175 protein-coding genes and 1 tRNA gene (2 of these 176 cut by a window edge) are annotated in these 230,686 nt (G+C 60.7%); 104 read left to right on the top strand and 72 right to left on the bottom strand.

What is annotated here, in order from left to right; genetic code table 11:
* The 3 genes in view from argJ to AC1RRC_RS10775 are tightly spaced (at most 4 nt apart) and all read left to right on the top strand, a layout consistent with a single transcriptional unit that may run on beyond the window.
* Positions 1-96, top strand: partial view of a bifunctional glutamate N-acetyltransferase/amino-acid acetyltransferase ArgJ gene (gene argJ, locus AC1RRC_RS10785; protein ID WP_493055452.1) — the final stretch only. It extends 1,143 nt beyond the left edge of the window; 96 of the gene's 1,239 nt are visible here — the last part of the coding sequence; its start codon lies off the left edge, out of view; the stop codon is at positions 94-96.
* A 4-nt stretch (positions 97-100) separates the two neighbouring features.
* Positions 101-967 (top strand): ATP-binding protein, encoded by an 867-nt coding sequence (locus tag AC1RRC_RS10780; RefSeq protein ID WP_493055519.1) that lies wholly within the window; start codon positions 101-103, stop codon positions 965-967.
* Positions 964-1,371 carry an NUDIX domain-containing protein gene (locus AC1RRC_RS10775; protein ID WP_493055451.1) on the top strand — a complete coding sequence of 136 codons (408 nt, stop codon included), beginning with the start codon at positions 964-966 and terminating at the stop codon, positions 1,369-1,371. Before AC1RRC_RS10780 ends, AC1RRC_RS10775 begins: the two co-directional genes overlap by 4 nt.
* An 87-nt stretch (positions 1,372-1,458) precedes the next feature.
* Here the strand turns inward: AC1RRC_RS10775 and yacG are convergent, their stop codons facing one another.
* From yacG to AC1RRC_RS10740, 7 genes are all read right to left on the bottom strand, one after another.
* The gene (yacG, locus tag AC1RRC_RS10770) at positions 1,459-1,632 is read right to left on the bottom strand and encodes a DNA gyrase inhibitor YacG (protein ID WP_154375226.1); all 174 of its coding nucleotides are present in this window, start codon (positions 1,630-1,632) and stop codon (positions 1,459-1,461) included.
* A gap of 11 nt (positions 1,633-1,643) precedes the next feature.
* Positions 1,644-2,399 carry a cell division protein ZapD gene (gene zapD, locus AC1RRC_RS10765; protein ID WP_493055450.1) on the bottom strand — a complete coding sequence of 252 codons (756 nt, stop codon included), beginning with the start codon at positions 2,397-2,399 and terminating at the stop codon, positions 1,644-1,646.
* 63 nt (positions 2,400-2,462) lie between these two features.
* Positions 2,463-3,098 carry a dephospho-CoA kinase gene (gene coaE, locus AC1RRC_RS10760; protein ID WP_493055518.1) on the bottom strand — a complete coding sequence of 212 codons (636 nt, stop codon included), beginning with the start codon at positions 3,096-3,098 and terminating at the stop codon, positions 2,463-2,465.
* A complete protein-coding gene (locus AC1RRC_RS10755; protein WP_493055449.1) occupies positions 3,098-3,967 on the bottom strand; it encodes a prepilin peptidase in 870 nt (289 codons plus the stop codon). Before AC1RRC_RS10755 ends, coaE begins: the two co-directional genes overlap by 1 nt.
* 107 nt (positions 3,968-4,074) lie before the next feature.
* A complete protein-coding gene (locus AC1RRC_RS10750; RefSeq protein ID WP_493055448.1) occupies positions 4,075-5,298 on the bottom strand; it encodes a type II secretion system F family protein in 1,224 nt (407 codons plus the stop codon).
* Positions 5,299-5,309: 11 nt separating this feature from the next.
* Positions 5,310-7,043 (bottom strand): type IV-A pilus assembly ATPase PilB, encoded by a 1,734-nt coding sequence (pilB, locus tag AC1RRC_RS10745; RefSeq protein WP_493055447.1) that lies wholly within the window; start codon positions 7,041-7,043, stop codon positions 5,310-5,312.
* 120 nt (positions 7,044-7,163) lie between these two features.
* The gene (locus tag AC1RRC_RS10740) at positions 7,164-8,441 is read right to left on the bottom strand and encodes an HlyC/CorC family transporter (RefSeq protein ID WP_493055446.1); all 1,278 of its coding nucleotides are present in this window, start codon (positions 8,439-8,441) and stop codon (positions 7,164-7,166) included.
* A 224-nt stretch (positions 8,442-8,665) separates the two neighbouring features.
* On the opposite strand from AC1RRC_RS10740, the gene AC1RRC_RS10735 reads away from it, so the two are divergent.
* Positions 8,666-9,931, top strand: coding sequence for a right-handed parallel beta-helix repeat-containing protein (locus AC1RRC_RS10735; protein ID WP_493055445.1), 1,266 nt, complete (start codon positions 8,666-8,668; stop codon positions 9,929-9,931).
* Between the two features lie 84 nt (positions 9,932-10,015).
* Here AC1RRC_RS10735 and AC1RRC_RS10730 read toward each other — a convergent pair whose 3' ends face one another.
* Positions 10,016-10,363 (bottom strand): PsiF family protein, encoded by a 348-nt coding sequence (locus tag AC1RRC_RS10730; RefSeq protein WP_493055444.1) that lies wholly within the window; start codon positions 10,361-10,363, stop codon positions 10,016-10,018.
* A 139-nt stretch (positions 10,364-10,502) separates the two neighbouring features.
* Positions 10,503-10,856 (bottom strand): hydroxyisourate hydrolase, encoded by a 354-nt coding sequence (gene uraH, locus AC1RRC_RS10725; protein WP_493055443.1) that lies wholly within the window; start codon positions 10,854-10,856, stop codon positions 10,503-10,505.
* Between the two features lie 118 nt (positions 10,857-10,974).
* Between uraH and puuE the strand changes: the two genes are divergently transcribed.
* From puuE to AC1RRC_RS10675, 10 genes are all read left to right on the top strand, one after another.
* Positions 10,975-11,931, top strand: a complete 957-nt coding sequence (gene puuE, locus AC1RRC_RS10720; protein WP_493055442.1) for an allantoinase PuuE — start codon at positions 10,975-10,977, stop codon at positions 11,929-11,931.
* Positions 11,932-12,081: 150 nt separating this feature from the next.
* Positions 12,082-13,542 carry a xanthine dehydrogenase small subunit gene (xdhA, locus tag AC1RRC_RS10715; RefSeq protein ID WP_493055441.1) on the top strand — a complete coding sequence of 487 codons (1,461 nt, stop codon included), beginning with the start codon at positions 12,082-12,084 and terminating at the stop codon, positions 13,540-13,542.
* Positions 13,539-15,869 (top strand): xanthine dehydrogenase molybdopterin binding subunit, encoded by a 2,331-nt coding sequence (xdhB, locus tag AC1RRC_RS10710; protein WP_493055440.1) that lies wholly within the window; start codon positions 13,539-13,541, stop codon positions 15,867-15,869. The genes xdhA and xdhB overlap by 4 nt, the downstream gene beginning before the upstream one ends.
* Position 15,870: 1 nt before the next feature.
* Positions 15,871-16,917 (top strand): xanthine dehydrogenase accessory protein XdhC, encoded by a 1,047-nt coding sequence (xdhC, locus tag AC1RRC_RS10705; RefSeq protein ID WP_493055439.1) that lies wholly within the window; start codon positions 15,871-15,873, stop codon positions 16,915-16,917.
* Between the two features lie 82 nt (positions 16,918-16,999).
* Positions 17,000-18,322 (top strand): guanine deaminase, encoded by a 1,323-nt coding sequence (gene guaD / locus AC1RRC_RS10700; protein ID WP_493055438.1) that lies wholly within the window; start codon positions 17,000-17,002, stop codon positions 18,320-18,322.
* Positions 18,323-18,338: 16 nt separating this feature from the next.
* Positions 18,339-19,808 (top strand): adenosine deaminase family protein, encoded by a 1,470-nt coding sequence (locus AC1RRC_RS10695; protein WP_493055437.1) that lies wholly within the window; start codon positions 18,339-18,341, stop codon positions 19,806-19,808.
* Between the two features lie 505 nt (positions 19,809-20,313).
* Positions 20,314-23,751: a TonB-dependent receptor gene (locus tag AC1RRC_RS10690; protein WP_493055436.1), complete on the top strand. Its 3,438-nt coding sequence runs from the start codon at positions 20,314-20,316 to the stop codon at positions 23,749-23,751.
* A gap of 148 nt (positions 23,752-23,899) precedes the next feature.
* Complete coding sequence (locus tag AC1RRC_RS10685; protein ID WP_493055435.1) at positions 23,900-25,624, top strand: bifunctional metallophosphatase/5'-nucleotidase; 1,725 nt, start codon at positions 23,900-23,902, stop codon at positions 25,622-25,624.
* 24 nt (positions 25,625-25,648) lie between these two features.
* Positions 25,649-26,863 carry a phospholipase D-like domain-containing protein gene (locus tag AC1RRC_RS10680; RefSeq protein WP_493055434.1) on the top strand — a complete coding sequence of 405 codons (1,215 nt, stop codon included), beginning with the start codon at positions 25,649-25,651 and terminating at the stop codon, positions 26,861-26,863.
* Positions 26,860-27,840, top strand: coding sequence for a S1/P1 nuclease (locus tag AC1RRC_RS10675; RefSeq protein WP_493055433.1), 981 nt, complete (start codon positions 26,860-26,862; stop codon positions 27,838-27,840). Before AC1RRC_RS10680 ends, AC1RRC_RS10675 begins: the two co-directional genes overlap by 4 nt.
* A 3-nt stretch (positions 27,841-27,843) precedes the next feature.
* Here AC1RRC_RS10675 and AC1RRC_RS10670 read toward each other — a convergent pair whose 3' ends face one another.
* The 9 genes from AC1RRC_RS10670 to AC1RRC_RS10630 form a co-directional block, all read right to left on the bottom strand.
* Positions 27,844-28,737, bottom strand: coding sequence for a hypothetical protein (locus tag AC1RRC_RS10670; protein WP_493055432.1), 894 nt, complete (start codon positions 28,735-28,737; stop codon positions 27,844-27,846).
* A 120-nt stretch (positions 28,738-28,857) separates the two neighbouring features.
* A complete protein-coding gene (locus tag AC1RRC_RS10665) occupies positions 28,858-29,271 on the bottom strand; it encodes an MAPEG family protein (RefSeq protein WP_493055431.1) in 414 nt (137 codons plus the stop codon).
* 74 nt (positions 29,272-29,345) lie between these two features.
* Entirely contained in the window at positions 29,346-30,038 is a 693-nt protein-coding gene (locus AC1RRC_RS10660) for a glycine-rich domain-containing protein (RefSeq protein WP_493055430.1), read from the bottom strand.
* Positions 30,039-30,063: 25 nt separating this feature from the next.
* The gene (locus AC1RRC_RS10655; RefSeq protein ID WP_493055429.1) at positions 30,064-30,489 is read right to left on the bottom strand and encodes a cupin domain-containing protein; all 426 of its coding nucleotides are present in this window, start codon (positions 30,487-30,489) and stop codon (positions 30,064-30,066) included.
* A gap of 46 nt (positions 30,490-30,535) precedes the next feature.
* Entirely contained in the window at positions 30,536-33,541 is a 3,006-nt protein-coding gene (locus AC1RRC_RS10650) for a DUF4214 domain-containing protein (protein WP_493055428.1), read from the bottom strand.
* Positions 33,542-33,638: 97 nt separating this feature from the next.
* Positions 33,639-34,610 carry an ABC transporter permease gene (locus AC1RRC_RS10645; RefSeq protein WP_493055427.1) on the bottom strand — a complete coding sequence of 324 codons (972 nt, stop codon included), beginning with the start codon at positions 34,608-34,610 and terminating at the stop codon, positions 33,639-33,641.
* 4 nt (positions 34,611-34,614) lie between these two features.
* Positions 34,615-35,697: an ABC transporter permease gene (locus tag AC1RRC_RS10640; protein ID WP_493055426.1), complete on the bottom strand. Its 1,083-nt coding sequence runs from the start codon at positions 35,695-35,697 to the stop codon at positions 34,615-34,617.
* Complete coding sequence (locus AC1RRC_RS10635) at positions 35,694-37,241, bottom strand: ABC transporter ATP-binding protein (protein WP_493055425.1); 1,548 nt, start codon at positions 37,239-37,241, stop codon at positions 35,694-35,696. The genes AC1RRC_RS10640 and AC1RRC_RS10635 overlap by 4 nt, the downstream gene beginning before the upstream one ends.
* Positions 37,242-37,319: 78 nt before the next feature.
* Positions 37,320-38,315 carry a BMP family lipoprotein gene (locus AC1RRC_RS10630; protein ID WP_493055424.1) on the bottom strand — a complete coding sequence of 332 codons (996 nt, stop codon included), beginning with the start codon at positions 38,313-38,315 and terminating at the stop codon, positions 37,320-37,322.
* A 708-nt stretch (positions 38,316-39,023) separates the two neighbouring features.
* Here AC1RRC_RS10630 and AC1RRC_RS10625 point away from each other — a divergent pair.
* The 4 genes from AC1RRC_RS10625 (at position 39,024) to pcp (ending at position 43,807) form a co-directional block, all read left to right on the top strand.
* Complete coding sequence (locus tag AC1RRC_RS10625) at positions 39,024-41,282, top strand: TonB-dependent receptor (protein ID WP_493055423.1); 2,259 nt, start codon at positions 39,024-39,026, stop codon at positions 41,280-41,282.
* 97 nt (positions 41,283-41,379) lie between these two features.
* On the top strand, positions 41,380-42,114 hold the full coding sequence (locus tag AC1RRC_RS10620) for a DUF969 domain-containing protein (RefSeq protein ID WP_493055422.1): 735 nt from the start codon (positions 41,380-41,382) through the stop codon (positions 42,112-42,114).
* Positions 42,115-42,180: 66 nt separating this feature from the next.
* Positions 42,181-43,131 carry a DUF979 domain-containing protein gene (locus AC1RRC_RS10615; protein ID WP_493055421.1) on the top strand — a complete coding sequence of 317 codons (951 nt, stop codon included), beginning with the start codon at positions 42,181-42,183 and terminating at the stop codon, positions 43,129-43,131.
* 7 nt (positions 43,132-43,138) lie between these two features.
* On the top strand, positions 43,139-43,807 hold the full coding sequence (pcp, locus tag AC1RRC_RS10610) for a pyroglutamyl-peptidase I (protein ID WP_493055420.1): 669 nt from the start codon (positions 43,139-43,141) through the stop codon (positions 43,805-43,807).
* Positions 43,808-43,829: 22 nt separating this feature from the next.
* On the opposite strand, the gene AC1RRC_RS10605 is transcribed toward pcp, so the two are convergent.
* From AC1RRC_RS10605 to AC1RRC_RS10580, 6 genes are all read right to left on the bottom strand, one after another.
* Entirely contained in the window at positions 43,830-44,015 is a 186-nt protein-coding gene (locus tag AC1RRC_RS10605) for a hypothetical protein (RefSeq protein WP_493055419.1), read from the bottom strand.
* Positions 44,002-44,397, bottom strand: a complete 396-nt coding sequence (locus AC1RRC_RS10600; RefSeq protein WP_493055418.1) for a hypothetical protein — start codon at positions 44,395-44,397, stop codon at positions 44,002-44,004. Before AC1RRC_RS10600 ends, AC1RRC_RS10605 begins: the two co-directional genes overlap by 14 nt.
* Entirely contained in the window at positions 44,373-44,594 is a 222-nt protein-coding gene (locus AC1RRC_RS10595; RefSeq protein WP_493055417.1) for an AAA family ATPase, read from the bottom strand. The genes AC1RRC_RS10600 and AC1RRC_RS10595 overlap by 25 nt, the downstream gene beginning before the upstream one ends.
* Positions 44,595-44,675: 81 nt before the next feature.
* Complete coding sequence (locus tag AC1RRC_RS10590) at positions 44,676-45,578, bottom strand: LysR family transcriptional regulator (RefSeq protein ID WP_493055416.1); 903 nt, start codon at positions 45,576-45,578, stop codon at positions 44,676-44,678.
* 59 nt (positions 45,579-45,637) lie between these two features.
* Positions 45,638-46,558, bottom strand: a complete 921-nt coding sequence (locus AC1RRC_RS10585; RefSeq protein WP_493055415.1) for a pseudouridine-5'-phosphate glycosidase — start codon at positions 46,556-46,558, stop codon at positions 45,638-45,640.
* Between the two features lie 4 nt (positions 46,559-46,562).
* Positions 46,563-47,690, bottom strand: a complete 1,128-nt coding sequence (locus AC1RRC_RS10580; protein ID WP_493055414.1) for a carbohydrate kinase — start codon at positions 47,688-47,690, stop codon at positions 46,563-46,565.
* 246 nt (positions 47,691-47,936) lie between these two features.
* On the opposite strand from AC1RRC_RS10580, the gene xapA reads away from it, so the two are divergent.
* The 7 genes from xapA to AC1RRC_RS10545 all read left to right on the top strand — a co-directional run bounded on the left by xapA (position 47,937) and on the right by AC1RRC_RS10545 (position 56,597).
* Entirely contained in the window at positions 47,937-48,773 is an 837-nt protein-coding gene (xapA, locus tag AC1RRC_RS10575) for a xanthosine phosphorylase (protein WP_493055413.1), read from the top strand.
* A 79-nt stretch (positions 48,774-48,852) separates the two neighbouring features.
* Positions 48,853-50,046 (top strand): phosphopentomutase, encoded by a 1,194-nt coding sequence (locus AC1RRC_RS10570; protein ID WP_493055412.1) that lies wholly within the window; start codon positions 48,853-48,855, stop codon positions 50,044-50,046.
* Positions 50,043-51,002, top strand: coding sequence for a deoxyribose-phosphate aldolase (gene deoC, locus AC1RRC_RS10565; protein WP_493055411.1), 960 nt, complete (start codon positions 50,043-50,045; stop codon positions 51,000-51,002). The genes AC1RRC_RS10570 and deoC overlap by 4 nt, the downstream gene beginning before the upstream one ends.
* Before the next feature lie 10 nt (positions 51,003-51,012).
* Entirely contained in the window at positions 51,013-53,397 is a 2,385-nt protein-coding gene (locus AC1RRC_RS10560) for an aldehyde dehydrogenase family protein (RefSeq protein WP_493055410.1), read from the top strand.
* Between the two features lie 106 nt (positions 53,398-53,503).
* Complete coding sequence (deoA, locus tag AC1RRC_RS10555; protein ID WP_493055409.1) at positions 53,504-54,826, top strand: thymidine phosphorylase; 1,323 nt, start codon at positions 53,504-53,506, stop codon at positions 54,824-54,826.
* A gap of 138 nt (positions 54,827-54,964) precedes the next feature.
* A complete protein-coding gene (locus AC1RRC_RS10550) occupies positions 54,965-55,372 on the top strand; it encodes a cytidine deaminase (RefSeq protein ID WP_493055408.1) in 408 nt (135 codons plus the stop codon).
* Between the two features lie 7 nt (positions 55,373-55,379).
* Positions 55,380-56,597 (top strand): nucleoside deaminase, encoded by a 1,218-nt coding sequence (locus AC1RRC_RS10545; RefSeq protein WP_493055407.1) that lies wholly within the window; start codon positions 55,380-55,382, stop codon positions 56,595-56,597.
* Positions 56,598-56,731: 134 nt separating this feature from the next.
* On the opposite strand, the gene AC1RRC_RS10540 is transcribed toward AC1RRC_RS10545, so the two are convergent.
* The 7 genes from AC1RRC_RS10540 to cuyB form a co-directional block, all read right to left on the bottom strand.
* The gene (locus AC1RRC_RS10540; protein ID WP_493055406.1) at positions 56,732-57,160 is read right to left on the bottom strand and encodes a YybH family protein; all 429 of its coding nucleotides are present in this window, start codon (positions 57,158-57,160) and stop codon (positions 56,732-56,734) included.
* Entirely contained in the window at positions 57,154-57,576 is a 423-nt protein-coding gene (locus tag AC1RRC_RS10535; RefSeq protein ID WP_493055517.1) for a VOC family protein, read from the bottom strand. Before AC1RRC_RS10535 ends, AC1RRC_RS10540 begins: the two co-directional genes overlap by 7 nt.
* 191 nt (positions 57,577-57,767) lie before the next feature.
* On the bottom strand, positions 57,768-58,553 hold the full coding sequence (locus AC1RRC_RS10530; RefSeq protein WP_493055405.1) for a LytR/AlgR family response regulator transcription factor: 786 nt from the start codon (positions 58,551-58,553) through the stop codon (positions 57,768-57,770).
* The gene (locus AC1RRC_RS10525) at positions 58,550-59,476 is read right to left on the bottom strand and encodes a sensor histidine kinase (RefSeq protein ID WP_493055404.1); all 927 of its coding nucleotides are present in this window, start codon (positions 59,474-59,476) and stop codon (positions 58,550-58,552) included. Before AC1RRC_RS10525 ends, AC1RRC_RS10530 begins: the two co-directional genes overlap by 4 nt.
* Before the next feature lies 1 nt (position 59,477).
* Complete coding sequence (locus AC1RRC_RS10520) at positions 59,478-59,750, bottom strand: hypothetical protein (RefSeq protein WP_493055403.1); 273 nt, start codon at positions 59,748-59,750, stop codon at positions 59,478-59,480.
* A 155-nt stretch (positions 59,751-59,905) separates the two neighbouring features.
* Positions 59,906-60,487: a GNAT family N-acetyltransferase gene (locus AC1RRC_RS10515; protein WP_493055402.1), complete on the bottom strand. Its 582-nt coding sequence runs from the start codon at positions 60,485-60,487 to the stop codon at positions 59,906-59,908.
* Positions 60,488-61,966, bottom strand: a complete 1,479-nt coding sequence (gene cuyB / locus AC1RRC_RS10510) for a cysteate racemase (protein ID WP_493055401.1) — start codon at positions 61,964-61,966, stop codon at positions 60,488-60,490.
* A 172-nt stretch (positions 61,967-62,138) separates the two neighbouring features.
* Here cuyB and AC1RRC_RS10505 point away from each other — a divergent pair, with 172 nt between their 5' ends.
* The gene (locus AC1RRC_RS10505; protein WP_493055400.1) at positions 62,139-63,029 is read left to right on the top strand and encodes a LysR substrate-binding domain-containing protein; all 891 of its coding nucleotides are present in this window, start codon (positions 62,139-62,141) and stop codon (positions 63,027-63,029) included.
* Positions 63,030-63,137: 108 nt separating this feature from the next.
* Complete coding sequence (locus AC1RRC_RS10500) at positions 63,138-64,199, top strand: porin (protein ID WP_493055399.1); 1,062 nt, start codon at positions 63,138-63,140, stop codon at positions 64,197-64,199.
* A gap of 36 nt (positions 64,200-64,235) precedes the next feature.
* Here the strand turns inward: AC1RRC_RS10500 and AC1RRC_RS10495 are convergent, their stop codons facing one another.
* The 4 genes from AC1RRC_RS10495 to AC1RRC_RS10480 form a co-directional block, all read right to left on the bottom strand.
* Positions 64,236-65,114: an amino acid ABC transporter substrate-binding protein gene (locus tag AC1RRC_RS10495; protein ID WP_493055398.1), complete on the bottom strand. Its 879-nt coding sequence runs from the start codon at positions 65,112-65,114 to the stop codon at positions 64,236-64,238.
* 108 nt (positions 65,115-65,222) lie between these two features.
* A complete protein-coding gene (locus tag AC1RRC_RS10490; RefSeq protein WP_493055397.1) occupies positions 65,223-66,497 on the bottom strand; it encodes a dicarboxylate/amino acid:cation symporter in 1,275 nt (424 codons plus the stop codon).
* Between the two features lie 79 nt (positions 66,498-66,576).
* On the bottom strand, positions 66,577-67,263 hold the full coding sequence (locus tag AC1RRC_RS10485; protein WP_493055396.1) for a TetR/AcrR family transcriptional regulator: 687 nt from the start codon (positions 67,261-67,263) through the stop codon (positions 66,577-66,579).
* A gap of 10 nt (positions 67,264-67,273) precedes the next feature.
* Positions 67,274-68,758 carry an aminotransferase-like domain-containing protein gene (locus AC1RRC_RS10480; RefSeq protein ID WP_493055395.1) on the bottom strand — a complete coding sequence of 495 codons (1,485 nt, stop codon included), beginning with the start codon at positions 68,756-68,758 and terminating at the stop codon, positions 67,274-67,276.
* 174 nt (positions 68,759-68,932) lie between these two features.
* On the opposite strand from AC1RRC_RS10480, the gene aptA reads away from it, so the two are divergent.
* From aptA to AC1RRC_RS10415, 13 genes are all read left to right on the top strand, one after another.
* A complete protein-coding gene (gene aptA / locus AC1RRC_RS10475; RefSeq protein WP_493055394.1) occupies positions 68,933-70,249 on the top strand; it encodes an omega-aminotransferase AptA in 1,317 nt (438 codons plus the stop codon).
* Positions 70,250-70,323: 74 nt separating this feature from the next.
* Positions 70,324-71,457, top strand: a complete 1,134-nt coding sequence (gene ald / locus AC1RRC_RS10470; RefSeq protein WP_493055393.1) for an alanine dehydrogenase — start codon at positions 70,324-70,326, stop codon at positions 71,455-71,457.
* Entirely contained in the window at positions 71,454-72,956 is a 1,503-nt protein-coding gene (locus tag AC1RRC_RS10465) for a CoA-acylating methylmalonate-semialdehyde dehydrogenase (RefSeq protein ID WP_493055392.1), read from the top strand. Before ald ends, AC1RRC_RS10465 begins: the two co-directional genes overlap by 4 nt.
* A gap of 152 nt (positions 72,957-73,108) precedes the next feature.
* Positions 73,109-74,476: an NAD(P)-dependent oxidoreductase gene (locus AC1RRC_RS10460; RefSeq protein WP_493055391.1), complete on the top strand. Its 1,368-nt coding sequence runs from the start codon at positions 73,109-73,111 to the stop codon at positions 74,474-74,476.
* Positions 74,476-75,756, top strand: a complete 1,281-nt coding sequence (gene preA / locus AC1RRC_RS10455; RefSeq protein ID WP_493055390.1) for an NAD-dependent dihydropyrimidine dehydrogenase subunit PreA — start codon at positions 74,476-74,478, stop codon at positions 75,754-75,756. Before AC1RRC_RS10460 ends, preA begins: the two co-directional genes overlap by 1 nt.
* Before the next feature lie 83 nt (positions 75,757-75,839).
* Positions 75,840-77,324, top strand: coding sequence for an NCS1 family nucleobase:cation symporter-1 (locus tag AC1RRC_RS10450; protein ID WP_493055389.1), 1,485 nt, complete (start codon positions 75,840-75,842; stop codon positions 77,322-77,324).
* Positions 77,325-77,332: 8 nt separating this feature from the next.
* Positions 77,333-78,727, top strand: coding sequence for a dihydropyrimidinase (gene hydA / locus AC1RRC_RS10445; protein WP_493055388.1), 1,395 nt, complete (start codon positions 77,333-77,335; stop codon positions 78,725-78,727).
* A 63-nt stretch (positions 78,728-78,790) separates the two neighbouring features.
* Positions 78,791-80,026, top strand: coding sequence for a Zn-dependent hydrolase (locus AC1RRC_RS10440; RefSeq protein WP_493055387.1), 1,236 nt, complete (start codon positions 78,791-78,793; stop codon positions 80,024-80,026).
* Positions 80,027-80,109: 83 nt separating this feature from the next.
* Positions 80,110-81,816 (top strand): putative bifunctional diguanylate cyclase/phosphodiesterase, encoded by a 1,707-nt coding sequence (locus AC1RRC_RS10435; protein WP_493055386.1) that lies wholly within the window; start codon positions 80,110-80,112, stop codon positions 81,814-81,816.
* A 25-nt stretch (positions 81,817-81,841) separates the two neighbouring features.
* Positions 81,842-82,933 (top strand): tartrate dehydrogenase, encoded by a 1,092-nt coding sequence (locus tag AC1RRC_RS10430; RefSeq protein WP_493055385.1) that lies wholly within the window; start codon positions 81,842-81,844, stop codon positions 82,931-82,933.
* Between the two features lie 147 nt (positions 82,934-83,080).
* Entirely contained in the window at positions 83,081-84,403 is a 1,323-nt protein-coding gene (locus AC1RRC_RS10425; RefSeq protein ID WP_493055516.1) for a paraquat-inducible protein A, read from the top strand.
* Positions 84,396-85,994, top strand: coding sequence for a PqiB family protein (locus AC1RRC_RS10420; protein WP_493055384.1), 1,599 nt, complete (start codon positions 84,396-84,398; stop codon positions 85,992-85,994). Before AC1RRC_RS10425 ends, AC1RRC_RS10420 begins: the two co-directional genes overlap by 8 nt.
* Entirely contained in the window at positions 85,991-86,611 is a 621-nt protein-coding gene (locus AC1RRC_RS10415; RefSeq protein ID WP_493055383.1) for a PqiC family protein, read from the top strand. Before AC1RRC_RS10420 ends, AC1RRC_RS10415 begins: the two co-directional genes overlap by 4 nt.
* A 268-nt stretch (positions 86,612-86,879) precedes the next feature.
* On the opposite strand, the gene AC1RRC_RS10410 is transcribed toward AC1RRC_RS10415, so the two are convergent.
* A complete protein-coding gene (locus AC1RRC_RS10410) occupies positions 86,880-87,800 on the bottom strand; it encodes a LysR family transcriptional regulator (protein WP_493055382.1) in 921 nt (306 codons plus the stop codon).
* Positions 87,801-87,885: 85 nt separating this feature from the next.
* On the opposite strand from AC1RRC_RS10410, the gene AC1RRC_RS10405 reads away from it, so the two are divergent.
* Entirely contained in the window at positions 87,886-88,617 is a 732-nt protein-coding gene (locus AC1RRC_RS10405) for a sulfite exporter TauE/SafE family protein (protein WP_493055381.1), read from the top strand.
* Between the two features lie 112 nt (positions 88,618-88,729).
* Here the strand turns inward: AC1RRC_RS10405 and AC1RRC_RS10400 are convergent, their stop codons facing one another.
* Positions 88,730-89,641 (bottom strand): LysR family transcriptional regulator, encoded by a 912-nt coding sequence (locus AC1RRC_RS10400; RefSeq protein WP_493055380.1) that lies wholly within the window; start codon positions 89,639-89,641, stop codon positions 88,730-88,732.
* 93 nt (positions 89,642-89,734) lie between these two features.
* On the opposite strand from AC1RRC_RS10400, the gene AC1RRC_RS10395 reads away from it, so the two are divergent.
* Positions 89,735-90,445, top strand: a complete 711-nt coding sequence (locus tag AC1RRC_RS10395; protein ID WP_493055379.1) for a histidine phosphatase family protein — start codon at positions 89,735-89,737, stop codon at positions 90,443-90,445.
* A gap of 120 nt (positions 90,446-90,565) precedes the next feature.
* Here AC1RRC_RS10395 and AC1RRC_RS10390 read toward each other — a convergent pair whose 3' ends face one another.
* Together AC1RRC_RS10390 and AC1RRC_RS10385 are read right to left on the bottom strand one after the other, a co-directional pair.
* The gene (locus AC1RRC_RS10390; protein WP_493055378.1) at positions 90,566-92,320 is read right to left on the bottom strand and encodes an allantoate amidohydrolase; all 1,755 of its coding nucleotides are present in this window, start codon (positions 92,318-92,320) and stop codon (positions 90,566-90,568) included.
* A 105-nt stretch (positions 92,321-92,425) separates the two neighbouring features.
* Positions 92,426-93,361: a LysR substrate-binding domain-containing protein gene (locus AC1RRC_RS10385; protein ID WP_493055377.1), complete on the bottom strand. Its 936-nt coding sequence runs from the start codon at positions 93,359-93,361 to the stop codon at positions 92,426-92,428.
* A 113-nt stretch (positions 93,362-93,474) separates the two neighbouring features.
* Here AC1RRC_RS10385 and AC1RRC_RS10380 point away from each other — a divergent pair, with 113 nt between their 5' ends.
* Positions 93,475-94,692, top strand: a complete 1,218-nt coding sequence (locus AC1RRC_RS10380; protein WP_493055376.1) for a urate hydroxylase PuuD — start codon at positions 93,475-93,477, stop codon at positions 94,690-94,692.
* A gap of 74 nt (positions 94,693-94,766) precedes the next feature.
* On the top strand, positions 94,767-95,993 hold the full coding sequence (locus AC1RRC_RS10375; protein ID WP_493055375.1) for a M20/M25/M40 family metallo-hydrolase: 1,227 nt from the start codon (positions 94,767-94,769) through the stop codon (positions 95,991-95,993).
* A 28-nt stretch (positions 95,994-96,021) separates the two neighbouring features.
* Here the strand turns inward: AC1RRC_RS10375 and AC1RRC_RS10370 are convergent, their stop codons facing one another.
* Positions 96,022-96,342 (bottom strand): helix-turn-helix domain-containing protein, encoded by a 321-nt coding sequence (locus tag AC1RRC_RS10370; RefSeq protein WP_493055374.1) that lies wholly within the window; start codon positions 96,340-96,342, stop codon positions 96,022-96,024.
* Between the two features lie 125 nt (positions 96,343-96,467).
* On the opposite strand from AC1RRC_RS10370, the gene yidD reads away from it, so the two are divergent.
* Positions 96,468-96,929, top strand: a complete 462-nt coding sequence (yidD, locus tag AC1RRC_RS10365; RefSeq protein ID WP_493055373.1) for a membrane protein insertion efficiency factor YidD — start codon at positions 96,468-96,470, stop codon at positions 96,927-96,929.
* Here yidD and AC1RRC_RS10360 read toward each other — a convergent pair.
* Positions 96,903-97,208 (bottom strand): NIPSNAP family protein, encoded by a 306-nt coding sequence (locus AC1RRC_RS10360; protein ID WP_493055372.1) that lies wholly within the window; start codon positions 97,206-97,208, stop codon positions 96,903-96,905. The genes yidD and AC1RRC_RS10360 overlap by 27 nt on opposite strands.
* Positions 97,209-97,346: 138 nt before the next feature.
* Between AC1RRC_RS10360 and AC1RRC_RS10355 the strand changes: the two genes are divergently transcribed.
* Positions 97,347-98,996, top strand: coding sequence for a DUF4214 domain-containing protein (locus tag AC1RRC_RS10355; RefSeq protein WP_493055371.1), 1,650 nt, complete (start codon positions 97,347-97,349; stop codon positions 98,994-98,996).
* Between the two features lie 16 nt (positions 98,997-99,012).
* Here the strand turns inward: AC1RRC_RS10355 and AC1RRC_RS10350 are convergent, their stop codons facing one another.
* Positions 99,013-101,406: a S9 family peptidase gene (locus AC1RRC_RS10350; RefSeq protein ID WP_493055370.1), complete on the bottom strand. Its 2,394-nt coding sequence runs from the start codon at positions 101,404-101,406 to the stop codon at positions 99,013-99,015.
* A 267-nt stretch (positions 101,407-101,673) separates the two neighbouring features.
* Here AC1RRC_RS10350 and AC1RRC_RS10345 point away from each other — a divergent pair, with 267 nt between their 5' ends.
* Positions 101,674-104,370 (top strand): hypothetical protein, encoded by a 2,697-nt coding sequence (locus tag AC1RRC_RS10345; RefSeq protein WP_493055369.1) that lies wholly within the window; start codon positions 101,674-101,676, stop codon positions 104,368-104,370.
* A 21-nt stretch (positions 104,371-104,391) separates the two neighbouring features.
* Positions 104,392-104,997, top strand: a complete 606-nt coding sequence (locus tag AC1RRC_RS10340) for a hypothetical protein (protein WP_493055368.1) — start codon at positions 104,392-104,394, stop codon at positions 104,995-104,997.
* 65 nt (positions 104,998-105,062) lie between these two features.
* Here AC1RRC_RS10340 and AC1RRC_RS10335 read toward each other — a convergent pair whose 3' ends face one another.
* Entirely contained in the window at positions 105,063-105,602 is a 540-nt protein-coding gene (locus tag AC1RRC_RS10335) for a hypothetical protein (RefSeq protein WP_493055367.1), read from the bottom strand.
* 268 nt (positions 105,603-105,870) lie between these two features.
* On the opposite strand from AC1RRC_RS10335, the gene AC1RRC_RS10330 reads away from it, so the two are divergent.
* From AC1RRC_RS10330 to AC1RRC_RS10315, 4 genes are all read left to right on the top strand, one after another.
* Complete coding sequence (locus AC1RRC_RS10330; protein WP_493055366.1) at positions 105,871-106,884, top strand: ABC transporter substrate-binding protein; 1,014 nt, start codon at positions 105,871-105,873, stop codon at positions 106,882-106,884.
* 10 nt (positions 106,885-106,894) lie between these two features.
* The gene (locus tag AC1RRC_RS10325; protein WP_493055365.1) at positions 106,895-109,417 is read left to right on the top strand and encodes an ATP-binding protein; all 2,523 of its coding nucleotides are present in this window, start codon (positions 106,895-106,897) and stop codon (positions 109,415-109,417) included.
* On the top strand, positions 109,418-110,713 hold the full coding sequence (locus AC1RRC_RS10320) for a sensor histidine kinase (protein ID WP_493055364.1): 1,296 nt from the start codon (positions 109,418-109,420) through the stop codon (positions 110,711-110,713). It abuts the gene before it with no gap.
* Between the two features lie 104 nt (positions 110,714-110,817).
* On the top strand, positions 110,818-113,190 hold the full coding sequence (locus tag AC1RRC_RS10315) for a DNA polymerase II (RefSeq protein WP_493055363.1): 2,373 nt from the start codon (positions 110,818-110,820) through the stop codon (positions 113,188-113,190).
* A gap of 31 nt (positions 113,191-113,221) precedes the next feature.
* Here AC1RRC_RS10315 and AC1RRC_RS10310 read toward each other — a convergent pair whose 3' ends face one another.
* The gene (locus AC1RRC_RS10310) at positions 113,222-113,431 is read right to left on the bottom strand and encodes a hypothetical protein (RefSeq protein ID WP_493055362.1); all 210 of its coding nucleotides are present in this window, start codon (positions 113,429-113,431) and stop codon (positions 113,222-113,224) included.
* Between the two features lie 238 nt (positions 113,432-113,669).
* A complete protein-coding gene (locus AC1RRC_RS10305) occupies positions 113,670-114,278 on the bottom strand; it encodes a PH domain-containing protein (RefSeq protein WP_493055361.1) in 609 nt (202 codons plus the stop codon).
* 497 nt (positions 114,279-114,775) lie between these two features.
* Here AC1RRC_RS10305 and AC1RRC_RS10300 point away from each other — a divergent pair, with 497 nt between their 5' ends.
* The 3 genes from AC1RRC_RS10300 (at position 114,776) to AC1RRC_RS10290 (ending at position 117,620) form a co-directional block, all read left to right on the top strand.
* Positions 114,776-115,537, top strand: coding sequence for a helix-turn-helix transcriptional regulator (locus AC1RRC_RS10300; protein ID WP_493055360.1), 762 nt, complete (start codon positions 114,776-114,778; stop codon positions 115,535-115,537).
* A gap of 180 nt (positions 115,538-115,717) precedes the next feature.
* Positions 115,718-116,236 carry a hypothetical protein gene (locus AC1RRC_RS10295; protein ID WP_493055359.1) on the top strand — a complete coding sequence of 173 codons (519 nt, stop codon included), beginning with the start codon at positions 115,718-115,720 and terminating at the stop codon, positions 116,234-116,236.
* Between the two features lie 487 nt (positions 116,237-116,723).
* Positions 116,724-117,620 carry a replication initiation protein gene (locus AC1RRC_RS10290; RefSeq protein WP_493055358.1) on the top strand — a complete coding sequence of 299 codons (897 nt, stop codon included), beginning with the start codon at positions 116,724-116,726 and terminating at the stop codon, positions 117,618-117,620.
* Positions 117,621-117,728: 108 nt separating this feature from the next.
* Here AC1RRC_RS10290 and AC1RRC_RS10285 read toward each other — a convergent pair whose 3' ends face one another.
* On the bottom strand, positions 117,729-123,395 hold the full coding sequence (locus AC1RRC_RS10285) for a sacsin N-terminal ATP-binding-like domain-containing protein (protein ID WP_493055357.1): 5,667 nt from the start codon (positions 123,393-123,395) through the stop codon (positions 117,729-117,731).
* A gap of 1,141 nt (positions 123,396-124,536) precedes the next feature.
* On the opposite strand from AC1RRC_RS10285, the gene AC1RRC_RS10280 reads away from it, so the two are divergent.
* Positions 124,537-125,754, top strand: a complete 1,218-nt coding sequence (locus tag AC1RRC_RS10280; RefSeq protein WP_493055356.1) for a hypothetical protein — start codon at positions 124,537-124,539, stop codon at positions 125,752-125,754.
* Positions 125,755-125,873: 119 nt separating this feature from the next.
* Here AC1RRC_RS10280 and AC1RRC_RS10275 read toward each other — a convergent pair whose 3' ends face one another.
* Positions 125,874-129,080, bottom strand: coding sequence for a hypothetical protein (locus AC1RRC_RS10275; protein WP_493055355.1), 3,207 nt, complete (start codon positions 129,078-129,080; stop codon positions 125,874-125,876).
* A 1,858-nt stretch (positions 129,081-130,938) separates the two neighbouring features.
* On the opposite strand from AC1RRC_RS10275, the gene AC1RRC_RS10270 reads away from it, so the two are divergent.
* A complete protein-coding gene (locus AC1RRC_RS10270; protein WP_493055354.1) occupies positions 130,939-131,823 on the top strand; it encodes a hypothetical protein in 885 nt (294 codons plus the stop codon).
* Between the two features lie 603 nt (positions 131,824-132,426).
* Positions 132,427-132,735, top strand: a complete 309-nt coding sequence (locus AC1RRC_RS10265; RefSeq protein ID WP_493055353.1) for a hypothetical protein — start codon at positions 132,427-132,429, stop codon at positions 132,733-132,735.
* Between the two features lie 229 nt (positions 132,736-132,964).
* Here AC1RRC_RS10265 and AC1RRC_RS10260 read toward each other — a convergent pair whose 3' ends face one another.
* The 3 genes from AC1RRC_RS10260 to AC1RRC_RS10250 all read right to left on the bottom strand — a co-directional run bounded on the left by AC1RRC_RS10260 (position 132,965) and on the right by AC1RRC_RS10250 (position 135,549).
* Positions 132,965-134,116: a hypothetical protein gene (locus AC1RRC_RS10260; RefSeq protein WP_493055352.1), complete on the bottom strand. Its 1,152-nt coding sequence runs from the start codon at positions 134,114-134,116 to the stop codon at positions 132,965-132,967.
* 53 nt (positions 134,117-134,169) lie between these two features.
* The gene (locus AC1RRC_RS10255; protein ID WP_493055351.1) at positions 134,170-134,757 is read right to left on the bottom strand and encodes a hypothetical protein; all 588 of its coding nucleotides are present in this window, start codon (positions 134,755-134,757) and stop codon (positions 134,170-134,172) included.
* A gap of 87 nt (positions 134,758-134,844) precedes the next feature.
* The gene (locus AC1RRC_RS10250) at positions 134,845-135,549 is read right to left on the bottom strand and encodes a hypothetical protein (RefSeq protein WP_493055350.1); all 705 of its coding nucleotides are present in this window, start codon (positions 135,547-135,549) and stop codon (positions 134,845-134,847) included.
* Positions 135,550-135,751: 202 nt separating this feature from the next.
* On the opposite strand from AC1RRC_RS10250, the gene AC1RRC_RS10245 reads away from it, so the two are divergent.
* Positions 135,752-136,006, top strand: a complete 255-nt coding sequence (locus tag AC1RRC_RS10245) for a helix-turn-helix domain-containing protein (RefSeq protein WP_493055349.1) — start codon at positions 135,752-135,754, stop codon at positions 136,004-136,006.
* Positions 136,007-137,042: 1,036 nt separating this feature from the next.
* On the opposite strand, the gene drt3b is transcribed toward AC1RRC_RS10245, so the two are convergent.
* Entirely contained in the window at positions 137,043-139,127 is a 2,085-nt protein-coding gene (gene drt3b / locus AC1RRC_RS10240) for an antiviral reverse transcriptase Drt3b (RefSeq protein ID WP_493055348.1), read from the bottom strand.
* A complete protein-coding gene (gene drt3a / locus AC1RRC_RS10235) occupies positions 139,120-140,349 on the bottom strand; it encodes an antiviral reverse transcriptase Drt3a (protein ID WP_493055347.1) in 1,230 nt (409 codons plus the stop codon). The genes drt3b and drt3a overlap by 8 nt, the downstream gene beginning before the upstream one ends.
* A gap of 203 nt (positions 140,350-140,552) precedes the next feature.
* On the opposite strand from drt3a, the gene AC1RRC_RS10230 reads away from it, so the two are divergent.
* Positions 140,553-141,215 carry an SLATT domain-containing protein gene (locus tag AC1RRC_RS10230; protein ID WP_493055346.1) on the top strand — a complete coding sequence of 221 codons (663 nt, stop codon included), beginning with the start codon at positions 140,553-140,555 and terminating at the stop codon, positions 141,213-141,215.
* Positions 141,216-141,616: 401 nt separating this feature from the next.
* On the opposite strand, the gene AC1RRC_RS10225 is transcribed toward AC1RRC_RS10230, so the two are convergent.
* The 3 genes from AC1RRC_RS10225 to AC1RRC_RS10215 all read right to left on the bottom strand — a co-directional run bounded on the left by AC1RRC_RS10225 (position 141,617) and on the right by AC1RRC_RS10215 (position 145,055).
* Complete coding sequence (locus AC1RRC_RS10225; protein WP_493055345.1) at positions 141,617-143,092, bottom strand: tyrosine-type recombinase/integrase; 1,476 nt, start codon at positions 143,090-143,092, stop codon at positions 141,617-141,619.
* 185 nt (positions 143,093-143,277) lie between these two features.
* On the bottom strand, positions 143,278-144,828 hold the full coding sequence (locus tag AC1RRC_RS10220; RefSeq protein WP_493055344.1) for a site-specific integrase: 1,551 nt from the start codon (positions 144,826-144,828) through the stop codon (positions 143,278-143,280).
* Positions 144,829-144,981: 153 nt separating this feature from the next.
* Positions 144,982-145,055, bottom strand: a tRNA-Pro gene (locus tag AC1RRC_RS10215).
* Between the two features lie 221 nt (positions 145,056-145,276).
* Between AC1RRC_RS10215 and AC1RRC_RS10210 the strand changes: the two genes are divergently transcribed.
* From AC1RRC_RS10210 to arsC, 8 genes are all read left to right on the top strand, one after another.
* Entirely contained in the window at positions 145,277-146,416 is a 1,140-nt protein-coding gene (locus AC1RRC_RS10210; protein ID WP_493055343.1) for a methyl-accepting chemotaxis protein, read from the top strand.
* Positions 146,417-146,425: 9 nt separating this feature from the next.
* On the top strand, positions 146,426-146,794 hold the full coding sequence (locus AC1RRC_RS10205; RefSeq protein WP_493055342.1) for a response regulator: 369 nt from the start codon (positions 146,426-146,428) through the stop codon (positions 146,792-146,794).
* Positions 146,791-147,090: an STAS domain-containing protein gene (locus AC1RRC_RS10200; protein ID WP_493055341.1), complete on the top strand. Its 300-nt coding sequence runs from the start codon at positions 146,791-146,793 to the stop codon at positions 147,088-147,090. The genes AC1RRC_RS10205 and AC1RRC_RS10200 overlap by 4 nt, the downstream gene beginning before the upstream one ends.
* A 27-nt stretch (positions 147,091-147,117) precedes the next feature.
* Entirely contained in the window at positions 147,118-149,304 is a 2,187-nt protein-coding gene (locus AC1RRC_RS10195; protein ID WP_493055340.1) for a chemotaxis protein CheA, read from the top strand.
* Positions 149,305-149,318: 14 nt separating this feature from the next.
* Complete coding sequence (locus AC1RRC_RS10190; RefSeq protein WP_493055339.1) at positions 149,319-149,855, top strand: chemotaxis protein CheW; 537 nt, start codon at positions 149,319-149,321, stop codon at positions 149,853-149,855.
* An 84-nt stretch (positions 149,856-149,939) separates the two neighbouring features.
* Entirely contained in the window at positions 149,940-152,000 is a 2,061-nt protein-coding gene (locus tag AC1RRC_RS10185; RefSeq protein WP_493055338.1) for a HAMP domain-containing methyl-accepting chemotaxis protein, read from the top strand.
* 57 nt (positions 152,001-152,057) lie between these two features.
* Positions 152,058-153,875, top strand: coding sequence for a HAMP domain-containing methyl-accepting chemotaxis protein (locus AC1RRC_RS10180; protein ID WP_493055337.1), 1,818 nt, complete (start codon positions 152,058-152,060; stop codon positions 153,873-153,875).
* Positions 153,876-153,962: 87 nt separating this feature from the next.
* A complete protein-coding gene (gene arsC / locus AC1RRC_RS10175) occupies positions 153,963-154,310 on the top strand; it encodes an arsenate reductase (glutaredoxin) (protein WP_493055336.1) in 348 nt (115 codons plus the stop codon).
* Positions 154,311-154,357: 47 nt separating this feature from the next.
* Here arsC and ispB read toward each other — a convergent pair whose 3' ends face one another.
* Positions 154,358-155,347, bottom strand: a complete 990-nt coding sequence (ispB, locus tag AC1RRC_RS10170) for an octaprenyl diphosphate synthase (protein WP_493055335.1) — start codon at positions 155,345-155,347, stop codon at positions 154,358-154,360.
* Between the two features lie 267 nt (positions 155,348-155,614).
* On the opposite strand from ispB, the gene rplU reads away from it, so the two are divergent.
* From rplU to proB, 4 genes are all read left to right on the top strand, one after another.
* Positions 155,615-155,926, top strand: coding sequence for a 50S ribosomal protein L21 (gene rplU, locus AC1RRC_RS10165; RefSeq protein ID WP_493055334.1), 312 nt, complete (start codon positions 155,615-155,617; stop codon positions 155,924-155,926).
* A gap of 43 nt (positions 155,927-155,969) precedes the next feature.
* Complete coding sequence (gene rpmA / locus AC1RRC_RS10160) at positions 155,970-156,227, top strand: 50S ribosomal protein L27 (RefSeq protein WP_493055333.1); 258 nt, start codon at positions 155,970-155,972, stop codon at positions 156,225-156,227.
* A 133-nt stretch (positions 156,228-156,360) separates the two neighbouring features.
* Positions 156,361-157,470 carry a GTPase ObgE gene (gene obgE, locus AC1RRC_RS10155; protein ID WP_493055332.1) on the top strand — a complete coding sequence of 370 codons (1,110 nt, stop codon included), beginning with the start codon at positions 156,361-156,363 and terminating at the stop codon, positions 157,468-157,470.
* A gap of 192 nt (positions 157,471-157,662) precedes the next feature.
* The gene (proB, locus tag AC1RRC_RS10150; RefSeq protein ID WP_493055331.1) at positions 157,663-158,781 is read left to right on the top strand and encodes a glutamate 5-kinase; all 1,119 of its coding nucleotides are present in this window, start codon (positions 157,663-157,665) and stop codon (positions 158,779-158,781) included.
* 112 nt (positions 158,782-158,893) lie between these two features.
* On the opposite strand, the gene nth is transcribed toward proB, so the two are convergent.
* Positions 158,894-159,541: an endonuclease III gene (gene nth / locus AC1RRC_RS10145; RefSeq protein ID WP_493055330.1), complete on the bottom strand. Its 648-nt coding sequence runs from the start codon at positions 159,539-159,541 to the stop codon at positions 158,894-158,896.
* Entirely contained in the window at positions 159,534-160,232 is a 699-nt protein-coding gene (gene rsxB, locus AC1RRC_RS10140) for an electron transport complex subunit RsxB (protein ID WP_493055329.1), read from the bottom strand. The genes nth and rsxB overlap by 8 nt, the downstream gene beginning before the upstream one ends.
* Positions 160,233-160,349: 117 nt before the next feature.
* Between rsxB and AC1RRC_RS10135 the strand changes: the two genes are divergently transcribed.
* On the top strand, positions 160,350-161,207 hold the full coding sequence (locus tag AC1RRC_RS10135; protein WP_493055328.1) for a substrate-binding periplasmic protein: 858 nt from the start codon (positions 160,350-160,352) through the stop codon (positions 161,205-161,207).
* Positions 161,208-161,240: 33 nt separating this feature from the next.
* On the opposite strand, the gene AC1RRC_RS10130 is transcribed toward AC1RRC_RS10135, so the two are convergent.
* The 3 genes from AC1RRC_RS10130 to AC1RRC_RS10120 form a co-directional block, all read right to left on the bottom strand.
* A complete protein-coding gene (locus AC1RRC_RS10130; protein WP_493055327.1) occupies positions 161,241-162,476 on the bottom strand; it encodes a polyhydroxyalkanoate depolymerase in 1,236 nt (411 codons plus the stop codon).
* 427 nt (positions 162,477-162,903) lie between these two features.
* Positions 162,904-163,227, bottom strand: a complete 324-nt coding sequence (fdxA, locus tag AC1RRC_RS10125; protein ID WP_493055326.1) for a ferredoxin FdxA — start codon at positions 163,225-163,227, stop codon at positions 162,904-162,906.
* Between the two features lie 187 nt (positions 163,228-163,414).
* A complete protein-coding gene (locus tag AC1RRC_RS10120) occupies positions 163,415-164,785 on the bottom strand; it encodes a hypothetical protein (RefSeq protein ID WP_493055325.1) in 1,371 nt (456 codons plus the stop codon).
* A gap of 193 nt (positions 164,786-164,978) precedes the next feature.
* Here AC1RRC_RS10120 and AC1RRC_RS10115 point away from each other — a divergent pair, with 193 nt between their 5' ends.
* Complete coding sequence (locus tag AC1RRC_RS10115; protein ID WP_493055324.1) at positions 164,979-165,263, top strand: polyhydroxyalkanoic acid system family protein; 285 nt, start codon at positions 164,979-164,981, stop codon at positions 165,261-165,263.
* A gap of 42 nt (positions 165,264-165,305) precedes the next feature.
* Here AC1RRC_RS10115 and AC1RRC_RS10110 read toward each other — a convergent pair whose 3' ends face one another.
* Positions 165,306-165,560 carry an acyl-CoA-binding protein gene (locus AC1RRC_RS10110; protein WP_493055323.1) on the bottom strand — a complete coding sequence of 85 codons (255 nt, stop codon included), beginning with the start codon at positions 165,558-165,560 and terminating at the stop codon, positions 165,306-165,308.
* 122 nt (positions 165,561-165,682) lie between these two features.
* Between AC1RRC_RS10110 and AC1RRC_RS10105 the strand changes: the two genes are divergently transcribed.
* A complete protein-coding gene (locus AC1RRC_RS10105; protein WP_493055322.1) occupies positions 165,683-167,137 on the top strand; it encodes a wax ester/triacylglycerol synthase family O-acyltransferase in 1,455 nt (484 codons plus the stop codon).
* 78 nt (positions 167,138-167,215) lie between these two features.
* Here AC1RRC_RS10105 and AC1RRC_RS10100 read toward each other — a convergent pair whose 3' ends face one another.
* Positions 167,216-167,503, bottom strand: coding sequence for an HU family DNA-binding protein (locus AC1RRC_RS10100; protein WP_154379740.1), 288 nt, complete (start codon positions 167,501-167,503; stop codon positions 167,216-167,218).
* Between the two features lie 193 nt (positions 167,504-167,696).
* Here AC1RRC_RS10100 and AC1RRC_RS10095 point away from each other — a divergent pair, with 193 nt between their 5' ends.
* The gene (locus tag AC1RRC_RS10095) at positions 167,697-168,443 is read left to right on the top strand and encodes an RT0821/Lpp0805 family surface protein (protein WP_493055321.1); all 747 of its coding nucleotides are present in this window, start codon (positions 167,697-167,699) and stop codon (positions 168,441-168,443) included.
* 148 nt (positions 168,444-168,591) lie between these two features.
* On the opposite strand, the gene AC1RRC_RS10090 is transcribed toward AC1RRC_RS10095, so the two are convergent.
* Positions 168,592-168,948 carry an FKBP-type peptidyl-prolyl cis-trans isomerase gene (locus AC1RRC_RS10090; RefSeq protein ID WP_493055320.1) on the bottom strand — a complete coding sequence of 119 codons (357 nt, stop codon included), beginning with the start codon at positions 168,946-168,948 and terminating at the stop codon, positions 168,592-168,594.
* Between the two features lie 217 nt (positions 168,949-169,165).
* Here AC1RRC_RS10090 and AC1RRC_RS10085 point away from each other — a divergent pair, with 217 nt between their 5' ends.
* The 8 genes from AC1RRC_RS10085 (at position 169,166) to AC1RRC_RS10050 (ending at position 181,163) form a co-directional block, all read left to right on the top strand.
* Complete coding sequence (locus tag AC1RRC_RS10085; protein ID WP_493055319.1) at positions 169,166-170,134, top strand: YVTN family beta-propeller repeat protein; 969 nt, start codon at positions 169,166-169,168, stop codon at positions 170,132-170,134.
* A 53-nt stretch (positions 170,135-170,187) separates the two neighbouring features.
* On the top strand, positions 170,188-170,952 hold the full coding sequence (locus tag AC1RRC_RS10080; protein ID WP_493055515.1) for a polysaccharide deacetylase family protein: 765 nt from the start codon (positions 170,188-170,190) through the stop codon (positions 170,950-170,952).
* Positions 170,949-171,944 carry a sterol desaturase family protein gene (locus AC1RRC_RS10075; protein ID WP_493055318.1) on the top strand — a complete coding sequence of 332 codons (996 nt, stop codon included), beginning with the start codon at positions 170,949-170,951 and terminating at the stop codon, positions 171,942-171,944. Before AC1RRC_RS10080 ends, AC1RRC_RS10075 begins: the two co-directional genes overlap by 4 nt.
* Positions 171,945-171,946: 2 nt before the next feature.
* Complete coding sequence (locus AC1RRC_RS10070) at positions 171,947-172,744, top strand: EI24 domain-containing protein (protein WP_493055317.1); 798 nt, start codon at positions 171,947-171,949, stop codon at positions 172,742-172,744.
* A gap of 9 nt (positions 172,745-172,753) precedes the next feature.
* A complete protein-coding gene (locus AC1RRC_RS10065) occupies positions 172,754-173,539 on the top strand; it encodes a competence/damage-inducible protein A (RefSeq protein WP_493055316.1) in 786 nt (261 codons plus the stop codon).
* Positions 173,540-173,801: 262 nt separating this feature from the next.
* On the top strand, positions 173,802-177,056 hold the full coding sequence (locus tag AC1RRC_RS10060; protein WP_493055315.1) for a transglycosylase domain-containing protein: 3,255 nt from the start codon (positions 173,802-173,804) through the stop codon (positions 177,054-177,056).
* Between the two features lie 132 nt (positions 177,057-177,188).
* A complete protein-coding gene (locus AC1RRC_RS10055) occupies positions 177,189-178,511 on the top strand; it encodes a TAXI family TRAP transporter solute-binding subunit (protein WP_493055314.1) in 1,323 nt (440 codons plus the stop codon).
* 156 nt (positions 178,512-178,667) lie between these two features.
* The gene (locus AC1RRC_RS10050; protein WP_493055313.1) at positions 178,668-181,163 is read left to right on the top strand and encodes a TonB-dependent receptor plug domain-containing protein; all 2,496 of its coding nucleotides are present in this window, start codon (positions 178,668-178,670) and stop codon (positions 181,161-181,163) included.
* A 52-nt stretch (positions 181,164-181,215) separates the two neighbouring features.
* Here the strand turns inward: AC1RRC_RS10050 and AC1RRC_RS10045 are convergent, their stop codons facing one another.
* A complete protein-coding gene (locus AC1RRC_RS10045; protein WP_493055312.1) occupies positions 181,216-181,674 on the bottom strand; it encodes a rhodanese-like domain-containing protein in 459 nt (152 codons plus the stop codon).
* 384 nt (positions 181,675-182,058) lie between these two features.
* On the opposite strand from AC1RRC_RS10045, the gene glnA reads away from it, so the two are divergent.
* The 7 genes from glnA to AC1RRC_RS10010 all read left to right on the top strand — a co-directional run bounded on the left by glnA (position 182,059) and on the right by AC1RRC_RS10010 (position 190,958).
* Positions 182,059-183,474 (top strand): type I glutamate--ammonia ligase, encoded by a 1,416-nt coding sequence (glnA, locus tag AC1RRC_RS10040; protein WP_493055311.1) that lies wholly within the window; start codon positions 182,059-182,061, stop codon positions 183,472-183,474.
* Between the two features lie 107 nt (positions 183,475-183,581).
* Positions 183,582-184,079, top strand: a complete 498-nt coding sequence (locus tag AC1RRC_RS10035) for a DUF4124 domain-containing protein (RefSeq protein WP_493055310.1) — start codon at positions 183,582-183,584, stop codon at positions 184,077-184,079.
* Between the two features lie 40 nt (positions 184,080-184,119).
* Complete coding sequence (glnL, locus tag AC1RRC_RS10030; protein WP_493055309.1) at positions 184,120-185,214, top strand: nitrogen regulation protein NR(II); 1,095 nt, start codon at positions 184,120-184,122, stop codon at positions 185,212-185,214.
* A gap of 91 nt (positions 185,215-185,305) precedes the next feature.
* Complete coding sequence (gene ntrC / locus AC1RRC_RS10025; RefSeq protein ID WP_493055308.1) at positions 185,306-186,880, top strand: nitrogen regulation protein NR(I); 1,575 nt, start codon at positions 185,306-185,308, stop codon at positions 186,878-186,880.
* 74 nt (positions 186,881-186,954) lie between these two features.
* The gene (corA, locus tag AC1RRC_RS10020) at positions 186,955-187,920 is read left to right on the top strand and encodes a magnesium/cobalt transporter CorA (RefSeq protein ID WP_493055307.1); all 966 of its coding nucleotides are present in this window, start codon (positions 186,955-186,957) and stop codon (positions 187,918-187,920) included.
* Between the two features lie 131 nt (positions 187,921-188,051).
* Positions 188,052-189,602: an HD domain-containing phosphohydrolase gene (locus AC1RRC_RS10015; protein WP_493055306.1), complete on the top strand. Its 1,551-nt coding sequence runs from the start codon at positions 188,052-188,054 to the stop codon at positions 189,600-189,602.
* A 12-nt stretch (positions 189,603-189,614) separates the two neighbouring features.
* Positions 189,615-190,958 (top strand): ATP-binding protein, encoded by a 1,344-nt coding sequence (locus AC1RRC_RS10010; protein ID WP_493055305.1) that lies wholly within the window; start codon positions 189,615-189,617, stop codon positions 190,956-190,958.
* A gap of 101 nt (positions 190,959-191,059) precedes the next feature.
* Here AC1RRC_RS10010 and AC1RRC_RS10005 read toward each other — a convergent pair whose 3' ends face one another.
* Both AC1RRC_RS10005 and AC1RRC_RS10000 read right to left on the bottom strand, forming a co-directional pair.
* Entirely contained in the window at positions 191,060-192,691 is a 1,632-nt protein-coding gene (locus AC1RRC_RS10005) for an NAD(P)/FAD-dependent oxidoreductase (RefSeq protein WP_493055304.1), read from the bottom strand.
* A 185-nt stretch (positions 192,692-192,876) separates the two neighbouring features.
* Positions 192,877-193,602, bottom strand: coding sequence for a 16S rRNA (uracil(1498)-N(3))-methyltransferase (locus AC1RRC_RS10000; RefSeq protein WP_493055303.1), 726 nt, complete (start codon positions 193,600-193,602; stop codon positions 192,877-192,879).
* A 155-nt stretch (positions 193,603-193,757) separates the two neighbouring features.
* On the opposite strand from AC1RRC_RS10000, the gene tkt reads away from it, so the two are divergent.
* Together tkt and gap are read left to right on the top strand one after the other, a co-directional pair.
* Positions 193,758-195,755, top strand: a complete 1,998-nt coding sequence (gene tkt, locus AC1RRC_RS09995) for a transketolase (RefSeq protein ID WP_493055302.1) — start codon at positions 193,758-193,760, stop codon at positions 195,753-195,755.
* Positions 195,756-195,785: 30 nt separating this feature from the next.
* Positions 195,786-196,796 (top strand): type I glyceraldehyde-3-phosphate dehydrogenase, encoded by a 1,011-nt coding sequence (gene gap, locus AC1RRC_RS09990; RefSeq protein ID WP_493055301.1) that lies wholly within the window; start codon positions 195,786-195,788, stop codon positions 196,794-196,796.
* Positions 196,797-196,985: 189 nt separating this feature from the next.
* Here gap and AC1RRC_RS09985 read toward each other — a convergent pair whose 3' ends face one another.
* The 3 genes from AC1RRC_RS09985 to glnE all read right to left on the bottom strand — a co-directional run bounded on the left by AC1RRC_RS09985 (position 196,986) and on the right by glnE (position 203,808).
* On the bottom strand, positions 196,986-199,838 hold the full coding sequence (locus tag AC1RRC_RS09985) for a TonB-dependent receptor domain-containing protein (protein ID WP_493055300.1): 2,853 nt from the start codon (positions 199,836-199,838) through the stop codon (positions 196,986-196,988).
* Between the two features lie 702 nt (positions 199,839-200,540).
* Positions 200,541-200,996: a cache domain-containing protein gene (locus AC1RRC_RS09980; protein ID WP_493055299.1), complete on the bottom strand. Its 456-nt coding sequence runs from the start codon at positions 200,994-200,996 to the stop codon at positions 200,541-200,543.
* Between the two features lie 97 nt (positions 200,997-201,093).
* Positions 201,094-203,808, bottom strand: coding sequence for a bifunctional [glutamate--ammonia ligase]-adenylyl-L-tyrosine phosphorylase/[glutamate--ammonia-ligase] adenylyltransferase (gene glnE / locus AC1RRC_RS09975; RefSeq protein ID WP_493055298.1), 2,715 nt, complete (start codon positions 203,806-203,808; stop codon positions 201,094-201,096).
* Between the two features lie 184 nt (positions 203,809-203,992).
* Between glnE and AC1RRC_RS09970 the strand changes: the two genes are divergently transcribed.
* The 5 genes from AC1RRC_RS09970 (at position 203,993) to aroG (ending at position 214,989) form a co-directional block, all read left to right on the top strand.
* On the top strand, positions 203,993-208,153 hold the full coding sequence (locus AC1RRC_RS09970; RefSeq protein WP_493055297.1) for a YhdP family protein: 4,161 nt from the start codon (positions 203,993-203,995) through the stop codon (positions 208,151-208,153).
* Entirely contained in the window at positions 208,150-208,947 is a 798-nt protein-coding gene (locus tag AC1RRC_RS09965; protein ID WP_493055296.1) for a carbon-nitrogen hydrolase family protein, read from the top strand. Before AC1RRC_RS09970 ends, AC1RRC_RS09965 begins: the two co-directional genes overlap by 4 nt.
* Before the next feature lie 57 nt (positions 208,948-209,004).
* The gene (gene tldD / locus AC1RRC_RS09960; protein WP_493055295.1) at positions 209,005-210,465 is read left to right on the top strand and encodes a metalloprotease TldD; all 1,461 of its coding nucleotides are present in this window, start codon (positions 209,005-209,007) and stop codon (positions 210,463-210,465) included.
* A gap of 369 nt (positions 210,466-210,834) precedes the next feature.
* A complete protein-coding gene (locus tag AC1RRC_RS09955; protein WP_493055294.1) occupies positions 210,835-213,615 on the top strand; it encodes a TonB-dependent receptor domain-containing protein in 2,781 nt (926 codons plus the stop codon).
* A gap of 312 nt (positions 213,616-213,927) precedes the next feature.
* Complete coding sequence (aroG, locus tag AC1RRC_RS09950) at positions 213,928-214,989, top strand: 3-deoxy-7-phosphoheptulonate synthase AroG (RefSeq protein ID WP_493055293.1); 1,062 nt, start codon at positions 213,928-213,930, stop codon at positions 214,987-214,989.
* Between the two features lie 103 nt (positions 214,990-215,092).
* On the opposite strand, the gene AC1RRC_RS09945 is transcribed toward aroG, so the two are convergent.
* Entirely contained in the window at positions 215,093-218,002 is a 2,910-nt protein-coding gene (locus AC1RRC_RS09945) for a TonB-dependent receptor domain-containing protein (protein WP_493055292.1), read from the bottom strand.
* Between the two features lie 913 nt (positions 218,003-218,915).
* Between AC1RRC_RS09945 and AC1RRC_RS09940 the strand changes: the two genes are divergently transcribed.
* On the top strand, positions 218,916-221,708 hold the full coding sequence (locus tag AC1RRC_RS09940; protein ID WP_493055291.1) for a TonB-dependent receptor domain-containing protein: 2,793 nt from the start codon (positions 218,916-218,918) through the stop codon (positions 221,706-221,708).
* 413 nt (positions 221,709-222,121) lie between these two features.
* On the opposite strand, the gene AC1RRC_RS09935 is transcribed toward AC1RRC_RS09940, so the two are convergent.
* On the bottom strand, positions 222,122-224,863 hold the full coding sequence (locus AC1RRC_RS09935) for a TonB-dependent receptor (RefSeq protein WP_493055290.1): 2,742 nt from the start codon (positions 224,861-224,863) through the stop codon (positions 222,122-222,124).
* 383 nt (positions 224,864-225,246) lie between these two features.
* Between AC1RRC_RS09935 and AC1RRC_RS09930 the strand changes: the two genes are divergently transcribed.
* The 5 genes from AC1RRC_RS09930 to AC1RRC_RS09910 all read left to right on the top strand — a co-directional run.
* Positions 225,247-226,185 (top strand): ABC transporter permease, encoded by a 939-nt coding sequence (locus AC1RRC_RS09930; protein WP_493055289.1) that lies wholly within the window; start codon positions 225,247-225,249, stop codon positions 226,183-226,185.
* 10 nt (positions 226,186-226,195) lie between these two features.
* Positions 226,196-227,206, top strand: coding sequence for an ABC transporter permease (locus AC1RRC_RS09925; protein ID WP_493055288.1), 1,011 nt, complete (start codon positions 226,196-226,198; stop codon positions 227,204-227,206).
* Positions 227,207-227,253: 47 nt separating this feature from the next.
* Positions 227,254-229,038, top strand: a complete 1,785-nt coding sequence (locus tag AC1RRC_RS09920) for an ABC transporter ATP-binding protein (protein ID WP_493055514.1) — start codon at positions 227,254-227,256, stop codon at positions 229,036-229,038.
* A gap of 12 nt (positions 229,039-229,050) precedes the next feature.
* Positions 229,051-230,004, top strand: coding sequence for a VTT domain-containing protein (locus AC1RRC_RS09915; protein WP_493055287.1), 954 nt, complete (start codon positions 229,051-229,053; stop codon positions 230,002-230,004).
* A 320-nt stretch (positions 230,005-230,324) separates the two neighbouring features.
* Positions 230,325-230,686, top strand: partial view of a glucokinase gene (locus tag AC1RRC_RS09910; protein WP_493055286.1) — the start only. Its footprint extends 658 nt past the window's final position; the window shows 362 of its 1,020 coding nt (coding positions 1-362); it begins with the start codon at positions 230,325-230,327; its stop codon lies off the right edge, out of view.

Below are 230,686 nucleotides of genomic sequence, written 5' to 3'. Positions count from 1 at the left end.
CGCGTGAAGCTGGCGCGCGGCGCGGCCACGGCCACGGTCTACACCTGCGACCTGTCGCACGACTACGTCAGCATCAACGCGGATTACCGTTCGTAATATGGTGACGTCGCTCGAACAATTCCTGCTGCGCGCCGAAGCGGTGCTGGCGCGGGTGGAAGCGATCCTGCCGCAAGCACCGCGCGAGCCGGACTGGAACCTGTCGTTCGCCTACCGCTGGCGCCGCCGCCATGGCGCCGCCAGCCAGTTGCAGCCGGTGCGCAGCGTGGCGCCGATCGCGCTGGACGACTTGCACAACATCGCGCGCCAGAAGGAAGCGATCGAGCAGAACACGCGCCAGTTCGTGGCGGGCCGCCCGGCCAACAATGTGCTGTTGACGGGCGCGCGCGGCACCGGCAAATCGTCGCTGATCAAGGCTTGCCTGAACCGCTTTGCCAATGACGGCTTGCGCCTGATCGAAGTGGACAAGGAAGACTTGCACGAACTGGGCGACATCGTCGACCTGGTGGCGGGCCGTCCCGAGCGCTTCATCGTCTTTTGCGACGACCTGTCGTTCGAAGAAGGCGAGAGCGGCTACAAGGCGCTGAAGGTGGCGCTCGATGGTTCGGTGTCCGCGCAATCGGACAACGTGCTGATTTACGCGACATCGAACCGGCGCCATTTGATGCCGGAGCGGATGTCCGATAACGCGACCTACAAGCACGACGAGGATGGCGATTTGCATCCGGGCGAAACGGTGGAAGAAAAGATTTCACTGTCGGAGCGTTTTGGCTTGTGGCTGTCGTTTTATCCGTTCAAGCAAGATGACTACCTGGACATTGTCGGCTACTGGCTCAGGCATTTCGGCTGCACCGATGCACAGGTGGCGGAAGCGCGCGGCGAAGCGCTGCGCTGGGCGCTGCAGCGGGGTTCCCGTTCGGGGCGGGTGGCGTGGCAATTCGCGCGCGACCACGCGGGAAAGATGGCATGAGTATCGTCGATGTCGCAGTCGGGGTGCTGGTCAAGCCGAACGGCGATGTGCTGCTGGGCCAGCGCCCGGCGGGCAAGCCGTATGACGGGTATTGGGAATTCCCGGGCGGGAAAGTCGACCCGGGGGAAACCGTGCTGGAGGCGCTGAAGCGGGAATTCCTGGAAGAGCTGGGACTCGCCATCCACAGCGCGCAGGAATGGTGTGGCGTGGAACATGTTTATCCGCACGCCCACGTGCGCCTGCATTTCTACATCAGCCGCGACTGGAGCGGCGAACCGCAAAGCCTGGAAGGGCAAGCCTTTGCGTGGCAGGGCGCGGTCGGCGTCGAACCGCTGCTGCCGGCCACGATCCCGCTGCTGCAGTGGCTGGAACAAGTCCGCCACGATCCCCACGCCTTGCCATGACCACAGAAGCCTATCGTTCATATGCCGAACGATAGTGCTTTTGGGGCCAGGCCCCAAAATATCGAGTAGATCTGTGCTGCCGGGGAATTATTCTTCGTCGTTGGGATCGACGGGCGGCGCGGCGGGGATCGTGTATTTTTCTTCGGCCCAGGCGCCCAGGTCGATTTGTTTGCAGCGTTCGGAACAGAACGGGCGGTATTTGTTTTTTTCAGTCCACTCCACCTTGGCGGAGCAGGTCGGGCATTCAACTACGGCAGTCATGGTGCATCACTTCAAAAATTACAGAGCGTCAGCTCAAACGGGACATCGTCTTCCAGCGGGCGCGGCTTCAAATCGCCGCCCTGCGAGGTAAAGCGTACCCACAGCATATATTTATTCGCCGAGATTTCGGGAATGGCGCCCAGCGAATCATCCAGGGTCAGGCGCAGCATTTGATAAACCTTGCCTTGAAGCATTTGCTGATAGCTGCCGGAATTGGCAATCATTTTCACCGGACCGCCGGAATCGCGCAGCAAACGCAATACCAGGCCCAGCGCGTCGAATAAGGGCGCCAATGGCGCAAACCAGCCGGCAATATCATTAAAGCGCGCTTCGGCGGAACGCTGCTGCCACGCATAATACGACGGCAAATCAAATTCACAGGCGCCGCCGGGAATAATCGTGCGGCCGCGAATACTCATCAGCCATTCATTGTCCCGGACATTCTGGCCGGTCTTTCCCTGGGCCGCCACCAGCGCGCTGGATACCGCGTCCAATTCCGACAGCACGGCGTCGAGCATTTCAGCCTGGACATTCGGATTCGAGCGGTAACCCAGCAAGCTTTGGCGCTGGCGTTCCAGTTCTTGCAGTAAATCGGACTTTAAATCGGCGCGGCCAGCCACTTCCAGCATGTCGAAAATCGTCGCCAGGGCGACGTGATGCTGCATCGGGTGTTCCTGGTGCACAAAGAATTTGAATTTCTCATACAGGTCTTCCAGCCGCAACAACGTGCGTATGCGCTCGTTGAAAGGGTATTCGTAGACAATCAAAATGACTTCCCTCTAAAGATGGGCCTGAAAGAATTCCGTGATTCTGAACCAAGCTAGCCGAAATTACAAACGTTGCGATGGTATTGTTATCGTTCCTGCTGAAAATGCCAGGTATAAATCGTGGAAATGGGCAACTTGTTCCTCCAGCGCACCTAAATCCCCGCCATTATTGATGATATCGTCCGCCGCTGCCGCACGCTGCGCGCGCGTCGCCTGATTGGCCATGATGGCCAATACCTGGCTCTCCGGCATACCGTTGCGGGCCATGACGCGGCTGATCTGCACCGGTTCCGGGCAATCGACCACCAGCACCCGCGACACGCGCTGTTTCCAGGTGCCGGATTCCACCAGCAGCGGCACGTCATATATCACGTAGGCGCCGGTGGCGCAGGCCGCGGCGGCCAGTGCCGCATCGCGGATGCGCGGATGCAGGATGGCTTCCAGCCGGGCTTTGGCGGTCGGGTCGGAAAATACCAGCGCGCGCATTTTAGCGCGGTCCAGCGCACCCTGTGCGTCCGCATACTGTGCGCCGAACTCGGCGCGGATGGCGTCCATGGCGGGGCCATGCGGGCCGGTCATGCCGTGGGCGATCTGGTCGGTGTCGACGATGGTGGCGCCGCGCGCGGCAAACAGCCGCGCCACCACGCTTTTGCCGCTGCCGATGCCGCCGGTCAGCCCGACGGTAAATGCCGCCGGCATCATTGGCCCAGCACGGCGGTGAGGATGCCTTGCAGTGGCGCCTTGTACACCAGGGCAATCAGGCCGGCCGCCGCCAGGTAGGGCCCGAACGGGAATTTATAGCCGAGGCCGGCGCGCGCCATGATCATTTGAATGATGCCGAACACAGCGCCGGACACGGCCGACAGGATGATGATGATCGGCAGCATCATCCAGCCCATCCAGGCGCCCAGCGCCGCCAGCAGCTTGAAGTCGCCGTAGCCCATGCCTTCCTTGCCGGTCGCCAGCTTGAACAGCCAGTACACGCTCCACAGCGCCAGGTAGCCCGCCGCGGCGCCGATGACCGCCTGCTCCAGCGGAACAAACATGGCGTTGACGTTGACCAGCAAGCCGGCCCATAGCAGCGGATACGTCAGCGCATCGGGCAGCATCATCGTGTCGAGGTCGATGAAGGTCATGGCGATCAGCAGGTAGGCGAACAGCAAGGTGGCCATGCCGGTCCATCCGCTGCCGAACTGCCACACCAGTCCGGCCGATACCAGCCCGGTGAACGCTTCCACCAACGGATAGCGCACGGAGATGCCCGCCTTGCACTGGCTGCACTTCCCTTTCAACACGGCATAGCTGATGACCGGGATGTTTTCCAGGGCTGTGATCTGGTGCCCGCAATGGGGGCAGGCCGAGCGCGGCATGAGCAGGTCATAGCGGTCGGTGTGGGGCAGGGGTTCTTCACGGATTTCCGCAATCGTGTTGTCGGTTTCGCGCTGTTCCATGATCGGCAGGCGATGGATGACGACATTCAGGAAACTGCCGATCAATAAACCAAAGATGCCTGCCGCGATCGCGGCGATCAGGGTGGCGGGCGGGGCAAACAGCAAGAGTTCCTGCATCGGTCGGGTTCCGTTGGTTGGGATTGTTTTCGTATATTAAGGGAAATGCCGGTGGCTGGTGGCCGCCATTGGCTGCCACCAGCATGGGAAGGGCGGTGCGACGGGACTTAGACCACCGAACCCAGTTTGAAGATCGGCAAGTACATCGCCACCACCAGGCCGCCAATGATGACGCCAAGGATCACCATGATCAGCGGCTCCATCAGGCTCGACAGTGATGCCACCGCTTCGTCGACTTCTTCTTCATAAAAATCCGCGACCTTGCTCAGCATGGAGTCGAGCGCACCGGATTCTTCGCCGATCGCCACCATTTGCGTGACCATGACGGGGAACACCTCCGCGTTTTGCATGGCCACGGTCAGGCTGGTGCCGGTCGACACTTCATTCTGGATGCGTTTGGTCGCCTCCAGGTAGACGATATTGCCGGACGCGCCGCCGACCGAGTCGAGGGATTCCACCAACGGCACGCCGGCCGCAAACATGGTCGACAAGGTACGGGTCCAGCGCGCCACCGTGGCCTTCCGGATCACTTCGCCAAAGATCGGCAGCTTCAGCATCAGGACATCCATCGCGCGCTGGACTTTGGGCGAACGCCGCCAGGCCTGGAAGAAGAAGTAAATCGAACCGAAAATACTGCCGAAAATCAGCCACCAGTATTGGACAAAGTATTCCGACACCGCCATGACAAACAGGGTGGGGGCCGGCAAGTCCGCGCCAAAGCTTTTGAACACTTCCTTGAAGGCGGGCACCACCCAGATCATGATGACGGCCGTGACAACGAAGGCCACGCCCAGGATCGATACCGGATAGGTCAGCGCGGACTTGATCTTGGCCTTCATGGCCAGCGTTTTTTCCTTGTAGATCGCCAGCCGGGTCAGCAAGTCTTCCAGGATACCGGCCTGTTCGCCGGCGCCCACCAGGTTGCAGAACAAAGGGTCGAAATACAGCGGGAATTTGCGAAACGCCTGGTTCAGGCTGGTGCCGGTTTCAATATCGTTGCGCAAGTCCATGATCATTTTCGCGACCGACGGATTGGAATGGCCCTTGCCGACAATGTCGAACGATTGCAGCAACGGCACGCCGGCCTTCATCATCGTGGCCAGCTGGCGCGTGAACAGGGTGATGTCCTTGTCGGTGATTTTCTGGCCGGAGCGGTAGGTCTTTTTCTTGACCTTGGTGACCATGATGCCCTGGCGCCGCAAGGTCACGTTGACCACGGCTTCGCCGCCGGCGCGCAATTCGCCCCGCACGGTCTTGCCGCTCTTGTCCTTGCCTTCCCAGGCGAACACGGATTCCTTCACCGGTCCGCCAGCGTTGCTTGATGTGGCCATAGTCCTAACCTTTATTCGTTGGTGCAGCCAAGCACTTCTTCCAGGCTGGTCAAGCCATTTTTGACTTTAACGAGGCCAGACTGGCGCAGCGATTTAACCCCTTCCTTTTCCGACTGTTCGGCGATCTGCATGGCATTGCCGTGGGCCAGGATAATGGATTCAATGGCCGACGTGATCGGCATGATCTGGTAAATGCCGACCCGTCCCTTGTAGCCGCCGCCGTTGCAGCGCTCACAGCCGACCGGGCCGTAGGGTTTCCAGCTGCCGTCCAGTTCTTCGTCCTTGAAGCCGGCTTTCAACAGCAAGTCGCGTGAAATATCGACCGGCTGCTTGCAGGTGCATAAACGCCGCGCCAGGCGCTGCGCGGTAATCAATATCACGGACGAGGCGATATTGAAGGGCGCCACGCCCATGTTCATCAAACGCGTCAAGGTCGATGGCGCGTCGTTGGTGTGCAGGGTGGAAAACACCATGTGGCCGGTTTGCGCCGCCTTGATCGCGATATCGCCGGTTTCCAGGTCGCGGATTTCCCCCACCATGATGATATCCGGATCTTGCCGCAGGAATGCCTTCAGCGCGACCGGGAACGTCAGTCCCGCCTTGTCATTGACGTTGACCTGGTTTACGCCCGGCAAGTTGATTTCCGCCGGGTCTTCCGCCGTTGAAATATTGATGCCGGGCTTGTTCAGGATATTCAGGCAAGTGTACAGCGACACGGTCTTGCCGGAACCGGTCGGCCCCGTCACCAGCACCATGCCGTAGGGCCGGTGGATGGCATCCATCAGCAATTGCCTTTGGTCAGGGTCGTAGCCCAGTGAATCAATCCCCATTTGCGCCTGTGTGGCGTCCAGGATACGCATGACGGTCTTTTCGCCAAACAAGGTCGGCAGGGTGGACACCCGCAAGTCGATGGTTTTCGTGGGCGAGACAATCAGGCGCATGCGGCCATCCTGCGGCACACGCTTTTCTGAAATATCGAGCTTGGCCAGCACCTTGATGCGCGACACCAGCTTGTCCTTGATGGACACGGGCGGCTGCGCATGTTCGAGCAGCACGCCGTCCACCCGGAAGCGGATGCGGTAAAACTTTTCAAACGGCTCGAAGTGCAAGTCGGAGGCGCCCTGGTTGACGGCATCCATCAACATCTTGTTCAGGAAGCGCACGATCGGCGCGTCTTCCACCTCGGTCATGCCGGGATCGGCGGCGGCTTCCGGGGACGCCTGCTGTTCTTCCGCGAACTGGATATCTTCCTGGTCGCCGGCCAGTTCATTGAGGCTTTGTTCCGCGCTGCGGCCCAGCGATGCCAACAATTGCAGCAGGCTGTCGTGCGGCACGATCACGGGTTCCACCGACGATTCAGTCTGGAACTTGATCTGGTCGAGCGCCTGGATATTGGTGGGGTCGGAAATCGCCACCGCCATCTTGTTGCCCCGTTTCGACAGCGCGACGACGCGCTGCGCCATCATCAGCTTGGGGTCGATGATTTTCTGCGGTAACTGGTCGATGGCAAAGGCCGCCAGATCCATCATCGGGTAGGCAAAGGTTTCCGAGCAAAAGCCGGCCAGGTCGCGGGGAGAAATCGACCCGCCGGCCAGCAGCGTGTCAATGAAGGGCTGTTTGTCGGTCTGGGCTTTTTTTTGCAGCGCCTCCGCCTGCACAGGCGTCAGGCGGCCGGCCTGCATCAATGCTCGCGCCAGCCCTGGCAAGGGCGGGCTGGAGGCTGGATTGGGTTGGACTGCAGCCATAGCGCCATTAGGAAAACTACAAGATTGATAGTCTGGCCCGAAGGCATCCGCCGATGATGCCTGTAGGCATCATTTTTGTAAAGCTGCGGTCCAACCGTGCGCGCTGCCAGGCGTGGTTTTTCAGCTGCGCGGACGTATCAATTTCACGACTTTGATCGACTGGTTTTGCACTTGTACCACTTCGATCACGCATCCACCGGTTTTGACGCTGATGGGCGCTTCCGGGATGTCTTGCAAGTATTCCAACAGCATCCCATTCAAGGTTTTCGGCCCATCCAGGGAAAAGTTTAATCCCAACCGCTTGTTAATGTCACGCAGCGCAACAGATCCTTCCAGCAGGCAGTCGCCTTGGGCGCTCCAGGCAAACGATTCCGCCCGGGCCGCGCCCGGCGTGGAGGTGGTGAATTCGCCGATCATTTCTTCAATGATGTCGTCCAGCGTGACCAGGCCCTGCACTTCGCCATATTCATCGACGATGATGCCGAGGCGTTCCTTGTTTTCCTGGAAGTACTGCAATTGCGTCAGGACGCCGGTGTCCTGGGGGATGAAATAGGGTTCCGTCAACAGGGCGCGGAAGTGTTCCGCCGTGAGTTCGTCTTCCTGCGTCAGCAGCGCCATGGCTTTGCGCACATGCAAGATGCCGGCGATCCGGTTGATCTCGCCTTCATAGACGGGCAGTTTGTTGTGATAGCAGGTGGTCAGCTGGCGTTTGATTTCTTCCACCGGCGCGGCCAGGTTCAGCGCTTCGATCTGCACCCGTGGCGTCATGATGTCTTCCACCGAGATCGCTTCGAGGTCGAACAGGTTCAGCAGGATGCTGCGGTGTTTTTGCGGCATGGCGTTGCCACCATCCAACAACAGCGTGCGCAATTCATCCGGCGACAGCCGCGCGTCGTGCAGCGGTGTCCCCATCCGGATGCCGAATACCCGCAAGACCGTGCTGGTGAACAGGTTGACGAACCACAGCAGGGGACGGGCCGCCGACAGCAGCGGGCGCAGCAGCATGGCGGTGGGCAGCGCGATTTGTTCGGCATAGGTGGCGCCGATCATCTTGGGCGAGATTTCAGCAAACACCACCAGCAGGAATGTCATGGCGGCCGTGGACGCCACCACCAGCCATTCGTCATAGCCAAAGGTATGGATGACGATGGCGGTCACCAGGGCAATCGCCGTGGCATTGATCAGCGTATTGGCGATCAAGACCAGCGACAGCAGTTTATTGGTGCGTTCCAGCAGCCACAGGGTGGCCAGGGCGCGCCGGCTGCCGCGCTTGGCCTTGTGGCGCAGGCGGTGCCGGTTGGCGGCCATCAATGCGGTTTCCGCCATGGCGAAAAACGCGGAACACAGGATCAGGAAAGCAAGCGCAGTCAGTTGCGCCCATATGGGTACGGTATCCAATGGGTCACCGTGTAAAAGCAGGCATGGGATTGGTCTATCGGCGGGGGGCGGGAACCGGCCCGTGGCGGTGCCCGCAGGGCGCGGGTTGGTGGATTTTAAGGCAAGCAGTGTTACCGGGCAAGCCAAGGGGGCCCCGGCGGAAACACATGAGCGACCTCAGGCAGGCGTGCGCAGCGTTTACAAGATTCGGCGTAGATTGGATTTCCGCTCTGGTGGAGGTCGATATGAATCCCTTGCACGATACAATCGACGGCTTGCTTGGCTGTTCGTCCGGTGCGCCGATCCGTGCCGTTTTGTTGCCGGTGCTGTGTGCGCTGGCGCCCCTGGCCAGCGTCCAGGCGGCCGTGCTGGCCGCCGGTCCCGGCAAGACCTACGCGACGCCTTGCGCGGCCTTTGCCGTCGCCAAGGCCGGCGATATCGTGGAAATCGAAGGCAACAACCTCTACAGCGGCAATGTCTGCTATATCGCCACCAGCAACTTGACGATTCGCGGCGTGCGGGGCCGTCCGAAAATCGATGCGGCCGGCAAGAGCGCCCAGGGCAAGGCCGTGTGGGTGATCGGCGGCAGTAACGTGGTGGTGGACAACGTGGAAATCTATGGCGCGAAAGTACCGGACAAGAATGGCGCCGCGTTTCGCATCGAAGGCACGAACTTTACGCTGCGAAACAGCTTTATTCACGACAATGAAAACGGCATCCTGTGCGGCGCCAATGCGAATTCCAATATCGTGTTGGAAAACAATGACTTCGGCCACAACGGCGATGGCAGCGGCCAGACCCACAATGTGTACATCGGCGCCATCGCCAGCCTGGTGTTCCGCTATAACTATGCGCATGACGCCGTGATCGGCCACAACCTGAAATCGCGCGCGCGGGTCAATACCGTGATTTACAACCGCTTTTCCACGCTGGGGCCGAGCGAACAGGGCAGTACGGCGGCAGGGCGGCCCAGCTATGAAATCGATTTGCCCAATGGCGGCACGGCTTATGTGATCGGCAATGTGATCCAGCAGCCGGCCGCATACGAAAACAGCACCTTGCTGTCGTTTGGCGCGGAAGCGTCCAGCGGCGCGGCCGATGCGCTGTATATCGTCAACAACACTTTCCTCAACGACGGCGCCAACGGTATCTTTATCAACGTGCACGCGCGCATTACCAAGCCGGCGCACATCCAAAACAATCTGTTTTCAGGCAAGGGCACGCTGGCCAGCCAGGCGGCGGCCGTGTTGCAGACCAATTACAAGGCGGACCAGGTGGCGTTCGTCAACCGGGCGGCATATGACTTGCACCCGCTGACCAACCCGCAAATTACCGGCGCGGGCTCGGAACCGATCGTGCCGCCGACCGGCGTGGCGCTGCGGCCCATGATGGAATACCAGCACACGGCCAGCGCAGCGCCACGGCCCCCTGCGGCCAAACTGGATCTCGGCGCGTATCAGTCGGGGGCGGTGGCGATCACGGTGCTGTCGGCGGGAACCAGAAAGCCGTAAGCATGGCTGGCGTAATGCACCGCGCGGTGCCGGCGCCCGGCCCGCGCAGCCGGCGGCGCCAGGCCGGTTAAGACAGGCGGAAGCTTATTTCTTCGCGCTCAGGCAGGTTTTCATGAAGGCTTTGCGGTCATCGCCTTTCATGCCTTCCGCATCCTTGTTGCAGGATTTCATTTTGTCCTGCTGCGTGGCAGCGGCGGCCACAACGGGTTTGTTGCTCAGGCATTCTTTCATGAAGGCTTTGCGGTCATCGCCTTTTTTGCCTTCCGCCTCCTTGTTGCAAGTGCCCATCTTGCTTTGCTGGGCGGTTTTCGGCGCGGAGGCGGCTGCCGACGCGGCTGCCGATGCCGATGCCTGGGCAAAGGCGGACGACGAACACAGCGAGGCAAACGCTGCCAGGGCGGCAATGGCGGAGACGGCGATCAGTTTTTTCATGGCAAGAATTCCTGTTCAGTAAGAGGTGTGATCCGAATTACTATACGACAAGTTTGATCCGTGTCATGACCTCAAACGTGCGCCTGTTGCTGCCGGTTGACATGAGTCAACAAACTCAGCTGCCCCCTCAACGGCTCCCTCAGCTGCCCCGATACGTCGAGTACGCCCATGGCGACACCACCAGCGGCACGTGGTAATTCTGCCCCGCGTCGGCAATGCCGAACGCAATCGTCACCTGGTCGATAAAGCGCGGTTCCGGTACATGGGCGCCCTGCGCGGCAAAGTAATCGCCGGCATCGAACACCAGTTCGAATTTGCCGGTTTTCATCGAGTTTCCCTCAAGGAGGGGGGCATCACACCGGCCGTCCGCGTTGGTGACGTCGTTTTTGAGCAGCACGCGGCCTTGCGGCAGGATTTCATACAGGGCGACTTTGACGCCGGCGCCGGGTTTGCCCGCCGTGGTATCCAATACGTGGGTGCTGAGTTTGCCCATTGGATTACTCCTATATAGGTTGGGAAAGAGACGATATCGTGCAAATCTTATACTGATGTCGGTATCGACATATATTATTGGTGAAATGCATCATCATCGCCACTGCTAACAGAGACCTATGAGCACTTACGATAACTACCCACGCGACATGATCGGCTACGGCCGCACTCCGCCCCACCCGCAATGGCCGAACGGCGCCCGCGTGGCGTTGCAATTCGTGCTGAATTACGAGGAAGGCGCGGAAAACAACGTGCTGCATGGCGACCCGGCCTCTGAAACCTTCCTGTCGGAAATCATCGGCGCCCAGGCGTTCCCGACCCGCCATTTGTCGATGGAAACCATTTATGAATATGGTTCCCGTGCCGGCCTGTGGCGTTTGATCCGCATGTTTGAAGACCGCAAGCTGCCGCTGACCATCTTTGGCGTCTCGATGGCGCTCAAGCGCAATCCGGAAGCGGTGGCGGCCTTCATGGAGCTGGGCCACGAAATTGCCTGCCACGGCTTGCGCTGGATTTCGTACCAGAACGCCGACGAAGCCACCGAACGTGCCCACATGAAGGAAGCGGTGGAAATCATCAAGGAATTGACCGGTTCCGCGCCGCAGGGCTGGTACACCGGCCGCGATTCCCCCAATACCCACCGGCTGGTGATGGAGCATGGCGGCTTCCGCTATGACGCCGACCACTATGGCGACGATTTGCCCTTCTGGATGCAGGTCGAGCACAAGGACCCGGACAGCGGCCTGGCCGTGGTGAAACCGCAACTGATCGTGCCGTACACGCTGGACACCAATGACATGCGCTTTGCCGCCATGCAGGGTTTCAACTCCGGCACGCAATTCTTCGATTACCTGAAAGATGCGTTCGATACGCTATACGCGGAAGGCGATCCGGAAGGGCTGAATGCGCCGAAGATGCTGTCGATCGGCTTGCACTGCCGCCTGGTTGGCCGTCCCGGCCGTGCCGCCGCGCTGGCGCGTTTCCTCGATTACGTGCAAAGCCATGACAAAGTCTGGATCACGCGCCGCATCGATATCGCGGAACACTGGCATAAACAGCATCCCTTTGTAGAATGAAGTAATTACGCAGCGGCGCCCCGCGCCGCCTGCGGCGAACGACCTGTCCGGCCGTATTGATCATGGCTGATGTGTGACATCAGCCATTTCATATATGGGCCGTGCCGGGGAACTGATAGTCTTGTATGTACTCAGGGGGGCGAGGCTACAATGTCAGAACCGATTCGTTTTTACTATCGCGGCGCCGTACACACCGTGGACGGCGTCTCCCCCACGCAAACCGTGTTGCAGCATTTGCGTGAAGATTTGCACTGCACGGGCACCAAGGAAGGCTGCGCCGAAGGTGATTGCGGCGCCTGCACGGTCGTGCTGGGCGCGCTGGTGGACGGCCGGCTGGAACTCAAAACCGTCAATTCCTGTATCCAATTCACACCGACCCTTGATGGCAAGGCCCTGTTCACCGTCGAAGACGTGCAACTGGCGGATGGCGCATTGCATCCGGTGCAGCAGGCGCTGGTGGAATGCCATGGTTCCCAGTGCGGCTTTTGCACGCCGGGCTTTGTCATGTCGCTGTGGGGTTTGTACCTGAACCAGGATGCCGGGCCGTGTTCCCGCAAGCAGATCGACGATGCACTGTCCGGCAACCTGTGCCGCTGCACCGGCTACCGCCCGATTATCGACGCCGCGCAACGCATGACGGAATTACCGAAAGCGCCATTCGACCGCGCCGCGCTGGCCACGGCCCTGCAAGCCTTGCAGCGCGGCCAGGGCACGACCTACAGTCACGAAGGCCGCCATTTCCACGCGCCCCGCACTTTAGCGGAACTGGTGGCGTTGCGGTCCAGCCGCCCGCAGGCGCTGATGCTGGCTGGCTCCACCGACGTCGGCCTGTGGGTGACCAAGCAGATGCGCGAACTGAACGACATCATTTACCTTGGCAACGTGGCGGAACTGAACACCATCACGCTTGACGACGCCATGCTGGAAGTGGGCGCCGGCGTCACCCTGAACGATGCCTATGGCGCGCTTTGCCGGCACTATCCGCAACTCGGTGAAATGTGGCAGCGCTTTGCCTCGCTGCCGATCCGCAATGCGGGCACCTTGGGCGGCAATGTCGCCAACGGTTCGCCGATCGGCGACTCGATGCCGTGGCTGATCGCGCTGGGCAGCGAGGTGGTGCTGCGTTCGCAAGCCGGGCGCCGCGTGCTGGCGCTCGATGCGTTCTACCTCGATTACATGAAAAAAGACTTGCAGCCGGGCGAATTCGTGGAAGCCGTGCGCATTCCGCTGCCGCAAACTGGCGTGCAATTCCGCACCTATAAACTGGCCAAGCGCTTTGACCAGGATATTTCCGCCGTGTGCGCCGCGTTTGCCTTCGAACTTGACGGCGGCGTGGTGAAGCAGGCGCGCATTGCCTTTGGCGGCATGGCGGCCACCGCCAAACGCGCGCCGCAGGCGGAAGCCGTGCTCAATGGGCAACTGTGGGATGAGGCGCATCTGACAGACGCCATGGCGGCGCTGGCGCGCGATTACGCGCCGCTGTCCGACATGCGCGCTTCCAGCGATTACCGCATGACGGCGGCGCAAAACCTGCTGCGCCGCTTTTGGCTGGAAACGCGGGCGGATGCACCGCTGGCCGCCAGCGACCTGAATGTGTGGGAGGTGGTATGAACTATCCTGCTGCATCCGAATTGCAATCTCTGGCATGGACCGGCGTCGGCTTGGGCAAACCGCACGAATCGGCGGAGCTGCACGTTCTGGGCCAGGCCACGTACACCGACGATATCCCTGAAATGCAGGGCACCTTGCACGCGGCGCTGGGCTTATCAAGCAAGCCGCACGCGAAGTTGTCCGCGATTGACCTGGACCCGGTACGCGCGTCGCCTGGCGTCAAGGCCGTGTACCTGGCGGCAGACATCCCCGGCGTCAACGATTGCGGTCCCATCATCCACGACGATCCGATCCTGGCCGATGGCAAGGTGGAATATGTCGGCCAGCCGATTTTTATCGTGGTGGCCGATACCCATGACAATGCGCGCCGCGCCGCCCGGCATGCCGTGGTCGCGTATGACGAATTGCCCGCGATCCTGACGCCGCAGGCGGCGAAGGCCGCCGAATCCTATGTGCTGCCGCCGATGCATTTGAAGCGGGGCGATTTCCAGGCCGCGTTTGACAACGCGCCGCGCAAGCTGAAAAGCACGCTGTATGTGGGCGGCCAGGAACAGTTTTACCTGGAAGGGCAGATCGCCTACGCGATTCCGAAAGAAGCCGATGGCATGCACGTCTATTGCTCGACGCAGCACCCCAGCGAAATGCAGCACGTGATTGCCCACGCGCTGCATGTCCGCTCGCACCATGTGCTGGTCGAATGCCGCCGCATGGGCGGTGGCTTCGGCGGCAAGGAATCGCAATCGGCGCTGTGGGCGTCGTGCGCCGCGATCGCGGCAAAAAAACTCAACCGCCCCGTCAAGCTGCGCGCCGACCGCGACGACGACATGCTGGTCACGGGCAAGCGCCACTGCTTTTATTACGAGTATGAAGTCGGCTACGACGATGAAGGCCGCATCCTCGGCGCCAAAGTCGACATGGTGTCGCGCGCGGGCTTTTCCGCCGACCTGTCCGGTCCGGTCGCCACGCGCGCCGTGTGCCACTTCGATAACGCGTATTACCTGTCCGACGCCGATATCCGCGCCTGCTGCGGCAAGACCAACACGCAATCGAACACCGCCTTCCGCGGCTTTGGCGGCCCGCAGGGCGCGATTGCGATTGAAAACATCATCGACGAAATTGCCCGCGACCTGGGCAAGGATGCGTTGGACGTGCGCAAGCTCAATTTCTATGGCAGGCATGACCGCAACGTCACGCCCTATGGCCAGGTGGTGGAAGACAACGTGATCCACGAACTGGCGGCGCAACTGGAAGCGACCAGCGACTACCGCGCGCGCCGCGCCGCCGTCAACACGTACAACGCTTCCAGCACGGTACTGAAGAAAGGCCTGGCGTTCACACCCGTGAAATTCGGGATCGCCTTCAATGTCACGCACTTGAACCAGGCCGGCGCCCTGGTGCACGTGTACGTCGATGGCTCCATCCTCGTCAACCATGGCGGCACGGAGATGGGGCAGGGCATCAATACCAAGGTGGCGCAGGTGGTGGCGCATGAACTGGGCCGCGACTTGTCGTTTGTGCGCGTGACCGCCACCGATACCAGCAAGGTCTCGAACACGTCCGCCACGGCCGCCTCGACCGGCGCGGACTTGAATGGCAAGGCCGCGCAGCATGCGGCGGGCCAAATCCGCGAGCGGCTCGCCCAATTTGCCGCCAGCCTGCATGGCGGCAGTGCTGAACACGTGCAGTTCCATGGCGACAAGGTGCACGTCAACGGCCATGCGATCCCGTTCGAAGAACTGGTGCAAAAAGCCTACCTGGCCCGCGTGCAATTGTGGTCGGATGGTTTTTATTCGACGCCCGGCCTGTCGTGGGATCCGAAAACCATGACCGGCCACCCGTTCTTCTATTTCGCCTATGGCGCCGCGGTGGCTGAAGTCGCGGTCGATACCCTGACGGGCGAGTGGAAGCTGTTGCGCGCCGATATGCTGTACGACGCCGGCAATTCGCTCAATCCCGCCATCGATATCGGCCAGGTGGAAGGCGCGTTTATCCAGGGGATGGGCTGGCTGACCACGGAAGAACTGTGGTGGAACGCGGGCGGCAAACTGATGACGCACGCGCCATCGACGTACAAGATCCCGGGCGTGTCGGACTGCCCGCAGGATTTCCGCTGCGACTTGTTCGACAACCGTAACGTGGCCGACAGCATCCACCGTTCGAAAGCCGTGGGTGAACCGCCGTTGCTGCTGCCATTTTCTGTTTTCTTTGCCATCCGCGATGCAGTGTCAGCGGCGGGCAACCATCAAACCAACCCGCCGCTGAATGCACCGGCGACTTCCGAATCCATATTGAAGGCCATTGCCGCTGTAACAAGCGCAGTGAAATAACATGACTGACTGGCTCACTGACCCTGCGGCGCCTGCCGTGTTGATCACCGTTGCGAAAGTGGAGGGCTCGGGCCCGCGCGAAACCGGTGCGAAAATGCTGATTACCGCCAGCGATGAATTCGACACCATTGGCGGCGGCCACCTGGAAATGCGCGCCATCGATATCGCGCGCGACATGGTGAAGCAGCACAGCGGTCCGGCGGTGCGCTATGAACGTTTTGCGCTGGGTCCCAGCCTGGGCCAGTGCTGCGGCGGCGTAGTGTACCTGCTGTTTGAAAAAAACGATGCGCGCCTGGCGCCCGTGATGGACCAGTTGCGCAAGCGCCGGCGTGAGGATTGCTGGCGCCTGACGGCGCTCGATGGTCCCGCCGCCTCCGCGTTGTTCGATGTGCAGGGCCAGCCGCTGACGGTGTCCGAATTCGGCGCGCCCAAGTTCGACAGCAAGCAGGCTGCCCATTTGATGACCGATGACGCGGGCCGCCGCTGGCTGGTCGATCCGGTGCTGGCGCCGCGCGCGCACCTGACCCTGTTTGGCGCGGGCCATGTCGGCGCCGCCATCGTGCGTGCGCTGGCGGATTTGCCGTGCACCGTCACCTGGGTCGACGAGCGCGAAGACATGTTCCCGGACGCGGCTGACATTCCCGCCAACGTCGTGGTGGAAGCGTCCGAGGTGCCGGAAATGTGCGTGGCCGATGCGCCGGCCAATGCCAGCTACCTCGTGATGACGCATAACCACGCGCTGGACCAGCGCCTGACGGAAACCATTATGCGCCGCGACGATGTGTACTGGTTCGGTTTGATCGGCTCGAAAACCAAGCGCATGCAGTTTGAACACCGCTTGCAAGCCAAAGGCTTTGAGCAGGGCCGGATCGATGCGATGGTATGCCCGATCGGCATTGCCGGCATCACGAACAAGGCGCCTGCCGTGATCGCCGCCTCGGTGGTGGCGCAATTGCTGGGCGTGTGGGAACAGCAGGAAATGGAACGCCTGCCGCGCAAGCTGTCGCAGACCATGACCATGCTGCGGGCAGCCGGAAGTTCGCGTTGACCGTGGTGTGCATGGCGGCTTTCGCTGACGCGAAAACCGCCGTGCATGCGTCACAGCAGCACCCGCAAGGAGGAACCGCCGTATGCCCGCCACCACCCAAGCCTTCCGCGCCAGCCTGCTGCACTTCAGCGCCGACCCGGCCTTCGCGCAAGACGCCCACCGCTGGCACGAAGACGGCCTGCTGGTCATCGAACACGGCAAAGTCAAAGCCGCAGGCGATTACGCGGCATTGCACGCAACCCTGCCACCCGGCACGACGGTCACCGATTACCGGGGGAAACTGATCACCCCCGGCTTCATCGACACCCACATCCACTATCCGCAAACCGACATGATTGCCTCGCCCGCCCCGGGCTTGCTGCCATGGCTCGATAACTTCACCTTCCCCACCGAACGCCGCTTCGAAGACCCGGCCATTGCCGCGGCAACAGCGGAATTCTTCCTCGATGAATTGCTGCGCAACGGCACCACCACGGCGCTGGTGTATTGCACCGTGCATCCGCAATCGGTCGAGGCGTTTTTTGAGGCCAGCAGCAAACGTGGCTTGCGCATGGCGGCCGGCAAAGTCTTGATGGACCGCCATTGCCCCGACTTTCTAAAAGATTGCGCGGAATCCGGCGGGCGTGACAGTGAAGACCTGATCCGCCGCTGGCACGGCAAAGCGCGCCAGCTATATGCCTTGACGCCCCGTTTTGCACCCACGTCCACCGACGCCCAGTTGCAGGTGGCGGGCGAACTGGCGCGCGCTTACCCCGACGTGTATATCCAGACCCACGTCTCGGAAAACCAGGATGAATGCCGCTGGGCGATGGACCTGTTTCCCGGCGCGCGCAGCTACCTCGACGTGTATGACCGCTATGGCTTGCTGCGGCCGCGCGCCGTGTATGGCCACTGCATCTGGCTCGATGAACACGACCGGGCGCGCATGGCGGCTACCGGCGCGGCGGCCGCCGTCTGCCCAACCTCGAACCTGTTCCTCGGCAGCGGCCTGTTTGATTTCACTGCCGCAGATAGCGCCGGCATGCTGCTGTCGCTGGCAACCGACGTTGGCGCGGGCACCTCGTTCTCGTTGTTGCAAACGATGAATGAAGCCTATAAAGTAGCGCGCTTACAGGGCAGCTACCTGCCGGCCCTGCGCATGTTTTATCTCGCCACCCTGGGGGCCGCCCGCAGCCTGCAACTGCAAGGCACGATCGGCAATTTCGCCGCCGGCGTGGAAGCGGACTTTATCGTGCTCGACCCCAAGGCGACGCCGCTGCTGGCGCGCCGCACCAGCCACTGCAACAGTCTGGAAGAGTTGTTGTTCGCGCTGGCGCTGCTGGGCGACGACCGGGCCGTGGCCGCGAGTTATGCGCAGGGGCGATTGGTGCATGAACGCGTGACGGAGGCTGCCCCCGACCAATAACCAGACAGGGCACTCCATGCACAAGACTCTCCCGAAACTGTTGATCGCCGCCGCAGTAGCATCCACCTTCGCTATGCCCGCGCACGCGGCCGGCAATGAAACCATCGTCAAACGCCACTTCGCCTCGCTGGTGGCGGGCGGCCAGCCGAAACTGGCGGAACTGACGATGTTCTTCACGATGATGCCGAAAGGCGGCGACCTGCACCACCACTATTCGGGCGCCATCTATGCGGAACAATTCCTGGACTGGGTCGACCGCGAAAAATACTGCGTCAACAAGGCTACTTACCGCATTGAAACCGACGCGGCGCTCAACGCGGCGCAGCGCGGCCTGGCGGCCAAGGACCGCGGCTGCCTGACCGGCGCCGATGTCCTGCTGGACAATACGGTGCTGGCGGAAGTGCTGCAGCGCTGGGCCACCAAGGATTTCTATAACCACAGCGGCCAGCAAACCCCGCCCGACCGCACCTTCTTCGATACCTTCCCGTATTTCGGCCCGGTGTCGTCCACCAACACGGCCGATGGCTTGCGCACGCTGAAGCAGCGCGCCATCAATGAAAACGTCACCTACATTGAAACCGTGTTCGAAATCGCGCCGCTGGCGCAATACGCGGACTTCGACCAGGCCGTATTGAAGCAGGGCGCCGATCTCAATGCGCAATTCGAGTCGCTGATGGCCGCGCTCGACAAGGACGCCGGCTGGAATGGCTGGCTTGCCGCCTACGACGCCAACGTCAACACGGCCAGCGCCGGCATCGACGATGCGCGGTTCACCATGCGCTACCAGCCCTTCGTGCTGCGCTTCCTGTCGCCGTCGCAAGTGTTTTCCGGCATGGTGTCGGGCTTCAAGCTGGCGCGCCAAAACCCGAAAGTCGTGGGCGTGAATATCGTCGGACAGGAAAGCACCCATGTGGCGATGCGCGATTACACACTGCACATGCAGATGTTCGCCTTCCTGAAAAAGAAATTCCCGGAAGTGAACCTGTCGCTGCACGCGGGCGAGCTGGCGCTGGGCATGGTGCCGCCGGAAGGCTTGCAGTCGCACATCGCGGAAGCGGTGCATACGGCGGGGGCGGCGCGGATCGGCCACGGCATGGATATTGCCCACGAACGCCATGCGCCGGCCTTGCTGAAAGCCATGCGCGACAAGAACATCCCGGTCGAAGTCAACCTGACCAGCAATGAATTCATCCTTGGCATCAAGGGCGACCAGCACCCCGTCACCCTGTACCGCAAATACGGCGTGCCATTTATATTGGCCACCGATGACGCGGGTGTGTCGCGCAATAACTTGTCGAATGAATACGTGTTGTTCGCCAGCCGCTACAAGACCGACTACGCGGAAGTGAAGAAACTGTCGTACGACAGCATCCGTTATGCATTCCTGGCCAATGGCGACAAACAGCGTCTGCTGAAATCGCTGGATGCGCGCTTCGCGCAATTTGAAGCCGATGTTGCGGCGACGCTGCATTCCGCAAAAAAATAAGCTTTCATCCATGCGCCAGCGGCATGGCCGCTGGCATGATGCAATTCGTATAATTGTGTGGCTGGCATGCTACAAGAGCATATCTTTTGTGCGATTAGTATGCATTTTCCACATGAATCCTATTCAAGTCCTCTTATAATCCCGCCTCACCCTCGTTCCGGCCACGCTCGGCCGACTAAAACTAGCGGATTTATACATTTAGCGTCTCAATTCGAGAAGAAAATCGAATTTGTCATGCATTTTTGCTTCGTGCATAGTGGATTTTAACGTCGCAAAAATGCTTGTTTTGCAATTGGAATTCAGACTGCATTCAGAAGTTTCTTGTGTGTCATGGTATTGAAACATTGCAAAGTTAGACTGATTCGTAGCTCAGCAGAATAAAGTACGGCGCCACGTTCGCCGCACAACAAGTTTGCAGCAAAAGTAAAAGAGGAAGTACGGACGGCCGGCCAAGTGGACGGCTGCCAGTGCTTTCATGAATATTTGTCTTTTTTGGGGTTATACAATGATGAATCATCCACGGCTCCGGTTGACGCAGATTGCGCTCAGCCTGTCTATCGCGCTTGCGGCAGCACCGTCGTTCGCACAGAACACCACTTCGAACATCGGCGGCCGCATTGCCGGCGCGGATGGCAAGCCTGCGGCTGGCGCGACCGTGACGATCCTGCACAACGAGTCCGGTTCGGTCAGCAATGTGACGACCGACGCGGAAGGCCGCTATCTGGCCCGCGGCCTGCGCGTAGGCGGTCCGTACACGATCACCGTGACGAAAAACGGCGTGACCGAGAAGCGTGAAGAGATCTACACGAACCTGGCGGAAACCGCCAACGTGGATGCAACGCTGGGCGCACCGGCCGTGCAGACCGTGACGATCGCCGGCGTGGCCGGTGGCCGTTCGGACAAATTCTCGAAAACCTCGATGGGCGCGGGCACCAGCGTGTCGGCGACCGAACTGGCGATCCAGGGTTCGATCAACCGTAACCTGCAAGACTATGCGCGTTCCGACCCACGCGTTTCGCAGACCGACAAAGAGCGCGGCGAAATGTCCGTGGCTGGCCAGAACAGCCGCTTCAACTCGCTGACCATTGACGGCGTTTCCGTCAACGATACGTTCGGCCTGGAAGCTTCTGGCTCGCCAACGTCGAAACAGCCGATTTCGATCGAAGCCATCCAGTCGGTGCAGATCAACGTCGCCAACTACGACGTGACGCAAAAGGGTTACACGGGCGGTAACGTCAACGCCGTGACCAAGTCCGGCACCAACAAGATCAAGGGCAGCGTCTACTACGTTTTCCGTAACGACCAGGGCGCCGGCGAGCGCTTCAACACCACCAACAACACGTACTTCGATCCGGCGCCGTTCAAGGAAACCACCAAGGGCTTCACCCTGGGTGCACCGCTGATCAAGGACAAGCTGTTCATCTTCGCCAACTACGAAAAACTGCAATCGACCCGTACCGCGCCAGCGTTCGGCCCGATCGGCAGCGACAAGACCAACGTCGGCGTGACCACCGGCGCGATTGCCGCTGCCCAGCAAATCGCCAAGGACCGTTATGGCCTGGATATCGGCACCTCGGACGTGCCGGCCGGCTTGGCGCTGAACGTGACCGACAAGCTGCTGAAGCTGGACTGGAACGTCAACGACGACCACCGCGTGATGGTGCGTTTCGCCAAGACCGAACAATCCGACCCGATCTTCCCACTGCTGAGCGCCACCGGTGTGTCGCTGAACTCGTCGTGGTACAGCCAGGTCAAGGCGATTGAAACCAAAGTCGCGCAGTGGACCGCCGATTGGAGCCCGACCTTCTCGACCGAACTGAAACTGTCGCAGCGCGATTATGACTCGGTGCCGCGCGTGAATGCGCAAATGCCGGCCATGGCGCTGCAATTCTCCGGCACCCTGCCAGCCGGTGCGCCGTCCGGCCTGTCGACCGGTAACCGCTTCATCAACTTCGGTACGGAAAACAGCCGCCAGCGTAACATCCTCGGCACCAAAACCGATGACGTTTACCTGGGTGCCAACTGGAGCCTGGGCGACCATGAACTCAAGTTCGGCGGCGACTACCAGAACAACAAGGTCTACAACGCGTTCCTGCAAAACGTGTATGGCAACTACACCTTCGCCTGTATCCCGAACATTGGCTACAACACGGTGACCGGTGTGACCGCCGGCGCGAACATCACCAATTGCACGTCCCTGAGCGCTGCCCAGCATGAACAAGCCGTGCTGGAAAACTTCAGCCGTGGCCGTCCATCGTCGTACCAGACCCAGGTGGCCAATGCCGGCAAGACCATGGAAGATGCCGTGGCCAAGTTCAGCATGAAGAACACCGGCCTGTTCGTGCAGGATACCTGGTCCGTCAACTCGCGCCTGACCGTGAACGGCGGCGTACGTATCGACATGAATACGATGGATGACCGTCCAGCGGCCAATGCGGCTGTCGCGGCGCCAACCATCGCACGCACCACGGCGACCGGCCGCCAGACCGGTGGCTATGGCTACGACAACACCAACACCTTCGACGGCCAGAAACTGTGGCAGCCGCGCGTGGGCTTCAACTACCAGTTCGACGCATCGCGTCCGACCCAGTTGCGCGGCGGCGCCGGCCTGTTCCAGGGCGCTGCGGCGACCGTGTGGGTATCGAATGCGTTCTCGAATCCTGGCGTGATCACCAAGACCGTGGGTTGCGGCATCAGCGGTTATGCCGCCTGCCCGACCACTGGCGGCGTGTTCAGCGCGGACATCAACAACCAGCCAACCTTCAGCGGCACGGCACCGGCCGCCAACGTCGACATCCTGGCTCCTGGCCTGCGCCAGCCATCGGTCTGGAAAGCCAACATCGCATTTGACCATGAACTGCCATGGTACGGCGTCGTGTTTGCCGCCGAGTACCTGAAACTCGACGTCAAGGATGGTATCTACTACCAGAACTTGAACCTGGGCGCCCCGACCCGTATGGGTACCGATGGCCGCGAACTGTACTACACCGACCAGGCGTACAACACCGCGTGCTGGAACGCCACCGGCGGCTCCATCACCACCGGTACCACCTGCTCGGGCCTGCGCGCGAAATCCGGTTCGAACGCGTCGTTCAACAACGTGATCCTGGCGCAGAAAACCAGCAAGGGCGGCTCCAACCTGATGACCGTGTCGCTGTCGCGTCCGCTGACGGGGGGCTTCGGCTGGTCCGTGGCTTACACCTACACGGAAGCCAAGGAAGTGTCGCCACTGACCTCGTCGACGTCGAACTCGAACTGGTCCGGCCGTTCGGTGTTCAACCCGAACGAAGAAGTCAACGCGAACTCCAGCTACCTGGTGAAAGACCGTATCAACGCGGTGGTCAACTTCCAGAAGAAGTTCTTCGGCACGTATAACACCCGCTTCGGCCTGTTCTATGAAGGCCGCGCCGGCAAGCCATACAGCTGGACCATCAACAACGACATGAACGGTGACGGCCTGGCCGGTAACGACTTGATGTATGTTCCTTCGGCGCCAGGCGCGGGCGAAGTGATCTTCAAAGGCGATACCGCAACCAACCACGCCAACGAAGACAAGTTCTGGTCTATCGTCAACCAGAACGGCGTGCTGAAGCGTTCGGCCGGCAAAGTCGTGAGCCGCAACAGCGACTTCGCGCCATGGACCAACAGTTTCGACATGCGCGTTTCGCAGGAAATTCCAAGCTTCTTCAACGGTCACAAAGCCACCTTCACGTTCGATGTCTTCAACGTGGGCAACCTGATCAACAAGAAGTGGGGCCGTATCAACGAAGTGGGCTTCCAGTCCGCCGGTGCGCAAGCACGTAGCTTCGTCGACTTCGCCGGTATCGATGCCAGCGGCAAGTACATCTACCAATTGCGCGACAAGGTGGAAGACTTGAACGTTCGCCAGGAAAAAGGCGAATCCCAGTGGGCCATCCAGGCGACGCTGAAGTACGAGTTCTAAACGCTCGTCCTTTGAGTTAGTCCTGCAAGAACGGCCGGTGGCGACACCGGCCGTTTTTTTTGTAACGCACCGTTTCCCCGGTGCGGCAGTGCGCCGGACGGCATAGACCGGGCGCTACAATAACGGCACCTGTTCCCGATATCCTGCAATGAAGCCACAACCGATATTCCGCGCCACGCTGCTGACTCCAGTATTGACCACGCTGCTGGCTGCCCTGCTGTCCGGCTGCGCCCAGCACAAGCCGCTTGATCCCGCCATCGCCACCATCCAGCTGGCCACCTTGAACGACTTCCACGGCCACCTGGAGCCCAGCAAGGTCACGTATACCGATGCGGCCGGCAAGGAACGCACCGTCACGGCCGGCGGCATCGCCACGATCGCCGGCGCGCTCAACGCCTGGCGCCGCGAAGACCCGGATTTGCTGCTGGTGGCGGCGGGCGACCTGGTGGGCGCCAGCCCGGCGCTGTCGCTGATGTGGGCCGATGAACCGACCCTGGCGGCAATGGACCGGCTGGGCCTGCGCGCCAGTTCGGTTGGTAACCATGAATTCGATGCGGGCCGGGTGGAATTGCTGCGCCAGCAAAAGGGCGGCTGCGTGTCGCCCCGTCCGGACAAGGCGTGCCGCTTTGACGGCGCTTGGCCGGGCGCGAAATTCCAGTACCTGGCGGCCAATGTGTTTGACATGGTCACCAACAAACCCTTCCTGCCCGCGTACCGCATCGAAGAAGTGCGTGGTGTGAAGGTCGCCTTCATTGGCGCCGTGTTGAAGGATGCGACTTCCACCGTGCTGGCATCCGGCGTGGCCGGCCTGAACTTTGCCGATGAAGCGCAATCGATCAACCGCGTCTTGCCGGAGTTGCGCGCACAGGGCGTGCATGCCTATGTGGTGCTGATCCATGAAGGTGGGCGCACTCCGTCCGCGCCGCAACAGCCCGATTGCGCCGACTTGAAGGGGCCGATTGTCGAGGTCGTGAAAAGACTCGATCCCGCGATCCGCGTGATCGTCAGCGGCCATTCGCACAAGGGGTATTTGTGCCGGGTCGATGGCCGCCTCGTGACGCAGGCGGAAATGGGCGGCCACGTGATGTCGCGCATCGCCATCGATATCGACCGCGCCACCGGCCGGGTGGTGCGCGAACGCGCCAGCAACGTGGTGCTGGAGCAGGGCGTCTTTCCGCCTGACGCGGCGATGGACAATTTCCTGCAAACCGTGCGCACCCGCAGCGGCGAGGCGCTGGCGCGCCCGGTGGCGCGGCTGGCGGTGGACACGCTGGAGCGGATCAATGATGACCATGTCGATGAAACCGCGCTGGGCGACCTGATTGCCGACTCGATGCTGCACGGCGCCCGTTCCTATGGCGCGCAAATCGCCTTCATGAACCGGGGCGGCATCCGCACCTCGCTGCGCACCGGCGCCGGCAACGTGGCGAACCTGGGCCATTTGCAGGCCGTGCTGCCGTTCGGGAATATGCTGGAAGTGGTGAACATGACGGGCGCGCAAATTTACGCCGTGCTGGAAGAACAGTTCATGGCCGGCCGCCACGTCACGCGCGGCTTGCTGCAGGTATCAAATGGCTTTACCTATCAATGGAACCCCGCGCGTCCGGAAGGCATGCGTATTGTCGATAAGAGCGTGCTGCTGAACGGCGTGCAAATTGACAAGGACAGTACTTACCGCGTCGCCATCAATCACTTCCTGGCCGAAGGCGGCGATTCGTTCCCGACGTTCAAGCGTGCAACCAACAGCGCCCCGACCAATATCCGCGACATCGATGCGCTGGCCGATTACATCACCAGCCGCGACCGCGCCGGCAAGCCGGCGGGCGCGACAACGGACGCGGGCCGGATCGTGCGCGCCGGCCGCGCCAAATAACCACAATCCACCGGAGTGCTGACCATGCGCAAACTGTTACTTGTTTCCCTGCTCGCCGCAACGACCTGCGCGCGCGCTGATTTTTCCATTTCCGGCTATGAGCTGGTCTTGACGCACCCGGTGGAAACCGCGCTGCCGAACCCGGACTTGCGCGACACCGCCACGGTCTGGAGCGAACTGTTCGACAATGCGAAAAAGGAAATCGTCATCGGCCAGTTCTACGCGGTGGTGAAACCCGGTTCGCCATTCGAGCGCGTGTTCGAGCGGCTGGAAGCTGCCGGCAAGCGCGGTGTGAAAATCCGCTTCCTGCTCGACAAGAAGGGCATCAACCTGTCGGAAGCGCCGACCATCGAACGCTTGAAAGCCATCCCGAACCTGGAATTGCGCATCCTCGATTTCAGCCAGTTGATGGGCAATGGCATCATCCACGCGAAATACCTGGCGGTGGACAAACAAGTGGCCTTCCTGGGCAGCCAGAACTTCGACTGGCGCTCGTTTACGCACATTCATGAAACCGGCTTGCGCATCACGGACCCCAAAGTCGTGGCGCAGGTCCAGGCCATCTTTGAACAGGACTGGCGCGCGCAGGCGCAACTGGCGCAAGGCAAATCCGTGGCGCCGGTCGCGCAGGCGGCCAGCAGCGCGAATTACGCGCCGGATGCGTTCCTGATGGCCAGCCCATATCCGTACAACCCGCCCGGCGTGGCCGATTCCGAGCGCGGCTTGCCGGCCATGCTGGCGGAAGCGCAAAGCGAAGTGCGGATACAGGTGATGGATTACGCGCCGCTGTCGTATGGCCCGAAAGGCACGCGGCCCTATTATCCGGTGATCGACAACGCGGTGCGCGCGGCGGCGCAGCGCGGCGTGAAAATCAAATTGATGGTGTCGAACTGGAATACCGAAAAGCCCGCCATCGATTACCTGAAAAGCCTGGCCATGGTGCCGAACGTGGAAATCCGCGTGGTGACGTTGCCGCAGGCGGCGGATGGTTTTATTCCCTTTGCCCGCGTGATCCACAGCAAGACCATGAGCATCGACGGCAAGCTGGCGTGGGTTGGCACCAGCAACTGGGCCGGCGGCTATTTCGACATGTCGCGCAACCTGGAAATGGTGCTGCGCAATCCCGCCATGGCGCAGCGCGTGGCGGCCTTGCATGAACAATTGTGGAGCTCGCAGTACGCGGCGCCGCTGGACGTCAATAAACAGTATCCGAAACCTGCCAAGGGCAAGGAAGAATGATGCGGCGGTTCGCAGGTGCGGCGCTGGGCGCGCTGGGTGTCGTGGCGCTGTGCGCGTCGTCCCCGGCGCTGGCGTGGGGCTATGATGGCCACCGTACGGTGGGTGCGATTGCCGACCAACTGATCCGGGGCACCAATGCGGAAAAGCAGGTGAAGGCCTTGCTGTTGCCTGGTGAAAGCCTGGAAAAGGCCGCCGTGTGGATGGATTGCGTGAAAGGCGACGCGTGCGGCCCGCAAACGGCGGAAATGCTGGCGTACGTGCAAGCCAATCCGCAGCACGCCGAGTACCACTATACGAATTTGCCGTTCCAGGCGCTGGAATACCAACAGCGGGCGGTGGGCGCCAAAGGGCACGACATCGTGCAATCGATGCGCCAGGCGGTGTGGGTGTTGCAGGGCAAGGATGGCGCGGCCGTCAACCCGCATAAGTTCACGAAACGCCAGGCCTTGCTGTTGTTGGCGCACCTGGCGGGTGACATGCACCAGCCGCTGCATGTGGGCAATGCTTACCTGGACAAGCAAGGTGCGTATGTGGCGCCGGTGAAGCCGGAGCAGGTCGATGACGTGGCCGTGTTCAGCACGGCGGGCGGCAATGCGCTGCTGCTGGAGGGCAGCCGTTCGCTGCACAATTACTGGGATCACTTGCTGGTCGAGTATGCGATGAAGCGGGTTGAAGCGCAGACGCCGGAACAGTATGCGCGTATCGCACTGGCGGGCAAGCCGGTGGTGGCGGAATTCGGCGGCGACCCGGCGGAATGGGCGCCTTTGCTGGCGGCCGAAGCGCTGGCGGTCTCGAAACGCGCCCATGCGGGCTTGAAGGTGGGGCCGATGCAGGCGGTGCCGACCAGGGAAACCAAAGTGTCGTGGCCAGTCACGGCACCGGACGATTATGCGGTGACGTCGTCGGCGATCGCGAAGGAACAATTGGCCAAGGCCGGTATCCGCTTTGCTGGGATGCTGCAGGCGATCTGGCCGTAAGCCTTATTTGCCGCCCGGCGCATACCACAACTCCGGCCGCTGTTGCGGCGTGTCTTGCAAGCCCGGATTGGTCAGGGTCAGCAAGCGCCGTTTGTCCAGGTGCAGCGGTTCGATGACCGGTCCCTTGTGCTGCCGGAACAGCGCATCGAGCGTGCCATCGCGCACCATGGTTTCCAGGCCCGCTGTCAGGCGGCGCGCCAGCGCTTCGCCTTCCGCATCGCGCCGCAGGTACAGGTAGCGCGGCAGCGGGTAGCGCAGCAGCAGGGTCGGTTCTATTACCATGTGCGGGAAACGCGACCCGTATTCCTTGATTTCCCACTGGGCTTCATCGACGCCCCGCGCGAAATAATCAAAGCGGTTCGCCAGCAGCATCGCATACAGGTTTTCATGGGCGCTCCCCTCCACCACAGGCAAGCCCGCATGAGCCAGCACCGCGACGTCGGCCCAGCCTTTGCCCATGCCGGCGCGCAGCTTGCGCAAATCCTGCACGCCACGCACCTGGGCAAAACGGGGCAAATCTTCTTTGCGCACCAGTAGCACGCGGTAGCCCAGCAAGCCTTTATCGATCGGGATCCTGACCGTCATGAAATTGCGGTCGAATTCCGGCGATGCCGCGCGCGCCATTACGTTGATGCGGCCTTGGGGCAGCGCCAGTTCCTGCGCCACCCGCTGGGGCGACATGGCTTCGGAAAACTGCGTCATGCTGAAAGGGCCATGCGTAGCGGCGGTTTTTTCCAGCGCCGTGCGCAGCACCAGCCAATCGTAGTCATAGCGGGCGTCATAGGCGCCCAGGTGCAACGGGTAAATGATTGCGGTGGAAGGTTTGGGCGCGGCGGCGCGCGCCACGGTGCACATCGCGGCGGACAGCGCGGTGGCCAGACAGTGCCGGCGTGTCATCGGATACGCCAGTGGCGGTTGGATTGGCAGGGGCGGGGCCATTGTGGAACCAGTGTGCCACCGCCTTCCGATTGCAGCAAGCTAGTGTTGTAGACAGATCATGCGCAAGGCCGGTCTCCCTTAGCTGGCCAAATGCAATCCGACCATCAGCCAGAGTATGGCCAGCACCACGTTGCCGGCGCCGAATGCGGCCAGCCGGTGCATGACGTCGTTGTACGACAGGTGAATCAGGCTGTGGACAATGCGCAGCGCGACATACAGCCAGGCCAGCATGGTGGCAGCATGCGTGACGCTGGCCGTGACGAACAGCACGATGCAGGCGACGTAAAACAGCACCGGCGCTTCCAGCAGATTCATGTAATTGCGGTTGGGCAGGCAGACGTCGGGTGGTACCGTGGGCGATTCGCCGTATTTGAAATCATCGACGCGGATGCGGCGATGCACGCCGGCGCGCACGCGGGCGAAGGCAACGGCAACCTGGACCAGCAAAGTCCAGACGGCAAGCAGGACGACGGGATAAAAAATGGATTTCATGGGCTTGTGGTCAGCGCTCGTGGCGGAGGGCATAGTATAGGCCCGATATCGCGCCAGCTTACCCGCCTCCCGGTTCAGTCGCCGCCGCCACCGCCGCAACCGCCACCACCACACCCGCTGCCGCCGTCCGAGCCGCCGCCATCGCCGCCGGAATCGCTGGACGAACCGCCGCCACAGCCACTGCCGCCGCCGCAACTGGACAGATCGGCGCCGCAATGGACCGTGCCATCGTCGTTACGCAACGTGGCGCAATCGAGCGCATAGATAAAGCCGCCGGCGATCCCCAGCTTGGTGTCCAGGGCAAACAGCAGCGGCAGGCGAGTCGGGGACTTCGGATTGATGTTTTCTTCCAGGCACGCATAGCGCCAGCAGCGGCGGATGCCGTCGTTATTGCGCTTGGCCTTGTCCAGCACTTCGGCCGGCGTATGGTGCAGGAAGCGGCCGAAGGCCTGGTTGCAGAATTGCTCGTAGTTCTTGGTGTACAGGATGAATTCGTGCCACAGGTCATCCGCCACCTGCGACGGCATGGACACGTACATGCGGCCCGACTTCAAATGCGCCAGGAAAAATTGCCGCAAGCCGTGCGACACCAGCTGGCAATCGCGCACGGTCAGGTGCGGGTGGCGTTTGACGAGCTTGTCGAACAAGCCTTTCGGCAAGTCAAAGGTGCGGATAAAACCTTCCCGCTTCAGCCGCACATTGCGGCGCCACAGGTGGACGCTGAAACCGGCGAACAGCAGGCAGGCGAGCAGGGCGGGGATAGCCATCGATGCACCTCATGAAAAGGTCAGGTCAGGGTTGTGCTGTTTCCATCACCGTGAGTTTGCTGTCGGCCGCACCAGTGTAAACCACCACCAGCTTGACCGGTCCCTTGCCGACATTGCGGCCATTGTGCGGGGTATTGACCACTTCGGCCAGCATGTCGCCCGCCTTCAGGCGTTTGACGGAACCATCCTTCAAATGCACTTCCAGCTCGCCTTCGGTCACCATGGCAAACGATGGCACCGTGTGCAAATGCCAGCCGGTTTCGTTGCCGGGGGCGATTTCAATCAGCATGCCCGTCACTTGCGCCTGGCCCTGCGGGTACGCCAGCGGCTTGCCGTCCCAGCTGGTTTGCGTTTTCAGTACGGTGGATGCCTTGACGGCGGCGGACTGGTCGAGCGCGTACGCTTGCGGCAGCAGTAGGGCGGCCAGCAGGGCCGCGGTGATTTTTTTCATTTCGTGTTGTCTCCGTGGTGGATGCGGGAAGTGTCGATCTGCCCGGCTATTGCAAAAACGGTTGATAGGCAAACCCCAATCCGATCGCCTCGGCCACCGTGGCCTTGTTTTCAGCGCTTTCACTGAATGACGCCAGCACGCCTTCCCGCGCGTTCCCTTTATCGAGGACGTCGATCCAGTAGCTGCGGCCGGCCTGATCGGGTGCACGGTGCAGCACGTTCTGATACAGGATGTCGACGAACTGGCTATTGCTGGGGCTGGCGCCGTATTTGCCGATAAATTCCTGGCTTGCCATGAAATTGCGCGCGACTTCGTACAGGGACGACCCCTTGTCCATCATGGACAGCCAATAGCCCACGCCGGCTTCGTCGGGTTTGCGGTCGAATGCGGCTTGATACAAACGGTAGGCCTGTCCGCCAGTGCCGTTGAGGTCCAGCGCAATGGCACCGTCCGAAAATTCCAGGCGTTCGATGCCGTACAGCAGGTCGGCAGCCTGGCTGCCGCCGGCGCTGTTCACGGTGTGGAACTGATCGGTTTTGTTGAGGACCAGGGCGCTGCGCGGCCCGCCATAGCGTACCGTATCCAATCCCAAGTCCCCACGGATGGTATCGCCCCGATACGTGCCAGTAAATACATCATTGCCGCTGGCGCCAGTCAGTGTCTGCGCATCCGGGCTGATACTGCCGGCAAGAACACTGTAGCGGCCAGTCTGTTCCATGGCGCCGGAGGCGACAAGGTAAAAGGTCCCGCTGGCCGCTGGCGAATAGTCGAACGTCGCCAATGTGTCCTCGGTGACATGGGTGGCGCCAGTGACGAAGGAATAGTCATCCCGCATCATTAACAGGGTACTGCCTGTCTGCGTATCCTGCCGCGTCATGATGAAGCGGTACTTGACGCCCGCCTGCAGCGAAATTTTCATCCAGTCCTGGTCGCCCGCGAAATCTATTTTCCCCGTGAGCGCGCCGCCGCTGTGCAGCTGGCCGGCGCGGCCTTGAAGGCCGTAGTCGTCGTTGCCATGATTGACCAGACTGAGGCTGTATGTGCCGGTCTTGCGATAAAGATTACCTGCATCGATATAAGCGATACCGGTATCGGCCGCATAAAAGGTAAACCGTCTGCTGCCGGAGGCAAGTGCCGCATTAAAGTTGGCAAACCATTCTGCGCCAGGTCCGGCGGCCAGGGATGGCGTCATCGGCAGGTCGGCGCCGTCGGTGGCAGTCCCTTTTATATCAATGCTGTAGCTGTTGCCTGCAACGACCGGAATGCCAACCCAGTCGTCGTCATTGGGCGTCTCAATGTTGCCTCGCAGCGATGCGGTGGTGGTCAGTCGTGCCGATGAAGTGCTGTCAGCGGGATAGTCATCCTTGGCCGCCACGTTCGCCGTGAGTACATAGCTGCCCGGGCTTTGGTAGGAGCTGTTGACGCTGACAAAATAGGTGCCGGTTTTCGTTGGCGTGAACCATGACATCAGTTCCGGTGTGCTGGCGTCGCGATACGTGGTGCTGAGCCGCGAACCGTAGGCGTCCAGGATGGCCAGGGTCGAAGTGACCTTCTCATTGCCAGTGTCAGCCGCCTTGACGACATAGGCGGTTCCCGCTTGCAATTGGATTGCAAACCAGTCCTCGTCGTATGGCGACTCGTGTTTTCCGTAACCCGGTGTGCCAATGGCCAGTTTGCCGCTGGTCTGCGCATTTCCTTTGTAATCGTCGCTATAGGCAGTGATGGTGTAGCTGCCAGTGGCATGGGACAGTGACTGCATCCCGACATAGTAAGTGCCACTTGCCGCAGGCGTGTAAGTCAGCATGCCATCGAAGTCGCCATCAAGCGGCTTGCTGTTCGCATCGTAGAAACCATAGATTCTGTCCGTGAAAGACGTCTCGGCGGTGAGCCGGTAATTGATGCCTTTTTCAAGGTTGATCCGGTACCAATCCACGTCGCCGGCGGTTTCCAGTTTGCCGGAGATCGCAGTGCCCAAGGCAGGCATGTCAATGGTGCCGCTGCCATTGCCGTCGGTGCCGGTGCGGGACAGGTTCAGCGTATAGGTTTCACCCAATTGTCCCACTCCTCGGACCTGGATGTAGTAGGTGCCGGATGTCTTGGGATCAAAAGCCAGTTGCGGCGCGGCGGCGTAGCTTGAGCTTCGCACCAGACTGCCTCCTGCATCCATTACCTGCAGCTCCATCATTGTAGGGAACTGGCTGGTTCCGCCGCTATTGGTCAGGTTGAACGTGTAGGTATTGTTGGCGTCGAGTGTGACTTTGAACCAGTCCGCATCCTCGATTCCCGGGGACAAGGTAGCTTGTGCCGTGCTGCCGACGGCAAGAATCCCGGTAGTATTGGTGGCAGCGGTGAAATCGTCGCTCCTTTGGGTCGCAGTCAGCTCATACGTTCCCACGACGCTTTCCAGTCCTTTCACGCCCACATAATATGTTCCCGCAGCGCCGGAAATGTAGTTGAACGATGCGGAGTAGTAGCCACTTTCCTGGCTTTGAAGCAGCTTGCCGGACGCGTCCATCAACATCAGCGTGGATTTGGCGTAGTTATGGATGGCGTTGTCGTTGAGCTCCCTGAACGCGCCCTCTGTCAACTCGAACTTGTAAATGGTTCCCGCTGCCAGCGTGATTTTGTACCAGTCGCGGTCGCCGGATGTATCAATAGCGCCGCTTTTTTTCACGCCGGCGGTCATGGACCCTGCCGTTGATGCATTGCCCGCGACGTCATCCGTTGCGTAGCCTGAACTGATCTTGTATGTGACTCCGGTGCTGGCGGAATCGGCTTTGTATGTGACGTAATACGTGCCGGAGATGGCCGGCGTGTAGTCAAACTTTGTATCCCATATCGGCCTGGCCAGTGTCTTGCCTGTACCATCTTCCAGGAAAAAGTCAGGGTAGGCGCCCCCCGCCAGACTGAAGGTGTAACTGATCCCGCCGGTCAGCGTCACAGCGAAGGAATCGCTGTCGTCACGGTCTTCCAGTGTGCCTTGAACGCTGCCGCCTGTGGGGAGAACACCTTTGGTGGCGGCGCCGCTGCCATAGTCGTCTTGGGTTGCCATTGTTGGTTCTGCAAGTAAAAATTATGAATAACAAAAAGCGGACCCGAAGGTCCGCTCGCTTTGACTGGCGCCCGGCACTGAGTGCCGGATGTGTAGTTTAGCGCGACTTCACAAACGGCACGCCAATGGCTTTCGGCGCCACCGACTTGGCCATCAGGCCCGCCAGCACCACCACGGTCACGACATACGGCACCATCTGGATCAGCGCGCCCGGGATGCGGCCGATCACCGGCAAGTCCACGCCTTCGAGCTGGATTTGCACCGCGCCGAAGAAGCCGAACATCAGGCAGCCGAGGAAGGTGTACACCGGACGCCAGTTGCCGAACACCATGGCGGTCAGCGCCAGGTAGCCGGCGCCGGCCGACATGTCGCGCAGGAAGAAGCCGCTCTGCACGATGGCCAGATACGCGCCCGAGAACGAGCACAGTACGCCGGCAATGATCATCGCGCGGTAGCGGGTCCATTCCACCGAGACGCCGGCCGCATCGGCCGCGTGCGGGTTTTCACCGCAGGCGCGCAGGCGCAGGCCGAAGCTGGTGTGGTACAGCACCCAGTGCACCAGCGGCACCAGCGCAAACGCCAAGTATACCAGTACCGAATGACCGCCGATCAGCTTGGTATAGAACCAGCCGAGGAAGGGAATGTCCGCAATAGCGGCGCTGCCCGGCAGCACCACGTCAAACAGGCGCGCTTCGCCCAAGTCCGGCGTGCGGCCACCCTGCTGGAAGAAGAATTGCGCGACCACGAAGGTCAGGCCGCTCATCGCGATGTTAATCGCAATGCCGCCCACCAGCTGGTTGCCCTTTTGCGTGATGGCGACATAGCCTTGCAGGGTGGCCAGCACGACGGACACGGCGACGCCTGCCGCCACGCCATACCAGGGATTTTGCGTGGCAAACGCCACGGCGGCCGAGACGAACGCGGACGCCAGGATCTTGCCTTCGAGGCCGATGTCGATGACGCCGGAGCGTTCGGCAAACAGGCCGGCCATGGCGGCGAAAATCAGCACCGGCGCGTTGCGCACGGTGGACACGATGATGGAGCCGAGGTGGAGGTCTTCAAAAGTCATGGTGTCAGCCCTTGCGCGACTTGATCAGTTTGAGAATAGCCGGCGCATACAGGTTTTCCATCGCGCCGCAGAACAGGATGATCAAACCCTGGATGAAGATGAAGGTTTCAGTCGGGATGTTCGGTTTTTCCAGCGACAGGTCGAAGCCGCCCTGGATCAGCGCACCGAACAGGACCGACGACAGGAAAATGCCGACCGGGTGCTGGCGCCCCATCAGCGCGATCGCGATCCCGATAAAGCCGGCGCCGCCGACGAAGTTCAGCGACAGGTAGTGGGTGGAACCCATGATGGAATTGACTGCGCCCAGTCCGGCCAATGCGCCTGAGAGCGCCATGACAAGGATGATCATGGCGCTGATCTTGACGCCGGCATAATGGGCGGCGTGCTGGTTCAGGCCCAGCGCGCGCACCTTGTAGCCCCAGGCGGAGCGGCCCATGACCACGCCATACACCACCAGCGCCAGGATGGCGAGGAAGAAGCCGATATTAAGCGGTGTTTCACCCAGCACCGGGAACCACGCGTTCAGGCGCGGCATTTCCGCCGCGGCCGAGAACACGCGCGATGCGGTGTTTTGCTCGCCTGGCGGAATCAGGTATTTGACGATGATGAAATTCATCAGCGATGCCGCGATGAAGTTGAACATGATCGTGGTGACCACGATGTGCGAACCTCGTTTGGCTTGCAGGTAGCCGGGGATGTACGCCCACAGTGCGCCGAACAGCGCGGCGCCGATCATGCCGGCAGGGATCAGCAGATACCAAGGCAGTGCGGCGTCAAAGTTAATCATCACCAGCGTCAGTCCCAGGCCGCCGAAATACATCTGACCTTCCGCGCCGATGTTGAACAGGCCGGCCTGCATCGCGAGCGACACGGCCAGTCCCGTGAACACATACGTCGAGGCGTAGAACAGCGTATAGCTCAAGCCTTCCGGATTGATGATGGCGCTGTTGACCAGGATGCGCAGCGAGTCCACCGGGTCTTCGCCCAGCATGTGGATCACCAGCGCCGCCACCAGCAGCGCGGACAGCAAATTCAGTACGGGCAGGACAAAGCCCGTGGCCCAGCGTGGCATATCGTTAGTCGTCATGATTTATGCATGCCTCCCATCAGCAGACCGATGCGAGTCGTGTCGAATTCGTCGATTTTCAATTCACCCGTGATGCTGCCGCCGCACATCACGAGGATGCGGTCGGCCAGCGCGCGGACTTCTTCCAGTTCCACCGACACCAGCAGGATCGCCATGCCGGCGTCGCGCAGTGCCAGCAACTGGCGGTGGATGGCTTCGATGGTGCCGATGTCCACGCCACGGGTGGGCTGGCCCACCAGCATCAGCTTGGGATTGGCCAGCACTTCGCGCGCAATCACGACTTTTTGCTGGTTACCTCCGGACAGCAGGCCGATGCGCAAATCCGGATTGGCCGGGCGCACGTCGAACGTTTGCAGCAAGCCGGCGCAGCGCTCGGCAATGCCCTTGAAGTCGATCAGGCCCCAGCGGTTCTTGAGCGCCTTGTCATCCTGGTGGCCGAAGAAGGTGTTGTGCATGACGGAAAAGCCTTTGATCACGCCATCGCGCAAGCGGTCTTCCGGCACGTGGCCGATGCCCAGTTCACGGAAGGTGCGCGGCAGGCCATCGGCGTCGCCGCGGCCGCGATTTGAATCCGACCCGGGCAGGGCCTTGCCTTCGAACTTCAATTCGCCCGAGGTCGGCAAACGCATGCCGGACAGGATTTCCATCAGTTCGCTCTGGCCATTGCCGGACACGCCGGCAATGGCGACGATCTCGCCCGCGCGCAAGGTGAAATTCAACTTGTTCAGCAGGGTGACGCCGTTGCCGTCCTTGAGTTCCAGGTCGCGCACTTCCAGCACCGGCTGGCCCGGGTTATACGCGCCGCGCGGCAGGTTGTTCTCGATCGGGCGGCCCACCATCATGTTGGCCAGTTCTTCCTTCGAGGTTTGCGCGGTCTGCACCGCGCCCACGACTTTCCCGCCGCGCATCACGGTCACGGTATCCGTGATGTCCATGATTTCCTGCAGCTTGTGGGTGATCAGGATGATGGTTTTACCCTGTTCCTTGAACAGGCGCAGGATCTCGAACAGCGATGCGGTTTCCTGCGCCGTCAGCACGGCGGTCGGCTCATCGAGGATCAGGATGTTCGCGCTGCGGTAAATCTGCTTGAGGATTTCCACCCGCTGCTGCGCCCCGACCGACAGGTCGTGGATGGTGGCCAGCGGATCGACGTCAAGCCGGTAGCGCGTGCAGATCTCGCGCAGTTTGGCTTCCACCCCGGCGCGCTGGCCAGCCAGCTTGAAGCCGCCTTCGGCGCCCAGCATCACGTTGTCGAGCACCGTCATGTTTTCAACCAACATGAAGTGCTGGTGCACCATGCCGATGCCGAGCGCGATGGCCTGGTGGGAACTGTGGATGGACTGGACTTGTCCGTCGAGCAGGATATCGCCGCTGTCGGCGCGGTAGTATCCATACAGGATGCTCATCAGGGTCGATTTGCCGGCGCCATTCTCGCCCACGAGGCCGTGGATGGCCCCCTTGGCAATCGAAAAACTGACGTCCGTGTTCGCTTTCACCGCCCCAAATTGCTTGGAAATGCCGCGAAATTCTACTGCTGGGTGCATAGGATCACTGGAGGGTAGGGGATTAAAAAACGCGCCGAACGGGAAGACCCCGCCGGCGCGTTCTCTGGAATGACATGATCAGGCTGGGCAGGCAACGCCCGTGCGGATGTCGATGACCTTGACTTTGCCATCGATAATATCCTTGCGTGCAGCCAGGACTTTCTTTTCGATTTCAGGGGTGATCAGCTTGCGGTTGTGCTCATCGAGCGCCCAGTCCACGCCGCCTTCTTTCAAGCCCTTGGCGGAGACGCCGGCTTGCCAGGTGCCGTTCTTTTGCTGCATGAACGAGTCATATACGGCGTTACCCACGTTCTTGACCATCGAGGTCAGCACGCTGCCTGGATACAGGCTGTTCTGGTTCGAATCGACGCCGATCGACAGCTTGCCTTTTTCCTTGGCGGTTTGCAGCACGCCGTTACCGGAACCGCCGGCCACCGCGAACACCACGTCCACGCCGCGTTCGAATTGCGAGCGCGCCAGTTCGCCGCCCTTGGCAGGGTCGTTCCAGGCGGCGGCGGTGGTGCCGACCATGTTCGAGAATACTTCGGATTTCTTGTCGACCGATTTCGCGCCTTGCGCATAGCCGCAGGCGAAGGTGCGGATCAGCGGGATGTCGATGCCGCCGATGAAGCCCAGCTTCTTGGATTTCGACGCCATGGCGCCGGCCACGCCGGCCAGGTACGAACCTTCTTCTTCCTTGAAGGTGATCGAGTTGACGTTGGCGCCTTGCGCCACGCCGTCGATCAGCACAAAGCGGACTTTCGGGAATTCCTTGGCGACCTTTTGCACGGCTTGCGTCTGGGCGAAGCCGATCGAAGCGATCAAGTCCAGGTTTTTGCGGGCCAGGCCGCGCAGCACCTGCTCGGCCTGCGTATCGCTGCTGGCTTGCACTTCGATGAATTTGATGCCGGTCTCTTTCTGGAAGCGCTGCGCGCCTTCAAAAGCGGACTGGTTGAACGATTTGTCGAACTTGCCGCCCGCATCGTAGACGATGCCTAGTTTCGGGTCCGCGGCGGAAGCGCCTGCTGCGACACACATGGCGGAAACTGCGACGCACAGTTGTTTGATTTTCATGAGTTGGCTCCCTGGAAGTTCGATATTGTATATTTTTTGGGGGTGGAAAAACCCCTTTTAAGAGTTTTCGCCACGCCAAACGCCTGATTTATAGTAGTTTATTTATCTTTTTAGCACGGCCGTACCAAAAACATGGCTGCGACCCGGTCACTAATTTGTAACTGTCAGTTTGTTTGTTTCGGCGTCTGTGGTTCTGATGCAACAATCTGGAAATATTTCTCAAACAATTGACTGTGGCTTTTTTACAAATTTCGTGGTTTCGTGATAGTAAATCGACACGAAAAACGCAGTCCAGCCCACCGCCGCCATCCGCTATTTTCCCGCTGCCGCAGGCAATTCTCCTCTGAAGAATCGCCCTCCTAGCATTTTCCGGGCACTCTGCATAGCGCTTGGATAGTCCCTTACTATGCATGAGCGCATATATGTATGGCAAATACGTTTTTCGTTGGTTATTTATATGATGAAAATATAAATAGAAATGGGGTTTTCCGTAATTTTCCGTCAAAACAATTCGTGCTAGGATGCGCCCTTACGTCGTTTTTTCTTTGCTTTTTGCAAAGCTTTACGAGGTATTGAACGGAACACCCAACGCGCCGCGCGCGGCGATTCGCCACCAGGGCGGATTGCACCGGCAGCGTTATCGGACCCACGAAGTCCGCCTACAGAATTTTTATAACTGGTGTTGCACCCCCCACAAGGAGTTGGTTTATGACGAACAAGAATACGTACGCAAGTCGTACGCTGATCGCACTGGCTGTTGCCGCGGCATTCCCGCTGCATTACGCGTACGCTGATGAAGGCCAGGCTCAGGAAGCCGCCGCCCCGGTCAGCGCCGCGAAAAAGACGGACGGCCAGCTGGAAACCGTGATCGTGACGGCGCAGCGCCGCGCGGAAAACATTAAAGACGTGCCGATGGCGATTGCCACCGTCAAGGGTGAAAAGCTCGACGTGCTGACGTCCGGCGGCCAGGACATCCGTTTCCTGGCAGGCCGCTCGCCGTCGCTGAACGTGGAATCCGATTACGGCCGTACCTTCCCGCGCTTCTATATCCGCGGTCTGGGCAACACCGACTTCGACTTGAACGCATCGCAGCCGGTCGGCCTGGTGATGGACGACATCGTGATGGAAAACCCGATGCTGAAGGGTTTCCCGGTGTTCGACGTGGACCAGGTGGAAGTGCTGCGCGGCCCGCAGGGCACGCTGTTCGGCCGTAACTCCCCGGCCGGCGTGATCAAGTTCGATTCCGCCAAGCCGGTCTTCAAGACCGAAGGCTACTTCTCGGCTGGCTTCGGCAAGGACAGTGTCCGCAACCTGGAAGGTGCGTACAACCTGCCAGTCTCCGATACCGTGGCGCTGCGTTTTGCGGGCCAGAGCCAGCACCGTGGCGACCGCGTGCATAACGGCCGCGCCACCGGCACCCAGAACTTCGAGGGCTACGACGACCACTCGGCCCGTATCCAGGCGCTGATCAAGCCATCGCGTGATTTCTCGGCCCTGTTCAACGTGCACGCCCGCACCATGGACGGCACCGCGACCCTGTTCCGCGCCAACATCCTGAAAAAAGGCACCAATGACCTGGTGGACGGCTTCGACTACGCGTCGTACCCGACCGACGGCGTCAACGAGCAGTGGCTGCGCGTGCGCGGCGGCAGCGCGCGCCTGCGCTGGGACTTGCCAGGCGTGACCCTGCACTCGATCACCGGCTACGACACCCTGAAACTGTTCAGCCGTGCCGACGTGGACGGCGGCTTTGGCGCGTCGTACGCGCCGCCGATGGGCCCTGGCTTCATCCCGTTCCTGGTTGAAACCGCCGACTTGATCCCGAACCACCGCCAGTTCACGCAAGAGTTCCGCGCGGAATCCGTGGCAACCGGTCCGCTGCAGTGGATTGCCGGCGCCTACTACTTCAACGAAGACATCCAGATCGATTCGATCAGCTTTGATTCGCTGGCCAAGGGCAACCCGCAAAATCCGTTCTACGCGCGCCAGTTCCAGAGCGCGGAATCGTTCGCACTGTTCGGCACCGCCAACTACACCGTGTCGGACCGCCTGAAACTGCGTGGCGGCGTGCGCTACACGAAAGACAAGAAGGACTTCCTGGCGTCGCGCGTGGAAGCGACGACCTCGCGCCACACGCTGGCCAGCGATTCGACCAACTTCAGCTGGGACCTGTCCGGCACCTACACCGTCGACAAGGACACCAACGTGTTCGGCCGCGTGGCCACCGGCTACCGCGCACCGTCGATGCAGGGCCGCCTGTTCGGCCTGACCGACTTGCCGACCATGGCGCAAGCTGAAAAAGTGCTGTCGTTTGAAGCCGGCGTCAAGCAAGACTTGTTCGACCGCCGTGCGCGCATGTCCGCCACGGTGTTCCACTACAAGGTCAAGGACAAGCAGCTGACCGCGGGTTCGGGCACCGTCAACATGAACCGCCTGATCAACGCGGATGAAGCCATCGGCCAGGGCGTGGAAGTGGACTTCCAGGCCAACCTGGGTAATGGCTTCACCACCAGCTTCGGTTCGTCATACAACGACACCGAGATCAAGGATCCGTCGCTGTTCGTATCGCAGTGCGGCGCGCCTTGCACCGTGACCGATCCGGCCGGCCCGTTCGCAGGCACCGCCAGCATCAACGGCAACGCCATGCCGCGCGCACCGAAGTGGCAGCATAACTTCACCCTGAAGTACAGCACCGACCTGGGCAATGGCGAGCTGTACGCTTACACCGACTGGACTTACCGCAGCAAGTACAACTTCTTCCTGTACGAAGCCAAGGAATACACCGGCAAGCCGATGACCGAAGGCGGCCTGCGCGTGGGCTACAAATGGGACAAGTATGAAATCGCCGCGTACGGCCGCAACATCACCAACCGTATCCAGTCGGTTGGCGCGATCGACTTCAACAACCTGACCGGTATCCTGAACGAACCACGCACCTACGGCGTGCAGTTCAAGGCCACGTTCTGATTGTTGTAAGCATGTGAAAGCCCGCACATCGCAAGATGTGCGGGCTTTTTTTTCGTTCTTTGCGTTACGATATGCGCTCCTCAAATAAGGAGACGTCATGCAGTCCGCTGTAAATTTATGGCCCTTGCTGGGTGTGGCCGTGATTGTCGCGGGATTCGTCCTGCGCGCGCATCCGGTGCTGGTGGTGGTGGCCGCCTGCTTCACCACTGGCCTGGCCGCCGCCATGCCCATGGAAGCCCTGCTGGCGTCGCTGGGCACGGCCTTCATCAAGACCCGCAACCTGCCCCTGATTTACCTGTTGCCGCTGGCCGCGATCGGCTTGCTGGAGCGCTTTGGCTTGCGCGAGCATGCGCAGGCCGTGATTGCCAGGGTGCGGGGCGCCACGGCCGGCCGCATCCTGATCGTGTACCTGACGGTGCGCGAAGCCGCCGCCGCGCTGGGGCTGACCAGCCTGGGCGGACACCCGAACATGGTGCGCCCGCTGGTGGCGCCGATGGCCGAAGGCGCGGCGGAAAACCGTCATCCCGGCATCAGCGACCGCTTGCGCCACAAGGTGCGCGCGATGGCGGCCGCTACCGATAACGTGGGCCTGTTCTTTGGCGAGGATATCTTCGTCGCCTTTGGCGCCATCGTGCTGATGCAAACCATCCTGCGCGGCGAGGGCATCGAAGTCGACCCGCTGCACATCGCCCTGTGGGGTATCCCGACCGCGATCTGCGCCTGGGTGATCCATGCCTGGAATTTGCGGCGGCTGGACCGCGAACTGCAGCGTGAAATGGTGGCGGCCGCCGAAGCGGCGGTGGCGGGCCGGCAGCATGGGAGTGCGTTGTGATGCGCGCGGCCGAGACGATGTATCCGGTTGCCGCCTGTCCGGCCGGCACCCGGGAGGGAGCATGGCGTGATTTTTAAGCTTGATTATTTTTACCTGCTGCTGGGCGGCATGCTGGCGCTGCTGTCGGTGCTGACAGTGCTCGACAAATCCAATCCGCGCCGCTGGACCACGGCGCTGTTCTGGGCGCTGTACGCCACCGCGTACCTGGGCGGCGAGGCGTTGCCGCCCGCGTGGGCCGGCGCGCTGATGGTGGCGATGGCGCTGCTGGCCGGCTTTGGCGGTGTGCGCATGGGCAAGCCCGCGGTGTTGCCGGAATCCGAGCGGCGCGCCCATGCGCAGCGCCTGGGCCATCAACTGTTTATACCGGCGCTGGTGATTCCCGCCGTCACGATGGCGTGTTCGACCCTGCTGAAAGACGTCAAGGTCGGCGGCTTGTTCCTGTTCGACCAGAAGCACCTGACCCTGGCGGCGCTGGGCGTGGCGTCCGTGCTGGCGCTGGTCATTGCCTGCCGCACCTTGCGCACCACGCCGCTACAGGGCGCGCGCGAATTCCGCCGCATGGTCGATGCGATGGGCTGGGCGATTGTGTTGCCGCACATGCTGGCGGTACTGGGCCTGCTGTTTTCCGAAGCCGGTGTCGGCAAGGCGGTGGCCCATGTCAGCACGTCGACCATCAACATGGACTGGAAACTGGTGGCGGTGTCCGTCTATTGCGGCGGCATGGCGCTGTTTACCATCGTGATGGGCAATGGCTTTGCCGCGTTCCCCGTTATGGCGGGCGGCGTCGGCATTCCCGTGCTGGTGGGCGTCTATCACGCGAATCCCGCCGTGATGGCGGCAATCGGCATGTTTTCCGGTTACTGTGGCACCCTGATGACGCCGATGGCGGCCAACTTCAATGTGGTGCCGGTCGCCTTGCTGGACTTGCCGGACCGGCATGCCGTCATCAAGGCGCAAATTCCGACCGCATTGCCGCTGCTGGCGGCGAATATCCTGTTGCTGTATTTCCTGATGTGAGGGCGCCATGAGCAAGAAGACCGTACTGTTGACGGGCTTTGAACCGTTCAACAAGGAACCAATCAATCCCGCGTGGGAAGCCGTGCGGGCGCTCGCCGGCTGGGGCGGGGATGGCTTTACGGTGGAAGCGAAGCAGCTGGCCTGCGTGTTCGGCCAGTCGATTGCGGAAATGGCGGCGGCCGTCAACGAATACAACCCGTCGATTGTCATCGCGGTGGGGCAGGCTGGCGGGCGCTGCGACCTGTCGGTCGAGCGGATCGCCATCAATGTCGACGATGCGCCGATTCCCGACAACCTGCAGCGCCAGCTGGTCGACCAGCCGGTAATGCCCGACGGCCCGGCCGCGTATTTTTCCACGTTGCCGATCAAGGCCATCGTGCACGAGTTGCGCGCGGCCGGCTTGCCGTCGTCGGTGTCGCAGACGGCTGGCACATTTGTCTGCAACCACGTGTTTTATGGTTTGATGCATATTGCCGCCGCGCGGCAAAAAGCCGGTGGCTTCGCGCCGCTGCGGGCGGGGTTCATCCACATTCCGTACTTGCCGCAGCAGGCCGCGCGCCATCCGGGGGCGCCCAGCATGGCGTTGACTGATGTGGTGGAAGGTTTGAAAATTGCCATCCAGACCGCGCTGGCGGTCGATCTTGATGTGCGGGAGTTTGGCGGGGCCACGCATTGAACGCAGCTCCGGTGTGACTTGTTCAGGCAGGTGTCGCAGGAGGTGTGGCAATCGTTTCAACGACACCGGTATCGCTGACCAGTCTGCCATTGAGGGAATACCAGTTGGGAATCCCTAACTGGCGGTTCTTGGCCTGTGCTTCGCGTACAGCTTGATTGCCAATGCGAGCGAACTGTGCAGACCAGCGTTCGCCTTTATTCACTGTCATGACTTGAATCCTTCGTTAAATCCGTAAATTTTTCCCACATATTAGCATCATAGACTTCCCAGTTACTGTTCTCTGATTCAGCAACGATGAGGAAGGACTCGCCGCCATTAAACACGACCAGACTTCGGTCTGACAGCGGCAAATAGTGGTGCCAGAAGACGGGGAAGACTCGGCCAAATCTGCGGCGTACATCGACTTCGGGTACGTCATGTCCACCTTGGGCAACTCGCTCACTGATTCGCCGCAGGCACAATTCTTCACTGTCCAAAAAGACAAGGATGCAAGTAGTTTCGTATCCAGCCGTTCGAGCCTTGGCTATGCTTCGAGCAAGGCTTGCCCCGGCCAAGGTCGATTCAATTACCAGAGACTTCCCGTGTTCCAATGCGTTGGAGAGGCGGCGGCTGAATTCACGTCCTGCCGCGACCGTACCGCAAATGGGTCATCTGGCGAAAGCTCGAATGCAATGTCATCAGCACCCAAATAGGGAATGCCAGCGGTTTGCGCGTAGCTACGGGCGAAAGTTGATTTGCCAGAACCGTTAGGTCCGCCGACTACGACCAGTTGAGGACGTATGTCCATGTTGGGGGGGCGCTAAGTCGCTAAAACCACATCATAGCAGGCGGGTGCAATAGCTTGCGCCCGGAGAAGAAAACTGGTCGATCAAGCCGTCGGCGGATTCAGGATATTCAAAAACGCCCGCACCACTGGCGCATCATCCAGGGTGGTGTACGTGATGTACAGATTAGCCGACGGTGGATTGGTGCGGATCGGCACGAACACCACGCCGGGCCAGCCGATGCGGCTGGTGGTTTCCGGCAGCAGCGCCACGCCGAGGCCGGCGCCGACCATGGCCAGCAAGGTTTGCGGCTCGTTGGCTTCCTGGAAGATTTGCGGCTGGAAGCCGGCCTTGACGCAGCACTGGATCAGGTAGCGGGGGAAGGCCGATTTATCCAGCGCCAGGGTCAGCATCGGTTCGTCGGCGATATCCATCAATTCGATGGCGTCCATTTTCGCCAGCGGGTGGTGCTCATTGATGGCGACGCAGATGTTTTCGCGGAAGCACAGTTCCTGGCGCAGGTTATCGTTTTTCAGGTCGTCTTCATCGAGCTTCGGTTCGCGCCAGAAGCCGACGTCAATTTGCTTGGCGCGCAGCGCGTCGTATTGCACGGTGGGGCCGTATTCGTGGATGGTCCACGTGACGCGCGGGTATTTGCTCTGGAATTCTTCCAGCATGGTGGGAATCGGGCCCCACATCGCGGAGCCGACGATGCCCACGCGCAGGCGGCCCACTTCGCCCCGGTCGATCTGGCGGATGGTGTCGATCGTCATGCGCATTTTCGACAGCAAATCCGCCGCTTCATTCATCAGCGCCTTGCCCGCCACCGTCAATTCAAAGGTGCGGGTGGTGCGCGCGAACAGTTTGACGCCCAGCTCGCTTTCCAGCTTCATGATCTGTTGCGACAAGGGCGGCTGCGAAATATGCAGCCGTTCAGCGGCGCGGCTGAAACTCTTTTCTTCTGCAACGGCGAGGAAGTAGCGTAACTGTTTCAGGTCGATGGACATGATGGACTCGGCTTGCGTGCTGATGTTGCTTGCTGATGTTACCTGGTGGCGTTGCGTGCTTACGCGACGGGATGCTCCAGCAGGGCGCGGGCCAGTTCAGCGCCCACCCGCGCATTGTTTTTCACCAGCGCGATATTGGTGACCAGGCTGCGGCCCGACGTCAGCTGCTTGATGCGGGCCAGCAGGAACGGCGTAACTTTCTTGCCCGTCACGCCCTGGTCGCGCGCTTCATTCAAGGCTTGGGCAATGATGGCGTCGATCTCATCTTTCGGCATGGCTTCATGGGCCGGCACCGGTGCGCTGACCACGATGCCGCCTTTCAGGCCCAGTTGCCACTTGGTGTGGATGAACGCGGCTTGTTCGGCCGGCGTATCGAGCTGGAAGTCGCCGTTAAAGCCGCTGTCGCGGGTGAAGAAGGCCGGGAAGCCGGGCTGGCCCACCGTCACCACGGGGACGCCGTGGGTTTCCAGGTATTCCAGGGTCAGGCCGATGTCGAGGATGGATTTCACGCCCGCGCACACCACCGCCACCGAGGTCTGCGCCAGTTCCTGCAAGTCGGCGGAAATGTCGAACGACGTTTCCGCGCCCCGGTGCACGCCGCCGATGCCGCCCGTGACAAACACGGCGATGCCCGCCAGTTGCGCGCAAATCATGGTGGCCGCCACGGTGGTGGCGCCCAGCTTGCCGGTGGACAGCACGTACGGTAAATCGCGGCGCGACACTTTCATGGCGTCCGGCGAATTGCCCAGGGTTTCCAGTTGGTCGTCCGACAGGCCGATGCAAATCTTGCCGCCAATGATGGCGATCGTGGCCGGGACGGCGCCAGCGTCGCGGATCAGTTGCTCCACTTCGCGCGCCGTCTGCACGTTTTGCGGATAAGGCATGCCGTGCGAAATGATGGTCGATTCCAGCGCGACGATGGGTTTGCCGGCGGCGCGGGCATTGGCCACTTCAGGCGAGAACAAGAGGAATTGGTGCATGGCGTCAGTCCTGCAAGGTGGAAGCGAATTCGGCAGTGAATTCGTTGATTTCATCAAGGATATCGGCCGCCAGCAAGGGCGACACGCTATCGGGGCTTTCCAGGGTCATGGCCGCCACTTTTAAACCACGGCGGCACGCCAGCGACAAATCGCCATTGCCCTGGTACAGCGACCAGCAGACGCCGGCCGAGAAGGCGTCGCCCGCGCCCGTCACATCGATGACGTCCACTTGCGGCGCCGGCAGCCAGTCCACGCCGTCCGGGTGCGTGTAATACACGCCTTCGCTGCCGCAGGTGACGATGACATCCTGGGCGCCTTGCGCCTGCACGTCGCGGCAGGCCTGGCCGACAGCCAGTTCATCGGCCAGCTTGCGGCCGACGCGGGTTTCCAGTTCGGCGCGGTTCAGGATCAGCAGGCGGCAGCCGTGCAAGTCCCGTGGCAGGCGCGCCATTTTCGGCTGCGACACGGCCACGATAATCAGCGGGGCGGCGCCGACACGGGCGTCGTCCAGCAAGGTGGCAACGCTATCCTCCGGCAAGTTCAAGTCGGCCACCACCATGGCGGCGGCGGTGCGCTGTGGCGCGCGGCTGGCCAGGAAGTCCGGCGTCAGCTGGTCATAGAGCGCCATGTCGGCCAGCGCCAGCAGCATTTCGCCGCGTTCGTCCAGCACGGCGGTGTAGGTGCCGCTGTAGGTATTGGCGAGTTTCAAGGTGCCGCGCGCATCGATGCCGGTATCTTCCGCGTGTTGCAGCAGCGACATGCCGGCGGCATCGTCGCCCACGGCAGTGAGCAGGGCGGCAGGCAAGCCCAGGCGGGCAAGGTTTTCAGCGATATTGCGCGCCACGCCGCCATACACTTCTTCGGCGGTGGCGGGGTTGGAAGTTCCCATTTGCATGGGGGCAATCGAGCGGAGTTTGCGGTCCAGGTTGGCGGCGCCAATGCACATCACCGGGCGCTTGCCCGGCAAGACATACGCGCGGCCTAGCAGGCGGCGTTCACGGATAAGGCTGGCAATGTGGCCTGCCACGGCGGACCGTGACAGGCGCAGTTCGACCGCCAGGTCTTGCTGCGATACAAAGGGGTTGGCCCGTATCAGCTCGTATAACTGTTCCTTTTTGGATAGGTCGTTCACGGCAGTCTTCATGTTGGGTAAACATTTGTCGATCATTGTGGACATTTGTTTGGCTGCTGTCAATCTGTGCACACTGGAGTGTTTATACTAGCTATTTATACTCTGTTCGTATAAATAGTAAAGAAAAATGGTATTTGCCATACATATAGCCAATACTGCATAGTATCGCTTCACTCGAAAGTCACATTGGCGCAAGCGGTTTCACGCTACAGCGCCTATACCTATAAATCCATAACGAGGAACCTCATGAACAACGCTCCATACCAGGCCGCCGCCCTTGTCCGTTCCCGCATGCCGGCGAACTTCCAGCCCCGTCTCGCGCTGGTACTCGGTTCCGGCCTCGGCGTGCTGGCTGAGCAAATGCAGGATGCGGTGACGATTCCGTTCGATGAATTGCCAGGTTTCCCGATCAGCACCGTGCACGGCCACGCCGGCGCGATGGTGCTGGGCACCTTGTCCGGCGTGCAGGTGGTGTGCCTGAAAGGCCGCGGCCACTTCTACGAAGGCTATGGCCTGGGCGTGATGACCTCCGCCGTGCGCACCCTGAAATTGCTGGGCGTGGACTTCCTGTTTGTGACCAATGCCGCCGGTTCGCTGCGTCCGGAAGTCGATGCCGGTTCGCTGGTGGCGCTGACCGACCATATCAACCTGTTGCCGGGCACGCCGATGATCGGCCCGAACGACGAGCGTTTCGGCCCGCGCTTCTTCTCGATGTCGAATTGCTACGACGCCGACCTGCGCAACCAGCTGAAAGCCACGGCGGCGGAAACCGGCATCACCCTGCACGATGGCGTGTACATCGCGTACTCCGGCCCGAACTTTGAAACCGCTGCGGAAATCCGCGCCTTTAAAGTGCTGGGCGCCGACGTGGTGGGCATGTCCGTGGTACCGGAAGTCATCCCGGCCCGCCACTGCGGCTTGAAAGTCATGGGCGTATCGGTGGTGACCAACCTGGCCGAAGGCATGTCGCCATTCCAGCTGTCGCACGAACAGACCCTGAAATACGCGGCCATCGGCGCGGAAAGCCTGGTGAAACTGATCCTGGCGTTCCTGGCGAACGTGGCGAAAACGCCGCGCGCGTAATCAAAAAGAAGGGCGGCTCGGCCGCCCTTCTGCATTGCAGCCTACACTGAATACTCCAACTTAACCGACGAGCACCATCATGTCACGCGCCTTTATCCTCCTGCTGGATTCCTTTGGCCTCGGCGCCACGCCGGACGCCGGCAAGTATGGCGACGCCGCCACCAACACCTTCGGCCATATCGCGGCATGGGCCGCGAAGGAAGGCAAGCCGATGGACTTGCCCAACCTGGAAAAACTGGGCCTGGCCGCCGCCGCCCATGCCGCTTGCGGCGAATGGGCCGCCGGCTTCAACCAGCGCGACGGATTCACGGCCGCCTATGGCGCCGCGCGCGAGCAATCGACCGGCAAGGATACCCAGTCCGGCCACTGGGAAATCGCCGGCGTGCCGGTGCTGTTCGACTGGGGCTATTTCCCGAAAACCGTGCCATCGTTCCCGCAAGAGCTGACCGACAAGTTGCAGGCGCTGACCGGCGTACCGGGCTTCCTTGGCAATTGCCACGCGTCCGGCACCACCATCATCAATGACCTCGGCGATGAACACGTGGCGACCGGCAAGCCGATCCTGTATACGTCGGCCGACTCGGTGCTGCAGATCGCGTGTCACGAAGAGCACTTTGGCCTGGAGCGCCTGTACGACATGTGCGAGCAGGCCTATGAACTGGTCAAGCCATACAACATCGGCCGCATCATCGCGCGTCCGTTCACCGGCGAAAACGGCAACTACAAACGCACCGCCAACCGCCACGATTACGCGATCCCGCCGCATGCGCCAACCTTGCTGGACCACGTGAAAAACGAAGGCGGCGAAGTCATCGCGCTGGGCAAGATCAGCGATATCTATGCGGGGCAGGGCGTGTCGCGCGTGGTCAAGGGGCCGGACAACATGGCGCTGTTTGACGCGCTGTTGAAAGTGCAGGACGAAGCCGGCGACAAGTCGCTGACGTTCGTCAATTTCGTCGACTTCGACCAGGCCTTTGGCCACCGCCGCGATGTGGCGGGCTATTCGAACGCGCTGCATGAAATGGATGCGCGCCTGCCGGAATTCTTCGCCAAGATGCAAGACGGCGACCTGTGCGTCATCACGGCCGATCACGGCTGCGATCCGACCTCGCCGGGTTCCGACCATACGCGTGAACACATCCCGGTGATTTTCTTCGGCCCCGGCGTGAGCCCCCGCGCGCTCGGCATTTCCGACACGTTCTCGGATATCGGCCAGACCATTGCCCACCACCTCGGCGTGCAACCTCTTTCCAACGGAACCAACGTCCTATGATCATTGATAACTTCAAGCGCAATGAGGCGATGCCGCTCGACCTGGGCTGGCTGAACCATATCCACGTGAACAAAGCCGCGGCCGACCGTCGTGCCGCGTCGCTGGCCAACCGCCGCACCGTCAAGAAGGAATACCAGGCCGCCTGGCTGGTCAAGGCGATCGAACTGATCGACCTGACCACCCTGGCCGGCGACGATACGCCGGGCAGGGTCGAGCGCCTGTGCATGAAGGCCATGCGCCCGCTGCGCTCCGACCTGGTGGAGGCGTTGGGCCTGCAAGAGCGTAACCTGATGACGGGCGCCGTGTGCGTGTACCACGAAATGATCCAGCATGCGGACAAGGTGCTGAAAGGCCGCTTGCCGATCGCCGCCGTGTCGACCGGCTTCCCGGCGGGTTTGACCAGCATGGAAACCAAGGTCCGTGAAATCGAATTGTCGGTGGCCGCCGGCGCCAAGGAAATCGATATCGTCATCACGCGCCAGCACGTCCTGACGGGCAACTGGCAAGCGCTGTACGATGAAATGGCGGCGTACCGCAAGGCGTGCGGCGAAGCGCACGTGAAAGCCATCCTGGCCACCGGTGACCTGGTGACCCTGGAAAACGTGGCGAAAGCATCGTGGGTGTGCATGATGGCGGGCGCGGACTTCATCAAGACCTCGACCGGCAAGGAAGGCGTCAACGCCACCATTCCCGTGTCGCTGGTGATGGTGCGCGCGATCCGCGAATACCATGAGCGCACCGGCTTCCAGATCGGCTACAAGCCGGCTGGTGGCGTGGGCACGGCCAAGGCCGCACTGCAATACATGACCGTGATGAAAGAAGAACTGGGCAATGAATGGCTGGAACCGCATCTGTTCCGCATCGGCGCATCGAGCCTGCTGACTGACATCGAGCGCCAGCTCGAACACCATGTCACCGGCAACTACTCGGCCGTACACCGCCACGCCCAACCTTAAGGATCCACTCATGCCAACTATTAACGACATTCTGAAGACCATGGACTACGGCCCCGCACCAGAAAGCCAGAAGGAAGCGCAAGCATGGCTGGACCAGCAAGGCCGCAAGTTCGGCCTGTTCATCGACAACGCCTGGTCCGAGCCAAGTGACTTGTTCGCATCGAACAACCCGGCCGACGGTAAGCAACTGGCGGAACTGACGCAAGCATCGCTGGACGACGTGAACCGCGCCGTCGAGGCGGCACGGCGCGCGCAGCCAGCCTGGCAAGGCCTGGGCGGCCATGGCCGCGCCAAGATCCTGTACGCGATTGCACGCCTGATGCAAAAGCATGCGCGCCTGTTCGCCGTGCTGGAAACGCTGGATAACGGCAAGACCATCCGCGAAACCCGCGACGCCGACTTGCCGCTGGTGGCCCGTCACTTCTACTACCATGCTGGCTGGGCCCAGTTGCAGGATGAAGAATTCGCCGGCCACCGTCCGGTGGGCGTGGTGGGCCAGATCGTGCCGTGGAATTTCCCGCTGCTGATGCTGGCTTGGAAAGTCGCACCGGCGCTGGCCGCCGGTAACACCGTTGTGTTCAAGCCGGCGGAATTCACGTCGCTGACCGCGATGCTGTTCGCGCACATTTGCGTACAGGCCGGCGTGCCGGCAGGTGTCGTCAACATCGTGACCGGTGACGGCCGCGTGGGCGAAGCCATCGTCAAGCACGAAGGCATCGACAAGCTGGCGTTCACGGGCTCCACCGAAGTGGGCCGCATCATCCGCGAAGCCACCGCCGGTTCGGGCAAGAAGCTGTCGCTGGAACTGGGCGGCAAGTCGCCGTTCATCGTGTTCGAAGACGCGGACCTCGATGCGGCCGTGGAAGGCCTGGTCGATTCGATCTGGTTCAACCAGGGGCAAGTGTGCTGCGCCGGTTCGCGCCTGCTGGTGCAGGAATCGGTGGAAGAGCGCTTCCTCACCAAACTGCGCGCCCGCATGGACAACCTGCGACTGGGTTCGCCGCTGGATAAATCGATGGATATCGGCGCGCTGGTCGATCCGGTCCAGCAACAGCGTATCGCCGGCCTGGTGGAAAGCGCGCGCTGCGAAGGTTGTGATGTGTACCAGCCAGCCGGCTGCGTGATCCCGACCGATGGTTCGTGGTTCCCGCCGACCCTGATCACGGGCGCGTCGACCTCGGCCGCCGTGGCCCAGGCTGAAATCTTTGGCCCGGTGCTGGTGGCGATGAGCTTCCGCACTCCGGCCGAAGCGGTGCAACTGGCCAACAACACCGTGTACGGCCTGGCGTCGTGCGTGTGGACGGAAAACATTTCGCTGGCGCTGGACGTGGCCCCAGCCATCAAGGCCGGCGTGGTGTGGATCAACACCGCCAACCAGTTCGACGCCGCTTGCGGCTTCGGCGGCTACCGCGAATCCGGCTACGGCCGTGAAGGCGGCCGCGAAGGCATGTATGAATACCTGGTGCCGCTGTCGGAAGACCAGCGCCCCGCGGCGCCACTGGCCGCTGAAAAAGGCAAGGCCAAAGCCGCCGCCGCGTCCAGCGATCCCTTCGCGATCGACCGTACCGCCAAGCTGTACATCGGCGGCAAGCAAGCCCGCCCTGACGGCGCCTACAGCCGCGCCATCCACGGCGCGGACGGCAAGCTGCTGGGCGAAGTGGGCGAGGGTAACCGCAAGGACATCCGCAACGCGGTGGAAGCGGCCCACAAGGCGACCGGCTGGACCAAGGCCACCGCGCACAACCGCGCGCAAGTGCTGTTCTATATCGCGGAAAACCTGGCGGCGCGCGGCGCGGAATTCGCCGAGCGCATCGCGGCCCAGACCGGCGCGAAAAACGCAGAGAAGGAAGTGCAGGCCGCAGTGGAACGCCTGTTCTACTGGGCCGCATGGGCCGACAAATACGACGGCCTGGCGCACCAGCCGCCGATGCATGGCATCACCGTGGCGCTGAACGAAGCGATTGGCGTGATCGGCATCGTGGCGCCGAATGAAAACCCGCTGCTGGGCTTCATTTCGCTGGTGGCGCCGGCCATCGCCGTGGGCAACCGCGTGGTGGTGGTGCCGTCGGAAGCGCATCCGCTGACGGCGACGGACCTGTACCAGGTGTTCGACACGTCCGACCTGCCGGGCGGCGTGGTCAACATCGTCACCGGTTCGGCCGACGAACTGGCGCGCACCCTGGCCACCCACTCGGACGTGGACGCGCTGTGGCGCCATGACGGTTCCGCCGCCGGCTGCGCCGAAGTCGAGCGCCTGTCGGCCGGTTCGCTGAAGCGCACCTGGACCGGCGGCGCCAAGGGCCGCGACTGGTTCAGCACGGCGCAGGCCGGCGGCCGCACGGTGCTGGCGCATGCGTCGCAAGTGAAAAACATCTGGATTCCATACGGCGTATAACGTCGTGGCAGGATGATCCATCGAAGGGCCGCAGACCGGGAAAACCGGCCTGCGGCCCGAATGCCTTACAAGACAACACACAAGACAACAGACCAAGAGGCCGACTATGTTCCTGACCCAGGAAATCATTCGCAAAAAACGCGACAAGGGAGCACTGACTCCGGAAGAAATCCAGTTCTTCGTACGCGGCATCACGGACGGCAGCGTCAGCGAAGGGCAGATTGCCGCGCTGGCCATGGCCGTGTATTTCAACGACATGAACATGGACGAGCGCGTGGCGTTCACCCTGGCCATGCGCGATTCCGGCGCGGTGCTGGACTGGTCGAAGCTGGACTTGCCGGGCCCGGTGGTCGACAAGCACTCGACCGGCGGCGTGGGCGACGTGGTGTCGCTGCTGCTGGGCCCGATGGTGGCGGCCTGCGGCGGCTACGTGCCGATGATTTCCGGCCGTGGCCTGGGCCACACCGGCGGCACCCTGGACAAGTTTGACTCCATCCCCGGCTACAACACGGTGCCGGACAATGAACTGTTCCGCAAAGTCGTGAAGGAAGTCGGCGTGGCCATCATTGGCCAGACCTCGAACCTGGCGCCATCCGACAAACGTTTCTACAGCATCCGCGACGTGACGGCGACGGTGGAATCGGTGGCCATGATCACCGGTTCCATCCTGTCGAAGAAATTGTCGGCCGGCCTGCAAGCGCTGGTGATGGACGTGAAAGCGGGCAGCGGCGCCTTCATGCCGACCTATGACAAATCCGTGGAACTGGCCGAATCCATCGTCAAGGTCGGCAATGGCGCGGGCATGATGACGTCGGCGATCCTGACCGACATGAATGAATCGCTGGCGCCATATGCCGGCAACGCGGTGGAAGTGCGCGGCGCGATTGATTACCTGACCGGCAAATCGCGTCCGGCGCGCCTGCACGAAGTCACCATGGCGCTGTGCGCGGAAATGCTGGTGCTGGGCAAGCTGGCGGCCGACGAAGTGGAAGCGCGCCAGAAACTGCAGGCGGCGCTCGATACCGGCGCGGCCACCGAACGCTTTGCGCGCATGGTGGTGGCGCTGGGCGGCCCGGCCGACCTGGTGGAAAACCCAGACAAGCACCTGGCGAAAGCGCCGATCCTGGTGGCGGCGCCGGCCCTGCGTTCCGGCTATGCTGCGGCGACCAATTGCCGTGGCATTGGTTTGTCCGTGGTCAGCCTGGGCGGCGGCCGCCGCCGTCCGTCCGATGCGATCGACTTCGCGGTCGGCCTGACGGACCTGGTGGGCCTCGGCGACCGCATCGAAGTGGGCCAACCGCTGGCCATGGTGCACGCGCGCACCGAAGCCGCGGCCGAACAGGCGATCGCGGAAATCCAGGCGGCGTACACGATTGTCGAAGACAAACCGGCGGCCAACCCGGTCATCTACCGTACGATCCGCCCATAAAACTAACAGATCACCCCGCGATGTCCCCCTCTGGGGTCAGACCCCTAATGTGACAAAAGCGGACATATTTTCGCGAGAAATGTCCGTTTTTGTCATAAATGGGGTCTGACCCCAGGTGTGACATGTTTGGAGAGAACAATGGATAACCAACAACTGATCGCAGAAGCGGCCGCAGCGCGCCTGAAGGCATACACGCCGTACTCGAACTTCAAGGTCGGCGCGGCCCTGCTGTGCAACGATGGCCGCGTGTTCCACGGCTGTAACGTGGAAAACGCATCCTATGGCCTGTGCAACTGCGCCGAGCGCACCGCCTTCTTCAGCGCGGTCGCGCATGGCTACAAGCCGGGCGACTTCGACAAGCTGGCCGTGATTGGCGAAACCGATGGCCCGATCGCCCCGTGCGGCGCGTGCCGCCAGGTGGTGCTGGAACTGGGCGGCAATGAATTGCCGGTGGTGCTGGCCAACCTGAACGGCGACGTCTTTGAAACCACGGCCGCGCAGCAATTGCCGAACGCATTCGGCGGCGCGGACTTGAAAAAGAAATAAGCGAGCAGTGAAGAAAGTCATCGATGTCCAGGCGGCGGTGGCGGTCGCCGCCAATGAAGCCATTGCAGCCAAGGCGCAGGGCACCTTCGGTGTCGGCGGCATCATGATCGATGCGGCCGGCAACGTGCTGAAAGCACTGCACAACAACGTGATCCGCGATGGCCTGGTGTTCGACCCCACGGCGCACGGGGAACGGCAGTTGATCGAATGGTATTTCGAAGAGCGCGCGCAGGGAACGGTATTGCCCGAGCCGCACGAGATCACCATCGTCACCTCGCTCGACCCATGCTGCATGTGCACCGGCGCCATCCTGGCCGCCGGCTTCAATGTGCTGGTGGCCGCCACCGATCCCAATGCCGGCATCAATTACGACGGCAGCGCAACCTTCGACGCGTTGCCGGAAGGCTTGCGTGCGCAGGCGAAGGCAACGTTTTCCTATCCGGCCGTGCTGGGCCAGTCGGCCTATGCGCGGGAAGCGAAGGGCGCCGCCGTCAAGCCCTTCTTCATCGGTAAAAATATTTCAGAACCGACCGAGGCCTTGTGCTCGCTGGTGTTCGAAGCCACGGCGAAGGATGCGGTAGCGCTGTTCGATATGGACCCGCCGCGCGAGCAGCTGAAAGACCCGGCTACGTTATCGTCACGCCATGCGATCGCGGTGGGCTTGCGCAAGGCCTTTCCGGAAGCGCTGACGGCGCGTTGCGATCCGCAGCGTCCCGACGCCAGCCTGGCGCCCGCGCTGCTGCAGGCGATGGCGCGCGACAAGGTGATGGGCGGCGACGGCGATGCCGTGGCCTTGCTCGACGCGTTCGGCAACCTGTTGCTGTGCATGCCGGGCCGCCGCAACAAATCCGGCATCCGCACCGCGTTCATGGAGTGCACGCGCGCCTATGCGCAATTGCGCTACAAGCTGATGGAAGGCGCGACACCAGAGCAGCGCGACGAAATCCGGCAATACCTGGGCCATCCGAAAGATGGCACGTTCGTGTTTGCGCGCGGGCCGGCCGATGGCGCACTGAGTTTCATGGAACTCGGTGCGTACGGCTCGACCATGGAGGGACCGCTGCCGGCATCGAATCCGCGCCAGTTCCAGTATGTGCTGCCGTCGCAGGCGCAGGAAAAACTGGACGCGATGTGCGAAGCGATGCCGCCGCTGTACCGTCATACGATCCGCATCCGTCCCACGCAGGTGGACGATCAAGAGCTGATCGCGGCGCTGAGTCAGTAGGGCGGTTTTCGCCAAGGGCGAAAGCCGCCATGCTTGCGCAGCCACCAGCGCTGGCGTTATCGGCGAAGCACGTATGGCGGCTTGATACCCCCAAGCCGCCCTACGGATTCGGCGTCAACGATGCAGCGGAGATATTACCCGTCCGACATCGCGTCGGTGACCGGCGCCAGCAAATTCGCATCGCGCGCCAGTTGCCACTGTCCTGCGCCATTGCGGCGGAACACCGACAGCGTATACCCCGCGCGGCGCACCGCCACGCCGCCGCCCACCGGCTCGATGCGAATTTCCAGCCGCGTACGGCTGTAGGCCATGTCGCCGCATACCACCACTTCGTCCACTACGCTGTCGGGCAGCACGCGGTGCGTGTGGGCCATGCTGCGCATGCCTTCGGCAAAGCTGTCGCGGCCAATCATGGGCGGCTGGCCCGGCACCATGAAGATCACGTCATCCGTCATCAGCGGCAAGATCGCCGCGACATCGCCCTGGCGCGTGGCGGCCAGCCAGTCGGCAATCAAGGTGCGGATGGCCTGTTCATCGTTCACATCATCGTTGTTGTTCACCATGGGCTATACGTTCCAATGCTCCAGAGGTTGCCTTCCGGGTCGCGGCATGTGAAGCCGCGCCCGCCGTAGTCTTCATCTTGCAAGGGCATTTCAATCACCGCGCCGGCTTCAGCCGCACGCGCATGCACGGCGTCGGCGTCATTGACGACCAGGTAGCTGCACTGCGTGACCCGCATGCCGGTTTCCGAGGGATGCGCCATCAGGCGCCCGAACGCCGTATCAAAAATCGAACTCAGCATGATCATGCCATTGCCGAAGCCGAGTTGCGCATGCGCGATGGTGCCATCGTCATTCGGCACCACCAGTATTTTGGAAAAGCCTAATGTGTCGCACAGCCACTCGATGGCGGCGGGCGCGTCGCGGTAGCGCAGGCAGGGGATGACGGTGGTGCGGGTATCCTTCGGTATGCTCGGCATCATGCCTCCCCCTTGGCTTGGCAATGGGTGCAGGGCCTTCAGGCCGGGCATCCACAACTTGGCTATGGGTGCCGGACCTTCAGGCCGGGCATCCACAACTTGGCTATGGGTGCAGGGCCTTTAGGCCGGGCATCCACATCTTAGTGCAGACAATATAGTTCAGCACATTTGCAGGGGCAAGCTGAGCATCGTTACATTTGCTGGAACAGGTGGGTATTGCCACGGCTGACTTCGAGTTCTTCATCGAAGTTGCGCACCCGCACCATTTGCCGGCCGCGCAAGTCGCGCCGCACTTCGGCAATCGCATCGACCCGCACCAGGGTCGAGCGGTGGATGCGCCAGAACTCATCGGGGTCGAGTTCGTCTTCGAGTTCTTTTAAGGTCTTGCGGATCAGGACTTCGCCTTGCAGCGTTTGTACGCGCGTGTATTTTTCATCGGCGCGGAAGAACAGCACTTCCTTGGTTGAAATCATGCGCAAGCTGTTGCCGACCATGGCCTGGATCCAGCGCAGGTATTCCTGCGGCTTGGCGCTGGCCGGACTGCGGCTGGCGCCGCTGACGCCCTGCAGCAATTGCGCCAGTTGGCGTTCGATATTGGCCGGCGATTTGCCGAGCCGTTCCTGCAGCCGGGCGCAAGTCATTTTCAACCGTTCGCCGCCGGCCGGTTTCAGCAAATAGTCCAGCGCGCCCTGTTCAAATGCTTCAATCGCATACTGATCGTAAGCGGTGACGAACACGATATGGCAGCGATTGAACAGCATGCGCGCCGCTTCGATGCCGGACAGGCCCGGCATGCGGATATCGAGGAACACGATGTCCGGCTGGTGCAGCCCGGTCAGCGCAATCGCTTCGATGCCATTGGCGGCTTCGGCAACGATGTCGAGCTGCGGCCACACTTCATGCAGGCGGCTTCGCAGCAACTGGCGCATCGGTTCTTCATCGTCCGCGATCAGCGCGGTGGGGCGGTCGGCACTCACAGTTTGCTCCCTGCGAAGATATCGGGGGTGAATGGCAGCCGGATAATCACGCGGGCGCCGCCATCATGCGGTGTTTCAATGATCAGTTGCGCGCGGTTGCCGTGGAGCAGGCGCAAGCGTTCGCGGATGTTGGCCAGTCCCACGCCTTCGCCGGCATGGACATCGAAACCGATACCGTCGTCGTGCACTTCCACGTCCAGCATGTCGCCGCCCGGTCCGTTTGAAGTGGTGGCGCGGATATCGATGCGGCCGCCTTCGATTTTCGGTTCCAGTCCATGCTTGATCGCGTTTTCAATCAAGGTTTGCAGCATCATGGGCGGGAACGACGCGCTCAGCAACTCGGGCGGCACGTCGATGTACACGGCCAGCCGCTCTTTCATGCGGGCCTGCATGATGGCCAGGTAAGCGCGCGACATTTCCACCTGGCGGCCCAAAGTGTTGTTGCTGCGCGAACGCATTTGCGGCATGGTGGCGCGCAGATAATCGATCAGGTGCGCGTGCACCTTGGCGGCCTGCTGCTGGTCGGTTTCAATCAGTTGCCCGATCAGCGCCAAGGTGTTGAACAAGAAGTGCGGTTCGACCTGGGCTTGCAGCGCCGCCAGTTGCGCCTCCGCCAGGCGGCGCTCGAGGCTCTCCGTGCCCGCGTGTTCGGTGGCTTCCTTGGCTTCCACTTCCGCGCGGCGCTTGCCGCCGGCCAGGATTTTCAGGCAAAACGACAGGAACACAAACCAGCCGCCCGCTTCGCCTGCGCGGAACATGCCCAGCACCACCAGTACCAGGATGTCGATGACCACCAGCTTGCGCCACTCGACCATCGCCAGCCAGTCGAAGAATTCCCACCACAAGGTGCGGGCGGTTTCACCGATTTCGCGGACAAAGGCCAGGGCGCTGCGGGTTCCCTGTTTGGTGCGGGCAAAAGCCATGTCAGACGTCCTTGTGCGGGGTGTAGTCGCCGCGGCGCTTGTTGTCCTGGTAACCGGCCACCAGGGCAATGGCGATCTTGGCCAGCAGGAAAATGGCAAACAGGGTCAGCGCCAGCGGCAGGATGGTCAGCATCACCGCCAGCATGAAGCAGCTGGCCAGCAGCGCCGGCCACGACATGCGCGACAAGGTGCGCATGAAGTAGCGGCCGATATGGGTGGCGGCGGCGCCGACTTCGCGGAATACATCGCCGATTGTGTGATTAACGTTTTTCATCTGGACCTCCGAGTGTGTCGATGGCGTTAATGTACCAACGGCGTTCCCGGTGGGGGAGTGCTATCCGACGAATGGCCGTTTATTGGGGGCAAGCTGCATTTGAGCGGCGTCAATGGTGTGGGCAGGTTGTGTATGACGCGCCACAATATTTTTCGTTATGCAACTTTTTTCCTGCCGGCTTCCCAGTCTTGCCGCAGCAGGCCATAGAAATCCGTATCGCACACTTCGCCCGCCACGATCCAGCGCTGGCGCAGGTGCCCCTCATGCACGAAATGCAGGCGCTCCAGCAGCATCGTGGAGGCGCGGTTGCGCGGGTCGACGTCGGCTTCGATGCGCAGCATATCCAGTGCGTCGAACGCGTGGGCGACCAGCGCCGCCAGCGCCTCCCTGGCATAACCGTTGCCCCAGTGGGCGCGGTCCAGGATATAGCCGATTTCGCAACGGCGGTTTTGCGGGCTGAATTTCGACAGGCGGCACTTGCCGATCATCTCGCCGCTGCCGGCCAGCGTGATGGCGAAGGTCAGCACGCTGCCGTCGGCATAGGCGGCCAGCGTGTCGCGCACGTTTTCCTCGGCTTGTTCGCGGCCGGACCACGGCGCGAAACTCCAGTACTGCAGTGCTTCAGGGTCCGTGAACAGGCGGAAAATCGCATCCGTATCGCTGTCGCGCACGAAGCGCAGCGACAGGCGCGGCGTATCAAGGGTAATCGGCGTATAAACAGGAGTAGTGGTTTGCATTCAATCAATATTACATGACTTTTTGCCGCCCCGTGCGAGAGCGACGCAGCGCTGCGCCAGCAGGTCGGTCGGGTCCAGCAGCGCCACCGTCGTGCCGGCGATGGCGAAGGCGGGATCCCGGGGCAACAACAGCGGCAGTTCGGTGCAGCCAAGGATGATGACGCTGGCGCCGCGCCGGGCCAGGTGCGCGCAGGCGCGCAGCAGCGCTTCCTTGCACGGACCCTCCGTATAGCCTGCCTTGACGCCCTGGCTGCCGTAGATCGCCTCCATCACGTATTGCTGGTGCTGCGCATCCGGGACGATCAGGTCGAAGCCGGCGCCGCGCGCGGCCGCGCGGTAGACGCCGCTGGCCACGGTGCCGCTGGTGGCCAGCAAGCCCACCGTGCCATGTCCCGGGTAGTGCGCGCCGATATGGCGCACGGTTTCGTCCAGCATGTTGACGATCGTGGCCGCCAGCCGTGGCTGGAGCCGGCCGACGTAGGCGTGCGCGGTGTTGCAGGGCATGGCGATCAGCGACGCGCCCTGTTCCTCCAGCCGGCGGCAGGCGGAATACAGCGCCAGCGTCGGGTCGTCGCCATCGCCGACCAGGTTGGCGGTGCGGTCCGGGATTTGCGGATTATGGTCCACCACCAGGCGCACGTGGTCCTGGTCGCGCGACGCATCGGTATGGCGGATGATCTTATGCAGGAAGTCCACCGTGGCGGCAGGCCCGATGCCACCCACCACGCCCAGCTTGAAGGTGGCGGGACGGCCCTGGTCCATTTGCGCCAGCGCGTATTCCGCATACACCTGGTGGCAGTCCAGCACCGCGTGGCCGCTGTCGCGCAGTTGCGTGGCCAGCGCGGCGAATTCGCCGGCGCCGGGAATGATCAGGTCGGCCCCCTGGCGCGCCAGGTCGCCGCACGCGCGGCGCAGGCGCGCCAGCGTGACCAGGCCGGGCGCCTGCGGCAGCGTGCCGCAGGCGCCATGCAGGGCCGGCATCACGCATTCGTCCTGGATCTTGGCGCCGGGATAGACGATCCGCGCGGCGGGGAAGGCGCGTTCGAACAGGCGCTGGTCGCGCACGTGGCTGGAACACAGCACGCCGATGCACAGCGGCGCCGGGCCGACATGGCGTACCAGCGCCGCCATCATGTCGAATACCCGCACGCCCAGTTCGGCCTGCAGCTCGGCCAGGAACGTATGGCTGATAAAGCAGGGCACCAGCACACCGTCGGCGCGGGCTACTTCCAGGTGGCGCATGCGGTCATACAGGTACAGTTTGCGGCGCGCGAGCGCGTCGGCGGTGCCGCCGCCGCCGGGAAAAGGCGGCGCCGGATGGCGGTCCAGCGTCAGGCGGCATGGGGTGGCGGCGGGCGCGGCTTGGGCCTTGGCGGCGATGGCGGCGGCCAGCTTGCCGTACAAGTCTTCGCTGGCCAGTGTGCCCAGTCCACCGATGATGCCGAGATGGCGTGGCTGGTGTGGTATCAATGCATGCATGTGGTTGGTCCGAAGTGACTGCGATGTGACTGGGAAGTGACAGGAATGGCGCCACGATAGCCCTGCGGTATGGCGGATTTATGCGGATTCGGACTGGCTCCATGCGATTACGGTATAGGCGCTGTTGCTGGAACTATTTAGAATGAAGTAATACTTCTTTCGCGGGGGAAAAATGGACATCAAATGGCTGGACGATTTCCTGAGCCTGGCGCAGACACGCAACTTTTCCCGCTCGGCGGAAGACCGGTGCGTGACGCAGTCGGCGCTGAGCCGGCGCATCCAGTCGCTGGAAGCATGGGTCGGCGCCGACCTGGTCGACCGCAGCACCTATCCGCTGGTGTTGACGCCGGCCGGCAAGATGTTCAGCGCCGCCGCCAGCGAAGCCATGCGCCTGTTGAACGATGCGCGCGCCGTGCTGCGCGTGCAGGAAACCAGCGACCAGGTGTTGCGGGTCTCGGCCGGCCACGCGCTGTCGCTGAATTTTTTCCCGGCATGGCTGACCGGCGTGCAGGCACGGGTGGGGCCGCTGCGGGCCCGCATCCTGCCCACCAACGTGCATGATTCCGTACTGTCGCTGATCGAAGGCAATTGCGATTTGCTGCTGTGCTACCACCATGCGGACTTGCCGATCGAACTCGATGCGGGCCGCTTCGAATACCGCCATCTCGGCGACGAGGTTGTGCTGCCGGTGTGCGTGCCGAACCGGGCGGGCTCGCCGGCATACAGCCTGCCGGGCAGCAAGGCGCAACCATTGCCGCACCTGGCGTATACCGCCACCTCCTACTTCGGCAGGGTGGTGCAGCGCATCGTGGCGCGCGTCGATCACGGCGCTTGCCTGCAAAATTGCTATGAAAGCGATATGGCGGAATTGCTGAAGACCATGGCGCTGGCGGGCCAGGGAATGGCGTGGCTGCCGGAAAGCTCGATCGCGCGCGAACTGGCCGAGGGCAAGCTGGTGCGCGCCGGCGGCGAGCAGTGGAGCATGAAGCTGGAAATCCGCCTGTTCCGCGCCATCGGCCACCGCAAACCCATGCTGGACGCCTTGTGGAACGCGCTGCCGTAAGGCGGCATACCGGGCGCGCATCAATCTATACTGCATCGGAATAGTTTGGCCCGGGTCCATTTCTAGAATGAATTCGTCGATTGTCGACGTTCATTCACAGGACCCCACATGTCACACTCCAGTCATCGCACCGGGCACGTAGTGCCCTCGCTGCGCGCGGTACGCGCCAGCCACTCCATCATCACGGCCGCGCTGCTGGCCGCGCCCCTGGCCGGCTTCACCCCGCTGGCCCATGCCCAATCCTCCATCACCCTGTATGGCGTGGCCGACGCCGGCCTGGTCCTGGAACGCGGCGGCAACGCCGGTCGCGTCACCGCTGTCAGCAGCGGTGTCGCTTCCGGCAACCGCATCGGCGTCCGGGGCAAGGAAGACCTGGGCGGCGGCCTCAGCGCGCTGTTCAACCTGGAAAACGGCTATGGCATCGATACCGGCGCGGCCGGCCAAGGCGGCTTGCTGTTTGGCCGCCAGGCGTATGTCGGCCTGACGGGCGCCGGCGGCACGCTGACCCTGGGCCGCCAGTATTCGCCCTGGTACAAGGTCATGCGCGACGTGGCCGACCCGTTCGGCATCGGCCTGGCCGGCAACGCGCTCAATGTCATGGCCGGTAACACGCGGGTCGACAACATGGTGGAATACCAGAGCCCGCGCGTGGCCGGCTGGGCAGCCGATGTCGCCTATGGCGCGGGTGAAACCGCGGGCGGCGCGGCGCGCAACCGCACGCTGGGCGGTGGCGTGTCGTACGTACGGGGTGCGCTGCAAGCCCACCTGGTGCATCACCGGCGTGACAACGCCACCGCCAGCGACCATGCGGCCTACACGATGGCCGTGGTGAAGTATGATTTCGGCGCGCTGTGCGCCAGCCTGGCGCACGCGCGCAACCAGGGGCTGGCGGGCGCCGACAGCCACGACACGCTGCTGGGCATGGCCGCGCCGCTGGGACCGGGCAAGGTGCTGGCGTCGCTGATCGTGCACCGCGACCGCGCGATGGCCGGCCGCCACGCGCGGCAATGGGCGGTGGCGTACTCTTACACGCTGTCGAAGCGCTCCGACCTGTATGCGGCCTACGGCCACATCGATAATGACAACGGCGCGTCGTTCAAGGTGGGGAACGGCACCGACGCCGGCAGCGGTCCCACTGCGGTGAACCTCGGCTTGCGCCACGTGTTCTGACCTTTTACGCCGGGGGCGGACGCCCCCGGCGGCGCATCAGTACTGAGGCGTGTTGTTCGGCGCCTTCAACAGCTTTTTCAGCGGTTCGCCCATCGGGAATTTCAGGCGCGGCGACATGAACCATTTGGCATAGATCCGTTCGAATTCGCCGCTGGCGGCCAGCCCGGCCAGCGTGCGGTTGGCGAGCGCCAGCAAAGCCGTGTCCTCCCTGCGCAGCATGATGCCCAGCGGATCGATGGAAATCGGTTCGCCCACCACCGCATAGCCGCGCGCATTGCCGGGCCGGGCAAGGAATTCAGCGAACTGGATGTCGTCGCTGACGAACGCCGCCGCGCGCCCGCCTTCCAGTGCCTGGAACCCTTCCGCAAAATCCTTGACGCGCACATACTGGATGCCCAGCCCGCGTTCGCTGTCGATTTTGCTCAGCAGCGGCGCCACGCTGGCGCCCTGGGCAATGGCGACGCGCTGCCCTTTCAGGCTGGCGATGTCGCGGATCGGCGTGTCGGTGCGTGCCAGGATGCGGCTGGCGGTGACGAATATCGTGTTGGCGAACGCCACCTGCGCGGCGCGTTCGCGGGTAATCGTGGTGGAACCGCATTCAATATCGATCTCGCCGTCGCGCAGCTTCTGGATGCGGTCGCTGGATTTCACTTCCACATACACGGTTTTGAGTGCCGGCAGCGCCAATTCCCTGCGCATGTTGTCGATGATGCGGGCGCACAGCTCCTGCGTATAGCCGGTGGGCGGCGCCGTGCCTTCGCGCATGGAGAACGGCACCGAGGCGGCGCGGTAGCCGACCTTGATTTCGCCGCGGGTGGCCAGTTGGCGCAGCGTGTCGCCATTGTCCTGTGCGTGCGCCGCATGGGTGGTCAGCAATGCGGCGATCAGGGCCGCGGTCATGGTTGTCATGGTCATGGAGCATCCTTTCGATGAGGGTTAAAAAAAACGCCGGCATGGGCCGGCGCAAAAGGGAGGAGATGCAGGAGGGGAAACCGGGGAATGCGTCGGCGGGGCGGCGGCCGGTCAGGCGCGCAGCGCGCTGACCGGGGCGGCGTCATGGATGCCCGGCTTGGCGCCGCCGCCTTCCCATTTCGCCACCACCGCGGTGGCGATGCCGTTGCCCATCACGTTGGTGCCGGTGCGCGCCATGTCGAACAACTGGTCGATGCCCATAATCAGCAGCAAGCCCGCTTCCGGCAAGCCGAACATCGGTAACACCGCCGCTACCACCACCAGCGAGCCGCGCGGCACGCCGGCCATGCCTTTGCTGCTGACCATCAGCACCAGCAGCATCGTCAATTGCTGCGTCAGGGACATGTCGATGTGATAAGCCTGGGCAATGAACAGCGCGGCGAAAGCCTGGTACAGCATGGAACCATCGAGGTTGAAGGAATAACCGAGCGGCAGCACGAAACCGGCGATCTTGTTGTTGACGCCGAACTTCTCCAGCTGTTCCAGCAATTTCGGATACGCCGATTCGCTGCTGGCGGTGGAAAAGCCCAGCATGATCGGTTCACGCAGCAGCTTCAGCAGGGAAAACACACGGCTGCCCAGGAACAGCGCGCCGGCGCCGATCAATACCGCCCACAAGGTGGCCAGTGCCAGCGCGAAGCTGCCCAGCAGCTTGCCGTAGGTGTCCAGCACGCCGAAACCCTGCACCGTGATGGCGGCGGCCAGCGCCGCGAACACGCCGACCGGTGCGAAGCGCATCACGTAGCCCGTCACGGTGAGCATGATGTGCACCAGTTCATCGCACAGCTTGATGATGGTGAGGGAGCTGGAGCGCCCCGCCGATGCGGCGGCCATGCCGAAGAACAGGGAAAACATGAGGATTTGCAGGATCGCGTTGTTGGCCATGGCTTCCGCAAAGCTTTTCGGCACCAACTGCGTGATGAAGTCTTTCAGGCTGAAGTTGCCCGTGGCCAGCTTGGTGGCGGCGCCCGCGTCGGGCAGCGTCAATCCCAGCATCTGGCCGGGCTGGAACAGGTTGGAAAACAGCAGGCCGAGGAACAGGGAGATAAACGACGCGGTGACAAACCAGCCGAAGGCCTTGAAGCCGACCCGCCCCAGCGTGGCGCCATCGCTCATGCTGGCAATGCCCGACACCAGCGTGGCGAACACCAGCGGCGCAATGATCATCTTGATCAGCCGAAGGAAGATATCGGTCAGCAGCGAAAAATAGCCGGCGATGTCCTTGGCGGCGGCGGGACTGGGGGCCTGTGCATGGCACAGCGCGCCTACGGCAACCCCCAGGACCATGCCGATCATGATCCAGGTGGTGAGTTTAAACTTTCGCATGTCGACTCCTTCAGTTTGATGGGAACTGAGCGGAGTCTAGGCGCCGGTGGCGCCGGGTTTATGAAGCTTTGGACTATAACTATTCCATTTGCGCATGACCCTGCGACCGGGCCGGCAGGGCGATGGCGGCCATCACCATGCGCACGATGGTGTCCTCGCCTTCCTCGTAATCCTTGCGCGTCAACTGCTTGCGGCCCAGCACCAGTGCCATTTGCGCGGAAAAGTCCGCATACGATTGCGTCATGGCCCAGATCATGAAGATCAAATGCGTGGCGTTGACGGCGCCGATGCGCCCGGCCGCGATCCATTTTTCAAAGACATCGATATCCTTGCGCAGCAGCGGCACCACCCGGTCGTGGATTTGCTGGCCATACAGCGGGGCGCCGGAAATCACTTCCATCGCATACACGCGCGACGCCCACGGCTGTTCGCGTGAAAAGCGCACCTTGGCTTGAATGTAGGCGCGCAGCATGTCGTGCGGGTCTTGTTCTTCGTGGGCCAGGCTGTCCATGCGCGCCAGCCAGTCGTCGAGCACATTGTCCAGCACGCGCTCATACAGCGCCTGCTTGGTCGGGTAGTAATACATCAGGTTTTGCTTGGACAGCCCGGCCGCCTCGGCAATCGCGGCAATCGACGTGCCTTCGTAGCCGCATTCGGCAAAGATGCGCACCGCCACGTCCGCGATCTCGGCTTCGAGCTTGTCGCGGTTGATGACGCGCCGTTTGATGCGTTCGGGGGCGGCGGCCAGTCCGATCTTGGGTGGCATGGTAAATCCTTCAGCGTGGTCGTACGGATTGCAGGAATGCGCGCAGTTGCGGGGTATCGCTGTAGGCGCAATTGAAGCGGAACCAGACAGTGTCGCTGGGCCGCAGCATGAAGAATTCATTGGGCGACAGCAGGATGCCAGCCTTGAGTGCCTGTTCGGCAAGGGTTTTGCCGTTGAATTCCGGGGTCGGGGTGATGTCCCATCCGGCCGACACGAACATGCCGCCGCGCGGCGTGGCCAGCGCTTGCATGCCGGCCGCCGCCAGGTTGTCCATGGTGCGGACGCGGCCGGTTTCCAGTTGCGCCGCCAGCCGTTCCACCATGCGTTTATAGGGGCGCGCGGTAATCGCGTGGAACACCGCGCGTTCATTGATTTCCGAGGTGGTCAGCCCGGCCAGCATTTTCACGCGCAACAGTTCCGGCAACAGCGAATTCGAAGCGGAAATCGAGCCCACGCGCAGCACCGGCGACAGGGTCTTGGAAAAGCTGCCAACGCGGATCACGCGCCTTAGCCCATCCATCGCGGCCAGCGATGGGAAACTGGCCCCGTGCGGCGCCAGTTCGCGGTAAATATCATCTTCCACCAGCCAGAAATCGAATTGTTCCGCCAGCGCCAGCAAGCGGTGCGCCTGGGCGTGCGACAGCGAGGTGCCCAGCGGGTTTTGCAGCACCGTGTTGACGAACATGAGCTTGGGCTGCATGGCTTTGGCCTGTTCCGCCAGCGCGGTCATATCGAGCCCGTTTTCACCGCGCGGGATGCCAACCGGGATGCAGCCGTGGTGGCGGATCAGCGACAGCAAATTGCTGTAGCCAGGGTCTTCCACCAGTACCGCGTCGCCGGGCTTGGTCAGGGTGCGCAGCACCAGGTCGAAGGCGTGGGTGGCGCCGTGGGTCAGCAGGATCTGGTCCGGTTCCACCGGATACAGGTCCGCCGTCAGCATGGTGGCCATGTGCTGGCGCAAGGTCGGGAATCCCATCGGATGGCCATAGCCGCGCAAGCGGTTGGCGGGAATGCGCATCGCTTGCCGCACCGCGTCAAGGATGGTGTCCTCGCCATACCATTCCGGCGGCAGCCAGCCGGCGCCGACCGGCAGCGCTTCGGACACGCCGGAATACAAATCCGGCGTCAGCGCATCGATGGCGGCCGGAGCGGCGGTATGCGTGTGGGCAGAAAGCAACGCTGCCGGCACGTCCTGGCGCGCGACAAAATAGCCGGAACCACGGCGGGACGACAGCAAGCCCAAGGTCACAAGCCGGTCATAGGCTTCCACAACTGTAAAGGTGGACACGCCATTACACTTGGCGAACTGCCGCACCGATGGCATTTTTGTGCCCACGCGCAAGTCTTTGCGCGCAACAAGCTCAGTAATGGCGGCCACGATCTGGTCCACCAGGCGGCCTTTGCCCGCGGTCCGTTCGATGGCCAGCATGGGCCAGCCGGCGGCATGATCCGCCTGCGCACAGTCTTGTTCGATGATTGCCGCCGCCTGTTGCATACACCTGTATCCCCGGAAAAGCCATCCCGCCAACTGTATCGTTTTTGTGACCTGTACGGTTGGTGAGTTTTGCTATTTGTGTATCTGTGCCATAGTGGAACCGCTGTCTATTATTGCATCATCATTTTGCCAACTGGTAAAGATTTTTACGGGTTGTAAAAAAAGGAGAGTTGCATGAACGAGTCCAGGCCAGCATCCATGAATTCCTTCTGGATGCCGTTTACGAATAACCGCGACTTCAAGGCCAATCCACGGCTGCTGGTGTCGGCGGAAGGCGTGTACTACAAGGACGTCGATGGCAATCCCATCCTCGACGGTACCGCCGGACTGTGGTGCGTCCCCTGCGGCCACGCGCAGCCGAAGATCGTCGCCGCCGTGCGCGAAATGATCGGCCAGCTCGATTTCGCGCCGACCTTCCAGATGGGCCATCCGGCCGCCTTCGACCTCGCTGAAAAGCTGATGGAGTACAGCAACCACCGCTTTGGCCACGTGTTTTACACGAACTCGGGATCGGAAGCGGTGGACACGGCGCTGAAAATCGCGCTGGCGTACCACAAGGCGCGCGGCGAGGCGAGCCGCACCCGCCTGATCGGCCGGGAACGCGGATACCACGGCGTGGGTTTTGGCGGTATTTCCGTCGGCGGCATCGCGGGCAACCGCAAGCCGTATGGCGTGATGCTGCCCGGCGTCGACCATTTGCCGCACACGCATAACCTCGAGAAAAACGCTTACACGCGGGGCGAACCGGAGCACGGCGTCAACCTGGCCGACGAACTCGAACGCATCGTCACCTTGCATGACGCCTCCACCATTGCCGCCGTCATCGTGGAACCGGTGGCCGGCTCCACCGGCGTGCTGGTGCCGCCCAAGGGCTACCTGAAACGCTTGCGCGAACTGTGCACCAAGCACGGCATCCTGCTGATCTTCGATGAAGTCATTACCGGCTTTGGGCGTTTGACGACACCGTTCGCGGCGGATTACTTCGACGTGGAACCGGACATGATGACCACCGCCAAGGGTTTGACCAATGGCGTGATCCCGATGGGCGCCGTGTTCAGTAAAAAGTTCATCCACGATGCCTTCATGGAGGCGCCGCCCGGCATTGAACTGTTCCATGGCTATACCTATTCCGGCCACCCGGTCGCATGCGCCGCCTCGCTGGCGACCCTGGAAGTATTCAGGGAACAGGCCATCCTCGAGCAGGCGAAATCCATCCAGCCGTACTGGGAAGACGCGGTGCATGCGCTGAAAGGCTTGCCGCACGTGATCGACATCCGCACCATCGGCCTGGTGGCGGGCATCGAGCTGGCGCCGATTGCCGGCAAGCCGGGCGCGCGCGCCTACGCCGCGTTCAAGAAAATGTTCGCGGATGGTGTGCTGATCCGCGTGACGGGCGACATCATCGCGCTGTCGCCGCCGCTGACGTTCGAGAAAAAACACATCGATGAATTGTTTGGGAAGCTGACCACGGTATTGAAAACATTGGAGTAGGACGGCTTGTACAAAGCCGCCATGCGGGCACGGCCCACAAGGCCAGCCGCCACCATATAACAAGGAGACCCACCATGTTAGTAGGCGTACCGAAAGAGATCAAAAACCAGGAATCGCGCGTCGGCATGACGCCCGCCAGCGTCAAGGAACTGACCCTGCGCGGCCACAAGGTCGTGGTGCAGAAAAATGCGGGCGCCGCGATTGGCTTGAGCGATGCGATGTATGCGGCGGCCGGCGCCGCCATCGTCGACACCGCCGAGGAAATCTTCGCGACGGGGGAGATGATCGTCAAGGTCAAGGAACCGCAGCCGCAGGAATGCGCGATGCTGCGCGAAAACCAGATCCTGTACACCTATCTGCACCTGGCGCCGGATCCGGAGCAGACTGCCGCGCTGGTGAAATCAGGCGCGGTCTGCATCGCCTATGAAACCATCACCGGCGCGAACGGCGGCTTGCCGCTGCTGGCGCCGATGAGTGAAGTGGCGGGCCGCATGTCGATCCAGGCCGGCGCCGCGCACCTGGAAAAATCCAAGGGCGGCATGGGCTTGCTGCTGGGCGGCGTGCCTGGCGTGGCGCCGGGGCACATCGCCATCATCGGCGCCGGCGTGGTGGGCACCAATGCGCTGCAAATGGCGGTCGGCATCGGCGCGCGCGTCACCATCATCGATAAAAACGTGGACCGCCTGCGCCAGCTGGACCTGGTGTTCGGCAACCGCGTGACGACCCTGTATTCGAATGCCGCCAGCATCGAGGAAACCGTGCTCGATGCGGACCTCGTGATCGGCGGCGTGCTGGTGCCCGGCGCGGCCGCGCCCAAGCTGGTCACCAGGGACATGATTGCGAAGATGAAGCAGGGCGCGGTGGTGGTCGATGTCGCGATTGACCAGGGCGGCTGCTTTGAAACGTCGCATGCCACCACGCATGAAAGCCCGACCTATGTGGTCGATGGCGTGGTGCATTACTGCGTCGCCAACATGCCGGGCGCGGTGGCGCGCACCTCCACCTTTGCACTGAATAACGCCACCATCGTCCACGCGGTGGCGCTGGCGGACCGCGGCTGGAAAGCCGCCATGGCCAACCCGCATTTGAAGGCGGGCCTCAATGTCTGCCAGGGCAATGTCACGTATGAAGCGGTGGCCCGCGACCTGGGCTACCCGTATGTCTCGGCCGACTCGCTGTTGGCTTCACTGGAACAAGGAAGATCATGAGCAATTTGGACACCATCACCCATTTCATCAACGGTGAAAAAGTCGACACGGCCGGCGGCCGTTATGCCGACGTGTACAACCCGGCGCTGGGTGAGCCGGTCGCGCGGGTGGCGCTGGGCACTGGCGACGAAGTCGATGCGGCCGTGCAGGCGGCGGCAAGCGCCTTCCCCGCATGGTCCGCCACGCCGCCTTTGAGCCGCGCCCGTGTGCTGTTCAAGTATTTGCAGCTGTGCCAGCAGCACACCGATGAATTTGCCGCGATGCTGACGCGCGAACACGGCAAGACGTTTTCCGACGCGCAGGGCGAAGTGGGGCGCGGCATCGAGATGGTGGAATTCGCGGTCGGCATCCCGCAACTGCTGAAAGGCGAATTCACCGACCAGATTTCACGCGGCATCGATGCGTGGTCGATGCGCCAGCCGCTGGGCGTGGTGGCGGGCATCACGCCGTTCAACTTCCCGGTGATGGTGCCGATGTGGATGTTCCCGGTGGCGATCGCGTGCGGCAATACCTTTGTGCTGAAACCGTCGGAACGCGACCCGTCGCCGTCGCTGCTGCACGCCAAACTGTTGAAGGAAGCCGGCTTGCCGGACGGCGTGTTCAACGTGGTGCAGGGCGATAAGACCGCCGTCGATGCGCTGCTCGACCATCCGGAAGTGCAGGCCATCAGCTTCGTCGGTTCGACCCCGATCGCCGAATACATTTATGCGCGCGGCAGTGCGCACGGCAAGCGCGTGCAAGCGCTGGGCGGTGCGAAGAACCACATGGTGGTGATGCCGGACGCCGACATGGACATGGCGGTCGATGCGCTGATGGGCGCCGCCTATGGTTCGGCCGGTGAACGCTGCATGGCGATCTCGGTGGCCGTGGCGGTGGGCGACGCCGGCGACAAGCTGGTGGCCGCACTGAAAACGCGCGCCGCCGCACTGAAAGTAAGCGACGGCATGGAAGCGGGCGCGGAAATGGGGCCGGTGGTGACGGCGGCCGCCAAGCAGCGCATCGAAGGTTTGATCGGCACCGGCGTCGAACAGGGCGCGACCCTGGTGGTCGATGGCCGCAACTACCAGGTGCCAGGCCGTGAAAAAGGCTTCTTTATCGGCGGCACGCTGTTCGACCATGTGACGCCGGACATGACGATCTACAAGGAAGAAATCTTCGGCCCGGTGCTGTGCGTGGTGCGCTTGCCGGACATCGGCCACGCGGTGGAACTGATCAACGCCAATGAGTTCGGCAATGGCGTGGCGGTGTTTACCCGCGATGGCGGCGTGGCGCGCGAATTCGTGCGCCAGATCCAGGTCGGCATGGTGGGCGTCAATGTGCCGCTGCCGGTGCCGATGGCGTTCAACAGTTTCGGCGGCTGGAAACGCAGCCTGTTCGGCGACCACCATGCCTATGGTCCCGAAGGCGTGCGCTTCTATACCCGCCACAAGGCCGTGATGCAGCGCTGGCCGAATACCGCCAGCGCTGGTGCGGAATTTGCATTCCCACAAATGAAGTGACGAAGAAGGAAAAGGCAACACGTAGGGCGGTTTCCGCCTTGGCGGAAGCCGCCATGCATGCAGTCCGGCGGCTCACGCACGGCGGCTTTGTAAAAGCCGCCCTACGTTGATGCCAACGGGATGACCAAGCTAACAAAAGCCAGGGATTAAAAATGATAGCCTCACTCCAGCACCTGCCACAGCCCAAGGCGTCCAGCGCCGAGCTGGGCGAACAGTTCACCGACCTGGCTCCGCCACTGACTGCGCGCCAGGCCGCGATAGAAAGCGCGCGCTGCCTGTACTGTTACGATGCGCCATGCACGCGCATCTGCCCGTCGGAAATCGACGTGGCCAGCTTTATCCGCAATATCCACGAACAGAATATCAACGGCGCCGCCGCCGGCATCCTGAAACAGAATATCCTCGGCGGCAGCTGCTCGCGCGTCTGCCCGACGGAAATCCTGTGCGAAGACGCTTGCGTGCGCAATCACGATGCGGAAGGCCAGCCGGTGAAGATCGGCCTGCTGCAGCGCTATGCGCTCGACCACATGACGTTCAAGGAACACCCGTTCCAGCGCGCCGCATCCACCGGCAAGAAAATCGCGGTGGTCGGCGGTGGCGCCGCCGGCCTGTCGTGCGCACACCGCCTGGCCATGCTGGGCAATGATGTGGTGATCTATGAAGCGCAGGAAAAGTCCGGCGGCCTCAATGAATACGGCATCGCCAAGTACAAGCTGACCGACGACTTCGCGCAAAAGGAAGTGGCCTTCCTGCTGGGGATCGGCGGCATCGAAGTGCGCCATGGCCAGCGCCTGGGCGGCAATGTGCAACTGAAAGACTTGCATGCGCAATATGACGCGGTGTTCCTCGGCATCGGCCTGGGGGCCTCGCGCCAGCTGGGCCTGACCGGTGAAGATGCGCCGGGCCTGATGGCCGCCGTTGGCTATATTGCGGAATTGCGCCAGGCGGCCGATTTGTCCAAGCTGCCGGTGCCGCGCCGCGCCGTGGTGATCGGCGCGGGCAATACCGCGATCGATATGGCGGTGCAAATCCAGCGCCTTGGCGCCGAGGAAGTCACGCTGGTGTACCGCCGTGGCGCGGCCGACATGAGCGCCACCCACCATGAACAGGACATCGCCAAGGCCAACCAGGTGCGTATGCGCACCTGGGCCGCGCCGAAGCAGGTGTTGCTGGACGACGCTGGCCGTGTGTGCGGCATGCGCTTTGAAAACACCAAGCTCGACGGGACCAAGCTGGTCGGTACCGGCGTCACGTTCGATGTCCCGGCCGACGCGGTGTTCAAAGCCATCGGCCAGGGCATGGATGAGCAAAGCCTGCAGGACGCCATGGCGTCCACGCTGGCCAGGGACGGCGGCAAGATCCACGTCGATAACGATTTCCGCACTTCGGTGCCCGGCATTTATGCGGGCGGCGATTGCGTGGCGCCGGGGCAGGATTTGACGGTGCAGGCGGTACAGCACGGCAAACTCGCCGCCCTGGCCATTCATCACGACATCCTTTCCAAAGTGGAGGCTGCATAATGGCCGATCTGAGCATTAACTTTTGCGGCATCAAATCGCCTAACCCGTTCTGGCTGGCCTCCGCGCCGCCGACCGACAAGGCGTACAACGTGGTGCGCGCATTCGAAGCGGGATGGGGCGGCGTGGTCTGGAAAACGCTGGGCGAGGACCCGCCTGCCGTCAACGTGTCGTCGCGCTATTCCGCGCTCCACGGCAAGAACCGCGAAGTCCTGGGCTTCAACAACATCGAGCTGATCACCGACCGCGACCTGGACATCAATTTGCGGGAAATCACCGAAGTCAAGAAAGCCTGGCCGGACCGCGCCATCGTGGTGTCGCTGATGCTGCCGTGCGAAGAAGCCGCATGGGCCGATATCTTGCCGAAGGTCGAAGCCACCGGCGCCGATGGCATCGAACTCAATTTCGGCTGCCCGCACGGCATGCCGGAACGCGGCATGGGTTCGGCCGTGGGGCAGGTGCCGGACTATGTGGAAATGGTGACGCGCTGGTGCAAACAGCACACCAAGCTGCCGGTGATCGTCAAGCTGACGCCGAACATCACCGATATCCGCATGCCGGCGCGCGCCGCGCACAAGGGCGGCGCGGACGCGGTCTCGCTGATCAACACGATCAATTCCATCACGCACCTGGACCTGGACCGCATGGTGGCGTTCCCCGCCGTCGGCAACGCCAGCACGCACGGCGGTTACTGCGGCTCGGCCGTGAAACCGATCGCGCTGAACATGGTGGCGGAAATCGCGCGCGACCCGCAAACCAAAGGCTTGCCGATTTCCGGCATCGGCGGCATCGGCAGCTGGCGCGACGCGGCGGAATTCATCGCGCTCGGCGCCGGTTGCGTGCAAGTGTGCACGGCGGCCATGCTGCACGGCTTCCGCATCGTTGAAGAAATGAAGGATGGCTTGTCGCGCTGGATGGACGAGCAGGGCTACAAGTCGCTGGACGAATTCATGGGCAAGGCGGTGCCGAACACCACCGACTGGAAATACCTGGACATGAATTACAAGGTGATTGCCCAGATCAACCAGGATGACTGCATCAAGTGCGGCCGCTGCTATGTGGCGTGCGAAGACACGTCGCACCAGTCCATCATGCAAACCATCGACGCGGCGGGCGGGCGCACCTATGAAGTCATCAAGGAAGAGTGTGTCGGCTGCAACCTGTGTGAAATCACGTGCCCGGTGCAGGGCTGCATCACGATGGTGCCGCAGGATACCGGCCAGCCTTACATGAACTGGACGCAGGATCCGCGCAATCCGCGCCGGGAGACCAAGGCGGCGTAGACGCAGTGTGACCGAGGTTGCCTAGCGGGCGGGTTGAAGTCAACCCGCCATTTCACCTTTTGGAGATCAGCAGGAGATCAGCAGTGAATAACGACCTGTCCGGCAACACCCAGCTCTGGAACGAAGACCTGGCGCCCACCAGCGACGCGCAGCGCACCTGGCGCTGGTATCACTTTGCCGCCCTGTGGGTCGGCATGGTGATGTGCATCCCTGCCTATACCCTGTCCGCCAGTTTGATCGAAGGCGGCATGTCGGCCTGGCAAGCCGTGTTCACGGTCTTTATCGCCAACGCCATCGTGCTGTTGCCGATGCTGGCGATCGGCCACGCGGGTACCAAATATGGCATTCCCTACGCGGTGCTGGCGCGCGCCTCGTTCGGCACGTCCGGCGCGCGGCTGCCGGCGCTGATGCGCGCTATCGTGGCGTGCGGCTGGTATGGCATCCAGACCTGGTTTGGCGGCCAGATGATTTATACGCTGATCGGCGTGATGCTGGGCGGTGAAATCGGCGGCGCAAAAATCACGGGCCTCGGCATCAACGGCATGCAGTTGCTGTGCTTCCTGGCGTTCTGGGCGATCCAGTTCTGGTACATCGTGCACGGCATGGATGCGATCCGCAAACTGGAAACGTATACCGCGCCGCTGAAAATCATCATCTGCTTCGTGCTGCTGGGCTGGGTGTACCAGAAGGCGGGCGGCTTCGGCCCGCTGCTGGACCAGCCGTCGCAATTCGTCGAAGGCGGCAAGAAAGCCGGCCAGTTCTGGAACACCTTCTGGCCATCGCTGACCGCCATGGTGGGTTTCTGGGCCACACTGGCGCTGAACATTCCCGACTTTACCCGCTTTGCCAAATCGCAGCGCGACCAGGTGCTGGGCCAGTCGGTCGGCTTGCCGGTGCCGATGGGCTTGCTGGCCGCGCTGGCCGTGATCGTGACGTCGGCCACGGTCGTTTTGTATGGCAAGGCGCTGTGGGATCCGGTCGACCTGGCCAGCCGCATGACCGGCGTGGCGGTGCTGGTGGCGCTGGTGATCCTGCTGATCGATACCGTCAGTGTGAACCTGGCGGCCAACCTGGTCGGCCCCGCGTATGATTTTTCCGCGCTGGCGCCAAAGCACATCAGCTACCGCATGGGCGGCTATATCACGGCGTCGATCGCGATCCTGATGCTGCCATGGAAATTGCTGGAATCGACCCAGGGTTACATCTTCACGTGGCTGATCGGCTATTCCGCGCTGCTGGGGCCGATCGCGGGCATCCTGATCATCGATTACTACCTGGTGCGCAAGACGGAACTCGATGTCGCCCAGTTGTACCGTGACGACGGCATTTATTCGTATGGCAGCGGCTGGAACATGGCGGCCATCGTGGCCTTCGTGGTCGGTGTATTGCCGAACATCCCGGGCTTTTTGAATGCGGCCTTCCCGTCTTCCTTCCCCGGCGTGGCCGATGGTTTTAGAACGATTTATACCTATGCGTGGTTCGTCGGCATTGCGATTTCCGCGCTGGTGTATGGCGTCATGATGAAAGGGAAGGCGGCGCCCGCGCTGCGTCCCGCCGCTCAACGATAGGAGACTGTATGAGCATATTGATACGTGGTGGTACCGTGGTGAACGCGGACCGTGCGTTCCGCGCCGATGTGCTGACCGATGGCGACAAGGTGGTGGCGGTGGGGCCCAACCTGGAAGCGCCGGCCGGCGCGCGCGTGATCGACGCGGGCGGCCAGTACGTGATGCCGGGCGGGATCGATCCGCACACGCACATGAACTTGCCCTTCATGGGCACGGTCACGCAAGACGATTTCTTTACCGGCACGGCGGCGGGCCTGGCGGGCGGCAACACGACGATTATTGATTTCGTGATTCCGAACCCGCAGCAAAACCTGATCGAGGCTTACCAGCAATGGCGCGGCTGGGCGCAAAAGGCGGCGGGCGACTACACCTTCCACGTGGCCATCACGTGGTGGGACGATACCGTGCACCGCGACATGGGCATCCTGGTGCGCGACCATGGCGTCAACAGCTTTAAGCACTTCATGGCGTACAAGAACGCCATCATGGCCGATGATGAAACCCTGGTGAAAAGCTTCCGCCGCGCGCTGGAACTGGGGGCGATCCCCACGGTGCACGCGGAAAACGGCGAACTGGTGTACCAGTTGCAGCAGGATTTGCTGAAACGCGGCTTGACGGGACCCTCATCGCATCCGCTGTCGCGGCCACCGATGGTGGAAGCGGAAGCGGCCAACCGCGCGATTGCCATTGCCGGGGTGCTGGGCACGCCGGTGTACATCGTGCACGTGTCGTGCGCGGAATCGCTGGACGCCATCACGCGCGCCCGCGCCAATGGCCAGCGGGTGTACGGCGAAGCGCTGGCGGGGCACTTGATCATCGATGACAGTGTCTATGCGAGCCCGGACTTCGATTTCGCGGCGGGCCACGTGATGAGCCCACCGTTCCGCAGCAAGCACCACCAGGATGCGCTGTGGCACGGCCTGCAGGGCGGCAACCTGCATACCACGGCCACCGACCATTGCACCTTTTGCGCCGAACAAAAGGCGGCGGGCAAGGACGATTTCACGAAAATCCCGAATGGCTGCGCCGGCGTGGAAGACCGCATGGCGGTGATCTGGGATGCGGGCGTCAATACCGGCCGGCTGACGCCATCGGAATTCGTCAAGGTCACGTCGGCCAACGCCGCGCAGATCTTCAACATCTATCCCCGCAAGGGCGTGGTGGCGGCGGGGGCCGATGCGGATATCGTGGTGTGGGACCCGGAGGGGACCCGCACGATTTCCGCCAAGACCCAGCACAACAAGGGCGGCTTCAATGTGTTCGAGGGACGCACCGTGAAAGGCATCCCGACCACGACGGTCGCCGCCGGCAAGGTGGTGTGGCACGGCGGCCAACTGATGGCGGTGGAGGGCGCCGGCCGCCACATCGACCGTCCCGCCTACACGCCCGTCACCGCCAAATAACGTAGGGCGGGTTTTACAAACCCGCCATGCATGCGCCGCGATGGCGTTAAAGGAGTAAGCAAAATGAGCGAACTACACATCAACGGCGACCGCCTCTGGTCTTCCCTGATGGAACTGGCAAAAATCGGCGCCACCGTCAAAGGCGGCGTCAAGCGCCTGACCCTGACCGACCTTGATAAACAGGGCCGCGACCTGGTCACCGGCTGGGCGCGCGACGCGGGCTTGTCCATCACGATCGACCAGATCGGCAACGTCTTCATGCGCCGCGACGGCGAAGACAATACACTGCCCCCGGTCATGACGGGCAGCCATATCGACACCCAGCCGACCGGCGGCAAATTCGATGGCAATTATGGCGTGCTGGCCGGGCTGGAAGTGGTGCGCACCCTGAACGACAAGGGCATCAAAACCCGTGCGCCGATCGAAGTGGCGTTCTGGACCAACGAGGAAGGTTCCCGCTTCGTGCCCGTGATGATGGGTTCCGGCGTGTTTTGCGGCGCCTTTACCTTGGACCATGCGTATGCTGCCAAGGATACCGAAGGCAAGACCGTCAAGGGAGAACTCGAGCGGATCGGCTACCTGGGCACGGAAGTCCCGGGCCAGCATCCGATCGGCGCGTATTTCGAAGCGCACATCGAGCAGGGGCCCGTGCTGGAAGATGCGGACAAGGTGATCGGCGTGGTGCCGGCCGTGATGGGGCTGTCGTGGTATGACTGCACGGTGACGGGGATGGAAGCCCATGCCGGTCCGACGCCGATGCACTTGCGCAAGGATGCGATGCAAGTGTCGACCCGCATCATCCAGGAAGTGGTGGCCATCGCCAACCGCTATCCGCCGTATGGCCGGGGCACGGTTGGCATGATGCAAGTGTTCCCGAACAGCCGCAACGTGATTCCCGGCGAAGTGAAGTTTTCCATCGACTTGCGCAACGTCAGCGATGCATTGCTGAACACCATGCACGAGGAAATGCTGGCCTTCGTGGAGAAAACCCGCCAGGAAACCGGCCTCGGTATCCAGATCGAGCGCGTCTCGTATTACCCGCCATGCCCGTTCCACCCGGATTGCGTGGGGGCGGTGCGCAATGCCACAGCGAAACTCGGGTATTCGACGATGGACGTGGTGTCCGGCGCCGGCCACGATGCGATTTACGCGGCCCGCGTGGCGCCGGCCGGCATGATCTTCGTGCCGTGCAAGGATGGCATCAGCCACAATGAAATTGAAGATGCCAAGGCGGAACACTTGGAAGCCGGATGCAATGTGTTGCTGCATGCGATGTTGGAGCGGGCTGGAGTGGTGTAACGCTGTTGCCGCGCGTGGGTATAATCGCTGGAGGCTGGCGGCGTGGCAGCCGGCCTCCAGCAGATACCCATGGGCAAAATTCAATGAGCGACGACACACGCGTACAGCAACTGGAACAGGATGCGCAGCGGCTGGGCGCACGGCTGACCGCCACCCTGGAGAGCATCACGGATGCCTTCCTGATGCTGGACCGTGACTGGCGCGTGACGTTCATTAACCGCGAAGCCGAGCGCCTGCTGCAATGCCAGCGCGAGCGGGTGCTCGGTGTCAGCGTGTGGGACGTGTTTCCGGAAGCGGTGGGCGGTCCGTATTACGAAGCCTATCACCAGGCGGTGAAGTCCGGCCAGGTGGCGTGGTTCGAGGAATACTATGCGCCGCTGGATTTGTGGACCGAAGTGCGGGCGCATCCGTCGGCCGATGGCCTGGCGATTTATTTCCTCGATATCAGCTTGCGCAAGGCGCAGGAAGCGGCATTGCACCGGCTGGCGTTCCACGACCACTTGACCGGACTGCCGAACCGCCAGTTGCTGGGCGAACGCATCGTGGACGCGCAGCTGCGGCAACGGCGTTCGGCTGAAACCAGCGCCATCCTGTTTATCGATCTCGACAACTTCAAAAGCGTCAATGATGTCCACGGCCATGAAAAGGGCGATGCGCTGCTGCGCCTGGCCGGTGAGCGGCTGCGGCAACTGGTGACTGCGGACGACACCGTGGCGCGTTTCGGCGGCGATGAATTCGTGATCCTGCAGCAGGGGCTGGACGCCGATGCGCGAGCGGCCGCCGCGCAGGTGGAGGCACTGGCCACCAAGGTGTTGCAGTCGTTTGCCGCGCCGTTCGATATCGGCGGGGCCCAGCACTACATCAGCCCCAGCCTGGGCCTGGCCATGCTCGACGCCGGCGCCACCAGCGTTGAACAAGCGATCAAGCGCGCCGACATGGCCATGTACCAGTCCAAGGCCGGCGGGCGCAACATGGCCAGCTGGTTCGAACCCGCCATTGAACAGCGGGCCGCCGCGCGCGCCGCGCTGGAGGCGGACTTGCGCCATGCGCTGGCGGAAAACCAGTTCGAGCTGCATTACCAGCCGCAGTGTGACACGGGCGGACGCATGACGGGCGTCGAAGCGCTGGTGCGCTGGCGCCATCCACAGCGCGGGCTGGTGCCGCCGGTGGAATTCATCCCTTCCTGCGAGGAGACCGGGCTGATCGTGCCGCTGGGGCGCTGGGTGCTGGAAACCGCGTGCCGCCTGCTGGCGCAATGGGCGCAATCGCCGCGCACGGCGCATTTGCGGATGGCGGTCAATGTCAGCGCGCAGCAATTCCAGCGGCCGGATTTTGTCGAACAGGCCCTGGCGCTGGTGGCCGCGGCAGGCGCGCCGCCGCAGCGGCTGATGCTGGAATTGACGGAAAGCCTGTTGCTGGCGGACGTGGAGGGCACGGTGGCGAAAATGGAACGCTTGCGCGCCGCCGGCGTGAGCTGTGCGCTCGATGATTTCGGCACCGGTTATTCGTCGCTGTCGTACCTGCACCGGTTGCCGCTGGTGGAATTGAAGATCGACCGCTCCTTCATCTGGGATGCCGCCAATGCGCGCCATGGCGGCGCCATCGTGCATGCCGTCGCTGCAATGGGCAAGGCGCTGTGCCTGGATGTGCTGGCGGAGGGCGTGGAAACCGAAGCGCAGCGCGCCTTTATCGTGGCGGTGGGGTGTAGGGGCTTCCAGGGCTATCTGTATGCCAAACCGATGTCGCTGCCGCAACTACAACAATTCATCGACGGCGCCCTGCCGGGCTGACGTCGCAACCAACAGGAACCACACCATGAGCACCACCAGCTTCAAGATCGCAGTGATACCCGGCGACGGCATCGGCAAGGAAGTCATGCCTGAAGGCTTACGGGTGCTGGAAGCGGCCGGCAAGCGTTTTGGCATCGCGCTGGAATTCCAGCACATCGCCTGGGCCAGCTGCGACTATTACGCGCAGCACGGCAAGATGATGCCCGATGACTGGAAACAGCAGCTGGCTGGTGTGGACGCCGTGTATTTTGGCGCGGTGGGCTGGCCGGCCACGGTGCCGGACCATGTTTCCTTGTGGGGTTCGCTGTTGAAGTTCCGCCGCGAATTTGACCAGTACATCAACTTGCGCCCGGTGCTGGCGTTCGAAGGCGTGAAAACGCCGCTGGCCGGCATCGGCCCGGGCGACATCGATTTCATGATCGTGCGGGAAAACACCGAGGGCGAGTATTCGTCAGTGGGCGGCGTGATGTTTGAAGGGACCGAGCGCGAAGTGGTGATGCAGCAATCGGTATTTACCCGCCACGGCGCGGACCGGGTCTTGAAATTCGCCTTTGACCTGGCCAGCAGCCGTACGCGCAAGCACGTGACGGTCGCCACCAAGAGCAATGGCATGGCCATCAGCATGCCGTGGTGGGATGCGCGTGCGGCGGACGCCGCATCGCGCTGCCCCGGCGTCACGTGGGACAAGCAGCATATCGACATCCTGTGCGCCCGCTTCGTGCTGTCGCCGCAAAAGTTCGACGTGGTTGCGGCCACCAACCTGTTTGGCGACATCCTGTCCGATCTCGGCCCGGCGTGCACCGGCACGATCGGCCTGGCGCCGTCGGCCAACCTGAATCCGGAGCGGAAGTTTCCGTCGCTGTTCGAGCCGGTGCACGGTTCCGCGCCGGACATTTATGGCAGGAACATCGCCAATCCGGTCGCGATGATCTGGTCTGGCGCCATGATGCTTGATTTCCTGGCGGGCGGCCAGGGGGCGGGACGCGCCGCGCATGATGCGATCCTCGCCGCGATCAAGCAGGTGCTCGCAAGCGGGCCGCATACACCGGACCTGGGGGGCGCGGCGTCGACGCCGGACGTGGGGCGGGCGATTGCCGGGATGGTGGCGGCCGGATAACGGCGGCCATGGCGTGCCAATGGCGAGACAATTGCGTGGCCGTGGCGTGGCCATTGCCGCCTATGGTCAACCGACATGGCCACCGACATGGCCACCGACATGGCCGCCAGCATGGCCGCCAACATGGCCGCGCGAGTTTCACGTATCATGCAGCCTCACCCTAGCCCGTGTCCAAGCCCGCGTATTACCGTGTACCGATATGACTTGATCAGCTGCCATGACTGCGGCGTGCTGCACCGCCGACGCCTGCTGGCGCCGCGCGACAAGGCGCGCTGCGTGCGCTGCCGTTCCGTTCTGTACCGGGGCGCCGATCCCGACCTGGGCCGGATTGCCGCCATTACCCTGGGCGCGCTGATTATCTTCCTGATCGCGCAACTGTCGCCCATCGTGCGCCTGGAAATGAACGGCAACATGTCCACTTCCACCTTGCCGGGCGCGGTCGCCATCATGTGGGGACAGGGCATGCGCGCCGTTTCCGTGTGCGTGGCGCTGTTTACCATTGTGTTCCCCGCCATCGAACTGTGCGCCGTGCTGTACGTTGCGCTGGGCGTGCGCGGCGGGCGCAAGCCGCCTGGCATGCACCCGCTGTTGCGGGCGGTGCGCAAGGCGCGCGAGTGGGGCATGACGGAAGTGCTGATGATCGGCATCCTGATCGGCCTGATCAAGATGACCAGCATGTCCAAGGTCGTGATCCAGCCCGGCTTGCTGGCGTTTGGCGCACTGACCCTGATGATGGCGGTGGAAGCGTCGCTCGATCCCCGGCTGCTGTGGAATGCCGCCGACCGACTGGGCGCGGGCCAGCCGCTGGCGCCGGCCGAACGCGATGCGCTGGAACACAAAAAGCCGATGGTGGCGTGCCATGCCTGCGGGCTGGTGCTGGCCGACAACGACGGGGAGGGCCGGCATGGCCGCCTTGCCCGGCGCTGCGTGCGCTGCGGCTGCAAGCTGCACCGGCGCAAGCCGGACAGCGTCATGCGCACCTGGGCCTACCTGATTGCGGCCGCGATCCTGTATATTCCCGCCAACCTGCTGCCGGTGCTGAACACCGATTCCCTGTATGGCAACAAGGACGACACCATCATCAGTGGCGTGGTGTATTTCTGGGATACCGGCGCGCCGGAACTGGCGGTGATTATTTTTGTGGCCAGTATCGTGGTGCCGATGCTGAAACTGGCCGCGCTGTCGCTGCTGGCGTGGACGGCGCAGCGCCGCTCGCACTGGCGCCCGATGCAGCGCACGGTGCTGTACCGGATGGTGGAGTTCATCGGCCGCTGGTCGATGCTTGATATTTTTGTCATTACCGTCAGCGTGGCGCTGGTGCGCTTTGATGCGATGGCGATGATGGCGCCGCGCCCCGGCGCGCTGGCGTTTTGCGCCGTGGTGGTGCTGACCATGATCGCGGCGCTGGAATTCGATCCCCGCCTGATCTGGGATCCGATCAAGGATAAGAATGGAGTGCGACATGTCTGAACAGGAAGGCTTGCCGGAGCCAAACGTGGATAAGAAGGGACGCTACCTGCCGTCGCTGGTGTGGCTGGTGCCGTTGCTGGCGGCGCTGATCGGCCTGGTGCTGGTGGTGCAGGCGGTGCTGGACCAGGGACCGACCGTGACAGTCAGCTTCCGCAGCGGCGACGGGCTGGAGGCGGGCAAGACGCGCGTCAAGTACAAGGATGTCGATATTGGTCTGGTGCGCTCGATCGCGCTGGACCCGGACTTGTCGAAAGTGCTGGTGACGATCGAGATGAGCAAGGAAGCGAAGCGCTTCACGGCGGCCGACACGCGCTTCTGGGTGGTGCGGCCACGGGTCGGCGCCAGCGGCGTGTCCGGACTGGGGACCTTGCTGTCGGGGGCGTACATTGGCGTGGACGCGGGCAAGGGCGCGCTGGGCAATGCCCAATTCACCGGGCTGGAACGGGCGCCGCCGGTGACCGTGGACCAGAAGGGCACCGCGTACAGCCTGCACGCGGAAAGCCTGGGGTCGGTCGATGTCGGCGCGCCGGTGTTTTACCGCCGCATCCCGGTGGGGCAGGTCACCGATTACGTGCTGGATCCGGAAGGCACGGGGGTGTCGATGAAGGTGTTCGTCAATGCCCCGTATGACCAGTATGTGGGGAAAAATACGCGCTGGTGGCATGCCAGCGGTGTCGACGTGCGGCTCGATTCCAGCGGCTTCAAGGTCAACACGCAATCGCTGGCGGCATTGCTGGTGGGCGGTATTGCCTTTGAAACGCCGGGCGGACGCAAGCCGGAAGCGGTGGCCGCCGCCGGCGCGCATTACCTGCTGGCCGAAGACCAGGCCAGCGCGCTGCGCGAACCGGACGGCGAGGCCATTACCAGCGTGTTTTACTTTGACCAATCCTTGCGCGGGCTGGCGGTGGGCGCGACGGTGGATTTCCGTGGCATCGTGCTGGGCGAAGTGCGCTCGGTCGGTGTCGAATACGATCCTGTGAAGAAGAGCTTCCGCATGCCGGTGACGGTGGACATGTACCCGGCGCGCCTCGGCAAGCGCTTCCGGCAGGCGCTGGCGGCGGACCCGGACAAGGTCGGGCCGGAAGTGCTGGAACGCCTGGTCAGCCGCGGCTTGCGCGCGCAACTGCGCACCGGCAACCTGTTGACGGGGCAGTTGTATATCGCGCTGGACTTTTTCCCGAGTTCGCCGTCCGTCAAGATGGACCTGGCGCAATCGCCGCTGGAGTTGCCGACGATTCCAAACAGCCTGGAAGAATTGCAGACACAGTTGTCCAGCATTGCGCGCAAGCTGGACAAGGTGCCGTTTGACCAGATTGGCGACAACCTGAACGCCACGCTGAAAAACGCCAATGCGCTGCTGCGCCAGCTGGACAAGGAAACCATGCCGGAAATGAAGTCGACCCTGGCGTCGGCCAAGCAGACCTTTGCGGCGGCGGAGCAATTGCTGCAAAAGGATGCGCCGGTGCAGGCGGACTTGCGTGAAGCGCTGCAGCAGCTGACGCAAACCATGCAATCGTTGAATGCGCTGTCCGATTACCTGGAGCGGCATCCGGAATCGCTGTTGCGCGGCAAGAAGGGGGATAACAAGTGAAGACCACCGTGACCATGCTGTTGTCGGCCGCCGTGCTGGCGGGCTGCGCGCACACCGCGCCGCCGGAGCGCTTTTACAGCCTCAGTTCCGGCTTGCCTGCCACCGTGGCGCCAGTCGCCGCGCGCGCGCCACTGTATTTCGAACTGGCGGCGGTGGCTGTGCCGCAGCAGGTGAACCGCAGCCAGCTGGTCGTCACAGCGGGCGAGGGGCGGGTGGAATTGCTGGAACAGCAGCGCTGGGCGGCGCCGCTGTCGTCGGAAGTCAGCCAGGCGCTGTCGCTGGGCATCACGACGGAACTGGGCGCGGTCGATGTCTACCGCACGGCGGCGCCGGACGCGGCGCCCGTCTACCGCATCAGCGCCAGCATCCAGCGCTTTGAATCGGCGCCGGGCAAGTCGGCGCTGATCGACGCGGTATGGAGCGTGCGCCGCGCCGGACAGACCAAGGTGCTGGCTTGCAGGACGGTGGCGGAAGAGCCGGTGGCGGCGGCGCCGGCGGGCAGCCCCGACAACTACGACGCGCTGGTCGCCGCCCACCGCCGCGCCATGGCGCGTATATCGGCCGCCGTATCAAAAGGCGTGCTGGCGCTCGCCGCCGGCAGCAACGCCTGCCCGTAATTGCCCCCCCTGTGGGGTCAGGCGTGCATTGATGCGTGTTGCCGGTGGGGTCAGGCGTGCAATCGTGCATTCCCGATCGCTGGCCAGGCGGCGCAATGCGCCGGACCGCCTTGCCGTTAAAGGGGGGCGTATGCGCCGCCATGCGCGTGGTCGTTGTTGAGCGGTGCTGATGCGCATCCCTGGGGGAGTGCGAACCGCTGCCGTATCTGCTTATGCGCCCCTGGCAAGCCGCCATGAATGCACGAATGCACGCCTGACCCCAGCAGGTTTATGCATCAATGCACGCCTGACCCCCTGGTGTTTGCAGGGCGGCGACGAGTTCGCGGGCGTAGCCGGGGAGGGTGTCGAGGTCGCGCACGCAGATCAGCAATTTGCGGATTGCCCAGGCATCGGTGAGTTTGACGTGCCGGATCGGCATCACGCCTTGCGCGCGCAGTACGGCCGATTCGGGCAATACCGCGACACCGGCGCCACCGGCCGCCATGCGGCACACCGCGTCCAGGCTGCGCAGGCGCACGCGGTAGGCCAGGCGTTGGCCGGTTTTGGCAGCCTGCTCCGCCACGTATTTTTGCAGCGCGCTGTCGCCGGCCAGGCCGATGAATTCATGGGCCAGCGCTTCCTCGAATGCCGCGCTGCGGCGCCGTTTCAATTGCCGCGCCAGCGGGTGGCCGGGGGCCATCGCCAGCACCAGTTGGTCGTCGCGGAACGGGAATGTTTGCAGGCCGCTGTAGTCCACGGAGTCGGCAATCACGCCGATATCGGCCAGGCCGTCGCGCATCGCCTGCACGATGTCGTAGGACAGCCGCTCTTCCAAGTCGATATTCACCTGCGGGTGCGTGGCCATGAATCCGGCCAGCGCATCGGGCAGGAATTCCGCCAGCGCCGAGGTATTGCACAGCACGCGCACCTGGCCCTTCAGTCCCGAGGCATGCTGCCCCAGGTCGGCGCGCAGGCGCTGCATTTGCTGGGTGATGACGCGCGCATGGTGCAGCAGGGTGCGGCCGGCGTCGGTCGGCTGCACGCCGCGCCGGTCGCGCCGCAGCAGCGGCACGCCCAGCAGGTCTTCCATACCCCGGATACGCGCGCTGGCCGACGCCAGCGCCAGGTGCGATTGCGCCGCGCCAGCGGTAATGCTGCCGCTTTCGGCCACGGCCAGGAACAATTTCAGGTCAGTGAGATCGAAACGCATGTACATTCTGCCTTCGGATAATGCGAAACCAGCCTGAGTATATGCCACATTTTCAACCCGTTCCCGGCGTGCCAGACTGTGTTGCATGGACCACCTTATTTACATCACCGTTGTTTTCACCCTGGCCGGCGCCATCAAAGGCGTGACCGGTATGGGCTTGCCGACCGTCGCGGTAGCATTATTGAGCCTGGTCATGCGGCCGGTGGAGGCGGCGGAGCTGCTGGTGGTGCCTTCGCTTTTGACGAATGGTTGGCAATTGCTGTCGGGTGCGCCGGTGCTGCCGCTGTTGCGGCGGCTGTGGCCGATGATGGCGGGTATTTGCGTGGGCACGCTGCTGGCCGGGGCGGCGGCGCTGGATGCGCCGTGGGCGGTCGGCGCGCTGGGACTGGCGCTGGTGGCGTATGCGCTGCTGGGATTAAAAGCCGTGCGCTGGCGCGTGGCGCCGGGCATGGAAGGCGTGTTGTCGCCGCTGGCGGGCGCCGCCACCGGGGCGCTATCGGCCGCCACCGGCGTATTCGTGGTGCCGGCCGTGCCTTACCTGCAAGCGCTGGAGCTGGACAAGGATGAACTGGTGCAGGCCATGGGGCTGTCGTTCATGGTGTCGACGGTGGCGCTGGCCATCGTCCTGGCGGGCCGCGATGCGTGGCAGCCCGCCATGGCAGGCATGTCGTTCCTGGCGCAATTGCCCGCACTGGCGGGCATGCTGATCGGCCAGCGGCTGCGCGGCCGCATGCCACCGGCGCTGTTCCGGCGCTGCTTCCTGCTGGCGCTGATGGTGCTGGGCATGCACCTGGCGCTGCAGTGGGCCTGGCATTAAGCCGGGGCCAGGCAGCGACGCCGCGGTCACTCACAGCCACCCCGCAGCCGTAAGCGCTGACGCCGCAGCGAGCAGGCCAGCACCAGGCAACACCAGGCAACACCAGGCAGCACTAAGCCGGCAGCGCCGCGATTACCTCCGTGATCCGCTCGCGCAGCCACATATGCGCGGGATCGTGATCGACATTGGCATGCCAGTACAAATGGTTGTCGATCACCGGCAGCGCCAGCGGCAACGGCAGGATCTGGTGGTTGAATTGCTGGTTCAGCACGCGGCCATAGCGGGCCGGCATTGTCAGCAGGAAATCGGTCTGGCTGACCACGCTGCACGCCGTGTAATAGTGCTGGCAGCGCATGCGGATGCGGCGCTGCAAACCGCGCCGCGACAATTCCACATCCTCCAGGCTGGGACCGCTGCGCCGTGCGCTGACCTGGATATGCTGCTGGCGCAGGTACAGGTCAAGGTCGATGTATCCCTGGACCTGCGGGTGGCCCCGGCGCGCAAAGACCACGGTTTCATCGGCGGGCAGGCGCAGCATGCGGATATGTTCAGACAGCGGCAGCAGCACATCGATGCCCGCGTCGACCGTGCCGGCCGCCAGTTCGCTTTCCAGTTCCGTGCGCGCCATGCGCAGCACATTGACCCCGACCAGCGGCGCCTGCGCGGCAATCGCCGCCATCAGCGGCGGCAACAGGTTCGGCTCCACCACGTCGCGCATGGCCAGGGTGAAGGAGCGTTCGCTGGTGGCGGGGTCGAAACGCTCGGCGCTGTTGACCGTCAGTTCCAGCCCGCGCAGCGCACTGCGCACCTGGCCGACGATATTGCGCGCCAACGGCGTCGGCGCCATTTCATGGCCCTGGCGCTCGAACAGGGGATCGCCCAGCAAATGCCGCAGGCGGCCCAGCGCATGGCTGATGGCGGGCTGCGTCAAGTTCATTTTCTGGCTGGCGCGGGTCAGGCTGCGTTCGGTATAGATCGCATCAAACACGACAAACAGGTTCAGGTCGACCTTGGATATATGCATGGAATTTATTCTGCCGCATAAAAACTATTCATTTGATGAATTCTACCGCGCGCGATAAGCTTGAGACCATTCATTTGCGGCAGGGAGTACGGCATGGGACAGATTTACCTGGTACGTCACGGGCAAGCGTCATTCGGGTCAGCCAATTACGACCAGTTATCCGCCCTGGGATTTGAGCAGGCGCGCCTGCTGGGCCAGTGGTTTGGCAACAGCCATCAGTCGTTTGAACGGGTGGTGTGTGGCGGCATGGTGCGCCACCGGCAGACCGCCGACACCTGCCTGGGCGCGCTGCCGAAGCACGCGCTGGTCGATACCGAGTGGGTGACCGACCCGGGTTTCGCGGAATTCAACCATGTGGAAGTGATCGTCAAACACTGCCCGGAATTTGCCAGCCCCGAACAATTCAAAACGTTTATCGCGCGGCAGCCGGACCAGAAGCACGTGTTTGAACACGTGTTCGTGGCGGCCATGGCGCGCTGGATGGACGGACAGCATGACAGCGATTACACGGAAACCTGGCAGGGTTTCCAGGACCGCTGCGTGGCGGCGCTCAAGCGCTTGACGGACGATGCGGAAACGGCGGAATCGTCGACCATCGTGTTTACGTCGGGCGGTGTGATTTCTGCGCTGTGTAAGCACTTGCTGGAACTGCCTGACCGCAAGGCCATGGAACTCAACTGGACCATCGCCAACGGTTCCGTCACCAAGCTGCAGCATCGCCGGAGCGGCACCAGTTTGTCGTACTTCAATAACTTCGCGCACCTGGAGTGGCTGGGGGAAAACGGCAGCGTAACCTATCGCTAACCTGTCGAACGATAGTGCTTTTGGGGCCAGGCCCCGAATTGTCGAGTACTTGGTGCTTTGTTGCAGGCGATAAAAAAGCCGGACGCTTGCGGGTCCGGCTTTCTGTCTGGCGAGTGTAACTTATGCCTTGGCCTTGAAGTTCCGCAGGAAGTGCAACAGCGCTTGCGCCCCCAGTTCCGCGTCATCGGCGGTCATGGTTTCCAGCGGGTTGTGGCTGATGCCGCCATTGCCGCAGCGGGTGAACAGCATGGCCTGGTCGCACAGGTGGGCGATCGCCATGGCGTCGTGGCCGGCGCCGGACAACAGGTCGAAGCGCGGCAGGCCGGTGGTTTCCACCGACACGCCCAACTGGTCCATCAGCCATGGCGCGCACGGTGCGGCATTGGCTTCCACGACTTTTTCCAGCTTGGCTTCGATGAAGCGGCGTTCGCAGATGGCGTTGATGCCGTCCAGGATGTCTTTGACAGCCGCTTCGCGCACCTTGTCGTCGGCCGCGCGGATATCCAGCGACAGCTTGCACGCGCCAGGGATCACATTGACGGAACCGTTCGGCACTTGCAACTGGCCGACGGTGCCAACCAGCGCTTCGATGTTGGCGCAGCGTTTTTCCACCAGCAGCACGATTTCCGCAGCGGCGGCGGCGGCATCCTTGCGCATAGTCATTGGCGTGGTGCCGGCGTGCGATGCCAGGCCTTTCAATTCCAGCAGGTAGCGCGAGCTGCCCGCAATCGCGGTCACCACGCCCAGCGGCAAGCCTTTGCCGACCAGCACCGGACCCTGTTCGATGTGCACTTCCACGAACGCGGCGATCTTGGCCGGATCGCGCGCGATGCCGGGAATGTTGGCGACATTGTGGCCGGCCGATTCAATCGCTTCACGCATGGTGACGCCATCGGCGTCCTTCGCGTCCAGCAGGCCCAGGTCGAAACGGCCGGTGATCGCGTTGGAACCGAGGAAGGTGGAACGGAAACGCACGCCTTCTTCTTCCGCGAAACCGATGATTTCAAAGTCGAACGGCAGTTTTTCGCCTTGCTGGTGCAAGTGCTTGACGATGGCGATCGGCAGCAGGATGCCCAGGCGGCCGTCATACTTGCCGCCATTGCGCACGGTGTCGTAGTGCGAACCGGTCAGCAGGGTCTTCGCGTTCGGGTTGCCCGACAGGTAGCGGCCGACGACATTGCCGACGTCGTCGATGTGCGCTTGCATGCCGGCTTCACGCATCCACGTGGCCAGCTGTTCTGCCGACTTGCGGTGCGCGTCGGTCATGTAGGCGCAGGTCAGGCCGCCGTCTTCATCGCTCCACTGCGCCAGGTCTTCCGACCATTGCATGATGGTCGGGCCGAAGTCCAGCTGGGTGCCGGTCAGGTCGTTGATGCGCATTTCCGCGATGCGGTGAATCTGGCGCAGGCACTCGTGCAATTCATCGTTGCGCTGGTTGCGCGAACGGCGGGTGAACGTGGCGATGATTTGCTGGCGGTTCAAGCCTTTGCCGGTCGGACCCTTGACGGCCAGGATGAACGGGAAGCCGAACTTGGTGTTGTAGTCGGCGTTAAGTTTTTGCAGCGTGGCGAATTCTTCCGCGCTGCACTGGTTCAGGCCGGAGGTGGCCTGTTCGTTGGTCGATTCCGCCGTCAGTTCCCCACGGACGGCGGCCTTGCCTGCCAATTCCGGGTGGGCGCGGATCAGGCCCAGTTGTTCGTCCTGCGTGGCGTTGGTGACTTCCGCCTGCAAGGCCTGCTTCAGCGCGGTCACAGTGGCGAACGGACGCTTGGCCGCCGCGCGCTGCGGGATCCATGGCGAATGCTCGTAGATGCCGTGCAGGCGTTCGGTGAAGGTGCTGACGTCGCAGCTATTCAGTTCGGAGAGTGTAGTCATCGTTTTATCCATCCTTGGAGCTTCGATGATATAACCGCCCGTTTAAGCGAGATATAGTTACTTTACTATGAGCTTTATACGCAGCGTAATACCGTCCGCATCACCTTATTTCCCCAGCGCCTTCGCCGCGGCGCTGACCTGGTCGCGCAGCCATTTATGTTCCGGCGCCTGGTGCACCCGTTCGTGCCACAGCTGGTAAAAACGCAATGGCGGGAACTTGATCGGTACGGTATAGACCTTGAGCGGCAGGGACTTTTCGTGGAAGCGCAGGAACTGGCGGCCGGTGGTCAAGACCAGGTCGGTTTGCGTCACCATGTACGGAATCAGGCCGAAATACGCCGACTCCACCAGCACATTGCGGCGCTGGCCCTGGCGCTCGAGGAATTCATCGATGACGCCATGGTAGCCCGGCAACAGTTGCGATGGCGCCACATGGGGCAGCGACAAATAGTCTTCCACCGTCATGGCGTCGGATTCGGTGCGGCGCGCATACGGGGTGTTGGCATTCATCGCGCACACGATCGGGTCTTCGAACAGCTTGGACATGTGCAAGTGCTCGGGCGGCTCTTCCCAGTTGGCGATCACCAGGTCCATGTCGCCATCGGACAGCAGGCGCACGTAATCGACGTCCGGCCCAAGGTTGTGGATCACCACGCGCGACAGCGGGGAGCCGCGGCGCAGCTGGCAAACAATGCTGGGCAGGAATTGCGTGTCGAGGTAATCCGGCGCGGCAATATGGAAGGTGCGCGCTTCATCCTGCGGCACGAACGGCGTTTTCTTGACGAACAGGCTCTCGGTTTCGTCCAGGATGCGCTTGGCCGGCTTCAGCAAGCTTTCGCCGTGCTGGGTCGGCACCATGCCGCGCGCGCCGCGTACCAGCAGCGGGTCGCCCGTCAATTCGCGCAGCTTGCGCAGCGAGGCGGAAATCGACGGTTGCGGCTGGTTCAGCTTCAGGGCGACCCGCGAAACATTTTTTTCCACCAGCAGCAGGTAGAGGATGCGGATCAGGTGAAGGTCGAGGTTTTTTGGCAAGCTGTTCATGCGCACCCCTTTATATTGGATCGAATATGTTAAATATACGATATATTTCACGGACGTGGCACGAAAACCGTTTATTGTCGGTAAATTGCCGCTAATCCATATTCGAGGAATCCATGGACGCCTTCGCCTACCTGATCCCGTACGGCCTTGAATGGCTGAACCTGATTGTCCGCTGGCTGCATGTCATCACGGGCATCGCGTGGATCGGAGCGTCGTTCTACTTTGTCTGGCTGGACAACTCGATCCGGCCACCGGCGCCGGGTTCCGACCTGGCGAAACAAGGCGTATCCGGCGAACTGTGGGCGGTGCACGGCGGCGGCTTCTACAACCCGCAAAAATACCTGGTCGCCCCCAAGACATTACCCGCCGAACTGCACTGGTTCAAATGGGAAGCGTACACCACCTGGCTGTCAGGCATCGCGCTGCTGACCATTGCGTATTATTTCAACGCGGAAGCCATGATGGTCGACAAGGCCGTGGCCGACCTGACCGGCCTGCAGGCGGTCGGCATCGGCATTGCCTCGCTGGTGATCGGCTGGGCCGTGTATGACGTGCTGTGCCGCTCACCGCTGGGCAAGCATGACGCGGCCTTTGGCGTGGTGATTTTCCTGTTGCTGACGTTTGCCTGCTGGGTCCTGACGCACTACCTGAGCGGCCGCGCCGCGTATATCCACGTGGGCGCCATGATCGGCACCATCATGGTGGGCAACGTGCTGATGTCGATCATTCCCGGCCAGCGCCGCATGGTGGAAGCGATGCGCGCCGGCGGCTTGCCGGACCCGGTGCACGGCATCAAGGCCAAGCAGCGCAGCGTCCACAATAACTACTTCACCTTGCCGGTGCTGTTCATCATGATCAGCAACCACTACGCGATGACTTACCGCAGCGACAAGGCGTGGCTGGTGCTGGCGCTGATCATGGCCGCCGCCGTGTTCATCCGCCACTTCTTCAACCTGCGCCACAAGGAGCGCATCGAATGGCAATACCCGGCGATCGGCGTGGTGCTGTTGCTGATGGTGGCCGTCATGATCGCGCCGAAGAAACCCGCCGCGCCGGCCGCCGGTGTCGACACCGCCGCGCAGTTTGCGAAGGTGCAGGGCATCGTCGCGCAGCGCTGTGCCTCTTGCCATTCCGCCACGCCGACGCAGCCCGGTTTCGCCACCGCGCCATCGGGCATCGCCCTCGATAACGAAGCGCAAATCCGCCAGAACGCGGAAAGAATCTATAAGCAAGCCGTGCAACTGAAGGCCATGCCGATCGGGAATCTCACCAATATGACCGATGCCGAGCGCGCGCAAGTCGCCGCCTGGTACGAGGCGGGCGCCAAATAGGGCGGTTGCGGCCTTGGCCGAAGCCGCCGCAGCGCATGCGGCACCGCATGGCGCGATGATAAAGGAGAAAATTGATGACCAATGAAGCAAAGTTAGTGCAATGGATCGACGACCATTTCGATGAGGAAGTCGCGTTCCTGCAGCAAGTGCTGCGCGTGCCCACCGACACGCCGCCCGGCAACAACGCCCCGCACGCCGACATGATTGCCGACGCCGTGAAAGCCTATGGCTGGGAAGCGGAAAAGCACGTGGTGCCGGAACAAGTGGTGCGCGATTACGGCATGGAAGCCATCACCAACCTGATCATCCGCCGCCCCTATGCGGCCAGCGGCCCGACCGTGGCGCTGAACGCGCACGGCGACGTGGTGCCGCCCGGCGATGGCTGGACCTATCCGCCCTATGGCGGCGTGATCGACCAGGGATACATTTATGGCCGCGCGGCGGCCGTGTCGAAATGCGACTTCGCGACCTACATCTTTGCCGTGCGCGCGCTGGAAGCGCTCGGCGTGCCATTGAAGGGCAAGCTGGAACTGCACTTCACCTACGATGAAGAATTCGGCGGTTTGCTGGGCCCGGGCTGGATCCTGGAGCAACAGCTGACGAAGCCGGACTTCGTCATCGCGGCGGGTTTCAGCTATGCGATCGTTACGGCGCACAACGCCTGCCTGCAGTTTGAAATCACGGTCAACGGCAAGTCCGGCCACGGCGCCATGCCGGAAACCGGCCACGATGCCCTGCAAGCGGCCACGAAAATCCTCAATGTGCTGTATGGCCAGTTGCCGGAACTGAAAAAGATCAAATCGGCCGTGCCGGGCATCGACAGCCCGACCATGCTGGTGGGCCGCATCGATGGCGGCACCAACACCAACGTGGTGCCCGGTAAAGTCGTGATGAAAATGGACCGCCGCATGATCCCGGAAGAAGATCCGGTGGCGGTGGAAGCGCAAGTGCGCGCCCTGATCGAAGACGCGGTGCGGGGCGAGCCCGGCATCACCATCGAGATCCGCCGCCTGCTGCTGTCGCACGCGCTGCGCCCGCAGCCGGGCACCGACCAGCTGGTGGCCAACCTGCAGAAAAACGCGAAAGCGATTTTGGGCGAAGACATCCCGGCCGTGGGCACGCCGCTGTATGCCGATGCGCGCCTGTATGGCGAGCAGGGCATTCCCGCCGTGCTGTATGGCGCCGGGCCGCGCTCGGTGCCGGAATCGAACGCCAAGAAAGCCGACGAGCGGCTGGCGCTGGAGGATTTGCGCAAGGCCACCAAGATTGTGGCGATGACGCTGGCGGATTTTTTGGCTTGACGGCTACACCATTGGCATCCAGCCGATGTTAGAAGTCGTCGTCCTTGTCGAATGGACGTGCGCGGCGCCGGTTATGGATGACATCCATAACGGCGCCTGGCGGTGCCAGCGTGACCATATCCATTACACCCAATACCCACAGGGCACTGAGATAATGCGCAGCACTTACGCCGGGATCACCATGTTCCAACCGGCGTAACGTGGTGACAGAAATGCCTATCCTGGCACAAACATCCTGAGCTCTTAGTTTTTGCTTGAGGCGTGCATGACGTACCAGTGCGCCCCAGCCACTTAAACGTTCCTGTACAAGTGTTGGCACTTCAAGGGGCGCCAGAAGTTTTTTTGGCATACTGGGATGTGATCATAGATGATCTTTTATTGTACTTAAAAGATCATCTATGATTGAAGGCCTATTTAAGGCCGCACTAATTTGTATAGTTGAAAGTTGTCATGCGGAAACATTTTGGAATGACGATGCTTTCATCGCTTCTGCAATTGATGGCGCTGACTGCCATCCGCGCTTACCAGCGCTGGCTTTCCCCCCACAAGGGTTTTGTCTGCGCCTTCCGCGTCCATACCGGACGCGATAGTTGTTCCGCGTATGGATACCGGGTGATCAACCGTTATGGCGTGCCGGCAGGACTGGTGCTGTTGCGCCGGCGGCTGGCCGATTGCGGTGTGCTGCATCGATTGCATACGCCGCTATGCCGGCCGCAACAAGGGTTGCGGCATCAGGCGGGATATTGCGATGTGCCCTGCGACTTGCCTTGCCATGCGCCGTCATTGGACACGGCCTGCAACGTGGCGGATTGCGGTTGCGACATCGCGCAATTGTGGGGCGGCAGGAAGGGCGGCGGCGCTAGGTACGAGGTCAGCCAGCAGGTCAAGGACAAATACAAGAAAAACCGGTCAACGGAACACCGGCCGGAAGAATGAGCGCTCGTAGCTGAGGAAGCATTTGGTCTCGCGGTAGTAATCCACGGCCGCCACGCATTCCTTGTCGGTGGCCGCCGCGATACGGTATTGCTCGTAGGCCGCCAGCGATTCAAACGAGAACGATGCCAGCGCCACATTGCTGGCGCCTTCGCTCGGCATCAGGTAACCGTGATGGGTGCCGCCAAATTTTTCCACTAGCGGTATCCACAGCCGCGCATAGTGTTCGAATTCAGCGATTTTTTCAGCATCGATGATGTAGCGGAGATGGCAAGTGATCATGGCGTACCTGTAAGTTGGGGGAGGGATAATATACTGCAATTTTTGCAATGTCATGGCTGGTGCTAGTCATACCGCACCATGGTTAGTTGATGAAATGAAATGTACAATTGAAAATACTTCTCACCAACTAATGCATTGATGGCTACCTCTACAGACGATTACGGCGACACTAAACAAACTTCGGGAGTCATTGCCGCGCCGGGAACGGTAACGGCGCGTATCGATTACGCAGGCGATACTGACTGGTTCAAGGTTAGCCTCGATGACGACCATAGCTACGCGTTGAAATTGGAACCTGGCCGCGGCATGTTGGTAGATTCATTGTTGCTCGTAGTACAGAATGGCAGTACGAACTGGATTGAATTCGCCACAGCATCTGGCTATTACAACTGGTACGACATCACCGATCCTTTGCTGATCCCGAACAGTGGTGACTATTACGTGCAAGTCAAGGGAACCACGCCCGGCAGCTATACATTCGGGATTGCTCCGCTGTCAGATGATCAGGGGAACAGCCTGGCTTCTGCCCAAGTGCTCACCGTTGGCAATCAGGTTACCCGCAGTTTTGATTACGACTTCGACTGCGAATATTTCAAGATACCCACCCAGTCCGGGATGACCTATACGGCGACGCTGTCAGTTGCACCGGCACAATTAGCGCTGGCACCCAAATTGATTGCGGAACTGTCGGAATGGGGGCGCGATGATCGTCCCTATCAAACGGTCCGGCTTGCGGAGGGAAGCGCAACGCTGACCTTCACTGGCGCTGACGGTGTGTTTGCCTTGCTGCGTCCGCAAACGTATGGCTTGAACCTGCCGGATGGTGTCAAGATCCAATATACGCTGTCGGTGCAGGGGGCGGACGTGAGCCCGCCGCAATTGCAAAACATGGGCCTTGAAATGCACACCACGGTTGATGGGCCAATCCGGTTGACGTTCAACGAGCCGATACGCCTGAACAGCGGGACCGTGACGTTGCAGGGCCGGTACAGTGGCGAGCTCTTTGATACGTTCGTGATTGGCAAGGATGCGCGCCTGGAGGCCGATGGGACAGGATTGACCTTGCGTCCCGGACACTTGCTGTTACCCGGAATTTATGACGTCAAGATATCCGCCGGAACGGTAACGGATATGGCTGGTCATGCCTCGCTCGCGCAGTCCCAGGGCGTGGCGGTCAGTGGTTTCGAAAAGAGTGACGTCTATTCGACGATGGCGTTCGGCACGGAGATTTCCGGCAGCATGAGCGCGGTCGACGCCCTGATTTGCCCAGGCCGGCCGGAAGACTATAAGGTGCAACTGCAATCCTATATCCTGGACTTGCAGCGTGTAAGCACCAGCCAATGGAGCCGCCTGAATTTTGTTGACCGCTTACTGTTTACTGACAGTAAGGATGCGATTGCGTTGACACTCAATGGCGATCTGGGCCGCGCATTCCGATTGTACAAGGCTGCCTTCGACCGCGCCCCCGACAAGGGCGGTTTGGGATACTGGACTGACGTACTTAATCATGGCACGGCGCTGCGGGATGTGGCGCAAGGCTTTCTCAACAGCATGGAATTTCAAGACCTGTATGGCCGTAATGTCAGCAACGCCGGTTTCGTGGGCAGCCTGTACCGGAATGTTCTGCACCGTGAGGGCGAGGAGGCCGGTGTCGCGTACTGGAATAAAGTGCTCGATGGCGGCGCCGCGCGTGCTGAAGTGCTGGCCGCGTTCAGCGAAGGATTTGAAAACGTTGAAGCCGTTGCCAATCTGATCGGCAACGGCTTCGTGTACACAACGTATGGCTGAACGGCGTCCAGACCGTTTATTTCTTCAGCGTGCTTTCAAACAGTTTATAGATGCGGCGGTACTGGTCATACCAGCTTTCCGGCTGCACGTAGGCGTGGCGTTCCAGCGGATAGCTGGCCAGTTCCCAGTTATCCTTTTTCAGCTCGATGAAACGCTGCGCCATGCGCACGGAGTCCTGGTAAAACACGTTGTCGTCCACCATGCCGTGGGCAATCAGCAGGTGGCCTTTCAGGTGCTCCGCATATTCGATCGGCGATGATTTTTTATACGCTTCCGGGTCCACGTCCGGCGTGTTCAGGATATTGGCCGTGTATTCGTGGTTGTAGGTGGTCCAGTCCGTCACTGGGCGCAGCGCCGCGCCGGCCTTGAACAAGTCCGGCTGGCGCAGCAGCGCCATGAACGTCATGAAGCCGCCATAGCTGCCGCCATAGATGCCGACGTTGTCGATATCGCCCTGGTGGTTGGCCGCCATCCACTTCGCGCCGTCCACGTAATCGTCGAGTTCCGGATGGCCCATCTGGCGGTAAATCGCCGTGCGCCAGTCGCGGCCGTAGCCTTTCGATGCGCGGTAATCCATGTCCAGCACGATGTAGCCTTTTTCCACCAGCAAGTTGTGGAACATCTGTTCACGGAAATAGTTCGGGTAACGGTTGCTGGTGTTTTGCAGGTAGCCCGCGCCGTGCACGAACAGGACCACCGGGTATTTCTTGCCTGCCTCCAGCTTGGCGGGACGGTACAGCTTGGACCAGATCGGGCCGCCGCCATGGGTGGACGGCACCGCCACCATTTGCGGTTCGATCCAGGTGCGTGCCTTGTAATCCGGCGTGCGGGTGTCGGTCAGCTTGACGGTGGCGCCGCCGCCGTTGGCGCCGCTGATGGCGACGGTGGCCAGTTGCACCGGCATGTAGGACGACGAGTAATGCACCAGCAGCTTGCGCTCGTCCGGCGACAGTGTGAATTGCTCCACGCCGCCATTCATGGCGGTGGCTTCACGCACGGCGGCGGTTTTCGCTTCCACCGCGCATACTTCGTAGGTGCCCGGCGTCTTGCGGTTGCACATCAGGTAAGCGGTGGCGCCGTCGGCCGACCATTTTACGCCGGACGCTTCCCAGTTGCCGGACGTCAGCGCGCGCTGCTTGCCATCGGCGCCCAGGGTATACAGGTGCGAATAACCGGTTTCTTCGGACAGGAACCACATGGTTTGGTTATCGGGCAGCCAGCCGAACTCGTTGTAGCTGTAATTGGTCCAGGCCGTATCCGACAGGCGGTGCACCGGTTTCAGCTTGCCATCGGCCAGGCCGACGGTGGCGATCCAGCGGTCCTTGTTGTCGACCGAGCGCAGCATGACGGCCACCTGGGCGCCATTGTCAGTCCAGGCAATATCGTCATCGACGCGCACGGTGCGATTCCCCTTCAGCGCCGGCAGCTTTTGCGCTTCGCGCAGCGACGCCAGCGGATCGACATTCACGCCCGGCAGCACGTCATAGCTCAGGTCGGTGATGGCGCGGGTGTGCAAGTCCACCAGTTTCAGCGATTGCTGCTTCGGCAAATCGCGGCCCACGCGGGTGCGTTCGTCATCGAATTCTTCGTAGCCGGACTCCGTCACGTAGCGCGGCATTTTGCCAACGCGGCCTTTGTCGCCCTTGGCCGACGTGATGACCAGCAGGTAGCGGCCGTCCGGCGACAGCGAGGTTGAATCGATGCCTTCCTTGTCGCCCAGGTACACCGGGCCCGGCGCACGGGTGCTGTCGGCGCGGCGTTCCTGTTCGGCGCGCTCGCGCAGCGCGTCGCGGTCATCCTTCTGGCGCTTCAGGGTGGCGATCAGGCGCAATTGCATGTCGCGCAGCGCATTGTCTGACTGCGCGGCATCCGGCTTGGCGGCCGGGTCTTTGGCGGCCCGTACCAGCGCCAGCGGCGTCACCAGGCGGTCGGCGCGGTTCCAGCCATACCAGTCGCTGCCCTGGCGGAATTGCACCGACTTGCCGTCGGCCGCATAGCGGGCAAACGAGGCCGGCGGCGTCGCGCCACGGGTGATTTGCGTCAGCGCACCGGTTTTCAGGTCGCGCTCGAACAGGTCGCCGCTGCGGAACAGGATGGCGCGCGTATGGTCGCGGTTATAGATGACGGTGGCGGAATCCTGGCTGGCCAGCTCGGCGTCGCCGACCTGGCGCGGCTTCACGTTGGCCGATGCGCCTGCTTCAAACGTGTCGCGCAGCGGTGAACCGGTGCGCTTTTGTTTGTAAAACACGTGCTTGCCATCCCAGCTCCACCATGCGGTTTCAACAGGAGTGCCGATCCAGTCCGGATGAGACATGGCCTGGTCCAGGGTGATCGGGGTTTGTGCCGCTGCCGGGATCGCCAGCGCCGCGCACAGTGCCGCGCCCAGCGCGGTAAGGGAAAAAGTTCGCATCGGAGAATTGGGTCGTTACGAGGGACAGGCCAGGGTTACCGGCCCGGATCGGGCATTCTAGCGCAAGTGCCTGCTGGCAAATGTATAAGCATGTAACAGCGGTCCGCCGCGCACATTGGCGGATCAGGCCGCCGTCGGGAATGTTGGCAACCAGATCACCGGCCCCGGCCACGCAGGGCCTGCCCATGGCGAACCACGGGCGCGGCGCGGGATGGCATGCGAAATGCACCGGGACGGGTGTCGCCACCTCCGGGGAAAGGACCCGCCATGCGAAACCTCCCATTTGCCGCCTTTGTGCTTGCGCTGTTGGCGGGACTGACCGCCTTGCCCAGCCAGGCGTTTTGTCCGAAAAACGGCTTGCTGTGTTCTGCCGTCGCCAAGTCATCCGGCAGCCTGACGCACCAGGACATCACCCAGCGCGCCATCGAAGCGCTCGATAAACGGTACTTCGGTGTCGGAAAACTGACCAAGCCGATGCAGACGGCGCTGGACCAGATCATTGAAGCCAATGCCAAGGTGGACGATGACCAAGTCACGTCCGCCAAGCATTTCGATGGTGAAAATGGCGCGGGCGGCCAGGCCCGGCTGGCGATCCTGAAAGCCAATGTGATCGCGGCGCTGCAGGCGAATCCGATCAACGCCACCGGCGCCCGTGCCAACCTCGGCAGTGCGCTGCACACGATCCAGGATTTTTATTCGCACAGTAACTGGGTCGAGCAGGGCAATGCGGGCGCCCATCCCGGTGTCGGCCGCCCCGGCGCGCTGGCCTTTGCCGGGCCGCTGGCCACCACCTGTTCCGGCTTCACCAATACCGGGGCGTTTTGCGCGAACTCGTCGAACCTGGCGACCACCTTGCTGACCAGCGGCTATTACGGCGGCGAAGACCGCATCAAGCCGGGCGCTTTCAAATGCAGCCACGGCGGGCCGCTCGACAAGAGTTCGCCGTCCAGCGATCCGATTGGCTACTTCCGCGAAGGCATCAACAAGGACACGCGCTATTGCGACTTGTCGCCGCACAGCGGATTCCACAACGCCGCCGCCACCGCGGCGATTGCCGCCACCCAGCAATTCGTCGAAGACATCAAGGCCATGATCACGGTGACGCAATTGAAAGCGCTGCTGGGCGCCGGCCCCACGCTGGCGTTCGCCATCGACACCACCGGCAGCATGGGCGGCATCATTGCCGGAGTGCGCAATTCCGCCATCAATATCGTCAACCGGCGCCTTGGCACCGATGAAGAACCGTTGCAATACGTGCTGGCGCCATTCAACGACCCGTTCACAGGACCGACCACGTCGACCACGGATGCGAACACCTTCAAGGCGTCGATCAGCGCGCTGGGCGCCTTTGGCGGCGGCGATTGCCCGGAACTGGCCATGACGGGCATGTACAACGGCTTGTCGCTGTCGAACCCCAGCGGCAGCCTGTTCATGTACACCGACGCCTCGGCCAAGGATGCGGGACTGGCGGGCGCGGTGATTGGATTGGCCAAGGCGAAGGAAATCAAGGTCTTTGCCATCCTGTTCGGCAGTTGCTCGCCGATTGAACCGGGCTATCTGCAACTGGCGACGGAAACCGGCGGGCAGGCGATTTCCCTGTTTTCCTCGGAAGCGGAAAATGTCACGGTGCTGGCGGACTTGCTGGGCCGGAATAACGCGGTGCAAATCCTGTCCGTCAACGATACGTATCCGGCGCCGAAAACACATACCTTCCCGGTCGATGCCGGCATGACGCAGCTGACGGTGTCCGTCAGCTCGATTGATTACCTGACCCCTGCGGTGACGCTGGTGCGGCCAGACGGCGTGACGGTGCAGGCGTCCGACGCGTCGACTTACCTGACACTGACGGGCGGCGTGATTATCGCCATCGATGCACCGATGCGGGGCCGCTGGCAATTGCAGGTGTCCGGCTCACCGGGCCTGACATATGTGAACGTGGGCGGCAGCGCGGATTTGTCGTTCAGCTCGTTCAAGCTGGCCACGTTTGCGGGGCAGCCACCGCACCAGGGCCTGTTCGCGCTCGATGGCGAGCCGGGGCCGGGCCAGAGCCTGTATGCGCTGGCGTCGTTGACGCCGGGCGCGGCCGACGCGGCCTTCACACTGCGCCGCAAGGATTACACGCCCGTCATGCCGCTGCCGCTGGCGCAGGATGAAACCGATGCCAATAAATGGTTTGGGCCGCTGACGGTGCCGGCGGAACCGTTCCTCGCGTACGTGACCGGCATGGACAGTTCCGGCACGGAATACCAGCGGGTCGTGAGCCAGATGGTCTCGCCGCAGCAAGTGGCGATCCTGGCGCCACCGCCGCAAGACTTGCGGCCCGGCGTCACGGCGTCGCTGGTGTTCCAGGTGCGTAACATGGGCGCGCGCGACACGTTCAGCTTTACCGCCACCGATGACCAGCATTTCATCACATCGTTCTCCCCCACCGTTCTGACCCTGGGGACTGGCGAAACCGCCAACGTCGTGGTGCAATTGCAACCGCCAGCTGGCACGGCGGCAGGGGTGGCGGACACCATCACGGCGGCGGTGCAAAGCACCATCAATGTCCTGGCGCGCAACAGCGCCACGGTGACCAGCTTTGTCACGGGCGAGCCGCAAGTGGCGGGGCGGCCCGACTTCATTGCCGACATCGTGGGCCAGGAAACCGTGGCGCCCGGCATCACGGCGGTCGACCTGCGCTTCACCAACACCGGCGTTGGCACCGCGCGCGATGTGACCCTGGCCGCGCTGCGCACGCGCACGCTGGCGGGGACGGGCATGGCGACCTTGAATACCGCCTTGTCGCCGCCATTACCCTTCGTGACGCCCAATGTCGATGTCGGCAATTACTTCACGGTGCGCCTGACCTTCAATACGCCACCGGGCTTGCTGCGTTTCTCGCTCAGTGAAACCGGCACCGTGTCCGACATTAACGGCGCGACGTATTCCTATTCGCATGCCCAGGCCATTGCGCCACGCTAAGCCACGCTGAAAGGGAACATCATGAAATCCTTGAAATCGATGCTTGCCGCAGTCTTGTGCGTATTGATGCTGACGCCATCCGCCCATGCACTGCCGTTCATGTATACCTTCGGCCTGTTGCCTCCCGGCGGCATGGTGTCGGGTACGCCGGGCCAGCTGGTTGGCTGGGGCTACACGCTGACCAACACCGATGCCGATAACTGGTTTGTGCCGACCCAGCTGAGTGCGTCATCGTTTGCATTGGGGACACCCGATGCCGGCTATTTTGATTTCCCCATCCTGGCGCCCGGACTGGGCGCATCGGTGGTGTTCAACCCGGCTGCAGGGCAGGGCTTGTTTGGCTTGCAGCTGCATCCGGGTGTGTTGCCGGGACAAAGCGAAAGCGGCCAATTCACGTTGGCCGGCGAATGGTGGAGCGGCGATCCGTTTGGCGGTGGCATGTTGCTGCAGCCCGGCGACCGCGTGAGCGCGCCGTTCGCCGTGCAGGTGACGGGGGGCGCGACCCCGGAGCCGGCCATGTGGCCGTTGCTGTTGGCCGGGCTGGTGTGGCTGGTCGTCAGGCCGCCGCTGACGCCGCCGCACCGGGGGCGTCTGCCACTTGCGGCCCGTGTTGAAGGCCGGCCATAACCGCAATGTGCCGCCAACGTGCCGCCAACGTGCGCCTGCACCGCAGCCGCACGCCGGCGCGGCCGTCAAGCCGGCGGGCGCATGGCGGGCAGCCATTGCGCCAGGTCTTCCGCCAAAGTGGCGGCCGCCGCTGCCGACGGGGTGGCGGGCTCGATATTCCAGTACCAGCCGGGGCCGCTTCGGCCCAGCAAGTGGAAGGACTTGCCACGGCGGCGGCGGACGTGCGCCTGGACGATGGACAGCGCCGTGCCCGCTGCGCGATGCGCCGCCAGGTGTACGATAAATTGCGCCGCGTATTCCCCCGCCTGGGCGCCGGGCTCGTGCCAGTAATAATCTTCGTCCGGCAGCAGCAGTACGTCATGGCGACGCTGCCCGGGCGGCAGGGCCAGCCATGCTTCGCGCTCCGCATCGGCCGGCAGGCCCGGCGCGGGTCGCAATAAATGATCGGGTGGGAACAGCGCCGCGCCAAACGGTATGGCCATCCGGTAGCGGTGGCGGCGCGGATGCGCGCCGGGCAAGTGCGCCACGGCGGCGAGCAGCGCTTGCTGCGCATCCGCAGGGGACAGGGCCAGCACCAGCACTGCCCGCGCATGGCGTGCAGCCATTGCCCGCACTGGCATGATCGGCGGGATTGCCGCCATCAATTGCAAGGCGGGGTACAACGTCAGGCGTAACAGTTGCCGACGGCATTCTGTCCTGGACTTCTTCATTCAGCCATGCTACCCCTTTTACGGTGTAATCTTGGAAACTGCGTGTGGAACTAGCGGGAAGAAAGCCTTGTGTTGCTTTTGTTACCGGGCAACAGTCGCGGTTTGCCCACAGTATTGATTTTGTGTAACCTTGAGCGGTTTATTTCCCTTGTGGGAGGGCCCTGTGCTGGACAGGACGCTGCAACGCCGATTCGTTGCGCTGGGATTGGCGGTCGTGGTGGCCGCGGCGGGCGCCTATGCGTGGCGCGAGCGTGCGCCTGCTCCCAGGCCCGAGGAACCTGTCGTGATTGCCATCAGTTCCGCTTACGTTGGCAGTTGTCCCGTGGTGGCCGCGCACGAACAGGGTTTCTTCAAGCGCGCCGGGGTGGCGGTGCAGCTGCAGCCCCACCCTAGCGGCAAGGTGGCGTTATCGGCGGCATTGCAAGGCAAAGCCCAGCTGGCCACAGTGGCCGATATTCCCCTCATGTTTGCCGTCATGGAACAGGAACCCGTTTCAGTGATCGCGACGATCTTTAAATCGGACCGCGACCACGGCTTGCTGGCCCGGCCGGGCAGCGGGGTGACGGGGCCGGCCAGCCTCAAGGGCAAGCGCATCGGCGTCAGCTTCGGCACCTCGGCGCATTTTGTGTTGAATACCATGCTGAACCGCCAGTTGCTGGCCGCCACCGATGTCACCTTGCACAATATGCCGGCCGATCAGTTCGGTCCTGCGCTGGAAAAAGGGGATGTGGATGTGGTCTCCACCTGGGAGCCTTACCTGGGTATCGTGCAGAGCCAGCTGGGCGGCAAAGGCAGTGTTTTTTATGCGGAAGATTTATATGAAATCCCGTACAACCTGGCCGGCAGCAAGGAATATGTGGTCAGCCATCCGGAAACCCTGCAGAAAGTGTTGCGCGCAGTGATACAGGGCGCGGCTTGGTGCCGCGATGATCCCGCCGCTGCGCAAGCCATGGTGGCCGCCCTGATGAAGCCGCAGGGCGACAAGTGGCGCACCTTGTGGCCGACTTACCGCTTTGGCGTCAGCCTGGACCAGGGCTTGCTGCTGGCGCTGGAAGATGAAACACGCTGGGCGCTGGCCAACCGCCTGGCCAGCGGGCCGATGCCCAATTACCTCAATGCCATTGATTTCAAACCGCTGAAAGCGGTTGCCCCCGGCGCCGTCACCATCATCCACTAGCGGAGACTCCATGCGGCTGGCGACGCGGTTCAAACTGATGGGGTTGCTTTCAGCCCTGATCGTTGCCATGACCGTGGCCATCCTGCTGACCAGCGCCGAGCGCGTGCGGCGCGAAGTGCTGCGCAATGAAGCGGCCAGTGAAATGGTGAGCGCGATTACCGGCTTGCGTTTCCTGACCATGGAATATGTGCTGCGGCACGAAGAGCGCACGCTTACGCAATGGCGCATGCGCAGCGCATCGCTGGCCAGGTTGCTCGACGAGGCGTCGCGGGCCGGTTACCGCAGCGATGCGGCGGTGGTGGCGGGCTTGCAAATCACGCTCAGCAGTATCGATAACCAGTTTGAGCAACTGGCGGCGCCCCGTTCGTTTGCGCGTGATGCCGCCGAACAGGCGATCGCAGCAAGATTCGAGGCCCACCTGTCCGGCCAGATCACCAACCGCATGCAAGGCATGATTGCCGACGCCATGCGCCTGTCGGCTGACAGCCGCGCCGGTGTGCTGGCGGCGCAGCGGCAGGAGCAGGCCGCGATGCTGGGCTTTGGCGGCCTGGTCATGCTGGCGGTGGCGGTGGCTTCGTGGCTGGGTTACTGCGGCGTGGTGCATGCGTTGCAGCGCTTGCGCGAAGGCACCCAGCGGGTCGGCGCCGGCGACCTCGCCTACCGCGTGGATATGCGGGAGCGCGATGAAATCGGCGAACTGGCGCAAGCTTTCGACAGCATGACGGCGCGCCTGATGGAAACCAGTGTTTCGCGCAATGAACTGGCGGCGGCCAATGCCGCGCTGCAGTCGGAAATCCGTGAACGCCAGCAAGCCGAGGGGCGCAACCTGGACCAGCTGGCGCGCTTGCGCCTGCTGCACCAGATCACCCGTTCGATCGGCGACCGGCAAGATTTACGCAGCATTTTCCAGGTCGTGCTACGCTGCCTGGAAGACCAGTTGCCCATCAACTTCGGCTGCGCCTGCCTGTATGACCGGGACAGCGGCCATGTGATGGTCAGTTGCGTCGGCATGCACAGCGCTGCGGCGCTGGGCCATCCGCTCAGTGAGCGGACCGTGATCGAACTCGACGGGGCTGGCCTGACGCGCTGCGTCCAGGGGGAATTCGTGTACGAAACCGACATTGCCGAAGCCGATACGCCATTTGCCCGGTTGCTGGCCGCCAGCGGCTTGCGTTCGCTGGTGCTGGCGCCGCTGCCGGTCGAGGGACGGGTCGCCGGCATCCTGGTGGCGGCGCGGCGCGCACCCGATGGTTTTTCCAGCGGCGAGTGCGATTTCCTGCAACAGTTGAGTGAGCACGTGGCGCTGGCCGTGCACCAGGGCGAACTGTACGTGGCGTTGCAGCGGGCCTACGACGACATGCGCCAGGCCCAGCAAAAATTCCTGCAGCAGGAACGCTTGCGGGCTCTGGGACAGATGGCCAGCGGCATCGCCCACGACATCAATAATGCGATTTCCCCGGTGGCGCTGTACACGGAATACTTGCTGGAATCGGAGGCCGGGCTGAGCCCCCATGCGCGCCATTGCCTGGAAGTGGTGCGGCGGGCCGTGGACGACGTGGCCGCCACGGTGGCGCACATGCGCGAGTTTTACCGCACGCGCGATGCGCAATTGCCGCAATTGCCGGTGGCGGCGGGGGAATTGCTGCAGCAGGTGGCGGACCTGACGCGTGGCAGCTGGCACGACATGCCGCAGCAGCATGGCGCCACGATCCGCCTGACGGTGGAAACCGTGCAGGATTTGCCGGCCTTCATGGGCGTCGACAGTGATATCCGCGAAGCCCTGACCAACCTGGTGCTCAATGCGGTCGATGCGATGCCGGACGGCGGCCACCTGATCCTGCGCACACGCCTGCTGGAGCTGGGCGGACAGGAAGGGCAGGGGGAGCGCCGGATTTGCATCGAGGTCAGCGATACCGGAGTCGGGATGGATGAGGCGACGCGGCGCCGTTGCCTTGAGCCGTTCTTTACCACCAAAGGCGAACGGGGCACCGGCTTGGGGCTGGCCATGGTGTACGGCATGGTTGAGCGCCATGGCGGCCATATCGATATCGTGACGGCGCCCGGCAAGGGCACCACGGTGCGGCTGGCCTTTGATGCGCCGCCGGCGCCGCCATTGCCCGGCCTGGCCCAGGCGCGTGGCTCGCGCGCCGGACACTTGCGCATCCTGGCGGTCGATGATGACCCCAAACTGCTCAATTCCCTGCGCGTGATCCTCGAGCGTGACGGGCACCGCGTGACGGAAGCCGATGGCGGCCAGGCCGGCATTGATCTGTTCCGCAATGCGTACGATAGCGGCGAACCCTACGCGCTGGTGGTGACGGATCTCGGCATGCCCTATGTGGACGGCCGCAAGGTGGCACAGGCGGTCAAAGCCCTGTCGCCCGCCACGCCGGTGCTGTTGCTGACGGGGTGGGGGCAGCGCATGGTGGCGGAAAATGATATTCCAGTGCATGTGGACAAGGTCTTGGCGAAGCCGCCCCGGCTGGAAGAATTGCGCATGGCGCTGGCGGAATGCTGCGGCGAGGAGGTTTGAATGGCGATACGGATGCTGATAGTCGACGATGAACCGGCGCAAATGCGCGCGCTGTGCGACACCCTTGGCGCGCATGGCTATGAAACCATCGGCCGCGGTTCCAGCGAGGCGGCGTTGCAGGCGCTGCGGGCCGATTCCTATCAGGTACTGCTGGCGGACCTAATGTTGCCCGGTATGGATGGCATTGCGCTGGTGCAGGCCGCGCGTGCGCTCGATCCCGACCTGGCGTGCGTGATCATGACGGGGGAAGGGTCAATTTCCTCGGCGGTGCAAGCCATGCAGGTCGGGGCGCTCGACTATATTTTGAAACCATTCCGCGTGTCGGTGATCTTGCCGGTGCTGTCGCGCGCACTGGAAACGCGGCGCTTGCGCATCCAGAATGCCTTGCTGGAAGGGCGGCTGCGCGAACATGCGGTCCAGCTGGTGCGCATGAACGACGAGCTGCGCTCGGCGCAGCAGCAGGCGAACCGGGCCAACCAGGCCAAGTCCACTTTCCTGTCGCACCTGAGCCATGAGTTGCGCACGCCCTTGAATGCCATCCTCGGCTTTGCGCAAATCCTGTTGTCGGAAAAACTTGCCTCGACCGACGCGCAAAAGCGGCAGTTTGCCGTCAATATCCTGACCGGCGCGCGTCATTTGCTGAAGCTGTCCAATGAAGTGCTGGACCTGGCAAAAATCGAGTCGGGCCGGCTGGTGCTGGACCTGGAAGCGGTGAACGTGGGGGAGATCATGGAAGAATGCCGGGTGCTGGTCGATCCGCAGGCGCAATTGCGCGGCATCCTGATGCGCAGCACCTGCGCCGAGCACCTGTGCGTGCGGGCCGACCGGATGCGGCTCAAACAGGTCATGATCAATTTGCTGTCCAACGCGGTCAAATACAACCGCGACCATGGCGCCATCAATGTGCAATGCACGGAGTCGGGCCAGGACACGGTGCGCATCGCGGTGCAGGATACCGGCGGCGGCCTGTCGGCGGAACAGCAGGCCGCGCTGTATCAACCCTTCAACCGGCTGGGACAGGAGAGCGGCAACCAGGATGGCAGTGGCCTGGGCCTGGTGGTCACCAAACACTTGGTGGAAAAGATGGGCGGCGAGCTGGGCGTGGTCAGCACGGTGGGACTTGGCACGACATTCTGGCTGACCTTGCCGGTGGCGCCGCCAGTGGTGATTCCGGCATTGGCGGTGTTGCCCACCGTACACCAGGACCATGCAGGCACCCCGGCGCCCGAAGCCGGCCCCGTTGCGGTTGCCGGCGAGGCTACCCACCCCGCCCCTGCGGCGACGCCAAACCCGTAGGGCAGTTTTCGCGGCGCGAAAGCTGCCGTGCCTGTACAGGATGGTTGACTGTGTATGCATACAGTATAATGCGGCCCGACGTCTTCAACTTTCCCTGACACCCCGTGGCACCGACTGCTGGCTTTATCCTGACCCGCCATTGGCGCGACGTTCGGCACAATGGCCGGCCCGGCACGGAAATCGAATTCTGGCTGGCGACCGATGACGGCCCCCGCAAGATCCGCCTGACCGAACAAGTTTCCGTGGCCTTTGCCGAGGCGGAACTGCGCGGCACGATCGAGGCGCAACTGGCGCCGGACGCCGCCATCGCGCTGCGCGACTTGCCCCTGAAAACATTCAGTGGCGCCCCCGTGGTCGGACTGTATGCCAGCCAATACCGGCAACTGACGGCGCTCGAACGCAACTTGCGCGACCGTGGCATCAAGCTGTATGAAGCCGATGTGCGTCCGCCCGAGCGCTACCTGATGGAGCGGTTCATTACCGCCGGCGTGCGCATCGAGGGCGGCGTGGAGCAGGGCCAGGTCATCACCGATTGCAAGCTGAAGCCGGAACCGGCGTACCGGCCCGCGTTAAAACTCGTGTCGCTCGACATTGAAACCAGCGCGTACGAAGACTTGTATTCGATTGCGCTGGAAGGCTGCGGCCAGCGCCAGGTGTATATGTTGGGAGCGGCCCCGGAGCATCAATCGGAACTCGATTTCGGCCTCGAGTATTGCGCCACGCCGCGCCAGCTGATTGAAAAGCTCAACGGCTGGTTCCAGCGCCATGATCCCGATGTGATCATCGGCTGGAGCGTGGTGCAATTCGACTTGCGCGCGCTGCAAAAGAATGCGGACAAACACAAGGTTGCTTTGCTGCTGGGCCGCGAAGGCAAGCCGATCGACTGGCGCACGCACCAGGCGCGCGACGGCTATGTGTTTGCGTCGGTGCCGGGCCGGATTGCGATTGACGGTATCGAGGCGCTGCGCGCCGCCTCGTGGACGTTCCCGTCGTTCAGCCTGGAAAACGTGTCGCAAGCCATGCTGGGCGAAGGCAAGGACATTGGCGACGCCTACGACAAGATGGCGGAAATCGAACGCCGTTTCCATCACGACAAACCGGGCCTGGCGTATTACAACTTGCGCGACTGCGAACTGGTGACACGCATCTTTGCCAAGGCGCGGCTGATGGAATTCATGCTGGAGCGGGCCCACGTGACGGGCTTGCAGGCCGATCACATGGGAGGTTCGATTGCCGCGTTTTCCCACCACTATCTGCCGCGCATGCATCGCGAGGGATATGTCGCGCCGAATACCGGCGATGTGCCATTCAGCCCTTCGCCGGGCGGCTTTGTCATGGATTCCAAGCCGGGGCTGTATGACTCGGTGGTGGTGCTGGACTATAAAAGCCTGTACCCGTCGATCATCCGCACCTTCCAGGTCGATCCGGTCGGCATGATCGAAGGCCTGGCCGGCGATGCGGACGCCGCCATACCCGGTTTCCGGGGCGCGCTGTTTTCACGCGAACATCACTGCCTGCCCGCCATCACCACGCAATTGTGGCAGGGGCGCGATGCCGCCAAGCGGGAAAAAAATGAACCGCTGTCGCAAGCGCTGAAGCTGTTGATGAACTCGTTTTGCGGCGTGCTGGGTTCGCCCGATTGCCGTTTTTACGACCCGCGCCTGGTGTCGTCGGTGACCATGCGCGGCCACGAAATGATGCGCCTGACGCGAGAGCTGGTGGAAGCGGAAGGGTATGACGTGATTTACGGCGACACGGATTCGATTTTCATCTGGCTCAAGCGCTCCTATTCGAACGGTGAGGCCGTGGCCATTGGCGAAGGCATGGCGCGCAAGATCAATGCGTGGTGGCAGGCGCGCCTGCGCGACGGCCTGGGGCTGGAGAGTTGCCTGGAAATTGAATTCGATACGCATTTCCAGCGTTTCTTCATGCCCACCATCCGTGGCACGGACCAGGGCAGCAAGAAGCGCTATGCCGGGCTCACCATCAATGGCAAGGGCGACGAGGAAGTGATTTACCGGGGCCTGGAAGTGGCGCGCAGCGACTGGACGCCGCTGGCGCAGCAATTCCAGCAAGGCTTGTTCACGCGGATCTTCAAGCTGGAACCGTATGAACAGTATGTGCGCGATTACGTGCGCAAGACCGCGTGCGGCGAACTTGATGCATTGCTGGTGTACCGCAAGCGCTTGCGCCAGCGGCTCGATGAATACCAGGTCAATGTGCCGCCGCAGGTGCGAGCGGCGCGCATTGCCGATGATGTGAACCGCTCACTGAAACGCCCGTTGCGCTACCAGAATGGCGGCTGGATCAGTTACGTGATGACGGTCAATGGTCCGGAACCATTGGAAGCGCTGCGGTCGAAAATCGATTACGAACATTACCTGGGCAAGCAATTGCAGCCGATTGCCGATTCCATCTTGCTGCCGCTGCACAGCAGTTTTGCGCGGCTGACCACGCGCCAGGCAGACCTGTTCTGACGGCCTGCCTTGGTGCGTTGGCAAGCGGGGCTTATTCGCCCAGCGCGGCTTTCTCTTCAGCGGTCAAACGCTTGGCGGCCACCACCACGGTCGCCACCTCATCTTGCTGCACCGTCGCCACATAGGCGTGAGGCGCCAACGGTTCCAACAGGGCAGGCACGGCAGCGGTTGCAGCGGCCGACGCACCAATCAGGGCCAGGGCGCCGAGGAAGATGAATTCCATGTGTTTGCTGATGTTCATGCTGTTCTCCTTGTCGAAAATGTTCTCTGTTGAAAACATTATGCGGCGACGCAGCATATAAATCTAATTTTAAGTTTCGATATGGTCCATTCATAAATCGAATGACAAAACACTAATTTTTTATTGTAGTTATTCACATTCCATATATCTTGGGCGAAAAATAAGCCGGATCGGCGTGGACCGATCCGGCTTGGAAATAGCTGGCCCGGTTAAACCAGGCCTGGTGTCGAGCGTGCTGTCAGTTATGGATGTACTTGGTAAACACGTCGCTGAAATCGCGCTTGGTGTGCGTGTCGAACATGGCGGTGTTCAACGCCGTCAGCAGGGCGCTGTATTGCGTGACGAGGCCGCCTGCATCGGGGGCGATATTGAGCTTGTGCACGGACGCGGTGGCTTCCAGCGCACGCAGCGCGTTGTCGCGGCAGGCCTGGTCGCGCCGCTGTTGCTTGCCGATCGTGATCAGCGCCTTGTAAATGTCCTTCAATTGTTCGATGAAGGTCTTCTTGACGTCGATGGAGAACTTGATGCCATCGAGGTCGAACTTCAGTTCGATATCCATGTCCAAGGTGCCGGCGGTTTCGATGCTGACACCGGAGAATTGGTGGGATGAATAATCGTAGCGCTTGATCGAACGCTTCGACGACACGGCCGAGTCGCCGTCCACATGGATCAGCGCAAGGTTGGTGAAGCAGTACTCGTCTTTCTTGCTCTTGATGAGGAAGAAAATCTTCTCGCCGTCTTCACTGAACAGGTAATCGTCCGCGTCGACCTTGCTGTAGTCCTCAGGTCCGACGATGACACCGATATCGCTGATGCCCAATGCTTCCGCCGCCAGTTTCTTGAACATGGTACCCCTCCCCGTATGGTTAAGAGAGGGTATCTTAGCATTAGATTAATGCGAGGAAAGTGCTTGGAAAGAATGGTCGGGGTGAGAGGATTCGAACCTCCGGCCTCTACGTCCCGAACGCGATTTCTATGGCTAAAATGCTCGATAAACGGGTAAGGCGACTATACATGAATCCTTTTTAATCAACAAGTTATACATAATTTCGCTTCCATTCGCTTCCTTTCGTTTCCATGCAATTCTGTGGCAGTTGCCACAGAATTGCCACAGGATTGTCATGGCATCGAGCTCAATCCCGGTCGTTCTTAATATAGGGAAGTGGCGCCGTGCCGTACTCGACGTGATTGATGAATTGTGTCGATTGCGGCCATCACACCTGCCTCAGAGTTCGTGGCAGGTGCTTTTTGATGCTTGCCACTGCATCGTGTATCGCAGATTCTTCCACCGCCGAATATAACTACGCTTGCTATCCAAGTTACCCCCCTAACTTGGATAGCAAGATGACCGTTACGTCCCATCTACCAATGACTAAAGACGAAGTGGCAGCAACTCTTCGGATATCGAAGCGCTACGTTGAGAAGCTCGTCAGTTCCGGCGCAATGCCGGCATGCGGCCGTATTGGCGGCCGCGTTTGTTGGCATCCGGAAGTGTTCTATGCCTGGCTGGACAACGTAATGCGGCCTGAGCCTGGTGCCGAAAAATCGGCAGAAAAAGTAGATGAGATGCGATTCGTTAAGCCGTTTGTACTAATGACCAAAGCTGAAGTAGCAGCTGCTCTTCGGGTATCCAAACGCCAAGTTGAGAAGCTCGTCAAATCCCGCGCCATGCCAGCACCTGGCCATATTGGCCGTCTTGTCTTCTGGCATTCAGAAGTGTTCTTTGCCTGGCGGGACAGTGCGATGCGGCCGGAACTGGGTGCCGACAAGTCGGCAGGAAAACTTGATGAGAGTAAGCACCCAGGTATTACGATAGCCGCGCCAGACCATGCCCATTCAGCGCACTCCGCTTTGGTCGCTAAGACAGCAATCAGGCCTGAACGGAATCACGTGCAGCCTATCAAGGCAGCGCTGCCAGACCATGATGGCGAAGTGGAACCAGAGCCGCCCGTAAGAAGGCAGGCCACAGAACTAGAGATGACTCAAGTACAGCATTTCGAGATATTGGTGCAACGCCCAGCAGGTGGTCGAACAAAAGGTTCGCACACCAAGCGTCTGAAGGCCCGGCAGGCAAAAATTTTGCATTTGTCAGATGCCCATGGGTAGTCAGCATTGCTGCGGTCGCCTGGTCGTCTACGTATCAGACGCATCTTGCCGTATATCGTCATTGCGTGCCATCTATGCGGGCCGGTTCGCGGTGTTCAAAAAATAAAGGCACTTTCTATATATCGATAACCAATCTCTGGTGCCGTACCGGAGATGGGAAGACCTTTATGGAGAAGCACTATGCATTTCGAAAATCAATCGTCTGACCTTCCATGCGAACTTGGTGATGAAGAAAATTTGAAGCAAGGTCCCGAGCTGTTGCGTGCGATGGGGTATAAGGCCATTACCGCATACGTCCCTGGCGAGCAGCTCCAGCGAGAGCAAACCGACCGTTCAAAGGAAGTAGAAAAAAGCCGGAAAAAAATATTGGCGACACAGGGAGTCGGGCAGGTCAATGTGCAATCCACGACAGACATTCACCCGGTTCTAAAGAGGATAGGGAAAGAGAACCGGTCAGGCCGTAGTCTGCCTGAAATTTTGAAGCAACTGCTGGCGGAGCTTGAGCCCGCAGTTGGGGAAGTGCAGAACGATGTTGTGCCCGCGAGCATGCAGTCGGTTGGGTATCCGGCCACATCCGACCTAGCCATCAGCGAATCCGAATCGGGCGAACCTCAACAAGTGAATGGCGTCGTTGCTGCCAAGTTGACCACCATAAAGGGGTGGTGCCGGCAGATTGCTATTTGGCTGAGGATGCTCTGAACTATTTAGGGTTGTGCGTCTAAGAGTGGTCTGGCCCTTCGGACAAGGAGGGCCAGACCACTACCGGCGGATACCCCTTGCAGGGGCGCTGGGCAAAAAATAAAACCATTACGTATACGAGGTTTCTACAACCACCTCGGAGATGCCATGGCGCTTCACAAGCAACACCGCCAACAAACCTGTTCTCGCACGGAGCAACAGCCCAATTACACCTACGAACCAAGCCTGGAAGCATCGATTGTGCTTTCTGTTCCTGCCGTAGTAGGCCAATCTCAACGTGGATGGCCGTCCCTCGGGATGATGCATCAAGTGGCCGCGGTTGATGCCATGGGAGGGCCTGCAGTCCTACAGCAGCAGGCGTCGTTCGTCAACGCAGTACGTACAACCTAACAGGAGAGCCCCGGCCTGCGGAAGAGGACATCACATCGGGGATTTGCAGTACTTGGCCATCATTACATAGTAACGCACCGCCGGGGCGAAAGCCCCGATGGACATACAATCAATCTTTTGCGACAGGTTGCCTCGCAAGCCATCCTGTTCGAATGACCCGACCTGCGGCACGATGCAGGTGGCGCAAGCAACAGCCATAGAGTACAGCCATATCCAGTTCAACCGACCCAAGCTGGTGAGTTGGCTTGCTTTCGATTTGGACTATCCGAAGGCTGCGTTCGCGTGGGAAGGCGCAGGTCTTCCTCGGCCGACTATCGTTGTCGTCAATCCCGTGAATGCACATGCGCACATTTTCTACGGATTGGTCGCTCCAGTTAGTCGCAGCACCTCCTCGCGGCAACAGCCTATTAACTATTTGAAAGCCATTGAGGTGGCTTTCAAACTCAAACTCAAGGCAGACCCTGGCTATACCGGCTTTATTGCGAAGAATCCCTTTCATCCTCGTTGGAAAACGATTTGGGGGGCGCGACTCTATGAACTGGGGGAGCTTGCTGAGTATGTGGACTTGCCGAAGCAGTTGCCCAAACGCTCAGCAGGTGACATGGCTGGCTACGGCAGAAATACTACGCTGTTCGAGCAAACCAGGCTGTGGTGCTACCGAAATGTGTTGGCACGCAAGAGCGCTGGATTCTCGCATGACAGGTGGTTTGACGAGGTGCTGCTGCAAGCCTCCGAAGAAAATAAATTCACTCCACCGCTTCCATTTTCCGAGGTGAAGAGCATTGCTAGCAGTCTTGCAAAGTGGACATGGCAGCGCTTTACAGCCGCGGAATTTTCCAAAATTCAATCTGCACGGGGAAAACTTGGTGGGCGTCCGAGGACCACGACCAAGGATGGGGAGCCGTGGAAAGAGCAGGGCCTGAGCAGGTCTCAGTACTACAAACTTCGAAAGAAGTATGAGAGTTTGCAAGTTACTACTGACGTCGGAATGTGAAGGAGGTGGTGTGCCTCGTGTACACCACCTCCGACGCGCAATAATTTTGGCGGAGTAACCGGGTGTTAGCGGCGGTGTTCGTGCGGATGACCTCAGCGCTCGTAGGTCTCAGGTTGAGGCGGAGCCTGGACGATATGTAACCCGGGCTTCTGCCTCATCAATCCGAAAGAGACCCTCGCTGCTCGGGTCATATGGGTTCGGCAGGACCACTGCACTTGGTGCGACGCTGAGCGCGTTCTTGACGTGCACAATCAGGAACGTCTCTTTTCGACTCTTCGTCTTGCCGGCGATAGCCATTGCCAATGCGATTTCGGAAGACCCGAGGCTGAAGATGTCAGCATCACCTTGGGTGGCTTTGACCTCCACCCTATACTGCCGACCTTTGGCGGAAAATTTGAAGTCGCAGCCAAACCCATCATCCGCTGGATTGCCTTCGTAGACGTACCGACTGTTCTCCGAAATCCACGCTGACGCTGACACGGCTTCCTCTCCATACCGTAGTCTGAGCATCCGAAAAACATACATCTCGCCCGCTAAGCCAACCGCTTGGTCGACAGACGTCGGTTGACGACGGCGCCTGTTTACAGTGGGTACTTTGTTCCGAGTCAAGGGCCGCTTCGTAGGAGGCTTGGTGAGTGGTGCGGTTTCATCCAGATTGAGTGAAGTGGCCGATGATAGTGCCAAGTCGGGAAGTTCTGCCGTCAGAAGTTCCCAAAGGTTTTTTAGATTTCCCTCCGAAGCATCAAACTCTTTGCCGCAGACCTTCACTATGTTTTGGCGCCGCGCCGCTGCCTCCCGCGCGGAGCGCAGCCTGTCTTCGGAATTTTCAAGCTCCTGGTCCGACACCTCAAGTTTTAACCGAAGCTCTTCGAATGACGTCGCGCTTATCAAAGCAACAGCAAAGTTGCCATCGTCGTCCGGGAACGCCGCAGCGAAAGAGTGCCTTAGCATCGCAAATATCTGCTCAGGACTCCAATGAGCGACGTAGGCACTGCTGTGCAGTTCCTTGGCGAGCGCCTCAAGCACATGGCCCACGCAGCTTTCCCAATCAGGTGGGCCTATCTCACGCTTGAGCAGCCAAGCTAGTCTGATACGGTCTAGCTGCCTTATCGCAGCCTGAATAAGAGCGGCATTGGAGCGTCCTACTTCATCGGGGTCGACGTTTAGGTCCACTCCTGCAGTTTTCAAAGCCCAAGTTAACTCGCTCACGTCTTGCGAAAGTGGGAGCAACTCCAGTAACTCGGATGTACCCAGCCAACGGGTAAACAAGGCCCCGAGCGCAGCCGACACATCGGCAAACTCGACTCGCCAACCTGCCTTCGCTAAAGCCTGACCTTGGCCCAAGGCTCCGTACTCAGAACAAAGCGCTGAGTAACCTATAGAGGTCTTGCCGCCGGCTAAGGCATGACGCGCAACTCTCTTAGCAACCCAGTTGAGCTCTTCAATAACGGCATCAAACTGGAACCGCCACGCCTTGTTCTCTATCTCGGACAGCTGCAACGAGTGCAGGGCTTCGTTCCAAGCTGAAAGCGGTGGAAATCCGGGCCAACGTTCCGCTAAGGCGCTGCCGAAATCGAACATGTCGTTGGTCTCACGCGCCAGCTCAAAGAGCTCCTGACACTTCGATTTATCGAACCCACGTTTCTGCAATGCTGTCAGCAGTTGCTCTTCCGATGCTGCGGCCTCAATATCCGTGATATCTTGCGAGCCGATAGCTCGGGCGAGCACCCTCGCGTACCGAACTACGTGCCCAACATCACCGCGAAGGTGCTCCAGAATGTGGTGAATCTCTTCTTCGCTTACGGAGCCAAGTGGCTTCAACAATTTGTGTACATCGGGCGGGGCGTCCGGAAGATTGTCAACGGTGCTGAGCAGGAACCGTATTGAGAGCTGCAAATCTTCGCGTTCAAGCGCGTGAGCGAGAGCAGGGCTCAGGTCAGCCAACTGCGTCCTGCATGAGTCATCAAGCAAAAGGGTTTGTGACCTAGCATCCCACAGGCTAGGCACACGTTTTGCCAAAGTTTGACCATCAGGTCGTACAACCGACAGTTCCAGCCCCTCAACCCAAGCGACTTTGGCTGAAACGAGCGTCTCATAACGCTCGCGAAAAGCGCTGGTATGCACCGAGCGCCCTTGGCTAACAAGCACCAACAGTGGGGTGATAAGCCAGGATAGCTCGCTGTCCGAAAGCAGTATACTTTTTTCATCGCTCCAAGGCACACCGCCAACTGTGGGACGAACCAACATTTCCGAGGCGAACTGTACGGCCGTTGCGTAATTGCTCAGAAACCACTCGCGCAACCGTTGGGCTACCCGGGGTAACATTGCGAGCACAGGTATGCCTAGGTCTTCGAGAATCCCCGAAAGTGCGGCTTGGTCAGGAAGCACGACAGGCGCGTGCACAGTTGCTTGAATACGTTGAAGGCCCCGGTCACGACTCTTTACCGGTAGGAATTCCAATGCTACGGAAGTATCGTCGGGTCGGAACTGCTCCCAAGCGTCCCTTAGTTGGCCAAGCAGCACATTTGTGTCAGCAACAGTCTCGCTGCCAATCGACGCGGTGAGCGCCTTTAAAAGTTCCGTCCCTGAGGTATCGTCGCGACCGTTGAAAACGTTCATGCCCAACGAACGAAGTTCGTCAACGAGACCAACTCCCGCCACAATCTGTGCCGCAGTTGCTGCCGGTAGCGCGCGCAGGTGCGCGTAATGCCGAGCTCGGCTCGCCAAAGTGTCAGCAGGAACAAGCCAGCGCTCCCAGGGGCGATTCCAGGTGCGGCTGTTGTCGTGGACGGCCATCCAAGGGTAGGTTTTCAGAAATAACGATAAAGGGGACTCGAACCGGACGCTTGCACTCAGGCCTTTAATCTTCGAAACAGCACAGACTCTCCAACTAGCTGCCGTCCACTTCGGCAGAGCCCGAAGCAACAAATGTGAAAGGTCTTCCTTTTGAATCTCGGCGAGTGATTCGTATTCATGAAGGCCGGCAAAGGTCCACATCGATTCCACAAGGTATTCATAATTGCCAGTGAAAGGTAAACGCAGGTGCCGATTCGCCAAGACAACCTCGCTCCATAGAGTGGAACTGAAGCCCGGTACAGGCCCCGAGGGAAGGCGTAGAGTTCCGGAACTGTAGAATGAGCTGGCCCAGTCTGAAGACGCGACCTCATGTAAAGTTAGAAAATCTGATGCGCCGCCCTTGAGCAGTAGGTCCTTGTTGGCTGCTGCGCCAAGGTCCGGGTACGCAGAATCATTGCCTGGCAAAAGCAGACGCGCGAAAATTCCCCTCCCGATGGAGGACGACAAGGCGCCCAGATAACGGTCCAGCACATCTCCGTCGGGGTCGGACCAACCCGAGCCGAAGATGCTGTCCTTCAGCTTGAACCAGCCCCCACGGCAAGGCGCAGGCAAGTCGCGCAGCAGCTTGAATGTTTCCGGCGCGCCACGCCCTCTGGCCACGATGTTGCGCATCAGGCGCATACCCCACGAAAAGATGTCTTGGCACTTTCTTGCATCATTATTTTCATGTCGCACAGGCAGCTGTGGCGTCAGCCGGCGCAGCACGTCGGTGAATATGGTCTCCACGCGGAACGGCGTTACTAAACCTTGGCTACCAAGATACTCACGCACGACGTTCTGAGAATTGCCTTTTGTATCGTACAGCTCAATTTGGTCACTCAGGAAAGCGACGCTGCTCCTCAGGGTGACGGGGACCTCGCTCGTCGCGCCGTCAGTGTCTACGTCCCCGGCATCGGGTGTTCCTTGGCGGGGCAGGAAGAACACTTTGGCTCCGCCTTCCACCTGGTGGAGTTCACCATCCGCACCAAGCAACACCTTCGTACGAGCGAGCTCCCGCTGCCCGTTTGGCAGTAGTGTGACGACATCGCGCCAGAATGCGTTCCAATTCCCCCCCTCGCGGCACATCTCTTCTGCGACCGAGGCAGCCAGCGTGGCAAGCACCTTTATCGACATCCGCGTGGCTCCTGGGCCGCAGAACTGTTCTTTCAGTAGCTCGAATTGTTTAGCGCGCCTTCGAGACAAGTTCGGGTGCACAAGCGGGACTGAGGCGAGGCGCCTCACTAAGTCCTCGGTAAAAAGTCTGCACTTCGAGAGGTCGGGGAGCTGGAACGCATCTGGCAACGCAACCCACCCTCCTTCGGTCAATACAAGGGGCGCAGATTTAACATCGACTTGAGCCCTGGAGAGGGCATTCTTCATGTGCATGGACCACGCCTTGCCAGGCTCATCGCTAGAAAGAGGGCCCATAAGGTCGAGGACGGCTTGTCCTGCGTCAGGTGTACGTTCCGACGTCTGAGCCAACGCTGCGTTCAAGGAAAGGTCTACAGCCACATCAACGAGGTGACGGTTGTATTCATTGTCAAACTCGATGGACGTGCGACTCATATCGCCATAAAACGGCGCATTTACGTGCACTGCGCTGCCGGTAAGCTCGCGCGTCGGCAGGTAGATACTGAAGCACCCAGCGTCTTGCTCGCCCCCGCTTCGTATCGCGATACTGACTTCTGCGTCCTGCATCTCAGGCCATCGACCTGGCAACGCACTTAACGCCGCTCTGACCTTCTCCGGAGCGTTCGCAATCTGAAAGCTCGTTCGCCAGAGCAAATAGTCCCGTTGTGTTCCTAACGGTTCGTTGAGAGTTACGTGCGTTCCGCCCAGCGCATCTTCCGTAACGGTGCGGTGAAATGTGTGCTCGACTGCCGTGCTTTGACGAATCGTGAGCTCACGCAGGTTCCACAGGAATAGGCAAGTTGACGGGTCCAGGGACGCCATCTTCTGCTGCACTTTTTGCGCAATTTGTGGAGACTTAAGCGGAAGGCGGACTACCGTTGCAAAACCTGCCTCCTCTAGTTCTTTGAGCGCAGAACTCTCTCGCTCCCTTATCGCGACAGGAAGAAGATATGGTGAAAGAAAGCGCACCTCTTGTGCCAGCCATTCTCGGCCCATTGTCGCCACCCGACTGCGATATTGGGCGAGCATTTCGGCAGACCAGTGCTGAACCAATGGTGCGCCCGACATTTTCCAGACTGGAATGTCTTCACCAAAGGCGAGTTCCATCATTGGTTCAACTAGAGACGCTACCGTTGAGGGGCTAAACGCAAAGCAATAGCCGCCCAAGAACGGACTGCCAGCGCTTTGGCGGGAATAGATTTCAGGGCAGTCAGTGAGCTCGAGAACGCTTCGGAAACCAATTCCCTTGTTTCCGATGCTCTTCTGCGGGTCCTTGTCGCTCTGCCCGAGTGCCGAAATCCTTTCGAAGTTCGAATGGGTGAAAGGCTCCCCGTCATTGGCGACGAAAAGAGTTCCATGCTCGGAATCGCTCTGCTCAAAGCGGATATGGATTCTCCCGCCGTTGGGTTCCTTCCCCAAGGCATCATGCGCGTTCTGAATGAGTTCAATAAGAAAACGACCGTGGTACTGATGCTCAACCTGCTCGGTCAGGTTGTGCATACTTCGGTAGTTTGAGATTCCTTCGGCGAGCTCCGTCAGGAAGACCCTCACTTTTGAGCAAAGGTGCGCAGTAATGTGGTCAATCGCAGCCGGCGTTCCGCCCAATGGTTTTGTGACTTCAAACACTTTTCTCTCCAGCGACTCGTTTTGGCACAATTTTTCTTTAGATATGAGCGGCTGTTTTGGCCGAACTCGGCCGACGTCCAGAGGATAGCATCTTGCCCATCTGAAACATACGAGAAATCTCACACTATGAAGTACGTTGCCGTTAGACGACGTTCGGCACGATGGTGAAGCTGCGTCAGTCATGGAGGTCTCTGCAGCCGACTTGGTCCGGGAAGCTAAAGCTGTGGTCCTTACGCCTGAGCCGGACTCGGCTTTGTGCCAGTAAATCATAACGAGCATGGTGTCTAGGTCAGCCTTTGACCAGCTTTCTGGCCAATGGCTTTCAGAACGTCGCGCAGGCGCAGGTGCAGGCCTGGACACTGCAATTTGTAGCCTGGTACAACGGGACTCTCCGGGATAGCGCCTTGGCCAATGTGACGCCAAAACAGCGCCATACCGGCACCGTCAACTCGATACTGACCCACCCGCCGCCGCGACGTTTATGCCACCTGCCCAGCAACACTATCCGCTGCGCTGGAAGCGCCATACACGGCCTTGGCTGGTGCCGAATGAGGTCTGGCTTAACCCGCCATCTAAAAAGGACCAACGCATGGCTGCTTAATCAATTTATGCGACAACTGCCTTGACGCATTCCAGTAATCGCTCTGCGTGATTCAACGTTCCGTTGGAAGCAAGTGACCGGAACGTGCCAGTGTGCCTGATGTGTAAGTGCTGCAATGCCCACAAGGGCCGGGCATGTCTGTAGTTCCCGGACAGGTATGGCTGCCAGCGCTCTGTGCTGGCCTAGTACGCCCGCTTGCTTTCTCGCACCAACAAGTTCCTGGAAGCGAGACAATACCCATATCAGATATCCGCGCCCTGCCAGGCTTAACGAAATCGGGACAGTGGGCAGAGGAAGGGCAAGGTCACTTGGTCGGAATTTATACAAGGAAGAATTCACACCGAGAAATCGGAAGCGGCAGTCGCCCCCTCCAAATCATGGCCAACAGCTTTTAAGGTTAGGTATGTCCAGCATGGGGACGCTCTGAGTTGTTTCATGTGTTGGGGATGCCTACCAGAACCAGAGTCGCATATAGGGGGGCGTCCTGTTTTTGCCCAGTGTTCTGGTGGGGGGGAGGGGGCTGTTCTTTGGGGACTTCGCTGGCCCATCTAATTCAGGTATCCTGCCGTTGCGTACGTGGTTGTAGCCCATACGAGGCATGGCCTTGGTCGTTGTGCTGCTGGTGGTTGCCGTAGCTGGCGTCGTTAGCGGTTTGCATCGCGGGCGTTCGCAGTCCAGGTTACCTCTCCGGTAGCGTTCCAATAAAAAAATTAGCTTCGATTCATGACCACTTACAAATGGCAATTTGCCCCTCGCTTCCGCCGCAACGCATTCGGATGGAAATCCGATACACCCATCCAGCGCATCAAGGAGGCGTTGGCCGAAATCAAGGCGGTCGCGAAGAAGGAACCCGTTTTGGCTGCAGAAGGTGCCGTGTTGTTTCTGGAGAAGTTGGCACCGGCCATTGAGCAGGTCGATAGCTCTTCCGGTGCAATCGGTTCCGCAGTGAATCGCGCCATTGAAACGCTCGTCCCAATCATCGGCAAGGCCGATGTCGACATCTTGACGCGCCAGCGATGGCTGGACCGTCTATGGGAAGCATTCCAGGAGGATGCAATGCCGTACCTGGAATTGCTGGGCGATTACTGGGGCGAGTTATGCGCTAGTCAAGCGGTTGCATCGAGGTGGGCGGATGACCTGATGCCCACCGTGGAAACGGTCTGGGCCGACAACGCGGCCGGCCGCCACGGTTTCTTCAAAGGGACCGGCGCGTGCATGAGCGCACTGTACGCCGCCAAGCGATATGACGAGTTGCTGGCATTGCTCGAAAAATCCCGCCACAAATGGTGGCACTACAGGCAGTGGGGCGCGAAGGCCCTGGCTGCGTCTGGAAGGCCCGATGAGGCGATTCTGTACGCTGAGAGCACCAAGGGCCTTAACGAGCCTCTGGGGGCCATTGCGCGCTTCTGTGAGGGGCTATTGCTCGATGCTGGCCGCGCGGACGAGGCGTATGCGCGGTATGCGATTGCCGCCACATACGCGACGACCAATTTGGCGACGTTCAGGGCTATCGTCAAAAAGTACCCGCAGATGGCGCCGGCGACGATATTGCGTGACCTGGTTGGTAGTCAGTCCGGCGAGGAGGGCAAGTGGTTTGCCGCCGCCAAGGATGCAGGCTTTTTTGAACTGGCTATTGAACTGGCAAATAAAGGTCCGACCGACCCCAGGACGCTAACGCGTGCCGCGCGCGACTTCGCCATCAATCGGCCTGACTTTGCCATGGCGGCCGGCATGGCCGCCTTGAAAGGCATTATGCGTGGATACGGTTACGATATCACCGGCATGGACGTACTGGACGCGTACACCGCAGTGATGCAGGCCGCCGCGGGCGTACCTATCGATGATAAGGCCGCCAAGGCCAATGTGAGGGCGCTGATTGCGGCAAGCGGCACCGGAGGCGCGTTTGTAGAGCGCGTTCTGGCCGGGCACTTGGTCGCGTAGATTGTTGGTCCGTACGCTGTGGGAATGAGATAGCAACTCAAACTTGACCAGGCGGCGCCTGGCCAATGAGTGAGGGGCTCGTGCTCCAGTGTCGCAGCCGAGAAACTCAAGTGCGGATATTAGTCTGTAACTGGGAGAAATTCAGCCTTCCAACTCAACGTAAATCTCAACTTGTCATCACTTTCCGGACTCCAAGAAATGGCCATGGCGGTGTTTGCATCCGAGCCTCCAATGCATAAGGTCTTGAGCATTGCATCAGGCAATACATAACAGTCGCCATGCGGCGTCTCAAACTCGAATACAGGAACATCGTTGACGAGCGATATGATGCCTGTTCCGTTCGCTGCATCACCCGCACCGATGACAACACCCTCTGGAAGTGGACACTTCCAGTCCTCGTGCCCCCACATGGATTCGCGCAACAATGTACCAACTGCCGAATTGCCAACCAGTACAACTGGCTTCTCACCTCGCGTTCGGTATGCGGAACAGTGCGATGCTACGTCTGTGAGAAATGCCTGCATTTCTACCCGAGAGGGGTCGTAGTTTTGACGAAGTGTGGGGCTGTTTACGGGCATTAGTGCGGCGCTCTCGACCAACTTTTCATAGCTCCAAGCCACGATTTTCTCGTGAGCCCACTCGCCTATGAACTCAGCCAAGTCCGAATCTGACCCCGTTCCGATGTGTTCGAGATAGTGCTTCTTGTTATCAATGAAATCGATGCTATTGGAATGCGCGGTCAACCCAGGGAGAAATTTTAGGGCACCAAGCGGTGGGGGGAGTTTAGTGGAGTCGAGCGCTCGCGCCGAGATACGTTGACTGAGGTCTCGCACCTTGGATTGGTCGATGGATTGCGCTCTGAGTGTGAGTTGACGCTCCTTCCGGGCAACCCCGGAAAGCGTCTTAAGTGCAACCGCAGCAGCCAACCTCGCTGAGCGAACGCGATGGGTACTTTCCAAAAACCCTTGAAGGCTGGAAACTACACTATGAGCTTCAAAGAAACTGTTGGAAAGCACTTCACGGCGAAGGTCGGCGCAGTACTGCTGCACCGACTCAAGCTTGTCAATGTCTGTCCACCACCGCTCAATCAACTTCTTACTGCGGGTAACGCTGTTTCTCCTGCATGCCGTCAACGATACAAGTAAGACAGCTTGGGCGTGCTTCATTGACTCCAAGTCCGTTGCTGTTCCGGGCCAGCTATATATCCAACCTGATACTCGAGGTGTTTCAGTGCTCCTTGGCAGTCTTTCTACGAACTCGTCAATCCGACCTACGACAGTTTCGAGTCCGAAAATATTCTCGAGGATGCTTTCCAACATGACATCGATGGAACTGAGTGAGCGGGCGTCAACTGAGCCTCCAGGACGCTGCGCGTTGCCGCGAATGAGCGAAGCTGCATACCGAAGTTCGCGGCTGTCAGCAGTCGGAGTTGCTCTCGCGCTCTGAACGAGGAGCAGTACCACGTAAAGACGCATGCTTTCCCAATACCGGAGAATCGCAATGCTGAGCGCCGATTCGGCGAACTGGATGGTGACGGGCTCGGAACCGTTCCAGAGGAAGCTCTGAGCGGCGGCCCAATCCTTGTCTGCTAAGGTCATTGTGACGTGTCGAATCTTGAAGTCTCGCTCGATATGGGCGTACTTCAGTTCGCGTTTTCGATTCCCCCACCACTTGAGCAGGTTGTCTAGCAGCCAAGTGGCTCCAGTCTCGTCGCCACGAGACACAGCTTTCAAGAACAAATTTGCGGAGTTCTCAATATGCTTAGCGTAAATAAGGGCGCGACCTGCAATAGCATGCCAGGCTTGAGCGTCATCGTCGTCGAAATCATTAGGGAGGTTGACACGGAAGTGCCCCCAGCTCCCAATGAATGCAACCACGGCCTGCTCGTACACCTTGCTCAATGGGGCGGGCAGCGTACCACTAATGGTTGTGGCGCCAGAAAGCAGGCTGGCGTCAGTTTTTTGAACCCACCAACCTGCAAGTTGGTATGCCAAGTTCATTCCAGGTAACTGTGCGTCGATGAGGAGCTTTTCCGGCCGGGAAGGCAACTTGGCTGCGATGCTCGCGGGTACAACTGCAAGTACCCTAAATAGCCTCGTATCCTCCTCAAGTCGATTGACAGCAATTTGTCCAATGTCTCGATATGGCTTCAACCACTCCATGTCAAAGCTACTGTCCCCCCACGAATAGGGTGATGTACCGATGGTTGCTGCGTTGCCCGCAACACCTTCGGAATCTGCGGCGCTTGCAAGCAGCAGCGTCGTGTGCAAACGAAGCAGGTTTCGTAGGTTTTCCTCAGCGGCGCCAAACCGTTGCTGTTCTGCGGCCGACTCAACTTCACTACCAATCTCTTCGAGCATCTTGCGTGTAGACAAGGACAATTTGCCCTGCCTTGAAGGCCTGTACACAAATGCTGTTCGTACCAGACAACGCTCCATGCGGTTCAAAGGTGGCCCGTCTTGAACCGCGCACAAGACGACTTCGCCAGACATGGCCCCGCCGACCCGGGGAGGAAAGATGAGCGTGGGAGTCTTACCTTGGGCTGATGAGGGCGAATTGACCGCCCGCCGGCTCCAAGATGTGGCGACAAGCTTCAGCAGGTGTAGATGTACATCGTGAAGCACCAAATTCCCCTTAAGGTCGCGCTTCACCACTGGACGGCTATCTCCAATGCCAAGTGCAAACATGTGAACCTGTGGCGTGGCACCGTCGCTCGCGCCGATTTCCGTAAAATACCAATCGGATTGAGGCGCATTGACAAAGATGTGTTGTTTCACGGCCGAGATGAGTTCGGAGCGCAGAACTACGTCGACAGCAACCCGCGTAAAAGCATGACGTTGCTCATCTTCTTGGATGAAGTGAATGGTGCGACTTAGGAAGAAGCCAGTCAGCAAGACGTTGATGAGCAGCCACGTCCCGTTCATGATGAGCAACGGTGCTATGTATTCGGCCAGAAGCGCAGATGTGCTGTATGGGGCCGCAAAATACTGGACTCCCATTGCTACCAATAGTCCGACGGAGCTTGCACCTGCTGGGACGATGGCCGAGTCTAGTACGTAAACACGTAACGCGACGGTCGAGTGCGCTTTACGTTGGAGCATTAATGCAATGAAGGACAGTACGATGGGGTAGACCAGGGCTACAAGAGTGGCCTGGATGCTCCATGGCACACCGGTATACGCGCCGATATCGAAGTCGTTCTTTAGTTTTGGGGCAGTCAGGCGCCAAGGCGTTGTCCACTCTTGAACCGCAACAAGGTAGGCGATGCAAGCGGCTGCTACGCCGGCAGCAAGCGCAAAGACCATTGGGTGGTCAGTGCTCCACATAAGAAGTCGGCGAAATATCCCGTACTGAAACGTGCGTAGTGTTGCATTGTTCTTGGTCCAAGAGCGAACCACTCGCCGAGCTCGCGGCTCGATACGCCCGGTAAGCCAGGCGGGAAAAAATTCCAGTAGGCGTGCCAACAAAAGGTGCCCTTTCTGCTTTGTACGTTTTTCGATTGCGGGGGAGCATTGGCACGCTGCAACCCTATACTGCTGAAGTGTAGCATTTGCCAGTCCGATGAAGTTTGAGTCAGTACACTTGCCATTGCTGGATAGGTGAACGAACCGGCGAAGGGCTAACGTTCGTACGACTGGGCGCGGCTGGCGCGCCAAGGATACCCCGGCTCTCGCCGGGGTATTGAATGAACAGCTCGTATATGCCTTGTTTCGATATCTCCTATAAATTGACCTCGAGGTTGCTAACCCAATTCAGGGACCCATGGCAGCATTGCCAGAGCACCTGAAGCATAATTTCCTAATCTTCGCCGCTGGTTAAGCCGCTGACTTTCGCCAGGGCTGTCCAGCCATTCCACAACCGGCATCGCTCACCCGGGCGCCAACCCGTGCTCACGTTTTTTAGCCGGCGTGGAAGCCGGTGAATGCCCGCCAAGGCATCCATGCTCCATCACCCCCGCCAAGGGGTTCTGGTTTCACTACGCTCGCCAACTTCTCATCCGACTCGGCTCTCGCCGGCCACTCGATTGCATACTCAGGGAAACATCTTGTCCGGGGAATGACCCCCGCCCTTAGGCGCCGATACTTAGGCGCTACGACAGCAATCGGCTTATAGCCCTTGGTTTGCGGGGAGCCAACAATCCCCCGCACCGCGGACTATTTTGTATTGGTTATCCACGCGAAGCTCCTACGGACAGACCACCAGTCTCTCTCGAACTGTATTGCTTTCCGGCGCATCCCCGGATTTCACCGCCCCGACCCCATTAAGCAGGTGGCTACTCATCGCAATCTTCTCAGTTCAATTCCAAGAATTCCAGGCACTGCAGGCCCTAGCTGGTTCTTATCCTCCCAATGCCCTCGCGGGCAATTACACGCTTTTGCTCCAGACAACGCATAAGACTTCCCGGCGCGACCCGGTTCATCTCGTGCTGCTGTGCATACCCCTACGCCGATTCAAGTCGGTTTCGTGTATGCCCGTGGTCTACGACGCTGATGCGCCTCGACTCACCCCGTCTGACTACGTGTGGGCTTTCCGTCGTGCGTCTGCTCCCTCCTGGGAGCAGGTGGCACGCCGACGAACAGGCTCTACTGTTATTTCGCATGTCGAGAGCTCGCACCGACTGACAAGGTCGGTGGTCACAGGCTTGCGCCCCATTGAATAATCAATGTCTATGTCCCAATCGCACGGGTTCACGCACACATGTTCGCGCACAGTTTTTGTGCGAGGAAGTGTGCGCCAGTTTGCTATGCCACCTGCATTGCGGCGGCACATCCATGAAGTAGGCACGGAGGATTAGTCGTCCCTCAGGACGGGGTTACTCTCCGTGCCCCTTCCGGCACGTAGCGGGCACCTACTTGGGATGCACTACGCGCTGTGGCACCAGGTGGCTAACCTGGCTCACGCCGGATGAAATGTTGACGATGCAATGCTGAACGGTTTGGCGACCGGTTCAGCACAGCGAGCATGGTGAGGCTATGTTCGATGGTGCTGGCGTTGGCGCGCCGTCTGGTTCAGTGCGAGGCAAAGTCGCATATTGACCTTCACAGCTGTATAGCGAATGGTCCCGAAAAAAATGGGTTCAGTTTCAGCCAACACTATCGCGTCTGCACACGGCCCCTGTGGGGCCTCTCTGCGCGCTAGCTATACGCGTCATCTACAACCACAATGCCGCTCGGGAGACGCACCATGAAAGCAGCCGATACCGCCCTTAAAATCAAAATTCCTCGCAACAAAACGTCACTGATGCAGCTCGTGCAATTGCTGGTCGTGCGCCGCCACTACTGGTGGTGTGGCGGCATTATCAGCACCGAAAAGCTCGGCGCCCTGGTCGCGAAAATGGCGCTCAGGTACCCGATTACGCGTACCGCTCGGGGCCGCGCATATGACCGGACGCGGGGCTTGGCGGCGGTGCATTTCATCGCATACCCGGTCACAAAAACTCAGATTGCGTGGTGGCTGTTGTCCGATGAAGGGAAGGGAGGGCTGGCCGACCCGGCCACGCCCGATGCGCATGTCGCAGCCAACGCCATGGCTGCTGGCGGACATGTTGGGTTCGGCGACTACGTTCTTCATTACGCCCACAAGAAGAACGCGCGGCAGCTTCCAGACAAGAAAACGGGCAAGGACAAGCTGGTGTTCAAGGACGTCTCAACCTGGACCTGGAAGCTCACGGATGGGGCATTCAACGAGACTAAAGCGTCCCTGGAGCGGGCTGCCGCCAACCTCGAGTACGGCAGCGAGGGGCATAGCGGAACGGCCCCAAGGGGTGTCCTTGGCATACTGCTTTTTCAGCGGTCGCGCCCGCTGTTTTCCGGTGTTCGGAATCAGGTGATTGCTTTGCATCGGCATGCGGATTCGTGTTGGGGCCGCGTGAAGAGGAAATGGCAAGGACTGCATTCCGCACAATGTGCGCTTGGGAATGAGCGTGCCGGGGAGCTTCGTTCAGTGAAGGAAATCATGAGCCAGCACCTTCCGAAAATGATTCGGATGGCGATTTACGGTGAAGCGCCAAAAACGATTGGAGACTTGTTGATATGTTCGCCGGCTCATACCGTTGAAAGGGAAAAATAGGCAGAATCCGAGAGCGGATTCTGCCTTTGAAATGAAGATGATTTTGAGGGTCTTTGTCGATTTCCTTATTGCAAGGAACCCTTCTCGTACTATAGGTGACAGGTTGGTGGGACCCTGGCAATTGCAGCCAAGAGCTGGTTATTCATCCCAGTAACAGTCATCGTCCCAGCTCTTGCCATGGTTAACCAAATCGTGCTCCGAAAAATGCAGAGACACCGGGTCTCTCGAGCGCCATCCGGTATCGCGAATTTTATGCCTGGGCGGGATAGGGCCTATAATCCGCTCGTAGATATTTCGTGCTCCCCGTTGATTTCTTGCCTGGATAAAGGCGAGAGTCGAGGAAGCGGTCGATACGGCAAATATGCGCTGATTGTGGTTCCTGCGGTTCCGCTTCATAGCAGATGTCCTTTTCGTAACGGTTATGTGGCCTACTTTACGTATAGCTACACCCTGCAAAAAAGCACGCGTCAGAGCAGAAGTATTTTGCCGCGAGCTATCGGAAAAACAGTCCTTTGCAAGCTTCGATTTATTCTGTTTCGTTTGATGGATGGAGATGCTAGGATGAGCCTCCCTTCAAAAAAATAAAAACAGAAAGGAGTCAGCATGAACCTCCTATCGCGCTTCTTCCAGGCGCTCGCAGATGGGCTACGCGCCCCGGCCACAGGCACCGCTTCGCAGTCCTTTAGCCTTGCAACTCATTCGGACGATGACAATCACTGGATGACCATCAATCCGGCATCCGGCTTACCAATGATGGACCGCTCCTTGGATGTGGCCGGCAACCCTTTCGGAGTTGACCTGTCCGCCGCCCCTTCCCACAGTATGTTTGACGACTTCGGCAGCATAAATGACAGCATGTCCCACGATATGTTTGGCGACTGTGGCAGCTCGGGTGGTGATATGTTCGATTAGCACGCTCTCTAGAGATTTTCTAGAGAGCGTGAAACCATCGCTCCTTATCGGGGGATGGTTTTTCCGTATGGATATCGAGGGGAGGGCTTCGTGTCAGCTGTGCTGGAAGGGCTCGAGAAGGTGCCCAGTGCCGGGGGAGGGCGGGAGGCACGGGCGGCGCGGAATTATGCCTGCACTATGTTAGTCGAGGCGCCAATGGCCAATAATCCAGCCATTTGCACCGTCGAACTTATTTCATTTTGGTGCTGTTGTTGGTGTCGACCACAGCCCGCAGCCGCTTCAACCTGCCGAGGGTGGCTTGGCATTCGGCGACGAGGACTTTGCCAGTCGAGTCGACTTGGTACCACGGGTAACGCTCTCGAGGATTTGTGCCAAATACGCATGCACTTTCAACGACGAAGTCGAGAATCATGTAGCGGTTCATCAGGTTGGGAATGGTTGGTGCCGCCATCACTTTCGCCTGGGGGTCATACGCACGCTCATCGACGGGCAGTTTCGCGAACATCAAGGAGTTCAGTGTCACGGGTGCGCTGGCGTCAAAGCGGCCATTAACCCACGCGCCGGCATTGATAGGTAAGCCGTTTACATCGACATTGTTCTGAGGGTACTTTGCGGCGCCGGCTGCGGCAATTACGCGCTGCACATCCATGGTGGGCAGGTCGAACTGAACGCCGAACCAATCGAGAGCGTTCTTGATTTCGTGCATGTCATCCGAATAGCCGTTAAAGAATGGGCTGATATTGCTGTTGATGGACCCGGTCAGGATTCTCATGTAGATGCTCAGGTCGTCCAGATGGAGCATGTTGGCGCTGTCGAGTTCCAAAACAGCGCGCATACCTGCTTTAAATGCATCGGGCAGAGCCATACCCTGTTTTGCCTTGATTGCCATGATACGTGCTGCCAAGTCCGATACTGTCGTAATCACGTAATGACTGTTGCCCAACGTCACATACGGCGTCACAACTTCCAAGGAGTCGATACGCTGCAGTGAACCATCGGTAAGGCGCAGGATAGTGCCGCCGGAGGCGACTACACGGACCATACCGGATGGCGCAGTCGCCAGATTGAGCGTAAACCCTCCATTGCTGGAAACCACCGGAGAGGCCAGCGAGGGCCCCGAGCTGCCATCCGCCTGAACCGCGTAGGCGGTCACCGTCGCCCCAGGATAGGCCCGACCAGTAATCGTGGCGGTCGCGGTGCCGGCGGAGGCCCCTGTGAATGGGTCTTGCACCGTTGCACCGCCCGAGGTGCTGGGTGTAGGGGTGACAGGCGCTGTTGTAGGGGGATGTGACGTTGCACTTGCGCCGCCAGCACCGCCGCATCCGGCGAGCAAGGCGGCAAGGGCTGTCGCAACAAGAATCTGCTGTATGGTGTTTTTCATTATTGGGGTTCGCAAGTATTGCGGTCAAGGATGGATATGCTGGATACCGAGGGTTAGCATCCGTCCGGCTGCCAGTCCCACTTTCCGGTGACAGGGCTGAAGCAGTACGGCGCGTCGAATTTCACTTGGCAGCCATTTTCGAAGGTGCGTATGCAGGCGCCGTTGTTGCACTGGGTTGTTGAGCGAACGGTTTTTCCTGTAGGGGGGCTGCAGGCCTTGGGCTTGGCGGTCGCTACCTTGGGTGGTTCAGGGAAATTCCAGTCAGCCCACATGTTTATCCTGGACAGACATTCGGACTCGGAATTGTTGGCTTCATCCAAGCAGCCTTGAATTGCTGCAGAAGCAGCCTTTCCGAAGTCGGAATACCCTGCCGAAACCGTACAGGTCTTATCGCATGACAGGGCACCATAGCCATCGCTTTGTGCCCTGTACCATATCGAGCATTTGGTCCCTTTAGCCGCCTTAAGTTTCTGACATCCTGCCAATGCTGATGCATCGGCATGGGCTTGGGAGGCGGAGCCGTAATGGACGTAGCTGGCCCCAGGTGCACTGTCCGGACGGGCAAGGGCCGTGTATGCGTTCGAATTCTGGGTTACAACAGCGAGAAACGTCAGCACGGCAATCCGAAGTAAGTTTTTCATTCGCATATCTGGGGTATTGGGTGGTGCCGCTGGGAGCACTGGCGAGCATCTCGCCAGCACCGTGAACGCTATTTGTGCCGGGTTTGATTAACTGCGGCTGGGCATTGCGGCCGCTGAGTGAGAGCCCAGTTCCGGCTGGCCTTCAACATGAATAGCCGTCGTCTTCGCCGCCGTTTCTATGGCCTCGACCATTTCCTTGATGGTTCGTTCAACCCACGCCTCTGGTGTGCCAACGATGGCGTCGGCGGTGCGTCGCGAAATCTCGTGCAGCCCGCCGGTCTGCTTGTTAAACACAGCGTACATGTCCAGGTTGTAGCCGCCCTTGTACTTGTATAGGCATGTGTGCAGCGTCAGAGTGTTGTAGCCGCTGACATCGCGTATCGCCTTCGCGGTCCAGACCGCGCCGTCGCAGTTGGCGGTCTTCAATGCAATATTTCCTCCGCTGGCACCCGCCATTTTCAGGAGCGCTCCCGTTTGGCCACCGAGCATGCTGGACATGTCGGTCAGCGTAAAGCGTCCAGGCGCGTCTGGAACGACCTTGCCGAGCTGGAGGGGCATGGCGGATTCAACCCTGTTGGTGTTTCGCGCCAAGCCGTTCGCTGCGGCCTTCGCGACGGTCGACGTGTCGGCTTGGGTCTTGATATCGAAGATGTGATACATCTCCACGGTTTCGGCGCGGCTTGCGGCGAATTCATTGACGCTCCCACATCCTGCAAGCGACGTGGCGATGATTGCGGAGAGTGCGGTTTTAAGAATTTTCATATTTGCCCAGAGGAGATTGTTGGATTCCATTGCTGTGCACCTCATGACAAGAGGGCGGCAGCACTGAACTAGGTACACAGGAGTAGGGAAAGGGCGGAGAGCAAGCAACGTTGTTGTTCGGCAATATTTTGCATTGTTAAATTTTAACCAAGATTAAATGCTTCGTAAATAGAGAGTTTTGATTTATTTACGAAGTGGACGGTGGGGGAGCCTCAACGCACTCTTACGCCATATGCACACACCCATAAATGCCGAAGAACTCCGTGAGCGGATAGCATTGCACTTGATAGTGCGACGCAAGGCGAAGCGCATGTCCCAGGAGGAGTTCGCCAATGACTCTGGTCTTGACCGCTCGTTCGTCGGCCATGTCGAGCAGGGCCGACGTAACCTGACCTTGGACAACCTAGTACGCCTTGCCAATGCGCTGGAGATTGAGCCTTACGAGCTTCTGCAGCCCATTTCCATTACGTCCACCGGGGCAAACTGACCATTCTTTGGTAGTCCCTTGTCCGCGCCGTAGCGGGCGGTCCGCAGCACCTGCGCATTTCTTTTGGACGTTCGCTATACCTCACAGGTCACCACTGTGGAGGAGCGATGAGGAATTTTTTCGAGAACTTATTTTTATTCAGCTATATAGCGATTTACTTCTGGGTGTCTTGGCGGGTGCTTACCTACTTTATTGAGTCGGTGCATATCTTCCTGGATGCGTGGAAGCAGTTCTGGAAACGTAGGAAATGATGGTGGCGGGGCTCCGCTGTTGCGGGGCCCTAGTTTTTCTTGTACAGCCGGTGAACACCAGAGGTGCCCGAAATCGTCATTTCGTGGTCTGTGCTTACGCTGACATTTTTAGATTTGGTTTGGCGGGTGCACTCATGCGCCGGGGGCTACCGTAGCTCTCATCGCATCCTTCATGGTCGAGATGCTGACGGACATCTGCCTTCAAATTCAGCGCGACTCTGGCAGGGCCAGATGCTCGGAGCTTAAGAATGGAGATGTCGAACTAGATTTGCTCTGCTATGAGTATGACTAGGTTCGCGTCACAGCATAGAAAAGCATCGCCATGTGCGCTTTGGGCGCCTGCCCTTATGCTGCCGCACGTTTCCGTTTCTACCGTTGGTGCGGACGAGATGTGGGGTGAAAAGCGAAGTTTGCTCGACGTGCTTGCACGACGGTTCAGCGCTAAATCGCAGACCGCTGGCTTTGGTTCGGCCAGTCTAGGCGAAGAGTCCGCCAACTACATCGCGCATGTCCAGTCGCATGCATTTACGTAGCAAGATGCGTAAATGCAGCATTGAAACATTGGGAAAAACGCATCCACTCGTGTGTCCGTCTACTTCTTTCAACAATCGCTTGCGGCAACGTTGCAAAGAAAAATCGTATTCGGTCGCAATAGTTAGGGAAATCAACGAGCGTGCAAATTGCAGCTTGTGTACCGCAAATACCTAACTACCGTATCACTGCCGAGGCAGTGCCAGAAAATGCCAAACTTCGACTGCGTTCCTCCCAGCAATAGTATAGCCTGACTAGTATGCGGGCCTCAACTCTTTCTTCCACAGCTGGGACCCAAGTAGATTGGCAGAATGCCAAGCGAAGAACCAGTCGCCTTCGTCGATTGCGGTTAGAAACCTATCGCATCGAGCATTTATGTCCTTCTCGCCTCCAAGGCGAAGGACTTGTTTGGCAAATAAAATTTTGACGTCCCTTGCAATGTGTGGGCATCTTAAATAATCGAATGTCAACATAGTTAGATTAGCAGATGATACTAAAGATTTTTGCGAAGTAAAACTCTGTACTAAAGTTTGCAAATAGTCTTGAACAGCTAATCTCAAGTCGCTGTACTGTGCGTCAGTACCCATATAGTGAAGCAGTGAAACTATTTGAAAGTAACGGAAGTCATTTTTAACATGAAGCTTTTTTTCTTTGTTTATACACACTCCAAAAAAATCAGATAATTGTTTAGTAGTCAAAGAGTATCGGTCGCCTAGTGAGCGGAGAAATATCAATAAATTAAGCATTTCAATATTGTCATCTTCGCCAATGTCCGTAAACGTGAATATAGTCATTCTCAACTGCGCTGCAATTTCGCCCAAGATAGAATCTTTTGCTTCAGATTTCAATTGAGATGAAAATTGGCTTAGTCCGAGACAAAGCTGGCATATCTGATAAGTAGCCCTTACCCTAGGCGACATCGAGAGTATGAAAAATATTAGCTCAAAAATTGCCTTGTTAAATCTAATTAATCTCTCTATTTCCTTGTCTGAGGCAGTGCTGGGCTCTATTCTATCTAATAATTCCAATGTCTTTTTTCTAATGATTGAAAAGAAATAATTAGATACGTAATCAAAGGAAGTTTCGTTTTTATGAATTACACTCTTTATTCGCCTAATGTAGGTTGCTGCAAGGACGTTGGGGTTTCCAACATAGCGAACTGGAAATGCATCTTTCGAATGTATGTGCGATTCAATTTCAGATAATTCATCTGATACGCCAGTGGCGGGGACGTCGTTCGTTTCACTATTGACTGCATCATTTTTTTCTTTTATTTCCCTACGTGAATAAATATGTTGCGAGAAAAAATCATCAACAATGGCTGCTATTTCCAGCTTAGCTGAAGTCTGGCCTGTTAAGAATGGGCGTGAAATAGTCTCTGATTTTGCTTCATTCAGGTAAAGCTTGTACTTTTCCAATTCCTCAGCAATTATTCTCTCTATTTTATTCAGAATATTACTTGAGTTGGAAAATATGAAGTAGTCGTCAACGTAGCGTCTAATCGCATAGTCATGTTCATGCTTCAAATTCTCCGAAATTTGCAGGTTTTGTTGAATATCGCTGTCAATGCGCTGAAGAATTATCTCTGCAAATATACGCGATGTTTCCGCTCCCACGAGAATCCCGTTTGTTTCGTTGTGGTTGGAGAAACGCATTAACTCGTCAAATTTGCTATCGAAAGTATTTTTCGCTTGCGTATTTTCTTTTGCAAAATCCTTGCTACGAACTGCCCAAGATATCGAGTGAGTGTAGATATGAGGAAAACACTTGGATATATCTAACGTTCTGAGTAGTTTGAATCTACGCTCAAATCGGTGGAATTCATCCGATTCATAAAACTTATGAATAAGAGTGTAGCTTTTATAAGTGAAAAAAGAGGAGGAGTTCTTTTGTTGAGCGTGTTGACTATTTTCTGCACTTTCCACATTGTCATCGTTGATAATATATCGTGATGCATGATTTCTTTCGTAATAATGACTGGCAACCCTATATGGGCGGCGCAACGAAAATTCGCTCTTATTACATAGTCCTATTATTAGGTGTGAATATTGTTTATAGAAGGCCGCAACGCGTTTTTGTATGGCTGGGTGCATAACACCCAAAGTTCGGGTGGAGAACGCATCTTTCTTTATTTTGTAAATATAAGGAAGCGTTGAATATCCATCGTTAAAAAAATCAAAATTTGCCGCTGATTTTATTTTTTCTTCAGTTCCTTTGTTAATTCGCTCGTAATAACCATCGTTCGAAAACAGTAGTGGAACTTCATAGGGGAGAGTATCAGTTAGAATTGCTCTATTGTAGTCCGACCGGCGGAATTTTATTTTCTTTATTTTAGACATAGGCCCAACATTTTTTTATTTCCTTCAGGCGGTCTGGCGAGAAATTGCACATTATTTTATTTTTAAATCCAGTTTTAAAGCAATGTTTTGCCAGTTCCTGTTTTTGGGCTGCAGTTAGTCGAGAGGATATTCTTTCACCGAAGGCCCCTTTTTTTGCATATATGGCATTTGATAAAAAAGTGGAAATTCGTTGAAGGTCTTTGATGGAGCTCTCATCGATAAGGCGATAGTTGTAATATATTCCAGAAAGTAACCTGCCATTATTGTTATCGCTTTTCATCTGGCAATTGCCACTTAGGAATCGTAATCTATCTTTTAAAATTCCATAATCACCATCTGAAAGAAATTTAAAAATAGACAACATTATTCTATTTTGTATTTTTTTAATTTTAGTCGGGGCGATGCTAACGACTACTGCGCTTCTATCCCTTTCTGGTTCTCGGTCAAAATTAAAATTGTAACCAAGATAATCAAATTCCTTCACTTTAACGTTAGTGACGCATCTTCCTTTTTTGTCAAATTCAAATTTCCGAGTTTTTTTGTGATTTAATTTCAATCCAGGTGGCAGTGATTCTTCCGCGTTTTTTACAATGTTGTCAGAATTGTCGTGGCAGAAAATTATTATATCGTCAACGTAGCGTGAATAGAAATAAATTCCTGGGAATCGTCTTACTTTTGAGTCGAAGGCCTGCATATACATCTCGGATAGCGTTGCGCTCACGCCTAGGCCACGAGGGAGCCCTCTTTGCTTAAAGTAAGTTGTAGTGCCCAGTAAAGAATGAAGGTGTTGCCGACTCCGATAAGAGAGACTGAAATCAGCAGTAATTCGATTAATTAGTTCTTTTCGATAAATAGATTCATAAAAGCTTTTGATATCTAGTTTAATCACAAAGAAAGGAATTACCTCTCGCATCAGACAAATTACTTGCTCTATGATTTCACTTCGATTAGCTTGACGAATATCGTACACTCGTGCCAAATTATGATTTAATTTGCGTAGTGCGAACTCGTCAACTCGGCTTCCTGCTGTATATACTGCCTTTCCCCCTCGACTAGATTTAATAAACTGGCCAAACGTGAATTCATCGTTAATGAGTTCATTGTTAATTTCCTCTAATGTTGCAATATATTCTTTCCGGTCTCGTCCAAGCTGATACTTTTTAGGGTCTAGCCGGCTAGTAAGACGGAGGAGGGATTTGGCCGTATAGGATTGGTCTATCATATCGATGGGGCAATTTTTGACATTTAATCGATGCTACTGTGTAACGCTTCACTTTGCATATTTTGTTGTCATAAGGCTACAGATTTTTCTGGGCGGCTGCACAAGTATTGTCAAAATAACATCCATTGCACTCTTTTTTTATGGAGCGCTGTACCTACTGGTAGACTAGTCAGTTCAATTACGCTCCGTAGTCATCGAAACCAATGCTTACATCTCTAGAAAAGCTTCAAACGGATGCGTGGCGCACTGCGGGGGCCAGGTACAATGCTGCTCGACGGCTGCGTCGCCGCGAGTTTCTCGCCACCGTTAGTCTTTCTCTCATGTCTGCGCTGACGGTCGCCGTTGCTTTTATTCAACGAGTCTACGCAGTTCCTTCTTCATCGGCAGATAATTACCTCTCTACTGTGTCGGCAGCTCTAGGAGTCTTCCTTTTGACATTGAGTTTGGTCGAATGGGGGGGGAAGGCAGGTTCGGTTGCGGAGTCACTTCACCAGAATGCGGAAAAATTGAACGCCTTCTGGCGACTTGTTGCTCTGCGAATTGCGTCTGTACGAGGCGGCGAGGTAATTACTTGGGCGGCAGTACGAGAGCTTTTTCTGGAGTATGAGACGCTCAAGTCGGATAGTCGTTTCAATCACGAACCTATAGATGATGGCTATTTTTGTTTGCATCACAGGCATGATTTCCCGCATATTGGGAGATTCTCCCGTTTTGTTATTACGAGCCAATGGAATCTTGCGAGCACCGGCTACATCGCTTGCCTGTGGCTTATTTTGTGTGGATTGGCGTATCCGTTAAGCGGAAAGAACTTTTGGGTGATACCTAGCAGTACCATAGCAGTGACCCCATCCGCCGTTGATAAATGACTCAAACGCAGAGGGCTTCGTTCGCGCTTCGGTCGCTGAGTGGTGAAAATTGTCAGCAGCGATAAGGTTGTGGCATTTTTCGTACCGCGCCGGCTTCCGGACGTTTTCTGACGTTCGCATAAATGCTGTGTGTCGCCGGCTTCCGATGACCCGCCGGGAATGCATAGTGGCGGGACCGCTAATACAGCTGCCACTTTTGGTATAGCCCTGGAATTGACGACTGCCCCTTTGTTTGTCGCCGCAGTCATTCTTTGGCGACAGCCGATAGGTTCACCCATGGCTGTCAAACGCCGACGATACATATGTGGGGGCATCTGCCCCCACATACTGCAATTATGGAATTAACGCCCCGCGAACAGCGGAATCACCTTTGCCGTCTTGCTCACCGCCTCTTGCGACGCCTACGGCGCTCGAGCGGGTGCATCAGCCGCGATGCGAGCCATGCTGAGCCCCTGCCCGGCACGGATACGTTTGCGGCCACGATGGTACTGGGTTAGCGTGTTGTCGCTTTTTCCGGCGAATGCCTCGTCAAGCTTTCCTGCCAGCTGCGTCGTGCACAAGTGTGCGTAGCGCAAAAGCATCCGGACGTCACGATGCCCGCTGAATGCCTGAAGGTCAATCAGCGAGAATGCCGATGTTTCCGCCACTCGGCTAATACCCTCATGGCGGAGGTCGTGACCATGCAAATCTTCGATACCGGCACGTGTCATGATGCGGGTCCAGGCATTTTGCAACGTGTCCACAGTTATTGGGAAAACATAGCTGCTGTCACGCGGAAGGCGCCCCAGCATGTCCATGAGCTCCGTACGCAAGGGGAGCTTGCGGGGGCGCCCGTTCTTGGTTTCAGCCAGGTACGCGCTGCGGAGCTCGAAATCGACATCACCCCATTGCAAGCTAAGCGACTCGCCCCGACGAGCAGCGGTCATAATTTGAAACTGGATATAGGTTTCATATAACGGGATATGGACGTAGCTGGCGTTTGCGGATTCGTTGGCAATTTCCAAGGCCTCCTTGATATGTTTCTTTTTGGCATAGGTTGTTGGCAAGGTTTCCGCATGCTTGCGCTCGACCACCATCAGCTGCTCAACGCGCAGTTCAATTGAGCGGAGGCGGTCTTCCTCGATGGCCGCAGTCAGAAGTCGTGTTTCCTCGTCACCCCTGAAGCGGCGGTCGCGCTCGTTGAAATATTTAGGACGACGGACGCCATCCATCGGGTTATCGCTCAGACGATGCTTCCAGACTTTCGTAGCGACCGTCAAAATGGCCCGGATGACATCCAGTTCCCGGTCGATGGTGGCCGGTGCCACATCGAGCGCGCGGTCCCGTATGTATTCTTCGATGTCCATGGTTTGAATTTCGGCGAGCGGCTTGCGCATCCACTGAATTGCCGTGGCCGGTTTGCGCATCATAGTACGTACCGTTGTGGCCCCGCCTTTGGTCTTGGCGGCTTTGCCGGCAGTGCCGTCAAGGTCTTCAAGCCATCCCAAACATTTGTATTTTTCGACCTTGTCCCAGCCCTTATTTTTTGGGCCTTCCTCTTTGATGTAGCGGCGCAGCATGTCCTCGAAGGTTACGTTGTGCGCTTTGGTGTAATCGATAAAGAGGCCGGTGCGGCGCTCCGCTTCGATGCGCGCGATGGTATCTTCGGCCTCTTGAAGTGAGCCGAAGGTGAAGCTTAGTGTGGGATAGCCACGTTGGCGCATGCGGCCCAAGTACGTGTTCGTGCCCTGTGAGAGCAGCGGCTTTAGACCTTGTGCCAGCAGCGTCATAGCGTATTGCTTGGCTTGCTTGAGATTCGCAAACTGGAATTCGCGATAGAGTTCGTCGCGATGCTTAACGTTGACGGTATAGCGGCTGCGATTTTCGATGGTTGCCATGTTGGGTTCCTTTGGTTACGTGGAACCTCATTTAGATAACGCGGGTTAGATTGTTATCCGATTCGATGAAAAATTGTAAGTATTTGTAACCGCACCAGTCGATAGGCGTTCATGTGGCCGTCAAACATCGGCGGTACGCATGTGTTGGGGAGCCTCCGTCACCCCAATACGTTGGACTTGCCGTATCAACGCCCCGCGAACAGCGGAATGACCTTTGCCGTCCTATTCGTCTTTGCTTGTGGTGGCTGTGGTGTTTGAGTGGGGGCATCCGCGGCGATGTCTGCCATGCTGAGTCCCTGCCCGGAACGGATACGTTTGCGGCCACGATGGGAGTAGGGCAGTGTGCCCTGGTCTTTTCCGGCGAATGCCTCGTCAAGCTTGGCTGCCAGCTGCGTCGTGCACAAGTGGGCGTAGCGCAAAAGCATCCGGACGTCTCGGTGCCCGCTGAATGCCTGAAGGTCAATCAACGAGAATGCCGATGTTTCCGCCACTTTACTAATCCCTTCATGCCGAAGGTCGTGAATATGCAAGTCCTCGATACCCGCTCGTGTCACGATGCGAGTCCAGGCATTTTGCAGCATGTCCACAGCTATCGGGAAAACATAGCAGCTGTCACGCGGTAGGCGCTCCATCATATCCATAAGCCCTGCACGCAAGGGGAGCTTGCGGGGGCGCCCGTTCTTGGTTTCCGCCAGGTACGCGCTGCGCAGTTCGAAATCGACATCATCCCAGCGCAAACTGAGTGTTTCGCCTCGACGAGCCGCCGTCATGATTTGAAACTGAATATAGGTTTCATATAGCGGGATATGGACGTAGTCGGCGTTTGCATATTCGTTGGCAATTTCCAAGGCCTCCTGTATATGTCGCTTCCTAGCGTACGTTGTTGGCAAGGTTTTCGCATGCTTGCGTTTTTCCGCCATCAGTTGTTCAGCGCGCAGCGCAATTGAACGGAGGCGGTCCTCCTCGATGGCTGCCGTCAGTAGTCGTGCTGCCTCGTCACCCTTGAGGCGGCGGTCGCGCTCGTTGAAGTATTTAGGACGCCGGACACCATCCATCGGGTTATCGCTCAGGCGATGCTTCCAGACTTTTGTAGCGACCGTCAAAATGGCCCTGATGACATCAAGTTCCCGGTCAATGGTGGCAGGCGCAACATCGAGTGCGCGGTCCCGCATGTAATCTTCGATGTCCGTGGTTTGAATTTCGGCGAGCGGCTTACGCATCCACTGAATTGCTGTGGCCGGTTTGCGCATCATAGGACGTACCGCTGCTGCATTGCTTTTGGTCTTGGCGACTTTGCCGGCCTTGCCTCTATTGCCAGTGCCTTCAAGGTCTTCAAGCCATCCCAAGCATTTATATTTCTCGACCTTGCTCCAGCCCTTGTTCTTTGGACCTTCTTCTTCGATATAGCGGCGCAGCATGCCCTCGAAGGTGACCTTGTGCGCCTTGGTGTAATCGGCAAAGAGGCCGGTGCGGCGCTCCGCTTCGATGCGCGCGATGGTGTCTTCCGCTTCTTGACGGGTGCCGAAGGTGAAGCTTTGAGCGGGATAACCGCGTTGACGTATACGGATGAAGTAAGCGTCCTCACCCTGCGTAAGCGCCGGTTTCAGACCTTGCGCCTGCAGCGCCATGGCGTATTGCTTGGCTTGCTCGAGATTCACGAATTGGAATTCGCGACAGAGGTCATCGCGATGTTTGACATTGACGGTGTAGCGGCTGCGATTTTCAATACTGGCCATGCGGGGCTCCTTGTTATATGGAACCCGTCAAGCGAGCAAGACTTTGATTTGAATGCCACAACGTTGCCACAGTTTTGCCACAGGGGGCACCAACAAGCTCTGGCTAAGTGCGAATCGCGTTCGTATCTTATTGAAAATAAAGGGATTTTCGAATCGGGGTGACTGGATTCGAACCAGCGACCTCTACGTCCCGAACGTAGCGCTCTACCGGGCTAAGCTACACCCCGACGGTGTACATGCCTGTTGGTCAATTATTTAACCAGAATGGAATTGCGTTGGCAAGTTGACAGGATTGATTGTTGCGCAGCTAGCGCACGGGCTCCCTTCGATTTAACAAGCCGTGGCTTTTTATGGACAAGACAGTCGATATTGCAAACCGCCAATTTCTTTTTGAGTAGAATGAACTGGCAGTGTCAGAAGGTTCTTACCCTATGAAAGAAGATTCCCATTGAGCTCACTTCTGGACAGTTCCGGCGGCCGTCTCTATCCCGCCGTCCTCGCAATTGCCGGCGCCCTGATGGCGCTGTTTTGGCCCGGCGCAGGTTGGCTGGGTATCGTTGGAGCCCTCGCATTCATTGGTGTTGGCGTGGCGGCGTGGTTGCAGCTGGGTGTGGCTGCGCCGGCCGGGCGCGATGATGTGCCGGCTTACCTCGAACAACGCCAGGCGTTCAGCGAAGCCGTGATGCCGGTGTGGTGCCGCCAGATCGAAGCGTCGCGCAGCCAGATGGAAGACGCGGTGGCGGAACTGGCCGGCCGCTTTTCCGGCATCGTCGACAAGCTCGACACCGCCCTGCATTTATCGAGCGCCACCGACCATGGTGAAGCGTCATTGTCGCAAGTGTTTTCGCACAGTGAAACCCAGCTGGGCGAAGTGGTGGCCACCATGAAGGCGGCGCTGGAATCGAAGCACGCGATGCTGGCGCGGATCCGTGAACTGGAACAATTTACCCGCGAGTTGCGCGACATGGCCGAAGGCGTGGCCAGCATCGCGGCGCAGACCAATTTGCTGGCGCTGAACGCCGCGATTGAAGCGGCGCGGGCTGGCCCGGCCGGACGCGGCTTCGCCGTGGTGGCGCAGGAAGTGCGGCACCTGTCGAACCGCTCGGCCGAGACCGGGCGCAGCATTAGCGACAGGGTCGGCAAGATCAGCTCGGCCATCGTGTCGGCCTGCCATGCCGCCACCGAATCGAGCGCCGCGGAAGATGAAGCTATGCGATCTTCAGAAGGCACCATCGACAACGTGCTGCGGGAATTCCGCAACCTTACCGACGCCATGGCACAATCGTCTGAACTGTTGAAACAGGAAAGCGTCGCCATCAAAGGCGAGGTCGGTGAGGCGCTGGTGCAACTGCAATTCCAGGACCGCGTCAGCCAGATGCTGGGCCACGTGCACCACAACATGGAAATGCTGCCGGTGGTGATGGACGAGAACCGGCGCAACTATGAAGCAGGGGCGGAATTGCAGGCGCCGGATGCGCAAGTGCTGCTGGGTGAGCTGGAGAAAACCTATGCAATGGCGGAAGAACATGCCATCCACCGGGGTGAAATGGCGACCGCCAAAGCCTCTGATGAAGTGACCTTTTTCTAGGAATACACAATGGCTAAAACCATCATGGTGGTCGACGATTCCGCTTCCCTGCGCCAGGTGGTCGGCATTGCGCTCAAAGGCGCAGGCTACGACGTGGTGGAGGCAATGGATGGCATGGACGCGCTGTCCAAACTCAAGGGCCAGAAAATCAACCTGGTCGTATGCGACGTGAACATGCCGAACATGGATGGCATCACGTTCGTCAAGGAAATCAAGCAATTGCCGAACTATAAATTCACGCCCGTGATCATGCTGACCACCGAGTCGCAGGAAGGCAAGAAGAAAGAAGGGCAGGCGGCCGGCGCCAAGGCCTGGGTCGTGAAACCGTTCAAACCGGAAGTGCTGCTGGGCGCCGTGGCGAAGCTGGTGTTGCCATGAGTACCGGCCATGTTGCCATCGATGGCGAACTCAACATTTATCGCGCGGCGGATTTGAAAACCCTGCTGCAGGGCGAACTGGCGCGCAGCAATGTGCTGGAAGTGGACCTGGCCGGCGTGACCGAAGTCGACAGCGCGGGACTGCAAGTGCTGATGCTGGCCAAGCAGACGGCCAGGGCGGAAAACCGCGAACTGCGCCTGGTCGGGCACAGTCCGGCGGTACTGGAAGTCTTTGAATTGCTGGACCTGGGCGCGTGGTTCGGCGACGCCCTCGTGATCGGCCCGCGGGCTGCTTAATTTCTGGCGTTAACAGGAGCAAGGACAATGGATCTGGACCTGGCGTTACAAACGTTTATCCTGGAAAGCCGCGAGCTGCTGGAAGACATGGAAAATGCGCTGCTCAATGCCGAACAGGCGGGCGGCCATGAATCCGTGCATGCGATCTTCCGCGCCGCCCATACCATCAAGGGTTCCGCCGGCTTGTTCGGCCTCGACCACATCGTGGCCTTTACCCACGTGGTGGAAAGCTTGCTCGACGATGTACGCGACGGCAAGCTGGCGATGACGGATGAGCTGATTGTGTTGCTGCTGTCCTGCTGCGACCACTTGTCCGGCATGATCAACGCCATCGACGCGGGCCAAACCGATCCGGACCCGGAGATGCTGGCGGCGGGAGCGCCACTGCTGGTGCAACTGCGTGCGTACATGGGCGAAACCGATGATGGCCACGGCGCGGCGCCGGCTGCCAGTGCGCTGGTGGCGGAACCGGATCACCCGGGCGTGGAACGCATTGAAGAGCAAGGCGGCGGTTCCAGCGACGCCTGGCATTTGTCGCTGCGCTTCGGTCCCGACGTGCTGCGCGACGGCATGGACCCGCTGTCGTTCATCCGCTACCTGGGCCAGATCGGCCGCATCGTCGGCATCGTCACCTTGACCGATGCGATTCCCGCCGCCGACAAGATGGATCCGGAAACCTGCTACCTCGGGTTTGAAATCGCGCTGGAAACCGAAGCGGACAAGGCGTCCATCGAAGGCGTGTTTGAATTCGTGGCGGACAATTGCATGCTGCGCATCTTGCCACCGCGCACCCGTATCGATGAATACGTGCGCCTGATCCGTGAATTGCCGGAACAAAAAGCCATGCTGGGCGAAATGCTGGTGCGCTGTGGCGTCATCACCCAGCGCGAACTCGACAATGCGCTGCACGCCCAGGCCCAGGCTGGCGCCACGCCGGCCGCCACGCCGCCGCTGGGCGCCGTGCTGGTGGGACAGGGCGCGGCCGAGCCGGCCATTGTCGAAGCCGCGCTGACCAAGCAAAAACAATCGGTGGAAACCACCAAGCCGGCAGAAAGCCGTTCGATCCGTGTCGATGCCGACAAGCTGGACTTGCTGATCAACCTGGTCGGCGAACTGATCATTGTGGGCGCGTCGGCCAACCTGATTGCGCGCCAGGTGCGCAACAGCGAACTGCTGGAATGCACCTCGATGTTGTCCGACCTGGTGGAACAGGTGCGCGATTCCGCGCTGCAGTTGCGCATGGTGAAAATCGGCGCGACGTTCAACCGCTTCCAGCGCGTGGTGCATGATGTGGCGCGGGAGATCGGCAAGGATATCGGCCTGGCCGTCAGCGGTGAAGATACCGAACTCGATAAAACCGTGGTGGAGAAAATCGGCGATCCGCTGACGCACCTGGTGCGCAACGCGATCGACCACGGGATCGAACCGGCGGAAGTGCGCGCCGAGCGCGGCAAGCCGTTGCGCGGCACGGTGCGCCTGAATGCCTTCCACGATTCCGGCAGCATCGTGATCGAAGTGTCGGACGATGGCGGCGGCCTGAACCGCGACCGTATCTTTGCCAAGGCGGTCGAGCGGGGTTTGGTGGAAGCGGATCGCAAGATGAGCGACACGGAAATTTATGGGTTGATCTTCGAGCCGGGTTTTTCCACGGCGGAAAAAATCACCAACCTGTCCGGCCGCGGTGTCGGCATGGATGTGGTGAAGAAAAACATCACGGCCTTGCGCGGCACGGTGTCGGTCGACAGCGCGCCGGGTCTGGGCACCACGGTCACCGTGCGCTTGCCGCTGACCCTGGCCATTATTGATGGCTTCCTGGTCGGCCTCGGCGATTCCACTTTCGTGGTGCCGCTCGACATGATCGACGAGTGCATCGAGTTCGCGTCCGAAGCGGGTCACGATTACACCAACTTGCGCGGGCAGGTATTGCCGTTCATCCGCCTGCGCGACTTGTTTGGCGTCGATACGCCGCCGCCGCGGCGCGAAAGCATCGTTGTGGTCAAGCACGCGGGCCATCGGGTCGGCCTGGTGGTCGACAGCCTGCAGGGCGAATTCCAGACCGTGATCAAGCCGCTGGGGCGCATGTTCAGCCAGCTGCGTTGCATCAGTGGTTCCACCATCCTCGGTAACGGCGAAGTGGCGCTGATCCTCGACGTGCCGGCAATTGTCGGCCAGGGCTCCGGCATCACGGCCGAAGTGCCGCAACTGGCCGCTTAATCAGGAGAATTTTTATGACCGCAGTCGCACATGTAAGCCGTAACGCCGTTGCCGCCTCCGCGGCGGAAGACAGCCAGCAATTCCTCACCTTCATGCTGGGCGGCGAAGTATTCGCCATCGGCATCCTGGCGATCAAGGAAATCATCGAGTACTCTGGATTAACCACGGTGCCGCTGATGCCGGAATGCGTGCGCGGCGTGATCAACTTGCGCGGCGCGGTGGTGCCGGTGATGGACCTGGCGGCGCGCTTTGGCCGCCCCGCCACGCAAATCGGCAAGCGCACGGCAATCGTCATTGTCGAGATCGATGCGGATGGCGAACAGCAGGTGGTGGGCGTGATGGTCGATGCGGTCAATGCCGTCATCGATATTGCACCGGCCGACATTGAAAAAGCGCCCCAATTTGGCGCGCGTATTCGCAGTGAATTTATCTCGGGCATGGGCAAGGTGAATGGCAAGTTCGTCATCCTGCTCAATACCGACCAGGTGTTGTCTGTTTCCGAACTGGAAGCCATGGCCGGCGTCTCGAACCTGGCCGGCGCGGAAACCTAAACCCAGCGACAACATCATCAGTCTATCGCCCCGGCTCCCGGGGCGCGGTCTTCCATTGTTTTGCGAGAACAAGGAGTTGTTGCCATGACTGTTGTCCAGCGTCTTTCCATCCTCATTGGCGCCGTTGTCCTGGGTCTGTGCACCCTGGCCGGCGTCGGCCTGTACCAGACCGAAAAGGTCTACACCACCACCAATTACACCAATGTGAATGTCGTGCCCAGCATCCTCATGCTGGACAAGGGCTTTGCCTCGCTGGCGCTGCTGCGCACCCAACTGTGGCAATACATCATGCTGACCGATCCCGCGAAAGTCACCGAATGGGAAGGCAAGATGGCCACCAACGCGCGCGGCGTGGAGTCGGCGCTGGCCGAGTATGAGCGCACCATGGTGTCGGACGACAAGGACAAGGCGCTGCTGGCGGCGGATAAAGCCGGCTTCGTCGAATATGAAGCCGTGCGCGCCCGCGCCATGGCGCTGGCCCGGTCCGGCAAGGCCAACGAGGCACGCGACCTGATCCTGGCCAACCAGGGGCTGCTGGCCAAGGTGTGGGATGCGTTCGAGGCGCACCGCCAGTACAACGCGGACAATGGCAAACGCTCGGCGGACGAGGCGGCGGCGGCCAAGTCGCATGCCATTACGCAAGCCATGGTAATTGGCATCGTGACCTTGTTGCTGGTGGTCGGCATCGGCGTCTACATCATCCGTTCGCTGATGCGGCAACTCGGTGGCGAGCCGGCCTATGCGGCCAAGGTCGTGGAAGAAGTTGCCCATGGCAATTACACGGTCGATGTGAAGCTGCGCGACGGAGACCAGTCCAGTCTGCTGTATTCGATGAAAACCATGGTCGACAACTTGCTGGCGCAGATTGGCGGTGAGCCGAAGTATGCGGCCGGCATCGTGCAGGAAGTGGCGAAAGGCAATTACGACATCGATGTGCGCCTGCGCGACGGCGACAAGTCCAGCCTGCTGTATTCGATGAAGCAAATGGTTGACCAGTTGCTGGCGCAAATTGGCGGCGAGCCGTCGTATGCGGCCGGCGTGGTGCAGCAGGTGGCGCAGGGGAACTTCGCGGTGGACGTCAAGCTGCGGCAGGGCGACCAGGCGTCGCTGCTGTATTCCATGAAGCACATGGTGGACAAATTGCTGGAGCAAATCGGCGGCGAACCGGCGTATGCGTCGCGCATTGTCAGTGAAGTGGCGCGGGGGGATTTGACGGTACAGGTGCAACTGCGTCCTGGCGACCAGAGCAGCCTGCTGTTTGCCATGAAAAACATGGTGGACAAACTGGCCTCGGTGCTCAGTGAAGTCAGCTCCGGCGCCGTCTCGCTGGCCAACGCGTCCGAAGAAATTTCCGCCACCGCGCAATCGCTGTCGCAAGCCGCCTCGGAACAGGCTTCCGGTGTCGAACAGACCAGCGCGTCGGTCGAGGAAATGACGGCGTCGATTGCGCAAAACACGGAAAACGCCAAGATCACCGATTCCATGGCCGGCAAGGCCGCGCTGGAAGCCAATGAAGGCGGCTCGGCCGTCAAGTCCACGGTGGAAGCGATGACGCAGATCGCGAAGAAGATCAGCATCATTGATGACATCGCGTACCAGACTAATTTACTGGCGCTCAATGCCGCGATTGAAGCGGCGCGCGCCGGCGAGCACGGCAAGGGCTTCGCGGTGGTGGCGGCCGAGGTGCGCAAGCTGGCTGAACGCAGCCAGATCGCGGCGCAAGAGATTTCCGAAGTGGCCGGCAGCAGCGTGGACCTGGCGCAAAAGGCCGGCAAGCTGCTCGATGAAATGGTGCCGTCGATTAAGCGCACGTCCGACCTGGTGCAGGAAATCACGGCGGCATCGGAAGAGCAATCGTCGGGCGTGGCGCAAATCAATTCCGCCATCAGCCAGTTGAGTCAAACCACCCAGCAAAACGCGTCCAGTTCCGAGGAGTTGGCCGCCACGGCCGAGGAGATGAGCGGCCAGGCGGAACAGTTGCAGCAGGCGGTGGCGTTCTTCCGCGTATCCGGCAATCTCCAGCGCCGCCCGGTCGCGCCCGTCAAACCGGCGCGCGGCGGCGGCAACAGCAAAACCATCAACAGCAACCACCGCGCCGTCTTGCAGGACGAAGCAATGGACGACGGCAGTTTCGTGCGGTTCTGAAGTCAGAATGAGGCGGCCGCCACGTGACGGCCGCCATGTTTCCAAGGGGAGGGGGCTATGTTGAACACTTTGACGGTTCGCGCCAAGCTGATTTTATTGATTGGCGTTGGCTTGGTGACTTTATTGCTGGTGATGGGCGCTGGTGTCTATGGCTTGAAAAAGAATGCCGAGTCGATCGATGACATTGGCCGCAACCGTATGCCCTCGATCTTAAACTTGATGCAGTTACAAAACAGCCAGGCGGCGTTGCGCTCGGCTAACCGCGTGATTGACAGCATTGCCGCCTATCCCAAGGAAATTAGTGAAATCGAGCGCCAGTTGAAACGCAAAAAAGATTTCTGGGGCGAAGCGGACAAGGCGTGGAAAGCCTATGAAGCCATGAGCCGCGATACCGAGGAAGAGGCGTTGTGGAAGCCGTTCGTCAAGGAATGGGAAGCGTGGAAGGCATTGGACCAGAAGTTCGACGCGATGGCGGAGGAGCTTATCAAGGCGCCGGAAGAAAAGCATGACGCGATGTTTGCTGAGATGCACAAATTCCTGTTCAACTTGCGCAAGGAATTCCTCGCGGCCGAAGCGGGGCTGGACAAGCTGGTCGAGCTGAACAACAAAGCCGGCACGGCGTCCGTGATCACTGCGGAAGAAAGCGCGTCGCGGGCGCTGACGCTGATGTATGTGCTGGCCGTGGTGGCGTTCCTGGGACTCATCTCGCTCGGCTACATGATCTTGCGCGGCATCTTGCGCCAGTTGGGTGGCGAGCCGGCGTATGCGGCGGGCGTGGTGCATGAAGTGGCGCAGGGCAATTTTGCGGTGGACGTCAAGCTGGAAGCCGGCGACCAGTCGTCGTTGCTGTATTCCATGAAAATCATGGTGGATAAATTGCTGGCGCAAATCGGCGGCGAACCGGCGTACGCATCGAAAATCGTCAGCGAAGTGGCGCGGGGCGATTTGACGGTGGATGTGAAGCTGCGTCCGGGCGATGAATCGAGCTTGCTGTTTGCCATGAAAACCATGGTGGACAAGCTGGCCTCGGTGCTGACCGAAGTGTCGAGCGGCGCGGTGTCGCTGGCCAATGCCTCGGAAGAAATTTCCGCCACCGCGCAATCGCTGTCGCAGGCGGCGTCGGAACAGGCGGCCGGTGTCGAGGAAACCAGCGCCTCGATCGAGGAAATGACGGCGTCGATTTCGCAGAACACGGAAAATGCGAAAGTCACGGATTCAATGGCGGGCAAGGCGGCCAATGAAGCGGCGGAGGGGGGCTCCGCCGTCAAGTCCACGGTGGACGCGATGAACCAGATCGCCAAGAAGATCAGCATCATTGACGATATCGCCTATCAAACCAATTTGCTGGCGCTCAATGCCGCGATTGAAGCGGCGCGCGCCGGTGAACACGGCAAGGGCTTTGCCGTGGTGGCGGCCGAAGTGCGCAAGCTGGCCGAACGCTCGCAAGTGGCGGCGCAAGAGATTTCCGAAGTCGCCTCGTCCAGTGTCGAGCTGGCGCAAAAGGCCGGCAAGCTGCTCGATGAAATGGTGCCGTCGATTAAACGCACCTCGGACCTGGTGCAGGAAATCACGGCCGCGTCGGAAGAGCAATCGACCGGCGTGGCGCAAATCAATTCCGCCATCGGCCAGTTGAGCCAGACCACCCAGCAAAATGCTTCCAGCTCGGAAGAGCTGGCCGCCACCGCCGAAGAAATGAGCGGCCAGGCCGAGCAATTGCAAGTGGCCGTGTCGTTCTTCCGCGTCAATGGCGGGGAAGTGCGCCGCACAACTTCCCGCAAGCAGGTCAACGTGCCCCGCACGGTGCGCCCGGTCGCGCGCCAGCGCAAGAACGAAGTGGAAGAAGATGTGGATGACGCCAGCTTCGTGCGGTTTTGATGTTCCATGACACCGGCTGGCGCGGCTTGCACGCGCCGCCCGGATCGCCTAGCATGGCGGCCTTCGTTGACGCGTTAAGGAACCGCCATGGCCATCACTATTTACCACAACAATGCCTGCAGTAATTCGCGCGGCGCGCTGGCGCTGATCCGCGCCACCGGCGTCGAGCCGGAAATCGTTGATTATCTGAAAAACCCGCCGACCCGCGAACGCCTCGCTGAACTGATCAAGGCGGCCGGTCTGACGGCGCGGGGCGCGATGCGCGACAAGGGCGACCTGTACGAGCAACTGAACCTGGCCGACCCGGCGCTGTCCGACGATGCGCTGCTGGACGCCATGATCGCGCATCCGGCGCTGATCAACCGGCCGTTCGTAGTGACGGACAAGGGCGTGCGCCTGTGCCGTCCGCCGGAGACGGTCAACCAGATCCTGTAAAGACAAACGGCGCCAGAAGGCGCCGTTGTTCATTGGAGAAGGACCGCTTAGTGATTGCGGTCCAGCGCGAAGCGCGCCAGTTGCAGCAGCGCGGTTTTATACACGCTTTCCGGCAAATCCTGCACCGCGTTCAACGCGCGCTCACCGGCTTCTTCCGCGGCGCGGCGCGTGTAATCGAGTGCGCCGCTGTTGGTGATGGCCGACAGGATGGCGTCGAAATGCTGTTCATCGCCATTTTCAATGCAGGAACGCACCAGGTCGCGCTGTTCCGCCGTGCCATGCTTCATCAGCCAGATCAGCGGCAAGGTTGGCTTACCTTCACGCAAATCGTCGCCCACGTTCTTGCCGATTTCCGCCGCGTCGCCGGTGTAATCAAGTACGTCGTCGATCAATTGGAACGCGGTGCCCAGCGAGCGGCCATATTCGCCGGCGGCGGCAACCTGGTTGTCGTTGGCGCCCGACACCAGGGCGCCCAGTTCCGCCGCGGCTTCGAACAGCTTGGCGGTCTTGGAGCGGATCACTTGCAGGTAGCGTTCTTCCGTCACGTCCGGGTCGTGCATGTTCAGCAATTGCAGCACTTCGCCTTCCGCGATCACGTTGGTGGCGTCGGACAGGATGCTCATCACGCGCATCGAATCGAGCGACACCATCATCTGGAAGGCGCGCGAATACAGGAAGTCGCCCACCAGCACCGACGCGGCATTGCCGAACAGGGCGTTGGCCGTGGCCCGGCCACGGCGCAGCGACGATTCATCGACCACGTCATCGTGCAGCAGGGTCGCGGTGTGGATGAATTCCACCACGGCGGCCAGCTCGTGATGCGCCACGCCTTGATAAGAATAGGCATTGGCCATCAACAGGACGAGGACAGGGCGGATGCGCTTGCCGCCAGCGCTGATGATGTATTCCGCGATCTGGTTTACCAGCGGCACGTCCGAGTGCAGGCGCTGGCGGATCACCACATTCACCGCGTCCATGTCGGGCGCGATGGTCTGGATGATGGTGTTTTGATTGGCGTGTTGGGTAGCGGCAGACAAGGCAAACCTGCAAGGGCTAGTAAGAAGTGCCGCGATTATACGTCATGGCAGTTGCCGCTGGCGATCAGGGGAGCACGCAGGCGGCACGCTGGCTCGCGGGGCATGGTGGATGACATACCATGGCAGCCGTGAATTTGGAATAGTCTTTGACGCAAATTTTCAATCTGTGTATAATCGCAGGTTCTCCCCGTTGTTAGTCGCCTTGCATGCAGTTCGTACGGCCATGCGCGGAGGAGGTTTTTTCAACATTTGATGAGGTTTCAAATCATGTACGCGGTCATAAAAACCGGTGGCAAACAGTATAAAGTTGTCGCTGGCGAAAAACTCAAAGTAGAACAGATACCTGCTGACATCGGTTCCGAACTCACCATCGATCAAGTTCTCGCGGTAGGCGCGGGCGAAGCCCTGAAATTTGGCACGCCACTGGTCGCAGGTGCAACGGTACAAGTGAAAGTAGTTTCCCACGGTCGTCACGACAAAGTACGTATCTTCAAGATGCGTCGTCGTAAGCACTACCAGAAACACCAGGGTCACCGTCAGAACTACACGGAAATCCAGATCGTTTCGATCAACGGCTAATCTGCTATTTTTTAACCATTAAGTCATATTTAGGAGCATCTAAATGGCACACAAAAAAGGCGGCGGTACTACCCGCAACGGCCGTGACTCGGAATCAAAACGCCTGGGCGTTAAAGTGTACGGCGGCCAATCGATCAACGCTGGCGGCATCATCATCCGTCAACGTGGTACCCCAGTGCGCGCCGGCGAAGGCGTAGGCACCGGCAAGGATCACACCCTGTTCGCCCTGGTGGACGGCAAAGTGAAGTTCGTGGTCAAGGGCCCGAACAATCACCAATTCGTGACCGTGGTAGCTGCTTAATCAGCCAACCAAGGATCGCAAAGTAAGGCGCAAGCCTTCGATCGAAAGGCTCTGCCATCGGTAGGGCCTTTTTTTGTTTTTAGCCAGGTGTGCCGGGCCTTCAGGCCGGGCATCCTCATTTTGGCGGCACATCATGAAGTTTATCGACGAAGCACGAATTGAAGTCATCGCCGGCAGCGGCGGTAACGGTTGCGCATCTTTCTGCCGGGAGAAATTCCGTCCCTTCGGCGGACCTGACGGCGGCGACGGCGGCAAGGGCGGCACCATCTGGGCCGTGGCGGACCGTAACGTCAACACGCTGGTCGACTACCGTTTCTCGAAAGTCCACCGCGCCAAGGATGGCGAAGCGGGCCGTGGCTCCGATTGCTATGGCAAAGGCGCTGAAGACATGGTCTTGCGCATGCCGGTCGGCACCCTGATCATCGACGAAGTCAACGGCGACATCATCGCCGACATGACCGAACATGGCCAGATGGAAGTGCTGGCACAGGGCGGCGAGGGCGGCTGGGGCAACATTCACTTCAAAACGTCGACGAACCGTGCACCGCGCCAGAAAACCGAAGGCCGCGAAGGCCAGCGCCGCGAATTGCGCCTGGAACTGAAAGTGCTGGCCGATGTTGGCCTGCTGGGCATGCCGAACGCGGGCAAGTCCACCTTCATCACGGCCGTGTCGAATGCACGTCCGAAAATCGCCGATTACCCATTTACCACCTTGCACCCGAACCTCGGTGTGGTGCGCGTGTCGCACGAAAAGAGCTTCGTGATTGCCGACATTCCCGGCCTGATCGAAGGCGCGGCGGAAGGCGCCGGCCTGGGCCACCAGTTCCTGCGCCATTTGTCGCGCACCGGCCTGCTGCTGCACATCGTCGACCTGGCACCGTTCGAAGCCACGGTGGATCCGGTCAAGGAAGCCAAGGCGCTGGTCAAGGAACTCAAGAAATACGACCCTGCGCTGGCGGACAAGCCGCGCTGGCTGGTGCTGAACAAGCTCGACGTGGTGCCGGAAGACGAGCGCAAACAGCGCGTCAAGGACTTCGTCAAGAAGTTTGGCCACAAGGGCCCGGTGTTCGAGATTTCCGCATTGAGCCACGAAGGCACGCAAGACCTGGTCAATGAAATCTACAAGCACCTGGAGCAGAAGCGCCACGAAGAACAGCGCAGCGAAGAAACCCAGATGACGGAAGAAGCGCGCGGCATCTCGTCGATCGATCCGAACGACCCCCGCTTTAAAGTCATGGAATAATCTTCCAACAACACTGCAACACCGGCATAATCCGCTAAGCGCTGATTTGCCTTCTCCACAATCATATCGGCCCGCCATCAGCGGGCCGATATTGTCTGCGGCAAGCTGGGTCACCCACCCTTCGAATCAAGCCTGGTATTCACGCGCGCGCATGCCCCTTGCGCCGCCAATTGATTAGAGAACTGCCGCACAATGAATTCCGTCATACAGAAAGCTACCCGCGTCATCATCAAGGTCGGTTCGTCCCTGGTCACCAATGATGGCCGTGGCCTGGACCATGCCGCCATTGCCCGCTGGGCCGCCCAGATCGCCTCGCTGCGCGCGCTGGGCAAGGACGTGGTCCTGGTTTCGTCCGGCGCGATCGCCGAAGGCATGCTGCGCCTGGGCTTCGACAAGCGTCCGACCGATATCCATGAATTGCAGGCGTGCGCCGCGGTGGGCCAGATGGGCCTGGCGCAAATCTATGAAACCAGTTTCCGCGCCCACCAGATCGGCACCGCGCAAGTGCTGCTGACGCACGCCGACCTGGCCGACCGTGAACGCTACCTGAACGCCCGTTCCACGCTGACCACCTTGCTGCGCATGGGGGTGGTGCCGATCATCAACGAGAACGACACGGTGGTTACCGATGAAATCAAGTTCGGCGACAACGACACCCTGGGCGCGCTGGTGGCCAACCTGATTGAAGCCGATGCGCTGATCATCCTGACCGACCAGCGCGGCCTGTTCAGCGCCGACCCGCGCAAGGATCCGCAAGCGTACCTGATCACGCATGGCCGCGCTGGCGACGAAACCTTGGAAGCCATGGCGGGCGGCGCCGGTTCCTCGCTGGGCCGGGGCGGCATGCTGACCAAGATCCTGGCCGCCAAGCGCGCCGCGAAGTCCGGCGCACACACGGTGATCGCGTTTGGCCGCGAAGACAATGTGCTGGTGCGCCTCGCCCAGGGCGAAGCGATCGGCACGGAATTGTCGGCGCAGACCGGGCACCTGACGGCCCGCAAGCAGTGGATGGCGGACCATTTGCACACGGCCGGGCAAGTGGTGCTCGACGCGGGCGCGGTGCAGAAATTGAAGATGGATGGCAAATCGCTGCTGCCGATCGGCGTCATCGACGTCAAGGGTGAATTTGGCCGCGGCGCGGTCATCACCTGCATCGGCGAAGACGGCGCCGCCGTGGCGCGCGGCATGTCGAATTACACCAGCGCGGAAACCCGCAAGATCATGCGCCGGCCTTCCAGTGAAATCGAGGGCATCCTTGGCTTCATGGAGGGCAAAGAGCTGGTGCACCGGGATAACATGGTGCTGCTCTGATGTGATGTCACACCGGGGTCAGACCCCATTTATGACAAAAGTGGACATATCCGTGCAAAAAATGTCCACTTTTGTCACATTTGGGGTCTGACCCCAGGGTGTGACATTGGGCTCAGGCGTTGGCCGGTGTCGGGGTTTTTTGCTTGAAGTCGCACAGGTCCGCAATCAGGCAGTTCCAGCACTTCGGCGTACGCGCCACGCAGGTGTAGCGGCCGTGCAGGATGAGCCAGTGGTGCGCATCCTGCAGGAATTCCTTTGGCACGAACTTCAACAGCTTTTGTTCGACGATGTCGACATTCTTGCCCGGCGCCAGCCCGGTGCGGTTCGACACCCGGAAGATGTGCGTATCGACCGCCATGGTCGGTTCGCCAAAGGCGGTATTCATCACCACGTTGGCGGTTTTACGCCCTACGCCGGGCAGCGCTTCCAGCGATTCGCGGTCGCGCGGCACTTCGCCGCCATGCAGGTCGATCAACATCCGGCATGTGGCCAGCACATTCTTGGCCTTGGTCTTGTACAGGCCGATGGTCTGGATATAGCCCGTCAACTCGTCCAGCCCCAGGTCCAGCATCGCTTGCGGCGTATTCGCCACCGGATACAGCTTGCGCGTGGCTTTGTTGACGCCGACGTCGGTCGCCTGTGCCGACAGCAGCACGGCAATCAGCAACTCGAAGGGCGTCGTGTATTCCAGTTCGGTCTTGGGATGGGGATTGGCTTCCCGCAGGCGGGAAAACATGTCGTGGCGTTTGGCGTTATTCATCAGTCTTGTTCTGGGCTGCCGCCGCGGCGGCTTCGGCTTCTTTCTTCAGGCGCGCGCGCTCCATGGCGGCGGCAATGATGGCGCGCTTGCGCTCTTTTTCGGCGGCGTCGGCCGCCGTCGCGGGATCGATGGCTTCCACGGCTTTCAGCTTGTCCTGCGCCTTGGCGGCCAGGCGCGCATCGTTTTCCTGCTTTTCCCGCTTCAGGCGGAACAGGCGGAAATCATGGCGTTCGCGCGCCGCATCGGCATCGGCTTGCAGCCAGGCCTGCCAGCCCGTGCTTTCCGTGACTGGGTACATGACGATGCAATCGACCGGGCAGGGCGCCAGGCACAGGTCGCAGCCGGTGCACAGCGAGGGCGCGACCGTGTGCATCTGCTTGGCGGCGCCGACGATCGCATCGACCGGGCAGGCCTGGATGCACAGGGTGCAGCCGATACACAGCGTTTCATCGATATACGCGACGGCGCGCGGACGCTCGGCGCCATTGACGGGATTGAGCGGAATAACGGGATAGCCGGTCACGCGCGCCAGGCGCGCAATGCCTTCGGCGCCGCCGGGCGGGCACTGGTTGATGCCCGCGCTGCCCGACGCAATGGCTTCGGCGTAAGGGCGGCAGCCGGCATAACCGCACTTGGTGCATTGCGTCTGCGGCAGGGCATCTTCGATGCGGTCTGCAAGGGATGAGGACACGTTGACGTCGTTTGTAACAGTAAAGCCACATTATCCGCCATCTGCGCCGGTCAGGGCGCGAAAATCCTGCATTGAAAGTGTCTAATTTAACAATTGATTTGTAGGCAATGCGGTTTTATGGGAGCATGTCCGGATTCGCTGAACCTGCCGCTTGAAATGATTAACGTGTTGAAGAAGTTGTGGCTGCCGGGCTGGCTTTGTCTGGCGCTGGCCGCCCCCGCCGGCGCGGCGCCCCATGCGCCGGCCCAGGCAGCGCTGCAATTTGCGTCGAATGAGTGGCCGCCCTTTGTCTCCAGTACCTTGCCCGCCAATGGCATGGCGGGTTCACTGCTGACTTCCGTGTATGAGCGCATGGGCGTGACCGCCCGGATCGAATACTTCCCGTGGAAGCGCACCATGGAGTTGGGCCTCAACGATTCCCGTTATGCGGGTTTCCTTGCCGTGTGGCGCACGCCGGAGCGGGAAAAAGTGTGCCACTTCTCGCACTCCATCGGCAACACCACGACGGTGCTGGCATACCTGAAAGAGTTGCCGCTGCAGCCGGCCACCCTGGCCGAATTGCAGGGCATCCGTATCGGCACCGTGGCCGGTTACACCAATGGTGAACAGTTCGACGCCATGGCCGCCGCCGGCGTGTTGCAGACCGAAGAGGCCTACAGCGACGAACTGAACTTGCGCAAGTTGTTGAACAAGCGCTTTCCCGTGATGGTGATCGAAAAAAGGGTGCTGCGCCATTTACTGGGCAGCGAGCGGTTTACCCGGGATGAGCGGGAGCGCATCGGCTTTGCCGAAGGCTTGTTCCGTGAGCGGTCGATTCACGTGTGTTTCAAGCGCACGGCGCAGGGCCTGGCACAGCAGCGCGCCTTCAATGACGCGGTGCGCGATATCGACTTGCACAAGGCCGAGCGCGATTACTGGCGGCGTATCGGGGTGGAGTTGGCAAGGGCACAGGCGCGCGTGTTGCAGCAGCCCTGAAAAACAAAACCCCGGATAAACCGGGGTTTGATATCAACCGTGTTTGCGAATGAATTCGCCGATCTTCGGGCAAATCACTTCGCGCCAGCGGCGGCCCGAGAAGATGCCGTAGTGGCCGGCGCCGGGCGCCACGAAGTCTTGCTGCATGTCGGCCGGGATATTGCTGCACAGTTCATGCGCGGCCTGGGTCTGGCCAGCGCCGGAAATGTCATCCAGTTCGCCTTCCACCGTGAACAGCGCCACATTGGTGATGTCTTGCGGACGCACCAGCTGGCCGCCGACTTTCCACGTGCCTTGCGGCAGTGCGAAGTCCTGGAACACGGTCTTGATGGTGTCGAGGTAGTACTCGGCCGGCATGTCCAGCACGGCGTTGTATTCGTCGTAGAACTTGCGGTGGCTTTCCGCGTTCTCGTCGTCGCCCTTCACCAGGTGCATATAGAACTCGCGGTGGCTTTGCGCATGGCGGCCCGGGTTCATGGCGATGAAACCGGTGTGCTGCAGGAAGCCGGGATAGACCTTGCGGCCAAAGCCCGGGTAATTCGGCGGCACCGAATAAATCACGGTGTTTTCAAACCACGAGAATTTCTTTTCCGTCGCCAGGTTGTTGACCGAGGTCGGCGATTTGCGGGGATCGATCGGGCCGCCCATCATGGTCATGGTCTTTGGCAGCTTCGGATCCTTGGCCGAGGCCATCAGGGAAATCGCCGCCAGCACCGGCACGGTAGGCTGGCACACGGAAATCACGTGCAAGTCCGGGCCCAGGTGGCGGATGAAGTCTTGCACGTAGAAGATATAGTCATCGAGGTGGAACGGGCCGGCCGACATCGGCACCATGCGCGCATCGGTCCAGTCGGTGATGTAGACGTCGTGTTCTTGCAGCAGGGCCGATACCGTATCGCGCAGCAAGGTCGAGTGGTGGCCCGACAGTGGCGCCACCAGCAGGATGGTCGGCTGTTTCAGCGCGCGCATGTCCTTGTCGCTCAAGTCTTTCTTGAAGTGGATCAGGCGGCAAAACGGCTTGTTGATGACCACGTGCTCGATGATGCGGACGTCCTTGTTGCCGACGGTAACGCTATCAATTTCAAAGGCCGGTTTTTCGTAATCTTTGCCTAAGCGGTACATCAGCTCATATCCTGCTGCGATCCGCTGGGCGAAGGGGGTGTGCGCCAGCGGAGAGACGGGATTGCTGAACAGCTTTGCGGACGCATCGGCCCACTGCATCAGTGGCGTCAAGAAGGTGCGTTGCATTTCATGCAGTTGGTAAAGCATAATCGTTCCCGGTCGTTATCTCGATGTCAAGTGGTATCTGCCATCGAATTGATCAAAATCATGAGCTCATTATAGGATATTTGTACATGACGTAAAGCATTTCGCGATAACCAATGGAAAGGTTGTTTTCCTGCGAGAATAACCCCTGTAAGGCTGATGCAAGGTCCGTCTGAGCCCGTCCTGATTGAAACGATAATACTGGAAGACCTTTAAGAAAAGCAGCGTTTCGGCTGCTTTTGTGTAGGACGGCTCCGAGATGTGGTATCAGTCGAACATTGCGGATTTCCCGTATTGCGCGATGCACAAACATGGTGAGTTTTTCTCATGCCAGGCGCTGTTTCATGCGATTTCTTGCATTTTGCACCTGCAAAAAGAAATGGGTGCCGGGCCGTCAGGCCGGGCACCCACCTTTCAGCTGGCACTCGGGTTACTTCACCAGCAGTTTCAGCTTGTCTTTGACGTCGCGGAAATTGTCGGCATCCGGCAGCGGGGCCTTGGTTTTCGTGATCGAAGGCCAGTTGCGGGACAGGTCCGCATTGATCTTGATGTATTGTTGCTGGTCCGCCGGGGTGTCTTCTTCAGCAAAAATCGCGTTGACCGGGCATTCCGCGACGCATACGGCGCAATCGATGCACTCGTCCGGATCGATTGCCAGGAAGTTCGGGCCTTCACGGAAGCAATCCACAGGGCACACATCCACGCAATCGGTAAACTTACAGCTGATGCAGGATTCGGTAACTACGTGCGTCATAACAGTCCTTATAGATGATTTGCGGCGCCATGGTGCTGCAAAACTGCCAATACACCTACAGCAAAGCTCTGATTTTAAGGCAATTTGCACCTGAGAACAATTCGGCCTTATATACAATCCACATAAGCAAATACGGCGGGCCGCGTTCGGAGGCGGCCCGCCGCGTCCTTCATGCCACTGTGGCGCCTCAGTTGCGTTCGCGCGCCGTGTAATGTTGCTGGCACCACGCCGCCAGCGCTTTGCGTTCCTCGTCCAGCACGTCTTCCAGCTCAAAGTACTCGGCATGGTTCATCGTGCCGCAGCAACTGCGCCGGTCTTGCGGCAGGCTGCTGTCCGGCTCAGGCGCCAGGGTGCGGGCATCCTCGGCCACGTTGACGGCGCGTACCGTGAAGCGCTGGCGGATGAAGGCCTGGTATTCCGGCGGTTTGCCGTCGCTGCCGGCCAGTTGCAGCATATGGCTGGCCACGTGCGCATAGGTGGCGCCAAAGTCGGGCGCGGCCATCAGCGCGCGCAACACCAGGCCGCACAGGTATTCGCCGGTGCGGTACAGCAGCGCGGCATCGTCGAGCAGGCCGGGGCGGCGCTCAAACGCAAACATGTCGGCCAGGATGTCGTACACGGCCCCGGTAAACACTTGCGACAGCGCGTGTACTTCATTGCCGGCCTGCGCCAGGGTCAAATCGTTGTCGGCGTTGCGCAGCCCGTTGGGCCGGCCCAGCGCCAGGCCGAATTGCTCGGCCATGTCGGCCAGGAAGGTTTTGTCGTGCAGGTCGGCCTTGGTTTGTGCGATGACGGCTTCGGCCTGGTCCAGTTGCGACAGCGCCAGGAAAATCGCCGTCAAATCGCCAAAGGCTTCGTGCAGGCCGCCGGTTTGCGGCGGATTGCGGCGCAGCAGCCAGCGCGGTTTCAGGCCATCGAGCACGGCGTGGCCGGTTTCATGGGCCACGATATCGAACGAGCGGCAGGTATACACGCGGCCGGTTTCGCCGCTGGGCACGAAGTCGCCGAACTTCAGCGCCCGCTCGTCGCGGCTGTAGTACGCATTCATCACGTCCGGCAAGCCATGCGGGAACACTTTCAGCGGATCGGTGTTGCGCGCGGAATTCCATTGCCAGGGCATTTGCGCCGGCGCACCGCTGGACGCCAGGGCGCGCTGGTACAGGGTCAGCGTCTGGCGCACCACGGCAAAGGTGTGAACCGCATCGAACTGTTCGGTGTCGGGCGGCAGGATAAAGTCGCCAAACGCGTTGGGACTGACCGGGGCGATGCCGGGCACGCCGTTGGCAATGCGGGCGTCGCGCGGGCCCGCCAGGATCACGCCGGGCAGGAAGGCTTTGCGGGTGCCCAATTCACTCACGGACGGGTCTTGTTTCCAGATCAGCACCCGCGCGCCCAGCGGTGCGCTGGCGGCGGCGTTGCTGTGGCGCGGCAAGCCCGGTTGCTGGGTCAGCTGGGCCGCCTTGCGGTGGGTCCGGTATGGGGCGGACGGGGTGGGGACATAGCTGACGGGGGCGGTGGCGGGGGTGTCACACAGGGGAGCGGTCAAGGCGGCTTTCATGGTTTCTCCGGGGGCGAGAGCGCTGGCGGCATGCCGGCGCCGGAATTGCCATGGTCCCCCTGCCGGCGCGGGTGTTGCTTGCGCGTGCGCAAAGCATGTTGCTGCGTTCCATGGGAGCGGGCGCCGGCGTAGAATGGTTCGCAGCGGCAGGCCGGGCCTGTACAATGGCGCCGGCTAAAAGAGGAGAGAGTCTATGCCCAACGTACACATCGTCCAGGAACATACCCTGACGCCCAAAAAAGCCCGGGAAGCGGCGGAAAAGGTCGCGCTCAAGCTGGCCGAGGAATTTGACCTGGAATATGAATGGGAAGGGGATGTGCTGCATTTCGAACGCAGCGGCGTCAACGGTTCGCTGACCCTGACCAAGCACAAGGCGGAAATGCTGATCAAGCTGGGATTCCTGTTCGGCGCCTTTGCCCCGGTGATCGAGGCCAAGGCGACGGAGAAAATGCAGAAGATTTTCAGCGGCGTTAAATAAAAAGGGCGGGTTTTGAACCCCGCCCTTTTTATTTAGCCTGTATCAGCCTTTGAGTTCTTCGATCAAATCGATGTACTGTTGCTGCGCTTCTTCTTTTGCCGTGCCCTTCAGGTTGGCCCAAGCGTCGTACTTGGCGCGGCCGACCATGTCGGTGAAACCTGGGCGGGAACCTTCGACGTCGCCGGTGGAACCTTGCTTGAACAATGCGTAGATTTTCAGCAGGGTCATGTTGTCCGGACGTTCCGGCAGGTTTTTCGAATCGGCCATTGCTTGGTCGAATTGTGCTTGCAGGCTCATCTGTCCTTCTCCTCGTGCTAGAGTGATGTCACTAAAGAAACTTTGCGCACGTCTGTGCGATAACGAGATAATACATTTCTATAAACGGTAGGCCCAACTGGAACTATAGAGGAGAAGCTCGAATGTTGTCGAAAGCGTTGTCGGCCCTGGGCCGCAGAAAAATGTCCGCGGTCGACACGGCCTGGTTGCGCATGGATTCGGACAGCAACCAGATGATGATTGTCGGCGTGGCCATGATGGCGCAGCCGATCGCTCCGGACGGGTTGAAGGAAGCGCTGGAAACGCGTTTCCTGGCCTACCGCCGTTTCCGCAGCCGCGCCGTCACGGACCTGGCGGGATCCTGGTGGGAAGAACAGGACGTCGACCTCGACGACCATGTGATCCATACCCGCATCGATGGCCACAATGGCGACTCCAACAAACCCGCGCTGCAGCGGCTGGTGGGGGAGTTGTCGCAACAGCCGCTCGATCCGGCCAAACCGCTGTGGCAAATGCACCTGGTCGACAATTGCATCGGTACCGACGGCAAGGTGCGGCAAGCGCTGATCGTGCGCATCCACCACTGCATCGCCGACGGCGTGGCGCTGGTACGGGTGTTCATGTCGATGTTCGGCCAGCATCCCGATGAGCATCCCGCGGCAGTGCCGAGCGCGGCGCGGGAAGCCGCGGAAGCCAATCCCTGGGACCAGATCCTGTCGCCCCTGACCGCCACCAGCGTCAAGGCCATTGACCTGTCCTCGGCCATGTTCCTGAAATCCATGTCGATGTGGGCCGATGTCGACAAGATGGCCGAGCGCCTCGCCACGTACGGCCAGACGGCCGCCCAGCTGACCAACGACGCCGTCAAGCTGACCACGATGGCGGATGACAGCCATACCCTGTTCAAGGGCAAGCCAAATGGCACCAAGCATGTGTCGTGGAGCGAGCCGCTGCCGCTGGCGGAAGTCAAAACCATCAGCAAAGCCTATGGCTGCTCGGTCAACGATGTCCTGATGTCGGCCGTGGCCGGCGCGCTGCGCGGCTACCTGCTGGCGGCCGGCGGCGCAGTGGCCGATGACTGCGAAGTACGGGTGATGGTGCCGGTCAACCTGCGCAAGGACAGTCCGCGCCAGCGGCTGGGCAATGCCTTCGGGCTGGTGCCGCTGGTGCTGCCGGTCGGCATGGAAGATCCGCTGGCGCGCCTGGCCAAAGTGCAGCGCCGCATGAATGAGCTCAAGGGCAGCTATACGGCGCTGGTGGCGATGTCGGTGCTGGGTGTGCTGGGCGCGTCGCCGAAGCAGGTGCAAAATGAAATCCAGAACTTCTTTGCCCGCAAGGCCACCGCCGTGATGAGCAACGTGCCGGGCCCGCAAACGCCGCTGTACCTGGCCGGCAGCCAGCTGGACCAGATCATGTTCTGGGTGCCGCAATCGGGCGATATCGGGGTCGGGGTGTCGATCCTGTCGTATAACGGCGGGGTCCAGTTCGGGATCGTCACGGACGATGCGCTGGTGCGCGACCCGGACAATGTGATAGCGCGCTTTGCGCCGGAATTCGAGAAACTGGTGCTGCTGGCGCTAATGGACGGCTGCCCATAAAAAAAAGCGGCGGTTCAAAACACGGCGCTGCGCCTTGCCTTGAACCGCCGCTTCCGAAGAAGTGAAGCGTAATGTCGATTACTTCTTCTTAGGCGGGTTCACTGCTGCTTTCAGCGTGGCGCCAGCCGAGAATTTCGGGGTTTTCGACGCTGCGATTTTGATCGCTTCGCCGGTTGCAGGGTTGCGGCCTTTGCGTGCGGCGCGCTTGGCGACGGAGAAGGTGCCGAAGCCGGTGATGCCAACCGTGTCGCCTTTTTTCAGGCGCTCGGTAATGATGGCAATCAGGGTGTTCACTGCATCGTTGGCGGCAGCGCCGGACAGTTCGGTGCGCTTAGCAAATTCTGCGATCAGTTCGCCTTTTTTCATTACTACCTCCTTGGTTAATAGAGCGCGCAGATTAGCACAGAATTATTGCCGGATGTGAGTTTCGTTGATCAGAATTTGTGGAAGAAACCCATACACCGTATGGCTTGCGAGGATTTTGCACCACGCTGATACAAACGCATGCTGCACCTTTTCAGCGCGCGGGGTTATGATCGATGCTAGCGAGGACACAGACATGGGCTTTTCCGATGACATCCTGATGGCGTATGCCGGCGGCAGCCTGGACCAGGCGACCCGCGCCGAAATCGAGTCCGCCATGGAGCGCGACGCCGTGCTGGCGCAGCGCGTGGCGACTTATCAAGCGCAGCTGCAGCGCCAGGCGCAACCCCGGATGGCGGCGCCCCGGCGCGGCGCCACGGTGGTGCAACTGGCGGCGGTGCGGGCCACCCGGGCCGCCACCCAGCAAGCGGCGCGCCGGGCGCGCAAAGTGCAGAGCTGGTCATGGCTGGAGTGGAGCGCGGTGTTCATGGCGCTGGCGCTGGGCGCGGTGGCGGGCAAATTCCTGCTGACCGACTGGCAGCCCGAAGCGCAGGCGCCGGCCAGCGTCACCTGGCGCGACGGCGCGCTGATCGCCCAGGGCCGGCTGGCGCTGGCGCTGGATCAGGCGCCCGGCGGCGCGGCCGGCGTGTATGGCGGCACGGTGCGGATTGCCTCGAGTTTCGTGGCGACCGAGGGCAGCTATTGCCGTGGCTTTACCGCCACCAGCGGCGGACAGGAAATGGCGGGGCTGGCATGCAAGAGCGGCGGCGCCTGGAAGTTGCCGGTCTGGACGCAATCCACCAAGCCGGCGCAACCGGGGGGACTCAAAGCGGGGACGGAATTACCGGCGGCCGTGCAGGCCGTGATGGAACAGAAGAGTGGCGGGCAGTTGCTGGACTCGGCGGGCGAGCATGACGCGATGCAGAAAGGCTGGGTGCGGTGAGGCGTCGGCGGTCTGCATGGCGGCTTCGCGCTTTGCGCCAAACCGCCCTACGGTACGAGGTCCATCAGCGTTGAGCCATGCTCGTACCGCTGAATGCGTAGGGCGGTTTTGCCGGAGGCAAAGCCGCCAAAGCAGCCCCGGGACGGAATTAAACCGCCAGCAGTTCCACATCAAAGATCAAGGTGGCGTTCGGCGGAATCACGCCGCCTGCGCCGCGCGAGCCATAGCCCAGGTCGGACGGGATGATCAGTTGGCGGGTGCCGCCCACTTTCATGCCTTGCACGCCTTCATCCCAGCCGCGGATCACCATGCCGGCGCCCAGGGCGAATTCAAACGGGTCATTGCGGTCTTTGCTGGAATCGAATTTCGGGCCCTTGGAGCCATCGTCGTTGCGCAGCCAGCCGGTGTAATGCACGGTGACATTCTGGCCGGCTTTCGCCTCGGCGCCATCGCCCACGTTGATTTCGTCGTATTGCAGGCCGGAGGCCGTGGTGATAATGGACATGAGATGTTCCTTTTTGATTGACAGGTAAGCCACTCATTGTAGACGCTGAGCGGCTTATCTGCCACGGTTCGGCCATGAAGGCCCTGATCTAAGTCATTTTTAAGGATATTCCGCCGCATGCCCCACCATTTATGTCGGCAATTGGCCATTCTCCAGTACGGTTTGCACTTAAAATAGGGTTTTGCTTTTACCCGCGCTTGTCAGCGCGATTCCCGTCATGTTCCGCAGTCTTCGCCGTATCGCTTTATCCACCGTATGCCTGGTTGCCGCTGTCAGCGCCCAGGCCAATGTCGTGGTGGTCCTCAATTCCCGCGACGCCACTGTCCAGCTGCTGGACCAGACCACCTATAAGAGCTTGCAGACCTTTGCGGTCGGCAAGGAACCGCACCACTTGATGCCGACGCCGGACAACAAGTCGCTGATCGTGGCCAGTGCGGTCGGGAATGAACTGATTTTCCTGGATCCGAAATCGGGCCAGGTCCAGCGCCGCATCAAGGACGTGCTCGATCCCTACCAGATCGGCTTTTCGCCGGACCAGAAATGGTTTGTCGCCACCTCGTTGCGGCTGGACCGCATCGATATCTACAAATTCGATGGCGCCAATGTCACCTTGTCCAAGCGCATTCCCATGCCCAAGCTGCCGAGCCATATCGCGTTTGATGCGAAAAGCACGATGGCCTTCATTACCCAGCAGGGCAGCGACCAGATCAGCGGCGTGGACTTGAAGACCCAGCAAATCAAGTGGACCATCCCGGTTGGCAAGCTGCCGGCCGGCATCACCATGACGCCCGACGATAAATACCTGCTGGTCGGCATCATGGGCAGCGATTATGTCGAAGTGATCGACTGGCGCACGCAGAAGACCGTCAAGCGCATCAAGGCCGGCGACGGCACCCACAACTTCCGCGCGCAGGGCGACAACCGTTATACGTACGTGTCGAACCGGGTGTCGAACACGATCAACATCATCGACCAGAAAACCCTGGAAAACGTCGGCACCATCAATGTGCCGGGTGGCCCGGATTGCATGGAAATCACCGACGATGGCAAGACCATGTGGGTCACCCTGCGCTGGATCAAGAAGGTTGCCGTGATCGACCTGGCCAGCCGCAAGGTCGTCAAGCTGATCCCGGTCGGCCGTTCGCCGCACGGCGTGTTCTTCGCCAACGCGGCGCCACGCATGTGAGGTGGCCCGTGCGCGGCCGGAGTGTCTGCAGCGGCGCCGCCGCTTTCCTGCTGATGGCGGCGACCGGCGCCGTTGCTGGTTCCGTTGCCGGCGCTTCCGGCAGCGCTTCAGCTGCGGAGGCTGCCTGCAAAGGCACCATCTACCTCACGTTCGATACCGGCAGCCAGTCGCAAGCCGACCTGATTGCCAGTGTCCTCAATCAGCATCACGTCAAGGCCACGTTCTTCCTGGCCAGCGAAAAAACCGTGCGCGGCGATTATTCGCTCGACCCCGCCTGGGCGCCCTACTGGAAGGCGCGCGTGGCCGAAGGCCATGCATTCGGCTCCCATACCTTCGATCACGTGTACTGGATCAAGGATTTGCCACGCGGGAATATGCGCGTCAAACCGCAATTCGGCGCCCAGGCCGGCAAGGTGCAGGACTGGAGCGCGCAACAGTATTGCGATGAAATCCGCCGGGTCGACACCCGTTTTGTCCAATTGACGGGGCGCCACCTGGACCCGATCTGGCGCGCCCCGGGCGGCAAGACTTCGGCCAATACGCTGGCTGCCGGCAAGACTTGCGGCTATGCGCACGCGGGCTGGGCGCCGGCCGGCTTTTCCGGCGATGAAACGTCGAGCGAGGCCTGGCCCAATGCCGTGTTGCTGGACAGGGCGCTGCGCGGCTTGCGCGGCGGCGATATCTTCATGGCCCATATGGGCATCTGGTCGCGCAAGGATCCGTGGGCGCCCGCCAACCTGGACCCTTTGATCACGGGCTTGAAGCAAAAGGGTTTTTGCTTCGGCACCCTGCGTGACCATCCGGATTACAAAAAATGATGCAACTGTTTATCGACTGGCTGGGAACGGCGCAGGGCTGGCTGTTCGAGGCCGCGGTGCAGCCGCTGCTGTTCCACCTGGGCTGGGGCGACATCACCGAGGAAGCCTTTGAAGGCACCGAGTGGCTGCTGATCGGCCTGTGCGAACTGGTGGTGCTGTTTATCGTGCTGCGCCCGCTGGAAGCGCTGATCCCCGTGCACGCCTTCACGGACAAGCGGGCGCGCTGGAACGACTTTATTTATACGGTGCTGCAGCGCATCGGCGTGTTTCCGGTCTTGATCTTCTTTACGCTGGATCCGTTGCTCGATGCGCTGATGGGCTGGCTGCGGCTGGAAGATGTGCAACCGGTCAGCCTGGAAACCATGTTCCCCGACATTTCGCCGCTGGCCAGTTTCGCCCTGTATCTGCTGATCCTGGACTTCGTCGATTACTGGTACCACCGGGCGTCGCACCACTTCAACTGGTGGTGGGGCCTGCACAGTCTGCACCACAGCCAGCAAAACATGAATTTGTGGAGCGATGACCGCAACCACGTGCTCGATGACCTGTTGCGCGACACCGTCATGGGCCTGGTGGCGATCGCCATCGGCGTGCCGCCCGCCCAGTATGTGCTGCTGGTGTCGGCGTCGCGCATGGTGCAAAGCCTGCAGCATGCGAATGTGCGCATCCATTTCGGCAAGATCGGCGAGCGCTTGCTGGTGTCGCCGCGTTTCCACCGCACCCACCACGCGATCGGTGTCGGCCATGAATCGCATGGCAAAGGCACCCTGGGCGGCTGTAACTTCGCCGTCCTGTTCCCGGTCTGGGACATCCTGTTTGGCACCGCCAACTTTGCGCAGGATTTTGCCCGCACCGGCGTGCGCGACCAGTTGCCGCACACCGCGCCGGATGGCACGGTGATGCCGGGGCGCGATTACGGCAAGGGCTTCTGGCGCCAGCAGTGGCTGGGCTTCAAGCGCATGATTGAATTTTTCGGAAAGACACCAACGTAACCATGAAAGCTGTATTGAACGCATATGGACGCGCGCTGCGTTCGCAAGTGCGCGGCAGGATGCTGCTGCTGTCGGTGGCGCCCACCGTGCTGTCGCTGGTGCTGTGGGCCGTGATCCTGTATTTCAGCTGGGACCCGGCCTTCAATTATGTGCAGGGCGAGTTTTTTGAACATGAACTGTACCGCTACAGCAGCAGCTGGCTGGCCAGCCTGGGCCTGGCCGCCGTGAAAAACATCATCGTGCCGCTGGTGATGATCCTGGCGCTGGTGCCGCTGATGATCCTCACCGCCATGATTTTCATCGGCGTGGCCGCGATGCCGGCCATCGTGCGCCACGTGGGCGGTGAACATTATCCGAAGCTGGAAATGAAAAAGGGCGGCACCCTGGCCGGCAGCGTCGCCATGGCGCTGGGCGGTTTTTGCATTTTTGCGGTGATCTGGCTGCTGACCCTGCCGCTGTATGCGTTCCCGCCCGCCGCGCTGGCGCTGCACGTGCTGCTGTGGGGCTGGCTGACGGCGCGCGTCATGGCGTATGACGCGCTGGCCGACTATGCCAGCCCGGAAGAATTGCAGCAGCTGCGGCGCGACCACCGCTGGGGCCTGGTCGCGATCGGCGTCGTGTCCGGCGCCGCCGGCGCGATTCCCGGCATTGTGTGGCTGGTCGGCGCCGCCATCAGCATCGTGTTTTTCCCGTTCCTGGCGGCGATTTCCATCTGGCTGTATGTGCTGATCTTTCTCTTCACGGGCCTGTGGTTCCAGTACTATTGCCTGGAAGCGCTGGCGAAGCAGCGCGCAGCTTAGGAGTACGGCATGGCAATCGGGTTATTGATCATTGGCGATGAAATCCTGTCCGGCAAACGGGCCGACCAGCATTTCCCCAAAGTGGTGCAAATGCTGGCGGCGCGCGGTTTGCAGCTGGGCTGGGCGGAATTCCTTGGCGACGACCGCGTCCGTATTACCGCCACCCTGAAGCGCACCATGGCCGGCGGCGATATCGTGTTTTGCTGTGGCGGCATCGGCGCCACGCCGGACGACCACACGCGCCAGGCCGCCGCCGATGCGCTGGGCGTGCCGCTGGTGTTGCACGAAGAAGGCAAACGCCTGATCCAGCAGCGCATCGTGCAGCTGGCGAGCGAAGCGGGCCACCAGGCTGATTTGAACTCGCCGGAAAACCTGCACCGCCTGCACATGGCGGAATTCGCGCAGGGCGCCGCGCTGATCCCGAATCCGTACAACAGCATTGCCGGCTTTTCGCTGGGAACCCATTATTTCGTGCCGGGCTTCCCGGTGATGGCGTGGCCCATGATCGAATGGGTGCTGGACACTTGCTATGCCGACTTGTTCAACCGCGAACCGCGCGCCGAGCACGCGCTGCTGGTCTTTGAACAGGCCGAATCGGCGTTGACGCCGCTGATGGAAGCGCTGGAAACGCAATTCCCCCTGATTAAAGTCTTCAGCCTGCCCAGCGTGGGCGACGCCCATACGCGGCGCCATATCGAACTGGGCGTCAAAGGCGAACCGGGGCAGGCGGCGCTGGCCTTTGCGGAAATGCGCGCGCAGCTGGACCGGCTGGCGGCGGAATACCGTCCCGCCTGACCGACAACCCTCTCAACGGTGCGCCACCCCGTGCCGGATTGCTGTCGAATTCAGCAAGGCCTGCGGGCAGGGCGTGCGCCCAAGCGCGCCTTATGACAGCAGGATGACGGCAAGATCGCAGGGGTTTTGAGACAGCGTTGTTTTTTTGCGAAAAAACTCTGCAGCCACATCAATATTTCGGCCCCGCGACCCGTGCACAGGGTGCCGATGTGGTGCAATGTAACTCAGGCGAGTCGCCCTGATTCACGATGGTTTGAGCAATATGTTAAGCAATCGACGTTTCCGCAAACCCCGCCTGATGGTGCGGGCCGTGCGTACCCTGCGCAATATCCGGGACACTGGCGCCGCGGCATTTGGCATCAAGCGCCGGCCCCGGCTGCGCGTGGTCAAACCGCAGACCGCCGTGCTGCTGCACGCGCAACCGGCCGCCCCCGAGCCGCCCGCGCCGCGCCGCCGGCGCACGCGCAACTCCCTGATCCTGGCGCTGCTGGTGTTGCTGTCGGTGCTGGTGTGGTGGGGCGTGCACGAAGTACGCACGTCTTCCATGCAGGCCAGGTTCTTTTCCGAGCTGATGGCCAAGGTCCACTACAAGGTCGAACCCGGCCCCAGCAAGGCGATCCGTTTCCCGCACGACAGCCCTTACGATGAGCGCCTGGGCTATGCCAACATGCCGGATTACCTGACCAAGCTGAAAGCGCGCGACTACGAAGTCGCGGCGCAGGCGCGCTTCTCGCCCAAGATGGTGGAACTGTCCGACATGGGCCTGTTCACCACCTACCGCGAAAAAACCCGCACCGGCCTGAATATCGCCGATTGCCGCGCCCAGACCCTGTTCTCCGCCACATATCCCGAACGGACGTACGATAATTTCAAGCAAACCCCGACCGCGCTGGTGCAAAGCCTGCTGTTCATTGAAAACCGCGAGTTGCTCGATAACACCTATCCGAAGCGCAATCCGGCGGTGGAGTGGGACCGCTTGTCCAAGGCCGTGCTGGAAAAAACCGTGAACTCGGTGGCGGGCGGCGGCCGTGCGGCCGGCGGCAGCACCCTGGCCACGCAGATCGAGAAATACCGCCATTCGCCGGAAGGGCGGACCGGTTCGATGAAAGACAAGCTGCAGCAAATGATTTCCGCCTCGCTGCGTGCCTACCAGTCCGGTGAAGACACCACCGAGGTGCGGCGCCAGATCGTGGTCGATTACCTCAATACCGTGCCATTGTCGGCCAAGCCGGGCTATGGCGAAGTCAATGGCATCGGCGATGGCATGTGGGTATGGTATGGCCGCGATTTCAATGAAATCAACCGCCTGCTGTCCGGCAAGATGGACCAGCCGGGCAGTGCGCGGGCCTTCAAGGAAGCGTTGTCGCTGCTGATCGCGCAGCGCCGCCCCAGCTATTACCTGGGCGATGGCGACGCCGACCTGGAAACCCTGGCCAACAGCCATTTGCGCGTGCTGGCCCAGGCCGGCATCATCACGCCGCAATTGCGCGACGCGGCGCTGGCCGAGCGCCTGCATCCAGCCGCCGGCAATGGCCTGGCCGCTGCCGCGCCGATGTCGTTTGTCGAGCGCAAGGCATCGAATTCCGTGCGCAACCACCTGGCCAACTTGCTGGGCGACAACCGCATGTATAACCTGGACCGGCTCGACCTGAACGTGGTCAGCACGCTCGATTCGCAGGCGCAGCGCGTGGTGACGCAAGTGCTGCAGGATTTGCGCAACCCGGAAACCGCGCAAAAGGCGGGCCTGACCGGCAAGGGCATGCTGGGCAACGGCGATCCGGCCAACGTGGTGTACAGCTTCACCTTGCTGGAAAAGGGCAAGGACGTGAATTACCTGCGCCTGCAAACCGACAACTATGACCAGCCGCTGGACATCAACGAAGGCGCCAAGCTGGACCTCGGTTCCACCGCCAAGCTGCGCACCCTGGTGACGTACCTGGACATCGTCGACCAGCTGCACAAGCGCCTGTCGCCGTTGAGCCCGGAAGAATTGAAGAAAACCATCGTGGCGCCGCAGGATAAATTGAGCCAGTGGGGTGTCGAATACTTCCTGGCCAAGCCTGCCGACATGAGCCTGGAAGCCATGCTGCAGGGGGCGCTGGACCGCAAGTACTCTGGCAATCCCGGCGAAGCGTTCTTCACGGGCGGCGGCGTGCACACCTTTGGCAACTTCTCCAAGGATGACGACAGCCGCATCATGCCGGTGCGCGAAGCGCTGCGCCGCTCGACCAACCTGGTGTTCGTGCGTTTGATGCGCGATATCGTCAAGTACTACATGTTCCAGGCGCCGGGTTCGTCCGCGTCGCTGCTGCAGGATGCCGACGATCCGCGCCGCGCCGCCTACCTGGCGCGCTTTGCGGACAAGGAGGGCAAGGAATTCATGTACCGCTTCTGGGCCAAGTACAAAGGCAAACCGGCGGCGGAACTGGACAAGGTGCTGGTCGCCTCGATCCGCCCGACCCCGGTGCGGCTGGCCAATATCCACCGCACGGTCTACCCGAAGGCCACGTTGGCCGAGTTTTCCGCCTTCCTGAAAGACAATCTGCCGTCGCAAAACGAAGTGCCGGACGAACGTGTGGCGAAAATGTACGACCAGTACGCGATGGATAAATGGTCGCTGGCGGACCGCGGCTACCTGGCCACGGTGCATCCGCTGGAACTGTGGATGGTGGCGTATATGCGCGCCAACGAAGGGGCGCCGCTGGCGCAAGTGGTGGCGGCCAGCGAGAAAGAACGGCAGGAAGTGTACCAGTGGCTGTTCAAGACCCACCGCAAGCATGCGCAAGACAAGCGGATTGCCGGCCTGGTGGAAATGGAAAGCTTCATGGCGATCCACCGCCAGTGGAAAAAGATGGGCTATCCGTTTGAGTCGCTGGTGCCGTCGTACGCGACCACCCTGGGCGCGTCGGCCGACCGGCCTGCCGCCCTGGCGGAAATGATGGGCATTATTATCAACGATGGCGTGCGCCAGCCGACGCAGCGCATTTCGTCGCTGCACTTCGCTTCCGGTACGCCCTACGAAACCCTGGTCAAGCGCGGTGGCACCACCACCAAGGAACAAGTGCTGGCGCCCGAAGTCGCGCACGCGGTGGCGGCCGCGATCCGGGAAGTGGTGTCGGACGGTACCGCCAAGCGGGTGCGCCAGGCCTTCGTGAAATCCGATGGCGCGGTGATTCCGGTTGGCGGCAAGACCGGTACCGGGGACCAGCGCTTTGAAGTATATGCCGCCGGTGGCCGTGTGATTGAATCGCGCTTCGTCAACCGCTCCGCCACCTTCGTGTTCAACATCGGCGAGCGTTTCTTCGGCAGTATGACGGCTTACGTACATGGCCCGGAATCGAAGAATTACGATTTCACCAGCGCGCTGCCGGTGCAATTGCTGACGGCGCTGGCGCCCAGCCTGATGCCGCTGATTGAACCGGATGCGACGCCGAAAGGGAACGTGATCGCGGTGTCGCACAACCCGGCCAAGCAGGCCGCGATCCCGAAAGCCCCCTTGGCCGCCTGTGGTGGTTAAGTCTTGCGGCTGAAAACCCGTAGGGCGGTTTCCGCAAAGCGGAAGCCGCCATGCCGGCGCCATGCGCCAGTCTCCTTGCATCTTTTGCCATAGTTTGGCATCGTGGTGGCCATGAAACCCATGCGCCACCACATGAGCAAAATCCTTGCCTTCACCCGTTTTTCCCTGCGTGACCTGCTCGTCACGGCCGCTCCCGCCACCCTGGCGATCGCCGCGGTCTGCCTGTTGGCGTACTGGCTGGTCGATCCGATGCCGCCGCGGGTCGTGACCTTGGCCACCGGCCAGGAAAACAGCGCCTATGAAGTATTTGGCAAAAAATATGCGGAAGCGCTGCTCAAGCATGGCATCAAGGTCCAGCTGCAGCCGTCGCAAGGCTCGCTGGACAACTTGCAGCGGCTCAATGGCGGCAAAGTCGATATCGCCTTTGTGCAAAGCGGCTCCACCAGCCAGGATGACGCGGAACGGCGCGGCCTGGTCTCGGTCGGCAGCCTGTTCACGGAACCAGTCTGGCTGTTCTTGCGCGACAGCGTCAAAGCCAGTGAACTGAAACAGTTGAAGGGCTTGAAGCTGAATTTGGGGCCGGAAGGCAGCGGCGTGCCGCGCCTGTTCCGGCAAGTGCTCGATGCCAATGGCGTCGCGCCGGAAGACATCACGTCCAGCGCGCTGGAAAACACTCCGGCCACGGTGGAATTGCTGGAAGGGCGCATCGATGGCCTGGTCTTCAGTTCCGCGCCCGACGCGCCGCTGGTGCAAATGCTGTTGATCACGCCGGGCATCCGGTTGTTCGACTTTACCCAGGCCGAAGCCTATACGCGCCGTCTGCCCTTCCTCAGCCACGTGGTGCTGCCGCGCGGCATTGTCGACCTGGGACGCGATTTGCCGGCGCATGACGTGCACCTGATCGCCCCCACGGCCACCCTGGTGGCGCGCGATGACTTGCACCCGGCGCTGGTGGATTTGCTGGTGCAGGCCGCCGCGCAAACCCATGGCGGCGCGGGCTGGTTCCAGCAGCAGGGCCAGTTTCCGTCGCCGCGCTATACGGAAATCCCGGTGGCGCACGAGGCGGCCCGCTTTTACAAGGATGGCCCGCCGCTGTTGCAGCGCTACATGAGCTTCTGGCTGGCGAATTTCTTTGACCGCATGTGGGTGCTGGTGGTGGCGCTGGGCGCACTGATTTTGCCCCTGTCGAAAGTGGTGCCGCCGCTCTACGTGTGGCGCATCCGCTCCCGCGTGTTCCGCTGGTATGGCCAGCTGCGCGCGGTCGAGCAGGCGCTGGCCGCCGCGCCGCCGGAGCAGCGCGATGCCGTGCACGCGGAACAATTGGCGCACCTGAGCGACATCGAAGACAAGGTCAATCAGGTGTCGATACCGCTGGCGTTTGCCGATGAATTGTATGGCTTGCGTAGCCACATCAACCTGGTGCGGCAGCGGATCGGGGGCGGGCTGATAGGGTAAGTATTAATACGTATTTCTCATCGATAAGCGTTGTATATCGATGCTTATGACAGAATTTACTTTGACTTGGCATTTGCGACCTCGCAATATTGTTAAACGCTTACGCAGAGAAGCGGACGTTCTTTCACTATTGCAGCCACATAAAACGAGGTAGTAATGCAGAGAAACGCTATTCCCCACAAGCGCAGCATGGCATTGGCCATTGCCGCAGTGTTCGTCACCGGCGCCGCCAGCGTCACCGCCGTCCAGGCCCAGCAATCCAGCGAAGACACCACCACCGTGGTCGTGACGGGTACCCGGGTTGCCAACCGCACCGCCACCGATACCGCCGCGCCGATCGACATCATCAGCGCCGAGACGCTGAAAAACACCGGTGTGTCTGAAGTATCGCAAGCGCTGTCGGTGTCGCTGCCCTCGATGAACTTCCCCCGCCCCGGCCTGTCGGACGGCACCGATACCGTGCGCCCGGCCTCGCTGCGCGGCCTGGCGCCGGACCAGTCGCTGGTCATGGTCAATTCCAAGCGCCGCCACAGTTCGTCGCTGGTCAACACCAACCAGACCATTGGCCGCGGTTCGTCGTCCGTGGATTTGAACACGATCCCGAGTGCGATCATCAAAAGCATCGAAGTGCTGCGCGATGGCGCGTCCGCGCAATACGGTTCCGATGCGATTGCCGGCGTGGTCAACCTGCGCCTGCGCACCGATAAGACCGGCGGCGAAATCACGGCCAGCTATGGCGAACGCCGCACCGATTACGACTTCATCGCCGGTGCGCTGCCCACGGGCGCCACCTGGGACGCGAAAACGTCGCGCAAGCGCAATGACGGCGGCACGGCCACCATCAGCGGCTGGAAAGGCCTGGAGCTGGGCGAGGGCGGCTACCTCGTGATTGCCGCGGAATACAAGGACCAGGACCACACGGAGCGCAGCGGCTACGACATCCGCCAGCAATACCCGCTGGTGGCGGGCGCCTTCGATCCGCGCGAAAAAACCATCAACCGTTTCAACGCCTGGTATGGCGAACCGGAATTGCAGCAATCGACGGTGTTCGTCAATGCCGGCATTCCATTGTCGGGTGGCGCAAAACTGTATGGCTGGACCAGCTACCAGCAGCGCGACGCCACCTCGGCCGGCTTCTTCCGCCGCGCGCTGCAAGACCAGAACATCATTTCGATTTATCCGGACGGCTTCCTGCCGCTGATCGCGCCGGACGTGTCCGACTTTGCCGCCACCGGCGGCGTCACCTGGACAGTGGGTGAATGGGACTTCGATGCGTCGCTGGGCTACGGCAAGAACCGCATGGAATACACCATCAAGAATACCTTGAACCGTTCCATCGGCCCGACCAGCAAGACGGTCTTCGACGCGGGTGGTTACTGGTATGACCAGCTGGTGGCCAACTTGTCGGCCGTGCGCAGTGTCGAGGCCGGCCTGGCGTCGCCGCTGAACGTGGCGGTCGGTGCGGAAGCGCGCCGCGAAGGCTATAACCTGTTTGCCGGTGAACCGGATTCGTGGCGCTATGGCGGCCAGGTGCTGGCCAATGGCACGCCGGCCGCGCCGGGTGCGCAAGTGTTCCCGGGCTTCCGTCCGGCCGATGCGTCGAAGACGCACCGCACCGCGGTGTCCGCTTATGTCGACCTGGAAGCGAACCTCGCGAAAAACTTCCTGGTCTCGGCGGCGGTGCGCGGTGAACACTACTCGGACTTTGGCAACAGCCTGTCCGGCAAGCTGGCCGGCCGCTATGACTTTGCGCCGGAATTCGCGCTGCGCGGTTCGGTGCAAAACGGCTTCCGCGCGCCATCGCTGCAACAGCAAAACTTCACCACCACTTCGACCAACTTCATCAACGGCGTGCCGTTTGAAATCACGACTTTCAAGCCGAGCGCACCGGCCGCCATTGCCCTGGGCGCGAAACCGCTGGATGCGGAAAAGTCGGTGAACTTCTCGCTCGGTTCCGTGATCAAGGCGGGCAAGGGCACCATCACCGTGGATGCCTTCCACATCAAGATCAAGGACCGCATCGTGCTGTCGGAAAACCTGACGGCCACTAATGTGCGCGATTACCTGACCAAACAGGGATTCATCGGTGTCGGCGGCGGCCGCTTCTTCATCAACGGTGTCGATACCACCACCCAGGGTGTCGATGTGGTCAGCAGCTGGCCGGTCAATACCGGCGGTTATGGCAAGCTTGATTTCACCCTGGCGGCCAATTACACCAAGACCGACGTCGACAAGGTGCCGACCACGGCACAGCTGGCGGCCCTGTCGCCGGCGCCGGTGCTGTTTGACCGCATCAACGTGCTGACCTTCACCGATGGCACGCCGAAGACCAAGTTCATTGCCAGCAGCACGTGGAGCCATGGCCCGTTCGGCTTGACCGCGCGCGCCACCCGCTATGGCAAGATCCTCGCGCCCGGCACCACGGCGGCGCTGGACTTCTGGCTCAGCGCGAAAACGCTGGTGGACCTGGAAGGCCGCTATGCGTTCACCAAGAAGCTGTCGCTGGCGGTGGGCGCGGATAACGTGTTCGACAAATACCCGGACCCGTTCCCTGCCACCTTGAACACCACCGGCAATGCGCCGTTCTCGAACTATTCGCCATTCGGACGGTCGGGGCGGTATGTGTATGCGCGCCTGAATTACACGTTGTAATTACAGGAAGCAAAAAACAAACCCCGGCAAGCCGGGGTTTGTTTTTGATGGATTAAGCGCCGACCCAGGGCAGCCCCGCCTTGCACCAGCCGCCCACCGTCTTGCGGTGGCCCGCGCCATCCTTGTCGCCCTCGAATCCTTCCAGGATGTCATAGCACCGCGTGTAGCCGGCTTCCGTCGCCAGCTTGGCCGAGTGGCGCGAGCGCACGCCGGAGCGGCACAGGAACAGCAACACCTGGTCTTTCGCCGCAACGGCATTGAGCTGCGCCACGAATTCCGGATTCGGTACGCCGCCCGGATAGGTGCTCCACTGGACCGCGCCATGCTGCCCTTCCGGCAAGGCCACACGGCCGACCCAGTCGCGCTCCGCGTTGGTGCGCACATCGATCAGTTTCACTTGGGAATCCGCTTGCAGCAGTTCAAAGGCTTCCTGCGGGGTGACCGCGCCCGCATAGGGCAGGGAAGTATCGCGCTGGCTTGCGCGTTGCAAAATGATAGCAATAGTACTCATGGCGATTTTCCCACTGAAGGTGACAATATTGCGTTTATTATAGTGCGCGAATCGGCTGCGCCAGATCATGGCAAGTATTGCTCAACACACGCCCACGACATGTTGCACCAGATTGATGCATTTTGCCGTTGTCATGATTTTTCGCACCAAGCTTGTGCAAATTTTTGAATATGCACTGTTTTGGTGCTATGTTGAGGATGCGCAAAAGTAGTGCATTGACGCGCCGCTCGATTCCGGAAGTCGTTGTTTGCAGAATGAAAGCAGTCTGTTCGTCAACATTGTGGCTTATGCTGGCACACTTCCTGCTTATACGTTTTACGAGTTTTAAGTCGCACGCACTACTGACCAGCGTGGGCTGACCCACTTTTTCACTAGGAGATACGCATGGCAATTACCGCCGCAGAAGTCTTGAAAATGGTTGAAGAACACGAAGTTAAATTCGTGGATTTCCGCTTTGCCGATACCCGTGGTAAAGAACAGCACGTCACCGTGCCGGTGTCGCACTTCGACATCGACAAGTTCGAATCGGGCCACGCTTTCGACGGTTCGTCGATCGCCGGCTGGAAAGGTATCGAAGCTTCGGACATGATCCTGCTGCCGGACCCGAACACTGCCCGTATCGACCCATTCTTCGAAGAAACCACCCTGTTCATGCAGTGCGACGTGATCGAACCGTCGGACGGCAAGGGCTACGACCGTGACCCACGCTCCATCGCCAAGCGCGCTGAAGCCTACCTGAAAGCTTCCGGCCTGGGCGACACCGCCTACTTCGGCCCGGAGCCGGAATTCTTCATCTTCGACTCCGTCAAATGGAAAATCGACATGTCGGGTTGCTCGGTCAAGATCGATTCCGACGAAGCTTCGTGGTCGACCGACAAGGATATCGAAGGCGGCAACAGCGGCCACCGTCCAACCGTCAAAGGCGGCTACTTCCCAGTGCCACCAGTCGATTCGTTCCAGGACATGCGTTCGGAAATGTGCCTGATCCTGGAATCCCTGGGCATTCCAGTCGAAGTGCACCACCACGAAGTGGCCGGCGCCGGCCAGAATGAAATCGGCACCAAGTTCTCGACCCTGGTCGAGCGCGCCGACTGGACCCAGAACATGAAGTACGTGATCTGGAACGTGGCCCACTCGTATGGCAAAACCGCCACCTTCATGCCAAAACCTATCGTTGGCGACAACGGTTCGGGCATGCACGTGCACCAGTCGATCTGGAAAGACGGCAAAAACCTGTTCGCCGGCGACGGCTATGCAGGCCTGTCCGACTTCGCGCTGTACTACATCGGCGGCATCATCAAGCACGCCAAGGCACTGAATGCGATCACCAACCCAGGCACCAACTCGTACAAGCGTCTGGTTCCAGGCTACGAAGCACCAGTGAAACTGGCTTACTCGGCACGTAACCGTTCCGCATCGATCCGTATTCCACACGTGGCCAATCCAAAAGGCCGCCGTATCGAAACCCGCTTCCCGGACCCACTGGCAAACCCATACCTGTGCTTCGCAGCACTGATGATGGCCGGCCTGGACGGCGTGCAGAACAAGATCCACCCGGGCGAAGCAGCGTCGAAAGACCTGTACCACCTGCCACCGGAAGAAGATGCACTGATCCCAACCGTCTGCGCATCGCTGGAAGAAGCCCTGGACGCACTGAACAAAGACCGTGAGTTCCTGACCCGCGGCGGCGTCTTCACCGATTCGATGATCGATGCCTACGTCGACCTGAAGATGACGGAAGTAACCCGCATGCGCCAGACCACGCACCCGGTCGAATTCGACATGTACTACTCCGTTTAACGGAGCCAGGCGCCTGTCCCGGTACGCCACGGGGCAGGCTCCACAGCAACGCGAGGACAGCCATGCTCTCCTCGCGTTTTTTTTACCGGATGTTGTATAGTCGGGGCATGACTAACTGGACCAGACCCGTCATTGCCGCCACGCTGATGTTGATGTTGCAAGGTGTGCAGGCGCAGCAAATTTTCCTGTGCGTGGATGCCGCCGGCCATAAGGAGCTGACGGATACCCGCAAGGGCCCGCATTGCCGGCCACTCGACGTGCCGGGCGGGCAAATTGCCGCGCCCAAGGCCCGCTCGGACAGCGCGCAGCGCCCTCGTGCGGCGGCCCAGGCCGCCACGGCGCCGTCGGACTTTCCCCGCGTCGACACCAGCGAACAGCGTGCGCGCGACGCCGACCGGCGCCAGATCCTGCAAGAGGAATTGAACGGGGAACTGGGCAAGCTGGCGGAGATGAAGCGCGAGTACAACAATGGCGAGCCTGAACGGCGTGGCGACGAGCGCAATTATGCGAAGTACCAGGAGCGGGTCGCCAACCTGAAAGACAGCATCAGCCGGTCGGAAAAAAATGTGGAAGCCTTAAGGCGGGAAATTTCAAATATCCGGTAAGGCGGCGGCGCCAATGCCGCTCCACGTGGAAGGAAGGCAAATGAGCCTGATTACCAATCTCGCCCGCAGCGGCGGCCGGCCGTCGTATGCCGGCCTGGATCTGCTGGCATCTGGTGTGATCCTGCTCGACCTGGGCGGCCACATTGTGTACGCCAATGCGGCAGCGGAAAACTTGCTGGAAAGTTCGCTGAAGGCGCTGTCGCGCCAAAAGCTGTCCGCGCTGTTTTCCAATCCCGATGAACTGGCCAACATCATCGCGCAGGCGCGTGAACATAAATACTCGGATTTGCGGCAAGACTTGACCCTGGAGCGGATCGGCAAAGACCCGCTGCAAGTCCACACCATCGTGGCTGCGCTCGATGAAGATGACCTGATCCTGATTGAATTGCGTGAAAACGTACAGCAACTCAAGCTGGACCGGGAAGAGCGCATCCTCGACCAAAGCCAGGTCAACAAGGAATTGATCCGCAACCTGGCCCATGAAATCAAGAATCCACTGGGCGGCTTGCGCGGCGCCGCGCAATTGCTGGAAATGGAATTGCCGCCGCGGCACCTGGCCGAATTGCGCGAATACACGCAAGTCATCATCAAGGAAGCGGACCGCCTGCAAACCCTGGTGGACCGCCTGCTGGCGCCGCACCGCCGCCCGCACATCGTGGGCGACGTGAATATCCATGAAGTATGCGAACGGGTGCGCAGCCTGATCCTGGCGGAATTCCCCACCGGGCTGACGATCCGCCGCGATTACGACGCCTCGATTCCGGAATTCCGGGGCGACAAGGAACAACTGATCCAGACCGTACTGAACATTGCGCACAATGCCGCGCAGGCGCTGTCCGAACGGATTGCGCAAGGCGATGCGGAACTGATTTTCCGCACGCGGATCGGGCGGCAAGTCACCCTGGCGAAGGTGCGCTATAACCTGGCATTAGATTTGCATATCATCGACAACGGACCGGGCATTCCACCCCAGATCCGCGACCGCATTTTTTATCCGCTGGTATCCGGGCGGGATGGCGGTAGCGGCCTGGGGCTGACATTGGCTCAAACCTTCGTGCAACAGCACCTGGGGGTGATCGAGTGTGAAAGCCGGCCCGGGCTGACGGATTTCCGGATCTTGCTGCCGCTGCCTTAGATAGTGGTACCTGACACCTGTGGTATCAGGCACCAGGAATGGCATGTAGCAGTTTCCATTGACGATCGATAATGCGGGAAGTACAGAATACATGAAGCCAATCTGGATAGTAGACGACGACGAATCGATCCGCTGGGTACTGGAAAAAGCGCTGGCGCGGGAAAACCTTGCCACCCGCAGTTTTGCCAACGCCCGCGATGCGATCGCCGCGCTGGACCGCGAAACGCCGCAAGTGCTGGTGTCCGACATCCGCATGCCGGGCGATTCCGGCCTGGACTTGCTGGCGGTGGTCAAGGAACGCTTGCCGGCATTGCCCGTCATTATTATCACGGCGTTTTCCGACCTGGATTCCGCCGTGGCGGCGTTCCAGGGCGGCGCCTTCGAATACCTGGCCAAGCCGTTCGATATCGACAAGGCCGTGGAATTGATCCGCCGCGCGCTGGAAGAAAGCCTGCGCGAAGCCAGCGTGGAATCGGGGCCGGCCGATACGCCGGAAATCCTGGGCCAGGCGCCCGCCATGCAGGAAGTGTTCCGCGCCATCGGCCGCCTGTCGCAATCGAATGTCACCGTGCTGATCACGGGCGAATCCGGCACCGGCAAGGAACTGGTGGCGCGCGCCTTGCACAAGCACAGCCCGCGCGCGTCGCAGCCGTTCGTCGCCATCAACACGGCGGCGATCCCGAAAGACTTGCTCGAGTCCGAATTGTTCGGCCACGAGCGGGGCGCGTTCACCGGCGCGCAAACCACGCGCCGGGGTCGGTTTGAACAGGCGGAAAACGGCACCCTGTTCATGGATGAAATCGGCGACATGCCGTTTGATTTGCAAACGCGCTTGCTGCGCGTGCTGTCCGATGGCCATTTCTACCGTGTCGGCGGGCACCAGCCGCTGAAGGCGAATGTGCGCGTGATTACCGCGACGCACCAAAATCTGGAGCAGCGTGTCCGGGATGGGCTGTTCCGGGAAGACTTGTATCACCGTTTGAACGTGATTCGCTTGCGGCTGCCCTCTTTGAGGGAGCGGCGCGAAGATATCCCCATTTTGGTGCGCCACTTCTTGGTGCAAAGCGCCAAACAGCTGGGCGTGGAAGCCAAGCGCATGAGCGACTCCGCACTGCAATTTTTGTGCAGCCTGGAATTGCCCGGCAACGTGCGCCAGCTGGAAAACCTGTGCAACTGGATTACCGTGATGGCGCCCGGCCAGACCGTGGAAGTCAAGGATTTGCCGGTCGAACTGTCGCAGGAGCAGGGCGGCGCCGGGCAGGCGCCAAGCGCACCGCCAGCGCCGAATGCGGCCTGGCATGCGCAGGAACATGGCGGCATGACGCACCACGGCACCGTGCACCCGATGCCGGGGCAGGATGCCGGGCATGGCGTGGTCCATGGCGCCGCGCATGGCAGCGCGAATGGCCATGCGGCCCATGGCGGCGCGGGCGGCCCGGATGGCTGGCTCAACTTGCTGGAAATGCAGGCGGCCGGCATGCTGGCCAGTGGCCAGCAAGATGTGATGGATGTGCTGGGGCGGCAGTTCGAGTCGACCCTGATCCGCGCGGCGCTGCGCCATACCCATGGCCGCAAGAACGATGCGGCGGTGCGCCTCGGGATCGGCCGCAACACCATCACGCGCAAGATTGCGGAACTGGGTATCGACGGCGCCAAGGACGATTGACCCGCTACGCGCGGCGCACTCCTCAGGGACCTGCGCCGCGTGGTAAGCTCCGGTTTTTTGCCACAGATACTCCCATGCTGATCAACTGCTGCGCCTACAAGGAAGGCCATAAACTGGCCGATATCGATGTCGAAGCCATCAGCGACTACATCGAGCGCGGCGACTGCTTCGTGTGGGTTGCGCTGCGCGACGCGGAACCGGCCGAACTGGCAAAAATGCAGGAAGAATTCGGCCTGCACGCACTGGCGGTGGAAGACGCCAGCCGTGGCCACCAGCGTCCCAAGATCGAGGAATACGGCGACTCGCTGTTTACCGTCGTCAAAGTGGTGGAACAGCATGGCGACGAACTGGTGGTGGGCGAAGTCGATATCTTCGTCGGCGCCAACTATGTGCTGTCGAACCGCCAGAACAGCCGCCAGGATTTCCTCGGCGTGCGCTCCCGTGCCGAACGCGAACCGCACTTGCTCAAGCAGGGCCCGTCGTTTGTACTGTATGCGCTGATGGATGCCGTGGTGGACCGCTATTTCCCCATCGTCGATGCGATGGAAGTCGAACTGGAAGCACTGGAAGAACGCATCTTTGCCAAATCGGCCCAGCGCGACAATATCGAACGCCTGTATGCACTCAAGCGCAAAGTCATGATGATGCGCCACGTGGTGACGCCGATGCTCGATGCGGTCGGTAAATTGCATGGCGGCCGCGTGCCTGCCATTTGTGGCGATACGCAGGATTACTTCCGCGACGTGCAAGACCATTTATTCCGCATCACGGCATCGCTCGACACCATCCGCGACACCATCGTCACCGCGATCCAGGTGCACCTGTCGATGGTGGCGCTGGAAGAGGGCGAGGTCAATAAACGCCTGGCGGCTTGGGCCGCCATCTTTGCCGCGCTGACGGCGTGGGCCGGCCTGTGGGGCATGAATTTCAAGTTCATGCCGGAACTGGAATGGAAATACGGCTATCCGATGGCGCTGATCCTGATGTTTTCCACCTCGTACACGCTCTACCGCCGCTTCCGCAAGTCCGGCTGGCTATAGGCTACGTGTTCCCCTGATGGCATGTTGTCATTGGCAACAATCTTGTTGCCAGCTTGTGAAAATGACCAATTGGCGGATGTACAATGTGACATCCTGTAGTGCTCCCTCCGGACGCCCGCCAAGAGGCCGACATGAGCCAAGACGACGATGACATGCTGTTTGACGACGATGCGCCGTCGCAGGGCCCCGTCTCGGGTCCGGCGCCATGGGACATCCTGATCGTCGATGATGAAAAGTCCGTGCACCAGGTCACGGAACTGGTGATGGGCGATTTCACGTTTGATGGGCGCCCGATGCGTTTCACGCATTGCTATTCCGCGGCCGAAGCGCGCGCCCAGCTTGATAAACCCAATCATTTCGCCCTGATCCTGCTGGACGTGGTGATGGAAAGCGAGCACGCGGGGCTGGACCTGGTGCGCCATATCCGCGAAGAGCTGGGCAATAACACCGCGCGCATCGTGCTGCGCACCGGCCAGCCGGGGCAAGCGCCCCAGGCCTACGTGCTGAAATCGTTCGATATCAACGATTACCGCGAAAAGACCGACCTCACGCACGCCAAGCTGACCACCGTGTTTTATTCCGCGCTGCGGGCCTACCGCGACCTCATGCGTCTGGAACGGGCGCGCAACGGCTTGCGCCGCTCGATCGATGCGATTACCCACGTCTGTGACTCCGATAACTTGCGCAGTTTTTGTTCAGCCGTGCTGGAACAGGCCAGCGCCTTGCTGGGCCATGACGGCGAAGGCGTGTGCGCCAGCCGGGTCAATGCCTATGCCGCCGCGAAGCAGGGCGAGAGCCTGAAAGTGCTGGCCGTGACGTCGGCCTATGCCGGGCTGCAATCGGATGAGACGCTGGACCATTTGCCGGTCCCGGTGCGCCACGCCTTCATGCGCTGCATGCGCGAGCGGCGCGACCACCACGGCGACAACTGGTACGCCTGCTATTACCGCACGCGCGAAGGCAATGAAAGCTTGCTGTACATGGCGTTTTCGGACGCCATTGGTGAAGATGACCGCGAATTGCTGGCCATGTTTTCCGCCAATGTGGCCAGCACCTATGAAAAGCTGGTGCAGCGCGAAGAAAGCGCGGCCACGCAGGAAGCGGTCATCGGCATCCTTGGCGAAGCGCTGGAGCGGCGCTCGGCGGTGGCCGGCGCCCATGTGGTGCGGGTCGGGGAAATCGCGGCCATGCTGGCCTGCGCGGCAGGCTTGCCGCCGCCGCTGATCCGCCAGTTGCGGCTGGCCGCCGGTTTGCACGATATCGGCCATAGCGGCGTGCCCGATACCGTGCTCAATACCCCGGGCACGCTGAGCGACGAGCAGTGGACCTTGATGCGCAGCCATTGCCAGACCGGGCGCGAGATGCTGTCCCGCTCGCAGCAGCCGGTGCTGCAGCTGGCCGCCACCATCGCCCATGAACACCACGAACGCTGGGATGGCGGCGGTTATCCGCGCGGCTTGAAGGGGGAGCGCATCAGCATCGCCGGCCGTATCACGGCGCTGGCGGATTTTATCGACGCCATGGTCAGCCCGCGCTGTTACCGGCCGGCCTGGCCGCTGGAACACACACTGGAACAAGTACGGCAGGAAAGCGGACAACGCTTCGATCCCGCCCTGGTGCCGCTGGTGCTGGCACAAACCGATGCGCTGCGCGCACTGTATGCGCGCCTGCCGCCTGCATAAGAGGAACCTGGCATGGACAGCCCTGCCTTATTTGACGAACACGATGGCCGCTTGCTGGCGGAAGCGGCGCTGCGCGGTATCACCGCGTCCACGGCGCGCCTGCGCGGCGAAGAATTCATGCGCACGCTGGTCAAGGACCTGGCGCAAGCGCTGGACGTGACGTATGTGATCGCGGGCCGGGTGATCCGGATGCCGGACGGCGGCGAAGGCATCCGCACGCTGGCGGTATGGGCCGGCCAGCAGCACATCGACAACATGGAATATGGCCTGCTGCACACGCCGTGCCAGGATGTGACCGACCAGACCATGTGCTTCCACGCATGCGGTATCCAGGCCGATTATCCGAAAGATACGCTGCTGGTCGACATGTGCGCGGAAAGCTATATCGGCATGCCGATGATCGATACAGAAGGCAAGACGCTCGGCATCCTGTCGGCCATCGACACCAAGCCGATGGATGAAAACAAGCGGCTATTGGCGCTGTCGCTGCTGTCGATCTTTGCCGCCCGCTGCGCGGCGGAACTGCAGCACCAGGACCGCGAAGCGTTGCTTGAACTTCTGGTGCAGCAGCGCACGGAAGCGTTGCGCGCGACGCAGGCCAGCATGGTGGAGCAGGAAAAAATGGCGGCGCTGGGCGCGCTGGTGGCGGGCGTGGCGCATGAAGTCAATACGCCGATCGGCGTGGCCGTGACGGCGGCGTCGGGCATGAGCGCCTATGCGGATCAGATGGTGGAGACCTTGAACAGCCCGAAAGTCAGCCGCTCGGAGCTGCTTGGCGTGGCGACGCGGCTGAAGGGAGCGGCCAGCCTGATCGAACAAAACCTGGCGCGCGCCGCGGAATTGATCGGCAATTTCAAGCAGCTGGCGGTGGACCAGGGCACGGAACACGTGACGGAGCTGGCGCTGCACGACTATGTGCATGGCGTGGTGTCGGCGCACAGCCCGGAATTGCGCAAGGGGACGATCCACGTTGAACTGGATATTCCCGACACCTTGCGGCCCCGTCTGCCGGCTGGCAAGGTGTCGCAAATCCTGTCGAATTTCCTGATGAATTCAGCCAAGCATGGCTATCCGGAAGGCGGTCCGGGCCTGGTGACCATTTCCGCCCGCGAAGAGGCGGCGGAGGGCGCGCGCTGGCTGAAGATGGAATTCACCGATGACGGCATCGGCCTGGCGCCCGGCATCCGCGAACGCGTGTTCGAACCGTTCTTCACCACCAAGCGCGGGCAGGGCGGTTCCGGCCTGGGCATGCATATCGTGTACACGATCGTGCACCAGATGGGCGGCAAGGTGTGGGCGGATGCGGACGTGGAAAAGGGGTGCCGGTTCCACGTCCGGTTGCCATTGAAACCGTAGGGGGGATTCCGCGCAGCGGAAGCCACCATGCATGCGCTGCCGCCAGCGCGTGCGGCGGCGCGATGCGTGCGCGGCGGCTTTCGCCTTTGGCGAAAACCGCCCTACGATTTGTCGGCAGCTTGCATGGCCAGCGCCACGGCTTCGGCCACCTTGATGCCATCGACACCGGCCGACAAGATCCCGCCGGCATATCCTGCGCCTTCGCCGGCCGGGAACAGCCCGCGCGTATTGAGGCTCTGGAAATCATCGTCGCGGCGCTTGATGCGGATCGGCGATGAGGTACGGGTTTCCAGGCCGGTCAGCACCGCGTCGGCCTTGAAGTAACCCTTGACCTGCTTGTCGAACGCCGGGAACGCTTCGCGCAGCGCGGTCACCGCATATTCCGGCAAGATGGTGGCCAGGTCGGTCAAGGTTACTTGCGGCTTGTACGACGGCACCACGGCGCCGAAGTCCGTCGATGGACGGCCCGCCACGAAGTCGCCCATCAACTGGCCCGGCGCGCTGTAGTTGGAGCCGCCCAGTTCAAACGCTTTTTCTTCCAGGCGGCGCTGGAATTCAATGCCGGCCAGCGGGTGGCCAGGGTAATCTTCCGGCGAAATCGACACCACGATGGCGCTGTTGGCGTTGCGTTCGGCGCGCGAATACTGGCTCATGCCGTTGGTGACCACGCGGCCCGGTTCCGATGCCGCCGCCACCACGGTGCCGCCCGGGCACATGCAGAAGCTGTAGACAGCGCGCCCGTTCGAAGCGTGGTGCACCAGCTTGTAGTCGGCCGCGCCCAGGAGCGGGTGGCCCGCGTTCGGGCCGAAGCGGCACTGGTCGATCAGCGATTGCGGGTGTTCGACGCGGAAACCGATCGAGAACGGTTTGGCCTCGATGTACACGCCGCGTTCATACAGCATCTCGAAGGTGTCGCGCGCGCTGTGGCCGATCGCCAGCACCACGTGGTTGGTGGCCAGCTTGCCGCCGTCAGCCAGTTGCAGGCCGCGCACGTGGCGCTCGCCATTGATTTCTTCGATGTCGATATCGGTGACGCGCTGCTCGAAGCGGATTTCACCACCGAGCTTGGTTATTTCCTCGCGCATCGCTTCCACCATTTTCACCAGGCGGAAGGTGCCGATGTGCGGCTTGCTGACGTAAATGATTTCTTCCGGCGCACCGGCCTTGACGAATTCCGTCAGCACTTTGCGGCCGTAATGTTTCGGGTCCTTGATCTGGCTGTACAGCTTGCCGTCCGAGAAGGTGCCGGCGCCGCCTTCGCCGAACTGCACGTTCGATTCCGGATTCAGCACGCGCTTGCGCCAGAATCCAAAGGTGTCCTTGGTGCGTTCGCGCACGGTCTTGCCGCGTTCCAGCACGATCGGCTTCAAGCCCATCTGCGCCAGGATCAGCGCCGCGAACAGGCCGCACGGGCCCATGCCGATCACGACCGGGCGCGGCTGTTTGCCATCGGCGTTGACGCCGTGCGCCACGTATTTGTAGCTGGTGTCCGGCGACGGCATCAGGTGCGTGTCGCGCTGGTTGCGTTGCAGGATGCCGGCATCGTCCGTGGTTTCCACGTCCACCGAATAGATCAGCACGATATTGGCCTTCTTGCGCGCATCATAGCTGCGCTTGAAGACCGTGAAGCCGGTCATCTGGTCGGCGGTGATGCCGAGGCGGGCCAGGATCGCGGCCGGCAATTCTTCTTCGGTGTGGTTGAGGGGCAGTTTTACTTCGTTCAGTCGCAGCATGGGGAGTCCAGTCCGTAGTTATCGGGCAGGTTGATCAATGGGGAAACCGGGTATTGTACCGCTGCGCGGGATGCGCCGCCACCGTGTAGGGCCGCAGCAGGAAACCAGGTTCGTGGCCCAATTCCGTAGGGCGGTTTTGGCCGGGGGGCGCCGAGCCAAGGCAAAGCCGCCATGCCCGCAAACCGCTACATTCCGCCCCAGACAGCATTCAGGGCAGAAACGGCCGCCAGCGCCGCCGTTTCGGTCCGCAACACGCGCGGCCCGATCGACAACGCCAGCGCGCCATGCGCCAGCGCCGCGTTTTCCTCTTCGTCGGTAAAGCCGCCTTCCGGCCCGACCATGATGGTCAGTGCCTGCGGCGGCTGGTGGCGCGCCCAGTCGGCCAGCGACTGGGTCGCGCGCGGCGACAGCAGCACGCGGCGGTGCATATCCTGCTGGCTGATCCAGTCGCGGTAGTCCGCCACGGGCGCCAGTTGCGCCAGCCGGTTGCGGCCGCACTGTTCGCTGGCGGAGATAATCACGCCTTGCCAATGCGATAATTTTTTCTCGGCGCGGTCGCCCGCCAGCTTGACCACGCAGCGCCGCGCGGCCAGCGGTTGGACCATCGAGACGCCGAGTTCCACGGCTTTTTCAATGATCCAGTCCATTTTCGACGCTTCCGGCAAGGCCTGGGCCAGGGTGATGGAATACGGCAATTCCGTGTCCTGCGGCGTATAAGCCTTGATGGTGGCGCTGGCGCGGCGTTTTTCCACCGTGTCGAGCACTGCCGTGTATTCGCCGCCATCGCCATTGAACAGGGTGACGCTGTCGCCGGGCGCCAGTCGCACCACGTTGACGTGGTGGGCGACGGTGTCCGGCAAGTCGAGATGCAGGCCGATGGCCAGCGGTTGTGGGCAGTGGAAGCGGGGCATGGATAAGCTTTGCGGTTATAAGTAAATGCGCGGTTGAACGCGCAATTTTAAGCTCCGGCCCCCACCTCTGGTAAAATACTTGGTTATTGCCAGCGGGCTTGCCGCTAAGCCTGTACCTGTTGCACAGATTTCCAACCTTCCGCACTCATTCACAAATGACGACTACGCTCCCTACCACTCAGATGGCCAATGCGATCCGCGCACTGGCAATGGACGCTGTACAAAAAGCTAATTCCGGTCACCCTGGCATGCCGATGGGCATGGCCGAGATCGCGGTGGCGCTGTGGAGCGGCCACCACCGTCATAACCCGACCAACCCGAAATGGGTCAACCGCGACCGCTTCCTGCTGTCGAACGGCCACGGTTCGATGCTGCACTACGCGCTGCTGCACCTGGCAGGCTACGCCGTGACGATGGATGACATCCGTGACTTCCGCCAGATGCATTCGAAGACCCCGGGCCACCCGGAAGTTGACATCACCCCGGGCATTGAGACCACCACCGGTCCGCTGGGCCAGGGTATCGCCAACGCGGTTGGCATGGCGCTGGCCGAATGGCTGCTGGCAAGCGAATTCAACAAGCCTGGTTTCGACATCGTCGACCACTACACCTATGCATTCCTGGGCGACGGCTGCCTGATGGAAGGCATTTCGCACGAAGTGTGCTCGCTGGCCGGCACCCTGGGCCTGAAAAAACTGATCGCCCTGTACGACGACAACGGCATTTCCATCGACGGTAAAGTCGAAGGCTGGTTCACCGACGACACGCCGAAACGCTTCGAAGCGTACGGCTGGAACGTGATCCGCGACGTCGACGGCCACGATGTGGCTGCTGTGGACGCCGCCATCGCCGCCGCGAAAAAGGCCGACAAGCCAACCCTGATCTGCTGCAAAACCATCATCGGCAAAGGTTCGCCGAACCTGCAAGGCGGCGACAAAGTGCACGGCGCCGCGCTGGGCGACAAGGAAATCGCTGCTGTCCGCGAATACATCGGCTGGGACGCCGCACCGTTTGAAGTGCCGGCCGGCGTGTACGCCGCCTGGGACGCGAAAGACGCGGGCGCCAAGCATGAAGCGGAGTGGGTGGCCAAGCTGGAAGGCTACAAAGCGCAATTCCCGAAAGAAGCCGCCGAACTGGCGCGCCGCATGGCGGGCGACCTGCCGGAAAACTTCGATGACGTGCTGAAAGCCGCCATCGCCGCCACGGTGGAAAAGAAAGAAACCATCGCCACCCGTAAAGCCAGCCAGAACGCGATCCAGGCGCTGGCCCACGCGCTGCCGGAATTCCTGGGCGGCTCGGCCGACCTGACCGGCTCGAACCTGACCAACTGGAAAGAAATCGTTCCAGTGCGTTCCGGCCAGCCAGGCAACCACATCAACTACGGCGTGCGCGAATTCGGCATGTCCGCGATCATGAACGGCGTCGCCCTGCACGGCGGCTACATCCCGTTCGGCGCGACCTTCCTGACCTTCTCGGACTACAGCCGCAACGCGCTGCGCATGGCGGCCCTGATGAAACAGCGCGCGCTGTTCGTCTTCACGCACGACTCGATCGGCCTGGGCGAAGACGGCCCGACCCACCAGTCGGTGGAACACGTCTCGTCGATGCGCCTGATCCCGAACCTGGACAACTGGCGTCCGGCCGACACCGTTGAATCGATGGTGGCATGGGGCGAATCCATCAAGCGCAAGAACGGTCCAAGCACCCTGATCTTCTCGCGCCAGAACTTGCCATATCTGGAACGCAGCCAGGCTGTGATCGACAATATCGCCCGCGGCGGCTATGTGCTGAACGACGTGGCCGATGCCAAAGCCATCCTGATCGCCACCGGTTCCGAAGTGGAACTGGCTGTGAAAGCCGCCAGCGCGCTGGCCGCCGAAGGCATCAACGTGCGCGTGGTGTCGATGCCGTCGACCGAAGTATTTGACCGCCAGGACGCCGCTTACAAGGCCAGCGTCCTGACGAAGGGTGTACCGCGCGTGGCGATCGAAGCCGGCGTGACCGATTTCTGGTACAAGTACGTCGGCCTTGAAGGGGCTGTCGTTGGTATCGACACGTTTGGCGAATCGGCGCCTGCAGGCGTGCTGTTCAAGCACTTCGGCTTCACGGTGGACAACGTCGTGGCCAAGGTTAAATCTGTAGTGGTTGCATAACAATATTTTTTATTCAATCAGGAGCTAAGTATGACGATCAAAGTTGCAATCAATGGCTACGGCCGTATCGGCCGTAATGTGCTGCGCGCTTTCTACGAAGGCGGCAAGAAGCATGACATCCAGATCGTTGCGATCAATGACCTGGGTGATGCCAAATCGAATGCGCACCTGACCCGTTATGACACCGCACACGGCAAATTCCCTGGCACCGTCACGGTCGAAGGCGACAACATGATCGTCAACGGCGATCCGATCCGTGTGTTCGCACAGCGCAATCCAGCGGAAATCCCATGGGGCGAGCTGGGTGTGGACGTGGTCCTGGAGTGCACCGGCTTCTTCACCACCAAAGAAAAAGCCTCGGCCCACCTGAAAGGCGGCGCCAAGAAAGTCATCATCTCCGCACCGGGCGGCAAGGATGTCGATGCCACCATCGTGTACGGCGTGAACCACGGCGTGCTGAAAGCATCGGACACCGTGATCTCGAACGCATCGTGCACCACCAACTGCCTGGCCCCGCTGGTCAAGCCGCTGCATGACGCGATCGGCCTGGAAACCGGCCTGATGACCACCGTGCACGCTTACACCAACGACCAGGTACTGTCCGACGTGATGCACGAAGACCTGCGCCGCGCCCGTTCCGCGACCCAGTCGATGATCCCGACCAAGACCGGCGCCGCTGCCGCTGTTGGCCTGGTGCTGCCGGAACTGAACGGCAAGCTGGACGGTTTCGCGATCCGCGTTCCAACCATCAACGTCTCGCTGGTCGACCTGTCGTTCATCGCTTCGCGCGACACCACCGTGGACGAAGTCAACGCGCTGATGAAGGCCGCCGCTGAAGGCGACCTGAAAGAAGTGCTGACCTACCAGACCGAACCACTGGTCTCGATCGACTTCAACCACAACCCGGCATCGTCGAACTTCGATTCGACCCTGACCAAAGTGTCGGGCCGCCTGGTGAAGGTCTCGTCGTGGTACGACAACGAGTGGGGCTTCTCGAACCGCATGCTGGACACCACCGTGGCGCTGATGAACGCTAAGTAATCGGCTGTCGCAGTCACGAAAAACCCGCTTCGGCGGGTTTTTTTACGCCCCAATACTATTGAACCCTAAGCGAATGATAGTACTTTTGGGGCCAGGCCCCTGAAAGACGGCCGCTAAAAGAAAAAGCCCCGGCCATTGCTGGCCGGGGCTTGGGACGGTCAGGCATCCCGCAGGATGCCATTGACGCCATTACAGGCTGACGCGCACGCCCATGTAGTAGCGGCGGCCGATTGCATCGTAGGTCGATGCGTCGGTTTCGGTACCGGTGTCGTTGCCTGGCAGGCCGCTGATGATCGGAGGCGGCTTGACGTTGAACGCGTTGTCGATACCCAGGTACAGTTCGATGGACTTCTTCACAGCGTACGTCATCTGGAAGTCGTTATACATCTTCGAACCGATGCCGATCGACTTGGCTGGCAGGTCATACTGCTTCAGGAACTGGTCGTCCAGCGAAGCTTTGCCGATGTAGGTCGTGGACGACGTGATGCCGAACTTGCCCCATTTGTACGCCAAGTTAACAACCGCTTTGTTCTTCGATGCGGCCGTTTCACCTGCGGACTCATCCAGATCCGCGCCTGGCAGCGCCTGGTCCCACAGCGTTTTCAGGTGGGTGTACGCGACGTGGGCCGTCAGGCGGCCTGGGCCGACACGGTCTGCCCACGTTGCGGTGATGTCCACACCTTCAGTGCCTTTGCCACCGCTGTTCGACACGGCGGTGTCGGAGTAGCGGATCGCGCCGGCGCTGCTGCTGCCGACGAAGGTTGGCCAGCGGGTGATGAATTTGCACAAGGTGGTGTTGCCGCCGCCGTAGCACTGGTCCAGCGAGTACTGGCGCGGGGTGCTGACGATCGCGTCTTCGATACGGATCTTGAACCAGTCAGCCGTGAAGGTGAACTTGCTCAGGACCGGGATCGAACGCGGGGTCACGATCACGCCAACGGTCGACGATTTGCCTTTTTCCGCTTTCAGGTCAGGGTTGCCGCGGTTGTAGCCGGACACGCCCTGGATGTCAGCCTGGGTCAGGGTGAACACGCCGTTGCGCTGGATGTTGGCCATCACGCCTGGATCGGCGCGGCAAGCGCTATCCTTGGTGCCGGACGACGTCGCGGTCACGCCTACGCACGGGTCAGCCAGACCGGTTGGGAAGTCCTGGCTTGGCGGCGAGAACAGTTCGTTGATGTTCGGGGCACGGGTCGATACTGCTTGCGTACCGCGGAACTTCACGTCGTTCGAAGGCGCCCATTCGAAGCCGGCATTCCAGCTGTTGGTTTTGCCAACGGTGGAATAGTCGCCGTGACGGAATGCCGTCAGCAGGCTCAACTGCTTAGCAAACGGTTTGTCTTTCAGCAGCGGAATACGGGCTTCGGCGAACGCTTCTTTCACGTCATACTTACCGAAGGTCGGTGGAATCGCATTACCCGCGTTCAGGCCAGCCTGGGTCAGCGGATCGGCGATCGACGACGATTCTTCCTTGCGGTATTCATAGCCCAGCGCCACGCCCAAGCCGCCGGCCGGCAATTGCAGCAAGTCGCCGCTCAGGGACACGCCAGCCAGTTTCTGGATAATCGAGTTATCCAGTGAACCTGGTGCAATCACGTATTTCAGTGCTTCCGGCGAGATCGAATTGAAACCGAACACATTGATCGGTACGCAACCCTGTTCGCGCGCATTGGCGTCACGGCACATGACGCCGCCGGCCGGGTTCGGGATGGCTTCCAGCGCATTGCGGAAGTTCAGCACGTTAACCTGGCCTTGGGAAACTTGCGATTCCTTGGTTTTACCGTAGGAAACGAAGGCTTCGTAGTTCCAGTCTTTGATCGAGCCTTTCAGGCCGGTTGCCAGGCGGAACGTGCCGCGGTCGGCTTCCGAGTGGCGGCTGCCGACTTCGGACATACGGCGGGTGAAGTAGTAATCGCGTGCGCCGTCACCATCGGTATCGCTGATGCGGTCCCACAGGTATTGCGGCACGATCGGGTTGCGCACCATGCTGCCGCCCACCATGAATTCAGCCGGCACCTGGCCGCCCGAAGCAGGGAAGATCGCTTCCGCGCCCAACGGGAACGGTTCGATGTTGGTGGACACGTGGGTTTGCGCGTAGGTACCTTCGAAGAAGGCCGAATGGTCTTCATTGAACGCGAAGTTGCCGTTGGTGGCGAACAAGTAGCGCTCGGTCGGCACCGCGATGGCACGGAATTCGGAACGGTTGAAACCGGTGGCTGCCAGGGTGGCGGAACCGTTGGTGCTCCAAGGGATCACATTACCATTGCGGTCGTAGGTGAACGTGCCGGTGTCGTGGTAGAAGCGGCCTTGCGGGGCAAAGCTGGAGTAGAACGGCCGGGTCGGCACGAAGGCATCGGCGGCTTCGCCGGTCGAACCCACCATTTTCGAAATCTGGTCGACCGCCGAGTAGGCGCGATCCTTCGACATGACCGCGCCTTGCTTGGTGTAGCCGAAGTGGGCCATCACGTTGCTGTTGCCGTCGCCGGACGTGGTGCCCCAGGTCAGAGCGAATTTCTTCTTGAAGTCATCGCCCTTGTCGCTCTTGCCCAGCGACGAGTCCAGCATGACGCCGTTGAAGTTGCGCTTCAAGATGATGTTGACCACACCAGCCACCGCGTCGGAACCGTAGGTTGCCGATGCGCCACCGGTCAACAGTTCAACACGCTCGATGAAGTCGGTTGGGATGGTGTTCAAGTCGACCGCGGTGTCGCCCGGCACGCCGGAAACAAAACGGCGGCCGTTGACCAGGACCAGCGTACGGGAATCGCCCAGGTTACGCAGGTTGACGGTGGCGGTGCCGCCGCCCGAGGTCAGGAAGTTGGAGTTGGTACGGCTGAGGGTTGGCGTACCCAGCGTAGGATTCTTCTGCAGCAATTCTTGCAGATTGGTTGCGCCCGAAGACGCAATGTCCGCCGCACTCAGGATTTGCAGTGGCGATGGCGATTCAGCGTTCGGCGATTTAATGCGCGAACCGGTCACTTGCACCGTCTGGATAGCGTCCGGCGTGACTGGCGCCTGGGCTTGTGCGGAGGCAGATTGCACGGTCAGTGCGAAACCGCTCAGGCACAACAAGCGTATGGAATTCGATAAAACCCGTTCTCTCATCATTGCTTCCTTCTCGGTATTAATTAACGATAAAGCAAGCCAATGTAGTCATGGTCGTGTAGCGCAGTCAACGATGCGCATATATCGAATTGTATAAGCTTGTTTCAGGGAAACTTCCGAACACTGCCGTGAACGTCAACTTGGCTGGACTGCTGACTATTAATTCAGCAAGGTGCTCGATATTTCCGAGTGGAAATTTTTAACTGAATGATAGCGCAACATTAATATTTTATTCAGTTTGATCAGCGGTTTACGTGCGCTTAGTTCTGCCACGTACGGTATTCCCGTAACTTATTTTCATCGGCAACGGGCGAATAACCATGGGAAAGACATGACGAAAGGTGCCTTGTTGTCATGATTTCGTATGTTGGAGATGTAACAAAAGTTTCAGTATTGCATGTGGTGATTTGTTGTGCGATTACAACGTTTAGTGGTCGGTATCCCGCATTGCATGGTGCAAGCAAGTTATGTCTCGAGGAATGAAATGTTTCAAAGTGGAATAAAAAATCCCTGCCGCAGCGGGGGATGTGGGCGGGATCGCCATGTAAGTGATTTACGTATTTGGCTGGAACAGTGACGCCCACAATGCCGCCACATGCCGTGCATGGAGCGTCACCCGGTCCGGATCGACCCGCGCAATTACTTGTAGACCCCTGAACCAACCAGGATATCGTCCACCCGTTCCACGTAGCCGGATTTGGCTTCAACGGTCTTGGTCACGGGATTGGGCCATTGGTAGTCGACCCAGCCGCTGCCTTTTTCCTTGACCACTTTGACCATTTCCTGGATCAAGGGCTTGCCTTCGTTGTCCTTCATCGACAGCAAATTCTTGCCCACCATCTTGGGATTGGTGCCATGTGCCAGCGAAACGCCGTTCAGGTCATAGACGTAGACATATAAGTCGCGGTCGTGGAAATCCTTGTTGGCCGGGTCGGCAAAGGCGGCAAAGGCTTTTTCCCTGCCATCGGACTTGATCAGGGCGACGGCTTTTTTTACCATCGCCATCGCTTCATTGGCCGAACCTTTGTCCGCCGCAAAGGCGGGAGTGGCAAGCGCGCCCAGCGCCAGGGCGGCGGCGCAGAGGAATGCTTTCATTGGAGTCTCCTTAGTATATTTCTGTAGGTCAATATGCCAGACGCATCCCAATGGCCTCAAGTATTTCGATTACGTACGTAGCACTACCTAAGCAGTTTCAATGGAATAGCGACTCCCAAAGCTGCGTCACATGCCGCGCATGGTCCGTCACCCGGTCCGGATCGACCCGCGCATTTTCCTGCCCCTGCAGCCGCAGCTGGTGTTGCAGCTTGCGGTACGCGCGGTAGGCGTTGGCCGCGTGCGCGCCCAGTTCCACATCGATCAGCCCCAGTTCGCCGCACATTTTCAACAAGGCAATGTTGCCGACATTGCCCGTCAGCTGCGCATAGGTCGAGGCATGCTGCAGCACCAGGTATTGCACGATGAATTCAATGTCGATCATGCCGCCCGCGTCCTGCTTTAAATCAAACAGGTCGGAGCGGTTCGGTTTCGCATCGGCCATGCGCTTGCGCATATTGAGCACTTCCGGCTTCAACGGGCCGTCGGCCGGGCGCTCCTTGCGCAGCACCTTGCAGCGGATTTGCTCGAACTGTTCGCCGATGGCGGTGTCGCCGGCGCAGAAGCGGGCCCGGGTCAGCGCCTGGTGTTCCCAGATCCATGCCGAACTGTCCTGGTAGCGTTCGAACGCCTGCACCGACGACACCAGCATGCCGCTGGCGCCATCGGGGCGCAGCGCAATATCGATGTCGAACAGGATGCCGGCCGAGGTATGCGACGTCATCCAGGTAATAAAACGCTGCGCCAGCTTGGCGTACTGGGCCGGTGCATCCTGGTCGTCATCGTCGAACAGGAAAATCACGTCGAGGTCGGACACGTAGCCCAGTTCCTTACCACCCAGCTTGCCATAGGCAATCACGGTAAAGCGCGGCACCTCGCGATGGCGCGTGGCGACGGTCTGCCACACGGCGTTGATGGTGGCCGCCACGATCACGTCGGCCAGCGCCGATAAATGGTCGGCCAGCTTTTCCACCGTCAGGTCGCCCGCCAGGTCTTGCGCCAGCAAGTGGAACAGTTGCGCGTGGTGCACTTCGCGCAAAATATCCATTTGCCGTTCCGTATCGCCCGCCGCCAGCCGCAACTGTTCATCGAGTTCCGCCGCCAGGGTCACCGGGTTGAAGACCGCGTTATGGATGCGGTCGTCCAATAGTTCGTCCAGCAGGATCGGGTGGCGCGTGAGGAATTTCGCGGCCCAGCCACTGGCATGCATCATGCGGATCACCCGCTCCAGCGTGTGCGGGTATTCGGTCAGCAGCGATAAATACGCGGAACGGCGTGCGATGGCTTCCAGGAAGTCCAGCAGGCTGCCGAGGGTGACCAGCTGGCTGCCGACCGCCGATTGTTCGGCGATGGTGGCAATCAGCGGCAGCGCCATATTGACCAGCGATACCAGGCGCTGGCGCGACGCTTCCGGCAGCGATTGCAGTTTCGGCGCCTGCCAGGTGGCGATCAGGCGCTGCGCGGCGCCGGCCGGGTCTTCATAGCCCAGCGTGGCAAAGCGCGCTTCGATGGCTTCGCGGTTGTCCGGGTCGGTGCATTCGGCGTCGGTTTCCGCATCGCGCTCGCTGTCGCTCTTGTCGGCAAAGATCGCATCGAACTGGCTGGCCACGAAAGCGCGGTGGCGCGCCAGTTCGGCCAATAATTCCGGCACATCGGGCATGCCCATCCAGTGCGCCACCACGTCGCGGTCGGCGTCGCTGGGGGGCAGGGTGTGGGTCTGGCCATCGTCGATGTATTGCAGCCGGTGTTCCAGGTTGCGCAGGAATGAATACGAATCGAGCAATTGCCCGACGATCTCGGCGGTGAGCAACCCTTTTTCAGGCAACAGGCGCAGGGTGGCGCGGGTCGAGCGGTCGCGCAGGGTGCTGTCGCGCCCGCCCCGGATCAATTGAAACACTTGCGCCAGGAATTCGATTTCACGGATGCCCCCCCGGCCCAGTTTCACGTTATTGCTGCGGTCCGGGTGCAAGCGTTCCTGGCGGTTCACCTCGGCGCGGATTTGCGCATGCATGTTGCGGATCGCATCGATGACGCCGAAATCGAGATAGCGGCGGAACACGAAGGGCCGCACGATCGCTTCCAGCGCCGCGATGTCGGCCGGCTTGCCGGTGACGGCGCGCGCCTTGACCCATGCGTAGCGTTCCCATTCGCGGCCCTGCACGATCAGGTATTGCTCGACCATGCCCAGGCTGGCGGCCAGCGGGCCGGAATTGCCGTTCGGGCGCAGCGCCATGTCGACGCGGAAGGTAAAACCGTCTTCGGTGATTTCCGCCAGTGCGGCAATCAGCTTTTTGCCCATGCGGACAAAGAATTCATGGTTCGACAGCCCGCGCTGGCCGGGGCCGGCCTGGGTATCGCCATCGTCCGGGTATACAAAGATCAGGTCGATATCGGACGAGACATTCAATTCCGCGCCGCCGTGCTTGCCCATCGCCAGCACGATCATTTCCTGCGTATCGCCGGTTTCCGCCGAGACCGGCACCCCGTGCGTCGCTGTCATCTCCGCATACACGTCGGCGCAATGCGCCTGCACCGCGAAATCCGCGAAACGCGTCATGGCCGTGACGACTTCATGCAAATCGGCCTGGCCATCGAGGTCGCGCTGAATAATGGTGCACACCAGCAAGTTGCGCAGGCGGCGCATGGCGCGGCCCAGCGGCAGCGGCTGTCCGCTCGCATCGGTCTGGTCCGCCAGGCAGGCGGCCAAATCCAGTTCATGCAACGGGCTGCGCGCGAGGGCCGCGACTTTGGCGGGGCGGGCGGGGTCGGCGCTGGTCCAGCGCTGGAAATACCGGGATGCGTCGGTGTGGGACATTAAGTGTAAAGGACTGGTAAAGGACTGGTAACGTAGTGTAATCGGAGCGGAGCGGCTTCAACCATCGGTTAAAATGACAACTTATGGCGGAAGTCACAAACGATTTTAGCGATTTATAACAAGCCGGACTTGAATTATTAGCGTATTGATGCAAAAACCGCCAGCAGTACCCGAGACCGGCAGCATGCCCCTGGCTGTGCGCTGGCAACGGCTTCGTGCGGCTTATCGGGTCTGCAACCTGGCCACCCACCACGTGCTGGGCTTCACTTTAAAGCTGGCGCTGGTGCTGTACTTCGCATTTGGCATCCTGTTCCTGTCGTTGCGCTACCTGGTGCTGCCCAATATCGACCATTACAAGGCCGATATAGAAAAGATGGCCAGCCAGGCGCTCGGCAATCCCGTCACCATCGACCGCGTTTACGCTTCCTGGACCGGCCTGCACCCGACCCTGTTCCTGGGCGACATGCGCCTGCGCGACAAGGGCGGCCACCAGGTGCTGGCGCTGCCCAGCGTGTCGGCGACCCTGTCGTGGTGGAGCGTGGCGGCGCTCGATGTGCGTTTCCGTTCGCTGGAACTGATCCGGCCCAACCTCGAAGTGCGGCGCGCCGAAGACGGCAAACTGTATGTGGCGGGCGTATACATCGACCTCGACCGCAAGGGGGATGGCAAGGGCGCGGACTGGCTGCTGGCGCAGCAGGAAATTGTCATCCGCGAAGGCCGGCTGGACTGGACCGATCAAATGCGCGGCAAACCTACGCTGTCGCTGAGTAATATGAACCTGGTGCTGCGCAACCAGTGGCGCCGCCACCGCGTGGCGCTGCAGGCGACGCCGTCACAGGGAACGGTCGCCCCCGGCCGCGCCGAAGCGAACCTCGGCGGCCCGGACCTTGCCGGCCCCAACCTCGGCGGCCCCATCGATGTGCGCGCCGACTTCGTGCACCCGACTTTTGCACAGCGCCCGTCCGACGTGCGCCTGTGGCAGGGCGAAATTTACGCCGACGTGCAAAAAGCCGACCTGGCCGCATGGAAAACCCACGTCAATTATCCGCTCGACGTGCACTCGGCCACGGGGTCGGTGCGTGCCTGGGTGCGGCTGGACCATGCCAAGCTGGCCGCGTTTACCGCAGATGTCGGCCTGCAGGATGTGACGGCGACCCTGGCGCCGGGCTTGCCCGCGCTGGACCTGGAACAGGTGCAGGGCCGCATTTCCGCCCGTGAAGAAATCCCGGCCGCCCTGCAAAGCGGCCAGCCCGCGTTTGGCGCGCTGGGCCATTCCGTGACCCTGACCAACTTTTCCTTGAAAACGCGCGACGGCCTGGTGATGGCGCCGACCAATTTGTCGGAACGCTTTGCCGCCGCCACGAAAAAATCGCCGGAACGCATGGAAGTGTCGGCCAGCGTGCTGGATTTACAGGTGCTGGCCGCGCTGGCCGCGCATTTGCCCTTGTCCGCGCAGCAGCGCCAGGTATTGGCCGACGTCGACCCGACCGGCAAGCTGATCGACGTGACCGCCACCTGGTATGGCGCCTATCCGGCCCTGAATGCTTACCTGATCAAGGGCCGGCTCGACCACCTGGGCATGAAGCCGCGCGCGGCGCGCCTGCCGGTGCCGAAATCCGCCCATGCGCCGGCGGTGCGCGGCATGCCGGCGCTGCCGGGCTTTGACGGCTTGTCCGGCACCCTGGAAGCCAGTGAAAAAGGGGGCAACTTCACGCTCGACGCGGACAAATCGGTGCTGCGCATGCCCGACTACTTTGCTGATGCCAACATGCCGTTCGACCGCCTCAATGGCAAGTTCAGCTGGTCGTTTGACGGCAATGAGCGCTTGAAAGTCGACGTCGATAACCTGGTCTTCAGCCAGGAAGGGCTAACCGGGTCGCTGACTGGCAAACACGTGGTGCCGCTCGATGGCAAAAGCGCCGGCGTGGCGGACTTCACCGGCAAGCTCGATGGCTTTGACGTGAAAAAAATCGGCCGCTACCTGCCGGTGGCCACGCCCGAACATTTGCGGCACTGGCTGACGGGCGCGCTGGAAGAGGGGCGCGCGGACGATGTGCACTTGCGCCTGCGGGGCGACCTCGCGCATTTCCCCTTCGCCGACAAGGCCAAGGGTGAATTCAAGATCGGCGGCCGCATCCACAATGGCCGTCTGAATTACGATCCCGGCTTCTATGCCAAGGATGGCAAGTCGCCGCTGTGGCCGGTGGCCGACAAGATCAAGGGCAGCTTCCTGTTTGAAGGCGTGCGGATGGAAATCCGTGGCGATACCGCCGTGACCGGCAATGTCGCGCTGGCCAACGTGAAAGCCGTGATCCCCGATCTCGCCATCCACGACAGCATGCTGGAAATCGATGGCACGGCGCTGGGCGCGATGCAGGATTATGTGCACTATGTGGCGGCCAGTCCGGTACTGGAATGGATCGGCCACTTCACGGATGAAACCACCGCCACCGGCAACGCCAAACTGGGCCTGAGCCTGCGGCTGCCGCTGGCCAACATGCATGACTCGAAAGTACTGGGCGTGCTGCAATTGCTGGGCAATGACGTGACCCTGTGGCATGACATGCCACCCGTGCTGGGCGCCACCGGCAAGATTGAATTCAATGAAAAAGGCGTCAACCTCAATGGCTTGTCCGGCGCGTTTGTCGGCGGCCCGGTGGCGGTGTCGGGCGGTTCCCAGCGCGACGGCTCAATCCAGGTGCGGCTGGCCGGGGCTGTCACCGCCGATGGCTTGCGCAAGACCTGGCCCGCACCGGAAGTGCAGCGCCTGGCCAGTCACATCAATGGCAGCGCCCGCTACAGCGGCCTGGTGGTGGCGCGCGACCACCATTACGCGGTCACGATTGATTCCAACCTGGCCGGACTGGGCCTGGACTTCCCCGCGCCGCTGGTGAAAAACGCACCGGACCTGTTGCCGCTGCGGGTCGTGCTGTCCGGCGATACCGGCACGCAAGTCAATGGCAATGTGGTCATGCACGACGACTTGCGCATTGCGCTGGGCGCCGGCATGTCGGCGGCGTACCAGCGACAGCGTGTCAACAAGGGACCGTGGAAAATGCTGCGCGGCGGGATCGGCGTCAATGTCCCGGCACCGGAACCGGACAGCGGCCTGGCGTTGAATGCCAGCCTGAAAGCGCTCAATGTCGACCACTGGATCGACCTGGCCGACCATATCGCCGGCAAGCCGGATCCAAACGCCGCGCCGCAGGCCGGTGCGGCAACCGGCACGGATATCGCCCAATATGTGACGATCGATGCGATGGCGGCGCGCGCTGGCGAACTGGTGCTGGGCGAACGCAAGCTCGACAACGTGGTGGCCGGTGTCACCAACCAGAAAGGCATCTGGCAAGCCAATGTGGAGTCGCCGCAAGCCGCCGGCTACATCACCTGGAACACCAGTGCGACGGGGCAGGGCATCGGCAAAGTCACGGCGCGCCTGTCGTCGCTGATCATCCCGTCGTCGTCGGCCAATGAAGTCAAGGATTTGCTGGAAACCAAGGGTTCGCAAGCCGTGATGCCCGCGCTCGATATTGTGGCGGAACGCTTCGAACTGTTTAACAAGCCGCTGGGCCGCCTTGAATTACAGGCGTATAACGCGCCGGCATCGCATGAATGGAAAGTCTCGCGCCTGTCGCTGGCGAATGCCGATGGCGAATTGAAAGGGACAGGGCGCTGGGTGGTGGGCAAGGATGGGCTGCACCAGAGTAGCCTGAATTTCGAGCTCGATATCCACAACGCGGGCAAGTTGCTGGACCGTTTCGGTTTTACCGATACCCTGCGCAATGGCAAGGGCACCTTGAATGGCGAGATTGCGTGGAAAGGTTTGCCGTATGCGTTCGACATCCCGAGCCTGTCGGGCCAGTTGAAGCTGGATGTGACCAAAGGCCAGTTCCTCAAGCAAGACCCGGGCGCCGCCAAATTGCTGGGCGTGCTGAGTTTGCAAGCGCTGCCGCGCTTGCTGAAACTGGATTTCCAGGACGTGTTTTCAGAAGGGCTGGCGTTTGACGGCATCACCGCCAATGCCGCCATCCAGCAAGGCATGGCCCGTACCGACAACTTGAAAATGCACGGCGTGGCCGCCACCATCATGATGGCGGGAACGGCCGATATCGCCAACGAAACCACGAATTTGCACGTGCTGGTCATGCCGGAAGTGAACTTCGGCACCGCGCCCCTGATGTATGCGCTGGCCGTCAACCCGGTGGTGGGCCTGGGCAGTTTCCTGACCCAGCTGTTCCTCAGCCAGCCGCTGTCGAAAGCGTTGGCCTATGAAATGCAGGTGACGGGACCATGGAAGGCGCCCGTCATTACCAAGATCGATACCCGCAAGGAAGCGAAACAATGAACATGGTTGCTGCGATCCAGATGGTTTCCACGCCATCGGTTGAAGACAATATCGCCACCGCGCGCCGCCTGATCGAACAGGCCGCCGCAACCGGCGCGAAACTGGTGCTGTTGCCGGAATACTGGGCCATCATGGGCTTGTCCGACAGCGACAAGGTCAAGGTGGCCGAACCGCTGGGCAAGGGCCCGATCCAGGACTTCATGTCGGCTATGGCGCGCCAGTACGGTATCTGGCTGCTGGGCGGCACCTTGCCGCTGGCGTCAAGTGATCCGGAAAAAGTCGTCAACACCACGCTGGTCTATGACAGCGAAGGCGTGCACGTGGGCCGCTATGACAAGATCCACTTGTTCGGCTTTACCAAGGGCACGGAATCGTATGACGAAGCGCGCACTATCGTGCCGGGCCGCAACGTCGGCGTGGTGGACACGCCGGTCGGCAAGGTCGGCATGTCGGTCTGCTATGACTTGCGCTTCCCCGAGTTGTTCCGCGCCATGGGGCCGCTGTCGCTGATCGTGGTGCCGGCCGCGTTTACTTACACCACCGGCCGCGCGCACTGGGAAGTGCTGTTGCGTGCGCGCGCGATTGAAAACCAGTGCTATGTGCTGGCGGCGGCGCAGGGCGGCGAACACGTCAATGGCCGCCGCACCTGGGGCCACAGCATGCTGATCGACCCGTGGGGCGAAGTCAAAACCGTGCTGGCCGAAGGCGAGGGCGTGGTGCACGGCGAGATCGATGCCGTGTTCATGGCGTCGGTGCGGGAAAGTTTGCCGGCGCTAAAACACCGGACCATGTGACGCGCGCCCCCTATACGCCATACAATGGCGGGATCTACTAACAAGGCCTCAACCACTATGACCCCATTCGAACCCAACCTGTCTTCCCTGGCTGTCGCGCGTGAATTGCTGCTGACGCCATTCGGACTGGATGAAGCCAAGCTGCTGAAAGCGTTGGGCAGCATGTTTACGCACAAGGTCGATTACGCCGACCTGTATTTCCAGTTCACGAAAAACGAAGGCTGGAGCCTGGAAGAAGGCATCGTGAAAACCGGCAGTTTCTCGATTGACCAGGGTGTCGGCGTGCGCGCCGTGTCCGGCGAGAAAACCGCGTTTTCCTATTCCGATGAAATTTCCGAGCGCGCCCTGCTCGATGCCGCCGCCGCCACCCGCACCATTGCCCGCGCCGGTTCCGGCAAGGTCAAGGTGGCGGGGCAGACCTTCCACCAGGGCGGCCGCTCGCTGTACCTGCCGAACGATCCGCTGGCGTCGCTCGACGCGACCGCCAAGGTGAAGTTGCTGGAACGCGTTGAAAAAATGGCGCGCGCCAAAGACCCGCGCGTGGTGCAAGTGATGGCCAGCCTGGCCGGCGAATATGACGTGGTGCTGGTGGTGCGCAGCGATGGCGTGCTGGCGGCCGATATCCGCCCGCTGGTGCGCGTGTCGCTGACCGTGATTGCCGAGCAGGATGGCCGCCGCGAAGTGGGTTCGTCCGGTGGCGGCGGCCGCTACGATTATGCGTACTTCACCGATGATGTGCTGGAAAGCTATGCCGACGATGCGGTGCAGTCCGCCATCGTGAACCTCGACGCGCGTCCGGCGCCGGCCGGTCCGATGACCGTCGTGCTGGGCCCGGGCTGGCCCGGCATCCTGCTGCACGAAGCGATCGGCCACGGCCTCGAAGGCGATTTCAACCGTAAAGGGTCGTCGACCTTCGCCGGCCGCATTGGCGAGCGTGTGGCGGCCAAGGGCGTTACCGTGGTCGATGACGGCACCTTGGCCGACCGCCGCGGTTCGCTGAACATCGATGATGAAGGCAACCCGACCCAGTGCACCACCCTGATCGAAGATGGCATCCTGAAAGGCTATATCCAGGACACCATGAATGCGCGCCTGATGAAAATGCCGGTGACCGGCAATGCCCGCCGCGAATCGTTCGCGCACTTGCCAATGCCGCGCATGACCAATACTTATATGTTGGGTGGCGACAAGGACCCGCAGGAAATCATCGCGTCCGTGAAAAACGGGCTGTATGCGGTGAACTTCGGCGGCGGCCAGGTCGACATCACCAACGGCAAGTTCGTGTTCTCGGCCAGCGAAGCGTACATGATCGAAGACGGCAAGATCACCTATCCGGTGAAAGGCGCAACCCTGATCGGCAATGGCCCGGATGTGCTGAACCGCGTCTCGATGATCGGCAATGACATGAAGCTCGATTCCGGCGTCGGCGTGTGCGGCAAGGAAGGCCAGAGTGTACCGGTCGGCGTCGGCCAGCCGACCTTGCGCCTCGATGGCGTGACGGTGGGCGGCACCGCTTAATTTTCCCGCTGGTTTCCCCGTAGTTTCCCCGTAATTCCCCTTCTCCTGCAACGGGCGGCGCACTTTCCGCCGCCCGTTGTGCCAATTTCTGCACGTTCCATGCGTATTTCTCACGAGAAACTTTTTGTGGGAAAAATTCGCATTTTGTCAACAAATTCATCTCAACGTTGCAACGTAACAAATTGTGTATTTTCAGATTGACCTTGTTGAAACATCATGTTTCCATGGCATCGCTTGCGGCTTAAAAGGCTAAATTAAATAAAGCAAGTGCCCGTCATAAACGATAATAATTCAGTACAAGGATCAATAATGATTAATGAAACAATCCTGGCCCGGTCTGTTCGCATGATTTTCGCCGGTGGAGTGGTAATGGGGGTTACGCTGCCTGCGATGGCGCAAACGTCGGCGGAAGCACCGGTGCAGCGCGTGGAAATTACCGGTTCCGCTGTGAAGCGTATCGCTGTCGAAGGTGCTTTGCCCGTTCAAACGCTGTCTAAGGCGCAAATTGAACAAACCGGCGCTACCACTGTGGCGGACCTGGTTGCCACCCTGCCTTCCATGCAAGGTTTCGTCACTTCCTCGACCTCCGTCAACGGTGGCGGCGGCGGCGTGCAAACCGCTTCGGTACACGCGATCGGCACCAACTACACCTTGGTACTGTTGAACGGCCGCCGTGTCGCGCCGTACACTTCCGGTTCTTCCGTCAACCTCGCTTCGATCCCATTGTCCGCCGTTGAGCGCGTGGAAATCCTGACCGACGGCGCATCGGCACTGTACGGTTCCGACGCGATTGCCGGCGTGGTTAACTTCATCCTGAAGAAAAACTCGCAGGAGGCCAGCATCGAGCTGACCTACAACCGTCCAAGCAAGGGCAGTGCTGGTGCGACCTCGAACGTGGCCATCTCCAAAGGCTTTGGCGATTACGAAGCGAATGGCTTCAACGTGATGCTGTCCTATAGCCACGATACCCAGTCCGAATTGAATGCACTGGATCGTCCGTTTAGCGCACCGGGTGGCGTGCATGCCTTCTCCAGCGGTGGTAAGAACTATTCACTGTACATGCTGTCGTCGAACTCCATTCCTGGCAACGTGGCTGTCAAGGATGCATCGGGCAAAACCCTTAGTTCGTTTAACCCGGGCCTGATCAACTCCGGTTCGTGCGGCGCACCGAACACCTTCAAGGTTGGCAACCGCTGCCTGTTCAACTACGGCTCGACCGTGCAACTGCTGCCAGAGTTGAAGCGCGATGGTTTCTTCGTCAATGCCAATGTCAAGATCAACGATAACTTGAGGTTCTTCGCCGAAGGCCTGTACTCCAAGTTCACCAGCACCGCGCGTTACGCGCCACCGGCACAGGCGCTGGGCCTGGACGTCAACTCGGCGCTGTTCAAATCCAACGTGGTGCCAGCGCTGGTGAAACTGGGTGTAGATCCGACCCAAGTCCAATCCGCCACCATGAACCTGCGTCTGGTTGACGCCGGCGGCCGTACCGATGGCTGGGAAACCAACGCCAAACACCTGGCGCTGGGCCTGGAAGGCACCCACTTCGGCTGGGACTGGACCACCGCCTACGTTCACTCGGAAAACAAAGCGGTCGACAACGCTGTAGCCGGCTATACTTCCGGCGACAAGCTGGACGCGCTGATGAAAGCAGGTACCTACAACCCATTCATCGTACCGACTGCGGAAACCAAAGCAGTCTTGGCTTCGGCCGTGTTGCACCAGGAACTGGACGTCACCACCTCCAAACTGGATGTGCTGAACCTGCGTGGTTCGCGCGAAGTGTTCCAGGCTGGCGGCGGCGCCGCCATGCTGGCAGTGGGCGCCGACATGTCGACCCAGAAGTACATCGACAATCCAAGCGCCATCGCCATGGGTCCGAACAGCCTGCAGCCTAGCTGGACCGACACCAACATTGGTGGCGGCACCGGCTCCCTGCCAATCGACGCGTCCCGTAAGAACTGGGGGGCGTTTGCCGAGCTGGTAGTGCCAGTGATCAAAGGCCTGGAAGTGACCGGCGACCTGCGCTATGACAGCTATGAGGCCGTCAAGAACAAGATGAACTTCGACACCGCGGGCAAGCTGGGCGCGCCAGCCACCCAAGGTAGCAGTGCATCGAAAGCCACCTACAAGCTGTCCGCCGCATGGCGTCCGGTCAACAACGTGCTGGTGCGCGGATCCTACGGCACTGGTTTCAAGGCGCCGATCCTGACCGACGTGACCAAGCCCATTGTGAACGGCGGTTCGTCCAGCTTCCATCCTTGCCCGATCACCTCCGGCCCGCTGCTGAATTTGTGCAACGGAAACGCTGAATACGGCCTGCTCGACGGCGGTAACGCGCTGACCGGTACCGGTGGCCTGAAGCCGGAAACTTCGAAGCAAGCCACCATCGGCTTCCGCATCGAGCCGATGAAGAACCTGTCGGTTGGCTTTGACCTGTGGGACGTGAAGATCCAGGATCAGATCAAGAAACTGCCTGAGAACGAAGTGTTCAACAATCCGGCCAAGTACATGAGCTTGTTCTCGTCGTACTACGATCCGATCCAGAAACAAAACGTATTGGTGGCGTCCCTGACCCCGTTCAACCTGGCCAGCTCGCATTACCAAGGTATCGATTGGGATCACACCTTCGCCATGAATGCCGGCGTTGGCAAGCTGACCTTCAACTGGACCGGTACCTACATGCTGAAGGCGAACCAGCAGGCGCTGGCGACCGAACCGGTGAAAGGCTCTGTGGGCCGCTTCGACTCGTACAATGACGTTGTGTTCCGCTTGATCACCAAGGGTATGGTGACCTGGCGTCAGTCTGACGCTCTGTCGCACTCGCTGACCGCTGTGTACAAGTCGGGCTACCATGACATGCCGATCACCGAGGACGACGGCGCCATTCGCGCAGTCAACACCGACGGTTCGATGGGCGACTACGTGGGCGTGAAGCGCGATGTGAAGTCGTACACCGTGCTGGACTGGCAAACCAAATGGAAGTTCAACAAGAACCTGACCATTACCGGTGGTATCAAGAATCTGATGAACACCGAGCCTCCGTTCTCCCAGCGTATCGCTGGCGGCGGCAACCAGCTGGGCTACGATGGCCGTTACACCGACCCACTGGGTCGTCAGTTCTACGTCGTCGGTTCCTACCGGTTCTGATCGCGTAAGCTGATCGCAGCCTAAGGCGTCAATGTCGTTCAGCGCAAGCTGAACGGCATTTTTCATTTTGGGCCTTTAGCCGATAAATCTCTTGCCAGGCGACGCGGATTGTTGTTATAGTTGTTTGATACTTACGGATTTGTAATGACCCATTTCTTCTTTACCGGCTTTTTTTACTTTAGCAATTCCAACCCCAAGGCGGTGGAGTAGCGGCCGGTTCACGTAGAAGCGAGATCCCAGCAAACCCAGACTAAACCGCCGCCCAGGCGGTTTTTTTTTATCCAGAAATAATATCAACCCAGGAGAAACCACATGCAACGCACCGACGACTTGCGCATCCGCGAAATGAAGGAACTGGTACCACCATCCCATTTGATCCGCGAGTTCGCGTGCACCGACGCCGCCAGCGAGACCGTGGCCGAGGCGCGCATTGCCTTGCATCGCATCCTGCACGGCCAGGATGACCGCCTGATGGTGGTGATCGGCCCGTGCTCGATCCACGATCCGAAAGCGGCCATGGAATATGCGCACCGTCTGGCGCCGCTGCGTGAAAAGCTCAAAGGCGACCTGGAAATCGTCATGCGCGTGTACTTCGAAAAGCCACGCACCACCGTGGGCTGGAAGGGCATGATCAACGACCCGTACATGGACAACAGCTTCCGCATCAATGACGGCCTGCGCATGGCGCGCGAACTGCTGCGCAACATCAATGAACTGGGCTTGCCGGCCGGTACCGAATACCTGGATGTGATCAGCCCGCAATACATCGCCGACCTGATCAGCTGGGGCGCGATCGGCGCCCGCACCACCGAGTCGCAAGTGCACCGCGAACTGGCGTCCGGCCTGTCGTGCCCGGTGGGATTCAAGAACGGCACCGACGGCAACGTGAAAATCGCCGTGGAAGCGATTAAAGCCGCCTCGCAGCCGCACCACTTCCTGTCCGTCACAAAGGGCGGCCACTCGGCCATCGTGTCAACAGCCGGCAACGAGGATTGCCACATCATCTTGCGCGGCGGCAAGGCGCCGAACTATGACGCGGCCAGCGTCGATGAAGCCTGCAAGGCGATTGGCGGCTATGGCCTGGCGGCGCGCCTGATGATCGATGCGTCGCACGCCAACAGCTCGAAGAAACCGGAAAACCAGGTGCCGGTGTGCGCCGATATCGCCGGCCAGATCGCGGGCGGCGACCAGCGCATCGTCGGCGTGATGGTGGAATCACACCTGGTGGCAGGGCGCCAGGACCTGGTGCCGGGCAAGGAATTGACCTATGGCCAGTCGATTACCGATGGCTGCATCGACTGGGAGGCCAGCGTGCAAGTGCTGGAAAACCTTGCGGCGGCCGTGCGTCAGCGCCGTCTGAAAGCCGAGGATTAAGACGTAAAAAAGCCTTTCGGAGTTTCCTCCGAAAGGCTTCTTGGTTTGCTGCTATGTGGGTGCCCGGCCTGAAGGCCCGGCACCCATGTCGTCCAACCCAGTATTAGAACTGGTAAGCAGCGGTCAGGTAGTACGCACGGCCCAGCGGGTCGGCGTAACGGCCATCGTAACCAATCTGGTTACCGCCACCGGCGTTCTGCAGCGAACGTGGTGGTTCACGGTCGAACAGGTTTTTAACGCCTGCGGTGATCGTGATGGCCTTGTTGTACTTGTACTTGCCTTGCCAGTCGAACGTGGTGTACGACGGAACGTCCAGGCCTTCGAAGGCGGTGGTCGCACCGGTCGAACCGTTGGCGTTAGCCAGGAACACCGAGGTGCCCGCAGCATATGGCTGGTCCTTGTAGCCCGACTTGAAGTGCGCGCTCAGCGTATTGGTGAACGGGCCGGTATCCAGCGTCAGGTTCAGGTGGGTCTGCAGGCGGAATACGACGGCATTGTCCGGTCCGAACTTGCCCAGCGAGGTCAGCACTGCACCGTTTGGCTCGGTGGTGTAGTTCTGCTTCAGCATGTAGGTACCATTCCACTGGGCCGTCAGCGAACCGAAGCCAATGTTGCGGTTACGGTAGACGAAGTCCCAGTCCAGGCCACGGAAGTTCGCCACGCCGCCGTTCAGCGGTTGCAGCTTGTACGCGATGGTCATGAAACCAGCCGGGTCGGCATACGGGTTGGTAAACAGGTGCGCGTACTGGGTCGGGTTGGCGAAGCCGACGTTTTCAGGGATACCAGACGACAGCACCTGGTTCTTGATCTGGACATTCCACACGTCCATGCCCAGCGACAGGCCGGTCATCGGTTCAACACGGCCACCCAGGGTCCACTGCTTGGACTTCTCAGGCTTCAAGCCGGCTGCACCGCTCAGGCCGTTAGGACCATTCAGCAAGTCGTACTGCGCGCTGCCTGGCAGGCAGCCCACCGAGCCCGGGAACGGGCAAGCGTAGGAACCCGAGGTGCTGCCGTTGAACGTGGTCGCGCCGGCGATATCGTTGATGTTCGGCGCCTTGAAGCCGGTACCGTACGCGCCGCGTACCAGGATGTTCTTGGTCGGGGTCCAGCGGAAGCTGGCCTTGTAGGTCGACGAGTTGAACGTGTTGCCCAGGTCGGCATTGGCGATACGCTTCTGCAGACCGCTCACCGGATCGGCGGCGGTGTCGAATACCCAGCGGCTGTGGGTTTTTTCGTACTTGTCATAGCGGCCGGAGACGGTCGCTTCGAAGGTCTGGTGCAGCGGCAGCAGCAATTCGCCGAACAGGCCGTAGTTGTCGCGCGATGCATCGAACGGTACCTGGCCGTAGCTGCCGCCCACTGGGTAGTTGGCCGATACAGGCTGGGTGTCGAAGCCCGATTGCGACAAGATCATGTCGTGGTACGAAGTGCGGTAGCGGGTCTTGGAGTAGTCACCGCCCAGCGACACGATCGACATGCCGCCGCCCATATCCATGACGTCGTGCTGCGCGCCGAATTTCACGGTATTGAGCGTGGAGGTGGTCTTGGAGAACTCCGTGCCATTCACCAGTGCCGGACGCAGCGATTCAGCGCCGGTGCCCATGACCAGGTCATAGGTGCCTTTGGAGACCAGGTCGCTCAGCATGTTGAAGTCGGAATAGCCGCCGGCCGCCGTGTCAGTGATCACGCTGCGCGACATCACCATGCTGGCGTGGTAGCCCCAGCCCATGGCATCGCCTTTCACGCCGAACGCCAGGTGACGGGCAGTGGTTTCGTAGTCGTCGGCGCGGCCGCCCACCAGTACCGAGCGGTAACCCAGGGTGCCGGAGGTGGCGGTCAGGTTATTCGCGGTCAGGAATGGCTGCACATATTTGCTCCACAGGCCCGGGAAGCGGGTGGTCGCGTTGATACCCATCGGCTGTGCCGATGGTGCGTACTGCGCGGTCATCAGGAAGCGCGACAGGACTGCCTCGCCCCATACCTCGGTGTTGTCATTGATCTTCAGGGTACCCTTCAGCAAGCCGCTGTCGCGCTCGTTGGCAGGGATGTTTTGCACGGTGGCCGCGTAGTTGAAACGGCACGACGTGGCGTTGCCACTGATTTGCACACCGGCCAGTGGGCCGCCGCAATTGCCATTGGCTGCGTAGTACGGGTTGATGGTGTACGACGACGGCGCTGCCGATGGATTGCCTGCCGGACGGGCCGAGAAGGTAATGTTGGCGGGTTCCGTGTTGCCGGTACGCTGATCGAAGATGTAGTTCTTGCCGCCGTAGGAGAACGGGAAGAAGGCGCCTGCCTTCGAGAACGAACGCTGCGATGCCTTCAGCACGCGCTGCTCGTCGTGGCTATACGACATCAGGATGTTGAAGCGGTCCTTCTCCAGGTCGCCGAAACCCTTGGTGATGCCGGCCGACCAGCTGGTGCCGCCGGTGGTTTCCGGTTTTTGGAACGTGGCGTAGACATTGGCGTCGGTCTTGTTTTTCTTCAGGATGAAGTTGACCACGCCGGCAATCGCGTCCGAGCCGTACAGGGCCGAAGCGCCGTCGGTCAGGATTTCCACGCGTTCCACGGCTTCCAGCGGGATGCTGGAAATGTTCACAGCATAGCCGCCGCCTTGCGACGAGCCCAGTGCGACTGGTGCAACGCGCTGGCCATCGAGCAGCACCAGCGTGTATTTCGATTGCAGCGAGTGCAGTGCCGCCGTAGTGGCGCCGGCGCCGCCGCCGTTCACGGACGACGACGATGGCACGAAGCCTTGCATCGCTGGCAAATTCTGGATCAGTTCAGTCGCGGTGGTGGCACCGCTCTTCTTGATTTCTTCCTGGCCGAGGATCTGGACTGGCAGCGCCCCTTCCTTCGCAATACGTGCAATCGAAGAACCGGTGATTTCCACGCGGGTAATCTTTTCGCCGGCTTCCTGGGCCTGGGCTTGTGGCGCCAGCATTCCCATCACCAAGGCGCCCGAGAACATCAGGCGCAGCGAACGCGACAGTACTTTTTCTTTCATCATGTGTCTGTTCCCTTACAAATTAAGCAAATCACCAGCGGTGCACTTGCGGTTGCTGCCAAAAAAGACGGATGTACTAGTACTAAATGATTCATTGATGATGAATTTATATCCCATTGATGAATCAATAAGTGACCGGCAAGCATGGAATCATAGGGAGGAAAAGTGTGTCAACGACACAACAGACTAGTTACAAACAAACAACAGTCAGGTGTAACAGAATGAAAGAATGAGGGGAAAAGACTAGTAAAAATGACAGCGCAGGAGGATGATGGTCGATTCGCCGTGGATTTAACGGTGGTTTTCACGCAACATCGGGCAAACCACGGCGCGACATTGAATCAGCAAACAAATATATTTTGCTTTGTGAGATAGGCAGGATATTTGCACACCAGTCTGCGCTTCCGCACGGACTAAACTCTTCCGGAACTGATGCCGGAGCGGCAACGACGCCGGGCTGATTGACCGGGTAATTCCTACGTTACATGAACTCGTGATCTGTTTGGAAGCGCACCTCGCCAGCGCCGCCTGAAAAGGGAGATGAAGTCGCATTCAGGTTTTCCCGGAAAAGATGTCGTGTATTGCTTAAGGGAAACGTGTGGTGGATATGCGAAGCGCGTGCCTGGGCATGGTTCCGTGGAGGGCTGCGCTTCGTTATCAGGATGAAACAAAACGATACGGAAACTGCAAGATTGTCAGCAAAATTGTAGTTTAAAAGCCACGAAAACCACGTTTATAAGCCACTATCCCGGCTCCCTTCCGTTTGACAATTGACACCATTTGAGCCGAAGTGATTTGATGTCGCCTGGAAAAAAACTTTGCTCTTTTTTCTATGACGGCGACCCCGTCTATCCATTAAGTAATAAAAAAACAACTGCCGGCGCAGCCGGCAGCGTTATTTTTGGGAGTAGTCGAAATGATGTTGGAGAAAGTATTGTCCCGCTCGGTACGCTTGGTCTTTGCCGGCGGTATCGCATTCGGCATGCATGCCGCCATGGCGCAGCAGGCTGAACAGCCAATGCAGCGTGTTGAAATCACCGGTTCGAGTATCAAGCGCATCGCCGCTGAAGCATCGTTGCCAGTGCAAACGTTCAGCGCGAAAGACATCGCGCGCACGGGCGTCACCTCGGTGACCGATTTCGTGCAGCAACTGCCTGTGATGCAAGGCTTCACCGTGGCGGCTGACTCGGTCGGCGGCAGCGGCGGCGGCATCACCACCGCATCGATCCACGGCGTGGGCGAAGCGTACACGCTGGTCCTGGTCAACGGCCGCCGCATTGCGCCTGCCACCTCCGGCACCACGGTCGACATCAACTCGATCCCCCTGTCAGCAGTACAAAGCATCGAAGTGCTGACCGACGGCGCCTCCGCGCTGTACGGCGCCGACGCGATTGCCGGTGTGGTCAACTTCATCCTGAAAAAAGGCGAATCGCCACTGACGATCGACGCCAAGTACTCCAAGCCACAGCATCCTGGCGCGCGCGACAAGACCGTCAGCATCGCCAAAGGTTGGGGCGACGTGGAAGCCGACGGCTGGAGCGTGTTCCTGTCGGCCAGCCGCCAGGAACAAGAGCGCATGAAAGCATCGCAGCGCGACTTCGCCAAGACCGGTATCATCAATTTCAATGATCCGAAGACCGGCAAGCCACTGCAATTCTTCAACGGCTCGTCCCGTTCGATTCCGCCGAACGTCACCATCCGCTACAACAACGCTGCCGGCGCTTCCAAGTCCGTCAACGTCAACCCATACCTGAAGATCAACGGCAAGTGCCCGGCTGCTCACGTCGACCTGGGCGATGGCCAGTGCTATTTCGATTACACCACCTCGGTGGAAATCTCGCCGGAAATCAAGCGCGACAGCTTCTACGGCGCCGGCAAACTGAAACTGGGCAACACCGGCTTCACCGCCTTCACCGAAATCTCGCTGAACGATTCGCACATCTTCGCCACCATCGCTCCGTATCCGGCTGAATTCTCGCTGAAGAAGACCTCGCCGCTGTTCGCGAAATACGTGTCCCCATACCTGACCGCGGAACAGCGCAACGGCATGACGTCCGCGACCGTGAAATACCGCCTGCAAGACATGGGCGGCCGTGCTTACGACTACGCTTCCAAGACCGCCAACATCGTGGCCGGTGTGGAAGGCGCAGTGGCAGGCTGGGACGTCAACGGCGCGTTCACCTTCTCGCGCAACAAGGCGCCAACCAACTACGTGGGCGGCTTCCCACTGGCTGACAAGTTCAATGCCGCCGTGGATGCGGGCACCATCGATCCGTTCCCGTACGCGCTGGGCGAAATGCCGGAAGCGATGAAAAAGGCGCTGAACGGCACCGGCTACGTGGGCAACTACAGCAACACGGAAATCGAGATGAAGGGCGTCGACGCCCACGGTTCGCGTGAACTGTTCGCCCTGCCAGCCGGCAAGGCACAGCTGGGTGTGGGCGCGGACTTCCGCAAGACCAGCTACAAGCAATCGGGCAACCCGGCTGTGAGCCACTCGGAAATCCTGTTCGACGACGACCAGCCAGCGTTCGACTACTCGCGTAAAAACGCGGGCGCGTTCGCCGAAATGGTGGTGCCAGTCATCAAGAACCTGGACGTGACCGGTTCGGTCCGTTACGACAAGATCACCAAGATCACGGACGCGCTGACCGGCAAATCGACCGGTGAAGACCAGTCGGCATCGACCTACAAGCTGAGCGCCCGCTTCCAGCCGACCAAGGACTTGATGTTCCGTGCCGCGATGGGTACCGGCTTCCGCGTGGCTTCCATGAAGGAAATCGCACAGCCGCTGGTGGACTTCGGCGTGACCGGCGGCAGCTACGCTTGCCCGCTGAGCGCGAAGAACAACCTGGCGAACCACCCACTGGCCAAGTACTGCGAATCGAGCGCCACCCAGCTGGAAGTGTTCCAGGGCGGCAATCCGAAGCTGGAGCCTGAGAAGGCCAAGCAGTGGTCGATCGGTACGGTATGGGAAGCAACTCCTTACCTGAGCCTGAAGATGGACCTGTGGAACGTGGAGATCCGCAACGCCGTGTCCAGCGTGGACGAGGCGCTGATCGCTGGCGATCCTAACAAGTACATCGCCCTGTACACCAGCAAGTTCAAGGCATCGACCGGCATCAATTCGCTGGCGATCATTGACGCGCCGATCAATATCGGCCGCCAGGAAAACCAGGGTATCGACTACGACTTCATGTACCGCGCCAAGTTCGGCGATGCACGCCTGACCGGCCGCCTGGCAGGTACCCACCTGCTGAAGTCGCGCTACACGACGCCTGGTACCGACGACAAGTGGGAAACCAGCCTGAACGTGTACGGTTCGGACGCGGCAGTGCAGTTCCGCAATACGATGAAGCTGTCGGGCACGCTGGAAATGGGCGCTTGGACCCACACCATGACCGCCAACTACAAGAACGGTTACAAGGACAAGCACCACGACATCGACAACTGCGCGGTTAACACCAACGACGCGGCGGGCGATTGCGTGGACGTGCAGCTGGAAGTGCCAAGCTACACCACCTTGGACTGGCAGACCCAGTACAAGTTGATGAAGAACCTGGAACTGACCGCCGGCATCATCAACCTGGCCGACCGCACGCCGCCACTGTCGCTGCGTAACACCGGTTCGCACCAGCTGGGCTACGACCCACGCTACGCCAGCTCGATCGGCCGCACGTTCTACCTGAGCGCCAACTACAAGTACTAATCAGTAGCCAGCCTCCAAAAAACCTCCGGTTCGCCGGAGGTTTTTTTTTGTGGGGTCAGGCGTGCGTTCGTGCATAAACCACGTGGGGTCAGGCGTGCATTCATGCATTCCCAGCCGCGCAATCGGCACCATCTGACGCGGACCGCCAGCAACGGCGGGGGGAAGGGGTTTCGGGACGGGGGCGGGGGGCGGACTTTCGTGAGCGGTTGGCCGCCGGGTTGCCTGGTTTTATGCGCGACGTTGGCGGCCGGCCTGCTGTTGCTGGGTTTCCCCGGTTTCCAAGTGCATCAATGCACGCCTGACCCCGCAAGAGTTGTGCATCAATGCACGCCTGACCCCACTGGGGGGCGCCGGGGCGAAAAAAAGGCCGGTCTTGCGACCGGCCTGTTTACACTTCCTGTTGTGCTACGTGATCAGAAGCGGTACGTCACGCTGGCCTTGAAGTAGCGGCCGATGGCGCCCGAGGCGTCCATCGGGTTGTAGCTCATGCCGCCGTAGGTCAGCGGGTCGAGCGGGGCGACTTTGTCGAACAGGTTGGAGATCGAACCGGAGATCTGCAGCGACTTGCTGAAGTTGTAGCGGGCCGACAAGTCAAGCGTCGTGAACGAAGCCAGTTTGCAACCGAATGGCGCTGGGGTGCCATCGGCGAAGGTGTTGGCGCAGGACGTATCCGATGCTTCGCCCAGGTTGCTCATCTTCGAACGGTAGTTCAGCGTGCCGGTCACGTTCCAGTCAGCCTTGTCCCACGACGCGGTCATGTTGACCTTGTCTTTCGGCGTACCGGCGCAGTTCGACGTGTCGCAGTTGCCGTGGGTGCCGGCGTACTGGAACGAACGGGTCGAATCCACCCGCAGCCAGGAGTCAATGTGGGTCCAGGTCAGGCCCAGGGTGGCGCGGCCCATGTCGCCCAGCTGGAAGCGCTGTTTGACGTCCACATCCACACCCTTGATTTCCGTGTAGTTGGCGTTGCGGTATGGCGCATTGATCACCAGCAGGGTGCCGGAGTTCGGCGTCACCACGCCGTTCACCACCAGGTTGTTATCCGAACGCAGCGCGCCTGGCAGGGCCGCTGCTTCAGCGAAGGCCACCTGGTTGATCTCGTTGCTACGCTTCAGCTTGAAGGCGTCAATCGCCAGCGAGGTGCCGTTGAACGGATCCCACACAATGCCCAGCGTGTGGCCTTTCGATTTTTCCGGCTGCAGGTTCGGATTGCCCACTTTTACGCCTGCCACGGTAATCGAGCAATCGGCGGTGGTGGCGCCGCCGGCGGCTGGTTTGCCGCCAGGGCAGCGGATCGGGTCGGAGACCGGTGCGGAACCAGCCGATTGCGACAGCGGGCTGTTTTCAGCAGGACCTGGTGCGCGGAAACCTTCCGAGTACGTGCCGCGCAGGGCGAAGGTCTTGGTCGGGGTCCACTTGGCGCCCAGTTTCGGCGTGCTCGAATTGAAGTTCTTGTATTTGTCGTAGCGCAGCGCGGCATTCAGCTCCACGCCCTTCAAGACCGGCGCGGCAATCTCGGCGAAGATCGCGTCGATCTTGGTGTCGCCGAAGGTCGACACGTACGAGGCATTGATGGTGCCGTCTTCGGTGCCGGACAGCGATGGATTGCTGACTTTCTCGTGGCGGTGTTCGACACCCCATGCCAGGCCCATTTTGCCGCCTGGCAGCTCGAACAGTTCACGCGACGCCTTGAAGTCGATGGTGGCCAGCGACGTGGTCGAGTGCGAACGGGCGGTCCAGCGGATCGCGTCGTACAGGCTGGCCGGGTTCTTCGATGCTTGCGCGCCGATGTAGTACGGGAACAGCGAGCTGGCTGGATTGTTCAGCGCCTGCTGCAGGTTCTTCATGTTCAGCATGTTGGTGTACGTCAGGTCCAATGCCGAATCCGAATACGTGATGGCCGTGTCGTAATCCCAGCCGGCCAGATTGCCCTTGGCGCCCAGTACAAAACGCTTGAACTCGTTGTTGGCGTAGCGGGTCGATGCGCCCACATCGAACGCCGAGTAGCGGATACGGGCCGTGGCGCCGAACGGGTTTTGCGGGTGGGCGGCGCCGATCGTCATCAGGGTGCCCCAGCCGGTCACGGTGGTGGGCGACACGACGGTCGGGGTGATCGATGGCGGGGTCAGTGTGAAGTGCGTGTCGCGCTTGGACCAGCCGGCTTCCGCATAGATCTGGTGATCATCGTTGACGTTGAAGGTACCGCGCGAGTACAGGTTGTGGCCCTTGATGGCCGGCTGCATCGAACGGAACTGGTCCTGGCCCCAGACGCAGCCATTGCCAGCCACTTGCACGGACTTGGAGAGCGTTTCGCAGCCCGGCAGGTAGGTGTAGGCCAAGGTCGTCGGATTGCGGATCGCACCGACCGGGTTGGCGCCGGCCACGCCACCGCGGATGTCGCCGGCCAGGAATTGCGAACCGGTCAGCGAGTAGCCGAACGGGCGCAGGTCGGCGTCGCCGATCCAGCCGCGGTCGGCGCGGTCCTTGTTCATCAATTCATTGTTTTTGTAGACTTCCGCGTTCAGCAAGATGTTGTAGCGGTCCGAATCCAGCGAACCGGTGCCCCAGGTCAGCGATGCCTTGCCCTGTTCGTTGTCGGAATATTTCGAGGTGCCGCCGGTGATTTTGGCGATGCCGCCCACCAGGTCTTTACGCAAGATCACGTTGACCACGCCGGCCACGGCGTCCGCGCCATAGGTCGACGAAGCGCCGTCTTTCAGCACTTCGATGCGTTCCACCGCTTCCATCGGAACAGTGGACAAGTCGGTGAAGGTCTTGGTGCCGTCGTCGGCGCGGGCGAATGGCGCCATGCGGCGGCCATTCAACAGCACCAGCGTGGAAGTGGCGCCCAGGCCGCGCAGCGAAATCGCGGTGGAGCCTGCGGCAAAGCCGTTGCCGAAACCGGTCGGCAGCGAACCGGCGCCGTCGGAGGTCAGGGTTTGCAGGTAGTCGGCAACGGTGCTCTTGCCCGATTTTGCCAAGTCTTCGCGGCTGATCACTTGCACTGGCGAAGCGGTTTCCGCCGACGCGCGTTTGATGCTTGAGCCGGTAATTTCGACACGCTGAATCGACGTATCCTGTGCCATGGCCGGTACGGCCAGCATACTTGCCGCTACCGCGCCGCCGGCAAACACCAGGCGCACGGAACGGGACATTACAGTTTCCATCATCATGCTTTAAAACCTCCAACTGGGGTGGGAATCAGAACTCAATGGACTCAATGGACTCGAGCAACCTTGTTGTTTGCTCAATGACTCGCAGTAGGCTCCCGTGCGCAAATGGTGTCAAGGTAAGGACATCCCGTATGCCGCGCCGAAAGCTGGGGGATCGGCGGCGAGAAGTCCGGCATTTGTCTTAAAGTCGCCGCATTTATAAGCTAAATTCGCGAAATGTCCATTTGTGGAGAAATGTAACAATGTGTTGATGGCGTTACTTTTTGGCCACAGCTATGCAGGTTTAAGCACCTCCGCACGGCACGGCTTGCCCCGTGTGGCGGCCTGCAGGCATGATGGCGCCTCAGTGGCGGAAGGGAGCTGGGATGGGGGCTTATATCGTGCGGCGCTTGTGGCAAATGGCGCCGACCATGCTGGGCGTGGTATTGCTGGTATTTATCCTGTTTAACTGGGTGGGCGGCGATCCCGCCTATATCCTGGCCGGCAAGATGGCCGATGCGGACGCCATTGCGAATATCCGCCGCCAGCTGGGCGTGGACCAGCCATATCCCATCCAGCTGGGCATTTTTCTGCGCCAGGTGGTGACCTTTGACTTCGGCAACAGCTGGGCCACGGGGGAAGCCGTGTCGGCGATCATCGCTTCGCGGCTGGGGCCGTCGCTGACAGTGCTGCTGCCGCTGACCATTCTGGAAACCCTGCTGGGCATTGCGCTGGCGCTCGCCGTCGCGCGCGTGCGTGGCAGCCTGACGGACCGCGCCGTCATGCTGGTCTGTACGGCCGCGATGTCGGTCAGCATCCTGGTCTACATCATGGTGTTCCAGTATGGCCTGGCATACCGCCTCGGCCTGTTTCCGGTGCAGGGCTGGGGCGACAGCCTGGGCGGGAATTTACTGCGCTATGCGGCGCTGCCGGTGCTGATCGGTCTCGCGGTGTCGGTGGCGCCGACCCTGCGCCTGTACCGCAGCTTCATGCTGGAAGAAGTGCAGCAGGATTATGTGCGCACGGCGCGCGCCAAGGGCTTGCCGGAGCGGCGCGTGCTGTGGGTGCACGTGCTGCGCAATGCCGCCATCCCGGTCTTGACGCACGTGATGGCGGGGTTGCCGGCACTGTTGATCGGCGCCTTTTTGCTGGAGCGGTTTTTTGGCATCCCCGGTATCGGCCGCGAAGTGATCCTGGCGGTGGAGCGCAGCGATTTCCCCGTCATCAAGGCTGTCACGGTCTGCGTGGCGGCCGCCACCATGGTCTTTAATTTGCTGGCGGACTTGCTGTACCAGGCGCTTGATCCGCGCGTGCGGCTGCAATGAGGACGCCGGCATGAATGCGTTATGGAGCATGGCGTGGCGCCGTTTGTGCGGCGACCGCGTGGCGATGGCGGCGCTGGCCGTCGTCGCGGGCTTTATCGTGCTGGCGGCATTGTCCTGGCTCGGACTGGTGGCGGCGGACTGGGAGGCGGAAGTGGCGGTCAGCTATGCGCCACCGTCGCTGGTGGCCGGGGCGGCCACCACTGCGGCGCTGGCGCCCGCGCACTCCGCCGCCTTGCCATCCAATGACTTCGATCCGCTGGCGGATGAGATTGCGGTACTGCGCGCGGCGCTGCGCGGCGGCGGCACGCTGGCGGACGCGGCAGGCGGCGCACGCAAGGCGTCCCTGCTATTCGGTGCCGATAAATGGGGCCACGACATCGTCAAGAAAACCATCAAGGGCGCGCAGACATCGGTGGTGGTGGGACTGGCGGCGGCCGTGCTGGCCGTGACGCTGGGCACGGTGTGCGGCGCGCTAGCCGGTTATTACGGCGGCTGGCTCGATGACGCCTTCAACTGGTTTTACAGCGTGTTCACCGCCATCCCGGCGATCCTGATGATCCTGGCCGTGGCGGCGGTGCTGCAGCAAAAGGGTGTCGCCACCATCGTGCTGATCCTGGGGCTGACCGGATGGACCGGGCCTTATCGCCTGATGCGCGCGGAATACCTGAAACACAAGGCGCGCGATTACGTGCTGGCGGCGCAGGCGATCGGCGCGTCCGACTGGCGCCGCATGGTGCACCACATATTTCCCAATACCAGCCACGTGGCGCTGGTGCAGCTGGCGATCCTCGCGGTGGGCTTCATCAAGGCCGAAGTGATCCTGTCCTTCCTTGGCTTCGGTGTGCCGGTGGGTGATGTCAGCTGGGGCTCGATGCTCAATGAGGCACAACAGGAACTGTTGCTGGGCAAGTGGTGGCAACTGGCGGCCGCCAGTGGGGGCATGGTGTTGCTGGTGACGGCGTTGTCGTTGCTGACCGACGCCATGCGCGATGCGCTGGATCCGAAGGTGGGGACGCGATGAGCGGGGCGGGATCGGATAAGGCCGCGGCGACTGCGGACGGCATGGCGATGACGGCTGGCGCGACTCCAACTGAATCCGCGCCAGTGGAGCGGCCGTTACTGGAGGTGCGCGATTTGACCGTGGCGTTCCGCGCCGGGCGGGCGGCGCCGGCGCCGGCCGTCAGCGGCGTGTCGCTGGCCGTGCCGCGCAACCGCACGGTGGCGCTGGTGGGGGAGTCCGGCAGCGGCAAGTCGGTGACGGCGCTGGCGGCGATGGGGCTGCTGCCGCCGGAGTCCGTTTTGGTCGATCCGGCCAGCCGCATCCTGTTCGATGGGGTTGACCTGCTGGCGCTGGCGCCGGCCGCGCGGCGCGCGCTGTGCGGCAAGGAGATCGCGATGATTTTCCAGGAGCCGATGTCATCGCTCAATCCCGTGCTGACGGCTGGCTACCAGATCGGCGAAGTGCTGGCGCGGCACTTGGGGCTAAAAGGGCGTGCTGCGCGCGAACGCACCCTGGCGCTGCTGGACGAAGTCGGCATTCCCGAGCCGGAACGCCGCATCGATGCCTATCCGCACCAGCTGTCCGGCGGCCAGCAGCAGCGCGTGATGATTGCAATGGCGATCGCGTGCGCGCCGCGCCTGTTGATTGCCGATGAACCGACCACGGCGCTTGATGTCACCGTGCAAAAACAAATCATGGCATTGATCGCGCGCCTGCAAAAAGCCCACGGCATGGCGGTGCTGTTCATCACGCACGACCTGGCGCTGGTAAGTGAGATTGCCGATGACGTCATCGTCATGCGCAATGGCGTGGTACGCGAAGCGGGACCGGCGCGCGACGTGCTGGCGCAGCCGCGCGACCCCTACACGCGGGCGCTGCTGCAATGCCGGCCGCCGGCCGAAGGACGGCCGTGGCGCCTGCCCGTCCTTGCCGACCTGATGGAGGGCGGGGCGGCTGACATGGCGCGGCCCCAGGGGCCAGGGGAGACCGGCGACGCAGCGCCGGCCGGCGGCCCGCCGCAGCGCCCTGTGCGAGGACAGCATGGCGACGTGGTGCTGGCCGTTGAACGGCTCTGCAAGCACTTCGACGTGCGCGAGGGCTGGTTTGGCAAGCGTGCTTTCCCCGCCGTCCACAACGTGTCGTTTACGCTGGCGCGCGGCGCCACGCTGGGTGTGGTGGGGGAGTCCGGCAGCGGCAAGAGCACGCTGGGCCTGACCTTGCTGCGGCTGCACCAGGCCAGCAGTGGCCGCGTGCTGGTCGATGGGTGCGATGTGCTGGGGCTGTCCGCCAGGGCATTCCAGCCGTACCGCCGGCGCATGCAGATCGTGTTCCAGAATCCGTACGCTTCGCTCAATCCCCGTTTCACGGTCGGCCAGATTTTGCTGGAACCCATGCAATTGCACGGCATTGGCGCCGGCGACGCGGAGCGCACCCGTATGGCGCTTGAACTGCTGGACAAGGTGGGCCTGCCGCGCACGGCGCTGCAGCGCTGGCCGCATGAATTTTCCGGTGGCCAGCGGCAGCGCATCGCCATTGCGCGCTGCCTGGCGCTGCGGCCGGAAATCCTGGTGTGCGATGAATCCGTGTCGGCGCTCGATGTGTCGGTGCAGGCCCAGGTGCTCAATTTGCTGCTGGACTTGCAGCAGGAATACGGATTGTCGTACATCTTTATTTCCCACGACTTGTCCGTGGTGCGCCACATGGCGGACCAGGTGCTGGTGATGCGGCAGGGCGAGGTGATGGAGCAGGGGGATGTTGAAACCCTGTACCGCAACCCGCGGCACCCGTACACGCGGGAATTGCTGGCGGCGGTTCCAGGTGGCGCGTCTGCCGGGCGGCCGGATTTCATATAACATATTGGAATCATGGCGAGCTTACTGACACTGCTACAGGAATATGGCGTACTGATCGTGTTCGCCGTGGTCCTCATCGAACAGATGGGACTGCCGATTCCCGCGTTTCCCCTGTTGATCGTGGCCGGTGCGTTGGCCGCTGGGGGCGAATTGCACTGGGCCGGCGTGTTGGCCGCCGCCTTGCTGGCCTGTTCCATCAGCGACTTTTTCTGGTTCCGCGCCGGCCGCCGGTATGGCAAGCGCATCCTCAAGCTGCTGTGCCGTATTTCCCTGTCGCCTGATTACTGCGTCAGCCAGACCGAGGACAATTTCCGCCGCTGGGGCCCGAAATCGCTGCTGGTCGCCAAATTCATTCCCGGCTTCAACACCATTGCGCCGCCAATGTCCGGCGCGATGGGCACCAGCTATCCGCGCTTCCTCGGCTTTTCCGTGCCGGGCGGCTTGCTGTGGAGCGGCAGCGGCATCGCCATTGGCGCGTATTTCAGCGCCAGTATCGACCAGGTGCTCGATACCTTGTCGACCATGGGCAGCACGGCGCTGGGCGTGCTGGGCGCCTTGCTGGCGCTGTTTGTGCTGTACAAATATGTCGAACGCAAGCGCTTCCAGCAAGCCGTGCAAATGGAGCGCATCACGGTCGACGAATTGAAGCAATTGCTGCTTGACGGCCATGAGCCCGTCCTGGTCGACGCCCGCAGCGCCACCGCGCAATCGCTGGAGCCGGCCGTGCCGGGCGCCTTGCTGGTCAATGGCGACTTGTCCAGCGTGCTGCAGGCGCTGCCGAAAGACCGCCACATCATCGTGTATTGCAGCTGCCCCAACGACGTCACGGCGGCGCATGTAGCCAAGCAAATGTTTGCCCAGGGTTATGCTTATGCGCGGCCCCTGCATGGCGGCCTCGATGCGTGGAACACCGCGTTTGCCCACGAATTGCGCCGCCCCCGCACCGCCACCGCTTTTCCCCACTGATTGCCGCTGATCACGTAGGGCGGTTTCCGCAGGAAGCCGCCATGCCCGCACGAAGGTACTGACCGTGCTGGCGGCAGCGCACGCATGGCGGCTTTGCTCCGCAAATCCGCCCTACGCAATCCCGTCCCTGATCGATGCAAAACATCCGTAGTCGTCTATACCAATCACCCCTAAAATCGGTAGTCATACTACGTGTTGATTATTGCAAAACGTAACTTTTTTCACAGTTAGGCTTTAAAATTGTACTAAAACTACAAAGAATGCTTGCGTGCGAAGTAAGAAAACCTTAAGCTTGGCCTTCACCTTTTTTCAGCACGATCATGACTTCCGAGCCTACCTCCTCCTTGCATGTTCCATTCCCGGGCGGCCCACGCCTGCTGGCGGATGTCGGCGGTACGAATGCGCGCTTCGCGCTGGAAACGGCATCCGGTGAGATTGGCCATATCCACGTGCTGGCCTGCGCCGCCCATGCGACCCTGGCCGATGCGCTGCGCGCCTATCTGGCCTTGCCCGATGTGGTGGCGGTGGCGGGCAGCGGGATCCGGCATGGCGCGATTGCCATTGCCAATCCCATCAATGGCGACCTGGTGCGCATGACCAATCACCACTGGCAATTCTCGATCGCCGCACTGCGCACCGAATGCGGTTTTGACGTGCTGGAAGTGGTCAATGACTTCACCGC

It is taken from the genome of Pseudoduganella sp. GW821-FHT12E03, assembly GCF_058807115.1.
The sequence above is the reverse complement of the archived record's forward strand: the minus strand, read 5'-3'. Positions and strand labels throughout refer to the sequence as shown.

Bases quoted from the DNA above. Each gene is read 5' to 3' on its own strand.
- AC1RRC_RS10775 (WP_493055451.1), top strand. From the start codon at position 964: ATGAGTATCGTCGATGTCGCAGTCGGGGTGCTGGTCAAGCCGAACGGC.
- yacG (WP_154375226.1), bottom strand. From the start codon at position 1,632: ATGACTGCCGTAGTTGAATGCCCGACCTGCTCCGCCAAGGTGGAGTGG.
- coaE (WP_493055518.1), bottom strand. From the start codon at position 3,098: ATGCCGGCGGCATTTACCGTCGGGCTGACCGGCGGCATCGGCAGCGGC.
- AC1RRC_RS10755 (WP_493055449.1), bottom strand. From the start codon at position 3,967: ATGCAGGAACTCTTGCTGTTTGCCCCGCCCGCCACCCTGATCGCCGCG.
- AC1RRC_RS10750 (WP_493055448.1), bottom strand. From the start codon at position 5,298: ATGGCCACATCAAGCAACGCTGGCGGACCGGTGAAGGAATCCGTGTTC.
- pilB (WP_493055447.1), bottom strand. From the start codon at position 7,043: ATGGCTGCAGTCCAACCCAATCCAGCCTCCAGCCCGCCCTTGCCAGGG.
- AC1RRC_RS10735 (WP_493055445.1), top strand. From the start codon at position 8,666: ATGAATCCCTTGCACGATACAATCGACGGCTTGCTTGGCTGTTCGTCC.
- AC1RRC_RS10730 (WP_493055444.1), bottom strand. From the start codon at position 10,363: ATGAAAAAACTGATCGCCGTCTCCGCCATTGCCGCCCTGGCAGCGTTT.
- uraH (WP_493055443.1), bottom strand. From the start codon at position 10,856: ATGGGCAAACTCAGCACCCACGTATTGGATACCACGGCGGGCAAACCC.
- puuE (WP_493055442.1), top strand. From the start codon at position 10,975: ATGAGCACTTACGATAACTACCCACGCGACATGATCGGCTACGGCCGC.
- xdhA (WP_493055441.1), top strand. From the start codon at position 12,082: ATGTCAGAACCGATTCGTTTTTACTATCGCGGCGCCGTACACACCGTG.
- xdhB (WP_493055440.1), top strand. From the start codon at position 13,539: ATGAACTATCCTGCTGCATCCGAATTGCAATCTCTGGCATGGACCGGC.
- xdhC (WP_493055439.1), top strand. From the start codon at position 15,871: ATGACTGACTGGCTCACTGACCCTGCGGCGCCTGCCGTGTTGATCACC.
- guaD (WP_493055438.1), top strand. From the start codon at position 17,000: ATGCCCGCCACCACCCAAGCCTTCCGCGCCAGCCTGCTGCACTTCAGC.
- AC1RRC_RS10695 (WP_493055437.1), top strand. From the start codon at position 18,339: ATGCACAAGACTCTCCCGAAACTGTTGATCGCCGCCGCAGTAGCATCC.
- AC1RRC_RS10690 (WP_493055436.1), top strand. From the start codon at position 20,314: ATGATGAATCATCCACGGCTCCGGTTGACGCAGATTGCGCTCAGCCTG.
- AC1RRC_RS10685 (WP_493055435.1), top strand. From the start codon at position 23,900: ATGAAGCCACAACCGATATTCCGCGCCACGCTGCTGACTCCAGTATTG.
- AC1RRC_RS10680 (WP_493055434.1), top strand. From the start codon at position 25,649: ATGCGCAAACTGTTACTTGTTTCCCTGCTCGCCGCAACGACCTGCGCG.
- AC1RRC_RS10675 (WP_493055433.1), top strand. From the start codon at position 26,860: ATGATGCGGCGGTTCGCAGGTGCGGCGCTGGGCGCGCTGGGTGTCGTG.
- AC1RRC_RS10670 (WP_493055432.1), bottom strand. From the start codon at position 28,737: ATGACACGCCGGCACTGTCTGGCCACCGCGCTGTCCGCCGCGATGTGC.
- AC1RRC_RS10665 (WP_493055431.1), bottom strand. From the start codon at position 29,271: ATGAAATCCATTTTTTATCCCGTCGTCCTGCTTGCCGTCTGGACTTTG.
- AC1RRC_RS10660 (WP_493055430.1), bottom strand. From the start codon at position 30,038: ATGGCTATCCCCGCCCTGCTCGCCTGCCTGCTGTTCGCCGGTTTCAGC.
- AC1RRC_RS10655 (WP_493055429.1), bottom strand. From the start codon at position 30,489: ATGAAAAAAATCACCGCGGCCCTGCTGGCCGCCCTACTGCTGCCGCAA.
- AC1RRC_RS10650 (WP_493055428.1), bottom strand. From the start codon at position 33,541: ATGGCAACCCAAGACGACTATGGCAGCGGCGCCGCCACCAAAGGTGTT.
- AC1RRC_RS10645 (WP_493055427.1), bottom strand. From the start codon at position 34,610: ATGACTTTTGAAGACCTCCACCTCGGCTCCATCATCGTGTCCACCGTG.
- AC1RRC_RS10640 (WP_493055426.1), bottom strand. From the start codon at position 35,697: ATGACGACTAACGATATGCCACGCTGGGCCACGGGCTTTGTCCTGCCC.
- AC1RRC_RS10635 (WP_493055425.1), bottom strand. From the start codon at position 37,241: ATGCACCCAGCAGTAGAATTTCGCGGCATTTCCAAGCAATTTGGGGCG.
- AC1RRC_RS10630 (WP_493055424.1), bottom strand. From the start codon at position 38,315: ATGAAAATCAAACAACTGTGCGTCGCAGTTTCCGCCATGTGTGTCGCA.
- AC1RRC_RS10625 (WP_493055423.1), top strand. From the start codon at position 39,024: ATGACGAACAAGAATACGTACGCAAGTCGTACGCTGATCGCACTGGCT.
- AC1RRC_RS10620 (WP_493055422.1), top strand. From the start codon at position 41,380: ATGCAGTCCGCTGTAAATTTATGGCCCTTGCTGGGTGTGGCCGTGATT.
- pcp (WP_493055420.1), top strand. From the start codon at position 43,139: ATGAGCAAGAAGACCGTACTGTTGACGGGCTTTGAACCGTTCAACAAG.
- AC1RRC_RS10605 (WP_493055419.1), bottom strand. From the start codon at position 44,015: ATGACAGTGAATAAAGGCGAACGCTGGTCTGCACAGTTCGCTCGCATT.
- AC1RRC_RS10595 (WP_493055417.1), bottom strand. From the start codon at position 44,594: ATGGACATACGTCCTCAACTGGTCGTAGTCGGCGGACCTAACGGTTCT.
- AC1RRC_RS10590 (WP_493055416.1), bottom strand. From the start codon at position 45,578: ATGTCCATCGACCTGAAACAGTTACGCTACTTCCTCGCCGTTGCAGAA.
- AC1RRC_RS10585 (WP_493055415.1), bottom strand. From the start codon at position 46,558: ATGCACCAATTCCTCTTGTTCTCGCCTGAAGTGGCCAATGCCCGCGCC.
- xapA (WP_493055413.1), top strand. From the start codon at position 47,937: ATGAACAACGCTCCATACCAGGCCGCCGCCCTTGTCCGTTCCCGCATG.
- AC1RRC_RS10570 (WP_493055412.1), top strand. From the start codon at position 48,853: ATGTCACGCGCCTTTATCCTCCTGCTGGATTCCTTTGGCCTCGGCGCC.
- deoC (WP_493055411.1), top strand. From the start codon at position 50,043: ATGATCATTGATAACTTCAAGCGCAATGAGGCGATGCCGCTCGACCTG.
- AC1RRC_RS10560 (WP_493055410.1), top strand. From the start codon at position 51,013: ATGCCAACTATTAACGACATTCTGAAGACCATGGACTACGGCCCCGCA.
- deoA (WP_493055409.1), top strand. From the start codon at position 53,504: ATGTTCCTGACCCAGGAAATCATTCGCAAAAAACGCGACAAGGGAGCA.
- AC1RRC_RS10550 (WP_493055408.1), top strand. From the start codon at position 54,965: ATGGATAACCAACAACTGATCGCAGAAGCGGCCGCAGCGCGCCTGAAG.
- AC1RRC_RS10540 (WP_493055406.1), bottom strand. From the start codon at position 57,160: ATGGTGAACAACAACGATGATGTGAACGATGAACAGGCCATCCGCACC.
- AC1RRC_RS10535 (WP_493055517.1), bottom strand. From the start codon at position 57,576: ATGCCGAGCATACCGAAGGATACCCGCACCACCGTCATCCCCTGCCTG.
- AC1RRC_RS10525 (WP_493055404.1), bottom strand. From the start codon at position 59,476: ATGGCTTTTGCCCGCACCAAACAGGGAACCCGCAGCGCCCTGGCCTTT.
- AC1RRC_RS10520 (WP_493055403.1), bottom strand. From the start codon at position 59,750: ATGAAAAACGTTAATCACACAATCGGCGATGTATTCCGCGAAGTCGGC.
- AC1RRC_RS10515 (WP_493055402.1), bottom strand. From the start codon at position 60,487: ATGCAAACCACTACTCCTGTTTATACGCCGATTACCCTTGATACGCCG.
- cuyB (WP_493055401.1), bottom strand. From the start codon at position 61,966: ATGCATGCATTGATACCACACCAGCCACGCCATCTCGGCATCATCGGT.
- AC1RRC_RS10505 (WP_493055400.1), top strand. From the start codon at position 62,139: ATGGACATCAAATGGCTGGACGATTTCCTGAGCCTGGCGCAGACACGC.
- AC1RRC_RS10500 (WP_493055399.1), top strand. From the start codon at position 63,138: ATGTCACACTCCAGTCATCGCACCGGGCACGTAGTGCCCTCGCTGCGC.
- AC1RRC_RS10495 (WP_493055398.1), bottom strand. From the start codon at position 65,114: ATGACCATGACAACCATGACCGCGGCCCTGATCGCCGCATTGCTGACC.
- AC1RRC_RS10490 (WP_493055397.1), bottom strand. From the start codon at position 66,497: ATGCGAAAGTTTAAACTCACCACCTGGATCATGATCGGCATGGTCCTG.
- AC1RRC_RS10485 (WP_493055396.1), bottom strand. From the start codon at position 67,263: ATGCCACCCAAGATCGGACTGGCCGCCGCCCCCGAACGCATCAAACGG.
- AC1RRC_RS10480 (WP_493055395.1), bottom strand. From the start codon at position 68,758: ATGCAACAGGCGGCGGCAATCATCGAACAAGACTGTGCGCAGGCGGAT.
- aptA (WP_493055394.1), top strand. From the start codon at position 68,933: ATGAACGAGTCCAGGCCAGCATCCATGAATTCCTTCTGGATGCCGTTT.
- ald (WP_493055393.1), top strand. From the start codon at position 70,324: ATGTTAGTAGGCGTACCGAAAGAGATCAAAAACCAGGAATCGCGCGTC.
- AC1RRC_RS10465 (WP_493055392.1), top strand. From the start codon at position 71,454: ATGAGCAATTTGGACACCATCACCCATTTCATCAACGGTGAAAAAGTC.
- AC1RRC_RS10460 (WP_493055391.1), top strand. From the start codon at position 73,109: ATGATAGCCTCACTCCAGCACCTGCCACAGCCCAAGGCGTCCAGCGCC.
- preA (WP_493055390.1), top strand. From the start codon at position 74,476: ATGGCCGATCTGAGCATTAACTTTTGCGGCATCAAATCGCCTAACCCG.
- hydA (WP_493055388.1), top strand. From the start codon at position 77,333: ATGAGCATATTGATACGTGGTGGTACCGTGGTGAACGCGGACCGTGCG.
- AC1RRC_RS10440 (WP_493055387.1), top strand. From the start codon at position 78,791: ATGAGCGAACTACACATCAACGGCGACCGCCTCTGGTCTTCCCTGATG.
- AC1RRC_RS10435 (WP_493055386.1), top strand. From the start codon at position 80,110: ATGAGCGACGACACACGCGTACAGCAACTGGAACAGGATGCGCAGCGG.
- AC1RRC_RS10430 (WP_493055385.1), top strand. From the start codon at position 81,842: ATGAGCACCACCAGCTTCAAGATCGCAGTGATACCCGGCGACGGCATC.
- AC1RRC_RS10425 (WP_493055516.1), top strand. From the start codon at position 83,081: ATGCAGCCTCACCCTAGCCCGTGTCCAAGCCCGCGTATTACCGTGTAC.
- AC1RRC_RS10420 (WP_493055384.1), top strand. From the start codon at position 84,396: ATGTCTGAACAGGAAGGCTTGCCGGAGCCAAACGTGGATAAGAAGGGA.
- AC1RRC_RS10410 (WP_493055382.1), bottom strand. From the start codon at position 87,800: ATGCGTTTCGATCTCACTGACCTGAAATTGTTCCTGGCCGTGGCCGAA.
- AC1RRC_RS10405 (WP_493055381.1), top strand. From the start codon at position 87,886: ATGGACCACCTTATTTACATCACCGTTGTTTTCACCCTGGCCGGCGCC.
- AC1RRC_RS10400 (WP_493055380.1), bottom strand. From the start codon at position 89,641: ATGCATATATCCAAGGTCGACCTGAACCTGTTTGTCGTGTTTGATGCG.
- AC1RRC_RS10395 (WP_493055379.1), top strand. From the start codon at position 89,735: ATGGGACAGATTTACCTGGTACGTCACGGGCAAGCGTCATTCGGGTCA.
- AC1RRC_RS10390 (WP_493055378.1), bottom strand. From the start codon at position 92,320: ATGACTACACTCTCCGAACTGAATAGCTGCGACGTCAGCACCTTCACC.
- AC1RRC_RS10385 (WP_493055377.1), bottom strand. From the start codon at position 93,361: ATGAACAGCTTGCCAAAAAACCTCGACCTTCACCTGATCCGCATCCTC.
- AC1RRC_RS10380 (WP_493055376.1), top strand. From the start codon at position 93,475: ATGGACGCCTTCGCCTACCTGATCCCGTACGGCCTTGAATGGCTGAAC.
- AC1RRC_RS10375 (WP_493055375.1), top strand. From the start codon at position 94,767: ATGACCAATGAAGCAAAGTTAGTGCAATGGATCGACGACCATTTCGAT.
- AC1RRC_RS10370 (WP_493055374.1), bottom strand. From the start codon at position 96,342: ATGCCAAAAAAACTTCTGGCGCCCCTTGAAGTGCCAACACTTGTACAG.
- yidD (WP_493055373.1), top strand. From the start codon at position 96,468: ATGCTTTCATCGCTTCTGCAATTGATGGCGCTGACTGCCATCCGCGCT.
- AC1RRC_RS10360 (WP_493055372.1), bottom strand. From the start codon at position 97,208: ATGATCACTTGCCATCTCCGCTACATCATCGATGCTGAAAAAATCGCT.
- AC1RRC_RS10355 (WP_493055371.1), top strand. From the start codon at position 97,347: ATGGCTACCTCTACAGACGATTACGGCGACACTAAACAAACTTCGGGA.
- AC1RRC_RS10350 (WP_493055370.1), bottom strand. From the start codon at position 101,406: ATGCGAACTTTTTCCCTTACCGCGCTGGGCGCGGCACTGTGCGCGGCG.
- AC1RRC_RS10345 (WP_493055369.1), top strand. From the start codon at position 101,674: ATGCGAAACCTCCCATTTGCCGCCTTTGTGCTTGCGCTGTTGGCGGGA.
- AC1RRC_RS10340 (WP_493055368.1), top strand. From the start codon at position 104,392: ATGAAATCCTTGAAATCGATGCTTGCCGCAGTCTTGTGCGTATTGATG.
- AC1RRC_RS10335 (WP_493055367.1), bottom strand. From the start codon at position 105,602: ATGGCTGCACGCCATGCGCGGGCAGTGCTGGTGCTGGCCCTGTCCCCT.
- AC1RRC_RS10325 (WP_493055365.1), top strand. From the start codon at position 106,895: ATGCGGCTGGCGACGCGGTTCAAACTGATGGGGTTGCTTTCAGCCCTG.
- AC1RRC_RS10320 (WP_493055364.1), top strand. From the start codon at position 109,418: ATGGCGATACGGATGCTGATAGTCGACGATGAACCGGCGCAAATGCGC.
- AC1RRC_RS10310 (WP_493055362.1), bottom strand. From the start codon at position 113,431: ATGAACATCAGCAAACACATGGAATTCATCTTCCTCGGCGCCCTGGCC.
- AC1RRC_RS10305 (WP_493055361.1), bottom strand. From the start codon at position 114,278: ATGTTCAAGAAACTGGCGGCGGAAGCATTGGGCATCAGCGATATCGGT.
- AC1RRC_RS10300 (WP_493055360.1), top strand. From the start codon at position 114,776: ATGACCGTTACGTCCCATCTACCAATGACTAAAGACGAAGTGGCAGCA.
- AC1RRC_RS10295 (WP_493055359.1), top strand. From the start codon at position 115,718: ATGCATTTCGAAAATCAATCGTCTGACCTTCCATGCGAACTTGGTGAT.
- AC1RRC_RS10290 (WP_493055358.1), top strand. From the start codon at position 116,724: ATGGACATACAATCAATCTTTTGCGACAGGTTGCCTCGCAAGCCATCC.
- AC1RRC_RS10285 (WP_493055357.1), bottom strand. From the start codon at position 123,395: ATGACTGACGCAGCTTCACCATCGTGCCGAACGTCGTCTAACGGCAAC.
- AC1RRC_RS10280 (WP_493055356.1), top strand. From the start codon at position 124,537: ATGACCACTTACAAATGGCAATTTGCCCCTCGCTTCCGCCGCAACGCA.
- AC1RRC_RS10275 (WP_493055355.1), bottom strand. From the start codon at position 129,080: ATGTGGAGCACTGACCACCCAATGGTCTTTGCGCTTGCTGCCGGCGTA.
- AC1RRC_RS10270 (WP_493055354.1), top strand. From the start codon at position 130,939: ATGAAAGCAGCCGATACCGCCCTTAAAATCAAAATTCCTCGCAACAAA.
- AC1RRC_RS10265 (WP_493055353.1), top strand. From the start codon at position 132,427: ATGAACCTCCTATCGCGCTTCTTCCAGGCGCTCGCAGATGGGCTACGC.
- AC1RRC_RS10260 (WP_493055352.1), bottom strand. From the start codon at position 134,116: ATGAAAAACACCATACAGCAGATTCTTGTTGCGACAGCCCTTGCCGCC.
- AC1RRC_RS10255 (WP_493055351.1), bottom strand. From the start codon at position 134,757: ATGAAAAACTTACTTCGGATTGCCGTGCTGACGTTTCTCGCTGTTGTA.
- AC1RRC_RS10250 (WP_493055350.1), bottom strand. From the start codon at position 135,549: ATGGAATCCAACAATCTCCTCTGGGCAAATATGAAAATTCTTAAAACC.
- AC1RRC_RS10245 (WP_493055349.1), top strand. From the start codon at position 135,752: ATGCACACACCCATAAATGCCGAAGAACTCCGTGAGCGGATAGCATTG.
- drt3b (WP_493055348.1), bottom strand. From the start codon at position 139,127: ATGTCTAAAATAAAGAAAATAAAATTCCGCCGGTCGGACTACAATAGA.
- drt3a (WP_493055347.1), bottom strand. From the start codon at position 140,349: ATGATAGACCAATCCTATACGGCCAAATCCCTCCTCCGTCTTACTAGC.
- AC1RRC_RS10230 (WP_493055346.1), top strand. From the start codon at position 140,553: ATGCTTACATCTCTAGAAAAGCTTCAAACGGATGCGTGGCGCACTGCG.
- AC1RRC_RS10225 (WP_493055345.1), bottom strand. From the start codon at position 143,092: ATGGCAACCATCGAAAATCGCAGCCGCTATACCGTCAACGTTAAGCAT.
- AC1RRC_RS10220 (WP_493055344.1), bottom strand. From the start codon at position 144,828: ATGGCCAGTATTGAAAATCGCAGCCGCTACACCGTCAATGTCAAACAT.
- AC1RRC_RS10205 (WP_493055342.1), top strand. From the start codon at position 146,426: ATGGCTAAAACCATCATGGTGGTCGACGATTCCGCTTCCCTGCGCCAG.
- AC1RRC_RS10200 (WP_493055341.1), top strand. From the start codon at position 146,791: ATGAGTACCGGCCATGTTGCCATCGATGGCGAACTCAACATTTATCGC.
- AC1RRC_RS10195 (WP_493055340.1), top strand. From the start codon at position 147,118: ATGGATCTGGACCTGGCGTTACAAACGTTTATCCTGGAAAGCCGCGAG.
- AC1RRC_RS10190 (WP_493055339.1), top strand. From the start codon at position 149,319: ATGACCGCAGTCGCACATGTAAGCCGTAACGCCGTTGCCGCCTCCGCG.
- AC1RRC_RS10185 (WP_493055338.1), top strand. From the start codon at position 149,940: ATGACTGTTGTCCAGCGTCTTTCCATCCTCATTGGCGCCGTTGTCCTG.
- AC1RRC_RS10180 (WP_493055337.1), top strand. From the start codon at position 152,058: ATGTTGAACACTTTGACGGTTCGCGCCAAGCTGATTTTATTGATTGGC.
- arsC (WP_493055336.1), top strand. From the start codon at position 153,963: ATGGCCATCACTATTTACCACAACAATGCCTGCAGTAATTCGCGCGGC.
- rplU (WP_493055334.1), top strand. From the start codon at position 155,615: ATGTACGCGGTCATAAAAACCGGTGGCAAACAGTATAAAGTTGTCGCT.
- rpmA (WP_493055333.1), top strand. From the start codon at position 155,970: ATGGCACACAAAAAAGGCGGCGGTACTACCCGCAACGGCCGTGACTCG.
- obgE (WP_493055332.1), top strand. From the start codon at position 156,361: ATGAAGTTTATCGACGAAGCACGAATTGAAGTCATCGCCGGCAGCGGC.
- proB (WP_493055331.1), top strand. From the start codon at position 157,663: ATGAATTCCGTCATACAGAAAGCTACCCGCGTCATCATCAAGGTCGGT.
- nth (WP_493055330.1), bottom strand. From the start codon at position 159,541: ATGAATAACGCCAAACGCCACGACATGTTTTCCCGCCTGCGGGAAGCC.
- AC1RRC_RS10135 (WP_493055328.1), top strand. From the start codon at position 160,350: ATGGGAGCATGTCCGGATTCGCTGAACCTGCCGCTTGAAATGATTAAC.
- AC1RRC_RS10130 (WP_493055327.1), bottom strand. From the start codon at position 162,476: ATGCTTTACCAACTGCATGAAATGCAACGCACCTTCTTGACGCCACTG.
- fdxA (WP_493055326.1), bottom strand. From the start codon at position 163,227: ATGACGCACGTAGTTACCGAATCCTGCATCAGCTGTAAGTTTACCGAT.
- AC1RRC_RS10120 (WP_493055325.1), bottom strand. From the start codon at position 164,785: ATGAAAGCCGCCTTGACCGCTCCCCTGTGTGACACCCCCGCCACCGCC.
- AC1RRC_RS10115 (WP_493055324.1), top strand. From the start codon at position 164,979: ATGCCCAACGTACACATCGTCCAGGAACATACCCTGACGCCCAAAAAA.
- AC1RRC_RS10110 (WP_493055323.1), bottom strand. From the start codon at position 165,560: ATGAGCCTGCAAGCACAATTCGACCAAGCAATGGCCGATTCGAAAAAC.
- AC1RRC_RS10105 (WP_493055322.1), top strand. From the start codon at position 165,683: ATGTTGTCGAAAGCGTTGTCGGCCCTGGGCCGCAGAAAAATGTCCGCG.
- AC1RRC_RS10100 (WP_154379740.1), bottom strand. From the start codon at position 167,503: ATGAAAAAAGGCGAACTGATCGCAGAATTTGCTAAGCGCACCGAACTG.
- AC1RRC_RS10095 (WP_493055321.1), top strand. From the start codon at position 167,697: ATGGGCTTTTCCGATGACATCCTGATGGCGTATGCCGGCGGCAGCCTG.
- AC1RRC_RS10090 (WP_493055320.1), bottom strand. From the start codon at position 168,948: ATGTCCATTATCACCACGGCCTCCGGCCTGCAATACGACGAAATCAAC.
- AC1RRC_RS10085 (WP_493055319.1), top strand. From the start codon at position 169,166: ATGTTCCGCAGTCTTCGCCGTATCGCTTTATCCACCGTATGCCTGGTT.
- AC1RRC_RS10080 (WP_493055515.1), top strand. From the start codon at position 170,188: ATGGCGGCGACCGGCGCCGTTGCTGGTTCCGTTGCCGGCGCTTCCGGC.
- AC1RRC_RS10075 (WP_493055318.1), top strand. From the start codon at position 170,949: ATGATGCAACTGTTTATCGACTGGCTGGGAACGGCGCAGGGCTGGCTG.
- AC1RRC_RS10070 (WP_493055317.1), top strand. From the start codon at position 171,947: ATGAAAGCTGTATTGAACGCATATGGACGCGCGCTGCGTTCGCAAGTG.
- AC1RRC_RS10065 (WP_493055316.1), top strand. From the start codon at position 172,754: ATGGCAATCGGGTTATTGATCATTGGCGATGAAATCCTGTCCGGCAAA.
- AC1RRC_RS10060 (WP_493055315.1), top strand. From the start codon at position 173,802: ATGTTAAGCAATCGACGTTTCCGCAAACCCCGCCTGATGGTGCGGGCC.
- AC1RRC_RS10055 (WP_493055314.1), top strand. From the start codon at position 177,189: ATGAGCAAAATCCTTGCCTTCACCCGTTTTTCCCTGCGTGACCTGCTC.
- AC1RRC_RS10050 (WP_493055313.1), top strand. From the start codon at position 178,668: ATGCAGAGAAACGCTATTCCCCACAAGCGCAGCATGGCATTGGCCATT.
- AC1RRC_RS10045 (WP_493055312.1), bottom strand. From the start codon at position 181,674: ATGAGTACTATTGCTATCATTTTGCAACGCGCAAGCCAGCGCGATACT.
- glnA (WP_493055311.1), top strand. From the start codon at position 182,059: ATGGCAATTACCGCCGCAGAAGTCTTGAAAATGGTTGAAGAACACGAA.
- AC1RRC_RS10035 (WP_493055310.1), top strand. From the start codon at position 183,582: ATGACTAACTGGACCAGACCCGTCATTGCCGCCACGCTGATGTTGATG.
- glnL (WP_493055309.1), top strand. From the start codon at position 184,120: ATGAGCCTGATTACCAATCTCGCCCGCAGCGGCGGCCGGCCGTCGTAT.
- ntrC (WP_493055308.1), top strand. From the start codon at position 185,306: ATGAAGCCAATCTGGATAGTAGACGACGACGAATCGATCCGCTGGGTA.
- corA (WP_493055307.1), top strand. From the start codon at position 186,955: ATGCTGATCAACTGCTGCGCCTACAAGGAAGGCCATAAACTGGCCGAT.
- AC1RRC_RS10015 (WP_493055306.1), top strand. From the start codon at position 188,052: ATGAGCCAAGACGACGATGACATGCTGTTTGACGACGATGCGCCGTCG.
- AC1RRC_RS10010 (WP_493055305.1), top strand. From the start codon at position 189,615: ATGGACAGCCCTGCCTTATTTGACGAACACGATGGCCGCTTGCTGGCG.
- AC1RRC_RS10005 (WP_493055304.1), bottom strand. From the start codon at position 192,691: ATGCTGCGACTGAACGAAGTAAAACTGCCCCTCAACCACACCGAAGAA.
- AC1RRC_RS10000 (WP_493055303.1), bottom strand. From the start codon at position 193,602: ATGCCCCGCTTCCACTGCCCACAACCGCTGGCCATCGGCCTGCATCTC.
- tkt (WP_493055302.1), top strand. From the start codon at position 193,758: ATGACGACTACGCTCCCTACCACTCAGATGGCCAATGCGATCCGCGCA.
- gap (WP_493055301.1), top strand. From the start codon at position 195,786: ATGACGATCAAAGTTGCAATCAATGGCTACGGCCGTATCGGCCGTAAT.
- AC1RRC_RS09980 (WP_493055299.1), bottom strand. From the start codon at position 200,996: ATGAAAGCATTCCTCTGCGCCGCCGCCCTGGCGCTGGGCGCGCTTGCC.
- glnE (WP_493055298.1), bottom strand. From the start codon at position 203,808: ATGTCCCACACCGACGCATCCCGGTATTTCCAGCGCTGGACCAGCGCC.
- AC1RRC_RS09970 (WP_493055297.1), top strand. From the start codon at position 203,993: ATGCCCCTGGCTGTGCGCTGGCAACGGCTTCGTGCGGCTTATCGGGTC.
- AC1RRC_RS09965 (WP_493055296.1), top strand. From the start codon at position 208,150: ATGAACATGGTTGCTGCGATCCAGATGGTTTCCACGCCATCGGTTGAA.
- tldD (WP_493055295.1), top strand. From the start codon at position 209,005: ATGACCCCATTCGAACCCAACCTGTCTTCCCTGGCTGTCGCGCGTGAA.
- AC1RRC_RS09955 (WP_493055294.1), top strand. From the start codon at position 210,835: ATGGGGGTTACGCTGCCTGCGATGGCGCAAACGTCGGCGGAAGCACCG.
- aroG (WP_493055293.1), top strand. From the start codon at position 213,928: ATGCAACGCACCGACGACTTGCGCATCCGCGAAATGAAGGAACTGGTA.
- AC1RRC_RS09945 (WP_493055292.1), bottom strand. From the start codon at position 218,002: ATGATGAAAGAAAAAGTACTGTCGCGTTCGCTGCGCCTGATGTTCTCG.
- AC1RRC_RS09940 (WP_493055291.1), top strand. From the start codon at position 218,916: ATGATGTTGGAGAAAGTATTGTCCCGCTCGGTACGCTTGGTCTTTGCC.
- AC1RRC_RS09935 (WP_493055290.1), bottom strand. From the start codon at position 224,863: ATGTCCCGTTCCGTGCGCCTGGTGTTTGCCGGCGGCGCGGTAGCGGCA.
- AC1RRC_RS09930 (WP_493055289.1), top strand. From the start codon at position 225,247: ATGGGGGCTTATATCGTGCGGCGCTTGTGGCAAATGGCGCCGACCATG.
- AC1RRC_RS09925 (WP_493055288.1), top strand. From the start codon at position 226,196: ATGAATGCGTTATGGAGCATGGCGTGGCGCCGTTTGTGCGGCGACCGC.
- AC1RRC_RS09920 (WP_493055514.1), top strand. From the start codon at position 227,254: ATGACGGCTGGCGCGACTCCAACTGAATCCGCGCCAGTGGAGCGGCCG.
- AC1RRC_RS09915 (WP_493055287.1), top strand. From the start codon at position 229,051: ATGGCGAGCTTACTGACACTGCTACAGGAATATGGCGTACTGATCGTG.